Source organism: Arthrobacter sp. UC242_113 (genome assembly GCF_044054585.1).
GTDB lineage: Bacteria > Actinomycetota > Actinomycetes > Actinomycetales > Micrococcaceae > Arthrobacter.
The window spans coordinates 632638-860625 of record NZ_CP171968.1; the positions used below are offsets into that span (position 1 = coordinate 632638).

Sequence of the window (227988 nt, forward strand, 5' to 3'; positions counted from 1 at the left end):
CGGATCGCCTCGACGGTGGCGGACGAGGTCACCTACCTGGGCGCCCACCTGGTGCCGGCCGGGGTTGATGCGGACGAGTACACCAAACTTGCCTGCGGCCCGATGCTGGACGCGGTCCGCCCCTACGTGACCTGGGCCGACGTGTTCTGCGAACGGGGCGCCTTTTCGGCGGAGCAGTCCCGCGCGGTGCTGCAGGCCTGCCGCGACGCCGGCCTGGGGCTGCGGGTGCACGGCAACCAGCTGGGGCACGGCCCGGGGGTCCGCCTCGCGGTGGAGTTCGGCGCGGCGAGCGTGGACCACGTCAACTATCTTTCGGAGCAGGACATCGCAGACCTCGCCGCCGGCTGGTCCGGCTGGGATGCCTCCACCGGAACGGGCGCGCGGGGAACGGTGGCCACCTGCCTGCCGGCCTGCGACCTTTCCACCCGCCAGCCGCTGGCGCCGGGCCGGCAGCTCCTGGACGCCGGCGTGCCCGTGGCCCTCGCGTCCAACTGCAACCCCGGCACGTCCTACACGAGCTCCATGGCGTTCTGCGTCACCACCGCCGTCCTCCAGATGGGACTGAGTGTCCATGAGGCCATCCGGGCGGCGACGTACGGCGGCGCCCTGGCGCTGCAGCGTGAGTCCGGTAACGACGTCGACGGCGAACGCGCCGTGGGTTCCCTTGCCGTCGGACATCGGGCGGACCTCCACGTCCTCAACGCACCGTCCGCCACCCACCTCGCCTACCGCCCCGGAATGCCGCTGACCCACGCGGTTTGGCGTGCAGGGGTGCGGGCGCGGTAGTGTCAGGCGGTGCCATTACCCACCCCCCGTGACGGAAGATGCTCATTCAGGGTCTGCTAGAATCACAAAGCGTCATTTCTTCGTGACGTTTTTGGATCGTGAAAGGCCCTGCATGACACGCACCGACCGACTGACGGCCATCCTTGATCTCCTTGCCGAGGCCGGCCAGGTGGAAGTCGAGGAAATCGTCACCCGGCTCGGCGTGTCACCGGCCACCGCCCGGCGGGATCTGGACAGCCTGGCCAAGCGGCGGCTGCTGACCCGGACCCGCGGCGGCGCCACCACTGGAGCCCTGGCCTACGACCTTCCCGGCAGGTACAACCGGGACGACCACGCCGTGGCCAAGCAGGAGATCGCCCTGGCCGCCTCGGCGCTCATCGCCCCGGGCATGGTCATCGGCCTGTGCGGCGGCACCACGAGCACCGCCCTGGCGCAGATCCTGGCCACCCGCGAGGACCTCAACTCGCCGTCGAACCAGCCCACCCTGACGGTGGTCACCAACGCCATCAACATCGCCTCGCAGCTGGCCGTCCGGCCCAACATCAAGGTGATGGTGACCGGCGGCATCCTCAACACGCGGTCCTATGAACTCGTGGGACCGTATACGGACATCATCATGCAGAAGGTGGTGCTGGACATCGCCTTCATCGGGGTCAACGGCGTCGACCCAGAGGTGGGGCCCACCAACACCGGCGAGGCCGAGGCAACGGTCAACGCCCTGCTGGCCAGCCGCGCCAGCGAGTCCTACGTCATCGCAGACTCCTCGAAGGTGGGCCGCCGGGCATTCGCCACCATGGACGGATACAACTTCACCCGGCTCATCACCGACTCGGGCATTTCCGCGGCGGACAAGGCCGCGTTCGAGGCCCGCGGCACCGAAGTGCTCGTGGCCGGCGCCTAGAAAAGAAGCGGCTCAGAAGATCACCGGCGGGGCGTCCAGCACGGTCTCGTCCACCCTCCGGTCCACCCACTGCGTGAACGGTGTGTCGAGTTCGTACTTGCCCGCTCCGTTTTGCACCAGCATGCGGACCTCGGCGTTTTCCGGGTTGTTCAGCGACTCGAAATACTCCACGGACCAGTGGAACCAGCGCATGCAGAACAGGCGCATGGTCAGCCCGTGCGTGACCAGCAGGGCGTTGGGGGAGTAGTCCGGCTTGGACCAGTGCCGGTACAAGGTTTCCATGAATGAGGAGATCCGGTCGTAGACATCGGAGCCTGACTCGCCCTCGCGGAAGCGGTAGAAGAAGTGGCCGTAGGCGTTGCGGAGTTCCTTCTGGTCCTCGATGTCGCCGGAAATCTGGAAGTTGGCCCAGTCCTGCTCGCGCAGCCGCGGCTCCTCGATCACCCGCTCCGTCAATGGGCCCAAATTAAGGGCCTCGAGGGTCTGGTAGGCGCGTAGATACGGCGAGACGTAGACGCTCACCTGCCGGCCGTCCAGCTCGCGCCGGATGCGCTCCCCGGCGGCCTTCGCCTGCTCCAGTCCGAGCTCCGTCAGCGGAATCCGGTAGTCGGGCACCCTGTTGTAGATGGAGGTGTCCGCATTGGCCGCCGACTGGCCGTGCCGGATCATGATGATTTTCCCGGGAGCGCTCATAGTTCCCCAGCATAGGGTTAGCCCGCGGCCGGACAGGAACCGACTGGCTGACAGGAAAGTTCCAGCAGGGGCAGGCAAGATAGGAACATGTTGGTTCCCTCCCGCCGTCGGCTGCGGTTCGAAGTATGGATTGTCCTCGGGTTGTCGCTCGGCCAGTCCGCTGTCTACTCCGTGGTGCAGCTGCTGGACAAGATGACCCGGGCACCGCTGGCGCAGGGGACATCCACGCTGAACAGGTCGCAAAGCACGCGCGAGTACTTCGACCTCACCTACCAGTTGCTGGACATCATCTTCGCCCTGGTGCCGGTCCTGCTGGTGATCTACTTTCTGACAGACCAGCGCCAGGCGAAGTCCGGGTCCGGGCACGATGCCGGCTCGGCGTTCCGGAAGCTGGGATTCAACTTTGCCCGGCCGGGCAAGGACCTGCTGCAGGGGCTCGGGCTGGCCGCCCTGATCGGCATCCCGTCGCTGGGTCTCTATGCCGCCGGGCGTGCCCTGGGCATTACGACGGCGATCATCCCGAGCGGTTTGGACGCCTACTGGTGGACGGTGCCGGTGCTGATCCTGTCTGCCCTGCGCCACGCGGTGGTGGAGGAAGTCATTGTGGTGGGCTATCTCCTGGACCGGTTCGGCAAGTTCGGCTGGTCCATGCCACTGGCGATCTTTGTGTCCTCAATGCTTCGCGGCAGCTACCACCTGTACCAGGGGTTCGGACCCTTCATTGGAAACGCCATCATGGGCGTGGTCTTCGCGTGGGTCTACACCAGGACCCGCCGGGTGATGCCGCTCGTCATCGCGCACGCCCTGCTGGACATCGTCGCGTTCGTAGGGTTCAGCCTGTTCGGCAAAGCGGTCGGCCTGGGCTAGCCAGCGCCGGCCCTTAAAGCTGATTCGGCCGCCATCGGCGGGTGACGTCATTGGCACCCGCTGATGGCGGCCGAAGTGAAGGGCAGAAAGGGCGTCAGATGGTGACGGCGCCCGCTGCGGTTTCGAACGTGACCGAGAGGATGCCCGGCGTTCCGTGCGGGGCGACCCAGTTCACGGCGACGTCCTCCAGCGGCCTTTCGACGGGCTCGCCGAGCCACTCGGTCACGCGCTCGGCAGAGCCCGCGATCGTGAGGCTGGACATCTTCACATTGCTGTCATAGGCGTTGGACGGGTGCAGTTCCGCATCGCCCTCCCACTTCAGCATGTACGGGACCTGCGGGTCCGCGATCAGTCCCAGGATGCCGATCTGCTTCCAGACAAGCTCCCGTCCGTCGGGGAACTTGCGGTTGCCGTTGACCGCGGAGCGGCCCAGGCGTTCCTCGAAGGGGGCCAGGTCGTCAACTTCGACGCACCAGCCCATCCAGCCGCCGCCCGCGGCGGACCGGGCCCGGACGGCCTGGCCGAACGGTGCCTTGTCCGACGCCGGGTGGTCCAGGACCTCAACAACCTCGAGGTACTTGTGTCCGGCCAAGGGAATGATCATGTTCCGGGTCCCAAACCGGGGGTGCACCCCGCCCTTTACGGCTTCGACGCCGAGGGCAGAGGAGATACGTTCGGTGGTGGCCGCCAGGCCATCGTGTTCACAGGCGTAAGAGACGTGATCCATGCGCATGCCCTCATCTTGGCACTTTGTGAGGTGGCTCTCAGCTTAGGCCCACCTAACATTGCGAAAAGTCCATACTTTGACGAAGTTCTTCACAAAGCTGTGCGCTTAACAGTCCCATTCCGGCGCTGATCGCAGGTCATGAGTGCCAGCGAAGAAAGCCCCGGCTCGCTGGCCGGCAACCCTCCGGCCGCGGCTGAAAAGCGCTTTGTGGAGATGCTATGGAACCGGCCCGTGAGGGGCCGGGAGTCACACAGCCGTCACATTCTTAGCGCAGACGTCCGCCTGTTTCGTAAACTGGGCAACAGGTCATGAGTGCCAGCGACAGCCCCGGCTTGCTGGCCGGCAACCCTCCTTCCGCGGTGGGGTGCCCCGGGTGAAGACCTGGCCTGCCGGACAGCTGCCGGCGGGCAAGCGCGTAGAAGAGGTTTACCTGTGACGATTTCTGTCAGCACCGACGTACCCGCCGCCGCCCCAAAGGGCACCATTCCGGATGGCACTGTTCCAGACGGCCGGGTCCCCGATGGCATTGTTCCCGACGGGGCAAGCCAGCACAGCACTGTCCAGTACCTCAACATCGGCAGCCTGGAACTCGAGGCCGGGGGATTCCTGCCCGACGTGACCCTGGCCTACGAATGCTGGGGAACGCTGAATGAGGGCGGCTCCAACGCCATCCTCGTTCAGCATGCCCTCACCGGGGACACGCACGTGACCCGGGGCGGCACAGGGACTGAAGAGGGCTGGTGGGAACAGCTCGCCGGGCCCGGTGCGCCGGCGGACACCGACAGGTTCTTCGTCATTTCCATCAACATCCTGGGCGGCTGTTACGGATCCACGGGGCCGTCGTCGACCGCTCCGGACGGCAAGCCCTGGGGTTCACGCTTTCCGCTGGTGACGCTGAGGGACTCCACTGTGGCCGAGGCGCGGCTGGCTGACCGGCTCGGCATCCCCAGTTGGTACGCCGTGATGGGCGGCTCCATGGGCGGGGCACGCGCCCTCGAGTGGGCAGTCACTTTCCCGGAGCGGGTGCGCCGCTGCGGCGTGATCGCCGTCGGCGCCAGGAGCACTGCCGAACAAATCGCGTTCGCGCAGGCCCAGACGCTTGCCATCCGGCAGGACCGCCATTTCAACGGCGGCGACTACTACGGCGGACCGGAACCCGCGGATGGCCTGGCACTGGCACGGCGGATTGCACACATCACCTACCGGTCTGCCTACGAACTGGATTTCCGGTTCGGCAGAAACGCCCAGGCCGCTGAAGAGCCGCTGCAGGCCGATGCCCTGGCGGGCCGCGGCCGTTACCAGGTGGAGAGCTACCTCGACCACCAGGGCAACAAGCTGGTCCGGCGCTTCGACGCCAACAGCTACATCGCCCTGACGGAAACCCTCATGAGCCATGACGTCACCCGCGGGCGGGGGACGCTCAAAGAGGCCCTCGCCCGGACCACCGCTGATTTCTTCGTGGCCGCCGTGGAGTCGGACCGGCTGTACTTTCCCGCCCAGTCGCAGGAACTGGCAGAGTCGCTGCCCGGAAACGTGGATGTCCACATGATCGATTCGCCGATCGGCCACGACGGCTTCCTCACGGAGATCGGCCAGTTGAACGCCCAGCTCAGGGCACACCTCCTCAGCTGACCGGCAGCCCGGTCCAGGCGGCCGGGAGCCGGCTCACCGTGGCAACTCCAAAGCCATGCGTGTGCATTAATGCAGATGCGCCTTGCACTATTTGGCGTTGAGCTTGCTTCATTGGCAGACCATACTCGTTGAATCCGGCGTTCGTGGTGCGCATCACACCCCTTTCGCCATCGACCGGTCCCCGTGGCGTCGAGGAAGACGTCGAAGGAGTTTGCAATGAGTACGGAAAGCTCCGCCGCAAGGCGTGTAGAGGAAACCGACGTCAAGGCCTCAGGCCTCAAGAAAGTTGTCACGGCATCCATGGCCGGCACCGTCGTGGAGTGGTATGAGTTCTTCCTCTACGCTTCGGCTGCCACCCTGGTCTTCGGCAAGACCTTCTTCCCCAACGCCGGCACGGAGCTGGACGGCATCATCGCCGCCTTCCTCACGTACGCCGTCGGATTCGTTGCCCGCCCGATCGGCGGCATCGTCTTCGGCCACTTCGGCGACAAGTTCGGCCGCAAGCAGCTGCTGCAGCTAAGCATCATCCTGGTTGGTGTCTCCACCTTCCTGATGGGCTGCCTGCCGACGTTCCAGCAGATCGGTTACTGGGCGCCCGCGCTCCTGGTATTCCTGCGGTTCGCGCAGGGCTTCGCCGTCGGCGGCGAATGGGGCGGCGCGGTTCTCCTCGTCGCAGAGCACAGCCCCAGCAAGTCCCGCGGATTCTGGGCCAGCTGGCCGCAGTCGGCCGTGCCGATGGGCAACCTGCTCGCCACGGCCGTCCTGTTCATCCTGTCCTCGACGCTGACCCAGGAAGCCTTCCTCGGCTGGGGCTGGCGCGTGGCGTTCTGGCTCTCCGCGGTGATCGTTGTGATCGGCTACTACATCCGCACCAAGGTCAACGACGCCCCGATCTTCCTCGAAGCCCGCAAAGAGGTCGAGGCCGGGCACAAGGGCTACGGCGTTGCCGAGGTCTTCAAGCGCTACCCGCGCGGCGTCTTTACCGCCATGGGCCTTCGCTTCGCGGAAAACATCCTCTACTACCTCGTGGTGACGTTCTCCATCACCTACCTCAAGACCGTGGTCCAGGCCGACACGACGCGGATCCTGCTGCTGCTGCTGGTCGCCCATGCCGTGCACTTCGTGGCCGTTCCGCTGGTGGGCAAGCTTTCAGACCGTTTCGGCCGCAAGCCTGTCTACATGGCCGGCGCAATCCTGGGCGCCACCTGGGGCTTCTTCGCCTTCCCGATGATGGACACCAAGAACGACCTGATCATCCTGGCTTCCATCATGATCGGCCTGATGTTCCACGCGCTTATGTACGCCGGCCAGCCCGCGATCATGGCGGAAATGTTCCCCACCCGGATGCGTTACTCAGGCGTCTCCCTGGGCTACCAGGTGACCTCCATCGTGGCCGGTTCGCTGGCCCCGATCATCGCCGCGTCGCTCCTTTCCACCTACAAGTCCTCCGTTCCGGTGGCCATTTACCTGCTCATCGCCTGCGCCATCACCGCCGTCGCCGTGTTCTTCCTGAAGGAGACCCGCGGCGTCTCGCTCCACGACGTGGACGCGGCCGACGCCCAGGGCACTGCCGACCTGCTCGCGGCCGGCAAGAAGTAACGGGCCCCTAGTCCCGACGCCTACGAGCATCCAGCAGCTGCCCGGACCGCCATACACGCGGTCCGGGCAGTTGCCCGTTCACCGACACCAAGGATTTCCATGAAAGCAGCAGTCCTCTACTCGACCGTCGCCACGACAGGCAATAAGACCGATACTGCACGGCAGAAGCCCAGCTACAAGGACGCACGGCCCCTGGTGGTGCAGGAGCTGGAGCGGCCGGAACCGCGGGCCGGTGAGCTGGGCGTTGCCATCACCTACTCCAGCCTGTGCCATTCGGATCTTTCCGTGGTGGACGGTTCGCGGGTCCGGCCCCTTCCCATGGCGCTGGGCCACGAGGCGGTGGGGCGCGTCGTGTCCGTCGGCGCCGGCGTCTCCGACGTGTCCGTCGGGGACCACGTGGTGCTGGTCTTCGTCCCGAGCTGCGGGGACTGCCGCGCGTGCCGCGCCGGCCGTCCTGCGCTCTGCCACCGGGCGGCGGAGGTCAACGGCTCCGGCGACCTGCTGCACGGCGAGGCCTTGCTGCGGACGCCGTCGGGGGTGCGGATCAACCACCACCTGGGCGTCTCGGCCTTCGCCGACTACGCGGTGGTGGCCCGGGAATCGGTGGTGGTGATTGACGACGACGTCCCGGACACCGTGGCGGCGATGTTTGGTTGCGCTGTGCTCACCGGAATGGGATCGGTGCTGAATACGGCCGCTGTCACTGCCGGCCAGTCGGTGGCCGTCTTCGGGCTCGGGGCGGTGGGCCTTTCCGCTGTCATGGCCGCGTCCCTCGCGGGGGCCGGCAATGTGATCGCCATCGATCCCAATCCCGGCAAGCACCAGCTCGCCCTTGACTGCGGCGCCACGGCTGTAGGGACGCCCGACGACGCGGCCGGGCTTATCAGCGACGCAGCCGGCGACGGCGTCGACGTCGCCATTGAAGCCGTTGGCTCGGCCGGCGTGATCGCTGCCTGCCTGGGACACGTGACCCGGGGCGGCGCTGTCGTCTCGGTCGGCCTGCCCCATCCGTCGGCCGAGCTGACGGTGCCGGCGCTGCAGTTCGCCGGCGCCGGCAAGCGCCTGCTGGGTTCGTACATGGGCGACGCCGTTCCCGGGCGGGACATCCCGCTTTATCTGGGCTACTGGCGCGAGGGCAGGCTGCCGGTGGAGCTGCTGCACACCGACACCAGGCCGCTCAGCGAGATCAACGAGGGGCTGGATGCACTGGCATCGGGGCAGGTGGTACGGCGCCTGTTCCAGGCCTGACGTCTGATCGGAGACAGGGCAACGCCTGAACTGGACGCAGGCCTGACGGCTGGGTCCCGGCCTGCGCCCGACTCAGCCCGCCAGCACCCCTGCCCGGGCCTTCACTTCCTCTTTGAGTGACGCGACGACGGCCTGCACCGCGGCCGAGCGGAGGGATTCCGGCCGCGCCACCGCCCAGATGGGGAGCTGGCGCTCGAAGTCGTCGGCGAGCACGGGAACGAAGTCCGGCTGCCCGGCCACCATGAAGTTCGGCAGCAGCCCGATGCCTGCGCCCTGCCGCACCGCCTCCACCTGCGCGAAGACACTCGTGGCCTGGAAGCTGGAGGAGGGCATCGGCAGCTGCGAGGACCAGCGGTGTCCCAGCTCCGCCACCTGGAGCGCAGACTCAACGTAAGAGACAAAGCCGTGCTGCCCGACGTCGTCGAGCGTTTCCGGCAGGCCGTGCTCCGCGGCGTAGCCTGGGCTGGCGTAGAGGCGCAGGTAGTAGTTGCTCAGGAAGATGGTCTGGGCGTTGCTCACGTCGGTCCGGCCCACCACGATTTCGAGGTCCACGCCGGATCTGTTCTGGCTGACTTTCCGCGTGGCGCTCAGCATCTCGATGTTCAGCTGCGGGTTCTGCTGCTGCAGCCGGACCAGCGCAGGGGTGACGAACACGGCTCCGACACCGTCCGTCGTCGCCACGCGCACCAGTCCGGACAGGGCACTGTGGTCCTGGCTGATCAGGCCGGAGAGCGATCCGAGGGTGCTCTCAATGGCCTCCGCGGCCTCCACGGCAGACGCGCCGAGCTGTGTCAGTTCCCAGCCGTGCGGGCTGCGTTCAAGAGTGCGCCCGCCCAGCTGCTTGTCCAGGGCGAGGATCCTGCGGGAGATGGTGGTGTGGGTGGTGCCCAGCGTTTCCGCCACTGCGTTGAACCTGCCCAGGCGCGCCACTGTCAGCAGGATCAGCAGGTCGTCCGGGCTCGGAAGCCGCCTCTGGTCCACGGCAAGCCTTTCATCTGTGTGCATCGATGCACATACCGTCTGTAATTTTTCCCCTTGATTGCACTCTAGCAGGGTGTGATGGTGGACACAGACCTTCCGGCCCATGCGGCCGGATCCGAAGCAAAGGAGCTTATGACATGGCAGCAATCGGCTGGATCGGCCTCGGCAACATGGGCGGATTTATGTCCGCTAACCTGGCGGAGGCCGGGCACGATGTCCGCGGCTTCGACCTCAACCCCGCGGCGCTCGCCGCCGCCGAGGAGGCGGGCGTCAAGCCGGCCGGCAGCATTGCCGAGGCCGTCGCCGGCGCTGACGTGGTGTTCACCATGCTGCCCAAGGGTGAGCACGCCCGCGCGGTCTACCTGGGCGAGGACGGCGTCCTCGCGCATGCTGACACCCGCACGCTGCTGGTGGACTCCTCCACCATCGATATCGCATCTGCCCAGGAACTGCACGACGCCGCCGCTGCCGCCGGCTTCCGCTTTGTGGACGCCCCGGTGTCCGGCGGCATGAGCGGGGCCAAGGCCGGGACGCTGACCTTCATGGTGGGCGGCGAGGAGGGCGCCGTCGCAGACGCCACCGGCTACATCGGCCCGATGGCAGCCAACATCATCCCCACTGGCGGCGCCACCACCGGGCAGGCCGCCAAAATCTGCAACAACCTGATGCTCTTCATCAACCTGGCGTCCACCGCCGAGGGCGCCGTCCTGGCCGACCGGCTGGGCCTGGACAAGCAGGTCTTCTGGGACATCGCGTCCGTGTCCTCGGGCGACTCCTGGGCACTGCGGACCTGGTACCCGGTGCCCGGCGTGGTCCCCACCGCCGCCTCCAACAATGACTTTGCACCCACCTTCACCACCGAACTGGCCAACAAGGACATCGGCCTTGCCATCAGCGCGGCCGAGGACACCGGCACGCCGCTCGAGATCGGCAAGCACGTCCAGCAGCTGTTCCAGCAGCTCATCGACGCCGGTGAGGCGGGCAAGGACTGCTCCATGATCATCAAGCTCGCCGACGGCTCGCTGGACTCCGCCAAGTAGCGCCCCCCACATCTTCCCCAACTCTGAAACACGAAAAGAGACGTCCCTTGGAAACCATTCCGCATTTCATCAACGGCAGCCGCGTCAGCGACGCCGAACGCTTCGGACCCGTCTTCAACCCCGCCACCGGCGAGCAGGAGAAGCAGGTGGCCCTCGCCTCGGCGGCGCGGACCGAGGAGGCCATCGCGGCCGCCCGTGCCGCGTTGCCAGCGTGGCGGGCCACCAGCCTGGCCAAGCGCACCAACATCTTCTTCCGGGTCCGCGAGATCCTGAACCAGCGCAAGCCCGAGCTCGCGGCGATTCTCACCAGCGAGCACGGCAAGGTCCTCTCCGACGCTGCGGGTGAAATTTCCCGCGGCCTGGAAAACATCGAGTTCGCCACCGGCCTGTCCCACATGCTCAAGGGGGAGCGCTCCGAGCAGGTCTCCAGCGGCATCGACGTCCACTCCGTGCGCCAGCCGGTGGGCGTCGTGGCCTGCATCACCCCGTTCAACTTCCCGGCCATGGTGCCGCTGTGGATGATCGGCAGCGCTCTGGCCTGCGGCAACACAGTGCTGCTGAAGCCCAGCGAGAAGGACCCGTCGGCCGCCATCTTCATCGCCGAGGCCTTTGCCGAAGCGGGGCTGCCCGCCGGCGTGCTGAACGTTGTCCAGGGGGACAAGGAAGCCGTTGACGTCCTGCTCGAACACCCCGACGTCAAAGCCGTGAGCTTCGTCGGCTCCACGCCCATCGCGCAGTCGATCTACAAGCGGGCGGCCGACCACGGCAAGCGGGTCCAGGCCCTGGGCGGGGCGAAGAACCACATGGTAGTGCTGCCCGACGCCGACCTGGACATGGCGGCCGACGCCGCGGTTTCCGCGGCCTACGGTTCGGCGGGGGAGCGCTGCATGGCCGTTAGCGTCCTGGTGGCGGTGGGCAATATCGCGGACGACCTGGTGCAGGCGATCTCCAGCCGGATGGCCGGCCTGCAGATCGGTCCCGGAACCGACCCGGCCTCGCAGATGGGCCCGCTGATCACCGCGGAGCACCGGGACCGTGTGGCCTCCTACGTTGCGGGTGCGGAAAACGAAGGTGCCACCGTCGTCGTGGATGGGCGCTCGCAGCAGTTCGATTCGAACGGCTTCTTCATCGGCGTCAGCCTCGTGGACCATGTGAAGCCCGGGATGAAGGTGTACGACGACGAGATCTTCGGCCCGGTCCTGTCAGTCGTCCGCGTCGACACGTACAGCGACGCCGTCCGGCTGGTCAACGAGAACGAGTTCGGCAACGGCACGGCCATCTTCACCCGCGACGGCGGCGCAGCACGGCAGTTCGAGTTCGACGTCGACGCCGGCATGGTGGGCGTCAATGTGCCCATCCCCGTCCCGGTGGGCACCTTCTCGTTCGGCGGCTGGAAGAACTCCCTGTTCGGCGACACCCACATGTACGGCCCGGACAGCATCCGGTTCTACACCCGGGGCAAGGTGGTCACCACGCGCTGGCCTGACCCGTCCACCTCGGTCATTGACCTCGGCTTCCCGCAGATCGACTAAACTCGATACTCGGTTTACATCAAAACTTCGAGTTTGGGCCGGTCAAGACCGTCCCGGGCCTCAGCCCGCGTCCCGCAGCCACAAGCAGCGGGACGCGGGCTGTTCCTTTTCTCGCGCGAAGTGCCACTTGCGCCCCAAACCGAGAATCGCCGTCGTACTCCCGCTGCGTGGGGGCTGTTCCGCGGCCTAGCCGTTCATGATGTCGTTGCGCCGGGCCATGTACTCCTCCATGGAGAGCTGGCCTTCGCTGTACTGCTGATCCAGTTCAGCCAGTTTCCGCGCACGGAACCCCTGCGGAGCCGACGGCGGCGGGGGAGCCGAGGGTGCCGGTCCAGTGGAAGGAGCCGGATTCTGCTGCGGCTGGGGCGGGTTGGCGTGGTATTCCGGGCTGTCCTCATAGGGCACCTGCCCCTGCTGCCAGGACGGCGCACCGGTGCCGCCGGGACCGGGCTGGTTCGGATACGGCTGGTTCGGGTATGACGGGTACTGCTGATCCGGGTATGGCTGACCCGGGTAGGACTGATTCAGGGGCGGAAGCTCTTCCCGGCCACCGCGCTGGGGGAATCCCAAGCCGCCGCCGAAGTAGTCCTGCTGCGTGTAGCCGTCCCGCGGCCGGTTGCCCGGACGGCCCTGGAACGGGCCTCCGAACTGGCTGCCCGGCTGGTTGCCGAACTGGTCGGGGTCTTGATTCGGAAACTGATTCGGAAACTGGCCCGGGTACTGTCCGGGCAGGCCGGGCCCTTGATTGCGCTGTTGGACTGACCTCCGGTACATCCGCATGCCCATGGGAATCAGGACGGCCAGAATGATGATCCAGAAAAACAAGTCGAACACGGTGAAGCCTCCCGGTGAGTGTCCATTCCAGCTTAGTCCTGCCAGGAAACGCGCCCGGAGTCCTTATGCCCACAGCGCACGGCTGCCTCAAAACGCTGCGCTGGAACTGCTGCAATGGAAGTCAGGAACCAGCCGGAATCCGAACTGTCGGCATTTCGAGGAAGTCCCCGTAATCAGCCACTGCCACTGCCACCGCCTGCTCAGCGGCGGGGCCGAGCGGCCGGGAGAGTCGGATGTCGAGTTCGCAGCGCTGCGCGGCGGACCCGCGCCGGACCAGCGAGTGCCGCCAGGAGCCCGCCACCAGTCCATCGGACAGAACCACGTGCATGGGGTTGTCGCCAAAGGGATAGGCGGGCGCAGTTCCGCCGAAGTAATGCCGCGAGACGGAGTAGCCCATGATGTATTCGTCGTAGCACTGGAGCAGATCGATCTGCGGCCGTCCATCCCCGGCCCGCTCCGGTTCCAAGCTCCGCTCCGATCCGCCACCCTGCCCTAATTCGCCACCCTGCGCTAATTCGCCACCCCGCCCCGATCCGCCGCCGTGCCCGAGTGTCTCCCCTCCGGATTGCGGCGGCCGAAGATAGAAGTCGGCGCCGTCGAAGCTGGCCGCAACGATCGCGCCCGGAGCGATTTCCTCCGCCAGTGCCAACCCCTTGCGCACATCAGTCATCGTGAGTCCGGACCAGTCCGCGCAGTCCCGGACGGTGGCAGGCCCGCGGCTTCCGAAGTACCTTAGCGCCAGGGCCGCCAACGACTCCTCCCGGGAGGGCACGGCAGCCGAGGCACTCCCGGCGACGCGCTCATCGAACGCCGCATACGTCTGCCGCAGCGCGCCGCCGGGACTTCTCACGGGCGCGCCGCTCACCAGCACCCCGCTGATCTCGGCATGCATGATCAGGTACGCGAGGAGGAGCCCCTTCGCGGCGAAGCCGGCATCCTGAAGCCTGGCGGCCAGTTGCTCACGCGTGAGGTGCACTCCACCGGCCACCGCTTCCGCCAGCGCATCGGCGCTCCTGGACGCCGCCTCACTGTCGATCCCGGTGCTGCGGTAGGTGCCGCCGTTCACCTGGTGCAGCCGGGGTGCGGACAGGGCCCGCAGCCACGGCAGGTCATCGCGGTGCACAAAATGCCAGGTGGGCCGCAGGATGTGGGTCCGCAGAATGCGGCCGTCGGCAAGTGCCTGCTCCACATCGGCGGCCGTCGCGCCACCGGTCCGCTGAGCCAGGGACCACCGCGCATAGGGGAACTCCTGCGCCTGGACGGCCAGGAGATTTTTCACGGCCTCCTCCGCCGTGGCAGCCCGCGGCTCCCTCAGCTGCTGCCCGGCCAGCCGCGCCCGCAGCACCTCCTGGGGTTCCATGCCCGACGCCGCTCCTCACCTTTGTCAGTTCAGTCAGCCCATCCTGTACCGCCACCGCCTGGCTGCGCCACCGTAGGTTGCTATCAGCGGGTAACTGTAAGAATGGAGCCATGACTTTAGCCGACTCCTTTCCTGCTCCCGTTGTTCTGTGGTCCAAGCCTGAGGAAGCCAGGGCCGGCAAGCCACTGCTCGTCCTGCTGCACGGCTACGGCGCGAACGAGCAGGACCTCCTCAGCCTGGCTGACATGCTTCCGGACGAGTTCACGGTTGCATCGGTCCGGGCCCCCATCGCCATGGGGCCGGGCTATTCCTGGTTCCCGCTGACGGGGTCGATCGAATATTCCGTGGACGCCGTCAAGGACGCGTCTGCGTACGTGCTGGACTGGCTGGACACGGTCAAGGCCAACCACCCGTCCGTCACGCTGCTCGGGTTCTCGATGGGCATGGCCATGGCCACCACGCTGCTGCGTCAGCGGCCCGCTGACTTTGCCGCCGTCGTCGGACTTTCAGGTTTTGTGGTTAACGCGGAGTCCGACGGCGAGTTCCGCGACGCCGAGCTGGACGGAACAGTGCCGCTGTTCTGGGGCCGGGACCAGCAGGATCCGGTCATCACGCCGGACAAGATCGAATACACGATGGGCTGGGTGCGCAAGCACGTGAAGCTGACCAAGGTCCTCTACACCGGCATGTGGCACGGCATCAACGCCCAGGAGATCGGGCACGTGTCTGAGTTCCTCACCCACGAGGTGTTGAAAAAGTAAGCCCCCTCTAGCGAAGCAAGCTTTTACGCCTGGGGAGCGCTGACCCGGACGGTCTGGCCGTTCACCGTCACGGTGTCCCCGTTGTGAAGCTGCCGGCCGCGACGGTCATCGATCTCGCCGTTGACCTTGACCAGGCCGTTCTTGATCAGCTCCGTTGCCTCCACGCCGTCCTCCACGAGGTTGGCGAGCTTCAGGAGCTGGCCCAGGCGGATCATGGTGTCGCGGATGGTGATCTCTTCGATTTCCGGGTTGCTCATACCAGTAATGATGCCTGACGTAAGGTGAAACCAATGACCCATGCACCCCGGCTGCCCCTTGCCGTTGGCCTCCCGATGGCCGTGGCCTCCGGCCTTGCCATTCCCGTCCAGGGGCGGATCAACGGGGCCCTGGGTGCACGCCTCGGTGACGGCATCGCCGCCGCCGTCGTCAGTTTCAGCACCGGGCTGATCGTGATGGTCGTGGTGTCCCTGCTTGCTCCCCGCGGGCGTGCCGGCCTCGCCCGGATCCTGCCCGCGCTGCGTGAACGCCGCTTCCCGCCGTACTACGCGCTCGCGGGCGGCATTGGTGCGTTCTTCGTCTTCGCGCAGTCCTTCACCGTGGGGCTGCTGGGCATCGCCCTCTTTACCGTGGCAACCGTCACCGGACAGACACTCAGCGGCCTCCTGGTGGACCGCCTGGGCATCGGTCCGGCAGGTAAGAAGTCGGTGACCGGCATCCGGGTCATCGGCTGCATCCTCACCATCGCGGCCGTTTCGTGGGCGGTGTCACCCCGCTTCGCCGGCGGCGCTGCGGGCGCGGCCGGTGCGTCGAACAGCGCGGCAGCAAGCGCGGCGGCCGGCGGGGTAGCCGACCCCGCAGCACTGCTGCTGCCGATCATCCTGCCGGTTCTGGCCGGTTTCCTTATGAGCTTCCAGCAGGCCATGAACGGCACCGCCACCGTGCACTACGGCACCCCGATCGCGGCCACCCTGGTGAACTTCATAGCCGGCACCTGCGTGCTGTGGCTGGCCTGGTCCATCAAGGTGGCCGTCGCCGGGCCGGCCAACCCGCTGCCGGCGGAATGGTGGTACTACCTAGGCGGGCCCATGGGCTGCGTGTTCATCGGTCTCGGCGCGCTGCTGGTGCGCAGCCTCGGGGTGCTGGTGACGGGCCTCGGCATGATCGCCGGCCAGCTGCTGGGTTCGCTCGGCCTGGACCTGCTGGCGCCGACGCCGGGCACCGTGGTGGAGGCCGCTACGGTCCTGGGAACCCTGCTGACCCTCGCTTCCATCGTCGTGGCCACCCTGCCCTGGCCGCGCGGCGCGTTCCGAAGGTGACGGAGTCCGTTCCGAAGTGACGGGGTGCCTTTCGGAGGTGGTGCGGTGCCTACCGCAGATGAGGGCGCCTTCCGGAGGCAGCTCCCGGTAGGCTAGGTCTCGCAGCTTCCCGCACTGTTTTCCCTTTCCCACGCCCCCGCCCGGCATCCAGCCGCGGTCCAAGGCCACAGACACCGCGGACCGCACCCAGCGGCCCTGTAGAAATTGGAGTTCCCATGGCAGCAAAATCCGTCCTCGACCAGGTCATTTCCCTTTCCAAGCGGAGAGGCTTCGTTTTTCAGGCCGGCGAGATCTACGGAGGCTCGCGTTCCGCTTGGGACTACGGACCCCTCGGTGCCGAGCTGAAGGAAAACATCAAGCGCCAGTGGTGGCAGTCCGTGGTCCGCGGCCGCGAGGACGTGGTGGGCCTGGACTCCTCCGTCATCCTGCCCCGGCAGGTATGGGAAGCCTCGGGCCACGTGGACGTCTTCTCCGACCCGCTCGTCGAGTGCCTCTCCTGCCACAAGCGCTACCGCGCCGACCACCTCGAAGAGGAATACGAGGAAAAGAAGGGCCGCCCCCCCGAGAACGGCCTGAAGGACATCGCCTGCGCCAACTGCGGAACCCGCGGTGAATGGACCGAGCCGCAGGAATTCTCCGGCCTGCTGAAGACCTTCCTGGGCCCGGTGGCCAGCGAGGAAGGCCTGCACTACCTGCGCCCCGAAACCGCGCAGGGCATCTTCGTGAACTTCAACAACGTGCTCACCACCTCACGGAAGAAGCCGCCGTTCGGCATCGGCCAGATCGGCAAGTCCTTCCGCAACGAGATCACGCCCGGAAACTTCATCTTCCGCACCCGTGAGTTCGAACAGATGGAAATGGAGTTCTTCGTGGAGCCGGGCACGGACGAAGAGTGGCACCAGTACTGGATGAAGGAGCGCATGTCCTGGTACACCGGCTTGGGCATCCGCGAGGAGAACCTGCGCTTCTTCGAGCACCCGCTGGAAAAGCTCAGCCACTACTCCAAGGGCACCACGGACATCGAGTACCGCTTCGGCTTCCAGGGCTCCGAGTGGGGCGAGCTGGAAGGCATCGCCAACCGCACCGACTTCGACCTCTCCACGCACGCGAAGGCCTCCGGCACGGACCTCAGCTACTTCAACCAGGCCACCAACGAGCGCTTCACCCCGTACGTGATCGAACCGGCCGCCGGCCTGACCCGGTCCTTCATGGCGTTCCTCATCGACGCCTACACCGAGGACGAGGCACCCAACGCGAAGGGCGGAGTGGACGTCCGCACCGTGCTCAAGCTCGACCCGCGGCTCGCCCCGGTCAAGGCTGCTGTGCTGCCGCTCAGCCGCAACGAGGACCTCTCCCCGAAGGCCAAGGACCTGGGCACCCAGCTGCGCAAGAACTGGAACATCGACTTCGACGACGCCGGGGCCATCGGACGCCGCTACCGCCGCCAGGACGAGATCGGCACCCCGTTCTGCATCACCGTGGACTTCGACACGCTCGAGGACCAGGCGGTCACCATCCGTGAACGCGACACCATGAGCCAGGAACGCGTGTCCCTGGACAAGGTGGAGGGCTACCTGGCCGCACGGCTGATCGGCGCATAGCCGTGGCGATCCAATACCGTGGATGGCGCGAGGGCGACGACCTCGCGCTGCTGGAGGTCTGGGGCGACCCGGAAACCGATCAGGCGGGCCAGTTCCGCGGCACCCTCGCACCCTCGGGCAACGCGCCGTGGCGGCGCTGCATCGTGGCCGAGGACGTCGTCGACGGCGTGGCCATCCCGGTCGCCGCCGGCGTGGTCCACGAGGCCAGCCTGCACCCGGAGCGGCTGTGGGTGTACGTCGAAGTGGCCCGGGACCACCGCCGGTCGGGCATCGGTTCCACGCTGCTCATGATGCTGCGCCGCGAGGCGGAAGGGTCGCCGTCGGGCGTTACCCGGCTGCGCTGCAAGGTGGAGCCGGGCACCACCGGTGCCGCCTTCGCGGAAGCTGCGGGGCTCACCCCGATCCAGCACACGCGGCTGGTCGTGGTGGAGCCGGCCGCCCTGAAGCTTCCGGTCTTCGGCGACGGTTCCGAGGAAGCGGCGTCGGAGCGCATCCAGGACCTGGCCACCGGTTCCGTGGAGCTGTCCGACGTCGTGGGACGGTACTACTCGTCCGTCCATGGCTGGGACAGCCCGGGTGAACTGGGCATCGGTACGGTGCAGCGGCTGTTCCTGGACGAGCTCAGCGGTGCGCATGGCGCGATCGTGCTGCGCGCCCCGAAGGCCAGCGCCTTTGGGTCAGGCGTGCCGGCAAGCCGCAAGGGCAAGATCCAGGCCTTCGCGATCAGCTATGCGCAGGGGAATTCCGAACACCCCTCCGATGTGTTCGTCGGCCATGAGCCGGAGCTGGATGCCGAGGAGGCCCAGGCCGCGGTCCGCGACCTGCTGGCACTCATCGCGTACCAATACCCGGTGCTTATGGAAGTGGACGATTCGATGACAGCGGTTCGCGCCGTCGTCGAGCCCCTGATGGAAGCGGGCAAGGCCCGCCGCCAGGGCTCGGAGACGTTCGTCGTCTCCGACTGACCAAACTGTGTAGCACCCAAAGTAAGCAGCAGATCAGGGCGTTCCCAACCGTGGGAACGCCCTGATCTGCTACTCAGTCGGGGGATTCACCTCCGGGGCCGCTGTGGTCCGGGAAGTACGACGGCGGTCCCTCGCCAGGTCTGCGGCATCGAGCCGTTGGCGTTCCGTCTCGGAGATGGCGCCGCCGCCGAGGTCCGCCGGCATCCACCAGTCGCCCGGCTGCGCAGCCACCGGGAAGCTGGCGATGGCGGCGTCGATTCCCGCCTGAAGCGTCCTTCGGAGCCGCGCCGTTTCAGCCTCCGCGTCGATGCCCGCAGCCAGATCCACCGGCTCGCCGACATGCACCCGTACCGGAGCGCGCCGGACGCGGTGCAGCGGAAGGCTGTTGCCACGGGTCAGGATCCGGTGGGCACCCCAGACGGAGACCGGAATGAGAGGCACGCCTGCCTCAGCCGCCATCCGCACGGCGCCCGTCTTGCATTCGCGGACCTTGAAGCTGCGGCTGACGCCGGCCTCCGGCATGACGGCCAGGTAGTCCCCGGCACGGAGCCTGGCCACGGCGTCGTCGTACGCCGCAGTTCCCGAACCGTGGGGCACCACCACCTGGCCCGCTGCGCTGATGAACGGACCCGCGAGCCAGTGGTCCGCGGCTCCCTGGTGGATCATGAAGCGCAGTTGCCCGCGGTTGTGCCGCCACAACACCAGCTCGGCGGCGGCGAAGTCCAGGTAGCCGAAGTGGGTGATGGCGACGACGGCACCGGCTTTCCCGTCCGGCAGGTTTTCCTGTCCTGTCACCATAAGGCGGATCCGGAAAAGCCACCGCAGGAACAGCCCTGCCCGCACGAGGAGGCGGTAGAAGCGGTTGCTGGCGGCCGGGGTCCAGGGCATCCGGTGCTGCCGGATCTCAGTGCCGCCGCGGCGGCCACGGGATGAAGCCGCTGGTGGACTGTACGTAGTCACGGTAGCCGGGGCGGCCGGACATGGCCTTCTCCGTAAGCGGCTTCCCGGTCTTGGCGGTCAGCGTCCAGATCATCAGTGCAGGGGAGAGGATGGTCAGGACGCCGGGCCAGGACTCCGCCGCGATAAGGAACAGCCCGGTCCAGACGGCGGCGTCGCCGAAGTAGTTGGGGTGCCTTGTGTAGCGCCACAGCCCGCTGTTCAGGACGGTTCCCCTGCGGGCGGGATCGTTCTTGAACTGCTCCAGTTGCCGGTCGCCCACCGACTCGAAGACGAACCCGGTCAGCCATACTGCCGAACCAGCCACGGCAAGAGGCCCGAGCGGACCGGTGGCGAACATGCCCACCTGGATGGTCAGCGAGACGAAGAACATCACGATGCCCTGTGGCAGGTAGACGCGGCGGAGGGCGTAGGCGTTCCGGGACCCGCGTGCTCCTTTGAGCAACGCCACGTAGCGGGGGTCCTCATGGCCGCCGCGCGCCCTGCGGCCGATGTGGGTGCCGAGCCGGATTCCCCAGATGCCCGTCAGAACCAGCAGGAGCACCCGCCGGCCGCCGTCGCCCTCCGCGGCCGAGAGGACAAAGGAGATCAACGCGATGACGACAAAGCCGGGGCCCCACGCCACGTCCATCACCGAGTGCCGTGCCTGGCCGGCGGCACCGGCGGCACCGGCCCCGATGGCAACGGCGTACGTCACGGCAAGCACCAGCACCACGCCCAGCGCTGCCCACGGCAGGCTGGCCACGAACGCCTCCAGCGCAAACGGGCTCATGAAAGATGCTTCACAGAACTAGCGGCAGTGCCTCGCCGGACGGGGGCAGCACCCTGTCCAGGGCTGCTGCGGACGCAGAGGACCGTGTCTCGGGAACTCCGGTCCGTTCCAGGAAGGCCTTCATCAGGAACCCGGTGGCCAGCCTGTGCCACAGCCGGACCCTCCGGAACATGAAGTGCCCGGCCCCGCGGAGCGAGACGTACCTCATCTCCGCCGCTCCCGCCGCCGCCCGCCGCGCAAACCGCAGTGATGCCGCCGGGCTCGTCCACCGGTCCTCGTCCCCGTGCACGATCAGCACTTTACGTCCGGTGACCGCGCCGGCGGGAGTGGCGCCGTCGAGCCACGGAGCCAGGGCCACCACGGCGTCCACGCCGGGTTCGTCCGCCGCGCACATGGCGGTGAGGCCGCCCATCGAGTGCCCCAGCAGGTAGATGGGCACGCCGGCGTGCGCCGCGCGGATTTTGGCCAGCGCCCAGCGCGCATCCTTCAGCGGGGTCATGTCCTCGCCGTTCCAGCCGCGCACGCTGTTCCGCAGGATCCAGACTTCCAGGCCGTGTTTTTTGCCGGCACCATGCAGGTGGCGGGCGAACGGCACCATCCGCGCCGGGCTCAGGTGCCTGGCCTGGACGGGCTCGAAGCTGCGCGACTTGCCGCCGTGCAGCACCAGGGCCACGCCGCGGGTGGGTCCGGAAGGGGCCAGAACCGTCAGCACCGCTTCGTGGTCAGATCGGTGTTGGCTCACTGCTGCATCCTCCGACGCTTCGTCGTTCATTTATCAACCCTATGGCGGCCGCCGTAGAGTTCAAGCATGAGGTTTAGCTGCTGATGGGTGCAGGTCACTCCCACGGTCATACAGGGCATTCGGAGCCAACCGCTGAAGCGATGGCCGCCCGCAGGAAAGCAAACAGGATTCTGGCTGCGGTGCTGATCCCGCTGACCCTGCTGACCCTTGCGGCGATGGCCGCTCTCTGGCCCTCGGGCAGCAAGGAAGGCCTGACCCTGGCCAACCCGTATGCCGCAGCCCCGGGTGTCACTTTCGACACCGGGCGGATTCAGCGCGTCGTCACCGAGAACTGTACGCAGGCCTCAGCCGGAGAGAGTGCAACCGGAGGCACCGCAGCCCAGGACGGCACAGCCCCGGACGGCACGGCCCAGGGCAACACAGGCGGCGGCTCGCAGTGCACCTTCGCATTCACCGAGCCGGACAAGGGCGGCAACCCGGTTAAGGTGGTGATCAACCCGGACATCGCCAAGTCGCACGGCGTCAAGGTAGGTGACAACATCCGCTACCTGAACCTGTCCCACGCCCAGGCGGCTGCCACCGGCGCCGATGCCCCGGCGGCCCAGGGGTCGCCGTCGTACATCTTTGTGGACTTTGTCCGCACCATGCCGATCATCCTGCTGGCCATCCTCTACGCCGTCGTGGTGGTGGCCGTGGCGCGCTGGCGGGGGCTGCGCGCCCTGATTGGCCTCGTCGGCGCCTATTTCGTGCTGGGCAGCTTCATGCTGCCGGGCCTCGTGGAGGGCAAGCCTCCGCTCCTGCTGGCCCTGGTGGGCTCGACGGTGATCATGATCGGGGTGCTGTACTTCGCGCACGGCTTCTCGGCGCGGACGTCGACGGCGCTGCTGGGCACCATATTCGGGCTCGGAATCACCGCCCTGCTCGCGGCCTGGGCCACCGACGCGGCCAACCTCGCCGGCGTGGGAAGCCACGACGCCGCCACGCTCGTGAACATCTCGGACAGCATCTCCATCTCCGGCATCATCCTGTCCGGCCTCATCATCTCCGGGCTCGGCGTGCTGAACGACGTCACCATCACCCAGTCCTCCGCGGTGTGGGAGCTGTACGAACTCGCGCCCAACACGAGTGCGCGGAAGCTGTTCTCCTCGGCCATGCGGATCGGCCGCGACCACATCGCCTCCACCGTGTACACCATTGCGTTCGCCTATGCGGGCGCCGCCCTGCCCATCCTCATCATCGTGATGCTCTACAACCGTCCGCTGGGGGAGGCGCTGACCAGCGCCGAGCTGTCCGAGGAGGTCATCCGCACTTTGGTCGGCTCCATCGGGCTGGTCCTGGCGATTCCGGTCACCACGCTGATCGCCGTGCTGGTGGTCAAGGCCACGGGCGTCCGGTCTGCTGTGTTGCCCAGCGCGTCGGATGCTGATCCCCACCCGGGCGGCCATGCCGCCATAACGGCCGACGACGTCGACGACACCGGCGCGCTCGCGGCCGCCGCGGCGGTGGCGGGCCGGGAACGTGCCGAAGCTGACGCGCCGCCGGCGACCCGGCGGGGACGGCGTGCCGCCCGGCATGATGCAGCGCCGCGGGACTGAGTGCCGCCGCCGGCATCCCGCCCGGTCTTCTGTCCGATTTGCCCGGCTTTGAGACAATGGACGGGTGACTGTTGTAGCAACGCCTCCCGCCCCCCGGCTGGAACTTCCGCCGCTGAAACTCGGCCCCATCACCGTGGACACCCCGGTGGTGCTCGCCCCCATGGCCGGAATCACCAACACCGCCTTCCGCAGGCTCTGCCGTGAATACGGCGGCGGGCTGTACGTGGCGGAGATGGTCACTTCCCGTGCCCTGGTGGAGCGGACGCCGGAATCTCTGCGCATCATCTCGCACGACGACGACGAGAAGGTCCGGTCCGTCCAGCTCTACGGTGTGGACCCCGTCACCGTGGGTGCGGCCGTCCGCATGCTGGTGGAGGAGGACCGGGCGGACCACATCGACCTCAACTTCGGCTGCCCCGTGCCCAAGGTCACCCGGCGCGGCGGCGGATCTGCCCTGCCCTGGAAGATCGACCTCTTCACCTCCATCGTGCAGACCGCCGTCCGGGAGGCGTCCAAGGGCGGCATCCCGCTGACCATCAAGATGCGCAAGGGCATCGACGATGACCACCTGACGTACCTCGACGCCGGCCGGATCGCGCGCGATTCCGGTGTTGCCGCCGTCGCCCTGCACGGCCGCACGGCGGCGCAGTTCTACTCCGGCCAGGCTGACTGGTCCGCCATCGCCCGGCTGCGCGAGGCCCTTCCGGACATTCCGGTGCTGGGCAACGGCGACATCTGGTCCGCCGAGGACGCCGTCCGGATGGTCCGCGAGACCGGAGTCGACGGCGTCGTCATCGGCCGCGGCTGCCAGGGCCGGCCCTGGCTGTTCGGCGACCTGCAGGCGGCCTTCGAAGGCAGCGACCAGCGGCACCGTCCCGGGCTGCGCGAGGTGGCCGAGGGCGTCTACCGGCACGCCGAGCTCATGGTCGAAACCTTCGGCAACGACGAATACAAGGCGCTGCGGGAGATCCGCAAGCACATGGCCTGGTACTTCAAGGGCTACGTGGTGGGCAGCGACCTGAGGACGAAACTGGCCACCGTGCCCACCCTCGAAGTGCTCCGCGGACTGCTGGACCAGCTGGACACGGACCTGCCGTATCCCGGCGTCGACTCGGAGGGGCCACGCGGGCGCGCCGGTTCACCCAAGAAACCGGCCCTGCCCAAGGACTGGCTGCTCAGCCGCCAGCTGAACGAGGACCAGTCGCGGGACATCGCCGCGGCGGAACTGGATGTGTCCGGTGGCTGAAAGCCGACTGGCGGAAGCCCGCACCACACCGCAGGCGCTGCCGGGCTATGAAGCCCGCGACACCGCCCGGTGGGTGGAGGAGCCACCCAAGAGCACGTACCGCTCCGACTTCGAGCGGGACCGCGCCCGCGTGCTGCACTCCTCGGCGCTGCGCCGGCTGGGCGCCAAGACGCAGGTGGTGGCCCCGGACACCGACGACTTTGTCCGCACCCGGCTGACGCACAGCCTTGAGGTGGCACAGGTGGGCCGGGAACTGGGCCGCGCCCTGGGCTGCGATCCCGATGTGGTGGACACCGCCTGCCTCAGCCATGACCTCGGCCACCCGCCGTTCGGGCACAACGGTGAGTCGGCGCTCAACGAGATGGCCCACGCGATCGGCGGGTTTGAGGGCAACGCCCAGACCCTGCGGCTGCTCACCCGGCTGGAGCCGAAGGTCCTCGACCCGGAGGGCAGGCCGGCCGGCCTGAACCTCACCCGGGCCAGCCTTGACGCGGCCGCTAAGTACCCGTGGTCCGCCCTGGACGCCCCCGTGATCCACGGCCAGCGGACCAGCAAGTTCGGCGCGTATGAGGACGACCTGCCCATCTTCAACTGGATCCGGGAAGGTGCCCCCGAACGGCGGTCCTGCCTCGAGGCCCAGGTCATGGACCTCGCGGACGACATCTCGTACTCCGTGCACGACGTTGAGGACGCGATCGTGGCCGGGCACTTCCAGCTGCGGTGGATGGACAACCCGGACCACCGGGCGCGCGTGGTGGGCTACGCCAAGCAGTGGTACCTGCCGCACAACGACCCCGCCGCCATCGACGCCGCCCTCGCACGGCTGGAAGCCACCGACGTCTGGGTGCGCGAGGCGGACGGCAGCCGCAAGTCCATGGCGGCGCTGAAGGACATGACCAGCCAGCTCATCGGCAGGTTCTGCCAGAGCGCGCTGGAAACCACCCGCGCCGTCTACGGCCCGGCGAACCTGACCCGCTACAACGCCGAACTCATGGTCCCGGACGAGACCGTCCTGGAGATCGCGGTGATGAAGGGCCTGGCCACCACATTCGTGATGACCACGGACCACCGGCAGCCCATCTACGAACGCCAGCGCGAGGTGCTCCACGCCCTGGTCACGGCACTGAACGCCTCCGGTGACCGGAACCTCGAGCCCATGTTCGCCGCTGACTGGCGCGAAGCGGCCGACGACGCCGCCCGGCTCCGGGTGGTCATCGACCAGGTGGCATCGCTGACGGACGGCTCCGCGCTGGCCATGTACGAACGGCTCGTGGGCAGCCTGCCGTCCCTGTGGTGAGATTGGACGCACCGGTCCACATACGCCCCGCAAGCGCTGCCGGTGGCAGTGCGCCAGAGACTAGGATTGCTTCGTGGCTGGGCTGATTAAACGGGAAGACATCGATGAAGTCCGCCAGCGCACGGACATCAAGGAAGTCGTCGACGGCTACGTCACGCTCAAGGGCGCCGGCCTCGGCTCCTACAAGGGCCTGTGCCCCTTCCACGACGAGCGCTCGCCGTCATTCACCGTCCGCCCGCAGGTGGGCCGCTACCACTGCTTCGGCTGCGGCGAGGACGGCGACGTCATCTCCTTCGTGCAGAAGCTGGACCACACCTCCTTCCACGAGGCCGTGGAGAAGCTGGCCGCGCGGATCGGGTACGAGCTCCGCTACGAGGACGGCGGCACCGGACCCAGCCGCGAGGAAGTCGGCAAGCGCCAGCGGCTCCTCGACGCCCACAAGATCGCCGACGAGTTCTTCCGCGCCCAGCTGCTGACAGCCGGCGCCGCCGAGGGGCGGAAGTTCCTGCAGCAGCGGGGCTTCGACCGGGCAGCAGCGGACCACTTCGGCGTCGGCTACGCACCCCAGGGCTGGGACGCGCTGCTCAAGCACCTGCGCGGCCGGGGCTTCACCGATCCGGAACTGAAGCTCACCGGGATGTTCTCCGAAGGCAACAGGGGCATCTACGACCGCTTCCGGGGCCGCCTGATCTGGCCCATTCGGGACATCGCCGGCGACACCATCGGCTTCGGTGCCCGCAAGCTCTACGAGGACGACCAGGGCCCCAAGTACCTCAACACCCCGGAAACCACGCTCTACAAGAAGTCCCAGGTGCTGTACGGGATCGACCTTGCCAAGCGGAACATCGCCAAGGACCGGCAGCTGGTGGTGGTGGAGGGCTATACGGACGTCATGGCCTGCCACCTCGCGGGAATCCCGACGGCGGTGGCCACCTGCGGTACGGCGTTCGCCGCCGACCACATCAAGATCGCCCGCCGGCTGCTGTCCGACGACGGCACCGGGGGAGAGGTCATCTTCACCTTCGACGGCGACGCCGCCGGCCAGAAGGCGGCCCTGCGGGCCTTCGAGGAGGACCAGCGCTTCGTCGCCCAGACCTACGTGGCCGTCGAACCCACCGGGGCTGACCCCCTGCGACCTGCGCCAGACGCGGGGCGACGCCGCCGTCCGCGACCTGATCGCGTCCCGGCGCCCGCTTTTCGAATTTGCCATCCGCGCCACCCTGCGGAAGCACAACCTGGACACCGTGGAAGGGCGGGTCGCCGCGCTGCGTGAGTCCGCCCCCGTGGTGGCCCAGATCCGCGACGCCGGGCTCCGGCCAGGCTATGCCCGGGAACTGGCCGGGTGGCTGGGAATGCCCATCGAGGACGTCTCCAGGGCTGTGGGGGCCGCCGCGAAGCGGGGCAGCGATCCGGAGGCTCCCGGTGTAGTCGCGCTTCCGCCGTCGGGCGTCCTTCCATCCTTCCACCGTCCCGACCCCCGGGACCCGGTGGCGTCCATGGAGCGGCAGGCCCTCGAGGTGGCGCTGCAGGAGCCGGCAATGCTGGGTGGTGCGGCCTGGGAGCGGTTCGCGACCGCCCGGTTCGCCACGCCCGCCTACCAGGCCATCCACGACGCCATCCGGGCCACGGCGCCAGGCTTCTCCGGCGATGCCGTGCAGTGGGTGGAAGCGTTGCGGCAGGAGGTTCCCGAGCCGCTGCGGCCGCTGGTTTCGGAGCTCGCCGTGGTGCCGCTGCCTGCGAACACCGCCGAAGCGGTGCAGAAGTACTGCCGGGACATCCTCGCCAGGCTGTTCGAGCTGCAGATCACCCGCATCAAGGCGGACAAGCTGGGGCAGCTGCAGCGGCTCGATGCCACTGCCCACCCGGAGGAGTTCCAGCAGCTGAACCGCGAGCTCATGATGCTCGAAATGGAGCGCCGGTCGCTGCGCTCCGATGCCTAGGGTGGACCGCCAAAGACGCCGATTTCGTTTCCGGGCCGGGTGTTTGCTAGGCTAGTACCCGCTTCATTCCTCCTTAGCTCAATTGGCAGAGCATTCGACTGTTAATCGAAGGGTTGCTGGTTCAAGTCCAGCAGGAGGAGCGCGCAGTCCCCGTTCCGGGTTCCGGAACGGGGACTTTTTATACCCTGGAGGGGTATTTGGGCCCAGTGTTCGCGCCGATTTCACATTGCGCCAGAACCTTTGCTAATGTCATACCTGCTTCATTCCTCCTTAGCTCAATTGGCAGAGCATTCGACTGTTAATCGAAGGGTTGCTGGTTCAAGTCCAGCAGGAGGAGCGCACAGTCCCGCGGCTGGCCCCAGAGCCGGCCGCGGGACTTTTTTGTGCCGTCAGCGCGGTGCCCGTCGCACCTGCGTCAGACGAAATCCATCTCCACCTGGAGGAAGCGCTCTGCCTCGGCTATGGCCGCTTCAAATGCTTCCCGCTCCGTGGGGGACTTCCGCGGCTCGCGGGGGTGCCACTCGTGGGGTGAGGAGTGCACGCGCGTGAAGCCGCCGTCGGGCGGGGCATAGAAGATGCCAAACCGCTGGACCGGCCATTCGGGAGACGTTTCGGGGGCCACCAGCAGGGCGGCATTGAAAGCCGGGTTGAACCACTGGGCTATGGGCCGGCGCCGGTCCTCGGTGAAAAAGTCCCGCCGCATAGAGCGCTGCCGACTGCGCACTGGTCTGGGTGCACAGCCGGTCCCACCACAACGGCAGAATGCCGGAGTCGCACCGCTGCCACGTGGCCGGAAGCGGGGGATGATCCTGCCAGTGGGGCACGTAACAACTTTATCGCGCAGGTACCCCAGCGAACAGATGGCTCGCCCCGCTCGGGAGGTACGGCGCGGCTTAGTGGGAGCGGCGGGTCAGGGCCGGTTCCACGGTCCTGGATTGACGCGGTACAGCAGGGCAGAACCGACGACGGCGCCCACCAGGATGCCCAGCGCCGCGTTGCCCATCATCCTACCCGCGAAGAAGCCGGCCACGGCGCCGAGGATGGCTCCGAGGAACAGTCCTCGGCCGTTGCGGTGGGGTTTGCGGGTCATGATGCCAGCCTACCCGGCGTGCATCAGGGAACTCAGTGGATGGAAGGCACCGTCCGGGGCCGGACCACAAGCCACAGGGCGGCCGCTGCCAGGAAGATGCAGCAGGCCTGGACCGCGCCCATGGGCGTGGCGGAATTACCTCCCAGCCACCCGACGACGGGGGAGATGATGCCGGCCATCATGAACGTGGACGCCCCGAGCAGGGACGCAGCCGTTCCGGCCTGCGCCCCGTGGCTGGCCAGAGCCAGGACCTGCACGCAGGGGAAGGTGAACCCGGTGCCCAGGATGTAGAACCACAGCGGGACCATGACGCCCCAGAGCCCGAACCCTAGCTGGTCGAACACGACGATCAGCACGGCCATCAGGAACATCCAGGCCGTGGAGCAGGCCAGGATCCACTGCGGCGGGACCCGCTTTATCAGCCGGGAGCTTGTCTGGACCCCCGCGACGATGCCCAGCGAGTTGATGCCGAAGAGGAGGCCGTACTGCTGGGGGGAGAACCCGAAGACGTCCTGGAACAGGAAAGGGGAGGCCGAGAGGTAGGTGAACAGTCCACCGAAGTTCATTCCGCCCAGCATCAGCAGCCCCACGAAGATCCGGTCGGAGAAGAGCACACCGTACCGCTGCCGGGCCGTCAGCCCGGATTGGCCCCGTTTCTCCCGCGGCAGCGTCTCCCGGACCAGCACGACTGCGGCGAGGATCACCGCGGCGCCGTAGCAGGCCAGGAACACGAAGATGCCCGGCCACGGCATGACCAGGAGCAGCTGGGATCCAATGACAGGCGCCAGGATGGGCGCGAGCCCGTTGACCAGCGCCATCCGGGAGAACATCCGGACCATGGCGTAGCCGCTGAACAGGTCGCGGACCATGGCCATCGCCACCACGCCGCCGCCGGCCGCGCCGATGCCCATGAGGACGCGGAACACGCCAAGGGTCGCGATGTCGGTGGAGAGCGCCGCGCCGAGTGAGGCAGCGATGTGCACGGCGGTGGCCAGGATCAGCGGGAGCCTGCGCCCGAACTTGTCGCTGAAAGGTCCCACCACCAGCTGCCCCAAGGCAAAGCCGACAGTGGTGCCAGTCAGGGTCAGCTGGACGGCAGCTTCCGAGACGTTGAGGCTCGCTTCCAGGGCAGGGAAGGCGGGCAGGTAGAGGTCCACGGTGAACGGCCCGAGGGCGGTGAGCGCGCCGAGTAGAAGGATGTACAGGAATTTCTGCCGGCGGCTGAGCGCGTCGCCCGGGTTGGTGGTGGTCACAGAGAACCATCCTAGGGCTGACAGATCAGACTTTTACAGCGTTGGAGGGCTCGCCGGGGCTAATTCCAGAAGTTCAGGCTGACCCTGAATGATAGTTTTGTCAGCGGGGGCGCGCGGACGCACCGGAAACCCCCCGAAGCAGCGAAAAAATCGACGACGGACCAGTAAGGCGGAACCTATGAGCGGGCGTCACAGCGGGCGGACCAACCAAGGATTGCGTATCACTGCGCTGCCAAAGACAGTGAAACTGGCCCTCAAACTTGCGCCGCGCCAGCTCAATGATGAGATCGCCCTGGCCAAGATCGAAGCAAAGCGCAAAGGCAAGCAGCTTGGCGTCGCCGGTGCGTTCTTCGGCGTGGCCGCCGTTTTCCTGGCCCTGCTGGTCACCGGCCTGATCGTGGCAGCCATCATGGGCCTGGCCACCATCATGCCGGCCTGGCTGGCTGCGCTGCTGGTCAGCGCCGTCTTCCTGCTGATTGCGCTGATTGGCGGGCTCATCGGCCTCCGGAAGTTCAAGCAGGCCATGCCGCTGATTCCGGAGGACACAGTCCGCGGACTCAAGCACGACCTGGGCATCGCCAAAGAGGGCTCGGACTTCGACGCCGCCGTGCTTGATCCCAATTCGCCCCAGGCCAAGGCCGCGGCGGAAGCAAAGGCCGCGGAGAAGGCCAGGGCCAAGGCTGACAAGGAAGCCAAGAAGTCCGCCGAGGCCGTGGATGTTCCCGTGGCCACCGAGCCTGAACTCCGTCGCCGGCTGAAGCAGCGCCGTGAACACCTGACCGGTGTGCGGGACGAGCTTGGCGAGGAACTGGACGTGAAAACCCAGGCGCAGGCACTGCTCGGCGTCGCGAAGCACCGCGCCGCGGAGGGCAACGAGAAGTTCCAGGAGGCCCGTGGACGTGCCGCCGAACGTTTCGCCGCCCTGTCGGCGTCGGCCCGCTCCGGGGCTTCGGAGGCCTCGCTGCCCGGCCAGTTGGAGGCACGCTGGAAGCCGCTGCTTGCCCTGGCAGCCTCCACCGCCGTCCTGCTCGCCCTGCTGCGGAAACTCTTCAAGAGCTGAGCCTTGCCCTGAACGAAGACTGTGATAGGCCCGCCGGCCGTGGAGAGGGAGGCCTGATGAGATTCATCGGTGCTGGTTCCCGTCCCGGCCGGCCGCATGTCGATCGCGATCTGATTTATACCGTCCCCAACCTCCTTACGGTACTGCGCTTCATGGGCGTGCCGATCTTCGTCTGGCTTGTGCTGGCCCAGAGGGAATACGGACTTGCCGTGCTGGTGCTGGCCATCATGGGCAGCACCGACTGGGTGGATGGCTACATCGCCCGGCGGTTCAACCAGACCTCCAAACTGGGCCGCGTCCTGGACCCCATCGCCGACCGGCTGGCCCTGATAGCCGTTGCGGTCACCCTGGTGATCGCCGGCGTCGTGCAGTGGTGGTACCTGGCAGCGCTGGTGGTACCGGATGCTGTCCTGCTGGGCTTGTCGCTGTTCTACTTCCGGGGGCACCCGGACCTGCCGGTCAGCCTGGTGGGCAAGGCCCGCACCGGCCTGCTGCTGCTGGGAACTCCGCTCCTGGTGCTGTCCAAGCTGTCCATTCCGTTCGCCGGAGCATGGTTCGTCGCGGCATGGGTGGTTCTGGGGCTGGGGCTCGTTGGTCATTGGATTGCCGCCTACAACTATTTTTGGGCGATCCGGCGCAAAGGGAAAATGCAGACGGCCGACGACGGCGGGAACGGCTGATGGTCTGGGTTGCGGTTTTGCTCGCGGTCTTGGGCGCCTTTTGCCTCGCCTTTGGTGCCCAGCGCCAGGGCAGTGCTGTGAAGGCGGACACCGGCGGTCTTGCGCTGAGCTCCAACGGCTTCCTGCGCCTCCTGCGGAACCCCCGCTGGGTCTTCGGCCTCCTCCTGCTTTGCATGGGTATGGCAATGAACGCCGTAGCCCTGGTCACGGCACCCCTCACCGTGGTGCAGCCCATCGGTGCCATAGCCCTGGTGGTCACCACCGTGGTCAATGCCAAGGACCAGGGGCTGAGTATCAACCGCGCCACGGTGGTAGCAATCACCGCGTGCGTGACGGGATCGGCCCTGTTCGTCCTGCTGGCCGTCAACGTCACGCAGGAAAGCCATCACGTCACGCCCGAGGACGAACTCACGATTGTGCTGCTGCTTTCCCTGGCGGTGGGCATCTTCGGCAGCCTCGCCGCCATGTTCAAGCACCGCATGAGCGCGTTCATTTACATCCTGGGTGCCGGCATCCTGTTCGGCTTCGTGGCCGTGCTGACGCGGATCATCGGCAAACACCTGCTGGACCCGAACGGCCTGCTCCTGCTGAACGTGCCGTGGTATTCAGTGGTGGCCATCGCAGCGGCCGGAGGGCTGGGGTCCTGGTTCGTCCAGAGCGCGTACTCCACCGGTCCGCCGGATCTGGTGATAGCCGGCCTCACCGTGATCGACCCCATTGTAGGCATCGCGATCGGCATCACGATCCTTGGCGAGCTGCGCCCCGATGTCCACGCCGTCCTGGCGATTGCCATGGGTACGGCGGCAACCCTTGCTATCGTGGGGGTAATCGCCCTTTCAAGGCACCATCCCGAGGTCACCAAACGGAAGAAGGACGTTCGGAAGGCCACGGGCAGGGCGTCCCACTAGCCGATTGTTACTGCGGACCAGGCAAGAATGTGCCGGTGCATCACGTGCCGGCACCGGCCGGTGTGGTCAGCCGCAGCCGACCACCATGACCACCAGGAGCTTTCTACGTGACCATGCCCGACGCCCAGCGTCCACTGACCATCCTTATCGCGGCCGACACGTACCCGCCACACGTTAACGGAGCCGCCCAGTTCGGCTACCGGCTGGCCAAAGGCATGACGGCTCGCGGACACGACGTCCATGTGTTGGCCTGCCGGCAGGACAAGGGCAAGAGCTTTACGGAGTTCCGCGCCGAAGCCACTGTCCACCGCCTCCGCTCGCACAGCGTTTTCACGCACGAATACTTCAGGGTCTGTTTCCCGTGGGAGATCAAGAAGGAAATCAGCCTCCTGTTCGACAAGGTCCAGCCGGATGTGGTGCACATCCAAAGCCACTACATGATCGGCGAGCACGTCCTGTATGAGGCAGTGAAGCGCGGCATCCGCATCGTCGCCACCAACCACTTCATGCCGGAGAACCTCAACCCGTTCCTGCCGTTCCCGCAGTGGTTCAAGGACATCATCGGGAAGATCTCCTGGAAGGACATGGGGAAGGTCATGGGCAAGGCGGACGTCGTTACGACGCCCACGCCGCTGGCCGCGAAGGCGATGCACCAGCATGCCTTCCTTCGCAAGGTGCTGCCGCTGTCCAACGGCATCGACTCCGCGGCGTATGAGCCCAAGCCGGACGAAGTCATTGAGCCGCACGAACACCCGACGGTGCTGTTCGCGGGCCGCCTGGCTGAGGAGAAGCACGTCGACGTGCTGATCAAGGCGGTCGCCGCCACCCCCGCGGACCTGAACGTCCATCTTGAAATCGTAGGCGGCGGCGAGGTGCGCCCCTCGCTCGAGGCCCTGGTGGAACGGCTCGGACTGCAGGACCGGGTGAAGTTCCTGGGCCTGGCCAGCGATGACGAACTCCGTGAGGCCTACATCCGGGCCGACCTGTTCTGCATGCCCGGTACCGCGGAACTGCAGTCCCTGGTCACGTTGGAGGCCATGTCGGCATCCACGCCCGTCCTGCTCGCGGACGCCATGGCCCTTCCGCACCTGGTGCGCGACGGCGAAAACGGTTACCTGTTCACGCCGAATGACAGCGCGGACCTCTCAGCGAAAATCACCCGAATTCTCCGTCTGCCAGCCGGGGAGCGGAAAGCCATGGGTGACGCCAGCCGCTGCATGGTGGAACCGCACAGCATCCAGGGGACGTTGCAGACTTTTGAGGATCTGTACTACGGGGCGAACTACGAGGACAAGGTTGTTTAGGGTTCAGGCCGCCTGAGGCCCAACTGTGTCCGAAGTGGTCTGAGGCGCTTCTCCGGTTTGCTAGAGTGAATCTGCCCCGCCGACGACGGGCCCTTTCCGGGCTGGCGCCGGCCGGGCGCACCACCCGGTAAAACGGGACGGGTGCACGGGGCTATAGCTCAGCTGGTTAGAGCGCGGGACTCATAATCCTAAGGTCCTCGGTTCAAGTCCGAGTAGCCCTACCCCAAAGAGCCCTGATTCGCGTCATCGCGGATCAGGGCTCTTCTTCTTTTCCGCGCTGGTCCCCGGGCATAGAGTTCGGCCATGACCATAGACGTCTCCACGGCCGGGCTGCTGGCGGAGGTCATTCCCGCGCTTCTCGTTTTCCTGGCACTAGAGGACCGGCTGTCACCGTCCAACATCCCGCGCCGGAAATGGCGGCGGCGGCTGACGCGCTGGCGCGAAGCTGCAGTGGTGGCCAACCTGTTTGCACTCGCTTTCTGCCTGGCCATTGTTGTGACGAAGGCGGAGTACTTTCTGCTGAGTTGGTTCATCGCGGCCAGTGTCGCCTACCTCGTGGGCGTGCTCGCGCTGCTGTTCGCCGGCATGTTCCGAAATGAAGAAGGCCGGGTTCCCAGGGAGGAGGACTGATCCCTGCTTCTGCTGCTGGCTGCTTTCCTTGCAGGCGCGCTTTCCCTTCCGGGCTCGGGTGCGATATGTTACTCATCAGTAACAAGCCCTGCTGGCGGCCCCGCTCGTTCCTCGGTTGCGGCCGCCGGTCACGCCGAAGGAGCGCCATGTCCGCCGCTGAAACCGACATCAACAGCCTGCCCTACGCCGACGGCGACTTCTTCTCCTTCGAGCAGCTGCTCACTTCCAAGGAGCGGGACAGGCTTGCCGAGGTCCGCTCTTTCCTGGCCCGGGAAGTAAAGCCGATTGCCGTCGACTGCTGGAACCGCGGCGAATTCCCGATGGACCTGATTCCCAGGCTGGCCGAGCTCGACCTCGTCAGCCCGGTGCGGCGCCAGGGCCATTCCAATCTGTTCGCCGGCATTGTGCACGCGGAAGTCACCCGCGCGGACACGTCCATCGCCACCTTCATGGGTGTGCACGACGGGCTTTTCACCGGCTCAATCGAAGCCCTGGCTTCCCGGGAACAGCAGGATGCCTGGCTGCCGGACATCTACTCGCTGCGCAAAATCGGGGCCTTCGGGCTGACGGAGCCCCTGGGCGGTTCCGACGTCGCAGGCGGCACGCGCACCACCGCAAGGCGGGACGGCGACCGCTGGATCCTCAACGGCGCCAAGCGCTGGATCGGCAACGCAACATTTTCCGACTGGGTAGTGGTCTACGCGCGCGACGTGGCCGACAACCGGGTCAAGGCCTTCCTCGTGGACACTGCGCTGCCGGGGTTCACTGCAACGAAGATCGAGAACAAGATCTCGCTGCGGACCGTGCAGAATGCCGACATCACCCTCGACAATGTGGTGGTGCCGGACTTCTTCAAGCTGGCCAACGCCAACAGCTTCCGCGATACCAACAAGGTGCTGAAGGTCACCCGCCTCGCCGTCGCCTGGCAGGCGGTGGGTCAGCAGCTCGCCGCGTTCGATGTGGCCCGGCGCTACGCAGTGCAGCGGCACCAGTTCGGGCGTCCGCTGGCCTCCTTCCAGCTGGTACAGAGCCAGCTGGTCCAGATCCTGGGGAACGCGGTCAGCTCCATGGGCATGATGGTGCGGCTGGCCCAGCTTGAGGATGCAGGCGAGGCCAAGGATGAGCAGTCAGCCCTCGCCAAGGCCTTCACCACCGCGCGGATGCGAGAGAGCGTGGCAATCGGCCGCAGCCTGCTCGGCGGAAACGGCATTGTGACGGACTTCGAGATGGCAAAGATCTTCGCCGACGCCGAGGCGATCTACTCCTATGAGGGCACCCACGAAGTGAACACGCTGGTGGCCGGCCGGGCCATCACCGGCGTCTCCGCGATCGTCTAGTCCGCGACCGTCTAACAGGTCAGTTCAGCGGCAGCAGCACCGAGGGCCGCAGGTCCAGAATGAAGGACAGCGGATTGAGGTACTCCTCTCCACGGCGGACACCCCAGTGCACGCAAGGTGAGGAGCCGCAGTGGCCGGCCAGCAGGGTGCCCACCACGGCGCCCTTGGCCACGGAAGCGCCCTTCTTAAGCGTGCTCCGCACCGGTTCGAAGCTGCTGCGCAGGCCATTGCCGTGATCAATGGTGATGACGGGCCGGTCCACCACCACGCCCACAAAGCTGACGGTGCCGGACTCCGGGGCGGTGAGCGGACCGCCGTCGGACGCGGATGCAAGGTCCACGCCGCGGTGCCCGCTCAGCCACGGCTTGTCCGGTGGGTCGAACGGGCGCAGGACCGCCGGCCGCGGCGCTAGTGGCCAGCTCCAGCCCGCCGGCGCCGGCGTGGTGGCCCGAGCGGGTGAAGCTGTTGGTAGTGCGACCGATCCGGGTGCAGCGGAAGGCACGGCGGCCGCCGTCGTGAGCAGGAGCAGCGCTGCCATTACGTAGGCTCTCATGTCCCCAGCATGGGCGCCCGATCCGCCGGCCGGAACGGGGCCTCCGGCCTATGTGGAAAACGCGGCAAGTTGCAGCAGGGATGCGGCAGGACCGGTGCATTTGCCGCAGTCCGCTGTAGTACACTTGGTGGAGCAGTTTGCTGTGCCCTCAACGCATTCCATTTCGTGGCTAGCGTCAGCACGCCCCATTCAGGAGTGCGGGGAGCAGCGGCTGACTACGCGTATCCAGCCCTCCACCACCGGTAAGCAGTTGCTTGCTGCTGCGGAGGATTGTGCCTCTTGCGGTCAGGCCGGCAACGGTCCTGATGAGAGGTGCAATGGATGCCAGGAGCCTGTGCCCGCCCGGGTAAGGCTAAATAACCGTCAACTATTGGCAGGGTAAGAGCGGCCGCGGCCTCTCTCATGAATGACCTGCCGGAAGGAGCGTCGGCATGCCCGTCGTAACCATGCGCCAGCTGCTTGACAGCGGCGTCCACTTTGGACACCAGACCCGCCGTTGGAACCCGAAGATGAAGCGCTTCATCTTCACCGAGCGCAACGGCATCTACATCATTGACCTTCAGCAGTCGCTGTCCTACATCGACCGCGCCTACGAGTTCGTCAAGGCCACCGTCGCCCACGGCGGCACCGTGCTGTTCGTCGGCACCAAGAAGCAGGCTCAGGAAGCCATCGCCGAGCAGGCCACCCGCGTTGGCCAGCCGTACGTCAACCAGCGTTGGCTCGGCGGTATGCTCACCAACTTCCAGACTGTTGCCAAGCGTATCCAGCGCATGAAGGAACTCGAAGAGATCGACTTCGACGACGTCGCCGGCTCCGCTTACACCAAGAAGGAACTGCTGCTTCTGCGCCGCGAGCTCACCAAGCTCGAGTCCAACCTCGGCGGTATCCGCAACCTGACCAAGGCACCGTCCGTGCTGTGGGTTGTCGACACCAAGAAGGAGCACCTGGCTGTTGACGAGGCCAAGAAGCTCAACATCCCGGTTGTTGCCATCCTGGACACCAACTGCGATCCGGACGAAGTCGACTTCCCGATCCCGGGCAACGACGATGCCATCCGCTCCGTGAACCTCCTGACCCGCGTTGTTGCTGACGCCGTTGCTGAGGGCCTCATCGCCCGCAACCAGCGTGCAACCGGCACCACCGAGACCCCGGAAGAGCCGCTGGCTGAGTGGGAGCGCGAGCTCCTCGAAGGCAGCAAGACCGAGGAAGCTCCGGCTGCCGAGGCTGCTCCAGCCGCAGAAGAAGCTCCCGCCGCAGAGGAAGCCCCGGCTGCTGCCGAGGGCACCGACACCGCGAAGTAACAACTTCATCGGGATTTCCGGGCGCTGTTAGCAGCGTCCGGGCAACTGACAGGATGGCCGCTCACAGTGTGAGCTGCCGTCCTGTCGGTCCGTACACACAAAAATTTTCTAGACAGAGGGGTTCACATGGCGAACTACACTGCCGCTGATATCAAGGCTCTGCGCGAGCGCACCGGCGCCGGCATGATGGATGTCAAGAAGGCTCTCGATGAGGCCAACGGCGACGCCGAGAAGGCGATCGAGATCATCCGCATCAAGGGCCTGAAGGGCGCCACCAAGCGCGAAGGCCGCTCCACCGCTGAAGGCTTGGTTGCAGCCAAGGTCGCTGGCGGCGTCGGCGTAATGATCGAGGTCAACTGCGAGACCGACTTCGTCGCCAAGGCTGACAAGTTCATCCAGCTGGCTGACAAGGTCCTGGCCGTCGCCGTTGAGTCCGGTGCTGCCGACCTCGAGACCCTGCTCGCCACCGATGTTGACGGCAAGCCGCTGTCCGAGGTTGTCGTCGAAGAGGGCGCTATCCTCGGCGAAAAGGTCGTTGTCCGCCGCATCTCCCGCATCGAGGGCGCTACGGTCGACGCTTACCTGCACAAGACGTCCAAGGACCTCCCGGCCCAGGTCGGCGTCCTGTTCGCTGTTGACGGCGAAGGCGAAGCAGCTGCCACCGCAGCACACGATGTTGCCGTCCACGTTGCAGCCATGGCTCCGAACTACCTCTCCCGCGAGGACGTTCCGGCCGAGCTCGTCGAGTCCGAGCGCCGCATCGCCGAGGAAACCGCAAAGGCCGAGGGCAAGCCCGAAGCTGCGATGACCAAGATCGTCGAAGGCCGCGTTACCGGCTTCTACAAGGGTGAGGTCCTGGTTGACCAGGCCTTCGCCAAGGATGCCAAGAAGTCTGTGGCGCAGGTCCTCGAAGAGGCCGGCGTCAAGGGAACCGCGTTCACGCGTTTCCGCGTCGGCTCCTAGTCTGACAAGCAAGGGGGTGGCCACTTCGGTGGCCGCCCCTTTTGCATGCACCGGCCCCATAAGAAATATGAGCGCTGGCCGGATGCGCGATAACCTAGCTCAGAGTTCACCAACCGGAAGGCACCATGGAAGCCGTCAATACTCCCGTCCAGTCAGAGAAGAGCAGGCGCCGGGTTCTCCTGAAGCTGTCCGGTGAAGTCTTCGGCGGCGGCAAGCTGGGCGTCGACCCGGACACCGTCCGCGCAGTGGCCAAGCAGATCGCTGCCGCCGTCCCCGACGTCGAGGTGGCCATCGTGGTTGGCGGCGGCAACTTCTTCCGAGGTGCCGAGCTGTCCCAGAGCGGCATGGACCGTTCGCGTGCCGACTACATGGGCATGCTGGGAACCGTCATGAACTGCCTCGCCCTGCAGGACTTCCTGGAGCAGGCCGGTGTTGAGACCCGGGTCCAGAGCGCCATCACCATGGGACAGGTAGCCGAGGCCTACATTCCGCGCCGCGCCATCCGCCACATGGAGAAGAACCGCGTGGTCATCTTCGGTGCGGGCGCAGGCCTGCCGTACTTCTCCACGGACACCGTGGCCGCCCAGCGTGCACTCGAGGTGCACGCCGATGTGGTGCTCATGGCCAAGAGCGGCGTAGACGGCGTGTACACCGCCGACCCGAAGAAGGACCCGAGCGCCGAGAAGCTGGAAAACCTCAGCTACGACGACGCCCTCCGCCGCGACATCCGCGTCATGGACCAGACCGCCATGACCATGTGCAAGGACAACAAGCTCTCCATGGTGGTGTTCGGCATGGAAGGCGAAGGCAACGTCACGCGTGCCATCCGCGGCGAAAAGCTGGGAACGCTGGTCACGCCCTAGTTACAGCTAGGATATTTCTAGGACGGTTCCGCCACTGGGCGGGACCAGGTTTGTGAAATGCCCCGGTTGGCCGGGAACCAAATTTCTGAGGAGAGATCGTGATCGAAGAAACCTTGCTCGAAGCCGGAGACAAGATGGACAAGGCGGTTGAGGTAGCCAAGGAAGACTTCGCCTCGATCCGCACCGGGCGGGCAAACCCCGGACTGTACAACAAGGTCATGGTGGAGTACTACGGGACCCCCACGCCGCTGCAGCAGCTGGCGTCCTTCGCCATCCCGGATGCCCGCACCATCCTCATCACGCCGTTCGACAAGACCGCCCTGCGCGACATCGAACGTGCTCTGAGCGACTCCGAGGTCGGCGCCAACCCGTCCAACGACGGCAATGTCATCCGCATCACCATCCCGGAGCTGACGAAGGAACGCCGCAAGGAATACGTCAAGATCGTCAAGGCCAAGGGTGAGGACGCCAAGGTGTCCATCCGCAACATCCGCCGCAAGGCCAAGGAAACCCTGGACCGCCTTGTCAAGGACGGCGAAGCCGGCGAGGACGAGGGCACCCGCGGCGAAAAGGAACTCGACGTGATCACCAAGCAGCACGTCGAGGGGATCGACGAGCTCCTCAAGCGCAAGGAAGCTGAGCTGCTCGAGGTCTGATGGGCCAGGCACAGCAGGCCCCCGGTGCGCGGGCCCGAACCCGGACCCGCCAGCCAAGGGCCAACCCCACCCCCGGGGCCGGGCGCAACCTTCCGGCGGCAATCGCGGTGGGCCTGGCCATGCTGCTTGCGGTGCTCGGCGGGCTGCTGTTCCTGCCGCTCGGCTTTGTCGCCGTGGTTACCGCCTTCGCCGCCTTCGGCGTGTGGGAGGTCTTCCGGGCGCTCGAAGCCAATGGCACACGGCTGCCCATCGTGCCCGTCATGGTTGGCACGGTGGCCATGCCGTTCTCGGCCTACTTCGGCGGGCTGGAAAGCCTGTTGTTCGCGATGCTCGCCAGCAGCGTGGCGGCGCTCCTCTGGCGGTCCGTGGAAAGCGCAACCGGCTCGGCCCGCAGCATTTTCGCCGGAGTGTTCACGCTCGCCTGGGTGCCCTTCCTGATCAGTTTCGCCGCGCTGCCGCTGCACGTCGAAGGCGGCGCCTCCCCGGTGGGCCCATGGCCCGGCGGGACTGTGCCGGAGGGCGCCTGGCAGATCGTCATCCTGCTGCTCCTGGTGGTTTCCAACGACACGTTCGGGTACCTCGTGGGCGCGCGGCTGGGCAAGCACCCGATGGCGCCAAAGATCAGCCCGAAAAAGTCCTGGGAGGGTTTTGCCGGATCCATCGCGGGCGCCATGCTCGTCGGGATCCTGGCCAGCATCTTCCTGCTGGACAAGCCCTGGTGGGTGGGGGTTGTGCTTGCCATCGGCATGGTTGCGGCCGCTACCGCCGGAGACCTGGCCGAATCGATGGTCAAACGCGAACTCGGCGTCAAGGACATGAGCAGCATCCTGCCAGGACACGGCGGGGTGATGGACCGGCTCGACTCGATTGTGTTTGCCTCGCCGGTGGCCTTCATGCTTTTCGTCCTGTTTTCCGGGACCTGAGTTTTCCCCCGGACTGGCATTTTCCCAGCAGGGCTTCCCGGCAGGTGCTCTGGCACCACGCCCTCCGCAACGCCCTAGAATAATGCGGTTACGACCCGCCGAAGAAGTATCGAAGGAAACATGGTGAGAGTGGACAGCAAGCGGCAGGTTCCGGCGTCGTTCGAGCGCGTGGCGCGGACGGAATACGGCTACAACGCAAAGCAGGTGGACCAGTTCCTGCAGCAGGCCCGCGTATCGCTGGAGACGCCCGAAGCGGCCGCCCGCCCCCTCAAGAGCGCCGACGTCCGGTCCGTGTCCTTCGACCCCATCAAGGGCGGATACTCCGCCACCGCCGTGGACGCCGCCCTGGACCGTCTGGAAGACGCCTTCGCCCGCCGGGAGCGGGACGACCTCATCGCCGAACGGGGCGAGGACGCCTGGCTCCGTCAGATCGGACAGCTTTCCGGGACGCTCCGCGGCCGCCTGCACCGGCCCGACGGCGAGAGGTTCCGCCGCCCGGTCAAGAAAAACGCACGCAGCTACAACACCAAAGACGTGGACGCCCTGTGCCTGGACCTGATCGGCTACCTGGAACAGGACAAGCCCCTCAGTGTCGACAACGTGCGCCGGGCCGTCTTCCGTCCTGCCGCCGGCAAGGACGGCTACGAGGAGACCCAGGTGGACGCCTTCCTCGACCGTGTGGTCGAGCTGATGGCCGCCATCGACTGACGGCCCGGCCGCTCAGCGAGGGCCCGACGGTCACCTTCCGTTGACAGCCTGACCCCGGCCCGGCCGTTCAGCGTTCCGTAACCAGCGGCCGCTCAGGCGTGTGCAGCCTGGTCATCACCCTGGTGACGGTCCGCGGCACCCGGGAACTGGTGGCACGCGACGTCAGGACCATCATGGTGAAGGCTGCCGGCACCGTCCATGCAGCGGGCTGCGCCAGCCACGGCGGCGTTCCCGCCACACCGAGCACCGTCCCGGCCACCATGGCGCCGCCGCACAGCAGGCCGCCGGTCACCATCCCGGTGATGGCACCGGCGTCGGTCAGGCCGCGCCACCAGATGCCGAGCAGCAGGACCGGGCATATGGTGGACGCCGTAAAGGCGAAGACCAGGCCCACGCTCCCGGCGAGGGCCAGCGAGTCCGTCATGAGCGCCAGGCCCAGCGGAACGGTGATCGAGACCAGGGCCGCCACCCGGAAACCGCGCACGCTGCCGCCCAGCACGTCCTGGCTGATCACACCGGCCAGTGAGACGACGAGCCCCGACGTTGTGGACAGGAACGCGGCGAAGGCCCCCGCCACGACGAGCGCGGACAGCAGCTCGCCGGCCGTGCCCCCGACGAGGCGGCCCGGAAGCAGCAGCACCAGGGCATCCGCCTGCCCCTCCCGTGCCAGGTCCGGGGCGAACAGGCGCCCGGCCAGTCCGTACGCCGTCGGGAACAGATAGAAAACAGACAGCAGGCCCAGCACGATCAGCGTGGTCCGGCGCGCCGATTGCCCGTCCGGATTGGTGTAGAAGCGGACCAGGACGTGCGGCAGTCCCAGTGTTCCGAACAGCAGTGCCACGAGCAGTGAGATGCTCTGGTAGGGGCTGGCCGGATTCGCCCCGCCAGGGTTCGTGGCCACTGGCGGCAGGGCGGGAGCGCCATCCTCCGCCAGCACCAGCAAAATGAAGATGAGGGGCACAGCCAGTGCCGTCAGCTTCAGCCAGAACTGAAAGGCCTGGACGAAGGTGATGGAGCGCATGCCGCCGGCCACCACGGTGAGGCACACCACCACCACGACGGCGGTTGAACCGGCCCAGGACGGCAGGCCGGTGGTGGTCCGGATGGTCAGGGCAGCACCGTGCAGCTGCGGGACGATGTAGAGCCACCCCACCACCACCACAGCAAGGCTGGTGACACGGCGCACCGCCCGCGAATCGAGCCTGGCTTCGGTGAAGTCGGGAATGGTGTAGGCGCCGGAACGCCGGAGCGGCGCGGCCACGAACAGCAGAAGCATCAGGTACCCGGCGGTGTAGCCCACGGGGTACCAGAGGGCATCCGTGCCGGACAGCAGGATCAGGCCGGCCACGCCCAGGAAACTCGCGGCGGAAAGATACTCCCCGCCAATGGCCGACGCGTTCCACCAGGGCGGCACTGTTCGGGAGGCGACATAGAAGTCCCCGGTGGTGCGGGAGATCCGCAGTCCGTAGAAGCCGATCACCGCCGTCGCCACGGAAACGGCGGCCACCGCCGCGATGCCCACTGCAGGATTCACCGGAGGATCACCTTCCGGAGCATTACTTTCCCCCTGCGAGGTCGCGGTAACGGGCTTCGTTCCGTGCCGCGCTGCGGATGTACAGCCAGGCACTGATCCCGGTCACGGGGTAGATCCCGGCGCCCAGCAGCAGCCAGTCGAACGGGATCCCGGCAATCCGGGTCTGCGCCAGGGCCGGTATCGCGGCAAGCAGCAGCGGAAACGCGCCGAGGATCAGCAGGAAGCCGCCGGCCACCACCAGGGCAAGCCGGAGCTGGGAGCGGATCAGCGAGCGGACGAACACCTGGCCCACGGCCGACTCCTCGGCGGACTCCCGAGGTTCGGATAAGGAGTCGGCCGGAATGCGGGACGCCGAACGGGGCGCCGTGACCCTGACACGCGTCATGCCTGCGGCCGGATCCTTGTTGCCTCAAGCTTCTCGCGGACGGCCGGCAGGTGCCGCCGGCTGATCGGCAGTTCGGCGTCCTCGACGGAGACGCTGGGGCGGACCGCGGCGAGCTTGAGGTGGGAGACGTGGGCGAGGGCCACCAGGTAGGACCGGTGGGTGCGGATGAAGCCCGCGTCCGCCCACTGCTGTTCCAGGTCGGCGAGGGGAACCCGGATCAGGTAGCTGGCATCGGCGGTGTGGAGGCGGGCGTAGTCGCCCTGTGCCTGGACGTACGTGACGTCGTCGCGCCGGATCATCCTGGTGGTACCGCCCTGGTCCACGGTAATCATCTCCGGGGTGGCACCGCCGTCACGGATCAGTTCACTGATCCGGCCCACGGAGCGGGCCAGCCGCTCGGCCCGAACGGGCTTGAGGAGGTAGTCGACGGCCGCCAGCTCGAATGCCTCCAGCGCGCAGTCCTCGTCGGCTGTCACGAAAACGACGGCGGGCGGGCGGCTGCTGCGGGAAATGGCCCGGGCGATGTCCAGGCCGGATACCGCCGGCATGTGGATGTCCAGGAAGACGGCGTCCACCGTCTCAGCGTCGAGGACCCGCAGCGCCTCGGCGCCCGAGGAGGCGCGCAGGATGGTGCCGATCCTGTCATCACGGCCCAGGAGGAAGGCAAGCTCCTCAACCGCGGGGAGTTCGTCGTCGGCGACGAGAACGTTAATCATGGTCCTACATTATCTTTCGGGCCCGCTGCTTCGGGCTAAGAACCTACGGCGCAACAAGTTTCAGGCATCATGGTCCGGCTGCGATTTCGGGACCCGCATGGTGATGAGAGTGCCCTCGCCGGGAGCCGTCTCGATCACCAGTCCGTGATCGTCACCGTACACCTGCCGGAGCCGGGCATCGACGTTCCGCAGGCCCACGTGCTCACCGTCCACGTGGCCGGCCAGCATGGACTGCAGCTGTACCGGGTCCATGCCCACGCCGTCGTCCTCGATGGTGACCTCCGCGAAGGCACCCAAGTCGTTGGCTGCGATGGTGATGTGCCCCGGACCCTCCTTAGCCTCCAGGCCGTGCCGGACAGCATTCTCCACGAGCGGCTGCAGGCTTAGAAACGGGATCACCGTGCTCAGCACCTCCGGGGCGATCCGCAGGCTGACCTGCACACGCTCGCCGAACCGTGCCCGCTCCAGCAGCAGGTACCTGTCTATGCACCGCAGCTCCTCGGCGAGCGTGGTGAAGTCCCCGTGCCGCCGGAACGAGTACCGGGTGAAGTCCGCGAACTCCATCACCAGTTCGCGTGCCCGGGCCGGATCGGTGTTGATGAAGGATGCGATGGCGTTCAGCGAGTTGTAGATGAAGTGCGGGCTGATCTGGGCGCGGAGGGCCCGCACCTCTGCCTCCATCAGGAGCGTCCGGGACGCGTCCAGCTCGGCCAGCTCCACCTGTGCGGCCACCCAGTCGGCCACTTCGGTGGTGGCGCGCACCAGCCCTGCGCCCGCCTGCGGTGCGAAGGCCGCCACGGCTCCCACCACGCGCGCGCCGGACCGGACGGGGGCCACGACGGCGGCGGCGACGGATCCGGACTTGGGGGAGCGGAGCTGCAGGTCGGCGGCGTTGAACACCTGGGTCCTGCCGCTCGAGAGCACGTCCGCGGCCAGCGCCATCAGACCGGGACGCAGCTCCTCGGCGGCCCCGTCCCAGGCCAGCACGCCGGATACGTCCAGAATGGCCAGCGCGTCACAGCCAAGCAGGGCCCGCAGCTGCCGGCTTGCCTTGGCGGCACCCGCGGGGTTCAAACCCGTCCGCAGGTGCCGTCCGGCTTTCGACGCGGCGTGGAGGGTGTTGTAGGTGGCCCGCTCAGCGTCGGTCCCCAGCTCGCGGAAGGAGCGCAGCACCTTGAGTCCAACGGCGACGACGACGGCCACCGCGAGCGCGATGACGGCCATGGCGGCCGCGGAATAGAGAGGGGAGTCCGGCATGCTGCCAGCGTAGCGCGTGCCGTTTGGCGCAACAGCGCCGCCGTTGACCGACGGGAGCGCGCAACCACTGGCATATCGGCGCCTCCTCGGCGCACAGTGATGACAGTCACATTGGCTGGTGCAGTGCGGCCGTGTGCGAGCTCATTTCAACGAGGAGGAATGATGGGTAACGATGCCCGAACCCCGGCCGCGGCGACGTCCGCCGACTTCGAGGAAGTCCAGGCCACGCAGCAGTTCCAGGAACTGCGCAAGCGCCACCGCAGCTTTGTGTTCCCCATGGCCATCGCGTTTCTGCTCTGGTACTTCGCGTACGTCATCCTTGCCGCCTACGCCGTGGACTTCATGTCCACCAAGGTGTGGGGCAACATCAATGTCGGCATCATCATGGGGCTGCTGCAGTTCGTGACCACCTTCGCCATCACCGGCTGGTACGTCAGCTACTCAAACCGGCGCCTGGACCCGATCGCCGCGGATATCCGGCACGGCATTGAAGGCCACGAGTATGACAAGTCCGGCGGCACGCAGGGCCGTTCAGTAAGCGGTGAAGCAAAATGATCACCATTCCCGCAGCGGTTGACGTCGCCGCACTCAAGGACACCACGCTGCTGAACATGGGCATCTTCGCCCTGTTCGTCGCCGTCACCATGGTCATCGTTCTCCGGGCCAGCCGGAACAACAAGACGGCCGCCGACTACTACGCGGCCGGGCGTTCGTTCACCGGCTCACAGAACGGCACCGCCATCGCCGGCGACTACCTGTCGGCGGCCTCCTTCCTGGGCATCACCGGCGCCATCGCCATCAACGGCTACGACGGCTTCATGTACTCCATCGGCTTCCTGGTCGCCTGGCTGGTGGCGCTCCTGCTGGTGGCGGAGCTGCTCCGGAACACGGGCAAGTACACCATGGCCGACGTCCTGTCGTTCCGCCTTCGGCAGCGCCCGGTACGCATCGCGGCCGCCATCTCCACCCTGGCCGTCTGCTTCTTTTACCTCCTGGCTCAGATGGCGGGCGCCGGAAGCCTGATCTCTCTCCTGCTCGGCATCAGCGACTGGGGCGGACAGGCCCTGGTGATCATCGTCGTCGGCGCCCTGATGATCATGTATGTCCTGATCGGCGGCATGAAGGGCACCACCTGGGTGCAGATCATCAAGGCCTGCCTGCTCATCGCCGGTGCCGCCGTCATGACACTCTGGGTCCTGGCCATCTACGGGTTCAACCTCTCCAGCCTGCTGGGCGGCGCGGCCGAGGCGGCGAACAACCCTGCCGTGCTCAACCCCGGCCTGCAGTACGGCAAGACAGAAACGTCCAAGCTGGACTTCATGTCCCTGGCCCTGGCCCTGGTGCTGGGTACGGCCGCCCTGCCGCACGTGCTGATGCGCTTCTATACCGTGCCCACGGCCAAGGAAGCCCGCAAGTCGGTCGTATGGTCCATTTGGCTGATCGGGCTGTTCTACATCTTCACGCTGGTCCTCGGCTATGGCGCCGCTGCCCTGGTGGGGGCGGACACCATCAAGGGCGCCCCCGGCGGCGTCAACTCCGCGGCGCCGCTGCTGGCCTTCCATCTAGGGGGCCCGCTGCTGCTGGGCTTCATCTCGGCCGTGGCTTTCGCCACGATCCTCGCCGTCGTCGCCGGACTCACCATCACCGCGGCCGCCTCGTTCGCCCATGACATCTATGCCAACGTCATCGCGAAAGGAAAGGCCGACGCCGAGACTGAAGTTAAGGTGGCCCGCCGCACTGTGATTGTGATTGGCGTCCTCGCGATCCTGGGCGGGATCTTCGCCAATGGCCAGAACGTGGCCTTCCTGGTGGCGCTGGCGTTCGCCGTGGCCGCCTCCGCCAACCTGCCCACCATCATCTACTCCCTGTTCTGGCGCCGGTTCACCACACAGGGTGCGGTGTGGAGCATGTACGGCGGGCTCGCGTCGGCCATCATCCTGATCGCGCTGTCGCCGGTCGTGTCCGGTGGCGCCACCTCCATGATCAAGGGCGCGAACTTCGCCGTCTTCCCGCTGAGCAACCCGGGCATCGTGTCCATCCCGCTGGCCTTCCTGCTCGGCTGGCTCGGCACGGTCCTGGACAGGAGGCAGGAGGACCGCAGCAAGCAGGCCGAAATGGAAGTCCGGTCTCTGACCGGGGTGGGCGCGGAGAAGGCCGTGGAACACTAGCTGGTCAAGCACAGGCAGGAGCCCCCGCGCACCGCGCGGGGGCTCCTGCCTGTGTCTGCCGCCGTCGGGCTCGGCGCCGCCGGAGAGTACAGGCCCGTGACTCAGGGCGAGTGGTGGCTCCCGGCGTGTTCACCGTGCGGCACCGCGAACTGGCCCGCCGTCGATGCGGCGAGTCCCGGCGTCGTGATGGCGGCGACCAGCAGTGCGCCGGCGAAGGCGGCGGCGAGGAGGGTTCCCGCGCCCAGGCGGCCCGAGGCGTTCCGGCCCGGTCCGCCTGCAACACCCGGGGACCTGCGGCCGAGCCATGACGTGGCCGCGAGGATCATGAGGGTCAGCAGCAGGGCGGCGAGGTGGCTGATGCCCAGGCCGGCCATGCCGCTCCCTGCGCCAAGGACAACGGCCGCCACGTGCGTGGCGGCTGCCCCGGCCAGCAGGAGAGCGGAGGCCCGCGGCATCGGGAAACGGTTCCTGGTCAGCCCGGCGACCGTCCACCCCAGCAGCGCTGCACCCCAGAGCAGGGCGGCCGCCGCGCCGGCCGTCCTGCCCGGGAAGTCCGCGCCGGCGGCAGCAAACAGGCTGGAGGCGACAGCGAGGTTGACCGCTGCGGCGCCGAGGCCGGCAAAGCCGGCGAAGAGCCGGACGGCATCGGAACGGTACGTTCCCTGCGTTGCCGGAACAGCCGCGATGGCCTGGCTGGTCATCATTTTTTAGGCGCAGATCTTCTAGTCGCGGGTCTTCTAGGCGCGGGCGGTGGCGGGGACCTTGTCCAGGGACAGGCCGACGCCGAGCAGCAGGACGGCGCTCGCCAGGTGGAGAACATTGTCCGCGCCGTTGAGGGCAATGATGTTCAGGGGCGAGCTGAGCAGGAACAGGCCGAGGATGCCCACAAGCAGGTACACCGCACCCACCGCAGTGTTGATGGTGCGTGCCAGCTGGACATCCTTGACTCCGGCGTAGAGGAGGGCGGCGCCGATCGCGAGGTGGATCACGTTGTGCAGCGGGTTGACCTCGAAGATGATCAGGTTGGAGCCTTCAGTGGAGAAGAAACCGACTCCAGACGTCACGGCGAAGCCGACGAGTCCCACCAGCAGGTAAACGGCTCCGAAGACAGTGGCGATAAGACGGTTCGGTGAGTTGCGCATGGCCCAAATTCCTTCCGGTTGCCGGCCAGGGGCAGTTGCCCTGGCCAGATTTGCGGAGCCCCGGCTGGGACTCTCGGAAGCAATTCGGGTCCGGTGGCCGTTTGGATGGGTGCGCGGTCAGATGAGGGTCAGGCCTTTGGCCGGAGCTTGATGGTGACCAGCTTCAGTTCGTCCTTGCCGGCGAAGCGGTACACCATTTCGATGTCCTTGCCCTGGCATTTGATGAGCCCGGCGACATCTGCAATGTTGTTGCCGTCCTGCGTGCTGACTTTGAGGTCGTCGTAGGCCGTGGTGCAGGACGGGTCCAGCTGGAGGCTCTTGACGCCTGACGCGAATTCCTCGCGGCTCAGCTGCTCCTTGAGGCTCGGGTCCATGTAGTCGTTGTAGGCCTTGTCCGTGTCGCCGGCGATAACCAGCTTGGTGAAGTCGTCCGCGAGGTCCCCGGCCTGACGGGTGGACCCGCCCACCAGGTTGATCAGGAGCAGGACACCGACAATTACCACCAGGAGCACGCCTGCCACAATGCCCACCACGATCCAAAGGCCCTTGCGGCTTTTGGGCGGTGGCAGGCCCGGTAGGCCGAACGGGGAAGGCGGAAGCGCCCGCCGGCCCTGCGGTCGCTGTCGGCCGGGCTGCTGCGGTCCCGGCTGGTAGGGTCCGGGCTGCTGCGGAGGGAGCGGAGGATTGCTCAAGGGTTGGGCCTTTCCGGCACCGCACCAGCGGCGCTCCAACTAACGGGGCACAGCCGGCGCCCAGTCACTTTTGTGGAACAGCCTATAGCGCCCGCGGCTTTGCATCGAAAACGCCAGGAACAGTAATGGTTTCCCCTCGTTGCAGACCCCCAGGTGCGCCTAGTCTTCGGATGAGTTGCGCTCAAGTAATGGCTGGATCCGGAAAGGTATCAGTTCACCCATCGCCAGGGCGGTGTCGGTCCGCTCGACGCCGTCGCAGGCCAGGATCTTCCCGTTAATCCGGAAGAGGTCTTCGGCGTCCAGAGCCACCACGCGCAGCAGCAGGTCAGCAGAGCCTGTCAGGCCGTAGCCCTCGAGGATCTCCGGCACAGCCGCCAACTCCTCGGCGAGCGAGCCGAGCTTTTGCTGCTGGACATGGACCGAGATGAAAGCCATCAGCGGATACCCCAGGGACGCCGGATTGATGCGCCGCTCGAACGACAGGAAAGCGTGCTTCTTCTCGAGCTGGGCCATCCGCGCCTGGACGGTGTTGCGGGAGAGGCCGAGCTTCTGGGCCAGGGCCACCACAGTGCGGCGCGGGTCCTGCGCGAGGGCGGAGAGCAGTCGGGTGTCTGTGCCATCCAAAGCTTGCATAATGCGCAAGGCTAGCACGGTCTGAGGCTGCCAAACAGTGCATTGTGCTCAGTTTTCGCCGCGGTGGTTGTACCACCTGAACATTGTGAGTATGGTCACAATTAATCGGGGCAAAGGCGCCCGGGAGGCCGGAATGCGGCGGTATCACGAGTCCTGCCGCGGGATGGTTACACGACGTCAGAAGGTTGCGGCAACAGTGGTGACAGACGATGCGGGCCAGGGCGGAACAGCCGCCGGCCGGGACAACAATGCAGGGCACCAGGGTGGCGCAGGCCACAACATGGTCCAGCTGATCACCCCCGCGGGGGAGCGCGTCAGCCATCCGGAATATGACCCCTGGGTCAGGGATGTATCAGACGAGCAGCTGTGCTCGCTCTACGAGGACTTGGTGGTGATCCGGCGGATCGACAAAGAGGCAACAGCGCTGCAGCGTCAGGGCGAACTGGGCCTCTGGCCGCCGCTGCTGGGCCAGGAGGCCTCGCAGGTGGGATCCGTGCGGTCCCTGCGGGATGACGACTTTATTTTCCCCAGCTACCGCGAGAACGGCGTGGCCTACTGCCGCGGGGTGGACCTGCCGGACATCCTGCGCGTCTGGCGCGGCGCTGCCTCCGGGGGCTGGGACCCGTATACGGTCAACATGGCCATCCCGCAGATCGTCATCGGCGCACAGACGCTGCATGCCACCGGATACGCCATGGGGATCCAGAACGACGGCGCCGACTCCGCAGCGATTGTGTACTTCGGCGACGGCGCCACCAGCGAAGGCGACGTCAACGAGGCCATGGTCTTTGCCGCCAGCTTCCAGGTGCCCCTGGTGTTCTTCTGCCAAAACAACCACTGGGCCATCTCTGAACCGGTGCGCCTCCAGTCCCACACCCAGCTTGTGGACCGCGGGGCCGGATTCGGCATCCCCAGCATGCGGGTTGACGGCAACGATGTGCTGGCGGTCATGGCAGCCACGCGCGTGGCCCTCGACCGGGCCCGCCGGGGCGGCGGTCCCACCTTCATCGAGGCCGTCACCTACAGGATGGGCCCGCATACGACGGCGGATGACCCCACCCGGTACCGTGACCCCAACGAACTCGAAGACTGGGCGGCCAAGGATCCGATTGGACGGGTCCATGCGCTGCTAGAGCGGAAGGGCCTGTTCACCGAAGAGTTCGAAGCCAGCGTGCGGACCAAGGCTGACGCCGTCGCCCGCGAGCTTCGTGCCGGCTGCGTAGGCATGCCGGATCCCGAACCCCTGGACGTCTTCAAGCACGTGTACAGCACGCCCAACTCCTGGCTGGACCGCCAGCAGGACCACTACTCCCGTTACCTTGCCTCCTTCGGCGATCCCGAAGCGGCAACACAAGAAGAAGGTGCACGCTGATGACGCAGATGACCTTTGCGCGGGCAATCAACTCAGGCCTCCGCAGATCCCTCGACAATGATCCCAAGGTACTCCTCATGGGCGAGGACATCGGCACCCTCGGCGGTGTCTTCCGGGTAACGGACGGGCTGCAAAAGGACTTCGGAAAGCACCGCGTCGTGGACACGCCCCTGGCGGAGTCGGGCATTGTGGGTACCGCTGTCGGCCTGGCCTACCGCGGGTACCGGCCGGTAGTGGAGATCCAGTTCGACGGTTTTGTCTACCCCGCCTTCGACCAGATCGTGTCCCAGGTGGCCAAAATGCACTACCGCAGCCGCGGGGCTGTGAAAATGCCCATCACCATCCGCATCCCGTTCGGCGGCGGCATCGGGTCGCCGGAGCACCACTCCGAGTCGCCGGAGGCCTACTTCGCCCATACGGCAGGCCTGCGGGTGGTCACCCCGGCCAGCCCGCAGGACGCCCACACCATGATCCAGCAGGCCATTTCCTGCGATGACCCCGTGGTGTACTTCGAGCCCAAGCGCCGCTACCACGACAAAGGCGAAGTGGACGAGTCGCTTGATCCCTCTTCAGCTCCGCCCATGGGGCAGGCCCGGGTGGTCACCGATGGCAGCGACGTCACCCTGGTGGCCTACGGACCGCTGGTGAAGACGGCCCGCGACGCGGCCACCGCGGCCGCGGACGAAGGCGTCTCAGTGGAGGTCATTGACCTGCGGTCACTCGCTCCTGTGGATTTCGCCACCGTGGAGGCCTCGGTCCGCAAGACGGGCAGGCTGGTGATCACCCACGAGGCCGGGCAGTCGGGCGGTCTTGGCGCCGAGGTTGCGGCCAGCATCACCGAGCGCTGCTTCTATCACCTGGAGGCGGCACCCGTCCGCGTCACCGGCTTTGACGTGCCGTACCCCTATTCGAAGGTGGAGATGCACCACCTTCCGAATCTGGACCGGATCCTCGACGGCGTGGACCGCGCGCTGGGCCGGCCGAATTCGCTGAGCGGGCTGGAAGGATGACGGCCACCATGATCAAAGAATTCCGGCTGCCCGACCTCGGCGAAGGACTGACAGAGTCCGAAATCGTCAGCTGGAAAGTGGGGGTCGGCGACACCGTCAGCCTGAACCAGATCATCGCCGAGGTGGAGACCGCCAAAGCAGTGGTGGAGCTGCCCTCACCGTTCGCAGGCGTGATCACGGCCCTGCACGAACAGCCGGGAACCGTCGTGGAGGTGGGCAAACCGATTGTCTCGTTCGAGGTAAAGGACGACGCCGGCAACCAGGCGGCCGCTGCCGCTCCGGCTGAGGCAGCGCTCCCCAAAAGGGAACCCAACCTCGTCGGGTACGGCGCCGTCGTCGAAAGCACCGGCCGTCCCGTGCGACGGCAGCGAACGCTGGCGGAGCCCGCCCCGCCGGCTGAGCCCGAAACCCAGGCCCAAGTGGTTGAGTCTGCCCCGGTGGTTGAGCCTGTCGAAACCCGCCCTGCCGACACCGGGACCCCGGACACCAACGCAGCCGAGCGGCCCCGTTCCACGCCGCCAGTCCGCAAGCTGGCCAAGGACCTCGGAGTCGATCTTGAGCGCGTCGCAGGGACCGGCCCCAGCGGTCTCATTACCCGTGACGACGTGCGCAATTTCGTGGGCGGCGGGGATCTTCCCGCGGCCGCCCAGGAGCTGGCAGCACAGGAAGTTCAGCCCGCGCCGGCACGGGCCGAGCGTGAAGTGCGCACGCCGATCAAGGGTGTCCGCAAGTTCACGGCGGCTGCCATGGTCAGCAGCGCCTTCACGGCGCCCCATGTGACGGAGTTCCTGACTGTCGACGTCACTCCGGCCATGGAGCTGTTGGCCCGGCTTAAGGAAAGCAAGGCCTTCGCCGGCCACAAGCTCACGCCGCTGACCCTCGTGGCCAAGGCTGTCCTGATTGCCCTGCGACGCAATCCCGGCCTGAACGCCAGATGGGATGAGGCCAACCAGGAGATCGTGCAGTTCAACTACGTGAACCTGGGCATCGCGGCCGCAACCCCGCGTGGTCTCACCGTTCCCAACATCAAGGATGCGGACCGGCTGGCACTGGTTGACTTGTCCGCCGCGCTCGCAGAACTGACGGACACCGCAAGGGCCGGCAAGACCAGCCCGGAAGACCTCTCGGGCGGCACCATCTCCATCACCAACATCGGTGTCTTCGGCATTGACGCCGGCACGCCCATCCTCAACCCCGGGGAGGCCGCGATCCTCGCCATGGGCGCCGTCCGGAAAACCCCGTGGGAGTACCAGGACCAGGTCGCGCTGAGGCAGGTCATGACGCTGAGCCTCTCCTTCGATCACCGGTTGGTGGACGGGGAACAGGGATCCAGGTTCCTGGCCGACGTCGGTGCGCTTCTTGCTGATCCCGGCATGGCCTTCGCGATGGCCTAGCCGCAGCCCTTAACCAAGGAACCCGGCAACCAAGACGGGGCACTTTGGAGCCGCATTCGGGGATTAACCGGTGAAACCCCGGCGTGTCGGCGCCAAAGTGCCCCGTTTCGGCGCGGGGCCAGACAGGGTGGAGGCCAGGCAGGGCGCGGGGCCAGGCAGGGTAGGGGCTGCCAGAGGGCGACTGGGGCCGGGGGAGCTACTCGGCGAGCGGGCTCGTTGTCACCAGCAGGGCCGCCAGCGCCATGCTCTCCAGAAGCGGACGCGCCGACTTGATGGCCATCCGGCTGCCGTGGTCGCGGACGGAGTGCGGCGTGGAGTTGATCAGGCCGAATGTCGCGTGGGCACGCATGCGGAGGTCGGCCGTGTCTGTTGTGCCGTGGATGCCGGCGAGCACGTCGACCCACACCTCCACGTAGCTGCGCTGCAGGGCACGCACCTGTGCCTGGTCCTCGCCGGTCAGGTTGCTGAAATCCCTGTCCTGCACCCGGATCACGTCGGGGTTGCTGAGGGCAAAGTCCACGTGGAACTGCACCAGCCGGTTGAGAGCGGCGGAGGGCTCGGCGGCGTCGGCAACCACGTGGCGGCCGCCGTCGAGCAGGTCCTGGCTGACGGTGAGCAGCAGCGCGCCGAGTACTGCCTGCTTACCGGGGAAGTGGCGGTACACGGCGGGTCCGCTCACGCCGGCAGCGGCGCCGAGGTCCTCGAGGGAGACCCGGTTGAACCCGTTGACGGCGAAGAGCGTGGCCGCGGCGGACAGGAGCGCCTGCCGGCGGGACTCCTTCGCCCGGCTGCGCTGCGTCGGGCTGGTAGTCTCGCGGCCGGCTGCGGCCTGGCCGGGAACAGTGAGCTCTCGATCTGTGGTGGGCACATTTCCTCCTCGGAACCCAAAGAACTCTACCAACATCCTGTGTTGGACATCACAGTTACTAGAGACTAACCTAATCTCAGTTACGAGGCACTAACCGAAATGCGGCAGGACTGCCGCCGGACGTGCCCGGGAATGGAAGCGGTCAATGGAGACACTCGCCAGCCGGCTGGACGCCGCAGGCAGCGCATTCGAGGCCAACAGCCTTGCGCAGCGCGCGCTCGCCGATGAGCTGCGGAAACGTCTTGCCACGGCGGCGCTGGGCGGGCCGGAGAAGTCCCGTGAACGGCACATGGCGCGGGGCAAGCTGCTTCCCCGGGAGCGCATCGACCGGCTTCTCGACGACGGCAGCCCCTTCCTCGAGATCGCCCCGCTGGCTGCGAACGGCATGTACAACGACGATTCGCCCGGCGCCGGCATCATCGCAGGCATCGGCCTGGTGCACGGCCGCCACGTGCTGGTGATTTCCAACGACGCCACCGTCAAGGGCGGCACCTACTACCCCATGACGGTGAAGAAGCACCTCAGGGCCCAGGAGATCGCGCTCGAGAACCGGCTCCCGTGCATCTACCTCGTGGATTCGGGCGGAGCCTTCCTCCCCAAGCAGGACGAGGTCTTTCCGGACCGGGACCATTTCGGCCGGATCTTCTACAACCAGGCCCGGATGTCTGCTGCCGGAATTCCCCAGATCGCCTCGGTCATGGGCTCCTGCACCGCAGGCGGCGCCTACGTTCCCGCCATGAGCGATGAAACGGTCATCGTCCGTAACCAGGGCACCATCTTCCTCGGCGGCCCGCCCCTCGTGAAGGCAGCCATCGGCGAAATCGTCAGCGCGGAGGAGCTTGGCGGCGGCGACGTGCACTCCCGGATCTCCGGCGTCACGGACCACCTCGCCGAAAACGACGAGCACGCCCTGCAGATCGTCCGCGACATCGTGGCCACGCTGCCCCGGCCCGCCGCGCCGGCCTGGGACGTGGAAACCGCCGTCGAACCCGCCGCCGGCCCCGGCCAGCTCTACGGCGCCGTCCCCACGGACGTCAACGCGCAGTACGACGTCCGCGAGGTGATCGCCCGGCTGGTGGACGGCAGCCGCTTCCATGAGTTCAAGAAGAACTACGGCCCCACCCTGGTGACGGGATTCGCCAGGCTCCACGGACACCCTGTGGGCATCGTGGCCAACAACGGCGTTCTGTTCAGCGAGTCGGCACTCAAGGGCGCCCACTTCATCGAACTGTGCGACCAGCGCGGCATTCCGCTGCTCTTCCTGCAGAACATCTCCGGCTTCATGGTGGGCAAGGACTATGAGCAGGGCGGGATCGCCAAGAACGGCGCCAAAATGGTCACCGCCGTGGCCACCACGCGCGTTCCCAAGCTGACCGTGGTGATCGGCGGGTCCTTCGGCGCCGGCAACTACTCGATGTGCGGCCGGGCCTATTCGCCGCGCTTCCTGTGGATGTGGCCTGCCAGCCGGATCTCAGTGATGGGCGGCAACCAGGCCTCCAGCGTCCTGGCCACCGTCAAACGGGACCAGTTCGAGGCGGCCGGGCAGGAATGGCCCGCCGAGGATGAAGAGGAGTTCAAGGCCCCCATCCGGCAGCAGTACGAGGACCAGGGCAGCCCCTACTACTCCACAGCGCGGCTCTGGGACGACGGCATTATTGACCCCGCCGACACCCGCACCGTCCTGGGCCTGGCGCTCGACGTTGTCTCCCGCGTCCCGCTGCCGGAGACCTCCTTCGGCCTCTTCCGAATGTGAGCCAGCAATGACTACCGAAACCCTGTTCCGCACGGTCCTCGTGGCCAACCGCGGCGAAATTGCCTGCCGGGTGATCAGGACACTGCGTGCCATGGGCATCCGTTCGGTTGCTGTCTACAGCGATGCCGACGCCGGTGCCCGTCACGTGCGCGAGGCGGACGCCGCCGTCCGGATCGGGCCCGCCGCGGCGGTCCAGAGCTACCTCAGCATCGACGCGATCATCAGAGCCTGCCAGGACACCGGTGCCCAGGCGGTGCACCCCGGTTACGGCTTCCTGAGTGAGAACGCGGACTTCGCCAGGGCGCTGAATGCGGCCGGCATCGCCTTCATTGGACCCGGGGTCGAAGCACTGGAGGTCATGGGCGACAAGATCCGGTCGAAGAACCACGTGTCGGGATATGGCGTTCCGGTGGTCCCGGGCATCGCCGAGCCCGGCATGACGGATGCGGAACTCATCACCGCCGCCCCGGCCGTAGGCTTCCCACTGCTGATCAAGCCCTCGGCGGGTGGCGGCGGCAAGGGAATGCATGCCGTGGAGCGCCCGGAGGACCTGCCGGCCGCCCTGGCCACCGCACGGCGGGTGGCTGCCAGCGCGTTTGGAGACGACACCCTGTTCCTGGAACGCCTGGTGACCTCACCGCGGCACATCGAGGTGCAGGTTCTGGCTGATACGCACGGCAACGTCATCCACCTGGGGGAGCGCGAATGCTCCCTGCAGCGGCGGCACCAGAAGGTCATCGAGGAGGCGCCGTCACCGCTGCTGGAATCTCTGTCCGACGGCGAGGCAGTCCGCGCGAAGATTGGCGAGGCTGCGTGCCAGGCCGCCCGCAGTGTCCACTATGCCGGCGCCGGCACTGTGGAGTTCCTCGTTTCGGACGACTCCCCGGACGAGTTCTTCTTCATGGAGATGAACACCCGCCTCCAGGTGGAACATCCGGTGACGGAAATGGTGACGGGCACCGACCTTGTCGACTGGCAGGTGCGCATCGCCGCCGGTGAGGAACTGACGGTGCAGCAGGACGACGTCGTGCTGACCGGCCACTCCGTGGAGGCGCGTGTCTACGCCGAGGTTCCGGAGAAGAACTTCCTGCCCTCCACCGGAACAGTGCTCCTGCTGGACGAGATCCCCGGCCCCGCCCAGCGCCCCAGCGCTCCTGTCCGCGTGGAAGTCGAAACAGTCCGGGGGCGCGTCCGGGTGGACTCGGCGTTGCTGGACGGCCTGGAGATCTCGTCCAGCTATGACCCGATGATCTCGAAGGTCATCGCGTGGGGTGAGGACCGCGCCGCGGCCCTTGACGCCCTGGACGAGGCGCTCGCCGGGTACACCGTGCTGGGCATCGCCACCAACGTCGAATACCTGCGGTTACTGATCAACGACGCCGACGTCCGTGCCGGCCGCCTCGACACCGGCCTGATCGAGCGCAAGATGCCGCAGTTCACGTTCCGCCAGCCGGGCGATGCCGAACTTGTCACCGCCGCCCTGTATGCCCTGGCCAGCATGGAGGAACAGCACCAGCAAGAACCGGCGGCCGGCCCGTGGCACCGCCGCGACGGCTGGCGACTCGGTGCCGCGGCGCCGCGCCGGATCAGCCTGGCAACCTCCGACGGCGCAGTCGCCACCGTGGACGTGTGGGGCCCCGTCACAGGGGACGGTGTCGCCGTGAGCGTGAACGGAGGGCCGCAGCTCCCGGCCCTCCTGGAGTACACGGGTCGCCAACGTCCGGTGCTCACCCTTAACGGCGAAGACACCAGCTACGGACTTGCCGCCGTTCACACCGGTCCTCCCGCCCAGAGCTGGTTCGAGCCCGACCCCCGCGTCCTGTCGGAGCTATTCCTCGGCAACGAGGGCTGGTCCTGCCGCCTCGAGGTGCTCACCCGCGAGTCCCGCCTGGAGCGGGTGCTGGCCGCCGTCGAGCGGGAAGAGGGCGCCGCGGATCCGGAGGTCCGGGCACCCATGCCCGGGACCGTCGTCGCGGTGCCGGTGAGTGACGGCGAGCGAGTGACGGCAGGACAGGTGCTGCTGTCCGTTGAGGCCATGAAGATGGAGCACCAGCTCGTGGCCGAAGTCTCCGGCACAGTCCATATCACCGTCGCCACCGGCGACCTGGTCAAGGCCGGCCAGGTCGTCGCCACCATTCACGCGGCAACCATTCACACGGACCAGCCGGCGGGGCACGACCCCGACGCGGCCGGCACCGCAGCGCAGGATCCAACAGATGAACGTAAGGAGGCCTAGCCATGGCCGATTTTGACCTCAGCGAGGAATACCAGGACCTCAGCAAGACCGTCCGCGAATTCGCTGACGAGGTGGTGGCCCCCGTCTCCGCCAAGCACGACGAGGAACACAGCTTCCCCTACGAAGTGGTCTCGCAGATGGCGGACATGGGGCTGTTCGGCCTGCCGTTCCCGGAGGAATACGGCGGCATGGGCGGGGACTACTTCGCGCTGGCCCTCGCGCTGGAACAGCTGGGGCGCGTGGACCAGTCCGTGGCCATCACGCTCGAGGCGGGCGTTTCGCTCGGCGCCATGCCCGTCTACCGCTTCGGCACCGAGGCCCAGAAGCAGGAATGGCTGCCGCTGCTCGCGTCCGGAAAGGCGCTCGCCGGCTTCGGCCTGACCGAGCCGGAGGCCGGCTCGGACGCCGGCGGCACGAAGACCACGGCCCGGCTGGAAGGCGGCGGAGACGCCAAGAACTGGGTCATCAACGGCAACAAGGAATTCATCACCAACTCGGGAACTGACATCAGCAAGCTGGTGACCGTCACCGCCGTCACGGGGCAGCAGGAGCGCAAGGACGGCAGCATCAGGAAGGAGATCTCCACCATCCTGGTTCCCACCGACACGCCCGGCTTCAAGGCCGAGAAGGCGTACAACAAGGTGGGCTGGAACGCCTCGGACACGCACCCCCTGACGCTGCGGGACGTCACTGTTCCCGAGGCGAACCTGCTGGGAGAGCGGGGGCGGGGCTACGCCAACTTCCTGTCCATCCTGGATGAGGGCAGGATCGCCATCGCCGCGCTGGCCACCGGCGCTGCGCAGGGATGCGTGGATCTTTCGGTCCGCTACGCCAAGGACCGCAGCGCCTTCGGAACCAATATCGGCAAGCACCAGGCCATTGCCTTCAAGATCGCCCGCATGCAGGCGCGCGCCCATACGGCCCGTCTTTCGTACTACGATGCGGCCGCCCGGATGCTCGCCGGCAAGCCGTTCAAGACCCAGGCGGCCATAGCTAAGATGGTCGCAGGCGAGGCGGCCATGGACAACGCGCGGGATGCCACCCAGGTATTCGGCGGCTATGGCTTCATCAACGAGTTCACCGTGGCGCGCCACTACCGGGACTCCAAGATCCTGGAGGTCGGGGAGGGCACCACGGAGGTCCAGCTGATGCTGATCGCCCGGGAACTGGGGCTGTAACAGGCCCGGTGGCCGTGTCTGTCGAAAGTCTGTGGAGACGCCGAAAGGATCAACGATGATTGACAAGGTTGTTGCCAGCGCTGACGAAGCGGTCGCCGACATAGCCGACGGCGCGTCGCTCGCCGTCGGGGGTTTTGGCCTGTGCGGGATCCCGGTGGCGCTGATCGACGCCCTTCACCGCCGCGGCACCACGGACCTGGAGACTGTCAGCAACAACTGCGGCGTGGACGACTGGGGCCTGGGGATCCTCCTCCGGGACGGCAGAATCCGCCGGACCGTCAGCTCGTACGTGGGGGAGAACAAGGAGTTCGCCCGGCAGTACCTCGCCGGCGAACTGGAGGTGGTCCTGACCCCGCAGGGCACCCTGGCCGAGAAGCTGCGCGCCGGCGGTGCCGGCATCCCCGCTTTTTACACGAAGGCGGGCGTGGGGACCCAGGTGTCCGACGGCGGCCTGCCGCAGAAATACGACGCCGACGGCGGCATCGCCGTCGCGTCCCCGGCGAAGGAAGTGCGGAGCTTTGCCGGCGTCGACTACGTCCTGGAGGAGTCCCTCACCCCCGACTACGGCCTGGTCCATGCATGGAAGGGCGACCGCCACGGGAACCTGGTCTTCCACGCCACGGCCATGAACTTCAACCCCCTTTGTGCCATGGCGGGACGGATCACCATCGCGGAGGTGGAGGAGCTCGTGGAGCCGGGCGAACTGGATCCCGAACACGTCCACCTGCCGGGCATCTTCGTCCAGCGGGTGGTGGTGGTGCCGGAGTCTGAGAAGCGCATTGAGAAGCGGACGGTCGCACTGTCCGCGGCGTCTGCAACCGGTGCCGCAACCCAGTCCGGGAGCACCGGCACGGCAGCAAGCACCGCCGCTGCAGGAACCACCGGCACCCCCGAACAGGCAGGAGCGTAGCCATGGACCCGAACACCGCGATGGGAATGCCGCCCCGTCCCGAGGCCGTCCGTCACGAGTACCGCCGGGCCGCCTCCTCGCACCCGGAGGGCAAGGGCTGGACCCGCAATGAGCTCGCGGCCCGGGTGGCCCAGGAGCTGAGCAACGGCCAGTACGTGAACCTCGGCATCGGCATGCCCACCCTGATCCCCAACTACATCCCGGCCGGCGTTGAAGTGGTCCTGCACTCCGAGAACGGCATCCTCGGCGTCGGCCCCTACCCCGGCGAGGACGAGGTGGATCCGGACCTCATCAATGCCGGCAAGGAAACGGTCACCGTCAACAAGGGCGCCGCGTTCTTCGACTCCGCGCAGTCCTTCGGCATGATCCGCGGCGGGCATGTGGACGTGGCCGTTCTCGGTGCCATGGAGGTGGCCGCCAACGGGGACCTCGCCAACTGGATGATCCCCGGAAAGATGGTCAAGGGGATGGGCGGAGCCATGGACCTGGTCTTCGGCGCCAAGAAAGTGATCGTGATGATGGAGCACGTGGACCGCAGCGGGCAACCGAAGATCGTGGACCGCTGCTCGCTGCCGTTGACGGGCAAGGCGTGCGTTGACCGCATCATCACAGATCTTTGCGTCCTCGACGTGACTCCGGACGGCCTGGTCCTGCGCGAACTCGCCCCCAACGTGTCCGCGGAAGATGTTGCCGCGGCCACCGGTGCGGAGCTGTTCGAGGAAGACCAGGAACTCACCGTATGAGCGCGGTTTCGGCAGGCTCAACCACCGGCGGTGCCCGGGTGGTCGAGCAGCGCGGACTCTACTTCGAGGAAATCGAGGAAGGCGTCGTTTACGCCCACCGCCCCGGCCGGACCGTCACGGAGGCGGACAACGTGCTGTTCACCACCATGACCATGAACACGCAGGGGCTGCACCTGGACGCGGCCTGGAGCGCGGGCCAGCCCTTCGGCCAGCGGCTGGTGAACTCCATGTTCACGCTGGCGACGGTGGTGGGGCAGTCCGTCGGCCAGCTGACCCAGGGCACCATCATTGCGCAGCTCGGGCTGACGGACGTCTCCTTCCCGCACCCGCTCTACCACGGTGACACGCTGTACACCGAGACCGTCATCACCGGCAAACGGCTGTCCGGGTCACGGCCGGGGCAGGGCGTCGTCACCATGCAGCACACCGGCCGCAACCAGGACGGAACGGTGGTTGCATCTGCCACGCGCAGCTGCCTGATGTGGACGCGCGAGGCGCATATAGAGGCGCAGCGGGGCAAATAATCGGACAATGACAGTATGACTTTTGTGATGGGTCCTGCCCTGCTCTTCTGCCCTGCCGACCGCCCCGAACGCTTCCAAAAGGCCGCCGAGCGCTCCGACGCCGTCATCCTGGACCTTGAGGATGCCGTGGCGGGGCCGGACAAGCAGCGGGCCCGGGGCGCCATCCTTGCCCAGCTCGGCGGCTCCGGCGACGGGCCGGAGCTCGACCCGAGCCGGACCATCATCAGGATCAACCCGGCCGGCACCGAGGACTTCGAGAAGGACCTGCACTGCCTGGCGCACACGCCCTACCGCACCGTCATGCTCGCCAAGGCAGAGAGCGCGAGCCAGCTCCGGGCCCTGCCGGACTTCCACGTGGTTGCCTTGTGCGAAACGGCCGCGGGCGTGGTCCACGCACCCGCCATCGCGGCCGAACCCAACGTGGTGGCGATGATGTGGGGTGCGGAGGACCTGCTCGCCTCCCTTGGCGGCACCTCCAGCAGGAACGACGACGGCGGCTACCGCGCCGTTGCCCTGCACGCCCGTTCCGCTGTGCTCCTGGCAGCCGGCGCAGCCGGCAAGCAGGCCGTGGACGCCGTCTACGTGAACATCCCCGACCTTGACGGGCTGGCCGCGGAAGCCCGGGACGCCGCTGCCTCAGGGTTCGGTTCCAAGGCCTGCATCCACCCCAGCCAGGTGGCCGCCGTCCGGTCCGCCTACGCACCCTCGGGCGAGGACGTGGCCGCTGCCACGCACCTGCTGGAGGCGGCAAAGGAAGCCGGTACCGGCGTGTTCCAGTACGAGGGCCGGATGATTGACGGCCCCATCCTCCGGCACGCGGAGTCGGTGCTCCGCCGAGCCCGGTAAGTTCCACACAGCCCGGTAGCCCGCCGTCGTCCTCGCTAGATTCCGGACGCCGTCATTTCCGTGCCCGCAGGGAGATGGGCGGGATCGCCTCGTACAGCGGTGTCCGGATCCAGCGCTGTCCGGTCTCCCGGAACTCCGCCCGGGTGGCGAAACGGTACAGGTAGGTGCGGGCGCGCACCCAGCGGGGGCGTTCGCCGTCGAACGGGTCATGGCGCAGCAGCCCCAGCATGGCCGCGTCCGCCTCGAGCAGCTTGCCCAGGAAGGCGTAGAACCATTCCTCGTGGACCGTGCGCAGGGGCAGGAACCACATAAGCCAGTCCAGCCGCAGATGGTAGGGCGCCCACTGGCGGGGCAGCCGGTGCACCTCGCCCGGTTTTCCCTTGAAGCCGTATTCGCGCCAGTCGGCCGCCTCGTCCGGCTCCGCATCGAGGGTGCCCTCCACCGCCACCTCGATGCGCTGCTTGGTGACCGTGCCGAACGCGCCGTAGGTGTTGACCAGCTGCCAGCGGTTGAAGCTCGCGTTCATGAGTTGGTACTGCGAGAACAGATTGCGGACGGGCCAGTAGCTGAGAACCACCAGGAGCAGGGACGCGGCCAGCGTAATGAGAAGCCACCAGAGCGGCGTCTCCCCGGTGGTGTGCCATTCCAGCGGGAGGACCGGCAGCACCGCATGCGCCATGGGATCGCTGACGCCGGCGAAGGCCAGCACAATCGCAATCCAGTTCAGCCAGGCAAAATTGCCGCTGGCCACCAGCCACAGCTGGGTGACGATGATGATGCCCGCCGCAATGCTGCCCAGCGGCTGCGGCGCGAAGAGGAAGAACGGCACCACGAGCTGGGCGAAGTGGTTCCCCACCACCTCCAGCCGGTGGAAGGGCTTCGGCAGCAGATGCGCCTGCCGGCTGAGGGGGCCGGGCATCGGCTGGGTCTCATGGTGGTAGTACAGGGCGGTGAGGTCGCGCCACTCCCGGCCGCCGCGGATCTTGATCATGCCGGCACCGAATTCCAGCCGGAACACCAGCCAGGCCACGAGGATCAGGATAGTCCTGGGCGGATCGGTCTGGTCCGATCCCAGGAACGCCACGGTGAAGCCGGCCTCCAGGAGCAGCATCTCCCAGCCGAACCCGTAGAACGTCTGGCCCACGTTGACTACCGACATGTACAGCAGCCACAAGGCCAGGAACGCGATCAGCGGCAGCCAGGGCGGGCCCAGCTGGGGGAGGCCGAGGACCAGGACTCCGGAGATGGCCAGCCCCACTGTGCAGACGGTGCGCAACAGCCGGTCCGAGTAGCGCCAGCGGAACAGCGTGGGCCTGCGCATCCGGCTGAAAGCCTTCAGGTAGTCCGGAACGGGCAGGAGGCCGCGCTCGCCGAGGAGCGCGGGAAACTGGTTGAGGGTGGAGAGGAACGCAACGAAATAGAGTGCGGCGACCCCGCGCTGCAGCACCTGCCGGGCGAATTCATAGTCCGGCGCATCGAACCATGCGGCCCAGTCCACGGGCACCACGTTACCCCGGCCCGGAAGCGCGTCAAGGTGCGGCCAGCTGCCCCTCCTTCTTCGTCCGTCGTAGGTCGCCCGCTCGGAAGCCGTTCGCGCAATTGCCAAAACTGGCCGCTCAACGGTCCTATAAGCAGCCGTTTGTGGCAAAAGACGGCGGGATATGAGACGTACGGCCGGCGATGTGCCGCGTCCGTCCGCCTCCAATGGTGCGGGATACTTAAGCCATGCAGACTTCCGGCTCCAGCCGTCCAGACAGCCAGCCGCGCACCATCGTCATCCTCGGATCCACCGGTTCCATCGGCACCCAGGCGATTGACGTCGTCGACGGCGCCCCCCACCTTTTTCAGGTTGTGGCGCTGAGCGCCGGGGGCGGCAACCTTGAACTCCTCGCCCGGCAGGCCGTCCACACGCGGGCCGCCGCCGTCGGCATCGCCGAAGGTGATCCCGGGCGGCTCCGGGACCTGATCAACGACGTCGCCCGGACAGCGGGGCTGGGGCAGTACCGGCCCGAGATCATCGCCGGCCCCGACGCCTCAACCAGGATCGCTGCCGTGAAGGCGGACGTGGTGCTCAACGGCATCACGGGCTCGATCGGATTGGCGCCCACGCTCGCCGCGCTGGAATCCGGCGCCACCCTGGCGCTCGCCAACAAGGAGTCCCTGATCGTTGGCGGCTCGCTGGTCAAGGCCGCCGCCGCGGAGGGGCAGATCGTGCCGGTTGACTCCGAGCACTCCGCCATCGCCCAGTGCCTGCGCTCGGGGACCGCCGCGGAGGTGGACAGGCTCATCCTGACCGCCTCCGGAGGACCGTTCCGCGGCCGCACCCGCGAGCAGCTCTTCGACGTCACGCCGGAGGAGGCGCTGGCCCACCCCACCTGGGACATGGGCCTGATGGTCACCACCAACTCAGCCAGCCTGGTGAACAAGGGCCTCGAAGTCATCGAGGCGCACCTGCTGTTCGACATTCCCCTGGACCGGATCGACGTGGTGGTCCATCCGCAGTCCGTGATCCACTCCATGGTGCAGTTCGTGGACGGCTCCACCATCGCCCAGGCCTCGCCGCCGGACATGCGCCTGCCTATTGCCCTTGGCCTGGGCTGGCCGGACCGGGTGCCCAACGCGGCCACGCCCTGCGACTGGACCCGGGCCGCCAGCTGGACGTTCGAGCCGCTGGACTCCTCCGCATTCCCCGCCGTCCGGCTGGCCAAGGATGCGGCAAAGCAGGGCAGCACCTACCCCGCGGTGTTCAACGCCGCCAATGAGGAAGCCGTCACGGCTTTCCATACGGGCAGAATCCGGTTCACGGACATCGTGGACACCATCGAGGCCGTCCTCGGCGAACATTCGGGTTCCTCCGGGCTAACGGTCGGCTCCGTACTCGATGCTGAGAAATGGGCACGAGCGCGCACCCACGAACGTTTAGCAGTGAGCAGTCTCTAGGAAGCAGCAGATCTTAAGCATGAGTCCCGTTATCCTCTTTATCCTTGGTGTCGTCTTTGTGGCGGTCGGCATCGCGGTATCCATTGCGCTGCATGAGGTGGGCCACCTGGTACCCGCCAAGCTGTTCAAGGTGCGCGTCACCAAGTACATGATCGGCTTCGGCCCCACCCTCTGGTCGACGAAAAAGGGCGAAACCGAGTACGGCTTCAAGGCGCTGCCGCTGGGCGGCTACGTCTCAATGATCGGCATGTACCCGCCCAACAAGGAGGACGGCTCGGTGCGCCCGTCCAGCACCGGCATGTTCCAGACGCTGGCCAGCGAGGCCCGCTCCATGGCCCATGAGGATGTGGGGCCCGGGGACGAGAACCGCGTGTTCTACCGGCTCCCGGTCTGGAAGAAGATCATCATCATGCTGGGCGGCCCGGCAATGAACCTGCTGATCGGCCTCGTGCTCACGGCCGTACTGCTCATGGGGTTCGGCATCTCGGAGCCCACCACCACCATCGCCGATGTTTCCAAGTGCCAGGTGAAGGCGGGGGAGACGGTCGATCCGAACTCGGCCGACTGCAAGCCGACTCCGGCCGCCGCCGCCCAGCTCAGGCCCAACGACGTCATCACCGCCTTCGACGGAAAAACCGTGACCAGCTGGGACCAGCTCACGGGCTGGATCCGCGCTTCCGCGGGCAAGGAAGTGTCCATCACTGTGGAGCGCGACGGCGCGCCGGTGACCAGCACCGTCACCCCTGTTCTGTCGGCACGCCCGGTCGTCGGGCCGGACGGGCGCCAGGCAAAGGACGACGCCGGGACCCTTCTGTACCAGGACGTCGGCTTCCTGGGCATCGGTGCGCAGACCGCCCTGGTTCCCCAGCCGGCGTCGTCCGTCCTGCCCATGGCGGGGGAGAACATCAAACAGGTTGCCGGGGTGGTCCTCAACCTGCCGGCCCGGGTGGCCGGTGTGGCCAAGGCGGCCTTCAGCGAAGAACCCCGCGACCCCAACGGCCCCATCAGTGTGGTGGGCGTGGGCCGCGTGGCGGGCGAGGTGGCCGCCATGGAGGAAGTGCCTGCCCAGGCCCGGCTTGCCGCCTTGGTGGGACTGCTCGCCGGGCTGAACTTTGCCCTGGCCGTCTTCAACCTGATCCCGCTCCTCCCGCTCGACGGCGGCCACGTGGCCGGCGCGCTCTACGAGGCCGTGAGGCGGCGGGTGGCGAAGCTGTTCGGCAAACCCGACCCCGGCGCCTTTGACATCGCGAAGCTGCTGCCGGTGACCTATGTGGTGGCGGCACTGCTCATTGGGATGGGTGCGCTGCTGATCTATGCGGACATCGTGAAGCCGGTGAATCTCTTCGGCTAGTTCCCTGGTCCTCAGCCTTGATTGGCTGATTACTGAAAATCAGCCCTAAATGATTGATTTGAGAATATAAGCCGGATACGGTTCATTCATGTACGTTCTGACCATCGACCAGCGTGGCAGCACCAGCGACGTGGACCGCGTGCCCGAGCTCCTCGCAGACCTCGGCAGCTATCCTGGTGTCCGCTTTGAACGTTCCGTGGGTGACGAAGTGCAGGGCGTCCTGCAGGACCCTGCCCTGGTGGTTGACGTGGCCCTGCAAGCCCTGCGAAGCGGGCACTGGTACGTCGGGATCGGCGTCGGCCCGGGCTCCCTGCCGCCGGGTGCGAGCCCGCGCGAAGGGTCCGGCCCGGCCTTTGTCGCTGCCCGCCGGGCGGTGGAGCGTGCCAAGTCGGCGGCGAGCCATGTCCCCGCCGCCGTGGTCGCGGGGAGCCGTGACCGCGAGGCCGCCGTGGCGTGCGCCAACGCGGAAGCGGTGCTGCGGTTGGTCGGCGGCCTGGTGCAGTCACGGACCGAGGCCCAGTGGCGCGTGGTGGATGCCCTCCGTGGGAAGAGCGGTGCAGCAACCGAACAGGGCCCCGGACGCCACGGACGCCAGAAGCAGGTGGCGCGGGAACTGGGAATCACGGAACAATCGGTGAGCCGGGCCGTCCTCCGGTCGGGCTGGCAGGAAGAATGGGCCGCAAGGCCGGCGGTGGAAATGCTGCTGGCAACCGCCCACCGCCTCATCCTGGAACACGCACCTCCCGGGACTCAGGACGGCGACGACAACCGAGGAGAAGCGTGAACGCAGTCTGGATCGCAGCCGCCCTGCTGACGGCCGGATTCGCGGGCTGGCCTGTCACGGCCCTGGTTTTCCGGCTGGCCCGCACCATCGACGACAAAGCCGACGCCGCCGCCAGCGCCGGCAGGGACGGCGCCGACGACCCCTCGGCAGACGTGACGGTGGACAGCCCGGCCGCAGCGGACAGCCCGGCTGCAGGGGACAGCCCGCCCGTTGGGGACCGGGTGAATACAGTGAACGGCGATATCACGGTGGACGCTGGTGGTGCGGCCGCACCGGCGCCTGGAGGCGAGGCGTCGGCCAAACGCATCCTCCGGGGCGGGGCCATCATTGGCGTCCTCGAGCGGCTGGCAGTCTGCCTCGCCATTCTGGCCGGGCAGCCCGTGGCCATCGCCTACGTGGTGGCCATCAAAGGCCTGGGTCGGTTCGCGGAACTCAAGGAAACGCCGGTGGCCGCGGAGCGGTTCATCATCGGCACCCTGGCCTCCATGCTGTGGGCGGCTGGAGTTGCCGCCTTCACGAAGGTCGTGCTCCTCGGCTAGCCCGGCCGCGGGATAGGGTATCTCTATGACTGTTTTTGCTGTTGAGTACGTATACGACGCCGAGTCCTCCGAAACGCGCGCGGCCGCCCGCCCCGCCCACCGCGAATGGACTGCAGGACTCGCGCAGGACGGCAGGCTTCTGGCCAGCGGACCCTACGGCGACGGCGCAGGCGCCCTGCTCATTTTCAAGGCGGCCGACGAAGCCGCACTCAACGAGATCCTCCGGCAGGATCCCTTCGCGGCCGCGGGCGTCATTTCCGGCACGCGAACCACCGAATGGGCACCCGTGACCGGTCTCCTGGCTGAGCACGCAGCCTAGCCGCCCCGCACCACCGATTTTCGAATTCAAGGAGTCCACGTGACCTCGGTCAGCCTGGGAATGCCATCCGCACCGCCGCCCGTTCTTGCCCCGCGACGCAAGACGCGCCAGATCAAGGTAGGCTCCGTCGGCGTCGGTTCCGATTTCCCCATCAGCGTGCAGTCGATGACCACCACGCCCACCACGGACATCAACGCCACGCTGCAGCAGATCGCCGAACTGACGGCCTCCGGCTGCGACATCGTCCGCGTGGCGTGCCCGTCCGCCGATGACGCGGAAGCGCTTCCGATCATCGCCCGGAAATCGCAGATCCCGGTCATCGCCGACATCCACTTCCAGCCGAAGTACGTCTTCGCGGCCATCGAGGCCGGCTGTGCTGCAGTCCGCGTCAACCCGGGCAACATCCGCAAGTTCGACGACCAGGTCAAGGAAATCGCCAAGGCGGCAAAGGACCACGGCACGTCCATCCGCATCGGCGTGAACGCAGGATCGCTGGAACCGGGCATCCTGAAGAAGTACGGCAAGGCCACTCCGGAGGCCTTGGTCGAATCCGCGGTCTGGGAAGCCTCGCTGTTCGAGGAGCACGGCTTCCACGACTTCAAGATCTCCGTGAAGCACAATGACCCGGTGGTCATGGTGGCGGCCTACGAGATGCTCGCCGAAAAGGGTGACTGGCCGCTGCACCTGGGCGTCACTGAGGCCGGTCCCGCGTTCCAGGGAACCATCAAGTCGGCCACAGCCTTTGGCGCCCTCCTCTCCCGCGGCATCGGCGACACCATCCGCGTGTCCCTGTCTGCCCCTCCCGTTGAGGAGATCAAGGTAGGCAACCAGATCCTGCAGTCGCTGAACCTGCGCCCCCGCAAGCTGGAAATCGTCTCGTGCCCGTCCTGCGGGCGCGCCCAGGTTGACGTCTACACCCTCGCCGAACAGGTCACCGCCGGCCTCGAGGGGATGGAGATCCCGCTGCGCGTCGCCGTCATGGGCTGCGTCGTCAACGGTCCGGGCGAAGCGCGGGAAGCTGACCTCGGCGTCGCCTCCGGCAACGGCAAGGGCCAGATATTTGTGAAGGGCGAGGTCATCAAGACTGTTCCCGAGAGCCAGATTGTTGAGACACTGATCGAAGAGGCCATGCGTATCGCGGAAGAGATGGGGGAGGCCGATGGCGAAGATGCTGTCAAGGGTAGCCCCGTGGTTAGCGTCTCATAAGGACGGCGCCGCGCCCGACGGTGCCACCGTCCGGGTGCTGGGTGTTGCGGACACCCGTCAGCTGCGCGAACTGGCAGAAACCGATCCCGTCGCCAACGTGTTCATCCTGGCGCACCTGGAGTCAACCGACTCTGCCGCGCCTACCCCGGGCGGAGCGAACGTCCTGGGCGTTTTCGACGACGACGTGCTGGTTGGCGCCTGCTGGGCAGGCGCCAACCTGGTTCCCGTCCAGCTCGACCCGGGGCTGGCCGGACCGGTAGCCGAAGCGGCCCACCGCTCCGGGCGCCGGTACGCGTCGATCTTCGGACCGGCCGGCACTGTGCTGGCGCTGCACAGCCGGCTGGAGGAGCTGGGCCACGTGGCCCACGAGGTACGGTCCGACCAGCCGCTCATGACCATTTCCGGCCCCCCGGCCGTTGAACCAAACTGGGAGTTGGGGTACGGGCAGTACGCGGATTTCGACGCCATCCTCCCTGCCTGTGCAGCGATGTTCGAGGAAGAGGTTGGCTACTCGCCCTACCTCGGCGGCCGCGACTTTTACAGCCGCCGGGTGGCAGGCCTGATCCGGCAGGGACACTCTCTGGTCCACCTGAAGGACGGCGAAGTCGTGTTCAAGGCTGAGCTGGGTGCTGTCACCGCCGAGGTCACCCAGGTGCAGGGCGTATGGATGAACCCCACCCACCGGGGACTCGGGCTGAGCGCCGGCTACATGGCCGCCGTGGTGCTGCTGGCCCAGAAAATGGCGCCCGTCACCAGCCTGTATGTCAACGACTACAACTCCCGGGCCCGCGCAACGTATGAACGTGTCGGCTTCCGGCAGGTGGGGACCTTCGCTACCGTTCTCTTTTAGCGGGCGGTCGAGGCCGCACCGGCCAAGCTGAATTTGAAATCGGTGACGGCTATCACATAGGTTCGTTCTAACCGGGTTTACGGACCCGGGTGGTCTCTCGAGAATTAGCGGCATGACCGGCCGCGGAGCCACGCCGCCACAGGGATGACCAGCCGTAAACGGCCAGGGGCTTCACCTGCGGGGCGTGGCTTTCCTGTTCAGCTCCCACAGGGCCCGCAACCTGTGCTGCTGCCCAGCCGGTACATTAGTACCCAGACAATCAGCACTTCCCCCAGAAACGGACACCTACCCGTGGTTCTTCGACTCTCCAAGCTTTTCCTGCGCACCCTGCGTGAAGACCCCGCTGACGCCGAGGTGGCCAGCCACCGGCTGCTCGTGCGCGCGGGATACATCCGCCGCGCGGCTCCGGGCATCTACACCTGGCTGCCGCTGGGGCTGAACGTGCTGCGCAAGGTGGAACAGATCATCCGGGAAGAGATGGCGGACATCGGCGCCCAGGAAGTGCACTTCCCCGCGCTGCTCCCCAAGGAGCCCTACGAGGCGACCAACCGCTGGACCGAATACGGTGAAGGGCTGTTCCGGCTGAAGGACCGCAAGGGCGGGGACTACCTGCTGGCCCCCACGCACGAGGAGATGTTCACCCTGCTGGTCAAGGACCTGTACTCCTCGTACAAGGACCTGCCGCTGAGCATCTACCAGATCCAGAACAAGTACCGCGACGAGGCACGTCCGCGCGCCGGCCTCCTCCGCGGCCGTGAGTTCATCATGAAGGACTCCTACTCGTTCGACGTCGACGACGCCGGGCTGGACGCCAGCTATGCAGCCCACCGGGCGGCGTACCTGAAGATCTTCGAGCGCCTGGGCCTGGAAGTTATCCCCGTGACGGCCACGGCTGGTGCCATGGGCGGCTCACGCAGCGAGGAATTCCTGCACCCCACCGACGTCGGCGAGGACACCTTCGTGCGCTCGGCCGGCGGCTATGCAGCCAACGTCGAAGCCGTAACCACGGTGGCCCCCGCCGAGATCGACTTCACCAATTCCCCGGCAGCGGTGATCCGCGACACCCCGAACACCCCTACGATCGACACGCTCGTGCAGGCATCCAACGAGCTGGCGCCGCGCAGCGAGGCCGACGGCGGTCCGTGGACTGCCGCTGACACGCTCAAGAACGTTGTCCTCGCCGTTACCCTCCCCACCGGGGAACGCCAGATCGTGGTGCTCGGTGTCCCGGGCGACCGGGGCGTTGACCTCAAGCGCGTCGAGGCCAATATCGGGGCCTACCTCCCGGTGGCTGGCGAAATCGCCGTGGAAGCTGCAGGCGAGGAGGACCTGGCCCGCAACCCGCTCATCGTACGGGGTTACCTCGGCCCGGGGATGTCGCTGGACGCGCCCCTCCTTGGCCTGGAGGGCGCCGCCAAGCTCCTCTACCTGGTGGATCCTCGCGTCGTCAGCGGCACAACCTGGATCACCGGCGCCAACATGGCCGGCAAGCACGTCTATGACCTTGTGGCAGGACGCGACTTCACCTGGGACGGCGTCATCGAGTGCACCGAAGTGCGCGCCGGTGATGAAGCCCCGGACGGCTCTGGACCACTCGAAATCGCCCGCGGCATCGAGATGGGCCACATCTTCGCGCTGGGCCGCAAATACGCCGAGGCGCTGGAACTGAAGGTTCTGGACCAGAACGGCAAGCAGGTGGTGGTCACCATGGGTTCCTACGGCGTGGGCGTCACCCGGGCCGTCGCCGCACTGGCAGAATCCAACCACGACGCCAAGGGCCTCGTCTGGCCCCGCTCGGTGGCTCCGGCCGACGTCCATGTCGTGGCCGTCGGCCGCGGCGAGGAGATCTTCGCCGCCGCCGAGCAGCTCGCCCTTGAGCTGGAAGGCGCCGGCCTGGAGGTTATCTACGATGACCGGCCCAAGGTCTCCCCGGGCGTGAAGTTCGGCGATGCCGAACTTGTGGGCGTGCCCACCATCCTTGCCGTCGGCCGTGGACTGGTGGACGGCGTCGTCGAAATCAAGGACCGCCGAAGCGGCGAGGCTGAGAACGTGGCCGTGGACAAGGCCGTTGACTACGTGGTCAACGCCGTCCGCAGCAACTGACCGCCTGCCCTTCCGGTGGTTTCGGGGTTTGAGTCGATCCAGCTCGCCACTATCGTCCTGATAGTGGTGGCTGGCTTCTCCGCAGGATGGGTGGACGCGGTCGTGGGCGGCGGCGGCCTGCTGCAGCTGCCGGCGCTATTGCTCGTGCCGGGGATCACCCCGGTACAGGCACTGGCCACCAACAAGATGGGCTCCATTTTCGGCACCACCACCAGCGCCGTGACCTACTACGGCCGCGTCCGGCCCGATTTGCGGACGGCCGTGCCGATGGCCGCGATTGCGCTGGCGGGCAGCTTCGGCGGTGCGCTGCTGGCCACCCGGCTGCCGGCGGAGGTGTTCAAGCCGATCATCGTGGCGGCCCTCGTGGCCGTCGCGCTGTTCACGGCACTTAGGCCCGACGCCGGACACCTCACCGAACTCCGGCACGGCGGCCACACACACTACGTGGTGGCCTGCGCCATCGGCGCCGTGATCGGGTTCTACGACGGCCTGATCGGCCCCGGAACCGGATCCTTCCTGGTGATCGCGCTGGTTTCGGCAATGGGGTACGCCTTCCTGGAGGCCAGTGCCAAGGCGAAAATCGTCAACATGGCAACGAACGCCGGGGCACTGATATTTTTCCTCCCACACGGCTCTCTGCTTTGGGGAGTCGGCCTGCTGCTGGGCGCGGCGAACATGGCCGGGGGCTACCTCGGCGCCCGCACCGCCGTAAGGCAGGGGAGCAAGTTTGTCCGTGTGGTGTTCCTCGTGGTGGTTTTCGCGCTGATCGTCAAGCTCGCCTTCGACGTGTGGCAGGAGAACTTCGCCTGAGCTGAGTTCCCGGTTGGGCCGGGTTCCCGCCTGAGTTGGGTTCCCGGCTGGGCTGGCCTTCCGCTGAGCCGGGTTTCCCGCGCAGTCACGTTCTCGCGGGCGGTCCCGGGACGGCGTAGCATTCCTCTATGTCAGCCGGTGCGGAACCGTACAGGGATGCCCTGGCTGCAGCCGTCCGGCATGCGACGCGCTGGCTGGAAAGCCAGCCCAGCCGCCGGGTTGGTCCGCAGCAGGCAGCCCGGGAACTCGCCGCGGCGTTCGACGGAGCGCTGCCCCACTCCGGCATGCCCCCGGCCGACGTCGTGGATTACCTGGCCACCCACGCCGAACCGGGCCTCATGGCCATGCCATCCGGACGCTTTTTCGGCTGGGTCATCGGCGGTACCCTCCCGGCTGCCATGGCGGCCGACTGGCTGGTCAGTTCCTGGGACCAGAACTCGGGGCTCCGCTACGCCACGCCAGCCATCGCCGCCATTGAGGACGCCGCGGGCCATTGGCTGCTGCAGTTGCTCGGCCTGCCGGAGGAATCCGACGTTGGCTTCGTCACTGGAACCACCATGGCCAATTTCACCGCGCTGGCGGCCGCACGGTGGCGGCTTCTCAAGGACGGCGGCTGGGACATCGAACGTGACGGGCTCTTCGGCGCTCCGCGGATCCACTGCCTTGTGGGGGAGGAACGGCACGAGACGGTGGACCTCGCGCTGCGCTACCTGGGAATGGGCAGTCCCACCGTGGTTCCGGCCGACAGCCAGGGACGCATCGACGCCGCGGAGCTGGACTGTGCGCTGGACCGGATCGCGCTCGAGCATGCGTCCTCGGAAAATTCATTTGCTGACCAATCTGGCGGATCCCAGGGTCCGAGGCCGGCCCCGGTGCTGGTCTGCCTGCAGGCCGGAAACCTCCACTCCGGAGCCTTCGACCCCTTCACCGCAGCCATCGCGGTGTCCAAGGCACACGGCGCCTGGGTGCACGTGGACGGGGCCTTCGGGCTCTGGGCTGCAGCCGTCCCGGAACTCGCAGGGCTGACCGCTGGGGTGGAACGGGCCGACTCCTGGGCCACAGACGCCCACAAGACTTTGAACGTCCCGTACGACTGCGGCGTCGTAGCTGTCCGGGACGCGGAAGCCTTGCGCAGTGCCATGGGGCTGCACGCCAGCTACCTCCTCCAGGACACCGACGGCTCGGGTGATCCCAGCCAGCGGGTTCCGGAGCTTTCCCGCAGGGCCAGGGGAGTTCCCGTGTGGGCGGCGCTGAAGTCCCTGGGCAGGGACGGTGTGGCCGGACAGATCCGCCGCCTTGCCATGTCCGCTGCCCAGCTCGCGGAACGGCTCACGGCCATTGACGGGGTGGAAGTCCTGAACGACGTTGGTTACACCCAAATCTCGGTAGCCTTCGGCGACGACGCCGCAACCCGGCGTGTGGCGGAGCGGCTCATCGCCGGCGGAAAGGTATGGATGTCCGGGTCCCGGTGGCACGGCAGGGACGTGGTGCGGATATCCGTCAGCAACTGGACCACCGACGCGGATGACGTCACCACCGCGGTGGAGGCGGTGCGGACAGCCGTCGAAGCCGTCCGGTCGGGCCGGTCCTGACAGCCTGTGCCCTGACGGCCTGTGCCCTGACAGTCCTGTGCTTCGAGGTCCATGCTCTCCGGAGCCTACGACGGCGAAGTGTTCACGGCATCATCGCCCGGCTCGGGCAAGTCGTGGGCAGCCGGAAGCCCGTCCAGCGTCCGGCCGGCAAGTGTGCTGGCCACCCACAGGGACCGGGCCATGTCACCGCCGTGGCCCGGCCTCGAAGCGTAGTGCAGGGCGTTATCCACCTCCCGGGCCAGGCTCCACTGCCGGGCCACTTCCGGGTCTAGCCCGGCCGCGAGACTGAAGTCATGGCACCGTGCCAGCAGGCCGGCGGCGGGATCAGACGCCGGCAGGTCCGGGATCCGGTTCCAGAGCGCCGGAGCCACGGCGAATTCCGCCTCGCCCACCATCGGCTGGGGGTCGATTGCGGCGAATCCGTCGGCGACAATATTCCGGGCCGAATGGTTCCCTGCCGCATTGTTCGCTCGGGAGTCAGGCCTGGCCAGGATGTTGAGGTAGTGGAAGTCCGTGTTGACCAGGACGTCCTCCGAGGAGCGGCGGCCCACGGCGCCCCTGGTCTGGCAAACCTCGAGTGCTGCCTCCAGCAGCCACCGGGGAAACGGGCGGCCCAGCTGTTCCCATTCGGCAGGCAGGTCGTCGCTCCACTGTTCCGCACGGGCGGCCACGTGAACGAATTCCTGCCACTGCGGCCGGGCGTCGGGCACGAGGCTCAGCTCCCGCATCAGCCCGCCCCACACCTCAAGGGCGGTGTCCATCGGCACTGCCCGGAGTGACCTGCCCGCGTCCAGCCGCTCGAGGAGCATTGAACACGTTCCGGCGTCGGAAGCCAGCAACTTCACCGCGCCATGGCCGTTCCACAGTGCCAGCGCATGGCGTTCCACCAGGGCTTCGTCATGCGGAAAGGCCACCTTCAATGCTGCTGGCGATCCCGCCGCGCGGACCGGGACCACAACGGCGCCGTGTCCGCTCCACGGAAAAGCTCCCGGTTCCAGGTCAAGCTCAAGCTGCCATTGGTCGATCCGGCTGCGGATCATGTCCGGCAGGGACGCCAGCCAGGCCCTGCCGGCGCTGCTGCGGGAGTAGCGGCGCGTCAGGTCCAGGGGGATGGGAACGTCTGCTGGCCGGCTCACAGCTCCAGCGTAGTGGAGCTGTCCTTGCGGATCGGGGACGCCGGGCGGCTCCGTTTGGCTTGGCGTTTTTGTCCAGATAATGGCCGCTGAAGGCCGCCGTTGAAGTCGCGACAAATGGACAAAAACTCCTAGCCGATGGCTTGGGTGGCAACTCCAGGACGCCGCTTACGACTACAGGATGCCGCTACTGCTACACGATGCCGCTGGCGCCTAGCAGGTTGCCGATGGTGAACGTCGCGGCCAGGGCAACGCCGCCGCCGACCACCACGCGTGCGCCCGCCCGGGTCTTCGAACCGCCGCCTATCCACGCGCCCACGGCGCCCGTCACGGCCAGCGCCAACAGGACAGCTCCGAAAGTCACCGCAACCCGAATGCTTTCGGGGGGGAGCAGGATGGCCAGCATCGGCAGGATGGCACCCAGCGTGAAGGCGATGGCGGACGCAAAGGCGGCATGCCAGGGGCTCACGATGTCCTGTTCGTCGATATTGAGCTCCGCGGACAGGTGTGCGGCGAGGGCGTCGTGCTCTGTCAGTTCGCGCGCCACATTCCGGGCTGTTTCCTCGCTAAGGCCCTTGCTCCGGTAGATCGCGGTGAGCTCCAGCAGCTCCTCTTCCGGTTCCTCGGCGAGTTCGCGCCGTTCCTTCTCGATCAGCGCTTTTTGGCTGTCGCTCTGGCTGCTGACGGAGACGTACTCACCCAAGGCCATGGATACGGCACCACCCACGAGTCCGGCAGCACCGGCCGCGAGGATGGGCCCATTGTCACTGGTAGCACCGGCCACGCCCACCACAATCGCAGCGACCGACACAATCCCGTCGTTGGCTCCGAGGACACCTGCACGCAGCCAGTTCAGCCGGTGCACGAGGTCATTGCTGTGGGGCTCATTGGCGTGCTGCCCCTCAGGGGGCAACGCAGTTCTGTCCGCTGAATCCATGGCTCCAGCAAACCACTTCGAAGCAGCAGGCTGCCAGTAGGATGTCGCCGACCAGCCCGCGCTTAGGGTGCGGCGGGTGTTGCCGCCGCGCCGCCGTCGGTCTGGCGCACTGAGGGCGCAACCGGTTCCGGAAGCTCCGGCAGGAGCGCGGTGTCCAGCACAATGCCGGGTACGGGACCGGGATCGGACCCCCAGCGCATGGTCCGCTGGGCAGCCGCGACCAGCGAGGTGACAGCCCACCGCCGGGTCTCCCCCTCACTCAGTGCCACAAGGTCGCCGTAGACCGGAAGCGTTCCTGCTTCAAGGCTGGCCAGTCCCGCAGCCGGCTTCTGCAGGAACGAGGTGCCCAGGGTGTAGCCCGGTTCACGGGGAGGAACTGACACGCAATGAGCGCGGGTGTAGGCCTCGGCCTGGCCAACGAGGGTTTCATGCGTGGAGAGCAGGGCCCTCGCCTGTTCCGCGGCCGGCGCGGTCAGGCGGGTCAGCGCTACCTGGTAGCCGTACACCGTCTCAACTTCTGTCCGAACCACCCGGTTCAGGGCCGCGGCGACCGTGGCGCTGTCAGGCGGGTCCGGTGCTTTGGTGGACTGGTTACTGTCGTTTGGCTGGGCGTTACCGCCTGCCTCGGCGCTGTTGCCCGATGCGCTGTTGCTCGACGAGCTGGGGACGGAGCACGCCGTGGCCGCGTTTCGCTGGGTTGTCACCGGTGCCGAAACGGCTGGCGGCGGCGTCCCCGCAACCTGTGCCAGCGTCGTCGCCTGAAGCAGTTGGGCGGTTCCTACCGCGGCGAGCAGGCGGGCCATCCCGCCGTCGGCCTTCTCTGCATGGGTGAGGCGCTCCTTGCCACTCGTGGACAATGCAGCCACCAGCGCGGGCAGCGTGGCCGGGCGCGGCGTCGCTGTCTCCGATGATGCGGCGGCGGACGGACCGGCAGTTCCCGGCGCCCCTGCCGTTGACTTTGCCCCGGCCTTTGATCCTGCCCCGGCCTCTGAACCTGAACCCGGCGCTGAAGTCGCGGTGGCGCCGCCCGGAAGAAGGAGCGCCCGTGCCTGCGTAGTCAGCAAAGTCACAGTGTGCGAAAACTGCTGCCGCCGCGCGCCGGACGACCCGTCCGCGAGCTGCTGGCTGGCAGCCCTCAGATCCAGGGTTTGAGCGAGGGCGGCGGCGCGCGCCTGCTCGGAGAATGGAGGAGGTGCAGGGGCAGGGGATTCCCGCGGAATCAGCGCAAAGCCAAGGCTCAGCACCAGGAATGCGGCGAGTGCCAGCAGGCCATACCGGAGATAGCTGGCCGGCGTTCTTTTTCGCCCGCTGTCGTCATTCACAACAGACCATGTTGTCACGGCCACGGGGAAGTCCGTGCACCAAGCCGCCCGGAAAATCGCTACGCTAGTACACACAACATCATCTAGCGGGAGGCGGCCGGCATCGTGAGTAATGCAGAAGCCACGACTTCATCAGACCGGACCGGCGCGGGAAAGGCTGAACCCGCGGCTGTCCACAATCCCGAGGCTGAGCGTCTCCGGGCGCTGCTGGAGCCCGCAGTCCAGTCGCACCGGCTTTACCTCGAGGATGTTGCCATCCACATCGCAGGTTCCAACCGCGTGGTCCACGTCGTGGTGGATCTGCCGCAGGAAGAAACAGGCGGGGTGAGCCTTGACGTCATCGCCGACATCTCCAAGGAGCTCTCCGACATCCTGGACAGCGACCCCAGCACGGACAGCCGTCCGTATGATCTTGAGGTTTCATCGCCCGGCGTGGGGCGGCCGCTGACCGAGCCCCGCCACTGGCACCGCGCCCGCGGCCGGATGGTTGCAGTCAACGTGATCCAGGGCGAGAACGTCACAGGCAGGATCAGCTCCGTTGACGACGCCGGCGTGACCCTGGTTCCCGAAATCGCCGTGAAAAAGGGCATGAAGCCCAGGCAGGGCGACCCCGTAAAGCTTCCTTTCGACAAGATCCGCAGCGGAAAAGTCGAAATTGAGTTCAGCCGCCTCGACGAGGCCGGTCTGGAAACTGAGCACAATGGACCTTCTGAGGAGGCCTGATGGATATTGACATGAGCGCGCTGAGACTCCTGGAGCGTGAGCGCGAAATCCCGCTGGATCTCCTCATTCCCACGATCGAGCAGGCCCTGCTGGTCGCCTACCACAAGTCGCCGGGCGCCTTCGAGAAGGCCCGCGCGGAGCTGGACCGCAAGAGTGGCCACGTGACCATCTGGGCCACCGAGATCGACGACGACGGCGCACCCATTGGCGAGTTCGAGCACACGCCGGCCGGATTCGGCCGCATCGCCGCCAGCACCGCCCGGCAGATCATCCTGCAGCGGCTGCGCGACGTTGAGGACGACAACGTCCTGGGCGAATTCAAGGGCCGCGAGGGTGAACTCGTTGCCGGGCTGATCCAGCAGGGCAACAACCCCCACATGATCCAGGTCAACCTCGGCGCTGTGGAAGCTTTGCTTCCGCCGCCCGAGCAGGTGCCGGGGGAGAAGTACATCCACGGCAACCGGCTGCGCGCATACGTCATCGACGTGCACCGCGGCACCAAGGGCCCGTCCATCACCCTGTCGCGTTCGCACCCGGGTCTGGTTCGGAAGCTTTTCGAACTGGAGGTCCCTGAGATCGCCGACCGCTCCGTGGAGATCGTCGCCCTGGCCCGCGAAGCCGGCCACCGCACCAAGATCGCGGTCAAGGCAAACACCCAGGGCATCAACGCCAAGGGTGCCTGCATCGGCGAAATGGGCTCGCGTGTGCGGGCGGTCATGACCGAACTGAACGACGAAAAGATCGACATCGTTGACTTCAGCGAGGATCCGGCCACCTTCATCGCCAGCGCACTGTCGCCGTCGCGTGTGAATTCAGTCACCATCACCGACGAGGCCACCCGCTCGGCCCGAGTCGTGGTGCCGGACTACCAGCTCTCCCTTGCCATCGGCAAGGAGGGCCAGAACGCCCGCCTCGCCGCCAAGCTGACGGGGTGGCGCATCGATATCGTCTCCGACGCCGCCGCTCCCCGCGGTTAGCGCTGCGCCGGGCAGGGGTCAGCCCGTCCGGCACAAGCCCTGACCTCGGCCGATCTGCCCGCCCCCCGCGGCGGGCAGTTTCGGTTTTCGGTTTCGGGTATGGGGCCCCTGAGGGGCTAGAATAGAACTTGGCCGCGCCTAGCGGCCGGCATCAGCGTGTTCGTGCGCCCGGGTTCCTGCCGCAAGCAGGACCTGCCGAAAGGCAGTTGCGGGTCGCCGGTCAGGCAGATAGGTACAGGCAGGAAGATACTCGGCAGTGGCACACGTGCAACAACTCGGGAATCAGCCGCAGCGTACCTGCATTGGATGCCGGAAAAAGGGGCCGCGGTCAGAGTTGCTCCGGCTCGTCTCCGACACCGGCGGTTCGTCCGCCGTCGTGGTGGATGAACGACGCCGGATGGCTGGCCGGGGTGCATGGCTGCACCCCAGCGAAGCGTGCCTGGCCCTGGCGGTCAAGCGGCGAGCCTTCGGGAGAGCCCTCAACGGGTCAACCGGAACGGCCGCCGTCGAACGCCGGATAACGGCAGGAGCGCACGCTGCGGATGTCCCGGCGTCTGCAGTACCAACCGTCCAACCTGAAAGCGGGTCAGAAATCTGATGGAAACCCGATGAGTTCCCAGCGATGAGCGCGTAACGATGACAACTTTGTTGCGCTCTGCAATGGGCCTTTCAGCTGTAACCGCAGCGGGGGCCCGCAGTAAGAAGTAGACGGTTCGTGCCTGGCTCGGTGCGGACCGAGACAGGAGAAATGTGGCCAAGGTCCGCGTACATGAGCTTGCAAAAGAGCTCGGTATTACTTCCAAAGATGCAGTAACCAAACTGCAGGAACTGGGCGAATTTGTTCGCTCCGCCTCTTCCACCATTGAGGCCCCCGTGGTGCGGAAACTCCGCAACGCGTTCCCGGCTGCCGCCGCTTCGAAGTCCGAAGCCCCCGCAGCCGCCCCCAAGTCCCCGGCCAAGCCGGCGGAATCCCGTCCCGCGCCGGCTCCCGGCCCCGCTGCCCCCAAGGCTGCGGCGCCTGCTCCGGCTCCGGCACCGGCACCAGCCCCCAAGGCTGAGGCGCCTGCAGCTCCGGCTGCTCCCGCCGCCCCGGCAGCTCCGGCTGCCTCGACGCCCGCTGCGCCCTCCACCGGTGCCAAGCCGGGAGCACGCCCCGCGCCCAAGGCTGAGACCCCCTCACGTCCGGGCGGCGCTCCGCGTCCCGGTGGTCCCCGCCCCGGCAACAACCCCTTCGCCACGTCCCAGGGCATGCCCCGCGGCCGCGGTGGAGACGGCGAACGTCCGCCGCGCCCGGGCAACAACCCGTTTGCAACTTCCCAGGGCATGCCTCGTCCAGGTGGCGGCCGCACTGACGGCGAGCGTCCCGGCGGTCCGCGTCCGGCAGCCGGTGCAGGCGGACCCCGTCCCGGTGCTCCGCGTCCCGGCGCAACGCCCGGTCCGCGTCCTGCGGCCGGCGCAGGCGGCCCCCGTCCCGGCGGTCCCCGTCCGGGTGCCGGTGGAGGCAACCGGCCCACGCCTGGCATGATGCCTAACCGCACCGAGCGTCCCGCACCTGCAGGTGCCGGCCGTCCCGGTGGCGGCGGACGCGGTCCCGGCCGTCCCGGCGCTCCCGGAACCGGTGGTCCCGGTGGCGGCGGCGGTGCTCCGGCCGGCGGTGGCTTCGGCAAGGGCGGCCGCGGTCGCGGTGGTACCCAGGGTGCGTTCGGTAAGGGCGGCGCTGGCCGCGGCAAGCAGCGCAAGTCGAAGCGCGCAAAGCGCCAGGAACTTGAGCAGATGAGCGCACCGTCGCTGGGTGGCGTGAGCGTACCCCGCGGCGACGGCAACACCGTTATCCGGCTTCGCCGTGGTTCGTCCATCACGGACTTCGCTGACAAGATCGAGGCGAACCCCGCCGCATTGGTTACGGTGCTCTTCCACCTTGGTGAAATGGCAACGGCAACCCAGTCGCTGGACGAGGACACCTTTGCCCTCCTTGGCGAGGAACTCGGCTACAAGCTGCAGGTCGTTTCGCCGGAGGACGAGGAGCGCGAGCTGCTCTCCACCTTCGACATCGACTTCGAAGCCGAGCTCGAAGCCGAAGGCGATGAAGACCTCGAGGCTCGTCCTCCGGTGGTCACCGTCATGGGCCACGTTGACCACGGTAAGACCCGCCTGCTGGACGCCATCCGTAATTCTGACGTCGTTGCCGGCGAGCACGGTGGCATCACCCAGCACATCGGTGCCTACCAGATCAGCCACGAGCACGAGGGTGCGCTGCGCGACATCACCTTCATCGACACCCCGGGCCACGAAGCGTTCACCGCCATGCGTGCCCGTGGTGCGAAGGTCACGGACATCGCCATCCTGGTTGTGGCAGCGGACGACGGCGTAATGCCTCAGACCGTTGAAGCCCTCAACCATGCCCAGGCGGCCAACGTGCCGATCGTCGTGGCCGTGAACAAGATCGATAAGGAAGGCGCGAACCCGGACAAGGTCAAGGGCCAGCTCACCGAGTACGGTCTGGTTCCGGAAGAATACGGTGGCGACACTATGTTCGTTGAGGTCTCTGCCCGCCAGAACCTGAACATCAACGAACTGATCGACGCTGTGCTCCTGACCGCCGACGCCGCGCTGGACCTGCGGGCCAACCCGGACAAGGCCGCCCGAGGCATCGCCATCGAAGCGAACCTGGACAAGGGCCGCGGTTCCGTGGCCACCGTCCTGGTGCAGTCCGGTACCCTGGCCGTCGGCGACACGATCGTGGCCGGCACGGCCCACGGCCGCGTCCGCGCCATGTTCGACGAGGACGGCGAGGCACTCGACGTCGCACTGCCGTCCCGTCCGGTCCAGGTCCTCGGCCTGTCCAACGTGCCGCGCGCCGGTGACACCTTCCTGGTGACCTCCGACGAGCGCACGGCCCGCCAGATCGCCGAGAAGCGTGAAGCTGCCGACCGCAACGCCGCCCTGGCCAAGCGCCGCAAGCGCATCAGCCTGGAAGACTTCGACCAGGCCGTCGCCGAAGGCAAGATCGACACCCTCAACCTCATCCTCAAGGGTGACGTGTCCGGTGCCGTGGAAGCCCTCGAGGACGCGCTGCTCAAGATCGATGTCGGCGAAGGCGTACAGCTCCGCGTCATCCACCGCGGTGTCGGTGCGATCACGCAGAACGACGTCAACCTGGCAACGGTCGACAGCGCCGTCATCATCGGCTTCAACGTCAAGCCCGCCGAGCGTGTTGCCGAGCTGGCAGACCGCGAAGGCGTGGACATGCGCTTCTACTCCGTCATCTATGCAGCAATCGATGACATCGAGGCAGCCCTCAAGGGCATGCTCAAGCCGGAGTACGAAGAGGTCCAGCTGGGCACCGCCGAGGTCCGCGAAGTATTCCGTTCCTCCAAGTTCGGCAACATCGCAGGCTCCATCGTTCGCTCGGGCACCATCCGACGCAACTCGAAGGCCCGCATCACCCGCGGCGGCAAGCTCATCGGCGACAACCTCACGGTGGAGACGCTCAAGCGCTTCAAGGACGACGCCACCGAGGTCCGCACGGACTTCGAGTGCGGTATCGGACTGGGCTCGTACAACGACATCACCGAAGGCGACATCATCGAGACCTTCGAGATGCGCGAGAAGCCGCGCGTCTAAGCGGTTTATCGTTTCCAAAGTGCGGGGCCGTTGGATTTTTCCGACGGCCCCCACTTTCCGCCGATGTGGGGCCCCGCCCCTCCGCTGGGTGGCGAACGTCTGTCGACGTTCGTCACCCAGCTCCGGCAGGCCCGATGCCACTCCCGGGCCTTCACATCGGCTCCAAGAGCCGCCGGAAAAATCCAACGGGAGCCGTCGTTAGCTCGCCGTAGTGCGTGGCAGATAACTGAACAGTGCGACGCAGCCTTTCCGGCCGCCGTCGTGCCCTAAAATTTCTAGGAGTAAAAATGGCTGATCCGGCACGCGCTGCCAAGATGGCGCAGCGGATTAAGGTTGTTGTTGCTGAGGCTTTGGGCCGGAAGGTGAAGGATCCTCGGCTTGAGGGCATTACTGTCACCGATGCCCGTGTTACCAATGACCTGCAGCATGCCACCGTCTACTACACCGTGTTTGGCGACCAAGCCCTGCAGGCTGATGCGGCCAAGGGACTGGAGAAGGCCAAGGGCGTGCTCCGGCAGGAAGTGGGCCGGAACATCACCGCCCGGCTGACTCCGACGCTTGAGTTCGTCGCCGACCAGATCCCCGTGAACGCGTCCAACCTCGAAGAACTGCTCCGCACCGCGAAGCAGCGCGATGCCGAGGTGGCTGAACTAGCCAGAAACGCCAAGCCCGCGGGCGACGCTGACCCATACAAGAGTGACGTCCAACCGGACGTGGATATCGACGAAGACGACTTCGACGAAGAGGACCTCGACCTGGCGGATGACGACGCCATCGATGAGGACCGGAACCGCTAACGTTGCGGTTTTTGCACCGCAGAGCTCATGCCATTAGGCGCTGAAAGGGTGCGGACGGATTAACTAATCCGTCCGCACCCTTCTTTGTTGCTGCCCCTAACCTTTGTGGCTGCACACAATTTGCTAGTCGTCGAGTGGGGCCTTCACGACACGGCCGTCCGGCGCCGCGTTCGGTGCCGGCAGCGAGTTGACCGTCGCATAGATGGACCCGCCCCTGATGTCGACGTCGGCCGTGAGCGCGCCCGGAAGCACTACCGTCTGCTTGCTTGAATGTGCGGACAGCCTCAGCACACCCTTGCCGAAGAGGGACGCGACGTACACGTTCCCGTCGTCGTCCATGTCCAGGCCGGTGGGTGACATCACGTCATCGGCGAACAGCTTGGTGCGGCCGTTGTGGGGGTTGACCTTGTACACAGCTCCGCGGGCACCCAGTGCCGGGTCCTCCGGTCCGCCGGGCAGCACCGATACATACAGCCAGCCGTCCGATCCGCGCTCCACGTCAGTAGGCACGGGCTCGAACCGGTAGGTATGGCCTGCGACGCACCCCGGGAGTTTCAGTGCCGCGGTTTCTGTTGTGGTGAATTTGTGCGGGCGGGGCGGCAGCACGGCTACAGTTTCAGCCTTGCCTGACTTCACGTCGACCGACACGATGCTATTGGCCCCGGCGTCGGCGACGTAGATGGTGTTCCCGTAAACCTCGATTCCATACGGATGCGAATCGATGTGGCCCTTGTAGGAGGCCTCAACATCCTTCGGCAGCTTGGCCGCGCAGGCAGCCGGAAGGTCCTTGAAGCCGTAGCTAGTACCGCCGTCTGCGTTGTGTTTCACCTCAAGGGCAGCGAGGTCGCCGAAGGTGCGGTGCTTGCCGTCGGCACTGATGCTTCTGATGTGTCCGGCCAGTGGCCTCGGATCCATAGGGCCGGCGCCCTGGCTCTCGGCCAGATAGATGGTGCGGCCACCCCGGTCGCTGCCGGCCACGTCCCAGGCCGCGTTCCCGTAAACCATCGACTTGCTGCCGTCCCGAGCAACTTTCGTCAGCTTCCCCGCGAATTCCTCACTGACCAGAACCGAACCGTCCGGTCCGTCGCTGAGGTGGAGCGGGCTCAGCAGGCCTTTGGTGAGAACGGTCGGTGCGGACCGGCTTTCTGCTGCTTTGTCTGCCGGGGCTGCGTGGCCCGCCGGGGACGCCGACAAGAGGAGTGAGGCAGCCGCGACAGCCGCCAAGAGTGCTCGTTGCTTTTCCATACCGTCTCCAATGTCAATGCTGCGCATCCAGAACATTGAGACCGATATATATGGTCCGAAAATCGGGTCCCCCGACGCGCGTATTCTAAGCCCGGCCTTCGCGGCATGTCGATGGGCCGGTGTTGATTTGGACCCGCGGAAAAGTTTTCGAGAAGCCTGCGGACGGGCTAATAAATGTCAGACCCCCTCATCAGACTGGTTCTATGGAAGCCATTGGGGGATTCGCCGCAGACCGGGCCTTACGGCCCGGTGCCGGTGGGTTGGCTTCCGTCTCAGGGAACGACGGCGGTGGCCCGCTCAGCGGTGTCGTTATCGACGGCGGCACTTCAGTAGGCCGGTTGCCCGACGGCGGCGGGGCCGGACTCCGGGGAGTGTCTCCCGAGACCGTGGCTAATAATGTCGTACCCCCTCACCAGAATGTTTTCATGGAAGCCGTTCGGGGGATTCACCGCAGACCGGGCCTTACGGCCCGGTGCCGGTGGGTTGGCTTTTGAGCTGGTTTCTGTTGGTGCTAACGCCCTTCAAAGCGTTCCTGTTGACGGTGGCGCCAGTGTCCTCGAGGGGGACGTGGTTGATCAGGCCTTGGCCGTGCTGGAACCGGACTCTATCACCGCCGAAGACACCGCGTTGTGGGGTTTCAGGCAGGCCGCGGATTTCGCCGGCCGGGTCGAGCAGCTCTCCCGGCAAGTAGAGCGCCTGCAGGTGCTCGCCGCGGGCGCGGTGGACCGGTCCCGCACCGCCGCCCTCACCGGGGCAGCATCACCCCTCGTCCCCGTCCCCGATCCTGATGACGCGGGTCCGGGTCCGGGGGATGACGGGTCCCGGAACAGTGTCGAGTTCCTCCAGGGAAGGCTGCGGATCAGCTCCGCCGAAGCCCGCCGCCGGATCGGGCTGGCCGACGCAGTCCTGCCCCGGACCGGGTTCGGCGGGCAACAGCTCGCGCCGAGGTATGAAGAGCTCGCCGCCGCGGTCGATACCGCCCAGATCAGCTCCCGCGCCGCGACCACCATCACCCTGGCCCTGGACCGGGCACGGCATTTCACCACCCTGGCCCACACCGCCGCGATGGAACACGACCTGACCCGAGCCGCGATCGAGAACGACACCGACTTCCTCACCCGCGTCGCCCGGCACTGGGCCGAGGCCATCGACCAGGACGGGACCGAACCCTCCGAAGCGGCCCTCCGGCAAATCCAGGGCGCCTTCATCCGCCGCCCCAAACATGGCCTGCAGCACCTGGAAATTTTCGCTACCGCCGAACAGTTCGAAACCATCACCACCGTCATGAACACCGCCACCAACCCCCGCACTCCGGTACCCGGGAACGGGAACGGCGCCGACGGAACCCGGGCCGACGGGAATGGCGCCGACGGAACGGGTGCCAACGGTATGGGTGGTGACGGGGCGGGCAGCGCTGAACCGGCCAGCCTTGCCGGGTGGGACACCGAGGGCGTCCCCGAGGTCTCCCTGGATCACCGCTCACAGGGCCAGAAACGGCTCGACGGGCTCGTCGGCGCGCTGCAGACAGTCCTCACCACCGACACCCTGCCCGCCAACGGCGGACACCGGCCCCAGATCCTGGCCACCATCAACTACCGCGACCTCCTCGCCGACCTCCAACACCGCCAAGACGCGCAATGGGCCCAAGGCGCGCAATGTGCCCAAGAAGCGCATCGGGCCCAGGAAGCGCAGTTGGGCGAGGAGGTCCAAGAACCGCATCCCGCCCGCACCGGCCGGACCACCACCGGCCGGACCACCACCGGCCGGACCGCCAGCGGGACGAACACCGGCACCGCACTGTTCGCCTTCACCGGGCCGGTGAACCCGGCCACGATCCGGAAAATCGCCTGCGACGCCGACATCATCCCCGTCGTCCTCGGCACCGACGGCCGGATCCTGGACATCGGCCGCGCCTCACGCGTCTTCCCGCCCCACATCCGCAAGGCCATCACGGCCCGGGACCAGGGCTGCGCGTTCCCGGGCTGCACCATCCCCGCTGCCTGGTGCGAAGCCCACCACATCACCTACTGGTCACGCGGCGGAACCACTGGAACCGGCAACGGCGTCCTGCTCTGCGGCCACCACCACCACCTCATCCACAAAGAAAACTGGCACATCGAAGTCACCAACGAGGTGCCCTGGTTCAAACCCCCACCAGAACTCGACCCCCACCGAAAACCCCGCCGCAACAACTACTTCCACTCACGACCCCAACACGAATGAACCGCGCCACGACTGTCCCGCAGCACCGTTCTGCTGGCTATGATCAGACCATGCGCGCCCACCCATCTCCTGCAGACGTGACCGGATACCTGACCGGGGCGGTGGCACTGGCCGAACGGAATGTCGCGGCCGGCGGCGGGCCCTTCGGCGCGCTGGTGGTGACAGCTGACGGCACCGTCCACGAAGGGGTCAACCGGGTCACCCGTGACAACGATCCCACCGCCCATGCCGAGGTGGTGGCCATCCGGACCGCCGCCAAGGAGACCCGGAACTTCGACCTAAGCGGCAGTGTCCTGTACGCCAGCTGTGAGCCCTGCCCGCTGTGCCTCGCGGCGGCGCTCTGGGCACGGATCGACCGCGTGTACTTCGCCGCGGACCGGCACGGCGCAGCCGCAGCGGGATTCGACGACGCCGTCTTCTACGAGTACTTCGGCGGCACCCGGCCCGAACTGTTGCCGGTCAGCCACAGCCAGGTTCCGACGTCGGGCGCCCCGTTCGATGCCTGGCGCAACAACGCCGCACGCACCGACTACTGATTCCAGCTACACGGTGAGCCTGCGTGGGAGCCTGCCCACGCCCTCGACCAGTTCGCTTTGGTCACCACAGAGCGCGATCCGGATCCACCCTTCGCCGATGGAGCCAAAGGCAGTCCCGGGTGCAAAGGAGACTCCGGCCTCGGCGAGGAACTGCTTGACCCAGGCCCGGACATTTCCGCCGCTGACGTGTGAGACGTCCGCCCACAGGTAGAACGCCCCTTGAGCGCTCAGATAGGGAATGCCCTTCTCTGCCAGCACAGCTGACGCCGCATCGCGGTTGGCCCGGTAATGCGCGTGGGCCTGCGATACATAGTCCTGCGGACCGGTCAACGCGGCGAGCGCCGCGTACTGGGACGGCGACGCCACACAGGAGACGATCGCCTCCATGACGTTGTTCATCCGCTGCTCCAGCCCGGGCGGGCAGATCAGTGCTCCGATGCGCAGGCCGGTAAGCCCATACGTCTTGGACAGCGTCAGCGACGTGAACACACGCGCCTCACCGGGGGCCGCGCTGTCGAACCGAACAGGACTCACGTGCGGGACGTCGTACGTGAAGGCCTCGTAGCACTCGTCTGAGATGATCCAAAGGTCGTGGCGGCGGGCCAGTTCCACCAGTTCCCGGGTCAGGTCTTCCCGGAGGACGGCGCCCAAAGGGTTCGACGGCGAGTTGAGCATCAGCACTCGCGTCCGTTCCGTGATGAGCGCCTCGATGTCCGCGATCCGGGGCTGGAAATCATGGGCGGGGTACAGGGGATATTCCACGGGGACCGCATGCAACAGCCGGCTGGTCATGGCAAACGTGGGATAGCCCGGATTGGGAATCAGGATTTCGTCGCCGGGAGCGAGCAGCAGGCTCATAGCGAAGTGCAGGCCCTGCTGGGCGCCGTCCACCACATAGACGCGGTCCGCCCCAATATCTACGCCGGACTGCTCGCGGAACCTGGCTGCGAAGGCCTCCCGGAGCGGCGGGATGCCGGCGTTCGGGGTGTAGTTGGTTTCGTCGCGGTCCAGGCAAGCTATTCCGGCATCCAGGACATGGCGGGGGAGCGCGAACCCGGGCTCCCCGATGCTCAGGATCAGCGCTCCGGGGGTGCGCCACGCCGCCTCGGTGATCTCGCGGATTTGGTTGACGGGGACGTCGCGTATGTGCGCGGAAAGCTCGGGCATGACTGCCATCCTAGTGCCGGGCCCTGCAGCGTCACCGGTGAGCGGGCCGCATGCCCCATATACTGATAGGCGTGCTTTCTGGACTGGTAATAGTGGACAAGCCGCAGGGATGGACCAGCCACGATGTGGTTGGACGGATGCGGCGGATCGCCGGTACCCGGAAAGTGGGCCACGCGGGAACGCTGGATCCCATGGCCACCGGCGTCCTGGTGCTCGGCATCAACAAGGCGACACGGCTCCTCACGTACATCGTGGGCACGTCAAAGACATACACGGCCACCATCCGGCTGGGGGAATCCACCATCACCGACGACGCCGAAGGCGAAGTTGTCAGCCGGGCGAGCGCCGCTTCCGTGACCGAGGATGCCATCCGCTCCGGCGTTGAGTCCCTGACAGGCGAGATCCAGCAGGTGCCCAGCAGCGTCAGCGCCATCAAGGTCAACGGTGAACGCTCGTATGCGCGCGTCCGTTCCGGGGAAGATGTCCAGCTCGCTGCCCGGCCAGTCACCATCCACCGTTTCGACATCCACGGAATCCGCCGGGACCAGGCCGCCGGACACGACACTGATGTTGTGGACGTCGACGTGACGGTGGAATGTTCGTCAGGCACCTACATTCGTGCCCTCGCCCGGGACCTCGGTAACTCCCTCGGCGTCGGCGGGCACCTGACCGCATTGCGTCGGACCAGTGTGGGACCGTACTCGCTGGACCAGGCGCGCACCCTTGAGCAGCTCGCGGAAGACCTCGAAGTCCTCGAAATGTCGCAGGCGGCCAGGGCGCTCATGCCGAATCGGAACCTGAGCGCAGAGGAAACCACCGAGATTTCCTTCGGCCGGCGCATCGCCGCCGGAGCTGCTGCGGGCACACCGGCCGCCGCGACAGCCGAAAAGCCAGCAGCCGCGTTCGCGCCTGACGGATCACTTGTGGCGCTGCTCGCGGACAGCGGAAGTTTCGCCAAACCCGTGCTGGTCTTCGCCCCGGGAACGGGGCCCGGCGGTTCCAACAGTTCTGCGCCGGGCGGTTCCAACACTTCTGGCACGGGCGGGTCCGGCACAGGCTCCGGCGTGCCTGGCCGTTCTGGTGCCGACGGCGGCGGGCAGGCCTAGCGTTGGACGCGTATTTCTACATCATCCTGGGCGTCGGCCTGCTGTCCACGCTCATCTGCGTGGCGGCGGGCGTCATGAAGAAGGCTCCGAACGACATCACGATCCTTTCGGTGGCCGCCGTCGAACTGGCCTTGCTGGTCTACCTCGTTGGCTCGATAGTGCGGGTCATCGCGGGGGAGCATATCGCGGGAGAAGCCTGGGAATTCTGGGGCTACCTCGCCACCGCGCTCCTGCTGCCGGTAGCCGCGGTGTACTGGTCCGTCCTGGAACGGACCCGCTGGAGCAACTTTGTCCTGGCGGCCGTCGGCGTTACCGCCCTCGTCATGGCCGCCCGCATGAATCAGATCTGGTACTGAAGTGGAAGAAGCACGCAACGTGACCGATACGTCCGATACGTCCGAACACACGGGCAAGCGCCCGGCCGACACGAGGAACACCGGTCCCGGCCGGCTCCTCATCGCTGTCTACGCCATCTTTGCCATTTCGGCTACTGCCCGGGCCGGCTACCAGATCCTCACCAAGTTCTCCGAAGCTCCGCTTGCGTACCTGCTCTCCGCCTTCGCCGCCGTCGTCTATGTGGTAGCTACGGTGTCGCTGGCCAAGGCCGGCCGCACCTGGTTCAAGGTTTCCCTGGTAGCGGTCCTGGTGGAACTGGTCGGCGTGATTGTCGTGGGAGCGCTGAGCCTGTTCGACCCCGTGCAGTTCCCGCACGAAACCGTGTGGTCCGCGTTTGGCCGCGGCTACGCCTTCGTTCCCTTCATCCTGCCGATTCTGGGCCTCATCTGGCTTTACCGACGGCGGCCCGCGGCCCCTGCGGCCTAGCCTGGTCTCACGGATCTAACGGTTCTCGTCCGGCAGATCCATCTCGATCAGCTCGCCGGGCGTCAACGACCCGTGCGAGGGTGCCACCGACTCGTTCGTCTGCCCTGAATCGTTCGATTGCGCTGAATCGTTCGTCTGCCCTGGATCGTTTGATTGCGCCGAACCGGATTGCGTGGATGGTTCCCGGTCCTGCCCGGTCAGCGGAGCCTGCTGCGGCTGCGAGCCGCCACCAAGAATGCCGCCCAGGATATCGCCCAGGCCGCCCGAACCGAACCCTCCTGAACCGGGCCCGCCCGCACCCTGTCCACCGGTGCCATGCCCGCCGGAACCAAGTCCGCCGGAACCCAGCCCGCCGAGGCTGCCGCCCAGGATTCCCCCGAGGATGCTGCCCAGGTCGATTCCGCCACCACCGGAAGGGGACGGCTGTGCGCCAGAACCCTGCCCGCCGCCGAGGACTTTCTTGGCCAGATAGGACATGACGATAGGGGCGAGGATCGGCAGCAGCTTGCGGACGAGGTCCCCGCCGACTCCGCCGAGGTTTGCTGTCCCCGCCAACTGATTGGCTACCTGGTCCTGCTGGCCGCCGAAGACGTGGCCAACGATCTTTTCGCCGTCCTGGGTGTCAACCTGCGACGGGTCCAGGCCGCCGTCGGCCAGTCCATTCCGGTGCCTGGCTAGCTCGGATTCCAGCGCAGCAGCGCCTTCCGGCGCCTGGACGTTGTTCTGCATCCCGGCAAGCAGCGTCGGCACGGCGGCTTCCACTGCGGCCTGCGCGGACGCCGGATCAGTCCCCAGCAAGGAAGCGATCTGCTGGACAGGGATCTGTCCCAACAGCTCCTGGATATCACTCATGGCGTGGCTCCTTCCCGCCCGCTCATCTCGCAGGCGATCCGTGCGGTTGATACGCAATGAAACTCGAAGGCCCAGGGCAGTGCTGCCTGGGCCGCTGCCTCTGCATCCTAGCGGCGCGTACCTGCAGACGGTAGGCCACCACCGGGCTGCCCCGAGCGCGGTTCACCACGCCGCCTGCCCGCCGCACCCCGGGGGGCGTCCGTGACCGGCAGGGATTGCGGGTAACCTTAGAGAGTTCCGGCCCTGGCGCGCCGGAAGCACGTTCTGTCAGGCAGTAAAAGGCGAGGTTGATGGTCCACATCTGGAATGATCCGACCGAGGTCCCCGAAGACTTTGGTCCTTCCGTTGTCACTATCGGCAATTTCGACGGCGTACACCGCGGACACCAGCAGGTGCTGTCACAGCTCATCAGGACCGCGCGGCTGAACAACGCCAAGTCGGTTGCGGTGACGTTCGACCCGCACCCGGCCCTGGTCCATCGGCCGGAAAGCGCGCCTGAACTGATCATGGGCCTGCAGGACAAACTCCAGGCTCTCGGCGAGCTCGGACTGGACGCCGTTCTGGTCATGAAGTACTCCCTGGAGCTCGCCAGCCTTACCCCGGAAGAGTTCGTCGGCTCGGTCCTGGTGGACAGCCTCCACGCCAGCCATGTTGTCATCGGCCATGACACCCGCTTCGGCAAGGGCAACTCCGGGGACCTGAACACCATGCAGGACCTGGGGGAGAAGTTCGGCTTCGAGGTGCTGGTGATTAGCGAGTTCGGCTCGGAGGGCTTCCCGCTGCATGACGACGGCGGAACGGACCGCCGCTGTTCCTCCACCTGGGTGCGCGAAGCGCTGCGGGGAAGGAGACGTCGGCACCGCCGCCGCGGTCCTGGGCCGCGCGCACCGGATGCGGGGCGAGGTGGTCCACGGGGCCGCCCGTGGCCGCGACCTCGGTTTCCCCACCGCCAACCTCTCCAGCGACGCGAGCGGCCTTATTCCGGCGGACGGCATCTACGCGGGCTGGCTTGTGGACGAGGCGGGGACGCGCTGGCCTGCCGCCATCTCCGTTGGCTCCAACCCCACTTTCGACGGCGTCAGCCGCCAGGTGGAGGCACACGTCATCGACAGGCCCGAAGAGCGCATCGAGGACTTCGATCTGTACGGCCAGACAGTAGTTGTGGAGTTCGTGGCCAGGCTCCGCGGCATGGTGGCATACCGTGGGCCTGAAGCCCTCGTGGAGCAGATGCGCCAGGACGTCCTGCAGACGCACGACATCCTGCTCAAGCGCTGACCCCGCCTGCACCCGCGGGTCTGCACACGCAGTCCCGCATCACACAGTATTGGCAAGGAAGGCGACGCTGTGACCGTAGAGAGAAACACCAGGAAACTGGACAAGGGCATTGTGCGCGATTTCAGTTCCCGCATGAGTTACGCGTCCTACCTCCAGCTGCCCACGCTGCTCAGCGCCCAGCAGCCCGTCAGCGTCCCGGAACACCATGACGAATTGCTCTTCATCATCCAGCACCAGACCACGGAGCTGTGGCTGAAGCTGGTGCTCCACGAACTCCGCAGTGCCGCCCAGTGGCTGCGTTCCGATGACCTCGGTTCGGCCCTGAAGGGCATCGCGCGGGTCAAGCACATCCAGAAGACCCTCACTGAACAGTGGTCCGTCCTGGCCACGCTGACGCCAACCGAGTATGCGGAATTCCGCGGGTTCCTGGGCAATTCATCCGGCTTCCAGTCGAGCCAGTACCGTGCCGTGGAGTTCGTGCTGGGCAACAAGAACAGGAAGATGCTTCCAGTCTTCGAATCCGACCCCGAAGCCCACGCCCTGCTGACCGAAGTCCTGCACGCGCCAAGCATCTACGACGAATTCCTTGCCTATCTCCACCGCCAGGGCTTCGATGTCCCCGCTGAGGTGCTCAACAGGGATGTGACCCGTGCGCACGAGTTTGAGCCTGCCCTGGTGCCGCTGTTCAAGCACATCTACGAGAACGCCGCGCAGAACTGGGGAGCGTACGAGGCGTGCGAGGAACTCGTTGACCTGGAGGACAACTTCCAGCTGTGGAGGTTCCGGCACCTGCGCACCGTGCAGCGCACCATCGGCATGAAGACGGGCACCGGTGGCTCCACCGGAGCGGCGTTCCTGCAAAAGGCCCTTGAATTGACGTTCTTCCCGGAGCTGTTCGCCGTGCGTACGGAGATCGGACAGTGACCGCCCTGGATGGCTCGGGTGACCTGACCGCCCCAGCGGGCGAGGCCCTGCCGGCAAGCGAAGCCCTGCTGCAAAAGGCCACGCGCCTCGACGCCGAAGACCGCCTCGCCCGGTACCGGGACCTGTTCGTCGGCGCGGACACCGAGCTTTCCTACCTCGACGGCAACTCTCTGGGCCGCCCGCTCAAGCGGACCGCGGGGGACATTTCCAGCTTCATCGAGAAGGGCTGGGGCGGGCGCCTGATCAGGGGCTGGGACGAGGAATGGCTGGACATGCCCCAGGCCATCGGCGACCAGCTGGGGCGGGCGGTGCTGGGCGCCGCCGCGGGCCAGACCATCATCGCCGACTCCACCACCGTGGTGCTGTACAAGCTGATCCGGGCAGCCCTGGCCGCCGTCGGGGATCCGGCGCGGACAGAGATCGTGGTGGATACGGACAACTTTCCCACCGACCGGTACCTCGTCGAAGGCATCGCCAAGGAGGAGGGGTTGACCCTGCGCTGGATCGAAGCGGATCCGGCCTCCGGTGTCCACCTCGATCAGGTGAGGGAGGCCGTGGGGCCGGCCACCGCCGTCGTCCTCCTTAGCCACGTGGCCTACCGCTCCGGTTATCTGGCGGAGCTGCCCGCCATCACGGCGGCAGTGCACGACGCCGGCGGCCTGGTGGTCTGGGACCTGTGCCATTCCGCCGGGTCGGTGGAGCTGCAGCTGGACGCCTGGAACGTGGACTTCGCTGCGGGCTGCACCTACAAGTACCTGAACGGCGGGCCCGGCTCGCCCGCCTTCGCCTACGTCAACGACCGGCACCTGCCCGGACTGGCCCAGCCCATCTGGGGATGGATGGGCCGGAAGGATGCGTTCGAGATGGGGCCCGGCTACGAACCGGCCGCCGGTATCCGCGGTTTCCTCAGCGGCACGCCGGCCATCTTTGGAATGATCGCCATGCGCGGCACCCTTGACCTGATTGACGAGGCCGGCATGGCCGCCATCCGCGAAAAGTCGCGCCAGCTCACTGCCTACGCCCTGGAACTGCACGACGCGTGGCTCGCGCCGGCGGGCGTGAGGCTTGCCACGCCTCGGGACCCCGACCGCCGCGGAGGTCACATCACCGTTGACCATCCCGCCTTCCGCGAGGTGACAGCGGCGCTGTGGGAGAAGGATGTCATCCCGGACTTCCGTGCGCCCCAAGGCATCAGGATTGGACTTTCGCCGCTGAGCACCGGCTTTGCCGAGCTTCACCGCGGCATGGCAGCCATCCGGGACCTTCTTCCGGAGGCTGAACAGGAACCGGAACAGCACTGAGGCCGTTTCGACAAGATTGCAACACGGCCGGTAAACTAAGCGGTGGATCCGGCTGCAGTCCGTGGTTGCTGGATCCTGCTGTGTGCGGAAGCTTCTTCGGAAGCCGGCGCCGGCACCCCCGGCAGTGAATTACTGACTCGGGCCTCACGGCACATCTCTAGGAGTTATTGTGGCACTTGACGCCGCCGTAAAGCAGTCCATCATCAAGGATTTCGCAACGTCCGAGGGCGACACCGGTTCGCCGGAGGTCCAGATTGCGGTTCTGACTCAGCGGATCAAGGATCTGACTGAGCACATGAAGGAGCACAAGCACGACTTCCACACCCAGCGCGGTCTGCTGGCCATGGTTGGTCGCCGCAAGCGCATGCTGACCTACCTGAAGAACACCGACATCGCCCGCTACCGTTCGCTCATCGAGCGCCTCGGCCTGCGCCGCTAGTCTGGTTTGGAGGCGGCCCTTTCCTGCCGGAACGGGCCGCCTCGTCAGTACATAAAAACTAAACAGGAGGATCAACCGCATCACGCATTCGCGGTCCTCGGTAGTGATCCCCGGGAAGCTTCGCTGACTGAAGCCGGCCCGTGGGTCTCGATCGATGACCGGGTGCAGGGCCAGTAGACAGATGCTGGCTGGGTTGATGCGGCTGGACTTCCGTCACACAAGAAACGGAGGTGACTCTCTTGGAGGGTCCCGAAATCCAGTTCTCAGAAGCAGTCATTGACAATGGCCGCTTTGGCAAGCGTGTAATCCGCTTCGAAACCGGCCGTCTTGCCAAGCAGGCGGCCGGCGCAGCCATGGTGTACATCGACGAGGACACCGCGCTGCTCTCCGCCACCACCGCCGGCAAGCACCCGCGTGAAGGCTTTGACTTCTTCCCCCTGACGGTGGACGTCGAAGAGCGCATGTACGCCGCCGGCCGCATCCCGGGCTCGTTCTTCCGCCGTGAAGGCCGCCCGTCCACGGAAGCCATCCTGGCCTGCCGCCTGATGGACCGCCCGCTGCGCCCCGCGTTCGTCAAGGGCCTGCGCAACGAGGTCCAGATCGTCGTCACCGTCCTGGCGATCAACCCGGACGAGCTCTACGACGTCGTGGCCATCAACGCCTCCTCGATGTCCACCCAGCTCTCCGGCCTGCCGTTCTCCGGCCCGATCGGCGGCGTCCGCGTTGCCCTCGTCGCCGACGAGCAGGGTTCGCAGTGGGTTGCCTTCCCGAAGCACTCCCAGCTCGAGAACTCCGTGTTCAACATGGTTGTGGCCGGCCGCGTTGCCGGTGACGACGTCGCCATCATGATGGTCGAAGCCGAAGCCACGGACAACTCCTGGAGCCTCATCAAGGAACAGGGCGCCACCGCCCCCACCGAAGAGGTTGTTTCCGAGGGCCTCGAGGCTGCCAAGCCGTTCATCAAGGCACTCTGCGAAGCGCAGCAGGACCTGGCCGCCCGCGCTGCCAAGCCCACCGTTGAGTTCCCCGTCTTCCTGGACTACCAGGACGACGTCTACGCCGCCGTCGAGGCTGCTGCCGCGGAGAAGCTCACCGCTGTCTTCCAGATCGCTGACAAGCAGGACCGCGACAACGCAGCGGACGAGCTGAAGGACGAGGTTGTTGCCTCCCTGGCCGGCCAGTTCGAAGGCCGCGAGAAGGAAGTTTCCGCAGCCTTCCGCTCGGTGACCAAGCACGTTGTGCGCCAGCGCATCCTCAAGGACCAGATCCGCATTGACGGCCGCGGCCTGACGGACATCCGCCAGCTCACCGCCGAGGTCGAGGTCCTGCCCCGCGTTCACGGTTCCGCCATCTTCGAACGTGGCGAAACCCAGATCATGGGCGTCACCACGCTGAACATGCTCAAGATGGAACAGCAGATCGACTCGCTGTCGCCGGTGACGCGCAAGCGCTACATGCACAACTACAACTTCCCGCCGTACTCCACCGGTGAGACCGGCCGCGTCGGTTCCCCGAAGCGCCGCGAAATCGGCCACGGTGCTCTGGCCGAGCGCGCGCTCGTGCCGGTGCTGCCGTCCCGCGAGGAGTTCCCGTACGCCATCCGCCAGGTGTCCGAAGCCCTCGGCTCCAACGGCTCCACCTCCATGGGCTCGGTCTGCGCCTCGACGCTGTCGATGCTCAACGCCGGTGTCCCGCTGAAGGCCGCCGTTGCCGGCATCGCCATGGGCCTGGTCTCCGACCAGGTGGATGGCCAGACCCGCTACGCCGCGCTGACCGACATCCTTGGCGCCGAAGATGCCTTCGGCGACATGGACTTCAAGGTTGCCGGTACCTCCGAGTTCGTCACGGCCATCCAGCTGGACACCAAGCTCGACGGCATCCCGGCATCCGTGCTGGCAGCAGCACTGAAGCAGGCCCGCGAGGCCCGCCTCCACATCCTCGAGGTCATCAACGCCGCTATCGACACCCCGGACGAGCTCTCCGAGTTCGCTCCGCGCGTCATCGCCGTCAAGATCCCCGTGGACAAGATCGGCGAGGTCATCGGCCCCAAGGGCAAGATGATCAACCAGATCCAGGAGGACACCGGCGCAGACATCTCCATCGAGGACGACGGCACCGTCTACATCGGCGCCACCAACGGCCCGTCGGCAGATGCCGCCCGCTCCGCGATCAACGCCATCGCCAACCCGCAGGTTCCGGAAATCGGCGAGCGCTACCTGGGCACGGTCGTCAAGACCACCACCTTCGGCGCCTTCGTGTCCCTGACCCCGGGCAAGGACGGTCTGCTGCACATCTCCGAGCTGCGCAAGATCGCCGGCGGCAAGCGCGTGGACAACGTCGACGACGTCGTCTCCGTGGGCCAGAAGATCCAGGTCGAGATCACCAAGATCGATGACCGCGGAAAGCTGTCCCTCTCTCCGGTGGTTGCTGAAGAGGAAGGCGCCGGCGACGCCGACGCCGACCGCGTTCACGCTTCCGCTCCGGCAGAAGGCTCGGACGCTTCCGAGTAGTCCAGGCTCCGGCTAGCTACGCTGCCGGAACCCATAAAGGCGGGGCCGTTGGTTGTACCACCGGCCCCGCCCCTTTTAACCCACCCCTCTCAACACCGCTTTGCGGCGGCAGATAAGCCCACGTCAGAGCCACGCCGACGGCGTGGCCCGCTGGTACGATTGCAGGCAGATTTGGCTCCGCTTCCCGAAAGGCCTTGATGACTGTCGTACCCCTGCCGCTGGAGCAGAACCACCCCGGCGACACCCTGATCCACGGAGCCGACGGCGGTTCGGAAGTCCGCCGTTCGGTCCTTCCCGGCGGGGTGCGTGTCCTGACCGAGGCGATGCCCGGGCAGCGTTCGGCCACCATCGGGTTCTGGGTGGGCGTGGGGTCCCGCGATGAGGCCCCCGGGCAGCACGGCTCGACGCACTTCCTGGAGCACCTGCTGTTCAAGGGCACCAAGAGGCGCACCGCTCTGGAGATCGCGTCCGCCTTTGACGAGGTGGGCGGCGAATCCAACGCCGCCACGGCGAAGGAGAGCACCTGCTACTTCGCCCGCGTGCTGGATACCGACCTGCCGATGGCCATCGACGTCATCGCCGACATGATCACCGGCGCCGTGCTCGACCCTGCAGAGATGGAGCAGGAGCGGGACGTCATCCTCGAAGAAATCGCCATGGACAGCGACGACCCCACGGACGTCGCCCATGAACACTTTGTCGCCGCCGTGCTCGGCACCCATCCGCTCGGACGCCCCATCGGCGGCACCCCGGACGCCATCCGCGCCGTGGCGCGCGACTCCGTCTGGGACCACTACCGCCGCTACTACCGCCCGGACGAGCTCGTGATCACCGCCGCCGGCGGCTTGGAGCACGACGTCGTTTGCCGGCTTGTGGTGGATGCCCTCCACTCCGCAGGGTGGTCACTTGAGTCCGGGGCAGCTCCCGTGGAGCGCCGCTCCACCGAGCGCGCAGAGATCACCGGCACCGCCGGGCTGCACGTGGTCACCCGCCCGGTGGAACAGGCCAACATCATCATGGGCTGTCCCACCATCGTGGCCACCGATGAACGCCGCTACGTCATGAGCGTGCTGAACGCGGTGCTGGGCGGCGGTATGTCGTCACGGCTGTTCCAGGAGATCCGCGAGAAGCGCGGGCTCGTGTACTCGACGTACTCTTTCGCCTCGTCCTACGCCGACGCCGGCTACTTTGGCATGTATGCCGGCTGCACGCCCACCAAGGTCCGCCAGGTCCTGGAACTCCTCGGCGCCGAGCTCGACAGCCTCGCGGCCGGCGGCATCTCCGAAGAGGAGCTCCGCAAAGCGGTCGGCCAGCTCTGCGGCGGGATCGTCCTGGCCCTCGAAGACACCGGCTCCCGCATGTCGCGGCTCGGCCGCGCCGAGCTGGTCTCCGGTGAATACCAGGACATCGACGAGACCCTGCGGCTCATCAAGGCCGTGACGGCGGAACAGGTCCAGGAGCTGGCCAGTGAGCTGGCTGCGGCGCCCCGGACCGTGACGGTGGTCGGCCCCTTCGACGAGTCGGAAACCTTCGGGCTCTGATCCACGGAAGTTCCGGCGTAGGAGGAACGATGGACCAGCCGCAACCGGGCACAGCGCACGAAGCGCTCGAGATCTTCGTCGGGCGCTGGCTGGGAACCACCGAGCTGGCGGCCTCGCTGTGGGGTCCTGCACGCACGGCCACCGCGGAGGTGACGTTCACCCGCGCCGCCGGAGGGTTCGCCGTCGTCCAGTCCTACCGCCACACCGAAGCCGACGGCACGCACTTTGAGGGGCATGGGGTCTTCACGGTGGACCCCGACCACGACGAAACGCTCTGGTATTACGTCGACAGCATGGGCCGGCCCCCGGCAGCCCCGGCCCGTGGCGTCTGGCACGACTCGACCCTCACGGTGGAGCGGCACAGCGACCGCGGCACCGCCCGGCACACCTTCCGGGTGGACCAGGGCGTGCTGACCCACACGGCCGAACTGCGGCTGGGGGAGACCCAGGACTTCCAGCCGTTCATGACCTCGATCTGCCACCGCGCCTGAAGTAGGCCGCGCACCCAAGTAGGTAGCAGCACAGGGCGTTCCCACGGCTGGGAACGCCCTGTGCTGCTACCTACTTGGGTTAGCCGCCGGCGAAAGGCGGGAGGACGTCCACCACGTCGCCGGCTGCCAGGACGGTGGTCCGGTCCCGGACGGCGACCTCGTTCAGCAGGAAGCTGCTGCGGGCGAGGATCCTGTCCAGCGGCGGTGTCCCGGCCGGAGGTTCAGGGCGTTCGACGTCGAGCACGGCGGCCAGCAGGGACTCCACCGTGGATCCGGCGGGAAGTTCGAAGCGCTCTTCGTCCATGCCTGCCGCGGCGCGCGCGGCAGCGAAGTATCGTACGTTCAAGGATTAGCCTCCGATGGCGCTCATGCTGCGGTCCGGCTGGACGAAGTCCGGAGCGTCGAGTCCCACGTGGTCCATACCGTGGGCCTTGGGCTTCAGCCACATGGCATCCTGCCAGCGTTCGGCGAGCTGCGCGTCGCTGGCCCCCTGCCTCAGCAGGCCGAGCAGGTCGAATTCCTCGCGGGAGAAGAGGCAGCTCATGATCTTGCCCTCGGCGGTGATCCGGGTCCGCCGGCAGTCGGAACAGAACGGCTCGGTGACCGAGGCGATGATCCCCACGGTTCCCAGTACCGGGCCGGGCGCATCAGCGGAACCAGCCGTCCGGCGTCGTACTTCAAAGCGTTCCGCCGGTGCGCCGTCCCGGGCGCGCGGATCCGGGCTCAGCGCGAACTCCTCGGAGAGGAGTTCGCGGATCTCGGCCGCGGTGATCATGTTCCGGCGGGTCCAGCCGTGGTCGGCGTCCAGCGGCATTTGCTCAATGAACCGCAGTTCGTAACCGCGCCCCAGCGCCCAGGCGAGGAGGGACGGCGATTCGGTGTCGTTAATGCCCCGCATCAGCACAGCGTTGAGCTTCACTGGGCCCAGGCCCGCAGCCCAGGCGGCATCCACCCCGGCGAGCACCCGGTCCAGGAACGGCCGCCGTGTGAGTTTGGTGAAGGTTTCCTCGTGGAGGGAGTCCAGGGAGACGTTGATGCGCGTCAGCCCGGCGGCCTTGAGGGCTGCAGCCTTCCTGTCCAGGCCCACGCCGTTCGTCGTCATGGAAATGGGAAGCTCGGGGTGTGCCCGGCGCAGGGCACCAATGATGTCGACGAGGTCGGCCCTGACCAGGGGCTCGCCGCCGGTCAGGCGCAGCTCGCGCACGCCAAGCATGTTCACGCCGATGCCGACGATCCGCACGATTTCCTCGCCGGTCATGACCGCCTGCTTCGAGAGCCATTCCAGCCCCTCGGCCGGCATGCAGTAGGTACAGCGCAGGTTGCACTTGTCCGTCAGCGAAAGCCGCATATCCGTCGCCCGGCGGCCGTAGCGGTCCGCGAGGCCGGCGGGAGCGTCAGCCGGGCGGCTGGCGGGGATCCCGGCCGGGCGAGCAGCGGGAAGGGGCTGCGAACCGGAACCGGGTGCGCCTCCTTCGCGGGGCTGCGGGATGCCAAGCTGAACACTCATGACTTCAGGCTACGCCACGATGGGGCGCCGATCACATCCGGACCGTCCCGTGACCGGCCGCTGCGGCTGCGGACCCGGAGACAATGCGGCCGCCGGGATACGGCAGTGCCGGAATGCGCTGCTGAACCTATGCTGGAAGGGTGAACGGGTCCCATGAGCCAGGCCGGCACCGGCGCCGGTGGGCTGCGGCCGCAGGCGTGGTGGCAGCCGGCACCGGTCTTGTTGCCAGCGAACTCATCGCCGGCTTCGTCAGTCCTTCACTTTCCACGATGACCGCCCTGGGCGGCGCCGTCATCGACGCTGTCCCACCGGGCGTTAAGGACTGGGCCGTTTCACTCTTCGGGACCGCGGACAAGCTGGCGCTGCTTGCCGGCATGGCGCTGGGTATCGCCGTCTTCGCCGCAGCGGCAGGTGTCCTCGAGCTGCGCCGGCGCTTTGCGGGTGTGGCTATCTTTGCAGTCTTCGGCGTCGTGGGACTGGCCGCGGTCCTGACCCGCGCCCAGGTGACCGCCGCCGCCGTCGTCCTTCCGCTGCTTGCGGCCGGCATTGGGATCGCCGTGCTGCTGAAGCTGGTCAGGCGCCTGGCTGCCGCACACAGCGGGGAGACTGCTCGCGGCCCGGCCCGCCGGGGTTTCTTCCAGCTGCTGGGAGGCACCGCCGCCGGTGTGCTGGTGGGCGGCGCCGTCGTCACCGTCTGGCGCGGCGGGGCCGCCGGCGTCAACGAGGTCCGCCGGACCCTGCGGCTCCCCGTGCCGCAGTCCCCGGCGCCGCCCATCCCGGCCGGCGCTGACATCGGACTGGCGGGAGTCGGCCCGCTGGTTACACCCAATCCCGACTTCTACCGGATTGACACTGCGCTGTCCGTTCCCGTTCTTGATTCCCGCGAGTGGAGGCTCAAGGTCACCGGGCTGGTGGAACGGGAGATTGAGCTCACCTTCGAGGACCTGATTGCGAAGCCCCTGATCGAGCGGCACGTGACCATCGCCTGCGTGTCCAACGAGGTGGGCGGCGACCTGATCGGCAACGCACGCTGGCTGGGCTGGCCGGTGCGCGAGCTGCTGGCGATGGCCGGCCCCAGGCCGGACGCGGACATGGTGCTGTCCCGAAGCGCCGACGGCTTTACGGCCAGCACCCCGCTGGAGGTGCTCACCGACCGCCGCGATGCACTGCTAGCCGTGGGCATGAACGGTGAACCGCTCCCGCTCGAACACGGCTTCCCCGTACGGATGATCGTCCCCGGCCTGTACGGCTACGTGTCCGCGACCAAGTGGCTCACCCAACTGAAAGTCACCAGGTTTGCCGACGACGTGGCCTACTGGACGCCGCGCGGCTGGTCCGAGCGCGGCCCCATCAAGATCTCGTCCCGGGTCGACGTGCCCCGGAATGGAGCTTCCGTACCGGCCGGCAACGTGGTGTTCGGGGGCGTGGCCTGGGCGCAGCACACCGGAATCGGCAAGGTCGAGCTGCGCGTGGACCGGGGAAGCTGGCAACCGGCCAAGCTCGCTCCGGGCATCTCGGTGGATACCTGGTACCAGTGGCAGCTCGGCCTTGACCTGCAACCCGGGCAGCACGAGGTCCAGGTCCGGGCCACGGACCTCAAAGGCATGGAACAGGCTGAGGAACACCGTTCGGTGGCACCCGACGGCGCCACGGGCTTCCACACCATTAGAGTGGACGTGAAAACGTAGCCCACCAAAGGCCGGACCATGCACAGCCCCTCGCAGCCGCACGGCGTTGCCGCCGTACGATCCGCCGCACCTGACCCCGGCACCGCCGACGCCGGCGCTGCCGCCACGGACGCCAGCGTCCGCGCGCACAGCGCGCATGAACAGCACGCGCATGAACAGCACGCGCCTGATCACGTCGCCCACAGTCACGGCAAGCCCGTTCACGGCGGGCACCGAAGCGTGGCGGACCACCGGCAGGCGGTCCGGGACCTTCTCGAACCGCTGCTGTCCCCGGAACGGACCGAAAGGCTTCCGCTGGTCCAGGCCCTGGGCCGCGGGCTCGCCGAGGACATCACTGCGCCGCTGAGCCTGCCCCCCTTTCCGAACTCCCAGATGGACGGCTTTGCCATCCGTTCCGCGGACGTGCCCGACGGCGGGGCGGACCTGCGCGTCGCGGCACCGGTTCCGGCCGGCGCACGTCCCGCAGCCCTGCGGCCGGGCACCGCTGCCCCGATCATGACCGGCGCCATGGTGCCTGCCGGGGCAGACGCCGTCGTACCCATTGAACAGGCCGTCCCGTCCGTCTTTCCCGCCGCGGGCGAAGAGGCTGAGGTGCGACTGCCGGCCACGGCTGCCGGGACGTACATCCGCACCGCCGGAAGCGACATCGAGGCCGGCCAGCAGGCCCTGGCCGCGGGCACCTGCCTGGGCCCGGCGCAGCTGGGTCTGCTCGCCGCCCTGGGGTTGCCCGAGGTCCTGGTGCGCAAACAGCTTTTGGTTCTGCTGGTCACCACCGGCGATGAAGTGGTGGAACCCGGGGAACCGCTGGGCGACGGCAAGATCTACGACGCCAACGGCACCCTCCTGGAATCCGCGCTGCGGCAGGCGGGACTTGCCGTGACCAGGGCCGGCATCTCCGCCGACAGCCCCGATGCCCTGCGGACGCTGCTGCGCACCCACACGTCCGCGGTGGACCTGATAGTCACCACCGGAGGAGTCAGCAAGGGCGCGTACGAGGTGGTGCGGCAGGCCATGGACGGCCAGGACGTCGCGTTCCAGCATGTTGCCATGCAGCCTGGCGGCCCCCAGGGGTTGGGAACGTTCGACGGCGTCCCTCTCCTTGCGTTTCCGGGGAACCCCGTCAGCTGCCTCGTCTCCTTTGAGATGTTTCTCCGTCCGGTGCTGGGCGAACTGTTTGGCGCCCCAGCGCCCAGGCCTGCCGTCCGGGCGCGGCTGGCCCAACCGCTGTCTTCCCCGGCCGGCAAGCACCAGGTCCGGCGCGCGTCCCTGCTGGCTGACGGCACAGTTCGGCTGCAGGGCGGCGAAAGCTCGCATCTGGTGCAGGCACTGGCCCACTCCAACGCCCTGGTCCACGTGCCCGTCGGCACTGCCGCTCTCGACGAGGGCGCCGAGGTGGAAGTATGGATGTTGTGACTGCAGAAAATGACCACGGCGCCCTGACCCACCTGCGCCGTGACGGCACGGCCCAGATGGTGGACGTCTCAGAAAAACCGGAAACCACGCGCGAGGCCACGGCCACGGCGACGGTCCGCAGCACCGCCGAGGTCCTGGCGCTGCTGGGCACCGGCGGCCTGCCCAAGGGCGATGCGCTGGCCGTGGCCCGGGTTGCCGGGATCATGGCAGCCAAGAAAACCCCTGAGCTGATCCCGCTGTGCCACCCGCTCCCGATTTCAAAGGTGACGGTCGACTTTGACCTCGGACCGGAGTCCGTGGACATCCGGGCCACCGTCAAGACCCGGGGCGTGACCGGCGTCGAAATGGAGGCCCTGACGGCGGCCTCCGTGGCGGCGCTGAGCGTCTACGACATGATCAAGGCCGTGGACAAGCATGCTGTCCTCACGGACATCAAGGTCCTTGCCAAGAGCGGCGGCAAGAGCGGGGACTGGGCCCTGTGACCACCCCCGACTCCAAAACCGCGGCCACAAGCCCTGGCTCCGAAACCGCGGCAGCGCACGTCCACGGCGAGGTGCAGGGCCGCAAGGCCGGCGTCGTCATTGCGTCAACGCGTGCCGCCTCCGGCGTGTACCAGGACGAGACCGGGCCGGTCATCACCGACTGGCTCACCGAACACGGCTTTGTGCCGTATCCGGTCATGGTGGTGCCGGACGGTGAACCGGTGGGTGCGGCGATCCGCGCGCTCCTGACCCAGGAACCCGCCGTCGTCATCACCAGCGGCGGCACCGGCCTGAGCCCGGACGACCGCACGCCGGAAATGACGCTGCCCCTGCTGGACCGCGAAATTCCCGGCATCATGGAGGGCATCCGCCAGGCCGGAACCGCCAAGACGCCGCACGCCATGCTCAGCCGTGGACATGCCGGTGCGGCCGGGCGGACTTTCATCATCAACCTGCCCGGATCACCCAAGGGGGTCATGGACGGCCTGACCGTCCTGGATCCGGTGATCGGGCACCTGTGCGACCAGTTGGAGGGCGGACATGGCCACTGAGGCTTCGTTCCAAGTAGTAACCGCGGTGCTCAGCACCGAACCCATCTCCGTGGACCAGGCCATCGCCGCCGTGGAGTCCGAGACCGCCGGAGCTGTTGTCAGCTTCAGCGGCGTGGTCCGGAACCACGACGGCGGGAAGCCAGTCGACCGGCTTAGCTACAGCGCCCATCCGACAGCCCGGAAGGTGCTGGACGACGTCGTGGCGCAGCTGGTGGCCGAACAGGCCGCAGCGGCAGGAGCCGACGGAGCCGATGGCGCCATGGCACCGCCCGTACGGATCTGGGTCGCGCACCGGGTGGGGCCGCTGGAAATCGGCGACCCGGCTCTTGTCTGCGCCGTGGCGGCCGCCCACCGCGGGCAGGCCTTCACCGTGTGCTCCGAGCTGGTGGACCGGGTCAAGACGCAGGTGCCGATCTGGAAGGAACAGTTCTTTAGCGACGGCACCGTCGAATGGGTCGGGGCCGGGGAATAAGGGCCGGCAGCGCCGGGGAGCAGGGGCCGCAGCGCCGGAGAATAAGGACCGCAGCGCCGCGGAACACGCCGTCCGCGCGTGAGGTAACGCATGTGCTCCGGTTCCGTCCGGCGGCCGCCCGAACGGTAGTGTTGAATCCATGACCCAACAACTTCCTGTCGCCGTTCTGGGCGCAAACGGGCGCATGGGCGCCGAGGCCGTGAAGGCCGTGGAGGCCGCCCCGGACATGGTGCTCGTCGCCGCACTGGGACGCGGTGACTCCCTCGATTCCCTGCGCAACGCCGGCGCCCGGTACGTCGTGGACCTCACCGTTCCGGAAAGCACCGAGGAAAACGTCCGCTTCGCCGTCGAAAACGGCATGCACGCCGTCGTGGGCACCACAGGCTGGGACCTGGGCAGGCTGGAGTCGCTGGAGACCCTGCTGGCCGGCCACCCGGAAGTCGGCGTGCTCATTGCACCCAACTTCGCCCTCGGTTCCGTGCTCACGTCGGCGTTTGCCGCCAAGGCGTCCAAGTACTTCGAATCCGTGGAGATCATCGAACTCCACCACCCGGACAAGGTGGACGCGCCCTCGGGTACTGCAGTGCGCACCGCCCAGCTGGTGGCGGCGGAACGCGAGGCGGCCGGCCTCGGCCCCAGCCCGGACGCAACTACAACTGAACTGGCCGGAGCCCGAGGTTGCGAGGTGGACGGCGTGCGCGTGCACAGCGTCCGGCTCCGGGGACTCGTGGCCCACCAGGAGGTCCTCCTGGGCGGGCCGGGGGAGCAGCTGACGCTCCGTCATGATTCCTTCGACCGTGCCTCGTTCATGCCCGGCGTCCTCCTGGGCGTCCGCAACGTTGCCGCCCACCCTGGACTCACCGTCGGCCTCGACGGCTACCTGGATCTGGGGCTGTAACGCAGTGAAACCGTTTCTTGGCTGGCTGAAGACCAACCGCACCAAGATCTGGGTGGGCGCGGTGACGCTCCTGCTGGTCTTCTATCTGGTGGTGTCCCTCCAGCGCTCGGTCCTGCTGCTGAGCGATCCCGAGCCCGTGGCCAAGGCCATCGGCGCGGCGTACCTCGTGCTGCCGGTGATCGGCGCCTGGGCCCTGATCCGTGAACTCCTGTTCGGCGCCCGGACCGAGCAGATGGCACGGGTGCTTGAGGCCGAAGGCGGCCTGCCCGAGGACAACCTGGCCCGCACGCCGGCCGGCCGGATCATTCGGGCTGCGGCGGACCAGGAGTTCGAGAAATACCGCGCGGAAACCGAAGCCGCGCCGAATGACTGGCGCTCGTGGTTTAGGCTCAGCTGCGCCTATGACGCGTCGGGTGACCGGAAGCGCGCACGTTCTTCCATGCGCGACGCCGTGCGGCTGTTCCGCGCCTCCGGCGACGCTGTGGCGCGCTAGCCGGGGAGCCGGTTTAGCCCGACAGCAGGCTTAGCGGATCCTTGCCGGCTGGTGGCGGCCCACCTGGTTGGCGGCGTGTCCGAGCCATTCCAGCGGACCGCGCCATTTCAGGATGGCGAAGACCATGCCGATCACCACGGCCAGCGCCGCGTGGGCGAAGTACATTCCGTCCTCGGTCCATCCCACAGGCAAGGGCTTGAGGTGGAACGACGCCACCACGCACACGTGGGCCGTGTACAGCGTCAGGGTCATGGCGCCCGGTCCGCGGAGCGGAAGCAGCAGGTCCAATGCCAGCCACTGGCCCAGCCTGCCCACCAGAAGGCAAAGGCCAACGACGGCGGCCGCCACGCCGCTGGTGTGCAGCAGGTCCAGCGTGGTTCCGGAATGGGGCGCGCTGCTGGCCAGCCACCACCAGGATCCCTCCTGGCGGACGCCGGCCATATTGACCTGCAGGAGGCTGTCCAGCGGATAGTTGGGGTCGGTGAGGATATCCTGCAGGGCGGCGCGGCCGCCCCATGGCCCCATTGCCGCGGTCCCCAGGACCTTGGAGAATGCCGCTACCGCAGTGCCGCCGAGCAGCATCAGCACGGGAACTATCGCCGTGGTCAGCGCGAGCCTGCCGATGATGAGACCCACCAGCAGATATGAAATCCACTGGAACACCGGGTAGTACCCAGTGAGGAACAGGTCGCCAAGCAGCTGGCCCGGGGTGGTGAGATCCTCCCACCCAGGGTTGTGGCTGAGCTGCAGCGGCGGATCTGCGGCCATGAGCCACGGCCGCAGCAGGAAGGCAATCACCGGGGACAGCAGGATCCAGCCCGCTGCCCAGGCGCACAGGGCCTTCAGCCGCAGCCCGATAAACGGCAGGACGCACAGGAACAGCGCGGCGTAATGCACCAGGATTACAGCAACGTTGACGTCGAGGCCGCCGAGCGCGAGCCCGACGACGGCAATCACCAGGGCGCGCATCGCGATGCCGCGCCGTGCCGCGGTCAGGGCCGGTCCGTCAAGAGGCTGTTGCTTGCCCGTGGACAAGGCGAGGCCGATTCCCGCGAGCACGGCAAACAATGCGGCGGCACGGCCGGAGAATGTCAGGCCCACCCAGGTCGGGGTCAGGGCGGCGTTCGGCTCGAAGGTCGGAAGCAGGTGGGTGGCCATCATGCCCAGAAGGGCCAGGCCGCGGGCGGCGTCGATACCGGCAAGCCGGACGCCTGTTGCGGGCCCCTTCGCTGTTTTGGAAGATGCAGCCGTGCTCCGCGTGGTCATGATGTGATCGTCTCACATCCGCATGGCAGCACTGATTTTCATGAACCGAGGCCGCTCGAGTAATGAAGCAAGACCACGCCGTTGCATGTCACCACTGGGCTGGGCCTTCAGTTCCGCGATTTGTTCAGGCACGACGTCGTGAATCACCGTAGTGTTCCACCCGGCCTGGGTGAGGGTCCGGGAAACACGAACTTGGGCATCCCGCGTTAGATCCCGGCGAACTCGGCCATGGGCGCGGAGAGACCAGGGTCCTGGCCTGCGGTGGGCCAGTAGCCGGCCATCAGCTCGTGGGTGATGCGCCCGGACATGAAGGCGCTCATCGTCCGGAACCGCTCGTTGAGGCTGCGGAGGAGTTCATCGTCCACCAGATGCCAGCTGATGTCCCGGTCAAGGCCCTCAAAGAATCCGTCCACGGAGACCGGCATCATCAGGATGATCTTGCGCATTCGGGCACCTCCAAATGGCCGCGAAAGGCGGCAGGCCGCCGTCGTTCTTCCGGCGAAGCAGTACCTTCCAGTGAAGCACTCAGGGTTCGGCGGGACAGGACATGACCCGGCCGGCTGCGAAAGTGGGAGGCTTCCTGTGCCGGGCAGGACCGCTGGCGGTAGGGTGCCTGTATCCGCAAGCTGGTCGGTCTACGGGGGACGAAGATAATTGCATCAACTGCAGCCGGGATGGCAGAACCGTTAGTGCCGTCCTTTGGAATCCTGGGGTTCTTGCTGGCAGTGAACGCTGTGCTGTTCATGGCTGCGCTGATCAGCATCGCTCGGAACAGGAGTCACGCCTCCGGCGGCAGGGTCGTTTGGGCCTTGGTCGTTCTTGTGCTTCCAGTGCTTGGACCGGTGGCGTGGTTCCTGGTTGGCCGTAGGGCGCCCTCCCCGAGCGAAACCCCTTTGCGGCTAAAGCAATAGGGCCGGCGGCCTGGCCGCGTCGCCCTCGGGTGCTTCGAACCATGCCCGGCCGTGGCGGTACCGGAATGCGACTCCGTTATATCCGGCAGGCCGCAGGTCAATCGTGTCGAGCACGCCCGCTGCCGGGCGCTCGGCCTTGTCCCAGCCGGGAACAGCGACTCCCGGCTCAGCTACCCGCGCAAGTCCAATGTCAGGGAAATTCGCGTCGACGTATCCTGCGCGTGCCGTGAGGGGTATTCCCGTGTAGGTTCGTCCGGCAAATCCATACAGGAGCAGCCGATTCTCGTTCGGCGCCGACCGTTCCGGCAGCTCGGACCGCTCATCCCAGAGCCAGGCTTCCGCTGCTACCGCCGCAAACTCCGCCGCAGGCAGGTCATTAATCCTGTCTATTCCGTGGCGCGGGCAGTAGTCCGAAGCGTGCACGCCCTCCTCCGCCAGGAGGCGCTCGTCGGCATCCGGGCAGGACCGGCGGAATTCCAGCAGGCAGATGCATCCACCGGACGTGGCATCCTTCGCGGATACGAGCCCAGACGCGTCGTCCAGGAAAGGCCATGACGGCGCCAGCCCCGCCCCCGCCGGAACTTCCCAGACGAGGCGCTTCCCCACCCGTCTCATCGCGAACAGCCGCCAACCCTGACTCACCACTGTGGCGATGGCCATGATGGTTAGCGCGGCCGCCGCCGCAGCAAAAGCGCTTGAGGATGGTTCCCCGGCCATTTCCTCATAGGTTCGACCCAGTTCAGTGGGAAGCGCCGCGAAAGCAACTGCCCAGCCGGCAGTGGCCGTGGCAAGAAAGGCGAGGGCTTTGATGAGGCCGCGGCGAAGCGCCCGCTTGCTGGCTTTCAGTGCGTTGGCGCCCACTGCGGCAGTGCGTCCCGTGGTTGACGACTGCGCCAGCGCCCGGACTGCGCGCAGTTCACGCCATGACCGGTAGGCCGCGGCCAGGGCCAGCACGGCCCCCGTCGCACAGCCAAGCCACCACACCGGTCCGGAGGCATAACCATCCAAGGTGTGGGGCACAGCTGCGAAGCCGAGGACCAATGGTGCTGCCACTACCGCATGCCGTCCCAGCATCCAGCCAAGGACACAGAAGCCTGAGGCGAGAAGAATGCTCGCGATGCCCATCATGTCGATGGAGCGGAAGGCTCCGTACCAGGAAGGGTCATCTAACGATTCCCAACCACGATCGGCGATGAAGGCTGCGGCTGTCCCGAATAAGCCAGTGAGCCAACCGAGGATCCTCAGCCTCCGGCCGGAAGCCCGCTGCGGAAGTGCGGCCCATGCCCGGGTTTCCGGGCGCACGATGGCACTGGTAAGAGTCACCAATCCCTCCTTCCCGCGGCCTGATTCAGGTTGATCATTCCACGGCCGGCGACCGCGGGCAGCATGATCGCGAGTTTCGAGGACCCTTGTATTCGAATATATATTCGAATAGGATTTCGGCATGAAGAAGTCATCGGGGCGTTCGGCGGGTCACCAAGCAGCCGGCCATCAAACGGGAGGGCATGCGCTTGAGGGGCGCCAGGTCAGGCGTGATGCCTCCCAGGGTCATGCGCCCGGGGGTGATGCACCCAAGGGTGATCCTCTGAAGGCCATGAGTCCGGGAGTTGTGGACTATCTCTTCCGGCAACTCGTGGCCGGCGCGCCGCCCGAGGACGTCCAGTGGGGGCGCGAAGGCGTTGCGCTTTCGGCGCAGGCGCCGGGGCCGGAGCTGGCACGGCGGCTGTCCGAAACGGACCTCGATGCGCTGACGCCGACGGAGCTGTTCCACTATGTCCGCGCCGCGCAACGCCTTTCCCAGTGGGCAGAGTCATTGCGGGAGGTGGCCCTGGAGCGCTACTGCGCAGGCGCCGATCCCGCCTAGGATGGGCTCGTGACCGCACCGCTTACCGTCTCGGCAGTCCAGTACGCAGCCCTGGCCGGCGGCATTGAAGCCAATGTGCCGGAGCATGTGCGCCTCATCGAGGACGCCGACTCGCACGGCGCCCGGCTTGTGGTGTTCCCCGAGCTCTCGCTAACGGGGTACGACCTGCCGCTGCTTCGCGGCGGAAATCAGTTTGGCGGTGGAGATCAGCTCCGCGGCGCAGATCAGTTTCAAGGCGCAGATCAGTTTCATGGCGGGGGCGGCCAGTGGGTGGGGCCCGCTGACCGCCGTTTGGACCCCGTCCGGGAGATCTGCCGCAGAACCGGGATCACCGCCGTCGTTGGCGCACCCTTCAGGGGGCCGGACGGCACTCCGCGGCTCGCATCCCTGGCCGTCCACCCGAACGGCGCAGAAGAGGCTGGCTTCAAGACGCACCTTCACGGCGACGAGCAGTCCTTGTTCGAGGCAGGGCAGGAACCGCTCCTGCTGGACGTGGACGGCTGGAAGATTGCACTGGCCATCTGCTTCGATGCTGCCCAACCGGCGCACTCCGGCGCTGCTGCCGCCGCGGGAGCTGACGTGTACGCCGTCTCGGCGCTCTACACGCGGGAGGAAGGCCACCGGCTGGGGCTGCATCTCGGAGCGCGGGCCATGGACAACCGCATGTACGGCGTCCTTGCCAACCTGGGTGGCCGTACCCCGCTGGGTCTGTCCTGCGGCCTGAGCGGTTTCTGGGGACCGGACGGGTTGCCTATGCAGCAGGCGGGCGGTACCGGAACGGAAGTGGTCACAGCTGTGCTGCGGCGGGGTGCCCTGGAGAGGTACCGGTAGCCGGCGAGGTATCGCGGCCCGCGTGCGCACCGGAATTTGACGATCATCACGCGGCGGCCATTGTCCTAACCTGCACGTGACAGGGTAACGTTTTTCCCATGGCTGACACTTCCGCGAACCTTCCTGCCCTGGGCACCCTCCTGACCGCCATGGTCACCCCGTTCACGACGGACGGCAAGGTCGATTACCAGCAGGCAGCGGAACTGGCCAGCAAGCTCGTTGACGACGGCTGCGACGGCCTGGTTGTCACCGGAACCACCGGCGAGACGTCCACCCTCACCGACGAGGAAAACCTCGGAATGTTCCGCGCCGTGATGGAAGCCGTTGGCGGGCGTGCCGCCGTTATCGCCGGCACCGGAACCAACGACACCGCCCACTCGGTGCACCTGTCCCAGGAAGCCGCCAAGCTGGGCGTCGACGGCCTGCTGATCGTCACGCCGTATTACAACAAGCCCAGCCAGGCCGGCGTCCGGGCGCACTTCGAGACGGTCGCATCCGCCACCGACCTGCCCGTCATGCTGTACGACATCCCCGGACGGTCCTCCATCGAGATCGCGCCGGACACCATGATCCGCCTCGCCCAGCACCCGAACATCGTTGCCGTCAAGGACGCCAAAGCCGACTTCGCCGCGGCCACCCGCGTTCTGGCCGAGACCGACCTTGCCTTCTACTCCGGCGACGACGGCCTGACCCTGCAGTGGATGGCCCTGGGGGCCGTGGGCCTGGTGGGTGTCACCACGCACGTTGCCACCCGCCGCTTCCGGGAGCTCATCGACGCGATCAACGCGAGCGACCTCGGCACGGCCCGCAAGATCAACTTCGAGCTTGAGCCGATAGTGCGCGCTACGATGACCCGCGTCCAGGGCGCCGTTGCAGCCAAGCAGATTCTTAAATGGCAGGGAGTCCTGCCCAACTCGATTGTCCGTTTGCCCCTCGTGGAGCCGGATGAAGCCGAGATCGAAACCATCCGCGAGGACTTGGCGAGAGGAGGGCTGGTCTTTTCCTGACGGACTGAGACCGGCACTCTTCCGTCTGGAAAGAAGTGCATTATGACCCAAGTAGCCCTCCCCGGCCTCGTTACGCCTCCCCGCCTTCCCCAGGGCACCCTGCGGATTGTTCCGCTGGGCGGGCTCGGCGAAATCGGCCGGAACATGGCTGTGTTCGAAATCGACGGCAAGCTGCTGGTCGTTGACTGCGGCGTCCTCTTCCCCGAGGAAACCCAGCCCGGCGTTGACCTGATCCTGCCCGATTTCTCCTACATCGAGGACCGGATCGACGACATCGTGGCTGTAGTCCTCACGCACGGCCACGAGGACCACATCGGAGCCGTTCCGTACCTGCTGCGGCTCCGCAACGACATTCCGCTGGTGGGATCGCAGCTGACGCTGGCACTGATTGAAGCCAAGCTCCAGGAACACCGGATCAGGCCCTACACGCTGTCCGTCACCGAGGGGCAGGTGGAGCAGTTCGGTCCCTTCCAGTGCGAGTTCGTTGCGGTCAACCACTCCATCCCGGACGCCCTGGCGGTCTTCATCCGCACAGCCGGCGGCACGGTGCTGCACACGGGCGACTTCAAGATGGACCAGTTGCCGCTCGACGGCCGCATCACCGATCTCCGGCACTTCGCCAAGCTCGGCGAAGAAGGCGTAGACCTGTTCATGTCCGACTCCACCAACGCCGACGTTCCGGGCTTCACCACCGCGGAGAAGGAGATCGGCCCCACCCTGGACCGGCTCTTCGGCCAGGCCACCAAGCGCATCATCGTGGCGTCGTTCTCATCCCATGTGCACAGGGTGCAGCAGGTCCTGGACGCCGCTGCCAAGCACGGCCGCAACGTCGCCTTCGTGGGACGTTCGATGGTGCGGAACATGGCCATCGCCGCCAAACTTGGTTACCTCCACGTGCCGGACGGCATTCTGGTGGATCTGAAGAACATCGACTCACTGCCGGACAACAAGGTGGTGCTGATGTCCACCGGGTCCCAGGGCGAACCCATGGCCGCTCTTTCGCGCATGGCCAACGGCGACCACCGCGTGGTGGTGGGCCAGGGCGACACCGTCATTCTGGCGTCCAGCCTCATTCCCGGCAACGAGAACGCCGTCTTCCGCATCATCAACGGCCTGCTGAAGCTCGGCGCCGACGTGATCCACAAGGGCAACGCCAAGGTCCATGTGTCCGGCCATGCCGCGGCCGGGGAGCTCCTTTACTGCTACAACATCCTCGAGCCGCTCAACGCCATGCCTGTGCATGGCGAGACGCGCCACCTGATCGCCAACGGCAAGATCGCCGAGGAGTCGGGCGTTCCGACGGCCAGCATCCTGCTCGCCGACAACGGCACGGTGATCGACCTGCGGGACCACCAGGCCGACATCGTCGGCCAGGTCGAGGTTGGCTTCGTGTACGTTGACGGCTCCAGCGTCGGCGAAATCACCGACGCAGACCTCAAGGACCGCCGCGTCCTGGGCGATGAAGGCTTCATCTCCATCATTACGGTCATCAACAGGGCCACTGGCAAGGTTGTCTCCGGGGCCGGAGATCCACGCCCGCGGCGTCGCTGAGGACGACTCGGTCTTCGACGACATCATTCCCAAGATCAACGCCGCGCTGGAGGAGGCCGTGCTCAGCAACGCTGACCACACTAACCACCAGATGCAACAGATCGTCCGCCGGGTGGTCGGCACGTGGGTCAACCGCAAGCTGCGCCGGCGCCCCATGATCATCCCGGTGGTCCTGGAGGCCTAACCGCCGCTGCCCGGGGGCTGAACACAGCCCCCGGAAAGCCCGGAAATCCGCGGTTTCGAGGCCGCAGTGGAGTACCGTGACAGATATGGCCACTCGTACTTCCCCCGCGCCAAAACGTACCCCGAGCAGTAAAACGGGCGCATCCACAGGCCGGAGCGGCTCCTCCGCGGCCAAATCCGGCCGGACCGGATCGTCCGCCGGCAGCGCCCGCACGCGCCAGCTTCCCGCCGTCGAACACCGGCAGCCCTGGCTGCTGCGGGTGGCCGGCGGGGCCTGGCTGGGCATCGGCCACCTGGTGGGCGGGGGAGTGCGCCGGATCGGCCAGGACGTCAGCGACCTCGCACCCGAAGACCGCCGCGACGGGGCCGCCCTGTTCAACCTGGCCCTGGCGGTCTTCATCGCCACCTTCGCCTGGTGGGGTTTCCGCGGCTGGTTCCCGGACGCCGTCTACGCGGTGGTCAACGGCACCTTCGGCTGGATGTCGCTGGTCCTGCCGCTCATGCTCTTCGTGTGCTCCTGCCGGCTGTTCCGGCAGCCTGTGGACGGCCGCGGAAACAACCGCGTGGGCATCGGCTTCCTCATCATGACGTTCGCGGGATGCGGCATTGCGCACATCGTGGGCGGCCAGCCGACCGTCAGCGAGGGCTTCGACGGGTTGCGGCAGGCCGGCGGCATGCTGGGCTTCCTGGCGGCCTCGCCGCTGGCTGCCATTCACGCCGCGGTCCCGGTGGTCCTGTACGGGCTCCTGGCCTTCGTATCTGTCCTCATCGTCACGGCCACGCCGTTCGGCGCCATACCGCGGCGGCTGCGCGGCGCGTACGAGCACCTGATGGGCATCGACCTGCAGGAGAACGACGGCGACGCCCACGACCGCAGCTACCTGTACGAGAACAGCCCTCCCGCCCCCAAGAAGAAGCGCAAGCGGCTCTTCGGCAAGGACGAGGAAGCCGACCCCCGGCTGGAGGGCTACGTCGGAGACGAAGCCTTTGAGCATGCCGTGGTCGACGACGACGAGCCGTCACCGGAGGCCGGAAAGGGGCGCCCTGCAGTGGCCCCCGGAGTCCGGCGGCCCACGCAGGCGGAGATCGCCGTCGAGAAGATCAAGGCAGCCCAGGGACTCGGCGCCAAGGGTGCCGAAACAGAGAACGCCACCGAGGCCATTCCGCTCGTGGTCCCGGGCACGGCCGGTTCGGCGAATGCACCCGGCGCGGCTCCCGCTGCCGCCGCGCAGGTGCCGTCCAAGCCAGTAGCGCCCGCGCCGCCGCCCACACCGATTCCGCAGCGCACGGAGCAGCTGTCCCTCGCAGGCGATGTCACCTACACTCTGCCGTCGTCCGACGTGCTCACGCCCGGCTCCATTCCCAAGGAACGCACGGAAGCTAACGACGCCGTCGTCGCCGCCCTGACGGACACGCTTCAGCAGTTCAACGTGGATGCCACTGTGACCGGTTTCAGCCGCGGTCCCACCGTGACCCGGTACGAGATCGAACTGGCGCCGGGCACCAAGGTGGAGCGGGTCACCGCGCTGTCCAAAAACATCTCCTACGCCGTCGCCTCGAGCGACGTCCGCATCCTCAGCCCCATTCCGGGCAAGTCGGCCATCGGCATCGAGATCCCCAACACGGACCGCGAGACCGTGTCGCTGGGCGACGTCCTGCGCAGCCAGAACGCCCGCCGCACCGACCACCCCATGGTCATGGGCGTCGGAAAGGACGTCGAAGGCGGCTACGTCGTGGCCAACCTGGCCAAGATGCCCCACCTGCTGGTGGCCGGTGCCACCGGTGCCGGTAAGTCCTCGTTCGTGAACTCGATGATCACGTCCCTGCTGATGCGCGCCACCCCCGACGAAGTCCGCATGGTCATGGTGGACCCCAAGCGCGTGGAGCTAACCGCCTACGAAGGCGTGCCGCACCTCATCACGCCCATCATCACCAACCCCAAAAAGGCTGCGGAGGCACTGCAGTGGGTGGTCCGGGAGATGGACGCGCGCTATGACGACCTCGCCAACTACGGCTTCAAACACGTCGACGACTTCAACAAGGCGGTGCGAGCCGGCAAGGTCCAGCCGCCGGTGGACTCCAAGCGGGTCATCCGGCCCTACCCCTACCTGCTGGTGATCGTCGATGAGCTCGCCGACCTGATGATGGTCGCGCCGCGGGACGTGGAGGATTCCATCGTCCGCATCACGCAGCTGGCGCGCGCCGCCGGCATCCACCTGGTGCTCGCCACGCAGCGCCCGTCCGTGGACGTGGTCACCGGCCTGATCAAGGCCAACGTGCCCTCCCGCATGGCCTTCGCCACCTCATCCGTGACCGACTCCCGCGTGGTCCTCGACCAGCCCGGGGCCGAGAAGCTGATCGGACAGGGTGACGCGCTGTTCCTTCCCATGGGTGCCTCGAAGGCGATGCGCGTGCAGGGCGCCTGGGTCACCGAATCCGAGATTCACAAGGTCGTGGAACACGTCAAGGGCCAGCTCCAGGCCGTCTACCGTGACGACGTCGCCCCCGAAGCGCAGAAAAAGCAGATCGACGACGACATCGGGGACGACCTCGAAGTGCTGCTGCAGGCCACGGAGCTGGTGGTCACCACCCAGTTCGGCTCGACGTCCATGCTGCAGCGCAAGCTCCGCGTCGGGTTCGCCAAGGCAGGCCGACTCATGGACCTGCTCGAATCACGTGGCGTGGTTGGTCCATCTGAAGGCTCCAAGGCGCGCGATGTGCTGGTCAAGCCGGACGACCTCGCCGCGGTTCTGGCCGCGATGAAGGGCCAGGAAGCCCCGGCCATGGCCGATTCGCAGACCGCCGCGCTCAGTGACAACGCCAACGCCAACATCGCGCAGGGCGGCTACGCGGAGGACCTCGTTGCCGCCGACCTGGACAACCGCACCCAGAGCGTCGACTATTACGATGGCGCCGACAGCTCCGGTGACGACGAGGATGGTTCCGAGGACGCCTGGTCCCTCACCGGCAGGTAGTCCTCATGAGTTTCAGCAAGAAAGCGGTGGCGCGGAAGACGGTAGCCTAGAAGGGTGACTAGCACCGAAGCGACCGCGGCCGGATCCAACAGCTCCGGGATCTGGAATCTTCCCAACATCCTCACGATGCTCCGCATCGCGCTGGTGCCGTTCTTCGTGTGGTTCCTGATCGCCGACGCCCCGGGCCTGCGGAGCGAGTCCGGCGGGTGGCGCTGGGCGGCTGTGGCGGCGTTCGCCGTCGCGATTTACACGGACAAGCTCGACGGCGACATCGCCCGAAGCCGGGGACTGGTCACTGACTTCGGCAAGATTGCCGATCCGATCGCTGACAAGCTGCTTACCGGATCCGCCCTGGTCATGCTGTGTGTCCTGAATGAGCTGCCCTGGTGGATGACAATCGTGATCCTGGTCCGTGAGTGGGGCATCACGGCGCTGCGGTTCTTCGTCATCCGGTACGGCGTCATCCCGGCATCACGCGGCGGCAAGCTCAAGACGGTTGTCCAGACCGTGGCGATCTTCCTCTACCTCCTTCCACTGGCCTCCATCGCACCGTGGCTGACCTGGGTGGCCTTCGCGGTGATGCTGGCAGCCGTGCTGATCACCGTCTGGACCGGCGTCGAATATGTCATTCAAGCGATGAAAGTCAGGTCGGAGGGGCTGCGCCGGCGGGCCGCTGACCTCGGCCAGCAGGAGAACGGGGAGGGCCAGCCGTGACGAATCTGCACCGGATCGCCGGGGAAGCCGTGGCTGCTGCCGTCGGGCGCGGCGTCACCGTCGCCACCGCGGAATCGCTCACCGCGGGAATGGTCGCCGCCGTACTGGCGGACACCCCGGGGGCGTCCGCCATGCTGCAGGGCGGCGTGGTCTCCTACAGCAATACCGTGAAGCGGGACGTCCTTGGCGTTTCCCAGGACCTGTTGGACGCCGTCGGATCCGTGGATGAAGCAGTGGCTGCCGCCATGGCCGACGGCGCCCGGCGGGTCTGCGGCGCGGACCTCGCCGTCTCCACCACGGGCGTGGCCGGCCCTGACGCGCACGACGGCAAGGCCGTGGGAACGGTGTTCGTCGGTGTCGCCACCTCCCAGGGTGTGCGGGCCTTTCCGTACAGCTTCCAGGGCACCCGGGCAGAAATCCGCGGGCTGGCCTGTGCCGCCGCGTTAGAGCGGCTTCAGGAGGCGCTGGCTGCGTTAAGCTGAGTTTCCGGCTTCGCTGACCTGGCCCACTGGCTGCGCTAAGCTACCCCGAGTAAGGTTGCCGGGAACAAAAAGCGAATCCGAATAGTTGTCACATTGTGTCGCCTCTCCTTGAGGGAGGCGCCTAGGATGAAGAGAACATATGCGGTTTACGTCACAGTGAACCGGAACCATGAGGGAGCAAGGCGATACAGATGGTAAAGCAGCCCGTGTCCGTAAACGGCGTTGTCCGCTGGAAGGACGTGGGCCTCGCCGATCAGGCCAAGAGCGAGCAGAAGGAGCGCAAGATGGTTGTACTTCGTCACGAAATCGGTGATGTACTGCGCGATGTCCGCCAGCGTCAAGGACGTACCCTCCGCGAAGTTTCGCACAGCGCCCGGGTCTCCCTGGGTTACCTGAGTGAAGTGGAACGCGGCCAGAAGGAAGCTTCCTCGGAACTACTGTCCTCGATCTGTTCGGCGCTGGATGTTCCGCTTTCCAGCATGCTCCGTGAGGTCAGCGACCGCGTGGCTGTCGCCGAAGGCGTAGCCGTGCCGGACACCGTCCCGCAGGAATTCTCCCAGCGTTACGGCCGTGACCTTGAGCGCGACCTGAGCAGCGAGCTCAACAACGAGCTCGCCACGGAAATGCTGTCGGGCGCCCGGTAACGGAACCCGGAACTCCGGACTAAATAGCAACAGCAAAGGCCTCCGGCAGTCCGCCGGAGGCCTTTGTCGTGCCTGGAAATCAAGTGCTAATCTAGGCGTCGTCCCGGGGGAACCCGTCACGTTCGTATGTGGCGTTGAGCTTGGCCATGTAGGTGGCCAGTGCGTCGAGGTCCTCCACGGGCCATTCGCCCAGGCGCTCACGGAACACCTGCCGCCGGGCATCCTGCACCTGGTGCATCTTCTCTTCGCCTTCGGCTGTGAGCCGGATCGTTTGCGCCCTGCCGTCCAGCGGGTCGGCTTCCTTGAGCACCAGGCCGATGCTTTCAAGGAATGCGATTTGCCTGCTGACGGACGGCTTGCCGACGCCGATGCTGGATGCAAGTTCGGTGAGGCGGATGGGGCCGCTTTTGCGGATCACGCTGAGCAGTCCGTAGGCGGCCGGCTCCATGTCCGGGTGGACCTCGCGCGACAGTTGCTGGGAGATGGACCGGGCCCGTCGCCAGAAGAGACTGATCTGGTGCTCCACGTTGGTCAGTGCCGCATCAAGCGTTTCCTCGAAGGGGGCTGTGGTTCCAGGGGCTTCAGCGGGGTTGCACATGGCAACCATTCTAGAGTCAGGGTCCGTGAGAGACTGTATTGGGTGAGGATTAGTGATTTCTGGCGGCTGATGGACGACGAATTCGGGGCCGGCTACTCGCGTGTGCTGGGCGGCTCCCTCGTCCTTGCCGGAGTCGGCGGCCGGACGGCCGACCAGGCCCTCGCCGCGGGCATCAGTCCGCGCGACATCTGGCTGGCGGTGTGCGACGTGCAGGACGTCCCCGAGGAGCGCCGCCTTGGCCGCGATATCAAGCCGCGACAGCACGGGCCAGACCTGGTCTGAGAAGATCCCGTTCCGGCCCGGGAACCTGCTGACACGCCGACGGATTGTTCGAATACCTGTTCGGGTGCGACTATGATTTTTGCCAGCGGGTTATCCACATACGTGCGCCTGCCCGGTAAGAATGTCAGCGGGTGGCGCTAGCGTCGGTGATGACAGACAAAGGGCCGCAGAGGCCCCTCCAAAGCGAGAAAGCATTAGAGGTGTGAACCATGGCGGCAGCCCCGGATCGTGCAAAAGCGCTAGAAGCAGCGCTCGCGCAGATTGACAAGCAGTTCGGTAAGGGATCGATCATGCGGCTGGGCGACGAAACACGCGCCCCCATCGAGGTCATCCCCACCGGCTCCATCGCGCTGGACGTCGCTCTGGGAATTGGTGGTCTCCCGCGGGGCCGCGTCGTCGAGATCTATGGTCCGGAATCGTCAGGTAAGACCACCGTGGCCCTGCACGCTGTGGCCAACGCCCAGCGCGCCGGTGGCATCGCCGCCTTCATCGACGCCGAGCACGCCCTTGATCCCGAGTACGCCGCCAAGCTCGGCGTGGACACGGACGCCCTGCTGGTCTCCCAGCCGGACACCGGGGAACAGGCCCTGGAGATCATGGACATGCTGGTGGGCTCCGGCTCGCTGGACATCGTGGTCATCGACTCCGTGGCTGCGCTGGTGCCGCGTGCGGAAATCGAAGGCGACATGGGCGACAGCCACGTCGGCCTGCAGGCCCGCCTCATGAGCCAGGCCCTGCGAAAGATCACCGGCCGGCTGAGCCAGACCAAGACCACCGCCATTTTCATCAACCAGTTGCGCGAAAAGATCGGCGTGTTCTTCGGTTCTCCGGAAACCACCACCGGTGGTAAGGCGCTGAAGTTCTACGCCTCCGTGCGTATCGACGTCCGCCGCATCCAGACCCTGAAGGAAGGTGCCGACTCCGTCGGCAACCGGACCAAGGCCAAGATCGTCAAAAACAAGATGGCTCCGCCCTTCAAGATCGCCGAATTCGACATCATCTACGGACAGGGCATTTCCCGCGAGGGCGGCATCATCGACATGGGCGTGGAGCACGGCATCATCAAGAAGTCCGGGTCCTGGTTCACCTACGACGGCGACCAGCTCGGCCAGGGCATGGAGAACTCGCGCCGCTTCCTGCGCGACAACCCGGAACTCGCCGCGGAACTGGAACGCCTCATCAAGGAAAAGCTCGGCGTGGGAACCAAGCCCGCTGCCGATGCCGAAGCTTCACCGAAGCTGAAGGCCGTTGACGGCTTCTAGCAGACGCCGGTCCTCTTCGGCCTTCGCCAAGGCCGGAGGGGACCGCCAAGCAGGGCCCGGCCCGGAACCGGATGAGGACCGGGACGCAGATCCGGCATCGGTGGCACGCGCCATCGTGCTGCGCCAGCTGACCGCATCGCCTAAGAGCCGGCTGCAGCTTGAACGCAAGCTGGCCGAGCGCAACGTGCCAGAGGACGTCGCCGCGGCCGTGCTGGACCGCTTCGAAGAGGTCCGGCTCGTTGACGACGCCGAATTTGCGGACATGTGGGTGCGGAGCAGGTCGCAGTCGCGCAGGCTGGCCAGGGGAGCCCTGCGCCGGGAGCTCGCGGACAAGGGCATTGACCCTGACACGGCGGCCTCCGCTTTGGAGCAGGTCAGCGACGAGGACGAGGAAGCCGCCGCGCGCCACCTCGTGGAGCGCAAGCTACGGCCGGGGACGGACCTGACTGACCGGGCGGAACGCGACAAGGCCACACGCCGGCTCGCGTCCATGCTCGCCCGCAAGGGGTACCAGCCCTCGCAGGCTTTCCGGATCGTGGGGGAGGTCCTGGACGCTGCAGCCGGGGGTGCCGCCTCCGCCGAGGACGCCTACGGGGCCGCCGTGTCCTGGGAATGATCGAACGCGGGGAGTGAACGCGGCGGGTACTCGTGGCAGCCGGTACCCTTATTGGGTGAGTCTGACCTATCCTTCCCCCGCCCCCGCCCCCGGCACTGAAAACGCAACCGGCGGCGGTGTTGTGCCCCGCACCTACCAGGTGCGCACCTTCGGCTGCCAGATGAACGTTCACGACTCCGAGCGCATGGCGGGCATGCTGGAGGCCGCCGGTTATGTACCGGCGGACGGTGCCCAGGCCGACGTCGTCGTGTTTAACACCTGCGCGGTGCGGGAGAACGCGGACAACAAGCTCTACGGCAACCTCGGCCAGCTGGCGCCGATCAAGGCGGCCAACCCGGGAATGCAGATCGCCGTCGGAGGCTGCCTTGCCCAGAAGGACCGCGAAACCATCCTGAAGAAGGCGCCCTGGGTCGATGCCGTCTTCGGCACGCACAATGTCGGCGCCCTGCCTGCCCTCCTGGACCGGGCGCGCCACAACAACGAGGCCCAGCTGGAAATCCTCGAGTCGCTGGACGTCTTCCCGTCCACGCTGCCCACCAAGCGCGACTCTGTCTATTCGGGCTGGGTGTCCATTTCGGTCGGCTGCAACAACACCTGCACCTTCTGCATCGTCCCTGCCCTGCGGGGCAAGGAAAAGGACCGCCGGCCGGGAGAGATCCTTGCCGAGGTGCAGGCTTTGGTGGACGACGGCGCCATCGAAGTGACGCTCCTCGGCCAGAACGTGAACTCCTACGGGGTGGAGTTCGGCGACCGCCAGGCCTTCTCCAAGCTGCTGCGCGCATGCGGCGAGATCGCGGGCCTGGAACGCGTGCGTTTCACTAGCCCCCACCCGGCGGCGTTCACCGATGACGTCATCGACGCCATGGCCGAGACTCCCAACGTCATGCCGCAGCTGCACATGCCGCTCCAGTCGGGATCGGACAAGGTCCTGCGTGACATGAAGCGTTCCTACCGGTCGGCGAAGTTCCTCGGAATCCTGGACAAGGTCCGCGCCAGGATGCCGCATGCCGCGATCTCCACGGACATCATTGTCGGCTTCCCGGGGGAGACGGAGGAGGATTTCCAGGCGACCCTGGACGTCGTCGAAAAGTCACGCTTCGCCACGGCCTTCACCTTCCAGTATTCGAAGCGGCCCGGCACGCCGGCCGCGGACCTGCCGGACCAGCTGCCCAAGGCGGTAGTGCAGGAACGCTTTGAGCGCCTCACCGCGCTTCAGGACCGCATCGCCGCGGAGGAGAACGCCAAGCAGCTGGGACGCCGCGTCGAGGTCATGGTCACCGCCCAGTCCGGCCGCAAGTCTGAGGAAACGCACCGCCTCTCAGGCCGTTCGCAGGACCAGCGCCTGGTCCACTTCACGGTTCCCGAGGGCGCTCCTGCCCCGCGTCCCGGAGACCTGGTGACAGTCACCATCACGGAAGCGGCCGCCTTCCACCTGGTTGCCGATCCGGCCACCGCGCACGACTACTCCCTGCGCCGGTCCCGCGCCGGCGATGCCTGGGACAGGGCGCAGGCCGACTCCTGCGGCATCCCGGCACCCGGTGCCGCGGGGGCTGCGGGCAGGACCGGCGTGTCGCTGGGCATGCCGTCACTCCCGGTGCGGAGCCGCTGACCTAGTGTCGGGCCAACCCCCCGTCATAGCGGTTGTCGGCCCCACCGGTTCGGGCAAGTCCGACCTCGCCGTCGATCTTGCCCTGGCCCTAAACGGTGAGGTGATCAACGCCGACGCCATGCAGTTCTACCGCGGCATGGACATCGGCACCGCCAAGGTCACCGAGGCTGAACAACGGGGCGTCCGGCACCACCTGCTGGACATCCTGGACGTGACGCAGGAAGCGTCGGTGTCCGACTTCCAGCAGCAGGCAAGGGACGCCGTCGCCGACATCCACCGCCGCGGCAAACGCGCCATCCTGGCAGGCGGGTCGGGCCTGTACGTTCGCGCCGCCCTCGATGTGCTGGACTTCCCGGGAACCGATCCGGAAATCCGCACCCGGCTCGAACAGGAGAACGCCGCGGAGGGGGCTGCGGTGCTGCTGGAGCGCCTCCGGGCGATAGATCCCGTCTCCGCCGGGCGCCTCGGCGACGCCCGCCGCATCATCCGCGCTCTGGAGGTGTTCGAACTGACGGGACGCCCGTTCAGCTCCTTCATGCCAACCCGCGAGTACCACCAGCCCGCCCTCCAGATCGGACTGGAGGTTGACCGTGAGCAGCTGCGCGACCGGCTCGCCGTCCGCGTGCACCGGATGGTGGAGCGGGGGCTGCTGGCCGAGGTTGAACGGCTGGACGCCCAGGGACTTCGCCGCGGCAAGACCGCACCCCGCGCACTGGGCTACGCACAGTTCCTCAAGGTGCTCGACGGCGAAGCGGATGTAGCGCAGGCAGCCGAAGAAACCATCGTGGCCACCAGGCAGTTCGCCCGCCGGCAGCTGACATGGTTCCGGGCCGACCCCCGCATCAGCTGGCTGGACTGGCAGGACGCTGAGCTCGCCGCCAAGGCAGCCGGGCTCTGCCGCTGAGCCACGCACCACGCACCTAAGGAAAGACCCTGATGACCCTCGCCCTTGCCACCACGCCAAAGCGCACTTCGCGGCGGACCCTCACGGTTGCGGTCACCTCGCTGCTGGGGGCGACGCTGTTCTGGGCCGGCAACTACATCGTCGGGGCCGGCGCGGTCGAGAGCATCGATCCTCTCAGCCTGGTCCTGTTGCGCTGGTCGCTCGCCCTGGTTCCGCTGCTGGCCATCGCACAGATCGCGGAGCGCCCGCAATGGCGGCAGGTCCTGGCCGCGTGGCCATGGCTGATCGCCCTGAGCGTGTTCGGACTGCTGGGCTACAACCTGCTTTTGTACACGGCTCTCGAGCACACCGATGCGTTCAGTGCTTCCCTCATCAATGCGTTCAACCCGGCACTCATAACATTGGCCGCCGTATTCCTGCGCGAACGCCTGACTCGCCGGGCAGTTGGAGGTGTCCTGATTGCACTTGCCGGCGTGCTGCTTGTCCTCAGCAACGGCGACCTGGGCAAGCTGCTGCATGCCGGATTCGGGACCGGTGAGCTGTTCATGCTCGGAGCCATTGCAGCGTGGTCCGCCTATACGATTACCGGACGCCTGGCTCCGCCGCTGCCACCGATAACCGCAACGGCCATCCAGGCCGCGATCACGGTCGTTGTGCTCGCACCACTCAGCCTCGCTGCCGGCGGTCCGGCGCTGCCGTCCACGCCGGGTGCCGTCTCTTCCCTGGTCTTCATCGCGCTGTTCCCGTCGGTGCTGTCCTACCTGCTCTGGAACCGCGCCCTGGCAGTCATCCCGGCCGGCAACGCCGGAGTGTTCCTCAACCTCATCACCGTCTTTACAGCCCTGTTCACAATCCTCTCCGGCCATCCCTACACGTTCGCCCAACTAGCAGGCGGTGTGATTGTGGTCGCCGGCATCCTCCTGACCAGCACCCGCGGCCGCAGAGGCGGATCCACACCGTTTTTCTGGCGCCACCGGCGGACGGGTAACCTTGAACCATGAATGAAACCCTTGCAGAAACAGCCCGGCCCGCCGCCACCACACTGAGCGGACTGCGGTTCTCCAAGGGCCACGGAACAGGCAACGATTTCGTCCTGGTCGCTGATCCCGAGGGCGTGCACGCGATCTCCGCGGAGCAGGTCGCCCAGCTGTGCGACCGGCACCGCGGCATCGGCGGCGACGGACTCATCCGCGCCGTCCCGTCCCGTCTCCTTGACGAGGGCCGTCAGATTCTTGCCGAAAATCCCGGCGCCGAGTGGTTCATGGATTACCGCAACGGTGACGGTTCGCTGTCGGAGATGTGCGGCAATGGCGTGCGTGTCTTCGTCCACTTTTTGCTGGCTGAAGGCCTGGCTGAGCTGCCGGCCGGCGGCTCGCTGACCATTGGCACCCGCGGGGGCGTCAAGACCATTGTCCGCACAGGTGACGGCTACGCCGTCGACATGGGCCCCTGGGAGTTCATCTTCCCGGACGAGGCGGCGGCCCGCGCCATGGATTCGCTGGTCAGCGCGGAGGGACTCGAGGTGCCGCGGCCGGCGTTGTCCGTCAGCATGGGCAACCCCCACACGGTCGTCGCCCTCGCCGAGCTGTCCGAACTCCGCGACACCCGGCTCTTCACCGCCCCGCACGTCGACCCGGCTCCCGCCAATGGCACGAACGTCAGTTCGTTGTCCCGGCCGAACCGCTGGTGCACGACGGCGTGGGCACCGTGACCATGCGGGTCCATGAACGTGGCGTCGGTGAAACGCAGTCCTGCGGCACCGGCGCATGCGCCGCGGCGGTGGCCATCCGTCACTGGGCCGGGCAGGGCGCCCCGGACGCCTGGCAGGTGAAGGTGCCGGGCGGCGTCGTGGGCGTGAAGTTCTTCACCGTCGCCGGCGGCCGCGAGCACGTTGAGCTCAGCGGCCCGGCAACGATCGTTGCTACTGGGACGCTTTCCTGACCCGCAGGATCCTGAAAGATTTGGATGTGCTTTCCCGCGTCACCGTGAACGAGTCGTCCAGAACCTCCGCCAGCCAGCGCTGAAGCGTGTCCGAGCCCAGGTTCTTCTGCACCACCAGCCAGGCCGAACCGCCCGGTGCCAGCCTCGGCAGCCAGAGCAGCAGGAGTGAGTGCAGCTCATCCTTGCCGATCCGGATCGGCGGATTGGACCAGATGGTGTCGAAGCGGATATCGGGATCCACGTTCTCCGGCGTGCTGGCCGTGACATTGCTCAGCCCGAGCAGTTCGGCGTTCCCGTTGGTGAGCGCGATGCACCGTTCATTGACGTCCACGGCGTAGACCTGCGCGTGCGGTGCCCGCAGCGCCATCGTCAGGGCGATGGGTCCCCCACCCGCAGCCGATGTCGAGCAGGTTTCCCTGCGGCGCAGGCGCGGGAACCTCGGCCAGCAGGATGGCCGTCCCCTTGTCGATGCCATCCGGGCTGAAGATGCCGGACGAGGTCTGCAGCTTGCGCGTTTCACCGGCCAGTTCCACTGTGAGGGGCTTGCGGGTAAACGGCCCCGCGGGTGAGGCGCTGAAATAGTGGGCAGACTCCATAACTGGCCAGATTAGTGGTCTGGCCCGCCCGATGGGAAACCGGCTGACGGGAAGCCGGCTGGCGGGAAGCCGGCTGGCGGGTCTGGTATCCTTAAACGCATGTTCCTGATTTTTGAGTAGCCGGTACTTCTTTTTGCCCGCGGCCTTCAGCCGCCGGCACCGGCCCATGGCTCCCCTCCACCGCGACGCAGGCATTGCCCTTTACAGGCACACACCTTCCGCCGGAGCGCAGCCCGAACAGCACTCAATCAGACCGCTTCCCGCCGGCCATGCCCGACGTCTGCCGGCATATCAGGAGACCCTCCATGACCCCTCGCAGTCAGCCCAGCGCGAATACCGCTGCCAAGGGCGGCAATCAGCACTATTCTGAAGATGCAGAACCTTCAAAGGAGACCATGACCAATCAGCAAAATCCCGGATCCGAGCCGGCAGCCCAGGACATGAGTCCTGAGGAGATCCAGGCTGTAATCGACCGGATCCTCGCCAAGGACGTCCCGGCCAAGAACGCCACACCTGCCAACGGCAGCCGCGCGGACAGCCAGGGCGTCCTGGGCAAGGCGCAGGCCATCTCGCAGCTCGCCGAAGAGCACAGCACGTACGACGGCGACCAGCAGGACCTCGAGGAACGCCGGGCACTGCGACGCACGGCCGGGCTGTCCACCGAACTCGAGGACGTCACCGAAGTCGAATACCGGCAGTTGCGCCTGGAACGAGTCGTTCTCGCGGGTCTCTGGACCGAAGGCACGCTTGCCGACGCCGAGAATTCCCTGCGTGAACTCGCCGCCCTGGCGGAAACAGCTGGCTCGGAAGTCCTCGACGGACTGGTCCAGCGACGCGCCAAGCCGGACCCCGGGACTTTCCTCGGTTCCGGCAAGGCCCTGGAACTCAAGGACGTGGTGATGTCCACCGGCGCCGATACCGTCGTGGTGGACGCCGAACTCGCTCCGTCGCAGCGGCGCGGCCTTGAAGACATCGTCAAGGTGAAGGTCATCGACCGCACGGCCCTCATCCTCGACATCTTCGCCCAGCACGCCAAGAGCCGCGAAGGTAAGGCCCAGGTGGAGCTGGCGCAGCTCGAGTACCTCCTCCCGCGCCTCCGCGGATGGGGTGAATCCATGTCCCGCCAGGCCGGTGGCCAGGTGGGTGGCGCCGGCGCCGGCATGGGCTCTCGTGGTCCCGGTGAAACCAAGATCGAACTGGATCGGCGAAGGATCCGCACCCGGATGGCCAAGCTGCGGCGGGAGATCGCCGCGATGAAGCCCGCACGGGAGACCAAACGGGCCAACCGACGTCGCAATGAAGTCCCGTCCGTGGCCATCGCCGGATACACCAACGCCGGCAAGTCCTCACTGCTGAACCGCCTTACCGACGCCGGCGTCCTGGTGGAGAACGCCCTGTTCGCCACCCTGGATCCGACCGTCCGCAAGGCCGAGACCGCCGACGGGATGGGGTACACGCTGGCCGACACCGTGGGCTTCGTCCGGTCCCTTCCCACCCAGCTGGTGGAGGCGTTCCGTTCCACCCTTGAGGAAGTGGCGGATGCGGACTTGATCCTGCACGTCGTCGACGTGTCGCACCCGGACCCTGAGGGCCAGATCGCCGCCGTACGCGCGGTGTTCGCCGAGGTGGACGCCCGCAAGGTGCCTGAGATCATCGTCCTGAACAAGGCCGACGCCGCCGACCCGTTTGTGGTGGAGCGGCTGAAGCAGCGCGAACCGCGGCACGTGGTGGTTTCGGCGCGTACGGGGGAGGGTATTGCCGAGCTGCTCGAGGCCATCAGCGAAGCCATCCCGCGGCCTAACGTCAAGATGCAGCTCCTCGTGCCGTACCACCGCGGTGATCTCATCAGTAAGCTGCACGACTCCGACGCGGAGATCCTGAGCCTGGATCACGAAGAGGGCGGCACCCGCGCCGTGGTCATGGTCCGGGAAGGCCTCGCGGCTGAACTGGAATCCTTCAGCACCGATGACTGACGGGGCGGCAGCCGCCGGCGCCGCGGCCACGGCCGGCGAGCAGCTTGTACTCGACCTGCTCGACCGTGCCGTGGCTGGCATGGGCGGCCAAAGCCGCAGCGGCCAGCACGAGATGGCCCGGCAGGTGGCGCGCGCAATAGAAACCGGCGACCACCTGCTGGTGCAGGCCGGCACGGGAACCGGCAAGTCGCTGGCCTACCTGGTCCCGCTCATCGCGCACTCGCTAGAGAGCAATAAGCCGACCCTCGTCTCCACCGCCACCCTCGCGCTGCAGACCCAGATCGTGGGCCGTGACCTCCCGCGGCTGCTGGAGAGCCTCAAACCGGCACTCGACCGGCCCGTGAAGGTGGCCTTGGTCAAGGGCCGCGCGAACTACGTCTGCAGGCACAAGCTGGAGGGCGGCTTTCCCTCCGAGGAACCCTCGGAGGGTCAGCTGTTCTCCCTGGGCGAGGACACCAGCGTCCCGCACTTCGCCGCGGCCATGGGCGGCCCCTCCTCGCAGCTCGGCAAGGAGGTGGTCAGGCTCCGGGAATGGGCGGAGCAGACCACCACGGGCGACCGGGACGAGCTCCTTCCCGGTGTCACGGACCGGGCCTGGCGGCAGGTGTCCGTCACATCTATGGAATGCCTCGGCGCGCAGAAATGCCCCCTGGCTGAAGAGTGCTTCAGCGAACTTGCCCGCCATAACGCCACCGAAGCCGACGTCGTGGTGACCAACCACGCCATGCTGGCCGTCAGCGCCTTTGAGGGCCTGGCCGTGCTGCCGGAGTACGACGTCGTGGTGGTGGACGAGGCCCACGAACTCCAAGACCGGGTGACCGGCGCGGTTTCGGGGCAGCTGTCGGTGGCCATGGTCCATGCCGCGGCGTCCGGCGCCCGCAAGCACACCGGGATCACTGTTGACGCGCTCAACACGGCGGCTGCCAACCTTGAGGTGGCTCTTGCAGGCGTTCCCAGCGGCTTGCTGCCCAACGGCCTGAGCGACGAGCAGCTGGATTGTGTGGACCAGCTTCGAGAGGCCTGCCGGGCGGCGCTGTCGGACTCCAAAGGGGACAGCAACACAACGGCCGACGGCGGGCGGCAGCTCGCGCGCTCCCGCCTGCTGGTGATCCTGGAGCTTTGCGAACGTTTGATTGCGGCGCGCGAAAACCGCGAAGTGGTCTGGTTCTCCCGGAACAGCACGTTTGATCCCCAGCAGGGATACTCGGCGCCGGACGAGACTGCCCCGGCTCTGGTCAACATCGCCCCGCTGAGCGTCGCAGGCAGGCTCCGGGAAGGCCTGTTCGCCGGCCATACCGTGGTGCTGACGTCGGCCACACTGGCCATCGGCTCTGCCTTCGAACCCGCCGCAGGCGGACTGGGCCTGGTCGGGGACGGTGCACCGAGCTGGACCGGCGTCGACGTGGGTTCGCCCTTCGACTACCCCCGGCAGGGCATCCTTTACGTGGCAGGGCACTTGCCGAAACCGGGCCGCGGCACTTCGCCTGAGGCGCTGGACGAACTCGAGTCCCTCATCCGCGCCTCGGGCGGGGGAGCGCTCTGCCTGTTCTCCTCCCGGCGGGCCGCCGAGGAAGCGGCGGACGCCCTGCGCACGCGGCTGGATGTCAGCATTCTCTGCCAGGGCGAATCCACCATGACGGCACTGGTGAAGCAGTTCGCCGACGAGCCCGATACGTGCCTGTTCGGCACGATGTCACTCTGGCAGGGCGTCGACGTGCCGGGCGGATCATGCCGCCTGGTGGTCATCGACAGGATCCCCTTCCCGCGCCCGGACGACCCCCTGATGACCGCGCGGTCCCGGGCCGTTGCCCAGGCCGGCGGCAACGGTTTCATGTCCGTGTCCGCCACGCATGCGGCCATCAGGCTGGCCCAGGGGGCGGGACGGCTCATCCGGTCCACGAATGACAAGGGCGTGGTGGCGGTGCTGGATTCCCGGCTGTCCACGGAACGCTATGGCGGGTTCCTGCGGGCCGCCCTGCCGCCGTTCTGGCCGACGACCGACAAGAAGACCGCCGTCGCAGCACTCGAACGGCTCGCCGGCGCACAGGCGTAAGGAAGCCCCGGGCTATAACAGCCCGGGGCCGAAGTTCCAGCGGCTACAGCGAGCGGAGTACGGAGACCACCTTGCCCATGACAACGGCGTGGTCGCCGAGGATGGGTTCGTACTGCGTGTTCTGCGGAAGCAGCCATGTGTGCCCGTCGCGCTGCCGGAATGTCTTGACGGTCGCTTCGTCGTCGAGCAGCGCCGCGACGATGTCGCCGTTGACCGCGTCACTTTGCCGCCGGACCACCACCCAGTCTCCGTCGCAGATGGCGGCGTCCACCATGGAGTCGCCGGCAACCTTGAGCATAAACAGTTCGCCGTGGCCCACCAGCTGGCGTGGCAGCGGCATCAGGTCCTCCACCATCTGGTCCGCGAGGATCGGGCCGCCGGCGGCGATCCGGCCCACCAGTGGCACCATTGCGGTGTCCATTGCGCTGGGCAGTTCGGACACGGACGCGACTGCGGTGCCCAGGGCGGGGGCCTTGTCCGCGCCGCCGCTCTTTGCCGTCCCTGCATCCAGAGTGAGCGGCATCAGGACCTCCATAGCGCGCGGCCGCTTGGGGTCGCGGCGGAGGTAGCCAAGCTTTTCCAGCTGCGAGAGCTGATGGGTCACGCTGGACAGGCTGGCCAGGCCGACGGTGTCCCCGATTTCCCGCATTGACGGCGGGTAGCCGTTGTCGTTGACCGAGCGCTGGATGGTTTCCAGGATCTTTTTCTGCCGGACGGTGAGTCCCTTGGGGGTCCGCTGAGACCGCGGGCTGCGCTGGGGAGCCTTGCCGTCAGAGGCCTGTGCTGCCATGTTCGCCAACGCCTTTCCATTCCTCCCGGCCGCGGTAGCTGCAGTGGCCGGGAACTTCCGGCCTGAAAATGTCAGACCCTGCTGATCAACTGCAGATGTGGTTGTTCTGTGATTTCCAACGTAGGCCAGCCATAGTGCTTTTTCAAACATTTGTTCTAGCGAGTCTCGACTTAATTCGTCGATAGGTGCTAAAACTAGAAAAAGCAAAGTTCGAACATGTGTTCTAGTGAGGGCCACTTGGCAGTCCGGTGTTCGAACTGTCTGTTCGAATACGAGTACGAGGCAGCACAACTTGGTCCAGGAGGGCTCACGCCATGTCAGCTTCAACAGCAGCACCAACTTCAACGGTAAGGTCCTATTCAGCGGCAGGGCCCCGTTCATCTGCCCCGACCCGGCCCGGCAAGCCGCCACGGCTCCGCCTCACCCGGCGTGGCCGCATTGTCCTGATCGGCCTGCCGCTTGTTCTGCTGGCCGCCGTTATTCTGTCCCTGACCGGGCTCCTGAACTCGCCTGCCAAGGCTGCAGACAATCCCGGTGGCCTGACGGTCACGCCCACGGTTTCGGTTACGGTGCAGCCCGGCGAATCGCTGTGGGCCATCGCAGGACAGGTCGACCCGGACCGCGATCCCCGGGACGTCATTGCGGACATTGTCCAGCTCAATGACCTCCAGGCCGGGAAAGTCATGCCCGGCCAGCAGCTGTTTGTGCCCAATAAGTAGGGGTGACGCTGCGCGGTTCCCGGTTGCCGGAACCGTCACAGTTTCCGGCCAGCCCTCCGGGTTACTTAAACTGTCCTAGTGAATGACCAGCTTGAGCGACTGAACCGACTGCCCCTTCGGACCAACCTGAGGGGGTTGTCCCCCTACGGCGCACCCCAGCTTGATGTCCCGATACTGCTCAACGTCAACGAGAACACGCATGGCGTGCCCGCCGACGTGCGGGCGGCCATCACCGCGGCCGTAACCGAGGCCGCCGCCGTGCTCAACCGGTACCCCGACCGCGAATTCACCGAACTCCGCGTAGCCCTGGCCGAATACCTAGGCCACGGGCTCAGCGCGGATAATCTCTGGGCAGCCAACGGCTCCAACGAGGTCCTGCAGCAGATCCTCCAGGCCTTCGGCGGCCCGGGCCGTTCGCTGCTGAGCTTCCCGCCGACCTACTCCATGTACCCGCTGCTCGCCAGCGGCACGGACACCGCCTACATCGCCGGCAAGCGTGCCGACGACTACGGCCTCAGCGCCGAGTCCGCGGCAAACCAGGTGCGCGAACTCCAGCCCAGCATCGTCTTCCTGTGCTCACCCAACAACCCCACCGGCACTGGCCTGGGCCTGGACGTGGTGGAAGCCGTCTATGAGGCGGGCGAGGCCAGTCAGGGGGTTGTCGTCGTGGACGAGGCCTACCACGAGTTTGCGCACGACGGCACGCCCAGCGCCCTCACCCTGCTGCCCGGCCGGGAGCGGCTCATCGTCTCCCGGACCATGAGCAAGGCGTTCGCTCTTGCCGGTGCCCGCGTCGGTTACATGGCTGCTGCCCCGGAGGTGACCGACGCCCTCCGGCTGGTGCGCCTGCCCTACCACCTGTCGGCCGTCACGCAGGCAACCGCCCTCGCGGCGCTGCAGCACCGCGAGGCGCTCATGGCCGATGTCCAGGACATCAAGCGGCAGCGTGACCGGATCGTCGCTGAACTGACGCGGATGGGGCTGCGGCCCGCTGCGTCCGATTCCAACTACGTCTTCTTCGGCGGGCTGGAGAACCCCCATGAGGTCTGGCAGGGACTACTCGATGCAGGGGTGCTCGTCCGCGACGTCGGCATCGCCGGCCACCTGCGGGTCACGGCCGGTACTGAGACGGAAACCACAGCCTTCCTGGAAGCGCTGGAAAGCATCCTGGCCCGGCAGGCCGCACTTCCGGCCTAAACTTGGATATGGACCAGGTCAGGTCCGCCCATCCTTCGTCAAAGGACATCTATCACCATGAGCGACACCGGAATCAAGGCTGCCGAGGCCCGGACTGCACGCATGGAGCGTGCCACCAGCGAATCTTCCGTACTGGTGGAGATCAACCTCGACGGCACCGGAGTGTCGGATATCAGCACGTCGGTCCCGTTCTATGACCACATGCTGACGGCGCTGTGCAAGCACTCACTCATCGACATGACCGTCAAGGCCACCGGCGACACCCACATCGACGTCCACCACACCGTCGAGGATGTTGCCATCACGTTCGGCGAGGTCCTGCGCACCGCGCTGGGCAACAAGGCGGGCATCCGCCGCTTCGGTGAGGCCACCGTGCCCCTGGACGAGGCCCTCGCGCACGCCGTCGTCGACGTGTCCGGCCGGCCCTACCTTGTCCACGGCGGCGAGCCCGCCGGGCAGGAGTACCACCTGATCGGCGGCCACTTCACGGGATCGCTGACCCGGCACGTGTTCGAGGCCATCACGCTGCACGCCGGCATCTGCCTGCACATGAACGTCATCGCCGGCCGCGACCCGCACCACATCGTGGAAGCCCAGTTCAAGGCCTTCGCCAGGGCCCTCCGCGCAGCCGTCGAGCCGGATCCCCGCGTCGAAGGCATTCCGTCCACCAAGGGAGCACTGTGACCGGCAAAGTACTGCACGAGGGCGCGATCCTCGACCCGTCGGCCACGCTGAAGCCGGCATCCCCGGAGGGCAAACCCACCGTCACCGTCCTGGACTACGGCTCCGGCAACGTCCGTTCGGCCGTTCGCGCCCTGGAGCGTGCCGGTGCGGAGGTCATCCTGAGCTCCAAGCCCGAGGATGTGCTGAACGCCGACGGGCTGGTCGTTCCCGGCGTCGGTGCGTTCGAAACGGTCATGCGCGAACTCAAGGCCGTTGACGGCATCCGGATGATCGGCCGCCGAGTTGCCGGCGGACGTCCGGTCCTCGGCATCTGCGTCGGCCTGCAGGTGCTCTTCGAAGCTGGCGTCGAACACGGAACCGAAGCCGAAGGCATGGGGGAGTGGCCCGGAAAGGTGGAACTCCTCCCGGCCGAAGTGGTGCCGCACATGGGGTGGAACACCGTCAAGGTTCCGGAAGGCTCCAGGCTTTTCGACGGCGTCGAGGGCGAGCGGTTCTACTTTGTGCACTCCTACGGCGTACAGAACTGGGACTTCGACGTGATCCAGCCCCGGATGGCGCCGCCCCTGGTCACGTGGTCCGAGCACGGTGGCCCCTTCATCGCCGCCGTGGAAAACGGCCCCCCTCTGCGCCACCCAGTTCCACCCGGAGAAGTCCGGGGATGCCGGCGCACGTCTGCTGAAAAACTGGGTCGACGGGCTCCGCGCGCCGCACTCCCGGCCGACGGCGGACGCCTAGATGTGGTCAGTCGTCCTGATGGGACTGGCCGGTCTCCTGGTGGGCGGCGGCCTGTCCTTCAGGCAGCAGCGCAAGCCGCTCTGGATCCAGATCGGTTTCTACGTGCTGGCTGCCATGTCGCTGCTGGCCGCCTACGTGCTGACCCTTCCCGGCAAATAACCCACTACCCGCCGTGTGCGCCGCAGAAGTCGCCGCGCACCGGAACCAGCGCCTACAGAACTGAGGACCCCTGATGACCAGCCAAAACGAGCTGCCGGTACTTGAACTGCTTCCCGCCGTCGACGTCGTGAACGGCCAGGCCGTCCGCCTGGTCCAGGGCGAGGCCGGCAGCGAAACAAGCTACGGAACGCCCCTGGAGGCGGCGCTCAACTGGCAGCAGCAGGGCGCCGAATGGGTCCACCTGGTGGATCTGGACGCTGCCTTCGGACGCGGCTCGAACGCGGACCTGCTGCGCGAAGTGGTGGGCCGGCTGGACATCAAGGTCGAGCTCTCCGGCGGCCTTCGGGACGACGAATCCCTGGAGAAGGCGCTGGACCTGGGCGTGGCCCGGGTGAACCTCGGCACCGCCGCCCTGGAGAACCCGGAGTGGACCGCGCGGGCCATCGACCGCTTCGGTGACCGGATCGCTGTCGGCCTCGACGTCCGGGGAACCACCCTCGCCGGACGCGGCTGGACCAAGGAAGGCGGGGACCTGTGGGACGTTTTGGGCCGCCTAGAGGAGGCCGGCTGCGCCCGCTACGTCGTCACCGACGTGACCAAGGACGGGACGCTGCAGGGGCCGAACGTCGAACTGCTGCGACAGATGGTGGAGAAGACCGGCAAGCCCGTGGTGGCCTCCGGCGGCATCTCCAGCCTTGACGACCTGAAGGTCCTGCGCTCCCTGGTGCCGCTCGGCGTCGAAGGTGCCATCGTGGGCAAGGCCCTGTACGCCAACGCCTTCACCCTGCCCGAGGCCCTCGACGTGGCCGGCCGCCGCTAGGACACCGCCGTGACCGAGCAGCAGAGCAACTCCGCGGACGGCGGACAGGCAGCGGATCTGCCCCCGGCGCGCCGGCTGCCGGGTCACATCGAGGCCGCCCTTGCCGGGGCGGGAGGCGCCGCGGATTCGGCCGGTCAGCCCTGGGCCGGGCGCAGCCTCGCCGGTGAAGACGCCAAAATACACAACTTCGAGGACGACGACGGTGCGGCCGATGCCGGCTACCTCACCGCCGTCTCTTCTCTTGTTGCCGGCGACGGCGATGAGGCCGCGGTGGTTGCCTCGCTGGCCAGTGCCCGCGTCTTTGTCCCCGTGGTGGCGCAACTGGCGGAAGAAGCCGAGGGCGCGCACGGCGTGCACGCCGACAAGCAGTCGGACATGGCGCTGGTGACCCTCAAGGCTCCCGATGGCCGCCTCGCCATGCCGGTCTTCACTTCGGCGGAAGCGCTGGCTACGTGGCATCCCGAGGCGCGGCCGGTGGCCGTATACGCCGCGAGGGCGGCCCTGTCCGCCGTCGCCGAGGGGGCCGAGCTGCTGGTGGTGGACCCCGGCTCGGAAGTGACCTTCGTGGTCCGGCGCCCCGGCGTCTGGGCCCTCGCGCAGCAGCAACAGTGGGTGCCGGCCTACCTGGACACCGAGCTGGCCGCTGTACTGCGCGCAGGAGCCGAAGGCCAGCCGGCCATCCGCGGACTCGAGGTCCTTCCCGGCGGGGGAGTCGCCACCACCACGGCCTCGGGCAGCCGTGTCGATGGCGGCGGATCCGGACCGGAACTGCGGGTGGTGCTCTACCTGGCGGACGGACTCGATGCGGCCGCGGTTCAGTCCCTCGTTGCCGGCCTCCAGAGCGAGTGGAGCCGGAATGTATTGTTTGGTGAGCGCGTTGATTCGATGGAAGTCAAGCTAAGGCGCGCCGCGCAGTAGCCGCCGGCCCGGTGGGGTCCGTTCCGGCGCTGTCCGGCGGCGGAACTGAGGACCCACCTGTGAATTTCAGCCTGTACCGGGAGCTGCTGGCCGTCCGGCCCATCCGCCGGCTCCTGGCGGTCGGCATGATCGCCCGCATTCCCCATTCGGCGGCGGGCGTCCTGCTGACCCTGCACATCGTCCTTACCCTCGGTGAGGGCTACGCGGCCGCGGGAACGGCAGCGGCCGTGATGACCATCGGCATCGCGCTCGGCGCTCCTTGGCGCGGCCGCCGGGTGGATACGGTGGGCCTGCGCACGGCGCTGATACCCTCCGTGATTTCGGAAACTGTCATTTGGTCCATCGTGCCGCACGTCTCTTACCAGTGGCTGCTGCCGCTCGTGTTCGTGGGCGGCCTGCTGACGCTTCCCATCTTCAGTGTGGTGCGGCAGTCGCTGGGAGTCCTGGCGGACGGCGACCAGCGCAGGACAGCCTTCGCCCTGGACGCTGTCAGCACGGAGATGGTGTTCATGATCGGCCCGGCCGCAGGTGCGGTGGTGGCCACGAGCGGCAATTCCGTGCTGGGGCTGACCGCCGTCGGCGTCTCGACGTCGCTGGCAGGGCTTTTCCTCATGTGGTTCAACCCGCCCACCCGCAGTGCTGTCCGCAGCGAATCCTGTGAGGCGGACGAGCAGGTTGCCGCGGAGGTGGCCGTTGTGGCCGCGGCCCCCGCACATCTGCAGGAGGCTGCCGCTGAACTCGGTCCGGCGGCCGCGGGCAGCAGGCGGCGGGCAGTCCTGAGGCGCAGGGTGGCCCACAGCTTCGGATGGTTCACAGCCGCGGTGGCCGCGGTGTTCGCCGTTGCCGGCGGCGCCGGTATGGTGCTCAGCGGCACCGATGTGGGAATAGTGGCTGCCCTGGAGACCGGCGGACGCCAGGGCGAGATCGGTGTGGTGTTCCTCTTCTGGTGCGCCGCGTCGGTGGTCGGCGGCCTTGTCTACGGGGCCATGCACCGGCCCGTCTCACCGATCCTCCTGCTGCTGGGCATGGCTGCCCTGACCATTCCGATGGGGTTTGCCACCGACACGCTGACCCTCAGCCTGCTTTCGCTGCTGCCAGGGCTCCTCTGTGCACCGGTGCTGTCGGCAGCATCCGAGAAGGTCGCGGAACTGGTCGACGAGGCCAGGCGGGGGGAGGCCATGGGCTGGTACGGGTCCGCTCTGACCGCCGGCGTGGCACTGGGGGCTCCGCTGGCCGGACTTTTCATCGACAGCATTGGTGCGGCGGGAGGCTTTGTGTCCGTCGGGGTGGCAGGGGTGCTCCTCTGCGCCGTAGGGCTTATCCTGCAGCAGCGCCGCCGCCGCGCCGCCGCCTCCTAAGGGGCTCCGGTTCCACGGCAAGAGGGTGGTGGAGGGCACTGCCGGAGCCAGTGCCCCCGGCAGACAAAAACGGCGGCGGGCCGGCCCCGAAGAGCCGGCCCGCCGCCGTCGTACTTCAATCTTTAGTTCACTGCACCGGTGAACTTCTCACCGGGACCCTTGCCCGGGGGATCCGGAATGACGGACTCTTCGCGGAAGGCGAGCTGCAGGGACCGCAGGCCATCACGCAGCGGCCCGGCATGCTGCGAACCGATTTCCGGGGCGGCCGCCGTGACCAGGCCGGCGAGGGCGGTGATGAGCTTGCGGGCCTCATCCAAGTCCTTCAGCTCAGCGGCGTTCTCCTCAGCGGCCAGGCCGAGCTTCACGGCTGAGGCGCTCATGAGGTGCACGGCGGCCGTGGTGATGACCTCAATCGCAGGAACTTCGGAGATGTCGCGGATTTGCTGCGTGACGTCCTCGCCGGCGCCGGGCGCCTGGTAGACGTGTGAATTGCTGTCTGGAGTGCTCATACTGGTAAGCTTGTCACAGACCGACTGGATGTCGTTATTTTGCCGTGGATGTAACCCACTGCCGCGAATGTGCGGTAGGCGGGCATCTTTATGTAGAATTGATATTCAGTTTGCAAGCGGAGTTCTCTCCCACCCGCGTCAGCCGTTTTCCCGGAAGTTTCAGGGAAGCAAGGTTGCCGGGTAACGGTCGGGCGGTTCACCGGGCAGAAGCCCGGGGAAGTGCGTGCAGTCCCTCGCGGGATGTGCACATCCGATCCTTTGAGGCCTTCGATTGCTCCGGCAATTGGGGGCCTTCTCTATTTTGCCGGTGGAACACCCATCACGAACACAGGAGCTTTAACATTAGCGAGCCAAGAATCAATGAGCGTATCCGCGTCCCTGAGGTGCGGCTGGTCGGCCCTGCCGGCGAACAGGTAGGAATCGTCCGTATTGAGGATGCCCTGCGTCTGGCTGCCGAGTCCGACCTGGATCTCGTTGAAGTTGCACCGCAGGCCAAGCCTCCGGTGTGCAAGCTGATGGACTTCGGCAAGTACAAGTACGAAGCCGCGGTCAAGGCCCGTGAGGCCCGGAAGAACCAGACCAACACGGTTCTGAAGGAAATCCGGTTCCGCCTGAAGATCGACACCCATGACTACGAGACCAAGCGCGGCCATGCCCTCCGCTTCCTCGGAGCCGGGGACAAGGTCAAGGCGATGATCCAGTTCCGTGGCCGTGAGCAGCAGCGTCCCGAAATGGGCCTGCGCCTGCTTCAGCGTTTCGCGGAAGATGTCAATGAAGTCGGCGTGGTGGAGTCCAGCCCCCGCATCGACGGCCGCAACATGGTCATGGTCATCGGTCCGCTGAAGAACAAGGCGGAAGCCAAGGCAGAAGCGCGCCGCGCAACGCAGCGTGCAGAAGCCAAGGCCCAGAATGAAGCCAAAGCAGCAGGCCGCGTGGACACCTCCGGTGACGATCAGGCTCCCCTGACGCAGTCGCTTGCCGACCTTCTGCCGGAGGGCTTCCAGGTTTCCACGGAGGCCCCTGCGCAGGACGCCCCGGCAGCAGCTGAGGCCGCCGTCGAAGCAGCCTCGGTTCCGGTCGAAGCAGTTCCGGCTGCCGAGGCTCCCGCCGCGGAAGCACCCAAGGTTGCGGAAGCACCCAAGGTTGCGGAAGCACCCAAGGTTGCCAAGGAGGCCGAGCCGAAGCGCGAGGCACCCAAGGCCGCAGCACCCAAGGCAGCCCCCGCTGCTCCGAGGGCAGCAGCCCCCGCAGCACCGAAGGCGGCAGCGCCTGCTGATCCGAAGGCTCCCGTAGCTGAGTCGCCTGCTCCGGCAGCGCCGAAGCCCGCGGCTGCCTCGGCAACGCCCAAGCCGGTGGCCCGGCCTGCAGCGCCGAAGCCTGTTGCACGGCCCGCAGCGCCCCGGCCCACGCCGAAGCCGGCGGGCAAGAAGACCACCTAGTTCGAAACTGCGGAAGGCATCGCCTTCAGGCAGCCAGCAACCAGCATGCCGCCCGCAGGGGTGGCTGCGCGATAGAACTGCGGACATTGTCCGCGGATACGTAAGGAGATCGGTTCCCATGCCGAAGATGAAGACCCACAGCGGTGCTAAGAAGCGCTTCAAGCTGACCGGCAGCGGCAAGCTGCGCCGCCAGCAGGCCAACCGCCGCCACTACCTCGAGCACAAGTCCTCCAGGCTGACCCGCCGCCTCGCCGGCGACAAGATCGTCTTCAAGGGCGACGCCAAGGTCATCCGGAAGATGCTCGGCATCTAATTTCCAAGCATTCTGACTGACTGCCCCCTGGCAGCAGTCAACTATTAAATAAGCCTTCTCAGGCCAGCCGGTTACCGGCAGTAGTCGCTTGGGATCAGATTTTTGAAGGAGTACGCACGTGGCACGTGTGAAGCGGGCGGTAAACGCCCACAAGAAGCGCCGGGTTATCCTCGAACGCGCCAAAGGTTACCGTGGACAGCGCTCACGCCTGTACCGCAAGGCCAAAGAGCAGCTGCTGCACTCGTTTGTGTACAGCTACGGGGACCGCAAGAAGAAGAAGGGCGACTTCCGCCGCCTGTGGATCCAGCGCATCAACGCTGCGTCCCGCGCCAACGGCCTGACCTACAACCGCCTGATCCAGGGCCTGAAGGCCGCTGAGGTCGAGGTTGACCGCCGCATGCTGGCCGAGCTCGCCGTTTCCGACGCCAACGCCTTCGCTGCGCTGGTCCAGGTTGCCAAGGACTCCCTGCCTGCAGACACCTCCGCTCCGGCCGCCAAGGCTGAGGCTGCTCCGAAGGCGAAGGCTACCCGCGCACGCGCTGCGAAGAAGCCGGTTGCTGCAGCTGCTGAGTAAGCAGGCAACTCCCAGTTCAAGGACCGGTGGCAACAGCCACTAAGGTTTCTTATATGAACGAAACCGGGCGCCCGCAAGACTTTCCACTCTCCAATCCCCGAGCCGATCGGGTCAGGGACGTGGCGAAGCTTGCAGGGCGCCCGGTCCGTTTAAAGCGCCGGCAGTTCCTGGCCGAAGGCCCGCAGGCAGTACGTGAGGCATTGGTGCTTCACGGCAAGCGGATCGCTGCGGGCCAGCCGGGCATAGTCCGCGAGGTGTATGCCAGCGAAGCCTGCCTGGACCGGTACCCCGAGTTTGAAGAACTGGCCGTGGAAACCAGCGCCCGGCTCGCCACGGAGGACGTCCTGGCTGCCATGGCGGACACCGTCACCCCGCAGGGGATCGTTGCGGTGTGCGATTTCGTGGATGTCGCCCTGGCGGACGTGCTCGACGCCGGACCGCGGCTGATTGCCGTGCTCTGCCAGGTCCGCGATCCCGGGAACGCCGGGACGGTGCTTCGGGCCGCGGACGCCGCGGGCGCCGACGCCGTGGTCCTCACGGGTTCCAGCGTGGACATCTACAATCCCAAGGCGGTCCGCTCGACAGCCGGCTCCCTCTTCCACCTTCCGGTGGTCCTCGGCGCCGACGTCAATGAGCTGGCTGCGCTGTGCAAGGAGCGCGGGATCGGCGTGCTGGCGGCGGACGGCTACGGGCAGCTGAACCTCGACCGCCTGCAGGACGAGAATGCCGCACGCCGCCTTGGCGCTTCGGCCGCCGGCTCTGACTACGCCCTGGAAAACCCCACGGCCTGGCTCTTCGGCAACGAAGCCCAGGGGCTCTCCGAGGACGAGCTTGCGCTTGCCGACCATCGGGTGGCGGTGCCCGTCTATGGCGCCGCTGAGAGCCTCAACCTCGGAACGGCCGCCACCGTCTGCCTCTACGCCAGTGCGAGGTCCCAGCAGTCCGCCTAGCCCGCTGGAGTTTTCGGGCAGATGTTGCAGCAAAAGGCACTTTTAGTCGCGATATCTGCACAAAAACTCCACTGCTAAACGGCGTTGGCAGCCATAAGAGGAGCGGGGGCCCACCCTTCGGTGGACCCCCGCTCCTGTCTGTTTTGTCTGTTATGGGCTCGGGCCTGTTATGGTGCCCGGGTGCTGTGGCTGCGGCCGGTGATGGCGCCGTAGATACCTGCGACTACGAGGCCGCCGATGATGGCGAGGATCCAGGTGCCAAGGTCGAAGAACGCCAGGTCACCCTTGCCGAAGAGAAGGCTGCCGATCCAGCCGCCAACGATGGCGCCAACGACGCCCAGAACCAAGCTGGTGACCCAGCCGCCGCCGACCCTGCCGGGCATGACGGCTTTAACGATTGCGCCTACGATCAGGCCGAGAATAATCCAAGCAAGAAATCCCATTGTCTGCTCCTTCATATTCGTCGGGATCGATTCTTATCAGTCCCGATATGGCTTCAAGCTAACACAGTGCGTGATTATTTGTCAGCAGGCTTACTTTTAGCTCTGTTCGTGGCGTGTGAAGCCGTGTCCGGTGCCTGTCCGGGACCGGACGGGTACGGTATTTACTAGACGGCGGTTCCATGCCGCCCTGTCCCATCCGTTGAAAATAACCACGTGAAGAGGTGAGCCTCCCTTGGCTGCAAGTGGCGGTACCAAGGCGATTGTGGCGGCGCTGGCCGCCAACCTGACCATCGCTGTCCTGAAGTTCGTCGCGTTCCTGTTGACGCGATCCTCGTCGATGCTGGCTGAGGCCATCCACTCAGTCGCGGACTCCGGCAACCAGATCCTGCTCCTGGTCGGCGGGAAACGCGCCCAACGCGCAGCCAGCCCGGAACACCCCTTTGGCTACGGCCGCGAGCGTTACATCTATGCGTTCATCGTTTCCATCGTGCTCTTCAGCGTCGGCGGCCTGTTCGCCCTGTATGAGGGATGGGAAAAAATTCAGCACCCGCACGCGATTGAAGGTGACTTCTGGTGGGTGCCCCTGGCCGTGCTGGTGGGAGCCATCATCGCCGAGTCGTTCTCGTTCCGGACGGCCATCATCGAAGCCAACCACATCCGTGGCAGCCAGGGCTGGATCAGCTTTGTGCGGACCGCCAAGCAGCCCGAGCTTCCGGTGATCCTGCTCGAGGACTTCGGTGCGCTGCTGGGCCTCGTCTTCGCCCTGTTCGGCGTGGGGCTGACCCTGCTGACCGGCGACGGCATCTGGGACGGAATCGGGACCGGGATGATCGGTCTGCTGCTGGTGGCGATCGCCGTGATCCTGGCGATGGAAACCAAATCCCTGCTGCTGGGGGAGTCGGCAACCAAGGACGACGTCGGCCGGATCCGGCACGCCATCGAAGCTGACGGAACGGCAATCATCCACCTCAAGACTCTGCACCTGGGCCCGGAGGAGCTGCTCGTGGCCGCCAAGATCAGCGTGGCAGCGGGTGATTCCGGGCTGGATATTGCCAAGGCCATTGACGACGCCGAAGCCCGGATCCGCTCGGCAGTTCCCATCGCGCGGGTCATCTACTTGGAGCCCGACATCCGCCGCGCCCAAGTGGCCAGCGGGCCCGCCCTTGCGGGCGACTCGGGCGCCTAGCTGCATACGCCTGGGCCGTCGGGCCCCTGAAAGTCTGGGACGCCGGCCCCGTTGCAAATTCTGGGCCGCGCAATTCTAAGCCGCTGGCAATACAATTCTGGCCGCTGGTTCCGTAACTGCTGTTACGGGGCCAGCGGCTTTTTGCGTTCCAGCAGGCCGCTGAACAGGGCCACGATTAGGCCGAGAATGGCCAGAACGGCACCCACCAGGGCGGGGGCAACATAGCCCCAGCCCAAGGCGATCACGAGGCCGCCCAGGAAAGCGCCCAGGGCGTTGGCGACATTCAGGGCGGCATGGTTGAGCGAGGACGCCAGCGACGGCGCATCAGGAGATGCGTCCAGCAGGCGGGTCTGCAGGGCGGGGACGAGCATGGACCCGGCGCCACCCACTACGAACACCATGACGAACGCCGACCACGGCCAGTGCACGGCCACGGCGTACACCACCAGGGCAACGGCGATTCCTGGCAGGACACGGTAGATGGTCCCCATCACGGACTTGTCCGCGATCCGGCCACCGACGATGTTGCCGGCCACCATTCCCAGGCCGTACAGGGCCACCACGAACGGCAGCAGGGCGGCGGGGATCCCGGCCACGGAGGTCATGGTGTGGGAGATGTAGGTGTACGTGGCGAAGAACCCGCCAAATCCAACGATGCCGATGAGGATGGCCAGCCAGACCTGCGCCCTTTTGAGCGCGCCCAGCTCCCTGCGGATGCTGGCGTCCGCGTGCGCCTTTTGGAACGGAACGAATTTCCAGATGAGCGCCAGGGTCACCAGTCCCAGCAGTCCCACCAGGACAAAGAGCAGGCGCCAGCCAAAGCTCTGGCCGAGCCAGGTGGCGAAGGGGACGCCGACCACGTTGGCAACCGTGAGTCCCGCCATGACCATGGAGATGGCCCAGCCGCGCTTGGTCGGAGCCACTAGGGAAGCGGCGATGACCGCGGCCACGCCAAAAAACGCGCCGTGCGGCAGGCCGGCCGCGAACCGGGAGACCAGCATGCTCGCGTAGTCGGGGGCGATGAATGAGGAGAGGTTGGCAACGCTGAAGAACAGCATGAGCCCCAGTGCAAGGAACTTGCGGGGCAGTTTCGCTCCGACGGCGGCAAGCAGGGGGGCTCCGACGACGACGCCCAGGGCGTAGGCCGAGATGAGGTGGCCGGCCTCGGGGGTGCTGATCCGGAGTCCGGTTTCGACCTCCTTGAGCAGCCCCATCATGGCGAACTCGGTGACACCGATGCCGAAGCCGCCCATAGCGAGGGCAAGGATGGCGGGTCCGATGTTCGTGGTGGCCTTGGGCGTGCGGGGAGCTTGGACAGTGGAAGTCATGTGCCTGCTTTTCGAAGGGAGTTTACGGAGTAGGCCTCGTTGCCACTGTTTAGGTCTGGTTTTAACAAGCTTCGCGGCGGAAGTGATATTCCCGACCGGGCGGGGCCCGCCTCATGAAAAGCCTGTGCCCTCATAGACTGGACCGGTGACTGAACTGATTAAAGTCGTCGGCGGGGCCGTGCTGGACTCGTTGTCCGCGCCTGCCCGGCTTCTTGTTGCGCGCCGCACAGCACCGCCGCAGTTCGCCGGCATGTGGGAATTCCCGGGCGGCAAGGTGGAACCGGGCGAGACCCCCGAGAGTGCACTGCACCGGGAGCTCCGTGAGGAACTTGGCATCGGCGTCGTCCTCGGAGCGGAACTGGCGGCGCCCGAGCCGGACGGCTGGCCTCTGAACGACAAGGCCGCGATGCGGGTCTGGTTCGCCGAAGTGGGGGACGGCGACCCGCGGCCGCTCGAAGATCACGATGAACTCCGCTGGGTCAGCATCCGCGAAGGTGACGAAGCTCTCAGTCTGCCTTGGATTCCGGCCGACCTCCCGATTGTCCAGGCCCTGCTCGCCAGCGTCACCGCAGCGAGCCGCGCGGACTCCCTCCCCGGAAATTAACGCCACCCTACGTCGGCTTCATTGAGCTGATTGTTCGGATTTGTTGCCGTCCGGGACTGCTGGGCAGAATTACATGCTGGACACCCCCGCGGTGTCTCACTCCTTGGACAGTTCCGGGAGGTCTCCACGCCCAGCACTGAAGGAACCGCATGATATCCGTGAGCCGTGTCGTCAAGAGCTACGGCTCCGGGGCCGCACAGGTCCGCGCCCTCGACGACGTGACAATGTCTGTGGAAAAGGGCGAAATCTTTGGCGTCGTGGGGCAGAGCGGCGCGGGTAAGAGCACCCTGATCCGCACCATCAACTCCCTCGAACAGCCGGATTCCGGAACCGTTCACGTCGGCGGCCGGGACATGACGAAACTGGCCGGCCGGGAGCTGCGGCAGGCCCGCCACGACATCGGCATGATCTTCCAGCACTTCAACCTCCTTAGTGGCCGCACCGTGCGCGCCAACGTCGAGCTTTCGCTCGAAATTACCGGTGCGGGCCGGGCCCAGCGGCGGACGCGCGCGCTGGAAATCCTTGACCTCGTGGATCTGCACGGCAAGGCGGACGCGTATCCCGCCCAGCTGTCGGGTGGGCAGAAGCAGCGCGTCGGCATCGCCCGCGCGCTGGCATCCAACCCGTCCGTGCTCCTCAGTGATGAAGCCACCTCGGCGCTGGACCCGGACACCACACGCCAGATCCTCGACCTGATCCGGCAGCTGAGCAAGGATCTGGGCCTGACCGTACTTCTCATCACGCACGAGATGGACGTGGTCAAGCGCATCTGCGACTCGGCCGCTGTCATGAGCCAGGGGCGGATCCTGGAGCAGGGCTCCGTCGAGAAACTGCTGACCACGGAGAAGTCCCTGCTTGGCCAGGCACTCTTCCCCCTGGGCGACATCCCGCCTACCTCCAACGCGGTAGTAGAGATCACCCTCACCGGAGTCGCCACTGACCGGCCGGTCATAGCCCAGCTGGCACGCCAGCACGGCATCGACGTGGGAATCCTGGGTGCTTCCGTGGAGACCATCCACGGCCGCCAGACAGGGCGGACCCGCCTGGAACTGCCCGGCGATGAAAGGACCGTGTCCGGCGCCGTCGCCGACCTGCGGTCCCAAGGTCTTTTTGTGGAGGTAATCAAGTGATTGACCGCAACGATCCCTACTTTTGGGCGGACCTGCTGGACACCATCCTCAAGGGCGCCGGGGAGACCTTCTACACGGTGGGCGTGAGCCTGCTCCTCACGGTTCTCTTCGGGCTGGCGGCTGGCGTGCTGCTAGTCACCACTGAGGCTCACGGGCTGCTGGCCAGGCCGTTCGGCAGCCGCGCACTGGGGGTCGCCGTGAACCGGGTGCTTGACGTCGTGGTGAACATCGGCCGGTCCATCCCGTTCATCATCCTGATGATCCTTCTGATTCCCTTCACCCGCCTGCTGGTCGGCTCCTTTATCGGCCCGACGGCGGCGATCGTACCGCTGGCGATCGCCGGCATTCCGTTCTTCGCAAGGCTCGTGGAAATCGGCATCCGCGAAGTGCCCAGGGGCCTGGTCGAAGCGGCCCAGTCGCTCGGCGCCACGCGTTGGACGATTCTCACCAAGGTCCTGGTTGCCGAGGCGGTCCCCGCACTGGCCCTGGGGCTGTCCACCACCGTTGTGGGCCTCATCGGATACTCCGCCATGGTGGGTGCGGTTGGCGGCGGCGGGCTCGGCGATGTGGCTTTCCGCTACGGCTACCAGCGCTACAGCCCCGAGTACATGTTCGCCGTCGTCATCCTGCTGATCCTTCTGGTCCAGCTGTTCCAGTCGCTTGGCAACTTTGCCGCTCGCAGGCTGTCCCACCGCTGACAGCGGTATTTCATCCCCGTGCAGTTACATCCCATCCGCTCCATCCTGAAAGAGTCCAGCATGATCCGATCCACCATTCTCAAGGCCGCTGCTGCCGGAGCCGCCGCGGTCCTGGCCCTCTCCGCCTGTGGCGGCCCAAGCTCCTCCAGCGCCTCGGACACCATCAAGGTGGGTGCCCTCGCGGTACCCGCCGGCGACATGCTCAAGCACGTCCAGCGGGAGCTCGCACCCAAGGAAGGCCTCACCGTCGACTACAAGGAGTTCAGCGACTACAACACGCCGAACCCTGCCGTGAGCGACGGCGACATTGACGCCAACCTCTTCCAGAACACGACGTTCATGGAGACGTACAACAAGGCCTCGGGCAAGAGCCTGGTGAGCGTCGGTAAGGTGTACCTGCCGCCGATGGCGCTGTACTCCAATGAAGTGAAGAGCCTGGACGCCCTGGCCGAGGGCGCGTCGGTGGCCATCCCCAATGACCCCACCAACGAGGCCCGCGCCCTGAAGCTGCTCGCGTCCAAGGGGCTCATTGAGGTGACGGAAAACCCCATCACGCTCAAGGACGTGACGGCCAACCCGAAGAACCTGAAGTTCACGGAGATCGAGAACGCCAGCCTCCCGCAGGCGCTGAACGACAAGGATGCCGCCATTGTCACGCTGGCGTTCGCCTTGCCGGCCGGCCTGAGCACTGACAAGCAGATCCTGGTCGAGGGCAAGGACAGCGCCTACTACAACGTCCTCGCCGTGAATGCGGACAAGAAGGACGACGCCCGGGTGCAGAAGCTTTACAAGATCCTGACGTCGCAGGAGATGAAGGACTTCATCCAGTCGGAGTTCAAGGGCCTGGTGATTCCGGCCAGCTAGGCTGACCGGCGAAGGCCGAGGGGACGTACTGCGGATCGTGTCGCAGAGACCCGCGAAGGGCAGGGCGGTAACCGTCCTGCCCTTCGCTTATTTGTTGGATGCGCATATTTGTTGGATGTGCTTTGGGTTGGGGGCGCGGCGGCAGGCCTCAGAACAGCGTGGGCTGGGACGTCCGGGCTGCGCTTTGGGGACTATGCTGCCCGGACTCATGCTGCCCGGACCTCTGCTTCCCCGACCTAGCCTGCCCTGAGCGATCCTGCGGAATGCTGCCCTCGGGGTAGGCAGCTTCCTCTCCGCGGGGATCGTCGACGGGGGAATCCTCGACGTCCCGGTGGCTGAACCCGTGAGAGCCGGTGAAGCCGTGCCGGGCTTTGAAGAAGCGGATCCTGCCGGCAAGCCAGGTGCGGTATTCCTTGGAGGCGTACGAGCCAGTGCCGTACAGCCTGCGGTAGCGGCCTGCCAGCTCCGGATGCCGGGCGGCGATCCACTGCATGAACCATTCCCGGGTGCCGGGCTTCAGATAGAGTGCACCGGCCGTGACGCCGGTGGCGCCCGCGGCTGCGAGTGAGGCGAACAGGGAGTCCAGTGCCTCGTCGCTGTCCGAGAGCCACGGGAGAATGGGCATGGCCATCACCCCGCAGGGCAGCCCGGCTTCCCGGAGCCGGGATACGAGTTTGAGCCGGGCCCTGGGCCCGGGTGTGCCGGGTTCGATGGCCTCGGAGAGTTGCTCGTCCGTCATGGCGAGCGAGATCCCGATGCCCACAGGCACCTGCGCCGCGGCATGCTTCAGGAGCGGGATGTCACGCGCCAGCAAAGTCCCCTTGGTCAGGATGGACAACGGAGTCCCGGAATCGGCCAGCGCGCCGATGATGCCGGGCATCAGCCGGTACCGGCCCTCCGCCCGCTGATAGGGGTCGGTGTTGGTGCCCAGTGCCACGTGCTGCCGGTTCCAGGAGGGCTTGGCCAGCTCCTTCTGCAGCACTTCGGCTGCGTTGATCTTGACCACCACCTGGCTGTCGAAATCAAGCCCGGCGTCGAAGTCCAGGTAGGTGTGGCTCTTGCGGGCGAAGCAGTAGACGCACGCGTGGCTGCAGCCCCGGTAAGGGTTCACGGTCCACTCGAACGGCATCCGTGAGCCGGCGGGCACCTTGTTGAGCACCGATTTGGCGGTGACCTCGTGAAAGGTGACGCCGGCGAACTCGGGCGTGGACACAGACCGCACCAGGCCGGCCAAGGGCAGCAGCGGTGCAGCCCCGGGCATCTCTTCCTGTGCCGGTTTGAGTGCCTGTGCGTCCCATCTCATGCCCTCTATTCGAAGGTATGTTCGAACTTAAGTCAAGGCCCGCCGTCGGCGTTTCCCGCGGGCCGGCGACTACGCTGGGTCCATGATTCTGCTCACCGGCTTTGAACCTTTCGGCGGACAGCCGATGAATCCGTCGTGGGCGGCCGCCCTGTCCGCGCGGGATCTGCTCCGGGCCGAAGGCTTCGCCGTGGAGGCCGTGGAACTGCCCTGCGTGTTCGGCGCGGCGGGGAGTGTGCTGCGGAATGCCCTCGGCGACCTGGAGCCGGAACTGGTGGTGTGCATCGGGCAGGCCGGAGGCCGCGGGCGCGTCTCACTGGAACGGGTTGCCATCAACTGTGATGACGCGCCCATTCCGGACAATGCGGGGAACCAGCCCGTGGACCGGGAGGTGGTGCCCGGCGGGCCGGCGGCCTACTTCACTACTCTGCCGATCAAGGCAGCCCTTCTTGCCGTGGAAAGTGCAGGTGTTCCCGCTGAGGTCTCACAGACGGCGGGAACGTACGTCTGCAACCACACTTTCTATACGCTCATGCACGAGCTTGCGCCCCGGCCGGGCGTCCGCGGCGGGTTCGTCCACGTGCCGTTCGCGCCTGATCAGGTAGAGCAGGGGAGCACTGTCGCGTCACTGCCCGCCCCGACACTGCCTGTCCCGACACTGCCTGCCCCGTCACTGCCTGTCGCCGCAATGGCGGCGGCGATTGCCGCCGTCGTCCGGGCCTCGCTCAACCAGCCGTCCCAGTCATCGGGCACAACCCGGCCTACCGGCGAAACCCGGCCACCCGGCGCAACCCGGCCAGCTGACGTTGCGCTCGCGGCCGGCAGTCTTCACTAGCGCGGCCGGCAGTCTTCACGAGGGCACCGGCGGGGTCCCTGTCCGGGAGCGCAGCTCCCACTCAACCGTGACGCTGGTGCTGACGCCGGATTCACCGGCTTCCACCGTCAAGGCGTCGGATGCGAAGGCCCGCTGCATCCCTCCCACCGGGATGGGCGCTGACGGTACCGGTGGCTGCCGCACGGAGGCCACTTCACCCAGCTCGGCGCCCGCAAGCGCGGCTAGCTGCGATGTTGCTGCCCGCGCGTCGGCCCAGGCCGCCTCGCGGGCCAGCGCCATCACGGCTGCGGCATCGGCAAAACCGAGCTGCACGCCGTCCAGGCGGACGTCGTTCCCGCCGGCCTCCACGGCAGCAGCCATGACCCCCGAGCCGGCGGCGAGGTCCCGCAGCCGGACGCTGAGCATGCTGGATGCCACGTACCCGGTGACCTGCTGGCCCCGGCCCTCCTGCCAGACTACGTCCGCCCGGACGTTGAGCCCCGACGTCCTGATGTCCCGGTTCTCCACGCCCCCGCTGCGCAGCGAAGCCGTCACGGCTGCGGAGGCCTCGCCGGCGGCGGCATAGGCATCACCTGCGCTGTCGCGCCGGCATTCCACTCCCATGGAGAGCGTCAGCAGGTCCGGCGCAGCCTCCGCGGTGCCGGTTCCGGTGACTGTGACAGTCCGGGCTCCCGCCCGGCCCGCGGGTTCACTCATGCCTGAGACTCCGGTCATGCCTGTGCCTCCGGTCATGCCCGAGCCTCCGGTCCACGTAGCCCCCGGCCTCCAGGCCGGCGTGCCGCTCGAAGGGATTTCCCGACGCCGGATCGCCGTACCGTGCGGCGGACCAGGCCGCGGCCGCGAAATAAAACAGCAGGAAGGGCAGCCCGAGGCACCAGGCGTACTGGGTGCTGTGCCTCTCCTCGTGGCCCAGGAGTGTGCGGCTCGTCAAAGCGGCGTCCGGATTCGTACGGAAGATGACCACGTTGCCTACCGTGAAGGCGCCAGCCACCGGCAGTCGCCAGCGGTAACCGGTGGCGACAATCAGGCCGCGGGGACCCCGGAACGTCCGGGTGCGGGCCAGCGCGGCAAGCACCAGCCCCAGCGGCGTGGAGGCGTTCAGCACGTTCGCGAGCTGCCTCAGGCGCTGTCCTCGTGTCAGCGGGCCCGGTGTCATGAGGCCTTGAATCATGAGGCCATGCTAGCCGCTGGCGGCGGTGCGTGACAGGCGAAGATCATCGGCCAGGCGCCTGGCGATGATAGGCGGACGGCCCTGGCCGGGCCCCCGCCGACGACAGCCCCGGGGCACGCCGCAGCCCCGCCGGTTTCAAGCGGGCGGTCCGCTGTCAATTAGCCCGGCGCCGTCAATTAGACTGGGAACAGTGCCCGCCGGCCATCCGCCGGAGAGCCTGCCCTAGTCTTTGGATGGCGTCTTTGGATGACGTCCTTGGATGACTATCTGCAATGACGTGCCAGCGACGGATGCGCTGCCGGGGAAACCGGCGCGGCTGCACCGGCCGCTGGCATCACCCGACTCGTAGCTAAGAACAGTAGATGACTGAAACTTTGCCGGGCGCCGCCGTCCCGAACCCTCTGGATGAAACCGCCATCAACGCCGCCGTGGACCAGGCCGTCGCCGCCATTGCCGCTGCGTCCACGCTCGATGAACTCAAGGCAGTCCGCCTGGCCCACACCGGCGAAAAGTCGCCGCTCAGCCTGGCCAACCGTGGGATCGGAAGCCTGCCCAAGGACCAGAAAGCCGCCGCCGGCAAGCTGATGGGTTCATCGCGTGGACGTGTTAACAAGGCGCTCGCGGACCGCACCGCCGAGCTCGAAGCGGAGAATGACGCCCGCATCCTCGTCGAGGAGACGGTGGATGTCACGGCAGCCCCGCGCCGCCGCCGGGCCGGAGCCCGCCATCCGCTGTCCACGCTGCAGGACCGGGTCGCCGACATCTTCGTGGGCATGGGGTGGGAAATCGCCGAAGGTCCCGAGGTGGAATCCGAGTGGTTCAACTTCGACGCGCTGAACTTCAAGCCGGACCACCCGGCCCGTGAAATGCAGGACACGTTCTTCGTGGAGCCGCCGGAAGCGCACCTGCTGATGCGCACGCACACCTCGCCGGTGCAGGTCCGGTCCATGCTGGAGCGGGAACTGCCCATCTACGTGCTGTGCCCCGGCAAGGTGTTCCGCACCGACGAGCTCGATGCAACGCACACGCCGGTGTTCCACCAGTTCGAGGGCCTGGCCATCGACAAGAAGCTCAGCATGGCTGACCTCCGGGGTACCCTGGAGCACTTCGCCCGCCAGATGTTTGGCGACGAAGCACAGATCCGGCTACGCCCCAACTACTTCCCGTTCACCGAGCCCTCCGCCGAGCTGGACATCTTCCACCCCGGCGCCAAAGGCGGGCCGCGCTGGATCGAATGGGGCGGCTGCGGCATGGTCAACCCCAACGTCCTGCGGGCCGCCGGCATCGATCCGGACGTCTATTCAGGGTTTGCCTTCGGCATGGGCATCGAGCGGACGCTTATGTTCCGCAACGAGGTCGGCGACATGCGCGACATGATCGAGGGCGATGTACGTTTCAGCGAGCACTTCGGGATGGAGATCTAACAGTGCGTATCCCACTTTCCTGGCTGCGTGAATTCGCGCAGGTACCGGCCGGAGCCACGGCCGAAGACGTCATGGCAGAGCTGGTCAAGGTCGGCTTTGAAGAGGAAGCGGTCCACCGCCCCACGGACGGCCTGCGCGGGCCCGTCGTGGTGGGCCAGGTCCTGAGCCTGGTCAAGGAACCGCAGTCCAACGGCAAGACCATCAACTGGTGCCAGGTCCGCGTCGTCCCCGAGGGGCAGGAGCAGACCCTCACCGGCAAGGGCATTGATCCGTCCGGTGTGCAGGGCATCGTCTGCGGCGCCCACAACTTCGTCGAGGGCGACAAGGTGGTGGTAACCCTGCCGGGTGCCGTCCTGCCGGGCGACTTCCATATCTCGGCACGGAAGACCTACGGCCACATGTCCGCGGGCATGATCGCCTCCGTCCGCGAACTGGGCATCGGCGAGGACCACGACGGCATCCTGGTGCTCTCCCGGATCGGCCTGGACCCCGAGATCGGGACCGACGCCATGGAGCTGCTGGGCCTCTACGACCAGGCCGCGGAAATCAACGTGACGCCGGACCGCGGCTACGCCTTCTCGATCCGCGGCGTGGCACGCGAATACGCCCACGCCACCGGCACGGCATTCACCGATCCCGCGTCAAAGGTCAACGCGCCGGCTGTACTCGCCGGCGGCTACGGCGTCAAGATCAACGATGACGCGCCCATCTACGGCAAGCCGGGCTGCGACCGCTTCGTGGCGCGCACTGTCCGCGGTGTGGACGCCACCCGGCCCACGCCGCCATGGATGTCCTCCAGGCTCAGGCTGGCCGGCATCCGGTCCATCTCGCTGCCGGTGGACATCTCGAACTACGTGATGCTTGAGCTTGGCCAGCCGCTGCACTTCTACGACCAGGACAAGCTGTCCGGCGACATCGTGGTGCGGCGTGCGGTGGCGGGGGAGAAGCTAACCACCCTCGACGGCAAGGAACGTGCGCTCGACGCCGAGGACCTGCTGATCACCGACGCCTCCGGCCCCGTCGGCGTCGCCGGCGTCATGGGCGGCGCGTCCACCGAGGTCTCCGACGCCACCACGGCTGTCCTGATCGAGGCGGCGCACTTCGAGGAAGTTTCCATCGCCCGCTCGCGCCGGCGCCACAAGCTCCCGTCCGAGGCCTCCAAGCGCTTCGAACGCGGCGTGGACTGGCAGGTCGCCAACATCGCGGCCCAGCGCGCCGTCGACCTTCTGGTGGAACTGGCCGGCGGGACCGCCGATGAGGCGGGCACCGACGTCGGAACCGCGCCGGATCCGGTGACCATCGCGCTGCCGGGGGAATACCCCGCCGCCCGGATTGGCATCGACTTCACCGAAGAGCAGATCGTCACGTCCCTGGAGGACCTGGGTGCCGTTCTCGAAAAGTCGGACGCCGGCTGGACCGTCACAGCGCCGAGCTGGCGGAACGACCTGGAAACCAAGGAGGATCTCTCCGAGGAGGTGGCCCGCCTGGTGGGCTACGACCAGATCCCCGCGACCCTGCCGGTGGCGCCTCCCGGCCGTGGCCTGACCCGCGTGCAGCAGCAGCGCCGCCGCCTGCTCCAGGCCCTGGCGGACGCCGGCCTCACCGAGGTCCTGGCCTACCCCTTCGTCTCGAAGGCCGCCAATGAGACGTTCGGTGTGGCCGAGGAAGGTGCACCCCGGACCGCGGTCAAGCTTGCCAACCCGATCAGCGAGGAGCAGGGCTACCTGCGCACTTCGGTGCTGCCGGGCCTGCTGGAGATCGCCAAGCGCAACCACTCCCGCGGCTTCCGCGACCTTGCCGTCTTCGAAGCCGGCATGGTGTTCCTGCCCGGTGACACGCTGGGCACGCCGTCCATCCCTCCGTTGGGCGTCAAGCCCACCGATGAGGTGCTGGACGCACTGTACGACGGCGTTCCGGACCAGCCGCTGCACGTCGCCGCCGTCCTGACCGGCCATGATTCGCCCGCCGCCGCCGGCCACGCCCCGCGGCTGTGGGACTGGGCAGATGCCCTGGACATCGCCCGCCTGGCTGGTGACGTCCTTGGTGTGGAGCTTGTGGTCACGCAGGGCCGGCACCAGGCCTTCCACCCGGGCCGCGCCGCGCAGCTGTCGCTGCGCTCCGGCGAGGCGGTGGGATACGCCGGTGAGCTTCACCCCAAGCTCCTGGCCGCGCATGACCTGCCGGCGCGGACCGTCGCGCTGGAACTGAACGCGGATGCCCTGTTCGAGGCAGCGGCCGACGTCGTTGTGGCCCGCCACATCTCCACCTTCCCGGTGGCCACGCAGGACGTGGCACTCGTGGTGCCGCAGGACGTCCCCGCCGACGACGTGCTGGCAGCACTGCGCGAAGGCGCCGGTGAGCTGCTTGAGGACGTCGCCCTGTTCGACGTCTACGCGGGCAAGGGGATCGAGGACGGCAAGAAGTCCCTCGCCTTCGGGCTGCGGTTCCGCGCCACCGACAGGACACTGACGGCCGACGAGGCGTCGGAGGCGCGGGAGCACGCCGTCGCCACCGCAGCCGAGCGGTTTGGTGCCGTCCAGCGCTAGCTGAAAATAAAGAAAGACCACGCCTTTTGAACTGCTCCTCGAAAGTTGGACTGCAAATCAGTTCTGACTTACGGGGAGCAGTTTCGTGTTTGCGGGGCAGTTCGTGGTCTGCGGAGCAGCGCGAGGCCGCGGTGGCGCTGTTTGCGGCGGCAGATCAGGTCAGGCCTGCAGCCAGCGCCACCAGCGTGGCTGCTCCGGTGCCGGCGTCGGTTCCGGCTCCGGCTCCGGCTGCTCGCCCAAGGCCAACGCGGCCTCGGTGATGTCGTCCGCGGTGAGCGTCATGACGGCCTCACGATCGAGCGCGTCGAGGCTTTGTTCCCCGTCGAGCGACAGCCGCAGCGCCTGGCGGTTGAGCGCCTGCTCGAACAGCGTGCGCGCGAACCGTGCGTTGCCGGAGTCCTCGCCCGCGTGGAGCCCGGTGAGGATGCGGCGCAGCATCTGGTCCGCACCCGGCTCCAGCGTGTACTCGTGCTGGGCCAGCATCTGGTGGAAGATCGTCTGGAGGGCGTCGACGGAGTAGTCGGGGAACGTGATCTCGCGGGCGAACCGGGAGCGCAGTCCGGGGTTCGAGAGCAAGAAGGACTCCATCAGCCGCGGGTACCCGGCCACGATCACCACCAGACGGTGGCGGTGGTCCTCCATCCGCTTGAGCAGGACCTCGATCGCCTCGGGGCCGAAGTCCGTCCGGCCGTCCTCCGGGGCCAGCGCGTAGGCCTCGTCGATGAACAGGACGCCGTCCAGCGCACGCCGGATCACCCGGTCCGTCTTGATGGCGGTCGCGCCCACGTACTGCCCCACCAAGCCCGAACGGTCGACCTCGACCAGGTGGCCTTTCTGCAGCAGGCCGACCGCGCGGTACATCTCGGCCAGGAGCCGCGCCACGGTGGTCTTGCCGGTGCCCGGGTTTCCGAGGAACACCAGATGCTGTGATGTGGCCACCTCCGGCAGGCCGTGCGCCTTACGGCGGGCCTGGACCTGGAGCAGTGCCACGAGGGCGCGCACCTGTTCCTTTACGGTCTCCAGTCCGACCAGCGCGTCGAGCTCGGCCTGCACCTCGGACAGCGGCCGGGCCGGCCCGGGCCTCGCACCGATGAGATCGCCGACCAGGTCGTCGACGCGCTCCGAACCGGGCAGCTTGAGCTGATCGGCCAGGTGGCCGATGGTTTCGCGCAGGTCGTCGAGCGGATGGCGGCTGGCAGCCATACATACACTGTAGTACTCGATTCCCCGCCGGGGTGGGGAACGGGAAGATCCGAATGCCGGAAGCAACTTACGGCAACGGCGGCAGGGCCTCTTCGTACAGCCAGGGATGCAGCAGCGATTCCGAGTCCAGCCCCGTGACACGGTCGGCCGTGAGGATGAACTCGGGCGTCGACACGGAACTATGCGCATGCGTTCCGGTCCACTCCTGCAGCAGCGCGAAGAAGGCGAGGTCGCCGCAGCGGCGGCGCAGGGCGTGCAGAGCCAGTGCTCCGCGCTTGTAGACCCTGTCATCGAACATCAGCTCGGGTCCGGGATCACCCACCAGAAGGTCCTGGGCACCGGCGTTGAGGCGCCGCCAGGCCGCCAGCGCCCGCTCATGGGCAGGCATTACGCCGGCTTCCTCGGACCAGATCCACTCCGCGTAGCAGGCGAAGCCCTCGTGCAGCCAGATGTCGCTCCACGTGCCGAGCGTCAGCGAGTTGCCGAACCACTGGTGGGCCAGTTCATGGGCGATCAGGCGCTGGGAATCCCAGCCGGTGTCCAGATGGTTGGCGCCAAGGATGGACAGCGACTGGGCCTCGAGCGGAATTTCCAGCTCATCGGCGGTGACCACCACGGTGTATTCGGCGAAGGGATACGGCCCGAAGCGGCTCACGAAGGTGCTCATCATGGCTTCCTGCCTGGCCAGCGCTGCCTCCGCCCGGGTTGCCAGCTGGAGCGGTGCCGCAAGGAACTGGGGCACGCCGGCTGAGTCCGGCAGGCTCACCAGCCCGTACCGGCCGATCTGGATGGTCGCCAGGTACGTCGCCATCGGTTCACGCTGCTCGTACACCCACGTCTGGCGGCTCGACCTCACGGACTGCCCCACCAGGAGTCCATTGCAGACGGCGCGGTAACCGGCATCGGTGGTGACGGCGATGCGGTAGCTGGCCTTGTTCCGCGGGTGGTCGTTGCAGGGGAACCACGACGGCGCCCCGTTGGGCTGGCCGGCGACCAGGACGCCGTCGGTGAGCTCCTCCCAGCCCACCTCGCCCCAGAGCCCCCTCCGTGGCCGCGGGTTTCCGTCGTACCGAACGTCGAGGCTGAATTCGGAGCCCGCTTCGAGGGGGTGTTCGCAGTGCACTACGAGCTGTTCCGCCCGCTGCGTGAACTTACGGACGCGGACCCCGTTCAGCTGGATCTTCAGGGCGCGGAGGCCGGTCATGTCGAGCACGACGGCGGATATGCCCCGCGCCGCCACAGCTGCCAGAACTGCCCGGCCTGCCAGCCGGTTGCTGGCGAGCTTGTAGTCCAGCTCCAGTTCATAGTGCAGCACGCGGTAGGCGTCCGTTCCGTGGCCCGGGACGTAGGGGTCGCCGGTGGCCGTGGCGCCGGCAGAGAGGACGGCGGCCGGGCCGGGCGATTCTCCGGAGCTCATTCTGGGTGTGACTTCCTTAGCTGTTATTTGAGGCGCGGAGCGGGAACGGCTGGCCCAATCCAGGGGCTGACTGGATTGCCCATCCAGTAGGTCCCGGCCGGAACGGTCTCGCCCCGCATCACCAGGGACGCCGGACCAACGGTCCCGCCCTTGCCAATCCTCGCCTGCGGCAGAATCACGCCGTGCGGGCCCATCGTCGCCCCGTCTTCGAGACTAACAGTGTCGATGCTCATGATGCGGTCGTGGAAGAGGTGGGTCTGGACGACGCAGCCGCGGTTGACCGTGGAGCTGGCCCCGAGCGTCACAAGGTCCGCTTCAGGAAGCCAATAGCTTTCACACCACGTGCCGCGGCCAATCCTGGCCCCGAGGGCACGCAGCCACCAGACGAGCGCCGGGGTGCCGCTGGCCGACCGGGCAAACCACGGGGCACTCACCATCTCGATGAAGGTGTCCACCACCTCGTTGCGCCAGATGAAGGAGCTCCACAACGGGTGCTCACCGGTCTTGATCCTGCCCACGAGCAGCCACTTGGCCGCCACGGAGCAGCCTGCCGCCACCCCGCCCGCGAACAGCAGGACCACGCCGCCGAGTGCCGCTGCCGCACCGTAGCCGAGGGCGGCAGCGAGCCAGTCGAAGACGAGCAGCACGCCAAGGGCCAGACCCGCCGTCAGGGCCACCGGCACGAACCGGCACAGTTCCCAGAGGGTCCTGGCCACCTTGAGCCGGGCCGGCGGCTGGAAGGTGCGCGTGCTGTCGGACGCCACCGCGGTGCGCCGCAGCCTGACCGGTGGGCTGCCCAGCCAGGACGTGCCTGACTTGGCCTTGCCCGGGGTTGCCGAGAGGACTGCCACCAGGGAGTTCTTTGGCACGCTCCGCCCGGCTGCCGTCATGCCGGAGTTTCCAAGGAAGGAGCGCTTTCCGATTTTCGCCGGCGCAATCCGCATCCATCCTCCGCCCAGCTCATAGGAGGCCACCATGGTGTCGTCGGCGAGGAAGGCACCCTCTCCCACGGTGGTCATGCGCGGTAGCAGCAGGACGGTGGAGGCCTCAACGTTCTTTCCGACCTTTGCCCCCAGCAGCCTCAGCCAGACCGGCGTGAAGAGGCTGGCGTAAATCGGGAACAGGAGGTCCCGGGCCATGTCCAGCACCCGCTCGGTGGCCCAAACCTGCCAGCCGACGCGGCTGCGGACACGGTAGTAGCCCTCCTGCAGGCCGATTCCCAGCAGCCGGGTGGTGACCAGGATGAGCAGCATATTGGTGAGGAACCAGGTTAACGCGGCGAGCGGCAGCGACGCGAGCACCTGCGGCCAGGCAGCAAGCAGGGACTCGCTGCCCCGTATGAACAGGTAGACCACCAGGGCCGCGGCTCCGGCTGAAGCGTAGGGAATCAGGGCGAGGACGGCGGACGCGGCGGCGAAGGCCGTGAACCAGAGGCGCCCCAGGAGGGAACTGACCGGCTGCGCCGCGGGCCAGTCCTGCTTCGCCTTGCCTCGCCGGGCTGCCGGGGAGCCTGCCACCACCTGGCCGGCCTTGACCTTGCCCAGTACCGCGGAACCCGGTTCCACCTGGCCGCCGGCGCCGATGCTGGCCCCGGGCATCAGGGTGCTGCGGGCTCCCACGGTGGCGTCCGGGCCGACGTGGACATGGCCGATGCGGACGATGTCGCCGTCGATCCACCACCCGGACAGGTCCACCTCAGGCTCGATGTTGCAGCCGCGGCCCAAGGTGAGCAAGCCGGTCACCGGGGGGAGGGAATGCAGATGGACGTCGCTCCCGATCTTGGCGCCGAGGGCGCGTGCGTAGTACGGCACCCAGGGCGCACTGGCTAGGCTCACGGCGCCTGCCAGGTCCTGGATCTGTTCGGCAAGCCAGAGGCGCAGGTGGACTTTGCCGGCCCGCGGGTAGGTCCCGGGACGTACGTTGCGAAGCAGGAGGCGGGCGGCGGCAACAGAGAGGGCCATCCGTCCCGCCGGGCTGACAAAGAGCAGCCAGGAGGCGGCCACCCACCACCATGACACGGTGGGCGCGGCCGTGAACCCGGCAACCGCGAACAGGATGTTGTTGGCAGCCATCAGATAGGTCAGCCAGCGCATGCCCGCCAGAATGTGCAGCGGAATGCCCATCAGGGTCTGGAAGACCTGTGACTTCAGGGCGGTGGGGCGGACCGGCCGTTCCGGGGCAGGGCCGGCGGAGACGCCGTCGGGCATGGACTGGCGGGCCGTCTCGATCAGCGCGCCGATGCGCGGGGTGGCGTAGATGTCTGCCACGGTGATGGTGGGGTAGCGGACCCGGAGAGCGGAGACGAGCTGCGCCGCGGCCAGCGAACCTCCGCCGTGGGCGAAAAAGTCCGCGTCGAGGCCGGCCACGCTGCTGCCCAGTACGGCCTGCCACTGGTCAACGACCCACTGGGCATCCTCCGGCAGGTTCAGCGGCGCGGCATCGGCAGCCGCGGCACCGCCACCCGGCAGCGGCCATGGCAGCGCATGCCGGTCGACTTTCCCGCTGGTCTTGGTGGGCAGCGTGTCGACGACGGTCAGCATGGGGATGAGCGGAGCCGGCAGCGTGGCAGAGAGCAGCTCACGGAACGCGGCCAGGTCCAATTCAGCATGGTCCGGCGCAGTGTCCGGGGCGGCGGGAGCCACGTAACCCACGAGGACCTGGTTGCCGGCCGCCGTCGTGCGTACCGCCGCGGCGGCGCCCGCAACACCCGGCAGGGACTGCAGGGCAGCGTCGATCTCACCGAGTTCGATCCGGCGGCCGCCAAGCTTGACCTGTTCGTCGGCGCGTCCCATGAAAATGAGGCCGGCGCGCTCGAAGCGGACCAGGTCGCCGGAGCGGTAGGCGCGTCCCCATCCCAGCGAGGGCATGGGGGCATATTTCTCCGCATCCTTCTGCGGATCGAGGTAGCGGGCCAGCCCCACGCCGCCGATGATGAGCTCGCCCACCTCGCCTTCCGCCACCGGGACGCCGTCGGAGTCCACCACCGCAAGGTCCCAGCCGTCCAGGGGGAGCCCGATCCGGACAGGCCCGGTGCCGCCAAGGGGAGCGGCGCACGCCACGACTGTTGCCTCGGTGGGTCCGTAGGTGTTCCACACCTCACGGCCGTCCACTGCCAGGCGCTCGGCCAGCTCCGGCGGGCAGGCCTCGCCGCCGAAAATCAGCAGCCGGACGTTCTCCAGGGCCTCTGCAGGCCACAGCGCCGCAAGAGTAGGAACGGTGGAGACCACCGTGATGCCATGATTGATCAGCCACGGTCCCAGGTCCATGCCGGTGCGGACCAGCGCGCGCGGGGCAGGAACAAGGCAGGCGCCATGCCGCCAGGCCAGCCACATCTCTTCACACGACGCGTCGAAGGCCACCGACAGTCCTGCGAGCACGCGGTCCTGCGGGCCGACCGGTTCGTCCTGCTGGAAGATGCGGGCTTCGGCGTCCACGAACGCGGCTGAAGAGCGGTGCTGCACCGCAACGGCCTTGGGCGTCCCGGTGGAGCCGGACGTGAAGATGACCCAGGCGTCGTCGTCGGGGGCGGCCGGGCGCGGAGCCGGGAAGGGGCGCGGCCGCTTCTGGTCCGTGACGATCTTGCCGTTGGCCCGCAGGATGCCTGCCACCCGGGCCTCACCGAACACCAGTTTGGCCCTTTCGTCCGGATCATCCGCGTCCACGGGGACGTAGGCGGCGCCGATCAGCAGCACGGCGAGGATCGCGATATAGAGCTCGTTGGTGCCGGAAGGAATCCGCACCCCGATTTTGTCTCCCGCCCCCAGGCCGGCCTGGTGTAGGCGCAGGCCCTCGGTCTTGACCTCGGCCAGGAGCTGGGCATAGCTCAGGGACCGGCGGCCGTCGTCGAGCGCGGAAGCATCCGGGAAACGTTCGGCGGTGGCGGTGAGGATGTCCACGAGGGTCCGCACCGGCGGAGCGGCGGCAGCGCCCGGCAGCTGCGCCGGGCGCACCTCTGCTGCCGCAGGTCCGGCGGCGGCGGAGGGGGCGGTCGAGTCCAAGTTTCGGGGGAGGGGCTCAATCACGGCTGGATTCTCCCTCAGCAAGGTGAACGGAAGGTGACATCGTTTCCCCTCCGTTCATTCGGGGCTGCTTTTGTTACCGGCCCGCCCTGGTACGGGCCGGTACTCCGGGCCGTAGCTAGGGGACCAGCAGAACCTTGCCGGTAGTGCGCCGGCCTTCCAGGTCCTCGTGCGCCCGGCCGGCCTCAGCCAGCGGATAGGTGGCACCGATGCGGACGTTGAGGCTGCCGTCGGCCGCTGCGTTGAAGATTTCCGTGGAGCGCCACAGGCGTTCCTGGGGGTTGCCGAGGAAGTGCGCGAGCGACGGGCGGGTCAGGGTCAGCGAGCCGCCGGCATTAAGCCGCTGCGGATCCACCGGCGGAACCGGGCCGGAGGCCGCGCCGAAGAGTACCAGCGAACCGCGGGTGCGCAGGCTGGCCAAGGAGCCGTCGAACGTGTCCTTCCCGACGCCGTCGTACACCACGTTCACGCCTGCACCATGGGTCAGGTCCCGGACGGTGTGGGGGAAGCCGTTGTAGCGCAGCACCTCGTCTGCGCCGGCACCGCGGGCCAAAGACTCCTTCTCGTCGGTGGAGACCGTGGTGATGACGCGGGCGCCGCGGGCTTTCAGCAGCTGGATGAGCAGCAGGCCCACCCCGCCGGCGCCTGCATGGACCAGCACGTTGTGTCCGGGCTCAACGCGGAACGAGGAGTTGATCAGGTAATGCGCCGTCATGCCCTGGAGGGGGAGCGCGGCGGCGGTGCGGTCGTCCACGCCGTCCGGCACGGGCAGGGCCTTCACGGCGTCCAGTACGGTGTACCCGGCGTAGCACGCGGTTCCCTCGGCCGTGGCTACCCGGCTTCCCACGGTGTAGTCCTCCACGCCCTCGCCGATCTCCTCGACGACGCCGGCCGCTTCGGATCCCGGGGTAAAGGGGTAATTCACCTTGTACGTGCCGCTGCGCTGGTAGGTCTCGATGAAGTTGACGCCCGTTGCCGCTACCTTCACCAGCAGTTGGCCGGGACCGGGGACAGGGCGTTCGATCTCCGTAAAGTCCAGAACCTCCGGTCCACCCGGCTGCCGGGCGACGATGGCGTGCGTCATGGAATTTCTCCTTTTCCGGGCCGGGACCTCCGGCACCCTTCCTCACCTCATCCTAGGGACCGGGGCGGTGCAGGCGAAGTCGGGCAGCGGGTTAGTACCGCCGGGAGACCGCAGCCATGGGGCATTCGAAGCGGCGTCCCGCCGCGAGCCCCACCTCATTGAGGTACCGGACAACGATCCCGAATGACGCGGCCAGCGTGGTCTCGGTGAGGGGAATTCCCTGTGTTTCGCAGTGCTGGCGCACGATCGCTGTTGCCTTATGCAGCTGGGGCCGGGCCATGTCGGGGAAGAGGTGGTGCTCCACCTGGCGGTTCAGGCCGCCGAGCAGGATATCCATGTACCGGCCGCCGGAAATGTTGCGTGAAGTAAGCACCTGGCGGCTGAGGAAGTCAACGCGGCTGTCCGCCGGAAGGACCGGCATGCCCTTGTGGTTGGGTGCAAAAGACGCACCCATGTAGAAGCCGAAAACAGCGAGCTGCACGCCGATGAAGGCGGCAGCCATGCCCAGCGGCAGAAATGTAAACGCCAGCACAGGAAGGATGCTGAGACGGGCCAGCAGTATCGGCAGTTCCACCCAGCGGTGGGTGACCTTGGCGCGCCGGAAGATGAAGCGCACCGAATCTATCTGCAGGCCGAGGCCCACAAGGAACAGCAGGGGGAAGAACAGCCAGCCTTGCTTGCGGGTGAGGAAGGCCAGCCGGCCCTGCCGTTCGGCTGCGGCTTCAGGGTGGAAGACGATGGCTCCGGGCGCGATGTCAGGGTCCTTGGAGATGACGTTCGGGTGATTGTGGTGGGCCCCGTGTTTCTGTTCCCACCACGAGTAGCTGATGCCGGCAACGGATGTGGCCAGGAGCCGCGCGGACCAGTCATTGGCACGCCGCGAGGCGAATATCTGGCGGTGACCCGCCTCGTGGGCCAGGAAGCTCAGCTGCGTGCAGATGATACCCAGTGCTGCGGCGATAAGGAGCTGGAACCAGCTCTGGCCGATCAGCGCGAAACCGAACCAAGCCGCTGCCATGAGGACTGCCAGCACGGAGAAGACGGTGATGTAGAAGCCCTGCCGCCGCTCCAGGAGACCGGCTGCGCGCACGGACTTGAGCAGGTCGGAGTAACTCTGCGTCACGGGGTTCGCCTTGGGTAGCGTGGGCGCTTGGCGAATACGGGGCTGGGGGCGCTCGGGAGTGATAGTGGGGGCCATGTACTGCGTGCCTCGTAACGATAGCGGGCAACGCTGCGGCCGACATTCGGCGCGCACGGTCTGGATCACCCTCTTGCAAGCATACTCTGGCCGGGGGCGCCGGCCTTACGAAAAGGCGCGAACAACCCATGCATAAATATCGGGATCTATGCATAGTCTTACTGTATAGTCGTTTCCATGACTATTTCTGTTGCCGTTTCCGGGGCCAGCGGCTACGCCGGCGGCGAAGTCCTCCGCCTCCTGGCCGGCCATCCGGACGTCACCATCGGAGCCATCACGGCACACAGCAACGCCGGTTCCAGACTAGGCGAACTGCAGCCGCATCTCCATGGCCTGGCCAGCAGGATTCTCGAGGACACCAGCGTGGAGAACCTCTCCGGCCACGACGTCGTGTTCCTGGCCCTCCCGCACGGCGCGTCCGCCGAGATCGCGGCCAAGCTTCCCGAGGGGACGGTGGTGATCGACGCCGGTGCGGACCACCGCCTGGAGTCCGCCGCTGCCTGGGAAAAGTTTTACGGCTCGGACCACGCCGGAACGTGGCCGTACGGCCTGCCCGAACTGCCGGGCCAGCGCGAGAAGCTCAAGGGTGCCAACCGGATCGCCGTTCCGGGCTGCTACCCGACGTCAGCCCTGCTCGCTCTCACGCCCGGCTTCGCCGGCGGCCTGCTTGAGGGGAACGACGTCGTCATTGTCGCCGCCTCCGGCACCTCCGGCGCCGGCAAGGCAGCCAAGGTGAACCTCATCGGCGCCGAGGTCATGGGCTCCATGAGCCCCTATGGCGTGGGCGGCGGCCACCGGCACACGCCCGAAATCGAGCAGGGCCTGTCCAACGCCTCCGGCGAGCCGGTGACGGTTTCCTTCACGCCCACGCTGGCCCCCATGAGCCGGGGCATCCTCACCACCGCCACCGCACGGGTCAAGCCCGGCGTCGGCGCCGAGGAACTGCGCCGTGCGTGGGCGGAGGCGTACGACGACGAACCGTTCGTCCACCTGTTGCCCGAGGGCCAGTGGCCCACCACCAAGTCCGTGCAGGGCTCCAACCACGCTGCCATGCAGCTGGCCTTCGACCCGCACGTCGGGCGCGTCATTGTCACCTGCGCCATCGACAACCTGACCAAAGGCACCGCCGGTGGAGCGGTGCAGTCCATGAACATTGCCCTTGGCCTGCCGGAGACCGCCGGCCTCAACCTGCAGGGAGTTGCCCCGTGACCGTTACTGCCCCCAAGGGATTCCGTGCCGCCGGCGTCACTGCCGGACTCAAGGCTTCGGGAAACCCTGACCTCGCCCTCGTGGTCAACGACGGACCGTCCAAGGCAGCAGCCGCCGTCTTCACCTCCAACCGGGTGGCCGCGGCTCCCGTCCACTGGTCCCGCCAGGTGGTCTCGGACGGCCGCGTCGACGCTGTGATCCTCAACTCCGGCGGCGCCAACGCCTGCACCGGCCCGCAGGGCTTCCAAAACACGCACACGACGGCGGAGAAAACTGCCGAAGCCCTGGGCCTGTCCGCCACCGACGTCTTTGTCTGTTCCACTGGCCTGATCGGCGAGCAGTTGCCCATGGACAAGATCGTCCCGGGCATCGACGCCGCCGCGGCCGCCCTCAGCACCGACGGCGGACCGGACGCCGCCACGGCCATCATGACAACCGATTCGGTGTCCAAGCAGGCGGTCTTTACCGGGGCGGATGCCGACGGGAATGAGTTCACCATCGGCGGGATCGCCAAGGGCGCCGGCATGCTGGCACCCGGGCTGGCCACCATGCTGGTGGTGCTCACCACGGATGCCGACGTCCAGCCGGAAATGCTCGACCTCGTCCTCCGCGACGCCACGCGCGTCACCTTCGACCGTGCCGACTCCGACGGCTGCATGTCCACCAACGACACCGTGGTGCTGCTGGCCTCCGGCGCGTCCAAGGCCGTTCCGTCCGCGGAAACGTTCGGCGAGGGCCTCACCCAGGTCTGCGCCGAACTGGCCCGCAAGCTGATCGGCGACGCCGAGGGCGCCAGCCACGACATCGCGATCCGGACGTTCAACGCCGCCACCGAGCGTGACGCCGAAACCGTCAGCCGCGCCGTGGCCCGCTCCAACCTCTTCAAGGCCGCGATCTTCGGCAAGGACCCCAACTGGGGCCGCGTGCTCTCGGCCGTGGGCACCACCGACGCCGCGTTCGAGCCGGACCAGCTCAACGTGTCCATGAACGGCATCCAGATCTGCCAGAACGGCGGCATCGGCCAGGACCGCAAGCTCGTGGACCTGGAGCCGCGCGAGGTGGTCGTGGAGATCGACCTGCAGGCCGGCGATGCGGAGGCCACCATCTGGACCAACGACCTTACGCACGACTACGTCCACGAGAACAGCGCCTACTCAAGCTAGATCCGCCTACTCAAGCCAGATCCGCCGGCAACCCTGGAGAACCAGCCGCATGAACACCCAGACCCGCGAGTCAACGTCCATGAGTGATGCCCAAGACAAGGCTGGCACGCTCATCGAAGCCCTGCCGTGGATCCAGCGCTTCGCCGGAACCACCATGGTGATCAAGTACGGCGGCAACGCCATGGTCAACGACGAGTTGCGCCGCGCCTTCGCCGAGGACGTCGTGTTCCTCCACCACGTGGGCATCCACCCCGTCGTGGTGCACGGGGGGCGGCCCGCAGATCAACTCGATGCTGGGCAGGCTTGGCATCGAGTCGGAGTTCAAGGGCGGCCTGCGCGTGACCACGCCTGAGGCCATGGACGTGGTGCGCATGGTCCTCACCGGCCAGGTGGGACGCGAACTGGTGGGCCTGATCAACTCGCACGGGCCCTACGCCGTGGGCATGTCCGGTGAAGACGGCGGCCTGCTGCGCGCAGTCCGCACGGGAACCGTCGTTGACGGCGAGGAGGTGGACCTCGGGCTCGTGGGCGAGGTGGTGGGAGTGGACCCCGCCGGCATCGTGGACATTCTCGACGCCGGCCGGATCCCCGTGATCTCCACCGTCGCCCCCGAGATCACCGACGCTGGCGAAAGCGTGCCGGGCACCGCGCGCTTCCAGCCCACCGGCCAGGTCCTGAACGTTAACGCGGACACCGCGGCGGCCGCCGTGGCCTCCGCGCTGGGCGCCTCCAAGCTGGTCATCCTGACCGACGTCGAAGGCCTCTACGCCAACTGGCCGGACAAGTCCTCCCTCATTTCGTCTCTGACGGCCTCCGAGCTGCGGGACATGCTGCCCAGCCTCGAATCAGGCATGATCCCCAAGATGGCCGCCTGCCTCAAGGCAATCGACGAGGGCGTGGAACGGGCGCACATTGTGGACGGCCGGCTGCCCCACTCAATGCTTCTCGAAACTTTCACCACCGCCGGAATAGGCACCCAAGTGGTTCCCGATGAGGAAGTGAATTCATGAGTCACACCGAACTAAGCCATTCCGCCGAAGGCCGCAGCAGCGATGGGGGCCCGGGTGTGGTCGGGCACCGCGAAGCGGGCGGGGCCCCCGTCGCTGCGGAGGCCGCCGCAACCACGCTCGTCGCCAACAGCAGTGGTTCCGAGTGGCTGGCGCGCTACTCCTCGTCGCTCATGGGTGTCTTCGGCACGCCCCAGCGCGTGCTGGTCCGCGGGGCGGGCTGCCTCGTCTGGGACGCCGACGGCAAGGAGTACCTGGACCTCCTGGGCGGCATCGCCGTCAACGCGCTGGGCCACGCCCACCCGTTCGTGACCTCCGTGATCTCCAGTCAGCTGGCCACCCTGGGCCACGTCTCGAACTTCTTTACCAGCCCCACCCAGATCGCCCTGGCCGAAAAGCTGCTGGAACTCAGTGCGGCGCCGGCCGGCTCCAAGGTGTTCTTCACCAACTCCGGCACCGAGGCCAACGAGGCCGCCTTCAAGCTCGCCCGCCGGAACTCGGGTTCCTCCTCCGGGGAAGCCGGCGGCAAGCCCCGCGCCCGCATCATCGCGCTCGAAGGTGCCTTCCACGGCCGGACCATGGGCGCACTGGCGCTCACCGCCAAGGAGGCGTACCGCGCACCCTTCGAGCCGATGCCCGGCGGCGTTGAGCACATCCCGTTCGGGGACATCGAGGCGCTGCGCAATGCTGTCGATGACACCGTGGCTGCCGTCTTCCTGGAGCCGATCCAGGGCGAGGCAGGCGTCCGGCCCCTTCCGGCCGGCTACCTGAAGGCCGCCCGCGAGGTCACCGCGGAGGCCGGTGCCCTGCTGATCCTGGATGAGGTGCAGACCGGCATCGCCCGCACGGGCAAGTGGCTGGCCAGTGAGGACGCCGGGATCGTGCCGGACGCCATCACCCTGGCCAAAGGCCTCGGCGGCGGCTTCCCGATCGGCGCGCTGGTCACATTCGGCGAGCAGACGTCGTCGCTGCTGTCCGCTGGGCAGCACGGCACCACGTTCGGCGGCAACCCGGTGGCCACCGCGGCGGCCCTGGCCACCCTGCACGCCATCGAAAGCCAGCACGTGCTGGACAACGTCCGCGCAGTTGGTGAGCATGTCCGGCAGGCGCTGGCCGCCGTCGACGGTGTCACCGAGGTGCGCGGCGAGGGCCTGCTGATCGGCTTCGACCTGGACGCCGACGTCGCCCCTGCCGCGGTGACCGCGGCCCTGGACGCCGGCTTCATCATCAACAGCCCCGGCCCCCGCACCATCCGCCTGGCCCCGCCGCTCATCCTGACCACCGAGCAGGCAGACCGTTTCCTGGCCGCCCTTCCGGCCATCCTGCAAACCGCAAAGGACGCACAGTGACTTCCACCGGCACCATCCGCCACTTCCTCAAGGACACGGACCTGAGCCCTGCCGAGCAGGCGGAAGTCCTGGAACTCGCGGGACGAATGAAAGCAGCGCCGTACAGCGTCCAGCCCTTCGCCGCCGAAGGCAGCGGCCGCAAGACCGTTGCTGTGATCTTCGACAAGACCTCCACCCGGACCCGGGTCTCCTTCGCCACGGGCGTGGCGGACATGGGCGGCAACGCCCTGATCATCAACCCGGGCGAGGCGCAGATCGGCCACAAGGAATCCGTGGAGGACACCGCCAAGGTCCTCGAGCGCATGGTGTCCACCATCGTGTGGCGGACCGGCGCCCACTCCGGCCTCGTTGCCATGGCCGAAAACTCCAGGGTTCCGGTCATCAACGCGCTGTGCGACGACTACCACCCCTGCCAGCTGCTGGCCGACCTCCTGACCGTCAAGGAGCACAAGGGCGAACTCAAGGGCCTCACCATGGCCTACCTCGGTGACGCCGCCAACAACATGGCCAACTCCTACCTGCTGGCTGGCGTCACGGCAGGCATGCACGTCCGCATCGCCGGGCCGGAGGGCTACCTGCCCGCGGCCGGCATCGTGGCCGCCGCCGAGGAACGTGCCGCCGAGACCGGCGGATCCGTCCTCATCACGACGGACGCGGCCGAGGCACTCAAGGGAGCCGACGTCGTTGCCACCGACACCTGGGTTTCCATGGGCCAGGAAGCGGAGAAGGAAGCACGGATGCAGCTGTTCCGTGAATACTCCGTGGACGAGGCCGCGCTGGCGCAGGCCGCCGCTGACGCCGTCGTGCTGCACTGCCTTCCCGCCTACCGCGGCTACGAAATCTCGGCCGGCGTGATTGACGGCCCGCAGTCGATCGTGTGGGACGAGGCCGAGAACCGCCTGCACGCGCAGAAGGGACTCATGGCCTGGCTCATGCACCGGTCCGGGCTGGCGTTCGTCGACGGTCTTTCCCCCGTTGAGGGCACCGGGGAGAGCACGTTCTAGTGTCCACCAACCCGGCGGCCCCGGGCGCCAGCCCGGCCACCAAAATCGCCCGCCAGGCGCGGATCACCGCGATCCTGACCGGCGAATCGGTGCGTTCCCAGGCGGAGCTTGCGGCGCTGCTCGCGGACGACGGCGTGCAGGTCACGCAGGCCACGCTGTCGCGTGACCTCGTGGAGCTGGGTGCCGTCCGCGTCCGCGGCAAGGAAGGCGTGCTGGTGTACGCCGTCCCCGGTGAAGGCGGGGAGCGGGCGGCCAAGAGCGGGGTCAGCCAGGAAATCCTCGATGCCAGGCTGGCACGGCTGTGCGGCGAACTGCTGGTCACCGCGGAGGCCTCGGCCAATCTCGCGGTGCTGCGGACGCCGCCGGGGGCAGCGAACTTCCTCGCCCTCGCCATCGACCATTCCGTGATGCCCTCCATCCTGGGCACCATCGCCGGGGACGACACCGTGCTGCTCGTCGCCCGGGACCCGCTGGGCGGCCCGGAACTGGCCGCGCGGTTCCTGCAGCTCGCCGAGGAAGCCGGTCAGTAAGCCGCCAAGTGCCGGTAGCGTCCGCCCGTTCTTCCACGACAAACAAACACAGACAAACAAGAAACAGAAACAACAACTAAGGAGCATATTCCGTGACTGAGCGTATTGTTCTGGCCTACTCAGGTGGCCTGGATACTTCCGTAGCCATCGGCTGGATCGGTGAAGCCACCGGCGCCGAGGTCATCGCTGTGGCGGTCGACGTCGGACAGGGCGGCGAATCGCTGGAGACCATCCGCCAGCGCGCCCTCGGCTGCGGTGCCGTCGAGGCCTACGTGGCCGACGCGTCTGACGAGTTCGCCAACGAATACTGCGTGCCCACGCTGAAGGCCAACGCCCTCTACCAGGGCCACTACCCGCTGGTCTCCGCCATCTCCCGCCCGGTGATCGTCAAGCACCTGGTCAAGGCCGCCCGCGAATTCGGCGCCACCACCGTGGCCCACGGCTGCACCGGCAAGGGCAACGACCAGGTCCGCTTCGAGGTGGGCATCCAGACCCTCGGACCCGACCTGAAGTGCATCGCGCCCGTCCGCGACCTCGCCCTGACCCGCGACAAGGCCATCGCCTTCGCCGAGGAAAAGGGCCTGCCGATCGAGACCACCAAGAAGAACCCGTACTCCATCGACCAGAACGTCTGGGGACGCGCCGTCGAAACCGGCTACCTCGAGGACATCTGGAACGCCCCCACCAAGGACATCTACGACTACACCGCCACGCCGGAATTCCCGCCGGCCCCGGACGAGGTCACCATCTCCTTCGAAGCCGGCGTTCCGGTTGCGATCGACGGCGTCAAGGTCACCCCGCTGCAGGCCATCAAGGAACTGAACCGCCGCGCCGGCGCCCAGGGTGTGGGCCGGATCGACGTCGTCGAGGACCGCCTCGTGGGCATCAAGTCCCGCGAAATCTACGAAGCACCGGGTGCCATGGCGCTGATCACCGCGCACAAGCACCTCGAGGACATCACCATCGAGCGCGAGCAGGCCCGCTTCAAGGCCACCGTCGGCCAGCGCTGGGCCGAACTGGTCTACGACGGCCAGTGGTTCTCCCCGCTGAAGCGCTCCCTTGACGCCTTCATCGACGACACCCAGAAGTACGTCTCCGGCGACATCCGGATGGTGCTGCACGGCGGCCAGGCGATCGTCAACGGGCGCCGTTCCGAGACCTCGCTCTACGACTTCGACCTCGCCACCTACGACACCGGCGACACGTTCGACCAGTCCATGGCGCGCGGCTTCATCGAGCTGTGGGGCATGTCCGCCAAGGTTGCGTCCGGCCGCGACATCCGCGTCGCAGGAAAGTAGCCCTTGTGGCTGAGCAGAAAACCACCAAATCCGAGATGGGCCCACGAGCGCAGGGGTCCCCGGCCGAGCGCAGCGAGGCTGGGGTACGCTCGGGGACCAACACCGGCGCGCTGTGGGGCGGCCGGTTCGCCGGCGGCCCCGCCGACGCCCTGGCGGCGCTGAGCAAATCGACGCACTTCGACTGGCGCCTGGCCCGTTACGACATCGCCGGCTCCAAGGCGCACGCCCGAGTGCTCCACAAGGCCGGGCTGCTGGATGCTGCTGAGCTCGAAGGCATGCTCACAGCCCTGGACCAGCTGGATGCGGACGTCGCCTCGGGCGCCTATGTGCCGGCGGAATCCGATGAGGACGTGCACGGTTCGCTGGAACGCGGCCTGATCGAGCGCGCCGGAACCCAGCTGGGCGGCAAGCTGCGGGCCGGGCGTTCGCGCAACGACCAGGTGGCCACGCTGGGCCGCATGTTCCTGCGCGACCACGCCCGGATCATCGCCCGCGGCGTGCTGGCCACCATCGATGCGCTGGTGGAGCAGGCCAAGGCCCACCCCGGCGTGGCGATGCCCGGCCGCACGCACCTGCAGCACGCGCAGCCGGTCCTGCTCAGCCACCACCTGCTGGCCCACGCCTGGGCACTGCTGCGCGATGTGCAGCGACTGCAGGACTGGGACAAGCGCGCCGGCGTTTCGCCGTACGGCTCCGGTGCCCTCGCGGGCTCCTCGCTTGGCCTTGACCCCGAGGCCGTGGCCGCGGACCTGGGCTTCTTCTCTGCCGTCCACAACTCGATCGACGGCACCGCGTCCCGCGATGTCTTTGCCGAGTTCGGCTGGGTGGCCGCGATGATCGGCGTCGACCTGTCCCGGATCTCGGAGGAAGTCATCTTCTGGGCCACCAAGGAGTTCTCCTTCGTCACGCTGCACGATTCCTACTCCACGGGATCGTCCATCATGCCGCAGAAGAAGAACCCGGATGTGGCAGAGCTGGCCCGCGGCAAAGCCGGCCGGCTGATCGGCAACCTCACCGGCCTGCTGGCCACGCTGAAGGGCCTGCCGCTCGCGTACAACCGCGACCTGCAGGAGGACAAGGAACCGGTATTCGACGCCGCCGACACGCTGGAGCTGCTGCTGCCGGCCGTTTCGGGCATGATCGCCACGCTGAAGTTCAACGCCGACCGGATGGAGTCGCTGGCCCCGCAGGGCTTCGCGCTGGCCACCGACATCGCCGAGTGGCTCGTCCGCCAGGGCGTGCCGTTCCGCGAGGCGCACGAACTGTCCGGCGCGGCCGTGAAGCAGGCCGAAAGCCGCAACGTGGAACTGTGGGACCTGACGGACGAGGAGTATGCCGCCATCTCGGAGCACCTCACCCCGGAGGTCCGCAGCGTCCTGAGCACGGAAGGCTCGCTCAACAGCCGGAACTCGCAGGGCGGCACGGCACCGGCCGCCGTCGAACGCCAGCTGGCCGCGCTGGAAGGCGAGCTCAGCGGCGTCCGCGAGTACGCGGGATAGCTGATCGCGGGTACGGGCCTTGGGTCTCGACAAGCTCGGCCGGTGGTCGGGCTTGTCGAGACCCTTATCCGTTTAGGATTGCGGCATGACCGCGATCACACCTGACACTTTACTGGCCGAACTCCACAAGGCGGCCGACGCCGTCTCCTCCCTTGCAGCGAAACTCACCGACGCTGACGTCCTGGCTCCCTCGGCCCTCCCGGGCTGGACCCGCGGGCACGTCCTCGCGCACATCGCCGGCATCTCCAACGCGATGGCGCGGCAGCTCGAATACGCCGCGCGCGGCGAAACGGTGGAACTGTACGACGGGGGCTATGACGGCCGCACGAAGGCCATCGAAATGAGCGCCGGGCACGCCCTGGCCCAGCACCGCACGGATCTGGACGCAGCGCTGCAGCGGGCGCTGGGCGCCTTCGACTCGCTCGATGCGGATGCGGATGCCGGGGACGCTGATGGGACCGGTGCCGGCGGCTGGCGCGCACCCATTTCCTACCGCGGGGGAGTGGTGCTGGACGGGGGCCTCGCCCTGTGGCGAGAGCTCGTGATCCACGCCTCCGACCTCAACACCGGCCGCGGCCCGGAAACCTGGAGCAGGCCGTTCTGCGAGCACCTGTTCACCTTCCTGGCCGCACGCGTGCCGGAGGAGCAGAAACTGGTGCTGCAGCCGCTTGGCCTGCCACCCGTGACGATCGGGGCAGGCAGGCGCTCCACTGTCATTAGCGGCATGGTCACCGACATCGCAGCCTGGCTCGCCGGCCGGGAACCGTCGCTTGGCAGCCTGCGCGCTTCAGCCGCGGCCGACGGCGTGGACCTGCCGGAGCTGCTGCCGTGGCCATCCGGTGTTCCGGCGAAATAGCGACCTGGCCGCAAGGCGCAGCGGCCCAACAGGCCTGCTGGTTAACCTAGTGGTTCAACTACGGGTTCAGCCGGCGGCGAGGCCCTGCTTTTCGCGGGCCAGCAGGCTTTCCTTGATCCGCAGCCCCCAGCGGAAGCCGCCCATCGTGCCGTCCGTGCGGACTACGCGGTGGCACGGAACGAACAGCGCCGCGGCGTTGAAAGCGCAGGCGCTGGCGGCGGCCCGGACTGCCTTGGCGTTGCCGGACAGCTCCGCATATTCGGTGTAGGTGACCGGCGCCCCCGGGCCGACGGTGCGCAGCACATCCCACGCGTGGGCGCGGAACGGGCCCGATTTCTGCAGGACGGGCACGTTCATGGCAGGAGCCGGATCGCCCGCGTAGAACGCCTCTACGGCGGCCGAAATCGGGCCGAGATGCTCCACCGGTTCGTAGGCGTCCGGCAGCAGCTGCGGATGGATCTGGCCCGTCAGGTCCTGGGGGTCGGCCGTCCAGCCCGAGGCGAGCACCACGCCGTCGCGGGCGATGATGGTGAACGGCCCGTCCGGCGTTGGTATGGTGAGTAGTTGGGCTTTCATCGCACTGTCACTTTCATTGCACTGGGCTGTCATCGCACTGTCGCTTGTCATTGCACTTGTCACTTTCATTTCACAATGTCGCTTTCGGCCGAGCCGTGCGCGCGGCGGGAGTTCGGGATATGGCAGTCCTGGGCGCAGCTGCCGCCGCGCGCCAGATGTGCATGGTGGCGTACGAACGCCAGGGGCTGACTTCGCGGAAGTCCGCCGGGCTGGCGCCGCCGGACAGCGCCCGGATGCCGTTCCGTACAGCTGCGTCGTTGGCGAGGAAGATGTCCGGCGCGCCGATGACCCGCATGGCCACGTATCCCACGGTCCACGGGCCCACGCCCGGCTTCGGCAGCAGCTTGGCGGAGAGGCTGGGCAGGTCGTCGCCGTAGCCAAGGTCCAGCGTGTTATCGGCCAAGGCGGTGGCAACGGCCAGCAGCGACTCTATCCTGCGCCGCGGGCCGCGCAGCAGTTCCGCGCCGGCCCCGGCGATCTGCGCCGGCGACGGGAACAGCCGGGAGAGCCCGTCGCCCGGCGCCGCGCTGGGACTGCCGGCCGCGGCCAGCTGCGTGAGGGCCGTGCGCGCGGCTGCCACCGTGATCTGCTGCCCCACCATCGCCCGGATGAGAAGTTCCTGCGGATCGAGGGCCCCCGGCAGGCGGATCCCCGGCGCTGCCGCCACGGACGCCGAAAGCCGGGGATCGGAACCCAGCGCGCCGTCGATGGCGACGGGATCGGCGTCGAGGTCAAAAAGCCGGCGTACCCTGCTCAGCAGGGCCGGCAGGTCCCGGAGGTCCACCGCGCCGATCGTGAGCACCAGCTGCCGCCCGTGCGGACCGCCGTCGTACCTTCCCGATCCGCCCTCTCCGGTGCCGTTCCCTGCACCGGAGTATTCCGCGCCCGTGTATTCCACGCTGAACCGCGCGTCGCCGTGCGGAAGCCGCAGTGTCCGCGCATAGGACGTGGCGGTTCCGGCCTCGATCCCCGGTATGGCACGGACGGCGAGGAAGCTGAACACGCCGGGGTCGAACGGTTCGCGGTAGGGCAGTGCAAGCGTGAGCGAGGTGCTCGCGGGGGCTGACGGATGGTGCCGGGCGGTGCTGCGCAGCGCGGTCGGCGTCATGTCGAACACCTCGGCCACGGTCTCGTTGAACTGGCGGACGCTGCTGAAGCCCGCCGCGAAGGCGACATCTGCCAGCTTCATCGTGGTGGAGACCAGCAGCGTGCGTGCGGTCTGGGCCCTGCTGGCCCGGGCCAGGGACAGGGGACCGGCGCCGAGTTCATGGCTGAGGATCCGGTTCAGCTGGCGGGACGAATAGCCCAGCCGCGAGGCGAGCCCCTCAACGCCGTCGCGGTTGATCACGCCGTCATTGATCAGCCGCATGGCCCGGCCGGCAATATCCGAGCGGAGGTTCCAGGCCGGCGTGCCTGGCACGGCCTCAGGCAGGCAGCGCTTGCAGGCTCGGTAGCCGGCGTCGTGGGCGGCGGCGGACGTCTCATAGAAGGTGACATTCTCCGCCTTGGGAGTCCTCGCCGGGCACGAGGGCCGGCAGTAAATGCCCGTGGTGCGCACCGCTGTGAAGAACTGCCCGTCGAAACGGGTGTCCCGCGCGTCGATGGCGCGGTAGCGCTGCCAGAAGTCCATGACTCCATCCTGCCAGTCCTCAAAGGGACCTGCTAGCGGAAATCGGACATGGCCGTGGAAGGCTTCGCAAGGCATCGGACCCGGACAACAGGGGCTTCGGTAAAGTCGGGCATGACCACCAGCGGCCCTGTGCGGCAGTTCCTGTCCGGCGATGCCCGCGAAATCGCCCCGCTGCTCCTGGGCGCCGTCCTCACGCACCAAAGCGACGAAGGTCCCGTCGCCGTACGGATCACCGAACTCGAGGCCTACATGGGGCCCGTCGATTCCCTGCATCCTGATCCCGGCTCCCACACCTACCGCGGCCCAACCCGCAGGAATGCCCCCATGTTCGGTCCGGCCGGCCACCTCTACGTCTACTTCACGTACGGCATGCACTACTGCGCCAACATCGTATGCGGCCCGGCAGGCCACGCCTCCGCTGTCCTCCTGCGCGCGGGCGAGATCGTCGAGGGCCGGGAACTGGCGCTCGCCCGGCGCCCGACGTCGAAGGCCGCCAAGGACCTGGCCAGCGGCCCCGCCCGGCTGGCCACGGCACTCGGGCTGACCACCGAGGACAGCGGCCGGGACGCCCTGGGTCCACCGTTCGGCCTGGTGCTGCCGCCCGCACCCGCCGCCCACGTCAGCACGGGGCCGCGGGTCGGCGTCGCCGGCCATGGCGGCACGCACGATTTTCCTTGGCGGTTCTGGCTCACCGGCGACCCCACCGTGTCCCGTTACAAGGCTGCAAAGGCGCGTCCGCCGCGGGCGTAGGCTGGACGGGTGAACCACAGCGAACAAGCCCCTGCCCCTCGGCCCCTCCCCGTGGACGAACTCATCACCAGCCTCTGCGCAACCGTTCCGGACTACCCCAAACCCGGAATCACCTTCAAGGACCTGACCCCCGTCTTCGCCGACGGTCCCGCGTTCCGGGCGGTCGTCGACGCGCTCGTGGAACCATTCAAGGGGCAGTTCGACGCCGTGGCCGGCGTCGAGGCACGGGGCTTCCTGCTCGCCGCCGCCGCGGCCTACGCCACGGGCACCGGCGTGGTGACGGTGCGCAAGGCCGGGAAGCTGCCGCGCGAGGTTTACTCCGAGGACTACGCCCTGGAATACGGCAACGCAACGCTCGAACTTCACACCACTGACCTGGCCCGCGGCAGCCGGGTGCTGATCCTCGACGACGTCCTCGCCACGGGCGGCACCCTCGGGGCAGCCGCCCGCCTGTTTGAACGCTGCGGGGTCCACGTCTCCGGCGTGGGCGTGGTGATGGAACTCGGGGAACTGCGCGGCCGCTCCGCCCTGGCCGGGCACCGCGTGCGGTCGCTGCTGCGCCTCTGATCAGCGGTCTTGCCGGCAAGCGGCGGAGCCGCGCCGTCAGATAACCTGCTGTATGCAGCTCAACAGCCGCCATGCAAGCCGAAAAGGTTATAGAATGGACGGTCTGTCTTTTGCGATAGGGGAACGATGCACGACGCCGATTTGGCCCACGAACGGGACTATGTAGCCGGCCTGTACACACGGCTTGATGAACTGCGTGCGGAAAAGCGCGCCCAGCTGGCCCAGGTGCGCCGCGCGGGAGCAATCGGCACCATGCAGAACGTCTCCGAACGCGATGCCTTCGCGGCCCTGTACGAGGACCGCCTCGCCCAGCTCGACGCCGTCGACGACCGCTTGGTGTTCGGCCGGCTGGACCTGGACTCCGGCGAGGCACAGTACATTGGCCGCATCGGCCTCACCACCGAGGACCTCGTCCGGCTCATGGTCGACTGGCGCGCGCCGGAGGCCGGCCACTTCTACCAGGCCACAGCATTTGACCGGCAGGGAGTGCGCCGGCGCCGGCACCTCATCCTGCAGGGCCGCGAGGTCAAGGCCATCGAGGACGACGTCCTGGACGCCGACATGCTCTCGGACGCCGACTCGCTCCAGGGCGAGGGCGCCCTGCTGGCCGCCCTGAACTCCAAGCGGACGGGCCGGATGTCGGACATCGTGGGCACCATCCAGTCCGAGCAGGACCGCATCATCCGGTCCTCCATCTCCGGCGCCCTTGTGGTGCAGGGCGGCCCCGGCACCGGAAAAACCGCCGTGGCCCTGCACCGCGCCGCCTATCTGCTGTACACCCACCGCGACCGGCTCAAGTCCGCCGGCGTGCTGCTGGTGGGCCCGTCGTCGTCGTTCATGAAATACATCGAACGCGTCCTGCCGTCCCTGGGTGAAACCGGCGTGGTCATGGCCAGCCTCGGCAGGCTCATGCCGGGCATCAACGCCGTGCCGGAGCAGGAGGCGGACGTTGCCGCCATCAAGGGCCGGCTGGAGATGGCCGAGGTCATCGCCAATGCCGTGGCCAACCGGCAGCGCATTCCGGCCGAAAACCGGATCCTGGAAGTGGACGGCCGCAAGCTGACCCTCACGCCCCGTCAGGTCCGCCGCGCCCGCGAACGCGCACGCTCCACCGGCAAGCCGCACAATGAGGCCCGCGTTACCTTCGTCAAGATCCTGCTGCGCGAGCTGACCGAGCAGATGACCGAGCTCGTCGAAGCCGGCAACATCGGCAACAACGCCGACCGTTCCTACCTTGCCGAGGACGTCCGGACAGCACGCGATGTGCGGGTCGCGCTGAACCTGTGCTGGATGCCGATGACGCCCGAGAAGCTTGTGGGCGAACTTCTCAGCAAGCCCGCGCTCTTGGAAGCCTGCACCCCCGGACTGACCGCCAGGGAACGTGAGCTCCTGCTGCGGGCTCCGGACGCCCCCTGGACCGAGGCCGACGTCCCCCTGCTCGACGAAGCAGCTGAACTGCTCGGTGAACTGGATCCTGCTGCAGGCCGCGGCCTCGCCCAGCAGGAGCAGGACCGGGCCCGCGCCCTGGCCAACGCCCGGCAGACCCTGGTCAATATGGAGTCCGCCGGCGTCGATGTCCTGATGTCCGCCGAGGAACTGGTTGAACAGAACGAGGAACGCGAGGCCCGCCTGACGGCCGCCGAGCGCGCCACCAGCGACCGCACCTGGGCCTTCGGCCACATCGTTGTCGACGAGGCGCAGGAACTGTCGCCCATGCAGTGGCGGCTCCTGGTCCGCCGCTGCCCGCTCAAGTCCTTCACGATCGTGGGGGATATCGCGCAGACCAGTTCCGTGGCCGGCGCGAAATCCTGGCACGGAGCCCTCGCACCGATGTTCGGCGACCGCTGGCAGCTGGAGGAGCTTACGGTGAACTACCGGACGCCGTCGCAAATCGCCGAAGCGGCGGCACGCATGGCCAACGCCGCCGGCCTGGTGGTCTCCGCACCGAAGGCCGTCCGGGAAGGCCGCTGGTCGCCAATCATCGACCGCGTGGAGAAGTCGGGCCTCGTGAGCCGGCTGGTGGAGGTCCTTCCCGAGGAGCTCCAGGCGCTCGACGGCGGACTGCTCGCCGTGATCGCCGACGGCGACCTGCTGCGGGAGGCCACCGCTGCGCTGCGCGCGAAGTATGGTCCCCGGCTGGGCACGGGTGCCGGCAGTTATGAACAGGACGTGGTGGTCATCAGCCCCCGGGAAGCCAAGGGCCTTGAGTTCGACGGCGTCGTGGTCCTTGAGCCGAGCGCCATGCTGAACCACGAGCACGGCAGGGTCGGCGATTTGTACGTCGCCATGACCCGCCCCACCCAGCGGCTTCGGCTGATCGCGGCCGCGGACGTTCCGGCGGGCATCGAGCGTTAGTGTTCGCGGGCAGGCCGGCCGTTCGCGGTACGGCCTGTCTCCAGCCCTTCACGAGGGTCCAGGGGCCGCTGATCCTGCTAACTTAGAAGGCGTGTCACAACTAAACGACCTCGAATCCCAGCAGAACGACCCCAGCTTCGCCAACATCTGGCAGGAGCTCAAATGGCGCGGCCTTGTCCACGTATCCACCGATGAGGTGGAACTGGAAAAGCTCCTCGCCGGGGAACCGGTCACTTATTACTGCGGATTCGATCCCACGGCGCCGAGCCTCCACCTGGGCAACCTGGTCCAGCTCCTCCTCATGCGGCGGCTCCAGCTGGCCGGCCACAAGCCGCTGGGCCTCGTGGGCGGCTCCACCGGGCTGATCGGCGATCCGCGTCCGACGGCGGAACGCACCCTGAACACCAAGGACACCGTTTCCGAGTGGGTCGGCTACCTGCAGGCCCAGGTCCGCCGTTTCCTCAGCTTCGACGGCGCCAACGCTGCCCGGATGGTCAATAACCTCGACTGGACCGCGCCGCTGAGCGCGATCGACTTCCTCCGCGAGGTCGGCAAGCACTTCCGCGTGGGCACCATGCTGCGCAAGGACGCCGTGGCTTCACGCCTGAGCTCTGAGGAAGGCATCAGCTACACGGAGTTCAGCTACCAGATCCTCCAGGGCATGGATTACCTCGAGCTCTACCGCGACTACGGCTGCATGCTGCAGACCGGCGGATCCGACCAGTGGGGCAACCTCACCAGCGGCACCGAACTGATCCGCAAGGTTGAGGGCAAGACGGTTCATGCTCTGGGCACTCCGCTCATCACCAACTCGGACGGCACCAAGTTCGGCAAGAGCGAGGGCAACGCCATCTGGCTGGACTCTGCCATGGTCAGCCCCTACACCTTCTACCAGTTCTGGCTGAACACCGCCGATGCGGACGTGGTGAACCGGCTGAAGGTCTTCACCTTCCTGACCCGGGCCGAGATCGAGGACGTTGCGGTCTCAGTCGCCGAGCGCCCCTTCGCCCGCGAAGGCCAGCGGAAGCTCGCCTACGAAGTGACGGCGCTGGTTCACGGAGCCGAAGCCACGGAAAAGGTCATTGCCGCTTCCGCTGCTGTGTTCGGAAACGGCGACCTGACGGTGCTCGATGAGCAGACGCTGGCCGCGGCGACGGCCGAACTGCCGTCAGCTTCCGTGGACGGAGCGGACCTGGGGATCATCGATCTGCTGGTGGCCTCGGGGCTGTCGGACAGCAAGTCCGCGGCGCGCCGGGTGGTCGGCGAGGGCGGCGCCTATGTCAACAACGCCAAGGTCACCGACCCGGACGCGGTGATCGCCCCGTCCCAGCTCCTGCACGGCAAGTACCTGCTGCTCCGCCGCGGCAAGAAGAACCTGGCCACCGTTCAGGTCACCGGCGCCTAGCACCGGAATCGACCAATTGCACGCTCCTCCGCAGCCGATTTGCCCGGCCGCGGGGGAGCGTGTAATGTCTTCTGAGTCGCCGCCGCTGAGCGGTGACAAACCCCCGCACTGAGAAGCCATTCTTCAACTTCAAAGCATGAATGAAGAAAGGCTTCCATTAGTGCTGGGCGGATTCGTTCCACGAGGTAAATATCGGGTGAATAACCCGGATTTGCAAAGTGAAAATGAATGAAATAAGCTGGAAACATCGCAGCGAAGAAATGCGAAACGCGAATTACTGGTGTTTATCAGGAACTGTTTCGAGAAGTATTTGAATGTGTCTGTTGTTTGAGAACTCAATAGTGTGCCAAGTTTGTTGATACCGATTTTTTATTAAATTGGTTGAATTTGCCGGGCCTATCCGCCTCCGTGGTGTGGTCTGGTGTTTTTGGCTGGTTTCAAATTTTGTGCAGCTGGTTTCCGCGTTATTTCCGTGGTTTCCGGTTGTGTCTGTTTGTTTTCAACGGAGAGTTTGATCCTGGCTCAGGATGAACGCTGGCGGCGTGCTTAACACATGCAAGTCGAACGATGATCCGGTGCTTGCACCGGGGATTAGTGGCGAACGGGTGAGTAACACGTGAGTAACCTGCCCTTGACTCTGGGATAAGCCTGGGAAACTGGGTCTAATACCGGATATGACTCCTCATCGCATGGTGGGGGGTGGAAAGCTTTTGCGGTTTTGGATGGACTCGCGGCCTATCAGCTTGTTGGTGAGGTAATGGCTCACCAAGGCGACGACGGGTAGCCGGCCTGAGAGGGTGACCGGCCACACTGGGACTGAGACACGGCCCAGACTCCTACGGGAGGCAGCAGTGGGGAATATTGCACAATGGGCGAAAGCCTGATGCAGCGACGCCGCGTGAGGGATGACGGCCTTCGGGTTGTAAACCTCTTTCAGTAGGGAAGAAGCGAAAGTGACGGTACCTGCAGAAGAAGCGCCGGCTAACTACGTGCCAGCAGCCGCGGTAATACGTAGGGCGCAAGCGTTATCCGGAATTATTGGGCGTAAAGAGCTCGTAGGCGGTTTGTCGCGTCTGCCGTGAAAGTCCGGGGCTCAACTCCGGATCTGCGGTGGGTACGGGCAGACTAGAGTGATGTAGGGGAGACTGGAATTCCTGGTGTAGCGGTGAAATGCGCAGATATCAGGAGGAACACCGATGGCGAAGGCAGGTCTCTGGGCATTAACTGACGCTGAGGAGCGAAAGCATGGGGAGCGAACAGGATTAGATACCCTGGTAGTCCATGCCGTAAACGTTGGGCACTAGGTGTGGGGGACATTCCACGTTTTCCGCGCCGTAGCTAACGCATTAAGTGCCCCGCCTGGGGAGTACGGCCGCAAGGCTAAAACTCAAAGGAATTGACGGGGGCCCGCACAAGCGGCGGAGCATGCGGATTAATTCGATGCAACGCGAAGAACCTTACCAAGGCTTGACATGGACCGGATCGCCGCAGAAATGTGGTTTCTCCTTTGGGGCCGGTTCACAGGTGGTGCATGGTTGTCGTCAGCTCGTGTCGTGAGATGTTGGGTTAAGTCCCGCAACGAGCGCAACCCTCGTTCCATGTTGCCAGCACGTAGTGGTGGGGACTCATGGGAGACTGCCGGGGTCAACTCGGAGGAAGGTGGGGACGACGTCAAATCATCATGCCCCTTATGTCTTGGGCTTCACGCATGCTACAATGGCCGGTACAAAGGGTTGCGATACTGTGAGGTGGAGCTGATCCCAAAAAGCCGGTCTCAGTTCGGATTGGGGTCTGCAACTCGACCCCATGAAGTCGGAGTCGCTAGTAATCGCAGATCAGCAACGCTGCGGTGAATACGTTCCCGGGCCTTGTACACACCGCCCGTCAAGTCACGAAAGTTGGTAACACCCGAAGCCGGTGGCCTAACCCCTTGTGGGAGGGAGCCGTCGAAGGTGGGACTGGCGATTGGGACTAAGTCGTAACAAGGTAGCCGTACCGGAAGGTGCGGCTGGATCACCTCCTTTCTAAGGAGCACCTACAGGCCCACGCTTTCCGTGTATGCGGGGTGTGTGGTTTGTCAGGAGTAAAGGCCCGTTGCGCAGGCGATCGTTCTGCGGCGGGTGCTCATGGGTGGAATATCAGCAAATAGGTGCCTGGTGGCACGGGCCGTTGGTTAGTACGGAGTGGTTCCTCTTTGGGGGCTGGTCCTGGAACGCGGGTGGTTCGTGGTTGTTGGGTAGTGTTTGGCACACTGTTGGGTCCTGAGGCAACAGGACCGGGAGGGTTTGGTTCTTTCCCGGGATGTTTGTTTCTGGTTTCCTGGCTGCACCGATCGCACGGTTGCCTCTTTTGGGGGGTGTGTGTGGGGTGTGTGGTACGGGGTTGTTGTTTGAGAACTACATAGTGGACGCGAGCATCTTTTATAAGAAGCAATTTCCAAGAATATGAACCTGGATCTGGCTGCGCGTGATGATGGCACTCTTCGGGGTGTGGTTGTTGGGTGTGGTTGGTTTCTGTGGTTCTCTCGAAAATTACTCCTTGATCTTTTGTGGTCAAGTTTTTAAGAGCACACGGTGGATGCCTTGGCATTAGGAGCCGAAGAAGGACGTAGGAATCTGCGATAAGCCTGGGGGAGTCGATAACCGGACTGTGATCCCAGGGTGTCCGAATGGGGAAACCCCGCCAGACGCGCGAGTGATCTGGTGACCCGCATCTGAACACATAGGGTGCGTGGAGGGAACGCGGGGAAGTGAAACATCTCAGTACCCGCAGGAAGAGAAAACAACAGTGATTCCGTTAGTAGTGGCGAGCGAACGCGGATCAGGCTAAACCGACCCATGTGTGATAGCCGGCGGGCGTTGCATGGGCGGGGTTGTGGGACTTGTTGTCCTGGTTCTGCCGGACCGGGGAGGTGTGAGTGCTGGTATAGGTGAACGGTCTTGAAAGGCCGGCCGTAGAGGGTGTGAGCCCCGTAACCGTAATGCTGTGCACCGCCTTTGATGAGTATCCCAAGTAGCACGGGGCCCGAGAAATCCCGTGTGAATCTGTCAGGACCACCTGATAAGCCTAAATACTCCCTAATGACCGATAGCGGACCAGTACCGTGAGGGAAAGGTGAAAAGTACCCCGGGAGGGGAGTGAAACAGTACCTGAAACCGTGTGCTTACAATCCGTCGGAGCAGCCTTGTAGTTGTGACGGCGTGCCTTTTGAAGAATGAGCCTGCGAGTTAGTGTTACGTCGCGAGGTTAACCCGTGTGGGGAAGCCGTAGCGAAAGCGAGTCTGAACAGGGCGTTGCAGTGGCGTGATCTAGACCCGAAGCGAAGTGATCTACCCATGGCCAGGTTGAAGCGACGGTAAGACGTCGTGGAGGACCGAACCCACTTCAGTTGAAAATGGAGGGGATGAGCTGTGGGTAGGGGTGAAAGGCCAATCAAACTTCGTGATAGCTGGTTCTCCCCGAAATGCATTTAGGTGCAGCGTTGCGTGTTTCTTACCGGAGGTAGAGCTACTGGATGGCTAATGGGCCCTACAAGGTTACTGACGTCAGCCAAACTCCGAATGCCGGTAAGTGAGAGCGCAGCAGTGAGACTGTGGGGGATAAGCTTCATAGTCGAGAGGGAAACAGCCCAGACCACCAACTAAGGCCCCTAAGCGTGTGCTAAGTGGGAAAGGATGTGGAGTTGCGAAGACAACCAGGAGGTTGGCTTAGAAGCAGCCATCCTTAAAGAGTGCGTAATAGCTCACTGGTCAAGTGATTCCGCGCCGACAATGTAGCGGGGCTCAAGTACACCGCCGAAGTTGTGGCATTCACATGTTTTCCAAGCCTTCGTGGTTCAGGAGTGTGGATGGGTAGGGGAGCGTCGTGTGGGCGGTGAAGTCGCGGTGTAAACCAGCGGTGGAGCCTACACGAGTGAGAATGCAGGCATGAGTAGCGAAAGACGGGTGAGAAACCCGTCCGCCGGATGATCAAGGGTTCCAGGGTCAAGCTAATCTGCCCTGGGTAAGTCGGGACCTAAGGCGAGGCCGACAGGCGTAGTCGATGGACAACGGGTTGATATTCCCGTACCGGCGAAAAACCGCCCATGTTGAACAGGGGATACTAACCGCCCGAGACCTGCCCGACACCCCTTGTGGGTGAAGGGTTTTGGTGGAGCGCGGGACCTGATCCTGGGAGGCAAGCGTATTAACAGGTGTGACGCAGGAAGGTAGCCGAGCCGGGCGATGGTTGTCCCGGTCCAAGGATGTAGGGCGAACGGTAGGCAAATCCGCTGTTCATGTGCCTGAGATCTGACGGGACTCCCGTAAAGGGGGGATTCGGTGATCCTATGCTGCCTAGAAAAGCATCGGCGCGAGGTTTTAGCCGCCCGTACCCCAAACCGACACAGGTGATCAGGTAGAGAATACTAAGGCGATCGAGAGAATTATGGTTAGGAACTCGGCAAAATGCCCCCGTAACTTCGGGAGAAGGGGGGCCCCAACCTTGAACACCACTTGCTGGTGGGAGGGGATCGGGGCCGCAGAGACCAGGGGGAAGCGACTGTTTACTAAAAACACAGGTCCGTGCGAAGTCGCAAGACGATGTATACGGACTGACTCCTGCCCGGTGCTGGAAGGTTAAGAGGACCGGTTAGCCGCAAGGCGAAGCTGAGAATTTAAGCCCCAGTAAACGGCGGTGGTAACTATAACCATCCTAAGGTAGCGAAATTCCTTGTCGGGTAAGTTCCGACCTGCACGAATGGAGTAACGACTTCCCCGCTGTCTCAACCATAAACTCGGCGAAATTGCAGTACGAGTAAAGATGCTCGTTACGCGCAGCAGGACGGAAAGACCCCGAGACCTTTACTATAGTTTGGTATTGGTGTTCGGAGTGGCTTGTGTAGGATAGGTGGGAGACGTTGAAGCCCGGACGCCAGTTCGGGTGGAGTCATCGTTGAAATACCACTCTGGTCACTTTGGACATCTAACTTCGGCCCGTAATCCGGGTCAGGGACAGTGCCTGATGGGTAGTTTAACTGGGGCGGTTGCCTCCTAAAAAGTAACGGAGGCGCCCAAAGGTTCCCTCAGCCTGGTTGGCAATCAGGTGTCGAGTGTAAGTGCACAAGGGAGCTTGACTGTGAGAGAGACATCTCGAGCAGGGACGAAAGTCGGGACTAGTGATCCGGCGGTACATTGTGGAATGGCCGTCGCTCAACGGATAAAAGGTACCTCGGGGATAACAGGCTGATCTTGCCCAAGAGTCCATATCGACGGCATGGTTTGGCACCTCGATGTCGGCTCGTCGCATCCTGGGGCTGGAGTAGGTCCCAAGGGTTGGGCTGTTCGCCCATTAAAGCGGTACGCGAGCTGGGTTTAGAACGTCGTGAGACAGTTCGGTCCCTATCCGCTGCGCGCGCAGGAAATTTGAGAAGGGCTGTCCTTAGTACGAGAGGACCGGGACGGACGAACCTCTGGTGTGTCAGTTGTACTGCCAAGTGCACCGCTGATTAGCTACGTTCGGATGGGATAACCGCTGAAAGCATCTAAGCGGGAAGCTCGCTTCGAGATGAGATTTCCATACACCTTGTGTGTGAGAGGCCCCCAGCCAGACCACTGGGTTGATAGGCCGGATGTGGAAGCGAGGACTAACGACTCGTGAAGCTGACCGGTACTAATAGGCCGATAACTTACACCACACACCACCCCCGCAAACGGATTCAAAAGCGTTTGCACCCAAGGGGGCGGTAAAAAGAAAACAAGACTGCTTGCGTCCACTATGTGGTTCCCAACCAACAAACCCGCCGGGTTTGACGGTTCAGGAACCAACACAACTAAATACAACACCACAGTTGTAACACCACAGTTTTCCCCTCCCCGGGCACACCCCGGCGGACGGGACACAGGGTTACGGCGGTCATAGCGTGGGGGAAACGCCCGGTCCCATTCCGAACCCGGAAGCTAAGACCCACAGCGCCGATGGTACTGCACCCGGGAGGGTGTGGGAGAGTAGGTCACCGCCGGACAACCATTAAAACGGTCGAGAGCCCCAACCAGTTCACTGGTTGGGGCTCTCCCGCATTTAACCCGCTTCTCGGATTCAGCTGGTCCTTACGCTCGTAGTCGCAGCCCCGCCGAGGCTCGATTGGGCCTTGACCGCTTTGACCTGCTGGGTTGGCCCGGGCTTGGCCGTGAACGTCCAGGCTCCCAGAGAGTTGGCCTTTACCGTACCCAACCGGGTGGAGGCGCGGCCCGGCGTCACGTCGTACAGCACGACGGTAGCCGAGGTTGCCGCCGTCGATCCGGCGTACTTGGAAGTTCCGCTGAAGGTCATGTCCTTCCTCAGGCGGTGCCGTGAAGAGGTGAAGGTCACGACGTCCTTCTGTCCCGCAGGAACCGCAGCCGGTACCGGGACAGGGGCAGGTGCCGGCCGGGGTGCTACCGGCGCCGTAGCCGGGGTGGTCGTGACGGGAGCAGCCACCTCCGTCGGTTGGGTGCTGGTTTGCGGTGGCTGCACCTCTGCCGTGCCTTGTGCCGGTGCCGTCTGGCCGATCGGATGCGGCCGGACCGCTTCGACTGGATGGTTGGGGTCTACGTCGTTCGTGTCGAGGCCTACGCTGAACTGGGCCATCATGTCATGGTCCTCGTGAGGCAGGTTGTGGCAGTGGATCATGTAGCGCCCACGATGATGCTCGAATTTCATCAGCAGCCGGACCGTCTCGCCTTCGCCCACGTAGACCACGTCCTTGGGCCCGCGTTCGTGGGCCATCGGTGGCTGTCCGTTGCGGCTCAGGACCTGGAAATCCACCAGGTGAATATGAACAGGATGGAACCAACCACCCGAACTGTTTTCTATCTCCCAGATCTCCACATCGTTCAGGTCAGGATCGGCGAGGACCTTCCTGTAGCCGCTCTGGACCACTTCGTCCCAGGTCATGCCGCCGATCGTCCAGACGTCGTTGTCCCGCTTCACCCGCATGCGCCGGGTCTTGACGGACTCTGAGGCTTTGAGGCTCATGGTCGTGCTCGGGGCGAGGAGCGTCGGCAGCACCCTGGCGCCGGGCCCGGATGTATCGATAGGTTCGTTCGTTACATCGAAGGCCATGATCCTGTTGGTGAAGTCGTAGTCCACATTATTTTTGTTGGACAGGTTGCGCAGCTCCACCCGCTTGCCGACGGGATACTTCGAAAAGTCGATGAGAACCTCGTAACGCTCGGCGCCGCCGTGCCGCCAGGACGTCACCTGCTGGGCGGCGGGCATCAGGCCTCCGTCTGTTGCGACGATGGTCATGGCGTCTCCCGTGCTCAGGGAGAAGCGGTAGGAACGCGCAATGGATGCGTTGAGAATACGGAAGCGGTAGATCCTTCGCTGGACCTTCATCACGGGCCACGGCGCACCGTTGACGAGAATGACGTCGCCCCACAGGCCCGAGTGCGTGTTGTCGTTGTAGCCGAGGGAGCCGTTGGCGGCGAACATGGCGTCAGAAACCGTCAGCGGTACATCGAAGTCACCCTGCGGAAGAATGTTGCCTTCCACCTCGTCATGCAGGTGATACTGGGCGGCCAACCCGGAGTAGACGCTTTGGCCCGTGTTGTGAACCGCGTGGTCGTGGTACCACAGGGTCCGTGCCGGCTGGAAGTTGGGGTATTCATAATCCTTGCAGTAGTCCCGGCCCGTGAGGTCGTTTGCGTAGCCGTCGAACTGCGGCAGTGACGCTGACCCGTGCAGGTGGGTGGAGGTGTCAAGCCGATACCCCCACTGCGGATGGAACAGGGGCAGCACGTTGTCCATTTCCAGGGTGATGCGTTCGCCCTGGTTCACCTTGATGGTCGGCCCTGGAAATGTTCCGTTGTAGCCGAGGATGGGAGTGCTGAGGCCAGGCACGATGTTGGCCATAGCTGCCTTCTGCTGGATCTGGTACAGGTGCCTCGTCTGGCCGTCGGCGTCCACCACAGTGCTCTTGGGCTTGAGTACCTCCGGAATGGGAAGTGCCCTCTGATAGGGCTTCGGCATGTTGCGCGATGCCAGCTGGCTTGCCGACTTGGCGCTGACCGACGTCAACGGGACGGCTAGGCCAAAAGCGCCGATGATTCCCACTCCACCTATTTGCAGTGCCTGACGGCGTGTAACTGACACGACTACCTCCGAGGTCGTTAGAAAGTCCAATTGATTTACTTGAAGGGTCTAATACCTACCCTGCGGAAACCTTGAGGCCGGCAGGGGTGGCAGTGGCCTTCTTTGGGTGGAAGCCACTCAAGAAACACCGGTTGGGGACGGGCCGATCAGGATTCTGAGGACATCACAAGATCGTGGGTGCGCTCAGAAGCGGAACGGTTCCGGGCGAGCACATCGCGGTGTCGGAGAGCCTGGACCAGCACAGTCACGGCTGCTACAAGAAGCGTGCCGGCGGCGATGATCCACATGGCCATGCCCGCCGGTTCCACGAGCGCCAGAACTGGCTGGTCCCAGGGCTGGCCCGCGGTGACCACCCATTCCTGCCGCCGCGAGTCGGGAAGCTGGTCTGCCTGTTGGGCGAGGGCCCAGCCGTGCACCGCGTAGAGCGCGGCCACGGCACCTATCGTCACCAGCCTCGAAGCCAGCGACGGCCCTGGGCCGTCGGCGGCCCGGGTCAGGGAAGCAGTGAAGAGGGAGCCGGAGAGCAATGCCAGCAGGGCCATGCCCTGATACCCGAACTGCGTGCGTGACGAATAGTCCAGCAAGGGCGTGTAATACAGGGCTGCCATTACGGCCGCCAGGCCGGCGGCTGCGAAGTAGGGCGCAGACGTGGCATTAAGAACCGGACGCAATGTCGCGGTAAGAGCTTCTGCACCGCCTATTGTTCCGTCCTGCCTGGGCGCAATGGCGAGCTTGGCCAACGTCAGCGGGGCGCCGGGAACCAGCAGGAGTGGAACGACGGCGATGAGAAGCATCTGGGTCACGACGTGCGCGCTGATCAAATACTCCTGGTAAACGCGGAGTCCTCCGTCGGTGACCAGGAACAGCAGCGCGACTCCAGTGAACCAAAGGCCGGCCCTGTAGGCAGGCCAGTGCCCGCCACGGTTCCTGATGCGCCGCACTCCGGCCGCATATAGGAACACCGCGACTGCGCAGAGGAAGATCCAAAGGGCGTCGGGCTTCCAGCTGCTGAACACATCCACAAAACCCGGAACGCGCAGGGATACCTGGGCCGGTGTGGCCTGCGAGACCGTTGGCGGTGGAGTGCGTGCCAGGGCGGCTGCGAGTCCCGATCCGGCCGCCATGACGGCAAGCTCGGCCACAGCCAGAGTTGCGAAAGCGGCCCGTGCCTTGCCCGGGATGGATTCCAGCTTCGTGAGGATCCACTTCCGGTGCAGCGCCCCGAAGAGGCCCAAAAGTCCCAAAACGGCCGTCTTGGCCAAGAGAATCAGGCCGTACTGTGAAACCAGCCCCTGAACTGTTCCGATGCCTGTTAGCCCGGCCGCAACACCCGAGAGCGCCAGGGCAAGGAAGGACAGCAGCGCCAACGTGGAGTAACGCCGGACCGCGTCCAGCAACTCCGTTCCGAGCGTCCGGCGCAGCAGGACCAGGGTTGCCAGACCGCCGATCCAGATGGCTGCGGCGGCCATGTGCATGACCACCGAAACGGTGCTGTCGGCGTGGTTCGCGCCGCCCGCGGCATGGGAGTTCAGAGCCAGTGGTATCAGCCCCGTGAAAGCCAGCACAGCCGTGACGGCAACAGCCCGCTGTCCTTGGATGCCAAAACACAAGAGCGCCACCGTTGCCGTGATCAGCACTGTCAGCGCACCTCTCCGGCCAGCATCAACGTCCGTCAGGAAACTGACAAATATTGCCCCGGAACCTTCCGAAAACAGCGGCAGGTTTGCCAGCGAGTGGAAGGTGAGGACGCTGATCGCGGCTGCGGCTGCGGTCCAGAGCACCGCAGACACACCGGCAAGGGACAGAGCTTTCGAGAACGCTCTTCCCTTCGGCGGCAGGGCAAACAACGCCAAAGCGAGTGGCCCGACAGTACCGGCGGCGGCGACATTAAAAAAAGTTTGGCAACAGGAAGCCCCCAGATGACTGCTGCCCCGGTCCGGTCCAGGAGCGCTGCTTCCTTGCCGGCCTCGGTCGAGTAGGCAATGAACAGAGCCAGTAGCCCGCATCCCAGGATCATGGCAGCAGCGGCCACCGGCTTCGTCCGTGATTTCTTCATGGTTCCCCCTTGGCGGATGCTGTGAGGGCCAGTCTTGCCACGCCTCCTTGGATTTTCCCTGTGGGTTGGCGCGTTCTGCCGGACTGCGAAACGCGAATGGCCGCCGCGGCCAGCCAGCCATCGGCCGGCAGGCCATTCGGCGGCACATACTCCTGTGAGGATGCACACGACTGCCCGTGGAAGGCCCTCGCCGTTAGTGGCTGGCACCGGCTCTCACCTAGAATTGCTAGAGATATGCGGACACCGGATGCTTCACCACGGGTCGCGCAGGACAACCAAACACGGACAAGAGCGGCTGCACATCGCGCCAGTGGTCGGCTCACTACAGGAGGAATCCACCATGGCTGAGCACAAGGGCGGCGGTTACCGCGGCGGAAACGACCGGGGAGACTCGGGAAGCAACCGGGGCCGGCAGGGGGGCCCGTTTAGGGGGACCAACAATTCCGGCGGGGATCCGCGGGGCTTCCGCGCCCGTGAAGGCCGCGGTTCCAGCGGCGACCCTGACCGTAAGCCGTTCTCGGATCGTCCGCGCCGTGAGGGCGAGGGTGACCGCCGCGGTTTTGGTGGCGGGGAGCGTAAGCCGTTCTCGGATCGTCCGCGCCGTGAGGGCGAGGGTGACCGTCGTAGCTTTGGTGGCGGGGAGCGTAAGCCGTTTGGTGATCGTGACCGTAAGCCGTTTGGTGACCGTCCGCGTCGTGAGGGCGAGGGTGACCGTCGCAGCTTTGGCGGTGGCGAGCGTCGTGAAGGCGGGGGCGAGGGTGACCGCCGCGGTTTTGGTGGCGGGGAGCGTAAGCCGTTTGGTGATCGTGACCGCAAGCCCTTTGGAGACCGTCCGCGGCGGGAGGGCGGCGGCGATCGCCGCAGCTTTGGTGACCGTCCGCGCCGTGAGGGCGAGGGTGACCGTCGTAGCTTTGGTGGCGGGGAGCGTAAGCCGTTTGGTGACCGTCCGCGCCGTGAGGGCGAGGGTGACCGTCGTAGCTTTGGTGGCGGGGACCGTAAGCCGTTTGGTGACCGTCCGCGCCGTGAGGGCGAGGGTGACCGTCGTAGCTTTGGTGGCGGGGAGCGTAAGCCGTTTGGTGATCGTGACCGCAAGCCGTTTGGTGACCGTCCGCGCCGTGAGGGCGAGGGTGACCGCCGTACCTTTGGCGGCGGAGAAAACCGCCGCCCGTTCGGCGACCGCCAGGACCGTGCACCCCGCGAGGACCGTGCCCCCCGTAGCTTCGACCGCGGCGACTCCGGCCCCCGCCAGTTTGGCCGCGACAGGGCTGAGGACCGCCCCGTACGCGTCCCCAACGCCCGCGACCTTCGCAGCGCGAACCGTCCGGACCGTGAGCGTTCGCCCGAAATCGACGAGGACGTCACGGGCAAGGAACTTGACCGCGCCACACAGCACCAGATCAAGACTCTGGAAGCCAACAGCGCGGAGTGGGTGGCCCGCCACCTCGTGATGGCCGGACGGCTCATCGACGACGAACCCGAACTGGCATTCCAGCACGCCCTCGCCGCCAGCCGCCGCGGGGGACGCCTTGCCGCCGTCCGCGAGGCAGTCGGCCTGACAGCCTATGCCGCCGGACACTACGGCGAGGCCCTGCGCGAGTTCCGCACCTACCGGCGGATCAGCGGTTCCAACGTCCACCTGCCCGTCATGGCGGACTGCGAACGTGGCCTGGGCCGGCCTGACCGCGCCCTGGACGTCGTCCGTTCCGAAGAGGCCCAGGACCTCGACGCCCCCGGGAAGGTGGAGCTGGCAATTGTCGCCTCCGGTGCCCGCGGCGACCTCGGCCAGCTGGATGCCGCCGTGGCGGAGCTGGAGATTCCGCAGCTGGACCTCAACCGCGCCTTCTCCTACAGCCCGCGCCTATTCCGCGCCTATGCCGATGCCCTGACAGCCGTTGGCCGCGAAACCGAGGCCGGAAAGTGGCAGCGGCAGGCCGTGGTTGCCGAGGAAGCACTGGGCCAGGGCATGGCAGAGGAACCCGACATCATCGACCTCGGCTGGGACGAGGAAGAGGAAGCCCGGGAAGAAGCCGAACGCCGGAAGCGGATTGCGCATGCCGCAGGCACGTCGGCGCAGGACGGAAGCGAGTCTTCCGACAGGCAGGCGGCCCCCGGGATCAGCGCCGAGGAGGAAGCTGCAGCACAGCGTCCCTCAGCCGATGCAGCGGAAGGGAACCTGGACGACGCGGAGGCGGACTACTTCGAATCCGACGACGCCGAGTCCGACGAGGATTCCGTCGAGCCCGACGAGGAGGCTGAAACCGGGGATGCTGAAGCCGGGGACGCGGAAAACGCTGACCTTGAAGCTGAGCACACCGAACAGCAGGATGCTGACCGGCGCCACAACGGCTCGGAGGACTAGCCCGGCATGAGTGATGCCCATCTGATTTCGCGGTTCGACGCGCTGCTGTCCGACCTGGACGGCGTGGTCTACGCTGGCGCCCACGCCATCCCGGGAGCGGTGGAGTCGCTGCAGCGGCTGGCCGGGATCGGTGTCGGACTGGGATACGTCACCAACAACGCCTCCCGCACGCCGGCGCAGGTGGCCGCCCACCTGCGCGAGCTTGGCGCCCCCGCCGAGGACCAGCAGGTGGTGAGCTCGTCCCAGGCCGGGGCCGACCTGCTGGCGTCGCTGCTGCCCCCGGGCGCTGCCGTGCTCATAACCGGAAGCCCGGCACTGGCCCACGAGGTTGAGCTCGTTGGCCTAAAGCCGGTCCACGGCGCGCAGGACAATCCCGTGGCCGTGGTGCAGGGCTTCAACCCTGCGATCGGCTGGAAGGACCTCGCCGAGGCAGCGTTCGTCCTGGCAGACGCAGACGTGCTCTGGGTTGCCACGAACACCGACATGTCCATCCCGCAGGCCCGCGGGATGGCTCCCGGCAACGGAACCCTGGTGGGCGCCGTGGCCGCCGCAACCGGCCGGCGGCCGCTCGTCGCCGGCAAGCCGGAGGCTCCGCTCTTCCACGCCGCGGCCAAGCGGCTATCGTCGGACCGGCCGCTGGTGGTCGGCGACCGGCTGGACACCGACATCCTGGGCGGCAACCGGGCGGGCTTCGCCACGGTGGCCGTGCTGACCGGCGTCGACACCCTGGAAACCATGCTGGCGGCCCGGACCGATGAGCGGCCCCGCTACATCATCCGGGACCTGAGCGGCCTCTACGAGGCATACCCGGAATTCGACAACGACGGCGGGACGTTCCGTTGCGGGACCGCCACCGCAACCGTGGCCGGAGACGCCATCCGCATCACCGGCCACAAGGACAACCTGGATTCGTGGCGCGCGGCGTGTGCCGCATGGTGGGCGGCCCGGCCCGACGCCGACGGCCCCACGGCTCCCGAACTCGAGTGGCTGGATCAATAGACTGGTGCCATGCCCGAGTTGAACAACGACGCGTCGAACGGCGCAGTGCACGAGACCGCAGCTCACGACGCAGCAGTTCAGGGGACCGCTGTGCCGGATACCGCCTGGCCGGAGCTGGCACTGCCCTCCGGCCGCGGTGATGACGGCATCGCCGACACAGCGGTGCTGGCCATCCTGGACCGGGTCCGCGACGTTCCCGGACTCCCGGTTTCGGAGCACCCGGCCGCGTACGCAGACATGCACGACGCCCTGCTGGAAGCCCTGAACAAAGAGCCACAGCACGAAGAGCCGCAGTATGACGTGCCGCGTGAACAGCCGCAGCCTGGTGCGGGTGCCGCCTGACCATGCCCAGACTCGACCAACTGCTCGTCAGCCGGGGACTGGCCCGGTCCCGCACCCACGCCGCCCGGCTCATCGCCGAAGGCAAGGTGTCCTCCGACGGCGACGTCCTCTCCAAAGCGTCGCTGCAGGTGGGCGACGACCGTGACCTGAGCGTCGCGGAAGACGCGGCGGACGCCTACGTCAGCAGGGCCGGCCACAAACTGGCCGGCGCGCTGGACGCCTTCCCCGAAGTCGCCGTCGGCGGCAAACGGTGCCTTGACGCCGGAGCCTCCACCGGTGGCTTCACCGACGTCCTGCTGCGGCGGGGAGCCGCGCACGTGGTGGCGGTCGACGTCGGGCACGGCCAGCTGGTGCCGCAGCTCCGCAGCGATCCGCGCGTGAGCGTGCACGAAGGTCTGAACGTCCGTTACATGGACGCCGGCCAGATTGGCGGCCCGGCAGAGATCACGGTTGCCGACCTGTCCTTCATCTCCCTGACCCTGGTGCTGGCGCCGCTGGCCGCATGCACCGCGCCGGGCGGCGACCTGATCCTCATGGTCAAGCCGCAGTTCGAGATCGGCAAGGAACGGCTCGCCCGCACGGGAGTGGTCAACTCGGAGCGCGAACGGCGGCTGGCTGTCGGTAAAGTGGCGGGGGCGGCGCTCGACGCCGGCTTGGAACTGCGGGGGCTGGCCATCAGCCCGCTGCCTGGCCAGGACGGAAATGTCGAATACTTCCTGTGGATAACGCAAAGAATGTCCGAAGACTTGCCTAAGATCGAAGAGCGGGACGCAGCTGTCGCTGCGTTGCTGGGAAAGATCTGGCCGAATCACTAGAGAGCGGAAGCCGATGAGCAGGCGTGTACTGGTACTTGCCCACACCGGCCGCGAGGAATCCCTAAAGGCGGCCTGGGAAGCGTGCGCCCAGCTCCACGCCTTCGGCATCATCCCCGTTATGCAGAAGTCCGAGCTGGGCGACATGGAGGGCTTCTTCGGCGCGATGGACCAACCGGTCGAGATCCTCGACGACCATATCCAGCTTCCGGACGTCGAACTGGTCATGGTCCTGGGCGGGGACGGGACCATACTGCGGGCGGCCGAGCTGGTCCGCGAATTCGATGTACCGCTCCTGGGCGTGAACCTCGGCCATGTCGGTTTCCTCGCCGAGAGCGAGCGTGCGGACCTCGCCCAGACAGTCGAATGGATCGCCAGCCGTGACTACACGGTGGAGGAGCGCATGACCATCGACGTCCAGGTCTGGGTCCGCGGCCAGAAGATTTGGCACACCTGGGCCCTGAACGAGGCCGCCATCGAAAAAGGCGACCGGGAGCGCATGCTGGAACTGGTCACTGAGGTGGACGAGCGCCCGCTGACCTCCTTCGGCTGCGACGGCGTGGTGCTCGCGACGCCCACCGGATCCACCGCGTACGCGTTCTCGGCCGGCGGCCCTGTTGTGTGGCCCGAAGTGGAAGCCCTCCTGATTGTGCCCATCAGCGCGCACGCCCTCTTCGCCAAGCCGCTGGTAGTTTCGCCCCGGTCCCGGCTGGCCGTGGAAGTACTGAACCGGACGGATGCCCTGGGCGTGCTCTGGTGTGACGGCCGGCGTTCCGTGGACCTGCCGCCCGGCGCCCGCGTCGAGGTCACCAGGTCGGCCACGCCTGTCCGCCTGGCCCGCACGCACCAGACGCCTTTTTCGGGCCGGCTGGTCCGCAAGTTCCAGCTTCCCATCCATGGTTGGCGCGGCCCCGTACCGCAGTCCGAGGAAATCCATACCGGTCCGGTACCGATTGTGCGCACGCCCCGGACCATGGCACCGCCCTCGGCCCTCCGGCCGTACGAACGCGGTCCAGAATCCGATCCTCCGACTGAAGAGTGAAGCATGCTTGAAGAACTGAGAATCCGCGATCTCGGCGTCATCACCGACGCCACGCTGCCGCTGGGCCCCGGGCTCAGCGTTGTCACCGGCGAGACCGGTGCCGGCAAGACCATGGTGGTCACCGCCGTCGGGCTGCTGCTGGGGGCCCGGTCGGATGCCGGCGCCGTGCGCAGCGGCGCCAAGAGCGCCTCTGCGGAAGCGGTGGTGCACCTGGAATCGGGGCACCTCGCCCTGGAACGCGCCAGGGACGCCGGTGCTGAGATTGAGGAGTTCGACGGCGGCGCGGAACTTCTGCTGTCACGCCGCCTGGGTGCCGACGGACGCAGCAGGGCCTTCCTCGGCGGGCGGGCCGCCCCGGTGGGCGTGCTGGCCGAAATAGGCGAGTCCCTCGTGGTGGTGCACGGACAGACGGACCAGATCCGGCTCAAGGGCGCAGCGGCACAGCGCGAAGCCCTCGACAAGTTCGCGGGGGACGGGCTGGCGTCGGCGCTCGGCGGATTCCAGAACCTCTACACCTCCTGGAAATCCAGCCAGGCAGAGCTGGATTCACTCCGCAGCGCCGAGCGCGAGCGGCTCCGCGAGGCCGAGTCCCTGGAAGCCGCGCTTGCGGAGATCGACGCCGTGGACCCGCAGCCGGGGGAGGACGAGGCCCTCAAAGCCGAAGCCGTCAAGCTGGCCAACGTCGAGGAACTCCGGATCGCCGCCACCACCGCGCACCAGGCCCTCATTGCCGAGGACTTCGGCGAGGCCGGCGACGCCACGTCGCTCGTCGATGCGGCCAAGCGGACCCTGGAACACGTGGCCGAACACGACGAGGAGCTCGGATCTGCGGCCGCCCGCCTGGCCGAGGTGGGATTCCTGCTCAACGACATCGCCACCGAGCTGGCCAGCTACCAGGCCGGACTGGACTCGGAGGGCCCGGAGCGCTTGGCCGAAATCGAAGAGCGCCGGGCGTCCCTGGCCAAGCTGGTGCGGAAGTACGCGCCGAGCATCGACGAGGTCCTTGAATGGGCGGAGACCGCCCGGGCCCGCTTTGACGAACTGCAGGGCGACTCGACGCGGATCGAAAACCTGGAAGCCGAGGTGGCCAGGGCCGCAGCCGAGCTGAAGAAACAGGCCGCGGCCATCAGCAAGGTCCGCGCCAAAGCCGCCAAGGACCTTTCCGCGCGGGTCAGCGCCGAGCTGAAGGCCCTCGCCATGGCTGACGCCACCCTGGTGATCACTATCGAGGCCGCCGCCCAGCTGGGACCTTACGGCGCGGACGAGATCTCCTTCCTGCTGCAGCCGCATTCCGGCGCTCCGGCCCGGCCGCTGGGCAAGGGCGCGTCCGGCGGCGAGCTTTCCAGGGTCATGCTGGCCATCGAAGTGGTGCTGGCGGCCGTGGACCCCGTGCCGACTTTTGTCTTCGACGAGGTCGACGCCGGGGTGGGCGGGCGTGCCGCCGTCGAGATCGGCCGGCGGCTGGCCATGCTGGCCCGCCATGTCCAGGTCCTGGTGGTGACGCACCTGCCGCAGGTGGCGGCGTTCGCCGATCAGCACATCCGTGTGACCAAAACCTCGGTTCGCGGTTCCGACGGGTCCACCGCCAAGGGCTTCACCTCCAGCGACGTCCAGCTCCTCGACGAGGCCGAACGCGTGAAGGAACTGGCCCGGATGCTGGCAGGCCAGGAGGACTCCGAAACCGCCCAAGCGCACGCCCAGGAGCTTCTGGACGACGCCAAGCTCCTGCCGCAGAAGGCCTGAGCCGGGCGAAGGCCCTGCGGCCCCAGGCGGACCCCTTGCCGCGGGCTCTGCTATTGCTTGCAGCGCGCGGACAGGGAAAACTGAAGCCTTTGGGGACGCATACCCGATCCGTGGAAGGCTCAATTGATGATAGGCTCGAATTCCGTGGTGCAGCGATCAAATTCCCGTGTAAATTCCCGGTTCCCGGGCTCGTCCAAGACGACCAAACACATCTTCGTCACCGGCGGTGTGGCGTCCTCGCTAGGCAAGGGACTGACGGCCTCAAGCCTCGGCCACCTTCTGCGGGCACGCGGCTTGTCTGTAACTATGCAGAAGCTCGATCCCTATCTGAATGTGGATCCGGGCACGATGAACCCCTTCCAGCACGGCGAGGTTTTCGTCACAGACGACGGTGCTGAAACCGATCTCGACATCGGACACTACGAGCGCTTCCTCGACGAAAACCTCGAGGGCTCGGCCAACGTGACCACCGGCCAGGTCTACTCCACCGTCATCGCCAAGGAACGCCGCGGCGAGTACCTCGGGGACACCGTCCAGGTCATCCCGCACATCACCGATGAGATCAAGCGCCGGATGCGGCTTCCCGCCGAGGGCAAGAACGCGCCGGACGTCATCATCACGGAGATCGGCGGCACGGTCGGCGACATCGAGTCGCAGCCCTTCCTCGAGTCCGCCCGCCAGGTCCGCCAGGACGTCGGCCGGACCAACGTCTTCTTCCTCCACGTTTCCCTGGTCCCGTACATCGGTCCTTCGCAGGAGCTGAAGACCAAGCCCACGCAGCACTCCGTGGCCGCCCTCCGCTCCATCGGCATCCAGCCGGAAGCCATCGTGATCCGCTCGGACCGCGAGGTTCCCGAGGCCATGCGCGAGAAGATCGGCCGCATGTGCGACGTCGACATCGACGCCGTGGTCAACGCCGCCGACGCCCCCAGCATCTACGACATCCCCAAGACCCTGCACACCCAGGGCCTGGATTCGTACATCGTCCGGGCGCTGGACCTGCCGTTCAAGGACGTCGACTGGACCAGCTGGGACAAGCTCCTCGAAGCTGTCCACAACCCCAAGCACGAGGTCGAGGTTGCCCTGGTGGGCAAGTACATCGACCTCCCGGACGCCTACCTCTCCGTCACGGAGGCCCTGCGCGCCGGCGGCTTCGCCAACGACGCCAAGGTCAAGATCCGCTGGGTGCCGTCCGACGAATGCGAAACCCATGAAGGTGCGGTGCGATCCCTGGAGGGTGTTGACGCCATCTGCGTTCCCGGCGGCTTCGGCATCCGCGGACTGGAAGGCAAGCTGGGCGCCCTGAAGTTCGCACGCGAGTCCCGGCTGCCCGTACTGGGACTCTGCCTTGGCCTGCAGTGCATGGTCATCGAGTACGCCCGCAACGTCGTCGGAATGGAGGGTGCCTCCTCCAGCGAGTTCGAGCCGGACTCCAAGTACCCGGTCATCGCCACGATGGAAGAGCAGCTGGAATTCGTCGAGGGCCGCGGCGACCTTGGCGGCACCATGCGCCTGGGCCTCTACGAGGCCAAGCTGGCCGAGGGCTCGGTCATCGCCGAGACCTACGGCACCACCACCGTCAGCGAACGCCACCGCCACCGGTACGAGGTGAACAACAAGTACCGCGAGCAGATTGCTGCCGAGGGCCTGGTGTTCTCCGGCACGTCGCCGGACGGCAAGCTGGTGGAATACGTGGAACTGCCCCGCGAGGTTCACCCCTACTACGTGGCCACCCAGGCGCACCCGGAACTGAGCTCGCGGCCCACCCGCCCGCACCCGCTCTTTGCCGGCTTGGTGAAGGCGGCTCTGGACCACCAGAGCGGCAGCGCCGGGAGCGGTTTCGAACCCGCGGCGGCCGGCTCCGGCGAAGCCGCCGCAGAGTAATTTCACAGCACCCATAGAGTAAGGACGGCGCGATGCCCGGTAATTCTGAAGACACCCCTGCTGACCGGCAGGTTTCGGATGCGCCGAGCCCGCGCCGTCTGCTCTCCCGGGAGCGTGTCTACAACGGCCGGATCTGGGACGTTGTCAGCGACAGCTTCAAGCTCACCGCCGAGGGTGACCCCTTGGTCCGCGACTACATCGAGCACCCCGGGGCCGTCGCTGTGCTCCCCATGAACGACGACGGCGAGGTGCTCCTGATCAAGCAGTACCGCCACCCCGTGGGCATGGACCTATGGGAGATTCCCGCCGGCCTGCTCGACGTCGAGGGGGAGGACTTCGTGGTGGGCGCCGCACGGGAGCTCGCCGAGGAAGCCGACCTGATCGCCAGTGACTGGAATGTCCTGGTGGACTTTTACAATTCGCCCGGATCCTCCAGCGAGGCGATCCGCATCTACCTGGCCCGCGGCCTCACCGAGGTCCCGCATCACGAACTCCACGTCCGCACGGACGAGGAAGCGGAAATCGAGCTGCACTGGATCCCGCTGGAGGATGCCGTGGCCGCCGTGCTGGAGGGGCGTCTGCACAACCCGTCCGCCGTCGTCGGAATCCTCGCGGCCGCTGCAGCGAAGGCGGACGGCTTCAGCGGACTACGGCCGGGCGACGCCCCCTGGCCGGCCCACCCCAGCCAGCGCTGATGGCCGCGGACACGGCGGCACCGGAGGATTCATCCGCCGCGGCGGCCACAAACCTGGCAGACGGCGCGGAAACCGCCCCGCCACAACGGCCCCGCACCGCGATTGACCGCGGCGTGACCGACTACCTGCAGCACATGGGCGTCGAACGGGGCCTGGCGGCAAACACTCTGTCCGCCTACCGCCGTGACCTCGCCCGGTACTCGACCTACCTCGCTGCCCAGGGCCTGAGCAGCCCGGCTGACATCACCCGCCACCACGTGACAGGCTTTGCCCAGGCCCTCTCTGACGGCGCCGACGGCGGTACCCCGCTGGGAGTGCGGTCCGCGGCGCGGACCGTGGTGGCCGTTCGGGGACTGCACCGCTTTTGGGCACTTGAAGGGACGACGACGGCGGACCCTGCCAGCGACGTGCACCCGCCGATGCCCGGCAAGCGGCTGCCCAAGGCCATCACCGTGGACGAAGTCACGAAGATCCTGGAAGCCGCCGGCACAGACACCGCAACCGGTCTCCGGGACCGGGCGCTGCTCGAATTCCTTTATTCCACCGGAGCCCGGATCAGCGAAGCCGTGGGCCTGGACGTCGACGACCTCTCGGTGGCCGCCGCCGAATCCGGCCCGGCCATCGTACGGCTGTTCGGAAAGGGCTCCAAGGAACGCCTCGTCCCGCTCGGCTCATTCGCGGCCCGCGCCCTCGACGCCTACCTGGTCCGGGGCCGCCCACTGCTCGCGGGGAAGGGCAAGGGCACCCCTGCGCTGTTCCTCAACGCGAGGGGCGGGCGCATCAGCCGGCAAAGCGCCTGGACCATCCTTAAAGCCGCGGCGGACAAGGCCCAGATCGCCAAGGATGTGTCCCCGCACACGCTGCGGCACTCCTTCGCCACCCACCTGCTCGAAGGCGGAGCGGACGTCCGCGTGGTCCAGGAGCTGCTCGGCCATGCCTCGGTGACCACCACACAGGTGTATACCCTGGTCACCGCCGACACGCTGCGGGAGGTCTACGCGGCAGCGCACCCCCGGGCCCTGGGATAATTCCGGCTCCTGCATCAACGTGCGGATAGCGCCGCACCGCTAGGCTGGTTTGCATGACTTCCGTGCCCGTCACCCTCTGCTTCCTGCTACGGGAACGCGCGGAGGTTGGGCCTGAAGTGCTCCTTGGCCTGAAGAGGACCGGCTTCGGAACTGGCAAAATTGTTGGACTCGGCGGCCACGTGGAGGCCGGCGAGACCGATGCGCAGGCGGCGTGCCGGGAGGTGCTGGAGGAAGCCGGCGTCGTTGTCCTCGAAGAGGACCTGTTGGACGCGGGAACAGTGCAGTTCATTTTTCCCGCCCGCCCTGACTGGAACATGTCCACCAGCCTGTTCACCACCCGCCGGTGGGCCGGTGAGCCCGTCGAGAGCTCCGAAATCATTCCGGAGTGGTTCCTGATTTCCGCCCTTCCGCTGGAGCGCATGTGGCAGGATGCTGAGCACTGGCTGCCCCTGGCTCTGGCCGGGAGCGTCGTCGATGCTGTCATCACCCTGAACGGGGACAACGAGACCGTGGCGTCCGCCGAATATTCTTTCCGGGCCGTGTAACCGCCCATGTCCTGGCGGAAACTATACGGTTAGCCTGCCAGATCAGGACACTACTTCTTTAGGTTTGGGGGAGATGTGGATTCGGAACGCGAACTGGCGTTCATCGCCGTTCACAGGGATAGCTATCCGCGGGTTTACAGGTACGTGCGGCGGCGGGTGGAATCGCCGGAACTCGCTGAAGAGCTCGCCGCCGACGTGTTCCGCGTCGTATGGCAGAAATGGCACGACCAGCCGCGCTCGGACATCGCCTGGCTTTTGACCGTGGCGCGGAACCTGATTGGAAATGCCTACCGGAGCCGCGACCGCCGCGTGGCGCTGCAGGCAAAGCTCCGGGCGTCGGCAGAGCTCCGCTCCGGCGCGGAGTCCGAGGACCTGGTGGTCCATGACGCCATGGCCGCGCTGCGCGACAGTGAGCGCGACATCCTGCAGTTGGCCTACTGGGACGAATTGAGCGTGGCGGAGATCGCCGGCGTCCTGCAGTGCAGCACGGCTGCCGCCAAGGTCCGCCTGCACCGTGCCAGGGCCGCCTTCCGCAAGCAAATGCCCGTCGGCGCCCCGTCTGAAAGACAGAGCTCGGGAAGACAGAGCTCGGGCAAACAGAATTCGGCTACACAGAAGATGGGTGCATGAGATGGATCCGATCAAAAACCTGATTGCCGGGGCTGACCCGCTCCGCAGCGATCCTGCCGTGCCCGATGCCGACGAGGCCCTTCGGCAAGTGACCAGCGGACTCCCGATGTTTACGGACAGCCTGCCGCCCAACGTCTTGCGGTTCGAGCACCGGAAACGACGGCGGGCCCGCGTGGCCGCTGCGGTGACCCTGGCGGCCGCAGCGGTGACTGCCGGTGTGCTGGTGGCGACGAACGTCGGACCGCTGGCATCGGGGCCCGCTCCGGCGGGCACCGCGCTGCCGTCCGCTTCCGAAACGACGGGGCCGGCCAAGCCAACGCCGTCGGCGACGCCCTCCGCAACATCGTCGGCGACAGCAACTCCGGCGCCAACAGGCACTGCCGCCGCAGTTTCGTGGACCACTTTCACGGACGCCACCGGCCAGGCCACCTTTGAGCACCCGCTGGGGTGGACGGTGTCCCAAACGCCGCAAACCATCGACGGCGGTTCCTACAACATCGTCGAGTTGAAGAACGCCGCCGGCAAGACCATGGCCACTCTCAGGTTGGTTTATGACGCCACGGGCGGCCCGGTCTGCCCGGATCCGAAGCCGTACCAGACCCTCGACTCGGTAATAGTCGACATTCCGCAGAAGGCCGCCAAACTCAGGGAACACCCCCAGGGCCCGTCCGCCTTTGTCTTCCGCGTGATCCAGGGAGACAAGGTCTATGGGTCCCTCGCCCTGACTGACGGAGAGCTGGCTCCGCAGACCACGACGTGTGGCTTGTACAACGGAATCCTCGGCCCGGACAATGTCCCCTTCGCGCAATTTGGCGACACTGTTTGGCTCACGGCGGACGGAAAGGACGCCCCGCTCACGTTCGACTCGGTCGCCGAGGCTAAGGCATACATGGGAACGCAGGAGTACAAGGACCTCAAGCGAATGCTGGTTTCCCTTGCGCTGCAACCTGCCGCCTCCTGAGAACCGGCGATAAAGGACGCCGGGCCGGCCACCCGAAAAGGTGACCGGCCCGGCGTCGTACGCTTTACAGCCGTACGCGTTGCAGGTGAGCGGCTACGGCACGTGCCGTTCGTCCGGACCGTTGTAGGCACTCAGCGGGCGGATGAGCGAGTTGGCGTTCAGCTGCTCCATGAAGTGGGCGGTCCAGCCCGTGATCCGGCTGGCCACGAACAGCGGCGTGAACATGTTCGTGTCGAAGCCCATGAGGTGGTACGTGGGGCCGGCCGGGTAGTCGAGGTTCGGTTTGATGCCCTTGGCCTCGTCCATGGCCGATTCGAGCCCGTTGTACAGGCCCAGCAGTTCGGGCCGGCCGTAGTGGGCGATCATCTTGTCGAGTGCCGCCTTCATGGTGGGCACGCGGGAGTCGCCGTGCTTGTAGACCCGGTGGCCGAAGCCCATGACCTTCTTTTTCTGGGCCAGGGCGTTTTCCATCCATGCCTTGGCGCGGTCGGCGGCTTCCTCAAGGGACTCCTCGGGCCGGATGCCGATCTCGTCGAAGGTGTGCATCACGGCCTCGTTCGCCCCGCCGTGCAGCGGCCCCTTGAGAGCACCGATGGCGCCGGTCACCGCCGAATGGAGGTCGGACAGCGTGGACATGATGACGCGCCCGGCGAACGTGGAGGCGTTGAAGGAGTGCTCCGCGTAAAGAATCATGGAGACGTTGAAGGCCTCCACCACCTCGGCGACGGCCTCCTCGCCGAAGGTCATCCACAGGAAGTTGGCCGAGTAGCCGAGGTCGTCCCGCGGCTCCACCGGTTCAACGGGGCGTCCCGCCGCGTGGCGGCGCCGCTGGTCGTACGCCACCACGGCCGGCATCGCGGCAAACAGGTCCAGGGCCTTGGCCATGTTGGCCTCCCGGGAGGAATCCTCCGCGAGACTGTGGCGGGCGCCCATGACCGATGCGGCGGTGCGGCAGACATCCATGGGGTGCGACGTCGTCGGCAGGGCATCAACCACCTGCTTGACCACGGGATCCAGCGGCCGTCCGGCGCGCTCCCGGGCCGTGAAGTCAGCCAGCTCGCCGGAAGACGGCAACTCGCCGTTCCACAAGAGGTAAGCGACCTCTTCGAAGCTGCACCTGGCGGCGAGCTCCTGGACGGGATAGCCGCGGTACAGCAATGAGTTCGTGTCGGGATTGACCTTGGAGACGGCGGTGTAGTCCACCACGACGCCGGCGAGGCCCTTCTTGATCTCTTCTTCAGCCATGCTGAACTCCTTCGTTCCTTGCGTGTTACCGGCCGGAGGGGCCGGTGGTCCTGCGGGGATTTGGGTGTCAGTCGGTCCCGGGGATCCGGAAGTTGAAGACACCGGTGTCAAAGCGGTTGTAGGCCTCGTAATCCACCAGGTCGTACAGCCGCGCGCGCGTCAGCATGCTCCCTACCTGCGCTTCCTGCGTTCCGTCAGCCTTAATTGAGTCCAGCGTACGCTCAGCCGCCCCCATGGCACTACGGAGCAGGGTCACCGGATAAATCACCATGTTCACGCCCACATCCTGCAGCTGGTCCACGGTGAAGAGGTCGCTCTTGCCGAACTCGGTCATGTTGGCCAGGATCGGCACGTCAACGGCGTCACGGATGGCCTGGAATTCCTCCAGCGTGGCCATGGCTTCGGGGAAGATAGCGTCCGCACCCGCCTCCACCAGGGCCTTGGCGCGGTCCTTGGCAGCGTCCAACCCTTCCACCGCACGGATGTCCGTGCGTGCCATGATGAGGAAGTTCGGGTCCCGCCGCGCATCGGCCGCGGCCCGGATCCGCTTGGTGGCGGTGTCCAGGTCCACGACGTTCTTGCCGTCGAGGTGGCCGCAGCGCTTGGGGTTGAACTGGTCCTCGATGTGGCAGCCGGCGAGCCCGGCGTTTTCCAGTTCCTGCACGCTGCGGGCCACGTTCATGGGCTCGCCGAAGCCGGTGTCCGCATCGACGATGCAGGGCAGGTCGGTCATCCGGGCGATCTGGCCGGCCCGGGTGGCGACCTCGGTCAGGGTGGTCAGGCCGATGTCCGGCAGGCCGAGGTCATTGGCCAGGACGGCGCCGGAGATGTAGACCCCGGCGAAGCCCTTTTCCTCGATCAGCCGGGCGGAGAGCGGGTTGAACGCTCCGGGGAACTGCTGGATGGTTCCGGAAGCCAGCAGTTCACGGAAGCGCAGCCGCTTCTGCTCGGGCGTGGTCTTGGAGTACAGCATCTAGAACAGCCCCTTCGGCGCGGCGCTAAAGTCGATGACGCCGGGCGCCGCTGCGATGTTGAGCTGGTCCAGTTCGCCGGATTTGAGTTCGGGGAGGCGTTCGACGGCGGCGAGGAACCTTTCGATCTCAGTCTCGTCCACGAGGCCGGCAGCCAGCGTGCGGAACTTGTTCACGTACTGTTCGCGGGTGAACGGGCGGGCACCGAGGGGGTGGGCGTCGGCTACGGCGATCTCGTCCCGGATGACGGTGCCGTCCGTGAGCGTGATTTCCACCGAACCTCCGAAGGCCTTCTCCGAGATGTCCAGGGAGTGGTAGCGGCGGGTCCACTCCGGGTCCTCCACGGTGGAGACCTTCTGCCACAGGTCCACGGTGTCCGGGCGGGCGGCGCGTTCGGGGGAGTAGGAGTCCACGTGGTGCCAGGCCCCGTCCTGTAGTGCGACGGTGAAGATGTACGGGATGGAGTGGTCCAGGGTTTCCCGGCTGGCGGTGGGGCTGTACTTCTGGGGGTCGTTGGCGCCGGAGCCGATCACGTAGTGGGTGTGGTGGCTGGTCTTGATCAGGACGGACTTCACGTTCGCCGGATCTGTGGCTTCGGGGTGTTCCCTGTTCAGCTTGCGGGCGAGGTCGATCCAGGCCTGGGCCTGGTACTCGGCCGAGTGTTCCTTGGTGTAGGTGTCCAGGATGGCGCGCTTGGCCTCACCGGGCGTCGGCAGCGGAACCTCGTAGGAGGCGTCCGGGCCGTCCAGCATCCAGGCGATCACGCCGTCCTCGCCTTCATAGATCGGCACCGGCGACGTCTGTCCGCGCATCGACCTGTCCACCGCCTCGACCGCCATCTTCCCGGCGAAGGCCGGTGCGTGCGCCTTCCACGTGGAAATCTCGCCCTTGCGCGACTGCCTCGTGGCAGTGGTGGTGTGCAGGGCCTGACCCACGGACTGGAAGATGGTTTCGACGTCCAGCCCCAGGAGGGTGCCGATGCCGGCGGCTGCAGAGGGGCCGAGGTGGGCCACGTGGTCGATCTTGTGCTTGTGCAGGCAGATCGCCTTTACCAGGTTCACCTGGATCTCATAGCCGGTGGCGATGCCGCGGATCAGGTCCTGGCCGCTGGAGCCAACGTGCTGGGCGACGGCCAGGACCGGCGGAATGTTGTCGCCGGGGTGCGAGTAGTCCGCCGCCAGGAAGGTGTCGTGGTAATCCAGTTCCCGGACCGCCACGCCGTTCGCCCACGCCGCCCACTCCGGTGACACCCGTTCACCGATGCCGAAGACCTTGGCACCCTTGCCGCCGCTGGACGGGCCGTGCGTCAGGGCCTGTGCCCGGGCCGCAACGATGGGCGCGCGGTTCAGCGAGGCGATGGCCACCGAGGCGTTGTCGATGATCCGGTTGATGACCATGTCCGTGACGTCCTCTGTGACCGCTACCGGGTCGGCTGCCACGACGGCAATCTTGTGGGCGAGCTGCTGTTCGCGTGGGAGGTTTTCCTCGCTCTTGTATACGCGGACGTGGTGTTCCTTAACCATGGGATTCCTTCTGAGCGGGTGTGTGGACGGCTTTGACGTGGGAAAGACTGCGGTGCAGGTGGACGGTGGTGGCTGCTTCGGCAAGTCGCGGGTTGCCTTCGGCGATGGCTTCGGCGATGGCGGCATGTTCGGCTGCCGCGGCTGCGAGCCGGGCGTGGTCGTCGGCGGCCAGCCTGCGGACCCGGACAAGGTGGACGCGCAGGCTCCGCATGGCCTGCGCCAGGTAGGAGTTGGCGATGGCAGCATCGATGGCTGCATCCAGGCGGCCGACAAGCTCGTAATAGTCGTGCCGGGCGGGATCCGGGGAGTTGAGCAGGGCAGGCGCGTCCAGCAGCTCGCTCTGGAGCTGGAGGAAGACGTCGGCATCTCCGCGTTGGGCTGCCAGCGCGGCAGCCTTTCCCTCGAGGGTTTCGCGGAGCTCGAACAGCTCGTCGATGTCGTCCAGTGAGATATCCGTGACGACGACGCCGCGGCCGCCCGGCGTCGTCAGCCCCTCCGCCGTCAGGCGGCTCAGCGCCTCCCGGAGCGGCGTGCGTGAGACGCCGAGGCGTTCAGATTGTTCGACTTCGGCGAGTACCGTGCCGGGGAGAAGGCGCCATTCGATAATGTCGTCGCGCAGCGCCGCATAGGCTCTGTCACTGGCACGCATTTCGTCTCCCTTCTTCGGCTGGACTTAAATTGAGTGTATACACAGGCTGCAGTATTGCCTAGCTATTCCGGCGGCCTTACTTCTCATCTTCGGAGCAGTGTATACAAACCCTACCGCTGGAGGCGCCCAGAGCTGCTACAGAGTTTTCGTTTTTGAGCGGCTCAGAAAAACTTTCCAATCCGGCCCGCTTGTGGGGCCAGATCCACCCTTTAATGTCAGTGCCCCCTGCCATGCTGTGGGTATGGATGCGAAGGCGGTGCAGACAGTGGAGGGCGTGGAGTCCTCTGTCGCCGCGTTGGCGGTTTTTGTTCGTGAGGCCGCCGGCGTCGAGGCCGGTTTCGGGGCAGCCCGGCCGGGTGGTGATCCGCTGCGGAATCAGGCGGATGCCTGGTTGGATGCGTTGGCCGAGGCTGCGAGGTTGGAGGCCCGGGTGGCGGCGTTGAAGGTGCAGGCCGCGGCCGGTTTCGCCGCTGCGGAGGCGGTTTTGGCGGCTCCTGATGCTTCCCGGTCGGAGCGGGACGTGCTGCAGATGTCAGTGACGGCGGAGGTGGCGGGCGCGCTAACGCTGAGTGAGGGGTCGGCGGCCCGGTTTCTGGAGGAATCGGCCAGGCTGAGCAGGGACCTGCCGTTGACGCTGGCCGCGCTCGGGTCAGGAACAGTCTCCTGGCAGCACGCGCGGATCATGTGCGATGAGACCGAGGGGGTTGGATCCGGAAGCGGCCGCGGCGTTTGAGGCGCACTTCCTGGACCCGGACGCGCCCAACGCAGCGCGGGGTTGCCCGGCGGGGGAGCTGACGCCGGGCAGGTTCCGGGCGAAGGCACGGTATTGGCGGGAGCGGCACCATCCGGTCAGCATCGAGACCCGGCACACCAAGAGTGTGAAGGATCGGCGGCTGGAGTATGCCCCGGACCGGGACGGCATGGCCTGGTTCTCGGCGTACCTGCCGGCGGACCAGGCCGCCGGGATCTGGAACCGCACCACCGCCGCCGCCCGCGCCATGCAGGGCCCCACCGAGTCCCGGACCCTGACCCAGCTCCGCGTCGACGCCTTCGCCACGTGGCTGCTCACCGCAGGCCACCCGCTTGACGGCGCGGTTGACGGCCCGCCCCCAGATGTCCTGCCCGCAGACTCCACGCCGGCCAGTGAGATGCCAGCCGGTGATGCGCCAGCCGGTGATGCACTGGCCGGTGATGCGCTGGCCGGTGGTGTGCCGTCCCCCAAGGCGCAGGTGCTGGTCACCGTTCCGGTGTTCTCGTTGCTCGGCCTGTCCGATGAGCCGGCCACACTCGACGGGTACGGGCCGATCCCGCCGTCCATGGCCCGCAGGCTCGTCGCCGACGGCGCAACATCATTCCACCGCGTCCTCACCGACCCCCGCGACGGTGCGCCCCTGGAGATCGGACGCACCAGCTACCGGCTAACAAAACCAATGCGCCAAGTGCACGTTCCCCAACTGCAACAACCACTCCCTGGACAACGACGCCGACCACATCCTCGCCTGGGCCGACGGCGGCGGCACCGGCGTCGCCAACCTCGGCCAGCCCTGCCCGAAACACCATCGCCTGAAACACGCCACGGCGTGGAGACCGGTCGGCGCCACCCGTGACGCCCCACCAGGCTGGATCTCGCCCAAGGGACGGTCCTACCCGGCCGAGTACCAGGACTGGGAACCACCCACCTGGCCAGGACTGGCACGAACCAGCACCCGGCCAGGATTGGGCGGAGGACTGGCTGGAGCCGCAGGATAGACCCAAAGACCTGGATCCACCAATGCCTTTGGATCCCTGGCCCTACTGGCCCTTACCCGCGGCTGCCTGAAGGATTGTCCTCAGCGGGCCCCTGGGTGATGAGCTGTGCGAGTACCCGCGGTGCCCGTTGATGATCAGGCGCGGGACCAGCGGTATTCGTTCTCAGGGCGGCCCGGAGCGCCGTACCGTGCCGTACGGGAGACCGTTCCGGCGTCGGCAAGGTACTCAAGGTAGCGCCGCGCGGTGACCCTCGACATCCCCAAGGCGGTCATGACTTCGGTGGCAGAGACGGCCCCGGGCTGTTCCTTCATGAAGTCGCGGACGGCGTCGAGGGTTGAAGGGGCCAGGCCCTTCGGCAGCGGCAGCTCGGACGGCGCCCGCAGGCTGGCGAAGGCCTGGTCCACATCGCTCTGCGATGCGGCTGCCTTCGCCGACCCCGCCGCCGGTCCCGCCAGCTGCTCACGGAACTGCCGGTAGCTCTCCAGCTTGTCCGCGAACGTCGCGTAGGTGAACGGCTTGATGAGGTACTGCACGACGCCGATGGAGACGGCGCTGCGGACAATCGCCAGTTCCCGGACGGCTGTGATTGCGATGATGTCGGCAAAGTGCCCGGCGGAGCGCATCCGCCGGGCGATGTCCAGGCCATGCAGGTCCGGCAGGTTCATGTCCAGCAGAACCAGCTCCACGGGGCTGCCGGCGGCAGAGAACTCGGTGAGCATCCGGAGCGCCGACTGGCCGTCCGGGGCCGTTCCCGCCAGCGTGAATCCGTCCACCCTGCCCACGTAGGCGGCGTGTGCCGCAGCCGCTACGGGCTCGTCCTCGACGACGAGGACTCGAATGTCTGTCACGCGTGCTCCTCCGGGGGGCTCGATGCGGCCGTGCTGGACGGGATTGTGCTCGACGGCGGTGTGCTTGGTGGAAAGGTGTCCGGGAACGAAGTGTCTGGGAGCAACGTGTCCGAAGCGATCGTGGCCGGAAGCGCGATGTGGAAGCGTGCCCCGCCGGTGCTCGAGTTGCTGATGCTCATGGTACCGGCCAGGCGCTGGACGGCCTGTTTCACCAGTGCCAGGCCGAGGCCCCGCCCGAAGGGCCCGGCCGTCTTGGTGCTGAAACCGTAGCGGAACACGTCCTCCACAGCTGCCGGGTCAATGCCTTTGCCTGAATCCTGCACGGTGATGTCCAGGCTCCCGCCTGCCGTGTCCACCAGCAGCTCCACCCGCCTCGGTGCGGGGGCCTCGGCGGCAGCGTCGATGGCGTTGTCCAGCAGATTGCCAAGGACCGTGACCAGGTCCTGTACGAGCAACTCTCCGCTGAGGGCAGGCCCGGACGCCTCAACCACCAACTCGACGCCGCGCTCGTGGGCCTCGGCTGCCTTGCCCATGACTAGTGCGCTCAGTACCGGCTCCTGGACTGAACCCACCACGTCGTCCGTCAGTTGCTGGCTCAGCTCCAGGTCCTTGGTGGCAAAGTCGAGCGCCTCATCAGTCCGGCCCAGCTCCAGCAGGGAAACCATGGTGTGCAGGCGGTTTGCGTGCTCGTGGGTCTGCGCACGGAGGGCGTCGGAAAGTGTCCGCATGCTCTCAAGCTCGGTGCCCAGGGACTCGATCTCCGTGCGGTCCCGGATGGTGGCAACGGTGCCGAACAGCGGGCCCCGCTGCCGTCCGCCGGAGGATCCTGGCCCCACTGCAGGCCGCTGGTTAACCACCAGCACTCCGTCTCGGGTGAGGTGGATTTCGTCGTGGGCGGTGCGCCCCGATTCGAAGAGTTCCTTCAGGCTGGGGGCCAGGGGCAGCTCGGCGAGCAACGGCGTGGCCGCGTGGTCGTCCTCTGCTTCCCGCGGCTCCAGCCCCAGCAGTTCGGCCGCCTGGTCGTTGTAGATGACCACCCTTCCGGCCCGGTCAATCAGGACAACGCCTTCCCGGACCGAGTGCAGCACCGATTCGTAGTAGGCGAAGAGCTGGGCCAGCTGCTCGGGACCCCACCCCCTGGTCACGCGCCGCAGGTAGCGGCCGAGGAACCACGACGCGAGCGATCCGCCCGCGAGCAGGGAGCCGGAGACGGCCAGCAGCGCCGGCAGCCTGCCGGACACAGCCACGTCCACCGTATTGACGGTGACCCCGGCCGCCACCAGTGCGCGGACCGCGCCGCGGGCGTCCTTCACCGGGGCGATCGTCCGCACCGACGGACCCAGCGTTCCTGCGGTGATCTCGGTGAACACGCGGCCCTGCAGGGCCTCCTGGATCGAACCGATGTAGGGGCGGCCCAGCTCCTCGTCCAGCGGGTGCGTCCACCGCGTCCGGTCCGGCGCCATGATGGTGATGAAATCGGCTCCGGAATCGGCCATCACTTTCAGCGCGTACGGCTGCAGCTGCGCCGAGGGGTTTCCGGAGCCGGCGGCCTGCAAAACCAGCGGGTTATCGGCGATGGACGTAGCGAGGGCGCCCATCCGGCGGCCGGCCTCCTCGTAGGCATGGTCCCTGGCGTCTACAAAGACCGCCGTCCCGACGATGGCCGTGAGGGCCAGCATGAACAGCAGGTTCGCCACGAACAGCCGCCTCGCGATGCTCCAGCGGTGGATCATCAACACCTCCCATGACCAATATGAACGCAACGGTGAGCCAAGTCACTCTGTGGCGAATGATGGAAATCACAAAGGACCGACGCACGGAGCCCAGAGATTGTGCCGAAGCGTCTTCCAGATTATCCATAAGGAGAGACAAGATGGCTTCTCAACGAGGAGAGTCGGCAGCGCCGGCTAAAGCCGAGCGTAAGGGACTCGACAAGTCCCATTACCTGTACATCGCGGTTATCGCAGCCGTCATCCTCGGCGCTCTGGTGGGACTGCTGTTCCCCGAGGTCGGAAAATCACTCAAGCCCCTCGGTGACGGCTTCATCAAGCTGATCAAGATGATGATCGCCCCGGTCATTTTCTGCACCATCGTGCTGGGCATCGGCTCCATCGCCAAGGCGGCCACCGTTGGTAAGGTCGGCGGCCTGGCACTCGGCTACTTTGTCGTAATGTCCACCTTCGCGCTGGCGATCGGCCTCGTCGTCGGCAACATCATCCACCCGGGCGAAGGCCTGAAGCTCACGCCGTACGACCCCAACAAAAAGGCGGCCACGGACAGCACGGTGGACTTCCTGCTGGGCATCATCCCCGGCGACGTTCCGGTGCTTCCCACCCTGCTCGCTGCCATCCTCGTCGGCTTCGCGCTGCAGAAGATGGGCCCGTCGGGCGCGCCGATCCTGAAGGCCATCGGCCACGGCCAGGCCCTGGTCTTCCGCATCCTGATCATGATCATGTGGCTTGCCCCGGTGGGCGCCTTCGGTGCCATCGCCGCCGTGGTCGGCGCCACCGGCTTCCAGGCCATCGTGAGCATGTTCACCCTGATGATCGCGTTCTACATAACCTGTGCGCTGTTCATCGTCGTCATCCTCGGCGGCCTGCTGCAGGTTGTCACCGGCGTGAACATCTTCAAGCTGATGAAGTACCTGGCCCGCGAATACCTGCTGATCTTCTCGACGTCGTCCTCCGAGGCCGCACTGCCCCGCCTCATCGCCAAGATGGAGCACCTGGGCGTCTCCAAGCCTGTTGTCGGCGTGACGGTTCCCACCGGTTACTCCTTCAACCTGGACGGCACGGCCATCTACCTGACCATGGCGTCGCTCTTCGTGGCCAACGCGATGGGCACCCCGCTGGACCTCGGCGCGCAGATCTCCCTGCTGATCTTCATGATCATTGCCTCCAAGGGTGCGGCCGGCGTCACCGGCGCCGGACTGGCCACGCTTGCTGCCGGACTGCAGGCTCACCGGCCCGAGCTCCTGGGCGGCGTCGGCATGATCGTCGGCATCGACCGCTTCATGTCCGAGGCCCGTGCACTGACCAACTTCACCGGCAATGCCGTCGCCACCCTGCTGGTCGGCACCTGGGTCAAGGAGGTCGACGGCGAACAGGTCAACCGCGTGCTGTCCGGCGAGGAACCGTTCGACGAACAGACCATGGTGGCGCACCACCACGGCGCGGTGGAAGCCCCCGCAGCCGCCATGCCGGCCAAGGCCTAGGGTCCAACGCCAGTACAGCCAGAATGAAACCGCCCGCACAGGCCCCTGCCTGTGCGGGCGGTTTCATTGCCGCGCAAAAGGCCAACCTTCGACCTCAAGTATAAGGTAAAGGCTCAAGCGCCATCAAAAGTCAAGGTCCACGGAATGCCGTGTCGGGCGCTGTAGCCTTGGGGTGGAAGAAGCAGGGGCGCTGGAAGACAGCGGCAGAAAATCACCGTCATCGAAAGTGTGGATAGATACGTGAGCAGCGAACAGGGTTCAGCAACTCTGGAAGGCACGGAACTCGACCTGGAAGACGCCGTCATGGGTCCCACAGGCCGTCCCCACCGCGAATTTCCGGAGCCCGCGCCGCTGTCCTCCCATGGACCGGCCCGCGTCATAGCCATGGTTAACCAGAAGGGCGGGGTGGGCAAGACCACCTCCACCATCAACCTTGCCGCAGCGCTCGCCGAATACGGCCGCCGCGTGCTCTTGGTGGACTTCGACCCGCAGGGTGCGCTGTCCGCCGGACTCGGCGTCAACCCCCACGAACTCGATCTGACCGTCTACAACGTCCTGATGGACCGCAAGATCGACATCCGCGAAGCCATCCACCAGACCGGCGTGGAGAACGTGGACCTGCTACCGGCCAACATCGACCTCTCGGCGGCGGAAGTCCAGCTGGTCAACGAGGTGGCCCGAGAGCAGGTCCTCGACCGGGCGCTGAAGAAGGTCGAGGACGACTACGACGTCGTGCTCATCGACTGCCAGCCTTCCCTCGGACTGCTTACCGTCAACGCCCTGACCGCGGCCCACGGCGTGATCATTCCGCTGATCTGCGAATTCTTTGCCCTGCGCGCCGTGGCACTGCTGGTCGAAACAATCGACAAGGTCCAGGACCGCCTCAACCCGCGGCTGCAGGTGGACGGCGTACTGGCCACGATGTACGACGCCCGCACGCTGCACAGCCGCGAGGTCATCAGCCGGCTGGTGGAGGCCTTCGGGGACAAGGTCTTCGAAACCGTCATCAAGCGTTCCATCAAGTTCGCCGACGCCACCGTCGCTGCCGAGCCCATCACCAGCTATGCCGGAAACCATGTGGGTGCCGATGCCTACCGCCGCCTCGCCAAGGAACTGATTTCGCGCGGCGGCGCGCCCTAGCCCGGATGACCGCAGAGCCGGCAACGCCCGCCGCCGAGGCCAGGCGGTCCGGCTTCGAAGTACGGCTGGCCAACTTCAGCGGCCCCTTCGACCTCCTGCTGGGACTGATCTCCAAACACCAGCTGGACATCACCGAGGTGGCGCTTGCCACGGTCACCGACGAGTTCATCCGGTACATCCGGAACCTCCAGGAGCTGGGGGAGGAGTGGGCCCTTGACGAAGCCAGTGAGTTCCTCGTTATCGCGGCCACGCTGCTGGACCTGAAGGCAGCGCGCCTGCTGCCCGCCGGTGAAGTGGAGGACGACGACGACATCGCCCTTCTCGAGGCACGCGACCTGCTCTTCGCCCGGCTGCTGCAGTACAAGGCCTTCAAGAAGGTTGCCGCGCTGATGGACGCCACCCTGGAACTGGAGTCCCGGCGCTATCCGCGCCAGGTGGCGCTCGAGGAACACTTCGCAGCGATGCTGCCGGAGCTCGTCTGGAAGCACAGCCCCGCACAGTTCGCGGCACTGGCCGAGGCAGCGCTCAAGCCAAAGGAGCCCGCGCCGACGGAGGTCGGAGTGGCCCACCTGCACGGCAGCACGGTCAGCGTCAAGGAACAGGCTGAACTCATCGGCCTGCGGCTGCAGGATGGCCGGCCCTTGACGTTCCGTGCACTGATAGCCGACGCCGAATCCACGCTGGTTGTGGTGGCACGCTTCCTGGCTCTGCTGGAGCTGTTCAGGGACCAGGTGGTGGCCTTCGACCAAGTGGCGCCGCTGGGCGACCTGACTGTGCGCTGGACGGCAGACGGCACCGGTTGGACAGGGGAGCACCTGAGCGAGGAATACGAGGAGCAGCAATGACGGATCCAGTTGCAGGCCGGGAACGCGCCGCGCTTGAGGCGGTGCTGATGGTGCTCGACGAGCCCGCCTCTGCCGCCGACCTTGCCGCCGGGCTGAACCTGACGCTGGCTGCCGTAGAGGAGCTGCTGCTGGATCTGCAGCGCGACTATGACGGCTATACTGTTAAAGCCCCGGATTTGGAAACTGGCAGTAATGGACCTAAGCATGACGTCGCTTCCAGCCCCCGGGGTTTTGAATTGCGGAATGTCGCCGGTGGCTGGCGCATCTACTCACGGGCTGAATTCGCCGACGTCGTCGGTGCTTTCGTCCTGGAGGGGCAGACGGCCAGGCTGACCCAGGCGGCGCTCGAGACACTTGCCGTCATCGCTTACCGGCAGCCGGTATCCAGGGCAAGGGTGTCTGCAATTCGGGGAGTCAACGTTGACTCTGTTGTGCGGACGCTGACCCAGCGCGGCTTGATCGAGGATGGCGGAACAGATCCGGAATCGGGCGCTGTCCTGTACCGCACGACGTCGTATTTCCTTGAACGCATGGGAATCGGCTCGGTGGCTGAGTTGCCTCAGCTTTCACCGCACCTTCCGGGGCTTGAAGGAATTGAAGAGTTCTACGACGCCGGAAGAATGTAGGCGGCATGCCTGCGAAGCAGTTTTTACCAGGGCAGATTTAATCTGCACGGCTGGCTAGTGTTGTCTCTGGACAACCTTTGCCGGTCAAAATCACAGAGGACGGGTCATGACACAGGCGGGACGCCAGGGTTCACCACGTAACAGCTCCGGACGTAAAGGTCCGGAGCGCAACGCTCCACGGGGCGCGGCACAAGGCCGCGGCGCAGGTGCAGGCGCCGGGAAGCGCGACTTCCCCAAGGGCGGCGACCGCCCCTTCGGCGACCGCACTTTCAAGGCCAAACCCCGCGAGGAGCGCTTCGTCGACCCCGACGAGGCACCCGCCGGCCGGAAGCCCGCCGGTGACTGGAAGGGGGGCGCCAAGGCCCCCGCAGCCAGGACAGGGGCACCGAAGACCGGCGCACGCAGGGCAGACGCCCGGAAGCCCGGCGCGAACAGGGCCCCCGGCACCCCGGGCGCACTGAAGCCCAAGTCGGGCGCCCCCAAGGCCGCCGGTCCGCGCGCCTTCGGCAGCGAACGCTTCGGCCAGAACCTGGGGCCGGTCCGCCGGCCCTCCCGCACGCGGGGTCCGCGCGCCGAGGTGCCGCAGTCCGAGGTCCACGACGCCGACGGCGTCCGCCTGCAGAAGGTCATGGCCTCCGCCGGCGTCGCCTCCCGCCGCGTTTGCGAAGAGATGATCGCCGAGGGCCGCGTTGAGGTCGACGGCAAGGTCGTCACCGAGCTCGGTGTACGCGTCGATCCCAAGACCGCCGTCATCCACGTGGACGGCCTGCGCATCCAGCTCGATGACACGCTGGTCTACATGGTGTTCAACAAGCCCAAGGGCGTGGTGTCCACCATGGAGGACCCCGAAGGCCGGCCGTGCATCAGCGACTACATCCGCAACAACCAGGGCGAACGGCTCTTCCACGTCGGACGCCTTGACGTCGCCACCGAGGGCCTGCTGCTGCTGACCAACGACGGCGAGCTGGCCAACCGGCTCACCCACCCGTCCTACGAGGTCCCCAAGACCTACCTGGTCCAAGTCCGCGGGCCGTTCCCGCAGGGTATCGGCGCGCAGCTCAAGGACGGCATCGAACTCGAGGACGGCTTCGCCTCGGTCGACTCCTTCCGCCTGGTCGACTCGACACCGGGCCATGTCCTGATTGAAGTGGTGCTGCACTCCGGCAAGAACCGCATTGTCCGGCGCCTGTTCGACGCCGTCGGCTTCCCGGTATTGCGCCTGGTGCGCGTCAAGGTCGGCCCCATCGGCCTCGGCGATCAGCGCCAGGGAAGCATCCGCAACCTCGGCAAGCAGGAAGTCGGCCACCTGCTGGCATCCGTGGGGCTGTAAGGGATGTCGGCTTTCCGTACGCACGGCCGCGGACACCTTAATGGCCCGGTCGTCGTTATCGGCACGGGCCTGCTCGGCACCAGCATCGGCCTTGGCCTGCGCGGCCGCGGCGTTGCCGTGTACCTGTCCGATCCGTCGCCGACCAACCAGGCAGTCGCCGTCGACATCGGCGCAGGCGTCCCGTTGGCTGCCATGGGTGACGAACGTCCTGAACTCGTTGTCGTCGCGTCGCCGCCGGACGTGACCGCGGACGTTGTGGAACGTGCGCTGGCAGACTACCCGGACGCCACCGTCGTCGACATCGCCAGCGTCAAGGCAGCGATCCTGCATGACCTGCGGGGCCGCGGCGCGGACCTCAGCCGCTATGTGGGTACCCATCCCATGGCAGGTCGCGAGAAGTCCGGGCCCGTTGCCGCGCGGGGCGAGCTTTTCACCTCCATGCCGTGGGTCATGTGCCCGACGGAGGAATCCTCGGCCGGGGCGCTCCAGGCTGCGCGGGCGCTGGCCACCGACCTGGGTGGCCTCGTTTCGCAGTTCACGGCCGAGGAACATGACGGGGCCGTGGCCCTGGTCTCCCACCTGCCGCAGGTGATGTCCTCGCTGCTGGCCAGCCGGCTGCAGGACACCCCGATGCATGCCCTTTCCCTCGCCGGAAACGGGCTCCGCGACACCACCCGCATCGCCGCCAGCGACCCCACGCTATGGGTCCAGATCCTGGGAGCGAATGCCCGAAAGGTGGTGGAGATCCTTTACGGTGTGCGCGAAGACCTCAACCGGCTGATCGGGACGCTGGAAGACCCCGCGGCCGCAGGGGCCCGTCTTGACCTGGCCCAGCTGATGAGCGAAGGCAATGCCGGGCAGGCCAGGATTCCGGGTAAGCACGGCGGACCTCCGCAGGCCTATTCCTGGCTCACAGTCCTTGTCGATGACCGGCCCGGCCAGATCGCCGGGCTGCTGACCGAGATCGGTGAGATTGGCGTCAACCTCGAAGACCTCCGGCTGGACCACTCCTCCGGACAGAACGTGGGCATGGTGGAGCTCTCGGTGCTGCCGAGCGCGCATGACCTACTTGTAGAAGCACTAAGCGACCGTGGATGGCGGGTACTTCAGTAATGACACAGGAACTGATCGACACTTTGCCTGCCCTCCGGCTGGGCCGTCCGCTGGTTGTGGCCATCGACGGGCCATCAGGCTCGGGGAAGTCCAGCGTCAGCAAGGAAGTGGCACGCCGCCTGAACCTCGCCTACCTGGACACCGGTGCCATGTACCGGGCCCTCACCTGGTACTGCCTTGACCGCGGAACGGACCTCGCCGACGCCACTGCCGTTGAACTGGCAGCCGAAGAACTGCCGCTGGACATCAGCACCAGCCCGCACACCGAATTTGTTCGGGTGGGCGGCGCCGACGTCACCGACGCCATCAGGGAACCGGGCATCTCCTCGGCTGTCAGCGCCGTCGCCACCACGCTCGGTGCCCGGACCGAACTCATCCGGCGCCAGCGCGCCCTGATCGAAAAGCACAACCGCCGCATGGTGGTGGAGGGCCGGGACATCACCACCGTCGTCGTGCCCGGTGCACAGGTGCGCATGCTCCTGACCGCCAGCGAGGAAGCCCGGCTCCGCCGCCGCGGTATCCAGCTCGGCGGAACGCAAAGCGCCGAGCAACTGGCCGCCCAGGTGACCCAGCGGGACGCGAAGGACTCCACCGTGGTGAACTTCACCCAAGCGGCGGACGGCGTGGTGACGCTGGATTCGTCCGACCTGGATTTCGAGGAAACCGTGGTTGCGGCGCTGCGCATCGTCACCAAGGTCATCAACCATGAGTGATTCCGCCACTGTTCCGGGTGCGTGGACCATGACGTGGAGCCGGCCCGTCGGCCGGTTCCTGAACAACGCCGTCTACCGCACATCCGTAACCGGGCGCTCCAACGTTCCGGCCTCGGGGCCGGTGATTTTCGCAGGCAACCACGTCAGCTTCCTCGACGGACCCGTCATGTTCGGCGCCTCGCCCCGTCCTATGCACATCCTCGTTAAAAAGGAGATGTTCAAGGGCTTCCTCGGCCGTGCGCTGAGGGCCTCGGGCCAGCTTCCGGTTGACCGTGCGGGGGACCGCTCGGTCCTGCAGCTCAGCAAGGACGTGCTCGACGCCGGGCGCTGCATCGGGATCCTGCCCGAGGGGACCCGGGGGAGCGGCACGGCAACCGGCATCAGCAACGGGGTGGCATGGCTCGCCCTGAATTCGGACGCCGTTGTGGTGCCCGTGGCCATCCTGGGCACACGGCAGGGCGGCGAACACCTCGACAGCATCCCGAAACCCGGCCGCAGGCTGCACGTCAGCTTTGGCCAGCCCCTCGCGCTCGGCCGGAAACCGGGTGAAACCGGGCGTGCTTCAATGGACAGGGCGGCTACGGAAATCCGGGACACTCTGGCCGCGCACGTCCGGAACACCGTCCGGCACAGCGGGATGCCTTTGCCCTCCGCGGATCATCCGCACCAACGTTCCACCGCAGTAGCCGGACCGCCGGCAGACCACCATTAAGGAAAGCAATGAGCGATACGACTCAAACTTCCGGCCACTCCGGCGCCGGCGAAGACGAATACACGCCCACCGGCACAGACCAGGTGGCTGAACATCTGGCGGCCATGGACGACGACGAGGCGGAGCTTCGCGCCGCTTCCCTTCGCGCCGGACTGGATGACTACGAACTCGACGAAGAAGACGCCGCGCTCCTCAGCGGCCTGCACGACGAGGACGATCTCGAGGGCCCGCTCAAGCTGGACCCCGTGCTCGCCATCATCGGCCGCCCTAACGTCGGCAAGTCCACCCTCGTCAACCGCATCCTGGGCCGCCGCGAAGCGGTTGTGGAGGACACCCCGGGCGTGACGCGCGACCGTGTGATGTACTCGGCGAACTGGAACGGGCGGAACTTCACGCTAGTGGACACCGGCGGCTGGGAACACGATGCCCGCGGCATCCATGCCCGGGTGGCGGAGCAGGCCGAAATGGCAGTGGAGCTGGCTGACGCAGTGCTGTTCGTCGTCGACTCGGCAGTGGGCGCAACCGCCACCGACGAGGCCGTGGTGAAAATGCTCCGGCGGAGCAAGAAGCCTGTCATCCTTGTGGCCAACAAGGTGGACGACTTTGTCCAGGAAGCCGACTCCGCAGTCCTGTGGGGCCTGGGCTTCGGCGAGCCGTACCCCGTCTCCGCGCTGCACGGCCGCGGCGTCGCCGACCTGCTGGACCACGTCATGGACACCCTGCCGGAGTTTTCCACCGTTGAGGGCGTCGAACGCTCCGGCGGCCCGCGCCGGATCGCCCTGATCGGACGCCCCAACGTCGGCAAGTCCTCCCTCCTGAACAAGCTTGCCGGCTCCGAGCGAGTGGTGGTGGACAACACTGCCGGCACCACCCGCGACCCGGTCGATGAATTCATCGAGCTCGGCGGCCAGACCTGGCGTTTCGTGGATACCGCCGGCATCCGCCGGCGCCAGCACATGGCGCAGGGTGCCGACTTCTATGCCTCGCTCCGGACCCAGAGTGCACTGGAAAAGGCGGAGGTCGCCGTCGTTCTTCTTGCTGTTGATGAGGTGCTCAGCGAGCAGGACGTCCGCATCCTGCAGCTGGCCATTGAGTCGGGGCGTGCCCTGGTGCTCGCTTTCAACAAGTGGGACCTTCTGGACGACGAACGGCGCCGTTATCTGGAACGCGAAATCGAGCAGGACCTGGCGCACGTGGAGTGGGCGCCGCGCGTCAACATCTCCGCCAAGACGGGCTGGCACAAGGACCGCCTGGTGCCGGCGCTGGAGCTGGCGCTGGAAAACTGGGACAGGCGCATTCCGACCGGACGGCTCAACGCTTTCCTGGGCGAGCTCGTGGCGGCGCACCCGCACCCGGTCCGCGGCGGCAAGCAGCCCCGCATCCTGTTCGGCACGCAGGCCTCCAGCCGGCCGCCGAAGTTCGTCCTGTTCACCACGGGGTTCCTGGACCCGGGCTACCGCCGGTTCATCACCCGTCGCCTGCGGGAAACCTTCGGCTTCGAGGGCACGCCCATCGAAGTCAGCATGCGGGTTCGCGAAAAGCGCGGCAAGAAGCGTTAATTACGACACACCGGGCGGCGAATACCGGAAAGTGTCACTGGCACCCGCCGGAATCGTGTAAGCTCTTCTAGGTGGTTCGGCCGGACTGCTTAGATGAAATTCTTCGGAAGATTCATCTGGCGGAGAACGGCGGAACTGACGGGCTGTAGCGCAGCTTGGTAGCGCACTTGACTGGGGGTCAAGGGGTCGCAGGTTCAAATCCTGTCAGCCCGACCGCATGAAAACCCCGCCAACCCAACAGGGTTGGCGGGGTTTTTTTGTTGCCCGTTCGACGGCGGCACGTGGTTGAGCTGCCGGCGCTACTCGAGGACCTACTTGAGGAAGCGCGACGTTCTGCGGTCGGCCAGGATCTTGCCGTTGGTCTGGCAGGTGGGGCAATACTGCAGGGCAGTATCCGCGAAGGACACCTCCCGGACCGTGTCCCCGCATACCGGGCAGGGCTGGCCGGCGCGGCCATGCACATTCATGCCGCTCCGTTTCGCATCCTTGAGGTCCGCGGGCGCCTTTCCCTGGGCCTGGGTTACTGCCGCTCCCAGGACGGTGTGCATGGCGTCGAACAGGATCCCGACCTTCGCCGGCTCCAGGGAATTGGCCATGGCGAACGGGGAAATCTTCGCGGCGTGCAGGATTTCGTCGCTGTACGCGTTTCCGATGCCGGCAATGACACTCTGGCTCCGCAGCACCCCCTTGATCTGGTGCGCGTGCCCGGCAAGGATCTCGGCGAACACTTCCCGGCTGAAGGCCGGGGCGAACGGATCCGGCCCGAGGTCTGCGATGCCGGGAACGTCGGCGGGCTTTGACACCACGTAGATTGCCAGGCCCTTCTTGGTGCCGGCCTCGGTCAGGTCGATGCCCACCTTCCCGCCGTCGCCGCCCGTCAGGTGCAGCCGGGCCGCGATGGGACCCTTGCCGGGCCGGAGCGGATCGGGCGAGGGTTTTTCGGTGTATCGGACCCAGCCGGCCCTGGCAAGATGAAAGACGAGATACAGGCCATCCGCGTCGATGCTGACGAACTTCCCGAAACGCTCCACTCCGGTGATAACCCGGCCCGCCAGCGCCGTGTAGGGCGGATCGGCCGTCTTGAGGACCGCCACCGACAGAACCTGCATCTTCTCCAGCACCGCGCCGCGCAGCCGTGTGTCGAGGAACGTGCTCAGTGCGGCCACCTCGGGTAGTTCCGGCATGGCACCACTTTGCCACACGGGATGCCGGATTGGGGGGTCCCCGCAGGCATAATGGCTCATCCGGCGGCCAGTGAGTTGTGCATATACTTTCAACCGGTGGCTGTTCCCTACGCCTCCGTTGACATTGGTGATTGACCCGATGAAAGGCCCCTGATGAGCAACATTCCCTCTGATCTGTCCTACACCGCCGAACACGAATGGGTGACCGCACCGAACGCCGATGGTGTTGTCCGCGTGGGGATCACCGACTTCGCACAGGACGCCCTCGGGGATGTCGTCTACGCCCAGATGCCCGAAGTCGGCACCACTGTTAAGGCAAACGACGTCGTCGGCGAGGTTGAGTCCACGAAGAGCGTCAGCGACATTTATGCGCCTGTCTCCGGCGAGATCGTGGCCCGCAACGAAGCACTCGACGGCGATTCCGCCCTCATTAACTCCGATCCGTACGGGGACGGCTGGCTGATTGAAGTCAAGCTGGCCGAACCTGATGCAGTGGATTCCCTGCTCAGTGCATCGGAGTACGAACAACAGGTAGGCTAAAGCTAACCGGTCCCGCTGTCCGGCCACCGGAGTCCAGCCATGGAGTCCTGCGGCCGGACGGCGGGCGGCAAATCGGAGCTGCCCGGCAGTTCCGGACGGTACGCGTTGATTGCAGGGGGACATCTGCAACGAAAGAGGAGGAATCCATGGTTGGCGGCGAACAGAACCACACCAGCGGCGATTACGGCACAGGTGCGGGCAGGGCCTCGGAAACCACCTCGATCAACCTCACTCCGGTTCATGAAGAGCCGACGATCGTACCCAAGCTCTCCCCGGAGGAACGCTCTGCCGTCGAGGCACTGCCCTCCGGCTCGGCCCTGCTCGTGGCCCACAGCGGGCCGAACTCGGGTGCCCGTTTCCTCCTTGACTCCGATGTCACCACGGCCGGGCGGCACCCGGATGCTGATATTTTCCTCGACGACGTGACGGTCTCCCGCCGCCACGTCGAGTTCCGGCGCACACCGCGGAGCTTCGAGGTGGTGGACACCGGAAGCCTGAACGGCACCTACGTCAACCATGACCGCGTGGACAGCGTGGAACTGAGGTCCGGAAACGAAGTCCAGATTGGCAAGTTCCGCCTCACCTTCTACTTGAGCCCTGCCCGCGCAGCAGGACGCGTCTGATACGGAGCGGCTGCCTGTGGCAATGGCACAACCGGAGCGCCGGGGACCACTGGTCCTGAACATCGGGGAAGTGCTCGCTCAGTTGAGCGACGACTTTCCGAGCATGACGGCGTCGAAAATCAGGTTCCTTGAGGAAAAAGGGCTCATCAATCCCCGGCGTACACCCGCGGGCTACCGGCAGTACTCGGACAGCGAC

Annotated in this window: 200 protein-coding genes, 4 tRNA genes, 3 rRNA genes, 9 pseudogenes and 1 riboswitch (2 of these 217 cut by a window edge); of the genes and pseudogenes, 156 read left to right on the forward strand and 60 right to left on the reverse strand. The window is 66.7% G+C overall.

Annotated elements, in window-relative coordinates:
• Positions 1–786, forward strand: the 3' portion of a protein-coding gene (hutI, locus tag ACHMXB_RS02815) for an imidazolonepropionase (protein WP_395402590.1). It extends 426 nt beyond the left edge of the window; 786 of the gene's 1212 nt are visible here — the last part of the coding sequence; the start codon falls outside the window, past its left edge; it ends in the stop codon at positions 784–786.
• Between the two features lie 112 nt (positions 787–898).
• Complete coding sequence (locus ACHMXB_RS02820; protein ID WP_395402592.1) at positions 899–1687, forward strand: DeoR/GlpR family DNA-binding transcription regulator; 789 nt, start codon at positions 899–901, stop codon at positions 1685–1687.
• A gap of 12 nt (positions 1688–1699) precedes the next feature.
• Here the strand turns inward: ACHMXB_RS02820 and ACHMXB_RS02825 are convergent, their stop codons facing one another.
• Positions 1700–2380, reverse strand: a complete 681-nt coding sequence (locus ACHMXB_RS02825; RefSeq protein ID WP_395402594.1) for a histidine phosphatase family protein — start codon at positions 2378–2380, stop codon at positions 1700–1702.
• An 87-nt stretch (positions 2381–2467) separates the two neighbouring features.
• Between ACHMXB_RS02825 and ACHMXB_RS02830 the strand changes: the two genes are divergently transcribed.
• Positions 2468–3247 carry a CPBP family intramembrane glutamic endopeptidase gene (locus tag ACHMXB_RS02830; RefSeq protein ID WP_395402596.1) on the forward strand — a complete coding sequence of 260 codons (780 nt, stop codon included), beginning with the start codon at positions 2468–2470 and terminating at the stop codon, positions 3245–3247.
• A gap of 94 nt (positions 3248–3341) precedes the next feature.
• Here the strand turns inward: ACHMXB_RS02830 and ACHMXB_RS02835 are convergent, their stop codons facing one another.
• Complete coding sequence (locus ACHMXB_RS02835) at positions 3342–3980, reverse strand: VOC family protein (protein ID WP_102970773.1); 639 nt, start codon at positions 3978–3980, stop codon at positions 3342–3344.
• A 298-nt stretch (positions 3981–4278) separates the two neighbouring features.
• Positions 4279–4394: riboswitch (SAM riboswitch) on the forward strand.
• 105 nt (positions 4395–4499) lie between these two features.
• Here ACHMXB_RS02835 and ACHMXB_RS02840 point away from each other — a divergent pair.
• The 3 genes from ACHMXB_RS02840 to ACHMXB_RS02850 all read left to right on the forward strand — a co-directional run bounded on the left by ACHMXB_RS02840 (position 4500) and on the right by ACHMXB_RS02850 (position 8453).
• Positions 4500–5606, forward strand: a complete 1107-nt coding sequence (locus ACHMXB_RS02840) for a homoserine O-acetyltransferase (protein WP_395405091.1) — start codon at positions 4500–4502, stop codon at positions 5604–5606.
• 216 nt (positions 5607–5822) lie between these two features.
• Entirely contained in the window at positions 5823–7205 is a 1383-nt protein-coding gene (locus ACHMXB_RS02845; RefSeq protein WP_395402599.1) for an MFS transporter, read from the forward strand.
• Positions 7206–7304: 99 nt separating this feature from the next.
• A complete protein-coding gene (locus ACHMXB_RS02850) occupies positions 7305–8453 on the forward strand; it encodes an alcohol dehydrogenase catalytic domain-containing protein (RefSeq protein ID WP_395402601.1) in 1149 nt (382 codons plus the stop codon).
• A gap of 72 nt (positions 8454–8525) precedes the next feature.
• Here ACHMXB_RS02850 and ACHMXB_RS02855 read toward each other — a convergent pair whose 3' ends face one another.
• Positions 8526–9458 carry a LysR family transcriptional regulator gene (locus ACHMXB_RS02855; protein ID WP_395402603.1) on the reverse strand — a complete coding sequence of 311 codons (933 nt, stop codon included), beginning with the start codon at positions 9456–9458 and terminating at the stop codon, positions 8526–8528.
• A gap of 113 nt (positions 9459–9571) precedes the next feature.
• Between ACHMXB_RS02855 and mmsB the strand changes: the two genes are divergently transcribed.
• Together mmsB and ACHMXB_RS02865 are read left to right on the forward strand one after the other, a co-directional pair.
• Positions 9572–10474, forward strand: coding sequence for a 3-hydroxyisobutyrate dehydrogenase (gene mmsB / locus ACHMXB_RS02860; RefSeq protein WP_395402605.1), 903 nt, complete (start codon positions 9572–9574; stop codon positions 10472–10474).
• Positions 10475–10521: 47 nt separating this feature from the next.
• Positions 10522–12006, forward strand: a complete 1485-nt coding sequence (locus ACHMXB_RS02865) for a CoA-acylating methylmalonate-semialdehyde dehydrogenase (protein ID WP_395402607.1) — start codon at positions 10522–10524, stop codon at positions 12004–12006.
• 186 nt (positions 12007–12192) lie between these two features.
• On the opposite strand, the gene ACHMXB_RS02870 is transcribed toward ACHMXB_RS02865, so the two are convergent.
• Both ACHMXB_RS02870 and ACHMXB_RS02875 read right to left on the reverse strand, forming a co-directional pair.
• Positions 12193–12840, reverse strand: coding sequence for a hypothetical protein (locus ACHMXB_RS02870; protein WP_395402609.1), 648 nt, complete (start codon positions 12838–12840; stop codon positions 12193–12195).
• A gap of 121 nt (positions 12841–12961) precedes the next feature.
• Positions 12962–14200 (reverse strand): winged helix DNA-binding domain-containing protein, encoded by a 1239-nt coding sequence (locus ACHMXB_RS02875; RefSeq protein WP_395402611.1) that lies wholly within the window; start codon positions 14198–14200, stop codon positions 12962–12964.
• Positions 14201–14310: 110 nt separating this feature from the next.
• Here ACHMXB_RS02875 and ACHMXB_RS02880 point away from each other — a divergent pair, with 110 nt between their 5' ends.
• The gene (locus tag ACHMXB_RS02880; RefSeq protein ID WP_395402613.1) at positions 14311–14961 is read left to right on the forward strand and encodes an alpha/beta hydrolase; all 651 of its coding nucleotides are present in this window, start codon (positions 14311–14313) and stop codon (positions 14959–14961) included.
• Positions 14962–14984: 23 nt separating this feature from the next.
• Here ACHMXB_RS02880 and ACHMXB_RS02885 read toward each other — a convergent pair whose 3' ends face one another.
• Complete coding sequence (locus tag ACHMXB_RS02885; RefSeq protein ID WP_190606869.1) at positions 14985–15218, reverse strand: RNA-binding S4 domain-containing protein; 234 nt, start codon at positions 15216–15218, stop codon at positions 14985–14987.
• 33 nt (positions 15219–15251) lie between these two features.
• Between ACHMXB_RS02885 and ACHMXB_RS02890 the strand changes: the two genes are divergently transcribed.
• From ACHMXB_RS02890 to ACHMXB_RS02900, 3 genes are all read left to right on the forward strand, one after another.
• Positions 15252–16277, forward strand: coding sequence for a DMT family transporter (locus tag ACHMXB_RS02890; protein ID WP_395402615.1), 1026 nt, complete (start codon positions 15252–15254; stop codon positions 16275–16277).
• 215 nt (positions 16278–16492) lie between these two features.
• A complete protein-coding gene (locus ACHMXB_RS02895) occupies positions 16493–17878 on the forward strand; it encodes a glycine--tRNA ligase (RefSeq protein ID WP_111904578.1) in 1386 nt (461 codons plus the stop codon).
• A gap of 2 nt (positions 17879–17880) precedes the next feature.
• Entirely contained in the window at positions 17881–18843 is a 963-nt protein-coding gene (locus ACHMXB_RS02900; protein ID WP_395402618.1) for a GNAT family N-acetyltransferase, read from the forward strand.
• A 69-nt stretch (positions 18844–18912) separates the two neighbouring features.
• On the opposite strand, the gene ACHMXB_RS02905 is transcribed toward ACHMXB_RS02900, so the two are convergent.
• From ACHMXB_RS02905 to ACHMXB_RS02915, 3 genes are read right to left on the reverse strand one after another with little or no spacing between them, the layout of a single operon-like run.
• Positions 18913–19731: a lysophospholipid acyltransferase family protein gene (locus ACHMXB_RS02905; RefSeq protein ID WP_395402620.1), complete on the reverse strand. Its 819-nt coding sequence runs from the start codon at positions 19729–19731 to the stop codon at positions 18913–18915.
• 16 nt (positions 19732–19747) lie between these two features.
• Complete coding sequence (locus ACHMXB_RS02910; protein WP_395402622.1) at positions 19748–20572, reverse strand: DUF1295 domain-containing protein; 825 nt, start codon at positions 20570–20572, stop codon at positions 19748–19750.
• 10 nt (positions 20573–20582) lie between these two features.
• Positions 20583–21344, reverse strand: coding sequence for an alpha/beta hydrolase (locus tag ACHMXB_RS02915; protein WP_395402624.1), 762 nt, complete (start codon positions 21342–21344; stop codon positions 20583–20585).
• 110 nt (positions 21345–21454) lie between these two features.
• Here ACHMXB_RS02915 and ACHMXB_RS02920 point away from each other — a divergent pair, with 110 nt between their 5' ends.
• The 6 genes and pseudogenes from ACHMXB_RS02920 to ACHMXB_RS02945 all read left to right on the forward strand — a co-directional run bounded on the left by ACHMXB_RS02920 (position 21455) and on the right by ACHMXB_RS02945 (position 27729).
• The gene (locus tag ACHMXB_RS02920) at positions 21455–22909 is read left to right on the forward strand and encodes a YibE/F family protein (protein ID WP_395402626.1); all 1455 of its coding nucleotides are present in this window, start codon (positions 21455–21457) and stop codon (positions 22907–22909) included.
• 64 nt (positions 22910–22973) lie between these two features.
• A complete protein-coding gene (gene dusB, locus ACHMXB_RS02925) occupies positions 22974–24155 on the forward strand; it encodes a tRNA dihydrouridine synthase DusB (protein ID WP_395402628.1) in 1182 nt (393 codons plus the stop codon).
• Positions 24139–25452, forward strand: a complete 1314-nt coding sequence (locus ACHMXB_RS02930) for a deoxyguanosinetriphosphate triphosphohydrolase (RefSeq protein ID WP_395402630.1) — start codon at positions 24139–24141, stop codon at positions 25450–25452. Before dusB ends, ACHMXB_RS02930 begins: the two co-directional genes overlap by 17 nt.
• A 73-nt stretch (positions 25453–25525) precedes the next feature.
• Positions 25526–27392: pseudogene (gene dnaG / locus ACHMXB_RS02935) on the forward strand (DNA primase).
• Between the two features lie 67 nt (positions 27393–27459).
• Positions 27460–27532, forward strand: a tRNA-Asn gene (locus ACHMXB_RS02940).
• Positions 27533–27656: 124 nt separating this feature from the next.
• Positions 27657–27729, forward strand: a tRNA-Asn gene (locus tag ACHMXB_RS02945).
• A gap of 78 nt (positions 27730–27807) precedes the next feature.
• Here the strand turns inward: ACHMXB_RS02945 and ACHMXB_RS02950 are convergent.
• From ACHMXB_RS02950 to ACHMXB_RS02960, 3 genes and pseudogenes are all read right to left on the reverse strand, one after another.
• Positions 27808–28216, reverse strand: a pseudogene (locus ACHMXB_RS02950) (hypothetical protein).
• 86 nt (positions 28217–28302) lie between these two features.
• Positions 28303–28482, reverse strand: coding sequence for a hypothetical protein (locus tag ACHMXB_RS02955; protein ID WP_102970802.1), 180 nt, complete (start codon positions 28480–28482; stop codon positions 28303–28305).
• 32 nt (positions 28483–28514) lie between these two features.
• Positions 28515–29735, reverse strand: a complete 1221-nt coding sequence (locus tag ACHMXB_RS02960; protein WP_395402632.1) for a multidrug effflux MFS transporter — start codon at positions 29733–29735, stop codon at positions 28515–28517.
• Positions 29736–29913: 178 nt separating this feature from the next.
• On the opposite strand from ACHMXB_RS02960, the gene ACHMXB_RS02965 reads away from it, so the two are divergent.
• The 7 genes from ACHMXB_RS02965 (at position 29914) to ACHMXB_RS02995 (ending at position 35654) form a co-directional block, all read left to right on the forward strand.
• Complete coding sequence (locus tag ACHMXB_RS02965; protein ID WP_395402634.1) at positions 29914–30795, forward strand: phage holin family protein; 882 nt, start codon at positions 29914–29916, stop codon at positions 30793–30795.
• A 56-nt stretch (positions 30796–30851) separates the two neighbouring features.
• Positions 30852–31475 (forward strand): CDP-alcohol phosphatidyltransferase family protein, encoded by a 624-nt coding sequence (locus ACHMXB_RS02970; protein ID WP_395402636.1) that lies wholly within the window; start codon positions 30852–30854, stop codon positions 31473–31475.
• Positions 31475–32383, forward strand: coding sequence for a DMT family transporter (locus tag ACHMXB_RS02975; RefSeq protein ID WP_395402638.1), 909 nt, complete (start codon positions 31475–31477; stop codon positions 32381–32383). The genes ACHMXB_RS02970 and ACHMXB_RS02975 overlap by 1 nt, the downstream gene beginning before the upstream one ends.
• A gap of 107 nt (positions 32384–32490) precedes the next feature.
• Complete coding sequence (locus ACHMXB_RS02980; RefSeq protein WP_395402640.1) at positions 32491–33687, forward strand: glycosyltransferase; 1197 nt, start codon at positions 32491–32493, stop codon at positions 33685–33687.
• 147 nt (positions 33688–33834) lie between these two features.
• Positions 33835–33908 (forward strand) — tRNA-Ile (locus tag ACHMXB_RS02985).
• 82 nt (positions 33909–33990) lie between these two features.
• On the forward strand, positions 33991–34317 hold the full coding sequence (locus ACHMXB_RS02990; protein WP_395402642.1) for a hypothetical protein: 327 nt from the start codon (positions 33991–33993) through the stop codon (positions 34315–34317).
• Positions 34318–34601: 284 nt separating this feature from the next.
• Complete coding sequence (locus tag ACHMXB_RS02995) at positions 34602–35654, forward strand: acyl-CoA dehydrogenase family protein (protein ID WP_395405093.1); 1053 nt, start codon at positions 34602–34604, stop codon at positions 35652–35654.
• 19 nt (positions 35655–35673) lie between these two features.
• Here the strand turns inward: ACHMXB_RS02995 and ACHMXB_RS03000 are convergent, their stop codons facing one another.
• Positions 35674–36207: a M23 family metallopeptidase gene (locus tag ACHMXB_RS03000; protein ID WP_395402644.1), complete on the reverse strand. Its 534-nt coding sequence runs from the start codon at positions 36205–36207 to the stop codon at positions 35674–35676.
• A gap of 431 nt (positions 36208–36638) precedes the next feature.
• Here ACHMXB_RS03000 and rpsB point away from each other — a divergent pair, with 431 nt between their 5' ends.
• The 6 genes from rpsB (at position 36639) to ACHMXB_RS03030 (ending at position 41621) form a co-directional block, all read left to right on the forward strand.
• Positions 36639–37508, forward strand: a complete 870-nt coding sequence (gene rpsB / locus ACHMXB_RS03005) for a 30S ribosomal protein S2 (protein ID WP_395402646.1) — start codon at positions 36639–36641, stop codon at positions 37506–37508.
• 126 nt (positions 37509–37634) lie between these two features.
• Entirely contained in the window at positions 37635–38471 is an 837-nt protein-coding gene (gene tsf, locus ACHMXB_RS03010; RefSeq protein ID WP_102970811.1) for a translation elongation factor Ts, read from the forward strand.
• Positions 38472–38596: 125 nt separating this feature from the next.
• On the forward strand, positions 38597–39334 hold the full coding sequence (pyrH, locus tag ACHMXB_RS03015; RefSeq protein WP_395402648.1) for a UMP kinase: 738 nt from the start codon (positions 38597–38599) through the stop codon (positions 39332–39334).
• Between the two features lie 98 nt (positions 39335–39432).
• Entirely contained in the window at positions 39433–39990 is a 558-nt protein-coding gene (frr, locus tag ACHMXB_RS03020) for a ribosome recycling factor (RefSeq protein WP_395402650.1), read from the forward strand.
• Positions 39990–40913, forward strand: coding sequence for a phosphatidate cytidylyltransferase (locus ACHMXB_RS03025; RefSeq protein WP_395402652.1), 924 nt, complete (start codon positions 39990–39992; stop codon positions 40911–40913). The genes frr and ACHMXB_RS03025 overlap by 1 nt, the downstream gene beginning before the upstream one ends.
• Before the next feature lie 120 nt (positions 40914–41033).
• On the forward strand, positions 41034–41621 hold the full coding sequence (locus ACHMXB_RS03030; RefSeq protein ID WP_395402654.1) for a DivIVA domain-containing protein: 588 nt from the start codon (positions 41034–41036) through the stop codon (positions 41619–41621).
• A gap of 67 nt (positions 41622–41688) precedes the next feature.
• Here the strand turns inward: ACHMXB_RS03030 and ACHMXB_RS03035 are convergent, their stop codons facing one another.
• The 4 genes from ACHMXB_RS03035 to ACHMXB_RS03050 are packed head-to-tail and all read right to left on the reverse strand — an operon-like array spanning position 41689 to position 45513.
• A complete protein-coding gene (locus ACHMXB_RS03035) occupies positions 41689–43155 on the reverse strand; it encodes a cation acetate symporter (RefSeq protein ID WP_395402656.1) in 1467 nt (488 codons plus the stop codon).
• A 22-nt stretch (positions 43156–43177) separates the two neighbouring features.
• The gene (locus ACHMXB_RS03040) at positions 43178–43540 is read right to left on the reverse strand and encodes a hypothetical protein (RefSeq protein WP_395402658.1); all 363 of its coding nucleotides are present in this window, start codon (positions 43538–43540) and stop codon (positions 43178–43180) included.
• Positions 43537–44256, reverse strand: coding sequence for a LytR/AlgR family response regulator transcription factor (locus ACHMXB_RS03045; protein ID WP_395402660.1), 720 nt, complete (start codon positions 44254–44256; stop codon positions 43537–43539). The genes ACHMXB_RS03040 and ACHMXB_RS03045 overlap by 4 nt, the downstream gene beginning before the upstream one ends.
• A gap of 60 nt (positions 44257–44316) precedes the next feature.
• Positions 44317–45513, reverse strand: coding sequence for a sensor histidine kinase (locus tag ACHMXB_RS03050; protein WP_395402662.1), 1197 nt, complete (start codon positions 45511–45513; stop codon positions 44317–44319).
• Between the two features lie 162 nt (positions 45514–45675).
• On the opposite strand from ACHMXB_RS03050, the gene ACHMXB_RS03055 reads away from it, so the two are divergent.
• Together ACHMXB_RS03055 and ACHMXB_RS03060 are read left to right on the forward strand one after the other, a co-directional pair.
• Complete coding sequence (locus ACHMXB_RS03055; protein ID WP_395405095.1) at positions 45676–46068, forward strand: DUF485 domain-containing protein; 393 nt, start codon at positions 45676–45678, stop codon at positions 46066–46068.
• Positions 46065–47681 (forward strand): cation acetate symporter, encoded by a 1617-nt coding sequence (locus ACHMXB_RS03060; protein WP_395402664.1) that lies wholly within the window; start codon positions 46065–46067, stop codon positions 47679–47681. Before ACHMXB_RS03055 ends, ACHMXB_RS03060 begins: the two co-directional genes overlap by 4 nt.
• A 101-nt stretch (positions 47682–47782) precedes the next feature.
• Here the strand turns inward: ACHMXB_RS03060 and ACHMXB_RS03065 are convergent, their stop codons facing one another.
• The 4 genes from ACHMXB_RS03065 to ACHMXB_RS03080 all read right to left on the reverse strand — a co-directional run bounded on the left by ACHMXB_RS03065 (position 47783) and on the right by ACHMXB_RS03080 (position 50148).
• On the reverse strand, positions 47783–48385 hold the full coding sequence (locus tag ACHMXB_RS03065) for a hypothetical protein (RefSeq protein ID WP_395402666.1): 603 nt from the start codon (positions 48383–48385) through the stop codon (positions 47783–47785).
• 33 nt (positions 48386–48418) lie between these two features.
• A complete protein-coding gene (locus ACHMXB_RS03070) occupies positions 48419–48823 on the reverse strand; it encodes a DUF4383 domain-containing protein (RefSeq protein WP_395402668.1) in 405 nt (134 codons plus the stop codon).
• Between the two features lie 128 nt (positions 48824–48951).
• On the reverse strand, positions 48952–49353 hold the full coding sequence (locus ACHMXB_RS03075) for a hypothetical protein (RefSeq protein ID WP_395402670.1): 402 nt from the start codon (positions 49351–49353) through the stop codon (positions 48952–48954).
• Between the two features lie 321 nt (positions 49354–49674).
• A complete protein-coding gene (locus tag ACHMXB_RS03080) occupies positions 49675–50148 on the reverse strand; it encodes an Lrp/AsnC family transcriptional regulator (protein WP_395402672.1) in 474 nt (157 codons plus the stop codon).
• 196 nt (positions 50149–50344) lie between these two features.
• Between ACHMXB_RS03080 and pdhA the strand changes: the two genes are divergently transcribed.
• The 3 genes from pdhA to ACHMXB_RS03095 are packed head-to-tail and all read left to right on the forward strand — an operon-like array spanning position 50345 to position 53924.
• Complete coding sequence (gene pdhA, locus ACHMXB_RS03085) at positions 50345–51520, forward strand: pyruvate dehydrogenase (acetyl-transferring) E1 component subunit alpha (RefSeq protein ID WP_395402674.1); 1176 nt, start codon at positions 50345–50347, stop codon at positions 51518–51520.
• Positions 51520–52530 carry an alpha-ketoacid dehydrogenase subunit beta gene (locus ACHMXB_RS03090; RefSeq protein WP_395402676.1) on the forward strand — a complete coding sequence of 337 codons (1011 nt, stop codon included), beginning with the start codon at positions 51520–51522 and terminating at the stop codon, positions 52528–52530. Before pdhA ends, ACHMXB_RS03090 begins: the two co-directional genes overlap by 1 nt.
• Complete coding sequence (locus ACHMXB_RS03095; RefSeq protein ID WP_395402678.1) at positions 52527–53924, forward strand: dihydrolipoamide acetyltransferase family protein; 1398 nt, start codon at positions 52527–52529, stop codon at positions 53922–53924. The genes ACHMXB_RS03090 and ACHMXB_RS03095 overlap by 4 nt, the downstream gene beginning before the upstream one ends.
• Positions 53925–54120: 196 nt before the next feature.
• Here ACHMXB_RS03095 and ACHMXB_RS03100 read toward each other — a convergent pair whose 3' ends face one another.
• Complete coding sequence (locus ACHMXB_RS03100; RefSeq protein WP_395402680.1) at positions 54121–54792, reverse strand: TetR/AcrR family transcriptional regulator; 672 nt, start codon at positions 54790–54792, stop codon at positions 54121–54123.
• 145 nt (positions 54793–54937) lie between these two features.
• On the opposite strand from ACHMXB_RS03100, the gene ACHMXB_RS03105 reads away from it, so the two are divergent.
• From ACHMXB_RS03105 to ACHMXB_RS03135, 7 genes are read left to right on the forward strand one after another with little or no spacing between them, the layout of a single operon-like run.
• The gene (locus ACHMXB_RS03105; RefSeq protein WP_395402682.1) at positions 54938–56545 is read left to right on the forward strand and encodes a carboxyl transferase domain-containing protein; all 1608 of its coding nucleotides are present in this window, start codon (positions 54938–54940) and stop codon (positions 56543–56545) included.
• Between the two features lie 7 nt (positions 56546–56552).
• Complete coding sequence (locus ACHMXB_RS03110; RefSeq protein ID WP_395402684.1) at positions 56553–58781, forward strand: acetyl/propionyl/methylcrotonyl-CoA carboxylase subunit alpha; 2229 nt, start codon at positions 56553–56555, stop codon at positions 58779–58781.
• A gap of 2 nt (positions 58782–58783) precedes the next feature.
• Positions 58784–59959, forward strand: coding sequence for an acyl-CoA dehydrogenase family protein (locus ACHMXB_RS03115; RefSeq protein WP_395402686.1), 1176 nt, complete (start codon positions 58784–58786; stop codon positions 59957–59959).
• 55 nt (positions 59960–60014) lie between these two features.
• On the forward strand, positions 60015–60869 hold the full coding sequence (locus ACHMXB_RS03120) for a CoA transferase subunit A (RefSeq protein WP_395402688.1): 855 nt from the start codon (positions 60015–60017) through the stop codon (positions 60867–60869).
• 2 nt (positions 60870–60871) lie between these two features.
• Positions 60872–61612: a CoA transferase subunit B gene (locus ACHMXB_RS03125; protein ID WP_395402690.1), complete on the forward strand. Its 741-nt coding sequence runs from the start codon at positions 60872–60874 to the stop codon at positions 61610–61612.
• A complete protein-coding gene (locus tag ACHMXB_RS03130) occupies positions 61609–62136 on the forward strand; it encodes a MaoC family dehydratase (protein WP_395402692.1) in 528 nt (175 codons plus the stop codon). Before ACHMXB_RS03125 ends, ACHMXB_RS03130 begins: the two co-directional genes overlap by 4 nt.
• A gap of 15 nt (positions 62137–62151) precedes the next feature.
• Positions 62152–62982, forward strand: a complete 831-nt coding sequence (locus ACHMXB_RS03135; RefSeq protein WP_395402694.1) for an HpcH/HpaI aldolase/citrate lyase family protein — start codon at positions 62152–62154, stop codon at positions 62980–62982.
• 52 nt (positions 62983–63034) lie between these two features.
• Here the strand turns inward: ACHMXB_RS03135 and ACHMXB_RS03140 are convergent, their stop codons facing one another.
• On the reverse strand, positions 63035–64480 hold the full coding sequence (locus ACHMXB_RS03140; RefSeq protein WP_395402696.1) for a lipase maturation factor family protein: 1446 nt from the start codon (positions 64478–64480) through the stop codon (positions 63035–63037).
• A 227-nt stretch (positions 64481–64707) separates the two neighbouring features.
• Between ACHMXB_RS03140 and dxr the strand changes: the two genes are divergently transcribed.
• The 10 genes from dxr (at position 64708) to ACHMXB_RS03190 (ending at position 75476) form a co-directional block, all read left to right on the forward strand.
• Entirely contained in the window at positions 64708–65922 is a 1215-nt protein-coding gene (dxr, locus tag ACHMXB_RS03145; protein WP_395402698.1) for a 1-deoxy-D-xylulose-5-phosphate reductoisomerase, read from the forward strand.
• Between the two features lie 19 nt (positions 65923–65941).
• Complete coding sequence (locus tag ACHMXB_RS03150) at positions 65942–67273, forward strand: M50 family metallopeptidase (protein ID WP_395402700.1); 1332 nt, start codon at positions 65942–65944, stop codon at positions 67271–67273.
• 88 nt (positions 67274–67361) lie between these two features.
• Positions 67362–68057 carry a MarR family transcriptional regulator gene (locus tag ACHMXB_RS03155; protein ID WP_395402702.1) on the forward strand — a complete coding sequence of 232 codons (696 nt, stop codon included), beginning with the start codon at positions 67362–67364 and terminating at the stop codon, positions 68055–68057.
• Complete coding sequence (locus ACHMXB_RS03160) at positions 68054–68596, forward strand: hypothetical protein (RefSeq protein ID WP_395402704.1); 543 nt, start codon at positions 68054–68056, stop codon at positions 68594–68596. The genes ACHMXB_RS03155 and ACHMXB_RS03160 overlap by 4 nt, the downstream gene beginning before the upstream one ends.
• 25 nt (positions 68597–68621) lie before the next feature.
• Complete coding sequence (locus ACHMXB_RS03165) at positions 68622–68915, forward strand: YciI family protein (protein WP_111902073.1); 294 nt, start codon at positions 68622–68624, stop codon at positions 68913–68915.
• A 39-nt stretch (positions 68916–68954) separates the two neighbouring features.
• A complete protein-coding gene (ispG, locus tag ACHMXB_RS03170; protein WP_003805892.1) occupies positions 68955–70121 on the forward strand; it encodes a flavodoxin-dependent (E)-4-hydroxy-3-methylbut-2-enyl-diphosphate synthase in 1167 nt (388 codons plus the stop codon).
• The gene (locus tag ACHMXB_RS03175) at positions 70084–70971 is read left to right on the forward strand and encodes a GNAT family N-acetyltransferase (RefSeq protein WP_395405097.1); all 888 of its coding nucleotides are present in this window, start codon (positions 70084–70086) and stop codon (positions 70969–70971) included. Before ispG ends, ACHMXB_RS03175 begins: the two co-directional genes overlap by 38 nt.
• A gap of 291 nt (positions 70972–71262) precedes the next feature.
• Complete coding sequence (locus ACHMXB_RS03180) at positions 71263–73074, forward strand: proline--tRNA ligase (RefSeq protein ID WP_395402707.1); 1812 nt, start codon at positions 71263–71265, stop codon at positions 73072–73074.
• Positions 73075–73089: 15 nt separating this feature from the next.
• Positions 73090–73884 (forward strand): sulfite exporter TauE/SafE family protein, encoded by a 795-nt coding sequence (locus ACHMXB_RS03185; protein ID WP_395402709.1) that lies wholly within the window; start codon positions 73090–73092, stop codon positions 73882–73884.
• Between the two features lie 128 nt (positions 73885–74012).
• Entirely contained in the window at positions 74013–75476 is a 1464-nt protein-coding gene (locus ACHMXB_RS03190; protein WP_395402711.1) for a pyridoxal phosphate-dependent decarboxylase family protein, read from the forward strand.
• A gap of 65 nt (positions 75477–75541) precedes the next feature.
• On the opposite strand, the gene ACHMXB_RS03195 is transcribed toward ACHMXB_RS03190, so the two are convergent.
• The 3 genes from ACHMXB_RS03195 to ACHMXB_RS03205 all read right to left on the reverse strand — a co-directional run bounded on the left by ACHMXB_RS03195 (position 75542) and on the right by ACHMXB_RS03205 (position 78868).
• Positions 75542–76612: an aminoglycoside phosphotransferase family protein gene (locus ACHMXB_RS03195; protein WP_395402713.1), complete on the reverse strand. Its 1071-nt coding sequence runs from the start codon at positions 76610–76612 to the stop codon at positions 75542–75544.
• Positions 76613–76802: 190 nt separating this feature from the next.
• Positions 76803–77546, reverse strand: coding sequence for a VIT1/CCC1 transporter family protein (locus ACHMXB_RS03200; RefSeq protein WP_395402715.1), 744 nt, complete (start codon positions 77544–77546; stop codon positions 76803–76805).
• A 62-nt stretch (positions 77547–77608) separates the two neighbouring features.
• Positions 77609–78868, reverse strand: a complete 1260-nt coding sequence (locus ACHMXB_RS03205; RefSeq protein WP_395402717.1) for a DUF4439 domain-containing protein — start codon at positions 78866–78868, stop codon at positions 77609–77611.
• Positions 78869–78973: 105 nt separating this feature from the next.
• Between ACHMXB_RS03205 and rimP the strand changes: the two genes are divergently transcribed.
• The 5 genes from rimP to rbfA all read left to right on the forward strand — a co-directional run bounded on the left by rimP (position 78974) and on the right by rbfA (position 84989).
• Complete coding sequence (gene rimP, locus ACHMXB_RS03210; protein ID WP_395402719.1) at positions 78974–79591, forward strand: ribosome maturation factor RimP; 618 nt, start codon at positions 78974–78976, stop codon at positions 79589–79591.
• Complete coding sequence (nusA, locus tag ACHMXB_RS03215; protein ID WP_111902082.1) at positions 79591–80568, forward strand: transcription termination factor NusA; 978 nt, start codon at positions 79591–79593, stop codon at positions 80566–80568. Before rimP ends, nusA begins: the two co-directional genes overlap by 1 nt.
• Before the next feature lie 265 nt (positions 80569–80833).
• Positions 80834–81166: a YlxR family protein gene (locus ACHMXB_RS03220; RefSeq protein WP_307031735.1), complete on the forward strand. Its 333-nt coding sequence runs from the start codon at positions 80834–80836 to the stop codon at positions 81164–81166.
• A gap of 152 nt (positions 81167–81318) precedes the next feature.
• Entirely contained in the window at positions 81319–84192 is a 2874-nt protein-coding gene (gene infB, locus ACHMXB_RS03225; RefSeq protein ID WP_395402721.1) for a translation initiation factor IF-2, read from the forward strand.
• Between the two features lie 287 nt (positions 84193–84479).
• Positions 84480–84989, forward strand: a complete 510-nt coding sequence (gene rbfA / locus ACHMXB_RS03230; RefSeq protein WP_395402723.1) for a 30S ribosome-binding factor RbfA — start codon at positions 84480–84482, stop codon at positions 84987–84989.
• 123 nt (positions 84990–85112) lie between these two features.
• On the opposite strand, the gene ACHMXB_RS03235 is transcribed toward rbfA, so the two are convergent.
• Positions 85113–86234, reverse strand: a complete 1122-nt coding sequence (locus tag ACHMXB_RS03235; protein WP_395402725.1) for a ScyD/ScyE family protein — start codon at positions 86232–86234, stop codon at positions 85113–85115.
• A gap of 567 nt (positions 86235–86801) precedes the next feature.
• On the opposite strand from ACHMXB_RS03235, the gene ACHMXB_RS03240 reads away from it, so the two are divergent.
• Positions 86802–88457, forward strand: a complete 1656-nt coding sequence (locus tag ACHMXB_RS03240) for a DUF222 domain-containing protein (protein WP_395402727.1) — start codon at positions 86802–86804, stop codon at positions 88455–88457.
• A 50-nt stretch (positions 88458–88507) separates the two neighbouring features.
• Positions 88508–88993, forward strand: coding sequence for a nucleoside deaminase (locus ACHMXB_RS03245; RefSeq protein ID WP_395402729.1), 486 nt, complete (start codon positions 88508–88510; stop codon positions 88991–88993).
• 6 nt (positions 88994–88999) lie between these two features.
• On the opposite strand, the gene ACHMXB_RS03250 is transcribed toward ACHMXB_RS03245, so the two are convergent.
• Positions 89000–90160 carry a pyridoxal phosphate-dependent aminotransferase gene (locus ACHMXB_RS03250; RefSeq protein ID WP_395402731.1) on the reverse strand — a complete coding sequence of 387 codons (1161 nt, stop codon included), beginning with the start codon at positions 90158–90160 and terminating at the stop codon, positions 89000–89002.
• Positions 90161–90231: 71 nt separating this feature from the next.
• Here ACHMXB_RS03250 and truB point away from each other — a divergent pair, with 71 nt between their 5' ends.
• The 3 genes from truB to ACHMXB_RS03265 are packed head-to-tail and all read left to right on the forward strand — an operon-like array spanning position 90232 to position 92088.
• Positions 90232–91266, forward strand: a complete 1035-nt coding sequence (truB, locus tag ACHMXB_RS03255) for a tRNA pseudouridine(55) synthase TruB (RefSeq protein ID WP_395402733.1) — start codon at positions 90232–90234, stop codon at positions 91264–91266.
• 2 nt (positions 91267–91268) lie between these two features.
• On the forward strand, positions 91269–91622 hold the full coding sequence (locus ACHMXB_RS03260) for a hypothetical protein (protein WP_395402735.1): 354 nt from the start codon (positions 91269–91271) through the stop codon (positions 91620–91622).
• A gap of 19 nt (positions 91623–91641) precedes the next feature.
• Positions 91642–92088 (forward strand): hypothetical protein, encoded by a 447-nt coding sequence (locus ACHMXB_RS03265; protein WP_395402737.1) that lies wholly within the window; start codon positions 91642–91644, stop codon positions 92086–92088.
• A gap of 15 nt (positions 92089–92103) precedes the next feature.
• Here ACHMXB_RS03265 and ACHMXB_RS03270 read toward each other — a convergent pair whose 3' ends face one another.
• Entirely contained in the window at positions 92104–92940 is an 837-nt protein-coding gene (locus ACHMXB_RS03270) for a DUF937 domain-containing protein (protein ID WP_395402739.1), read from the reverse strand.
• A gap of 290 nt (positions 92941–93230) precedes the next feature.
• Here ACHMXB_RS03270 and ACHMXB_RS03275 point away from each other — a divergent pair.
• The 7 genes and pseudogenes from ACHMXB_RS03275 (at position 93231) to ACHMXB_RS03305 (ending at position 101421) form a co-directional block, all read left to right on the forward strand.
• Positions 93231–94215 (forward strand): annotated as a pseudogene (locus ACHMXB_RS03275) (bifunctional riboflavin kinase/FAD synthetase).
• Positions 94216–94284: 69 nt separating this feature from the next.
• Positions 94285–95139: a tryptophan 2,3-dioxygenase gene (kynA, locus tag ACHMXB_RS03280; protein WP_395402741.1), complete on the forward strand. Its 855-nt coding sequence runs from the start codon at positions 94285–94287 to the stop codon at positions 95137–95139.
• A gap of 5 nt (positions 95140–95144) precedes the next feature.
• Entirely contained in the window at positions 95145–96440 is a 1296-nt protein-coding gene (gene kynU, locus ACHMXB_RS03285) for a kynureninase (protein WP_395405099.1), read from the forward strand.
• A 169-nt stretch (positions 96441–96609) separates the two neighbouring features.
• On the forward strand, positions 96610–96879 hold the full coding sequence (rpsO, locus tag ACHMXB_RS03290) for a 30S ribosomal protein S15 (protein ID WP_102970860.1): 270 nt from the start codon (positions 96610–96612) through the stop codon (positions 96877–96879).
• A gap of 239 nt (positions 96880–97118) precedes the next feature.
• The gene (locus tag ACHMXB_RS03295; RefSeq protein WP_395405101.1) at positions 97119–99389 is read left to right on the forward strand and encodes a polyribonucleotide nucleotidyltransferase; all 2271 of its coding nucleotides are present in this window, start codon (positions 97119–97121) and stop codon (positions 99387–99389) included.
• A gap of 197 nt (positions 99390–99586) precedes the next feature.
• The gene (locus ACHMXB_RS03300) at positions 99587–100930 is read left to right on the forward strand and encodes a M16 family metallopeptidase (RefSeq protein WP_395402743.1); all 1344 of its coding nucleotides are present in this window, start codon (positions 99587–99589) and stop codon (positions 100928–100930) included.
• 29 nt (positions 100931–100959) lie between these two features.
• Positions 100960–101421, forward strand: a complete 462-nt coding sequence (locus ACHMXB_RS03305; protein WP_395402745.1) for a DUF1579 family protein — start codon at positions 100960–100962, stop codon at positions 101419–101421.
• Between the two features lie 79 nt (positions 101422–101500).
• Here ACHMXB_RS03305 and ACHMXB_RS03310 read toward each other — a convergent pair whose 3' ends face one another.
• On the reverse strand, positions 101501–101767 hold the full coding sequence (locus ACHMXB_RS03310) for a MoaD/ThiS family protein (RefSeq protein ID WP_395402747.1): 267 nt from the start codon (positions 101765–101767) through the stop codon (positions 101501–101503).
• Between the two features lie 3 nt (positions 101768–101770).
• Complete coding sequence (gene moaA / locus ACHMXB_RS03315; RefSeq protein ID WP_395402749.1) at positions 101771–102928, reverse strand: GTP 3',8-cyclase MoaA; 1158 nt, start codon at positions 102926–102928, stop codon at positions 101771–101773.
• A gap of 269 nt (positions 102929–103197) precedes the next feature.
• On the opposite strand from moaA, the gene ACHMXB_RS03320 reads away from it, so the two are divergent.
• The 7 genes from ACHMXB_RS03320 (at position 103198) to ACHMXB_RS03350 (ending at position 108925) form a co-directional block, all read left to right on the forward strand.
• Positions 103198–104616, forward strand: coding sequence for a molybdopterin-dependent oxidoreductase (locus ACHMXB_RS03320; protein WP_395405103.1), 1419 nt, complete (start codon positions 103198–103200; stop codon positions 104614–104616).
• Positions 104617–104634: 18 nt separating this feature from the next.
• Positions 104635–106029 (forward strand): gephyrin-like molybdotransferase Glp, encoded by a 1395-nt coding sequence (gene glp, locus ACHMXB_RS03325; RefSeq protein WP_395402751.1) that lies wholly within the window; start codon positions 104635–104637, stop codon positions 106027–106029.
• The gene (gene moaC, locus ACHMXB_RS03330; RefSeq protein ID WP_395402753.1) at positions 106017–106511 is read left to right on the forward strand and encodes a cyclic pyranopterin monophosphate synthase MoaC; all 495 of its coding nucleotides are present in this window, start codon (positions 106017–106019) and stop codon (positions 106509–106511) included. The genes glp and moaC overlap by 13 nt, the downstream gene beginning before the upstream one ends.
• Positions 106508–107062, forward strand: a complete 555-nt coding sequence (locus ACHMXB_RS03335) for a molybdenum cofactor biosynthesis protein B (RefSeq protein ID WP_395402755.1) — start codon at positions 106508–106510, stop codon at positions 107060–107062. The genes moaC and ACHMXB_RS03335 overlap by 4 nt, the downstream gene beginning before the upstream one ends.
• Positions 107052–107534 carry a molybdenum cofactor biosynthesis protein MoaE gene (locus ACHMXB_RS03340; RefSeq protein ID WP_395402757.1) on the forward strand — a complete coding sequence of 161 codons (483 nt, stop codon included), beginning with the start codon at positions 107052–107054 and terminating at the stop codon, positions 107532–107534. The genes ACHMXB_RS03335 and ACHMXB_RS03340 overlap by 11 nt, the downstream gene beginning before the upstream one ends.
• A gap of 139 nt (positions 107535–107673) precedes the next feature.
• Positions 107674–108432: a 4-hydroxy-tetrahydrodipicolinate reductase gene (gene dapB, locus ACHMXB_RS03345; RefSeq protein WP_395402759.1), complete on the forward strand. Its 759-nt coding sequence runs from the start codon at positions 107674–107676 to the stop codon at positions 108430–108432.
• Between the two features lie 4 nt (positions 108433–108436).
• On the forward strand, positions 108437–108925 hold the full coding sequence (locus ACHMXB_RS03350; RefSeq protein WP_395402761.1) for a hypothetical protein: 489 nt from the start codon (positions 108437–108439) through the stop codon (positions 108923–108925).
• A 30-nt stretch (positions 108926–108955) separates the two neighbouring features.
• Here the strand turns inward: ACHMXB_RS03350 and ACHMXB_RS03355 are convergent, their stop codons facing one another.
• Positions 108956–110191: a heparan-alpha-glucosaminide N-acetyltransferase domain-containing protein gene (locus ACHMXB_RS03355; RefSeq protein WP_395402763.1), complete on the reverse strand. Its 1236-nt coding sequence runs from the start codon at positions 110189–110191 to the stop codon at positions 108956–108958.
• Between the two features lie 206 nt (positions 110192–110397).
• Complete coding sequence (locus ACHMXB_RS03360; protein WP_395402765.1) at positions 110398–110637, reverse strand: hypothetical protein; 240 nt, start codon at positions 110635–110637, stop codon at positions 110398–110400.
• Positions 110638–110934: 297 nt separating this feature from the next.
• Between ACHMXB_RS03360 and ACHMXB_RS03365 the strand changes: the two genes are divergently transcribed.
• Complete coding sequence (locus ACHMXB_RS03365) at positions 110935–111102, forward strand: PLDc N-terminal domain-containing protein (protein WP_395405105.1); 168 nt, start codon at positions 110935–110937, stop codon at positions 111100–111102.
• On the opposite strand, the gene ACHMXB_RS03370 is transcribed toward ACHMXB_RS03365, so the two are convergent.
• Positions 111091–112425, reverse strand: coding sequence for a hypothetical protein (locus ACHMXB_RS03370; protein WP_395402767.1), 1335 nt, complete (start codon positions 112423–112425; stop codon positions 111091–111093). The two genes, ACHMXB_RS03365 and ACHMXB_RS03370, sit on opposite strands and share 12 nt — an antisense overlap.
• A gap of 271 nt (positions 112426–112696) precedes the next feature.
• On the opposite strand from ACHMXB_RS03370, the gene ACHMXB_RS03375 reads away from it, so the two are divergent.
• The 8 genes and pseudogenes from ACHMXB_RS03375 to ACHMXB_RS03410 all read left to right on the forward strand — a co-directional run bounded on the left by ACHMXB_RS03375 (position 112697) and on the right by ACHMXB_RS03410 (position 121353).
• On the forward strand, positions 112697–112966 hold the full coding sequence (locus ACHMXB_RS03375; RefSeq protein ID WP_395402769.1) for a hypothetical protein: 270 nt from the start codon (positions 112697–112699) through the stop codon (positions 112964–112966).
• 9 nt (positions 112967–112975) lie between these two features.
• Positions 112976–113797 (forward strand): carbon-nitrogen hydrolase family protein, encoded by an 822-nt coding sequence (locus ACHMXB_RS03380; protein ID WP_395402771.1) that lies wholly within the window; start codon positions 112976–112978, stop codon positions 113795–113797.
• 98 nt (positions 113798–113895) lie between these two features.
• Positions 113896–114804 carry a 4-hydroxy-tetrahydrodipicolinate synthase gene (gene dapA, locus ACHMXB_RS03385; RefSeq protein WP_395402773.1) on the forward strand — a complete coding sequence of 303 codons (909 nt, stop codon included), beginning with the start codon at positions 113896–113898 and terminating at the stop codon, positions 114802–114804.
• Positions 114805–114846: 42 nt separating this feature from the next.
• Positions 114847–116539, forward strand: a pseudogene (locus tag ACHMXB_RS03390) (ribonuclease J).
• 85 nt (positions 116540–116624) lie between these two features.
• Entirely contained in the window at positions 116625–119513 is a 2889-nt protein-coding gene (locus tag ACHMXB_RS03395) for a DNA translocase FtsK (protein WP_395402775.1), read from the forward strand.
• Positions 119514–119567: 54 nt separating this feature from the next.
• Positions 119568–120227, forward strand: a complete 660-nt coding sequence (pgsA, locus tag ACHMXB_RS03400; protein WP_395402777.1) for a CDP-diacylglycerol--glycerol-3-phosphate 3-phosphatidyltransferase — start codon at positions 119568–119570, stop codon at positions 120225–120227.
• Positions 120224–120709, forward strand: a complete 486-nt coding sequence (locus tag ACHMXB_RS03405) for a CinA family protein (protein WP_395402779.1) — start codon at positions 120224–120226, stop codon at positions 120707–120709. The genes pgsA and ACHMXB_RS03405 overlap by 4 nt, the downstream gene beginning before the upstream one ends.
• Positions 120710–120900: 191 nt before the next feature.
• Positions 120901–121353 carry a helix-turn-helix domain-containing protein gene (locus ACHMXB_RS03410; RefSeq protein WP_003798764.1) on the forward strand — a complete coding sequence of 151 codons (453 nt, stop codon included), beginning with the start codon at positions 120901–120903 and terminating at the stop codon, positions 121351–121353.
• A gap of 91 nt (positions 121354–121444) precedes the next feature.
• Here the strand turns inward: ACHMXB_RS03410 and ACHMXB_RS03415 are convergent, their stop codons facing one another.
• Entirely contained in the window at positions 121445–121951 is a 507-nt protein-coding gene (locus tag ACHMXB_RS03415; RefSeq protein WP_395402782.1) for a MarR family winged helix-turn-helix transcriptional regulator, read from the reverse strand.
• A 42-nt stretch (positions 121952–121993) separates the two neighbouring features.
• Between ACHMXB_RS03415 and ACHMXB_RS03420 the strand changes: the two genes are divergently transcribed.
• The 7 genes and pseudogenes from ACHMXB_RS03420 (at position 121994) to dapF (ending at position 128565) form a co-directional block, all read left to right on the forward strand.
• A complete protein-coding gene (locus tag ACHMXB_RS03420; RefSeq protein ID WP_395402784.1) occupies positions 121994–122233 on the forward strand; it encodes a DUF3046 domain-containing protein in 240 nt (79 codons plus the stop codon).
• A 209-nt stretch (positions 122234–122442) separates the two neighbouring features.
• The gene (recA, locus tag ACHMXB_RS03425) at positions 122443–123495 is read left to right on the forward strand and encodes a recombinase RecA (protein ID WP_395402786.1); all 1053 of its coding nucleotides are present in this window, start codon (positions 122443–122445) and stop codon (positions 123493–123495) included.
• 100 nt (positions 123496–123595) lie between these two features.
• Complete coding sequence (locus tag ACHMXB_RS03430; RefSeq protein ID WP_395405107.1) at positions 123596–124111, forward strand: regulatory protein RecX; 516 nt, start codon at positions 123596–123598, stop codon at positions 124109–124111.
• A 55-nt stretch (positions 124112–124166) separates the two neighbouring features.
• Positions 124167–125720, forward strand: a complete 1554-nt coding sequence (miaB, locus tag ACHMXB_RS03435) for a tRNA (N6-isopentenyl adenosine(37)-C2)-methylthiotransferase MiaB (protein WP_395402788.1) — start codon at positions 124167–124169, stop codon at positions 125718–125720.
• Between the two features lie 4 nt (positions 125721–125724).
• Positions 125725–126624 carry a tRNA (adenosine(37)-N6)-dimethylallyltransferase MiaA gene (gene miaA / locus ACHMXB_RS03440; RefSeq protein ID WP_395402790.1) on the forward strand — a complete coding sequence of 300 codons (900 nt, stop codon included), beginning with the start codon at positions 125725–125727 and terminating at the stop codon, positions 126622–126624.
• 32 nt (positions 126625–126656) lie between these two features.
• On the forward strand, positions 126657–127625 hold the full coding sequence (locus ACHMXB_RS03445; RefSeq protein ID WP_395402792.1) for a DMT family transporter: 969 nt from the start codon (positions 126657–126659) through the stop codon (positions 127623–127625).
• Positions 127622–128565, forward strand: a pseudogene (gene dapF, locus ACHMXB_RS03450) (diaminopimelate epimerase). Before ACHMXB_RS03445 ends, dapF begins: the two are co-directional and overlap by 4 nt.
• Here dapF and ACHMXB_RS03455 read toward each other — a convergent pair.
• A pseudogene (locus ACHMXB_RS03455) lies at positions 128546–129161 on the reverse strand (class I SAM-dependent methyltransferase). The pseudogenes dapF and ACHMXB_RS03455 overlap by 20 nt on opposite strands.
• A 395-nt stretch (positions 129162–129556) precedes the next feature.
• On the opposite strand from ACHMXB_RS03455, the gene hflX reads away from it, so the two are divergent.
• Entirely contained in the window at positions 129557–131134 is a 1578-nt protein-coding gene (gene hflX, locus ACHMXB_RS03460; protein ID WP_395402794.1) for a GTPase HflX, read from the forward strand.
• On the forward strand, positions 131127–133187 hold the full coding sequence (locus ACHMXB_RS03465; protein WP_395402796.1) for an ATP-dependent DNA helicase: 2061 nt from the start codon (positions 131127–131129) through the stop codon (positions 133185–133187). The genes hflX and ACHMXB_RS03465 overlap by 8 nt, the downstream gene beginning before the upstream one ends.
• Positions 133188–133230: 43 nt before the next feature.
• On the opposite strand, the gene lexA is transcribed toward ACHMXB_RS03465, so the two are convergent.
• Positions 133231–133977: a transcriptional repressor LexA gene (gene lexA / locus ACHMXB_RS03470; protein WP_395402798.1), complete on the reverse strand. Its 747-nt coding sequence runs from the start codon at positions 133975–133977 to the stop codon at positions 133231–133233.
• A 314-nt stretch (positions 133978–134291) separates the two neighbouring features.
• Between lexA and ACHMXB_RS03475 the strand changes: the two genes are divergently transcribed.
• The 7 genes and pseudogenes from ACHMXB_RS03475 (at position 134292) to ACHMXB_RS03505 (ending at position 140567) form a co-directional block, all read left to right on the forward strand.
• Positions 134292–134696 carry a LysM peptidoglycan-binding domain-containing protein gene (locus ACHMXB_RS03475; RefSeq protein ID WP_395402800.1) on the forward strand — a complete coding sequence of 135 codons (405 nt, stop codon included), beginning with the start codon at positions 134292–134294 and terminating at the stop codon, positions 134694–134696.
• A 78-nt stretch (positions 134697–134774) separates the two neighbouring features.
• Positions 134775–135893: a histidinol-phosphate transaminase gene (locus ACHMXB_RS03480; protein WP_395402802.1), complete on the forward strand. Its 1119-nt coding sequence runs from the start codon at positions 134775–134777 to the stop codon at positions 135891–135893.
• Positions 135894–135950: 57 nt separating this feature from the next.
• On the forward strand, positions 135951–136577 hold the full coding sequence (hisB, locus tag ACHMXB_RS03485) for an imidazoleglycerol-phosphate dehydratase HisB (RefSeq protein ID WP_003798736.1): 627 nt from the start codon (positions 135951–135953) through the stop codon (positions 136575–136577).
• Positions 136574–137312 (forward strand): annotated as a pseudogene (hisH, locus tag ACHMXB_RS03490) (imidazole glycerol phosphate synthase subunit HisH). Before hisB ends, hisH begins: the two are co-directional and overlap by 4 nt.
• A 232-nt stretch (positions 137313–137544) precedes the next feature.
• On the forward strand, positions 137545–138291 hold the full coding sequence (gene priA, locus ACHMXB_RS03495) for a bifunctional 1-(5-phosphoribosyl)-5-((5-phosphoribosylamino)methylideneamino)imidazole-4-carboxamide isomerase/phosphoribosylanthranilate isomerase PriA (protein WP_395402804.1): 747 nt from the start codon (positions 137545–137547) through the stop codon (positions 138289–138291).
• Between the two features lie 9 nt (positions 138292–138300).
• Entirely contained in the window at positions 138301–139209 is a 909-nt protein-coding gene (locus ACHMXB_RS03500; protein ID WP_395402806.1) for an SseB family protein, read from the forward strand.
• A 59-nt stretch (positions 139210–139268) separates the two neighbouring features.
• On the forward strand, positions 139269–140567 hold the full coding sequence (locus tag ACHMXB_RS03505; protein ID WP_395402808.1) for an MFS transporter: 1299 nt from the start codon (positions 139269–139271) through the stop codon (positions 140565–140567).
• A 122-nt stretch (positions 140568–140689) separates the two neighbouring features.
• Here ACHMXB_RS03505 and ACHMXB_RS03510 read toward each other — a convergent pair whose 3' ends face one another.
• On the reverse strand, positions 140690–141076 hold the full coding sequence (locus tag ACHMXB_RS03510; RefSeq protein WP_395402810.1) for a DUF1844 domain-containing protein: 387 nt from the start codon (positions 141074–141076) through the stop codon (positions 140690–140692).
• Between the two features lie 383 nt (positions 141077–141459).
• On the opposite strand from ACHMXB_RS03510, the gene infC reads away from it, so the two are divergent.
• The 4 genes from infC (at position 141460) to ACHMXB_RS03530 (ending at position 144352) form a co-directional block, all read left to right on the forward strand.
• Positions 141460–142515: a translation initiation factor IF-3 gene (gene infC, locus ACHMXB_RS03515; protein WP_395402812.1), complete on the forward strand. Its 1056-nt coding sequence runs from the start codon at positions 141460–141462 to the stop codon at positions 142513–142515.
• A 118-nt stretch (positions 142516–142633) separates the two neighbouring features.
• The gene (gene rpmI, locus ACHMXB_RS03520; RefSeq protein ID WP_009358635.1) at positions 142634–142828 is read left to right on the forward strand and encodes a 50S ribosomal protein L35; all 195 of its coding nucleotides are present in this window, start codon (positions 142634–142636) and stop codon (positions 142826–142828) included.
• A gap of 118 nt (positions 142829–142946) precedes the next feature.
• Positions 142947–143402, forward strand: coding sequence for a 50S ribosomal protein L20 (rplT, locus tag ACHMXB_RS03525; protein ID WP_111904720.1), 456 nt, complete (start codon positions 142947–142949; stop codon positions 143400–143402).
• Positions 143403–143455: 53 nt separating this feature from the next.
• The gene (locus ACHMXB_RS03530; RefSeq protein WP_395402817.1) at positions 143456–144352 is read left to right on the forward strand and encodes a TrmH family RNA methyltransferase; all 897 of its coding nucleotides are present in this window, start codon (positions 143456–143458) and stop codon (positions 144350–144352) included.
• A 167-nt stretch (positions 144353–144519) separates the two neighbouring features.
• On the opposite strand, the gene ACHMXB_RS03535 is transcribed toward ACHMXB_RS03530, so the two are convergent.
• Positions 144520–144795, reverse strand: coding sequence for a GlsB/YeaQ/YmgE family stress response membrane protein (locus tag ACHMXB_RS03535; protein ID WP_003798714.1), 276 nt, complete (start codon positions 144793–144795; stop codon positions 144520–144522).
• A gap of 232 nt (positions 144796–145027) precedes the next feature.
• On the opposite strand from ACHMXB_RS03535, the gene ACHMXB_RS03540 reads away from it, so the two are divergent.
• A complete protein-coding gene (locus tag ACHMXB_RS03540; RefSeq protein ID WP_395402819.1) occupies positions 145028–145981 on the forward strand; it encodes a cation diffusion facilitator family transporter in 954 nt (317 codons plus the stop codon).
• Positions 145982–146103: 122 nt separating this feature from the next.
• Here ACHMXB_RS03540 and ACHMXB_RS03545 read toward each other — a convergent pair whose 3' ends face one another.
• On the reverse strand, positions 146104–147309 hold the full coding sequence (locus ACHMXB_RS03545) for an MFS transporter (protein WP_395402821.1): 1206 nt from the start codon (positions 147307–147309) through the stop codon (positions 146104–146106).
• A gap of 145 nt (positions 147310–147454) precedes the next feature.
• Between ACHMXB_RS03545 and ACHMXB_RS03550 the strand changes: the two genes are divergently transcribed.
• From ACHMXB_RS03550 to ACHMXB_RS03565, 4 genes are all read left to right on the forward strand, one after another.
• Positions 147455–147913, forward strand: coding sequence for a (deoxy)nucleoside triphosphate pyrophosphohydrolase (locus ACHMXB_RS03550; RefSeq protein ID WP_395402823.1), 459 nt, complete (start codon positions 147455–147457; stop codon positions 147911–147913).
• A 149-nt stretch (positions 147914–148062) separates the two neighbouring features.
• Positions 148063–149043 carry a methionine ABC transporter ATP-binding protein gene (locus tag ACHMXB_RS03555; protein ID WP_395402825.1) on the forward strand — a complete coding sequence of 327 codons (981 nt, stop codon included), beginning with the start codon at positions 148063–148065 and terminating at the stop codon, positions 149041–149043.
• A complete protein-coding gene (locus ACHMXB_RS03560) occupies positions 149040–149741 on the forward strand; it encodes a methionine ABC transporter permease (RefSeq protein ID WP_395402827.1) in 702 nt (233 codons plus the stop codon). The genes ACHMXB_RS03555 and ACHMXB_RS03560 overlap by 4 nt, the downstream gene beginning before the upstream one ends.
• 60 nt (positions 149742–149801) lie before the next feature.
• The gene (locus ACHMXB_RS03565; RefSeq protein ID WP_395402829.1) at positions 149802–150605 is read left to right on the forward strand and encodes a MetQ/NlpA family ABC transporter substrate-binding protein; all 804 of its coding nucleotides are present in this window, start codon (positions 149802–149804) and stop codon (positions 150603–150605) included.
• A gap of 148 nt (positions 150606–150753) precedes the next feature.
• Here the strand turns inward: ACHMXB_RS03565 and ACHMXB_RS03570 are convergent, their stop codons facing one another.
• The gene (locus ACHMXB_RS03570) at positions 150754–151908 is read right to left on the reverse strand and encodes an Rv2578c family radical SAM protein (protein ID WP_395402831.1); all 1155 of its coding nucleotides are present in this window, start codon (positions 151906–151908) and stop codon (positions 150754–150756) included.
• Positions 151909–151990: 82 nt separating this feature from the next.
• On the opposite strand from ACHMXB_RS03570, the gene pcp reads away from it, so the two are divergent.
• Positions 151991–152740 carry a pyroglutamyl-peptidase I gene (gene pcp / locus ACHMXB_RS03575; protein WP_395402833.1) on the forward strand — a complete coding sequence of 250 codons (750 nt, stop codon included), beginning with the start codon at positions 151991–151993 and terminating at the stop codon, positions 152738–152740.
• Between the two features lie 15 nt (positions 152741–152755).
• On the opposite strand, the gene ACHMXB_RS03580 is transcribed toward pcp, so the two are convergent.
• Positions 152756–153436 (reverse strand): SIMPL domain-containing protein, encoded by a 681-nt coding sequence (locus tag ACHMXB_RS03580; RefSeq protein ID WP_395402835.1) that lies wholly within the window; start codon positions 153434–153436, stop codon positions 152756–152758.
• Entirely contained in the window at positions 153429–153911 is a 483-nt protein-coding gene (locus ACHMXB_RS03585; protein WP_395402837.1) for a hypothetical protein, read from the reverse strand. Before ACHMXB_RS03585 ends, ACHMXB_RS03580 begins: the two co-directional genes overlap by 8 nt.
• Positions 153912–154273: 362 nt before the next feature.
• Here ACHMXB_RS03585 and pheS point away from each other — a divergent pair, with 362 nt between their 5' ends.
• Together pheS and pheT are read left to right on the forward strand one after the other, a co-directional pair.
• Positions 154274–155335: a phenylalanine--tRNA ligase subunit alpha gene (gene pheS, locus ACHMXB_RS03590; RefSeq protein WP_395402839.1), complete on the forward strand. Its 1062-nt coding sequence runs from the start codon at positions 154274–154276 to the stop codon at positions 155333–155335.
• Between the two features lie 2 nt (positions 155336–155337).
• Positions 155338–157881, forward strand: coding sequence for a phenylalanine--tRNA ligase subunit beta (gene pheT, locus ACHMXB_RS03595; protein WP_395402841.1), 2544 nt, complete (start codon positions 155338–155340; stop codon positions 157879–157881).
• A gap of 159 nt (positions 157882–158040) precedes the next feature.
• Here the strand turns inward: pheT and ACHMXB_RS03600 are convergent, their stop codons facing one another.
• From ACHMXB_RS03600 to ACHMXB_RS03620, 5 genes are all read right to left on the reverse strand, one after another.
• Entirely contained in the window at positions 158041–159084 is a 1044-nt protein-coding gene (locus ACHMXB_RS03600; protein WP_395402843.1) for an AAA family ATPase, read from the reverse strand.
• Between the two features lie 67 nt (positions 159085–159151).
• A complete protein-coding gene (locus tag ACHMXB_RS03605) occupies positions 159152–160501 on the reverse strand; it encodes a M1 family metallopeptidase (RefSeq protein ID WP_395402845.1) in 1350 nt (449 codons plus the stop codon).
• 23 nt (positions 160502–160524) lie between these two features.
• On the reverse strand, positions 160525–164499 hold the full coding sequence (locus ACHMXB_RS03610; protein WP_395405109.1) for a Pls/PosA family non-ribosomal peptide synthetase: 3975 nt from the start codon (positions 164497–164499) through the stop codon (positions 160525–160527).
• A 139-nt stretch (positions 164500–164638) separates the two neighbouring features.
• Positions 164639–165604: a quinone oxidoreductase family protein gene (locus ACHMXB_RS03615; RefSeq protein ID WP_395402847.1), complete on the reverse strand. Its 966-nt coding sequence runs from the start codon at positions 165602–165604 to the stop codon at positions 164639–164641.
• Between the two features lie 91 nt (positions 165605–165695).
• Positions 165696–166802 (reverse strand): fatty acid desaturase family protein, encoded by a 1107-nt coding sequence (locus tag ACHMXB_RS03620; protein WP_395402849.1) that lies wholly within the window; start codon positions 166800–166802, stop codon positions 165696–165698.
• Between the two features lie 177 nt (positions 166803–166979).
• Between ACHMXB_RS03620 and argC the strand changes: the two genes are divergently transcribed.
• The 9 genes and pseudogenes from argC (at position 166980) to ACHMXB_RS03665 (ending at position 176717) form a co-directional block, all read left to right on the forward strand.
• A complete protein-coding gene (argC, locus tag ACHMXB_RS03625; RefSeq protein WP_395402851.1) occupies positions 166980–168011 on the forward strand; it encodes an N-acetyl-gamma-glutamyl-phosphate reductase in 1032 nt (343 codons plus the stop codon).
• Complete coding sequence (argJ, locus tag ACHMXB_RS03630) at positions 168008–169174, forward strand: bifunctional glutamate N-acetyltransferase/amino-acid acetyltransferase ArgJ (protein ID WP_395402853.1); 1167 nt, start codon at positions 168008–168010, stop codon at positions 169172–169174. Before argC ends, argJ begins: the two co-directional genes overlap by 4 nt.
• A 49-nt stretch (positions 169175–169223) precedes the next feature.
• Positions 169224–170184: pseudogene (gene argB / locus ACHMXB_RS03635) on the forward strand (acetylglutamate kinase).
• Complete coding sequence (locus tag ACHMXB_RS03640; RefSeq protein WP_395402855.1) at positions 170181–171530, forward strand: acetylornithine transaminase; 1350 nt, start codon at positions 170181–170183, stop codon at positions 171528–171530. Before argB ends, ACHMXB_RS03640 begins: the two are co-directional and overlap by 4 nt.
• The gene (gene argF, locus ACHMXB_RS03645; RefSeq protein ID WP_395402857.1) at positions 171527–172534 is read left to right on the forward strand and encodes an ornithine carbamoyltransferase; all 1008 of its coding nucleotides are present in this window, start codon (positions 171527–171529) and stop codon (positions 172532–172534) included. The genes ACHMXB_RS03640 and argF overlap by 4 nt, the downstream gene beginning before the upstream one ends.
• The gene (locus ACHMXB_RS03650; RefSeq protein WP_395402859.1) at positions 172534–173064 is read left to right on the forward strand and encodes an arginine repressor; all 531 of its coding nucleotides are present in this window, start codon (positions 172534–172536) and stop codon (positions 173062–173064) included. Before argF ends, ACHMXB_RS03650 begins: the two co-directional genes overlap by 1 nt.
• Positions 173065–173156: 92 nt before the next feature.
• Positions 173157–174362, forward strand: a complete 1206-nt coding sequence (locus ACHMXB_RS03655; RefSeq protein ID WP_190605519.1) for an argininosuccinate synthase — start codon at positions 173157–173159, stop codon at positions 174360–174362.
• Positions 174363–174397: 35 nt separating this feature from the next.
• Positions 174398–175861, forward strand: coding sequence for an argininosuccinate lyase (gene argH, locus ACHMXB_RS03660; RefSeq protein ID WP_395405111.1), 1464 nt, complete (start codon positions 174398–174400; stop codon positions 175859–175861).
• An 85-nt stretch (positions 175862–175946) separates the two neighbouring features.
• Positions 175947–176717: a maleylpyruvate isomerase family mycothiol-dependent enzyme gene (locus ACHMXB_RS03665; RefSeq protein ID WP_395402862.1), complete on the forward strand. Its 771-nt coding sequence runs from the start codon at positions 175947–175949 to the stop codon at positions 176715–176717.
• Between the two features lie 66 nt (positions 176718–176783).
• Here the strand turns inward: ACHMXB_RS03665 and ACHMXB_RS03670 are convergent, their stop codons facing one another.
• Positions 176784–177293, reverse strand: a complete 510-nt coding sequence (locus ACHMXB_RS03670) for a methylated-DNA--[protein]-cysteine S-methyltransferase (protein ID WP_395402864.1) — start codon at positions 177291–177293, stop codon at positions 176784–176786.
• A gap of 70 nt (positions 177294–177363) precedes the next feature.
• Positions 177364–178923, reverse strand: a complete 1560-nt coding sequence (locus ACHMXB_RS03675; protein WP_395402866.1) for a DNA-3-methyladenine glycosylase 2 family protein — start codon at positions 178921–178923, stop codon at positions 177364–177366.
• A 111-nt stretch (positions 178924–179034) separates the two neighbouring features.
• Here ACHMXB_RS03675 and ACHMXB_RS03680 point away from each other — a divergent pair, with 111 nt between their 5' ends.
• From ACHMXB_RS03680 to rrf, 7 genes are all read left to right on the forward strand, one after another.
• Complete coding sequence (locus ACHMXB_RS03680; protein WP_395402868.1) at positions 179035–179673, forward strand: DNA-3-methyladenine glycosylase; 639 nt, start codon at positions 179035–179037, stop codon at positions 179671–179673.
• Positions 179674–179682: 9 nt separating this feature from the next.
• Complete coding sequence (locus ACHMXB_RS03685) at positions 179683–180240, forward strand: adenine phosphoribosyltransferase (protein WP_395402870.1); 558 nt, start codon at positions 179683–179685, stop codon at positions 180238–180240.
• Positions 180241–180366: 126 nt separating this feature from the next.
• On the forward strand, positions 180367–182595 hold the full coding sequence (locus tag ACHMXB_RS03690; RefSeq protein WP_395402872.1) for a HelD family protein: 2229 nt from the start codon (positions 180367–180369) through the stop codon (positions 182593–182595).
• Between the two features lie 91 nt (positions 182596–182686).
• Positions 182687–184000: a tyrosine--tRNA ligase gene (gene tyrS, locus ACHMXB_RS03695; protein ID WP_395402874.1), complete on the forward strand. Its 1314-nt coding sequence runs from the start codon at positions 182687–182689 to the stop codon at positions 183998–184000.
• Between the two features lie 499 nt (positions 184001–184499).
• Positions 184500–186024, forward strand: a 16S ribosomal RNA gene (locus ACHMXB_RS03700).
• 526 nt (positions 186025–186550) lie between these two features.
• Positions 186551–189674: ribosomal RNA gene (locus ACHMXB_RS03705) — 23S ribosomal RNA — on the forward strand.
• A gap of 210 nt (positions 189675–189884) precedes the next feature.
• Positions 189885–190001: ribosomal RNA gene (gene rrf / locus ACHMXB_RS03710) — 5S ribosomal RNA — on the forward strand.
• The 16S, 23S and 5S rRNA genes sit together here, the layout of an rRNA operon.
• Before the next feature lie 74 nt (positions 190002–190075).
• Here rrf and ACHMXB_RS03715 read toward each other — a convergent pair.
• The 3 genes from ACHMXB_RS03715 to ACHMXB_RS03725 all read right to left on the reverse strand — a co-directional run bounded on the left by ACHMXB_RS03715 (position 190076) and on the right by ACHMXB_RS03725 (position 195561).
• Positions 190076–192112, reverse strand: a complete 2037-nt coding sequence (locus tag ACHMXB_RS03715) for a multicopper oxidase family protein (protein ID WP_395402876.1) — start codon at positions 192110–192112, stop codon at positions 190076–190078.
• Between the two features lie 146 nt (positions 192113–192258).
• Positions 192259–193902 (reverse strand): cytochrome c oxidase assembly protein, encoded by a 1644-nt coding sequence (locus ACHMXB_RS03720; RefSeq protein ID WP_395402878.1) that lies wholly within the window; start codon positions 193900–193902, stop codon positions 192259–192261.
• 588 nt (positions 193903–194490) lie between these two features.
• Positions 194491–195561, reverse strand: coding sequence for a hypothetical protein (locus ACHMXB_RS03725; protein ID WP_395402880.1), 1071 nt, complete (start codon positions 195559–195561; stop codon positions 194491–194493).
• Between the two features lie 36 nt (positions 195562–195597).
• Between ACHMXB_RS03725 and ACHMXB_RS03730 the strand changes: the two genes are divergently transcribed.
• The 12 genes from ACHMXB_RS03730 (at position 195598) to ACHMXB_RS03785 (ending at position 207208) form a co-directional block, all read left to right on the forward strand.
• Complete coding sequence (locus ACHMXB_RS03730; RefSeq protein ID WP_395402882.1) at positions 195598–196527, forward strand: hypothetical protein; 930 nt, start codon at positions 195598–195600, stop codon at positions 196525–196527.
• A gap of 6 nt (positions 196528–196533) precedes the next feature.
• Positions 196534–197526 carry an HAD-IIA family hydrolase gene (locus ACHMXB_RS03735; protein WP_395402884.1) on the forward strand — a complete coding sequence of 331 codons (993 nt, stop codon included), beginning with the start codon at positions 196534–196536 and terminating at the stop codon, positions 197524–197526.
• Positions 197527–197535: 9 nt separating this feature from the next.
• On the forward strand, positions 197536–197868 hold the full coding sequence (locus ACHMXB_RS03740; RefSeq protein WP_395402886.1) for a hypothetical protein: 333 nt from the start codon (positions 197536–197538) through the stop codon (positions 197866–197868).
• A 2-nt stretch (positions 197869–197870) separates the two neighbouring features.
• Entirely contained in the window at positions 197871–198683 is an 813-nt protein-coding gene (locus ACHMXB_RS03745) for a TlyA family RNA methyltransferase (RefSeq protein WP_395402888.1), read from the forward strand.
• Positions 198684–198696: 13 nt separating this feature from the next.
• Complete coding sequence (locus ACHMXB_RS03750; RefSeq protein WP_395402890.1) at positions 198697–199722, forward strand: NAD kinase; 1026 nt, start codon at positions 198697–198699, stop codon at positions 199720–199722.
• Positions 199723–199725: 3 nt separating this feature from the next.
• Positions 199726–201465: a DNA repair protein RecN gene (gene recN / locus ACHMXB_RS03755; protein ID WP_395402892.1), complete on the forward strand. Its 1740-nt coding sequence runs from the start codon at positions 199726–199728 to the stop codon at positions 201463–201465.
• A 126-nt stretch (positions 201466–201591) separates the two neighbouring features.
• Positions 201592–203349: a CTP synthase gene (locus ACHMXB_RS03760; RefSeq protein ID WP_395402894.1), complete on the forward strand. Its 1758-nt coding sequence runs from the start codon at positions 201592–201594 to the stop codon at positions 203347–203349.
• Positions 203350–203381: 32 nt separating this feature from the next.
• Positions 203382–204044, forward strand: a complete 663-nt coding sequence (locus tag ACHMXB_RS03765) for an NUDIX hydrolase (protein ID WP_111902407.1) — start codon at positions 203382–203384, stop codon at positions 204042–204044.
• Complete coding sequence (gene xerD / locus ACHMXB_RS03770) at positions 204044–205072, forward strand: site-specific tyrosine recombinase XerD (RefSeq protein WP_395402896.1); 1029 nt, start codon at positions 204044–204046, stop codon at positions 205070–205072. Before ACHMXB_RS03765 ends, xerD begins: the two co-directional genes overlap by 1 nt.
• A gap of 53 nt (positions 205073–205125) precedes the next feature.
• The gene (locus tag ACHMXB_RS03775; protein ID WP_395402898.1) at positions 205126–205617 is read left to right on the forward strand and encodes an 8-oxo-dGTP diphosphatase; all 492 of its coding nucleotides are present in this window, start codon (positions 205126–205128) and stop codon (positions 205615–205617) included.
• A 75-nt stretch (positions 205618–205692) separates the two neighbouring features.
• A complete protein-coding gene (locus ACHMXB_RS03780; RefSeq protein WP_395402900.1) occupies positions 205693–206247 on the forward strand; it encodes an RNA polymerase sigma factor in 555 nt (184 codons plus the stop codon).
• 1 nt (position 206248) lies between these two features.
• Positions 206249–207208, forward strand: coding sequence for a hypothetical protein (locus ACHMXB_RS03785; RefSeq protein ID WP_395402902.1), 960 nt, complete (start codon positions 206249–206251; stop codon positions 207206–207208).
• A gap of 93 nt (positions 207209–207301) precedes the next feature.
• Here the strand turns inward: ACHMXB_RS03785 and ACHMXB_RS03790 are convergent, their stop codons facing one another.
• From ACHMXB_RS03790 to ACHMXB_RS03805, 4 genes are all read right to left on the reverse strand, one after another.
• Complete coding sequence (locus tag ACHMXB_RS03790; RefSeq protein ID WP_395402904.1) at positions 207302–208453, reverse strand: bifunctional 2-methylcitrate synthase/citrate synthase; 1152 nt, start codon at positions 208451–208453, stop codon at positions 207302–207304.
• A 67-nt stretch (positions 208454–208520) separates the two neighbouring features.
• Positions 208521–209426 carry a methylisocitrate lyase gene (prpB, locus tag ACHMXB_RS03795; protein ID WP_395402906.1) on the reverse strand — a complete coding sequence of 302 codons (906 nt, stop codon included), beginning with the start codon at positions 209424–209426 and terminating at the stop codon, positions 208521–208523.
• Entirely contained in the window at positions 209427–210947 is a 1521-nt protein-coding gene (locus ACHMXB_RS03800) for an MmgE/PrpD family protein (RefSeq protein ID WP_395402908.1), read from the reverse strand.
• On the reverse strand, positions 210940–211596 hold the full coding sequence (locus ACHMXB_RS03805) for a GntR family transcriptional regulator (protein WP_395402910.1): 657 nt from the start codon (positions 211594–211596) through the stop codon (positions 210940–210942). The genes ACHMXB_RS03800 and ACHMXB_RS03805 overlap by 8 nt, the downstream gene beginning before the upstream one ends.
• A gap of 241 nt (positions 211597–211837) precedes the next feature.
• Between ACHMXB_RS03805 and ACHMXB_RS03810 the strand changes: the two are divergent.
• A pseudogene (locus tag ACHMXB_RS03810) lies at positions 211838–213415 on the forward strand (DUF222 domain-containing protein).
• Between the two features lie 64 nt (positions 213416–213479).
• Here the strand turns inward: ACHMXB_RS03810 and ACHMXB_RS03815 are convergent.
• Both ACHMXB_RS03815 and ACHMXB_RS03820 read right to left on the reverse strand, forming a co-directional pair.
• On the reverse strand, positions 213480–214193 hold the full coding sequence (locus ACHMXB_RS03815) for a response regulator (protein WP_395402912.1): 714 nt from the start codon (positions 214191–214193) through the stop codon (positions 213480–213482).
• Complete coding sequence (locus ACHMXB_RS03820; RefSeq protein WP_395402914.1) at positions 214190–215926, reverse strand: ATP-binding protein; 1737 nt, start codon at positions 215924–215926, stop codon at positions 214190–214192. Before ACHMXB_RS03820 ends, ACHMXB_RS03815 begins: the two co-directional genes overlap by 4 nt.
• Positions 215927–216066: 140 nt before the next feature.
• On the opposite strand from ACHMXB_RS03820, the gene ACHMXB_RS03825 reads away from it, so the two are divergent.
• The 10 genes from ACHMXB_RS03825 to ACHMXB_RS03870 all read left to right on the forward strand — a co-directional run bounded on the left by ACHMXB_RS03825 (position 216067) and on the right by ACHMXB_RS03870 (position 225658).
• Entirely contained in the window at positions 216067–217407 is a 1341-nt protein-coding gene (locus tag ACHMXB_RS03825; RefSeq protein ID WP_395402916.1) for a cation:dicarboxylate symporter family transporter, read from the forward strand.
• 240 nt (positions 217408–217647) lie between these two features.
• Positions 217648–218547 (forward strand): ParA family protein, encoded by a 900-nt coding sequence (locus tag ACHMXB_RS03830; RefSeq protein WP_102974002.1) that lies wholly within the window; start codon positions 217648–217650, stop codon positions 218545–218547.
• Positions 218548–218552: 5 nt separating this feature from the next.
• Positions 218553–219392 (forward strand): segregation and condensation protein A, encoded by an 840-nt coding sequence (locus tag ACHMXB_RS03835; RefSeq protein ID WP_395402918.1) that lies wholly within the window; start codon positions 218553–218555, stop codon positions 219390–219392.
• The gene (locus ACHMXB_RS03840; protein WP_395402920.1) at positions 219389–220018 is read left to right on the forward strand and encodes an SMC-Scp complex subunit ScpB; all 630 of its coding nucleotides are present in this window, start codon (positions 219389–219391) and stop codon (positions 220016–220018) included. Before ACHMXB_RS03835 ends, ACHMXB_RS03840 begins: the two co-directional genes overlap by 4 nt.
• Before the next feature lie 106 nt (positions 220019–220124).
• On the forward strand, positions 220125–221348 hold the full coding sequence (locus tag ACHMXB_RS03845) for a pseudouridine synthase (RefSeq protein ID WP_395402922.1): 1224 nt from the start codon (positions 220125–220127) through the stop codon (positions 221346–221348).
• 3 nt (positions 221349–221351) lie between these two features.
• Positions 221352–222461 carry a prephenate dehydrogenase gene (locus ACHMXB_RS03850; protein WP_395402924.1) on the forward strand — a complete coding sequence of 370 codons (1110 nt, stop codon included), beginning with the start codon at positions 221352–221354 and terminating at the stop codon, positions 222459–222461.
• Positions 222461–223174 carry a (d)CMP kinase gene (cmk, locus tag ACHMXB_RS03855; protein WP_395402926.1) on the forward strand — a complete coding sequence of 238 codons (714 nt, stop codon included), beginning with the start codon at positions 222461–222463 and terminating at the stop codon, positions 223172–223174. Before ACHMXB_RS03850 ends, cmk begins: the two co-directional genes overlap by 1 nt.
• Positions 223175–223202: 28 nt before the next feature.
• Positions 223203–223886 (forward strand): lysophospholipid acyltransferase family protein, encoded by a 684-nt coding sequence (locus ACHMXB_RS03860; protein ID WP_395405113.1) that lies wholly within the window; start codon positions 223203–223205, stop codon positions 223884–223886.
• 8 nt (positions 223887–223894) lie between these two features.
• Complete coding sequence (gene der, locus ACHMXB_RS03865; protein ID WP_395402928.1) at positions 223895–225445, forward strand: ribosome biogenesis GTPase Der; 1551 nt, start codon at positions 223895–223897, stop codon at positions 225443–225445.
• Positions 225446–225584: 139 nt separating this feature from the next.
• A tRNA-Pro gene (locus ACHMXB_RS03870) sits at positions 225585–225658 on the forward strand.
• A 98-nt stretch (positions 225659–225756) separates the two neighbouring features.
• Here ACHMXB_RS03870 and ACHMXB_RS03875 read toward each other — a convergent pair.
• Positions 225757–226629: an Fpg/Nei family DNA glycosylase gene (locus tag ACHMXB_RS03875; protein ID WP_395402930.1), complete on the reverse strand. Its 873-nt coding sequence runs from the start codon at positions 226627–226629 to the stop codon at positions 225757–225759.
• Positions 226630–226782: 153 nt separating this feature from the next.
• Between ACHMXB_RS03875 and gcvH the strand changes: the two genes are divergently transcribed.
• From gcvH to ACHMXB_RS03890, 3 genes are all read left to right on the forward strand, one after another.
• A complete protein-coding gene (gene gcvH, locus ACHMXB_RS03880; RefSeq protein WP_111903684.1) occupies positions 226783–227169 on the forward strand; it encodes a glycine cleavage system protein GcvH in 387 nt (128 codons plus the stop codon).
• A gap of 146 nt (positions 227170–227315) precedes the next feature.
• Positions 227316–227792, forward strand: a complete 477-nt coding sequence (locus ACHMXB_RS03885; protein ID WP_395402933.1) for an FHA domain-containing protein — start codon at positions 227316–227318, stop codon at positions 227790–227792.
• Between the two features lie 22 nt (positions 227793–227814).
• Positions 227815–227988: the 5' end (the start) of a MerR family transcriptional regulator gene (locus ACHMXB_RS03890; protein ID WP_043418625.1), read on the forward strand. Its footprint extends 543 nt past the window's final position; 174 of the gene's 717 nt are visible here — the first part of the coding sequence; the start codon lies at positions 227815–227817; its stop codon lies beyond the right edge, outside the window.

What these genes read in the sequence shown, in the direction of transcription:
- ACHMXB_RS02820 (WP_395402592.1), top strand. Translation starts at nt 899, where the DNA reads ATGACACGCACCGACCGACTGACGGCCATCCTTGATCTCCTTGCCGAG.
- ACHMXB_RS02825 (WP_395402594.1), bottom strand. Translation starts at nt 2,380, where the DNA reads ATGAGCGCTCCCGGGAAAATCATCATGATCCGGCACGGCCAGTCGGCG.
- ACHMXB_RS02830 (WP_395402596.1), top strand. Translation starts at nt 2,468, where the DNA reads ATGTTGGTTCCCTCCCGCCGTCGGCTGCGGTTCGAAGTATGGATTGTC.
- ACHMXB_RS02835 (WP_102970773.1), bottom strand. Translation starts at nt 3,980, where the DNA reads ATGCGCATGGATCACGTCTCTTACGCCTGTGAACACGATGGCCTGGCG.
- ACHMXB_RS02845 (WP_395402599.1), top strand. Translation starts at nt 5,823, where the DNA reads ATGAGTACGGAAAGCTCCGCCGCAAGGCGTGTAGAGGAAACCGACGTC.
- ACHMXB_RS02850 (WP_395402601.1), top strand. Translation starts at nt 7,305, where the DNA reads ATGAAAGCAGCAGTCCTCTACTCGACCGTCGCCACGACAGGCAATAAG.
- ACHMXB_RS02855 (WP_395402603.1), bottom strand. Translation starts at nt 9,458, where the DNA reads ATGCACACAGATGAAAGGCTTGCCGTGGACCAGAGGCGGCTTCCGAGC.
- mmsB (WP_395402605.1), top strand. Translation starts at nt 9,572, where the DNA reads ATGGCAGCAATCGGCTGGATCGGCCTCGGCAACATGGGCGGATTTATG.
- ACHMXB_RS02875 (WP_395402611.1), bottom strand. Translation starts at nt 14,200, where the DNA reads ATGGAACCCCAGGAGGTGCTGCGGGCGCGGCTGGCCGGGCAGCAGCTG.
- ACHMXB_RS02880 (WP_395402613.1), top strand. Translation starts at nt 14,311, where the DNA reads ATGACTTTAGCCGACTCCTTTCCTGCTCCCGTTGTTCTGTGGTCCAAG.
- ACHMXB_RS02885 (WP_190606869.1), bottom strand. Translation starts at nt 15,218, where the DNA reads ATGAGCAACCCGGAAATCGAAGAGATCACCATCCGCGACACCATGATC.
- ACHMXB_RS02890 (WP_395402615.1), top strand. Translation starts at nt 15,252, where the DNA reads ATGACCCATGCACCCCGGCTGCCCCTTGCCGTTGGCCTCCCGATGGCC.
- ACHMXB_RS02895 (WP_111904578.1), top strand. Translation starts at nt 16,493, where the DNA reads ATGGCAGCAAAATCCGTCCTCGACCAGGTCATTTCCCTTTCCAAGCGG.
- ACHMXB_RS02905 (WP_395402620.1), bottom strand. Translation starts at nt 19,731, where the DNA reads ATGCCCTGGACCCCGGCCGCCAGCAACCGCTTCTACCGCCTCCTCGTG.
- ACHMXB_RS02910 (WP_395402622.1), bottom strand. Translation starts at nt 20,572, where the DNA reads ATGAGCCCGTTTGCGCTGGAGGCGTTCGTGGCCAGCCTGCCGTGGGCA.
- ACHMXB_RS02915 (WP_395402624.1), bottom strand. Translation starts at nt 21,344, where the DNA reads ATGAACGACGAAGCGTCGGAGGATGCAGCAGTGAGCCAACACCGATCT.
- ACHMXB_RS02920 (WP_395402626.1), top strand. Translation starts at nt 21,455, where the DNA reads ATGGCCGCCCGCAGGAAAGCAAACAGGATTCTGGCTGCGGTGCTGATC.
- ACHMXB_RS02930 (WP_395402630.1), top strand. Translation starts at nt 24,139, where the DNA reads ATGTGTCCGGTGGCTGAAAGCCGACTGGCGGAAGCCCGCACCACACCG.
- ACHMXB_RS02955 (WP_102970802.1), bottom strand. Translation starts at nt 28,482, where the DNA reads ATGACCCGCAAACCCCACCGCAACGGCCGAGGACTGTTCCTCGGAGCC.
- ACHMXB_RS02965 (WP_395402634.1), top strand. Translation starts at nt 29,914, where the DNA reads ATGAGCGGGCGTCACAGCGGGCGGACCAACCAAGGATTGCGTATCACT.
- ACHMXB_RS02970 (WP_395402636.1), top strand. Translation starts at nt 30,852, where the DNA reads ATGAGATTCATCGGTGCTGGTTCCCGTCCCGGCCGGCCGCATGTCGAT.
- ACHMXB_RS02975 (WP_395402638.1), top strand. Translation starts at nt 31,475, where the DNA reads ATGGTCTGGGTTGCGGTTTTGCTCGCGGTCTTGGGCGCCTTTTGCCTC.
- ACHMXB_RS02990 (WP_395402642.1), top strand. Translation starts at nt 33,991, where the DNA reads ATGACCATAGACGTCTCCACGGCCGGGCTGCTGGCGGAGGTCATTCCC.
- ACHMXB_RS03000 (WP_395402644.1), bottom strand. Translation starts at nt 36,207, where the DNA reads ATGAGAGCCTACGTAATGGCAGCGCTGCTCCTGCTCACGACGGCGGCC.
- rpsB (WP_395402646.1), top strand. Translation starts at nt 36,639, where the DNA reads ATGCCCGTCGTAACCATGCGCCAGCTGCTTGACAGCGGCGTCCACTTT.
- tsf (WP_102970811.1), top strand. Translation starts at nt 37,635, where the DNA reads ATGGCGAACTACACTGCCGCTGATATCAAGGCTCTGCGCGAGCGCACC.
- pyrH (WP_395402648.1), top strand. Translation starts at nt 38,597, where the DNA reads ATGGAAGCCGTCAATACTCCCGTCCAGTCAGAGAAGAGCAGGCGCCGG.
- ACHMXB_RS03025 (WP_395402652.1), top strand. Translation starts at nt 39,990, where the DNA reads ATGGGCCAGGCACAGCAGGCCCCCGGTGCGCGGGCCCGAACCCGGACC.
- ACHMXB_RS03030 (WP_395402654.1), top strand. Translation starts at nt 41,034, where the DNA reads ATGGTGAGAGTGGACAGCAAGCGGCAGGTTCCGGCGTCGTTCGAGCGC.
- ACHMXB_RS03040 (WP_395402658.1), bottom strand. Translation starts at nt 43,540, where the DNA reads ATGACGCGTGTCAGGGTCACGGCGCCCCGTTCGGCGTCCCGCATTCCG.
- ACHMXB_RS03045 (WP_395402660.1), bottom strand. Translation starts at nt 44,256, where the DNA reads ATGATTAACGTTCTCGTCGCCGACGACGAACTCCCCGCGGTTGAGGAG.
- ACHMXB_RS03050 (WP_395402662.1), bottom strand. Translation starts at nt 45,513, where the DNA reads ATGCCGGACTCCCCTCTCTATTCCGCGGCCGCCATGGCCGTCATCGCG.
- ACHMXB_RS03055 (WP_395405095.1), top strand. Translation starts at nt 45,676, where the DNA reads ATGGGTAACGATGCCCGAACCCCGGCCGCGGCGACGTCCGCCGACTTC.
- ACHMXB_RS03060 (WP_395402664.1), top strand. Translation starts at nt 46,065, where the DNA reads ATGATCACCATTCCCGCAGCGGTTGACGTCGCCGCACTCAAGGACACC.
- ACHMXB_RS03065 (WP_395402666.1), bottom strand. Translation starts at nt 48,385, where the DNA reads ATGATGACCAGCCAGGCCATCGCGGCTGTTCCGGCAACGCAGGGAACG.
- ACHMXB_RS03070 (WP_395402668.1), bottom strand. Translation starts at nt 48,823, where the DNA reads ATGCGCAACTCACCGAACCGTCTTATCGCCACTGTCTTCGGAGCCGTT.
- ACHMXB_RS03080 (WP_395402672.1), bottom strand. Translation starts at nt 50,148, where the DNA reads ATGCAAGCTTTGGATGGCACAGACACCCGACTGCTCTCCGCCCTCGCG.
- ACHMXB_RS03090 (WP_395402676.1), top strand. Translation starts at nt 51,520, where the DNA reads ATGACGCAGATGACCTTTGCGCGGGCAATCAACTCAGGCCTCCGCAGA.
- ACHMXB_RS03095 (WP_395402678.1), top strand. Translation starts at nt 52,527, where the DNA reads ATGACGGCCACCATGATCAAAGAATTCCGGCTGCCCGACCTCGGCGAA.
- ACHMXB_RS03105 (WP_395402682.1), top strand. Translation starts at nt 54,938, where the DNA reads ATGGAGACACTCGCCAGCCGGCTGGACGCCGCAGGCAGCGCATTCGAG.
- ACHMXB_RS03110 (WP_395402684.1), top strand. Translation starts at nt 56,553, where the DNA reads ATGACTACCGAAACCCTGTTCCGCACGGTCCTCGTGGCCAACCGCGGC.
- ACHMXB_RS03115 (WP_395402686.1), top strand. Translation starts at nt 58,784, where the DNA reads ATGGCCGATTTTGACCTCAGCGAGGAATACCAGGACCTCAGCAAGACC.
- ACHMXB_RS03120 (WP_395402688.1), top strand. Translation starts at nt 60,015, where the DNA reads ATGATTGACAAGGTTGTTGCCAGCGCTGACGAAGCGGTCGCCGACATA.
- ACHMXB_RS03125 (WP_395402690.1), top strand. Translation starts at nt 60,872, where the DNA reads ATGGACCCGAACACCGCGATGGGAATGCCGCCCCGTCCCGAGGCCGTC.
- ACHMXB_RS03130 (WP_395402692.1), top strand. Translation starts at nt 61,609, where the DNA reads ATGAGCGCGGTTTCGGCAGGCTCAACCACCGGCGGTGCCCGGGTGGTC.
- ACHMXB_RS03135 (WP_395402694.1), top strand. Translation starts at nt 62,152, where the DNA reads ATGACTTTTGTGATGGGTCCTGCCCTGCTCTTCTGCCCTGCCGACCGC.
- dxr (WP_395402698.1), top strand. Translation starts at nt 64,708, where the DNA reads ATGCAGACTTCCGGCTCCAGCCGTCCAGACAGCCAGCCGCGCACCATC.
- ACHMXB_RS03150 (WP_395402700.1), top strand. Translation starts at nt 65,942, where the DNA reads ATGAGTCCCGTTATCCTCTTTATCCTTGGTGTCGTCTTTGTGGCGGTC.
- ACHMXB_RS03155 (WP_395402702.1), top strand. Translation starts at nt 67,362, where the DNA reads ATGTACGTTCTGACCATCGACCAGCGTGGCAGCACCAGCGACGTGGAC.
- ACHMXB_RS03165 (WP_111902073.1), top strand. Translation starts at nt 68,622, where the DNA reads ATGACTGTTTTTGCTGTTGAGTACGTATACGACGCCGAGTCCTCCGAA.
- ACHMXB_RS03175 (WP_395405097.1), top strand. Translation starts at nt 70,084, where the DNA reads ATGCTGTCAAGGGTAGCCCCGTGGTTAGCGTCTCATAAGGACGGCGCC.
- ACHMXB_RS03190 (WP_395402711.1), top strand. Translation starts at nt 74,013, where the DNA reads ATGTCAGCCGGTGCGGAACCGTACAGGGATGCCCTGGCTGCAGCCGTC.
- ACHMXB_RS03200 (WP_395402715.1), bottom strand. Translation starts at nt 77,546, where the DNA reads ATGGATTCAGCGGACAGAACTGCGTTGCCCCCTGAGGGGCAGCACGCC.
- nusA (WP_111902082.1), top strand. Translation starts at nt 79,591, where the DNA reads ATGGATATTGACATGAGCGCGCTGAGACTCCTGGAGCGTGAGCGCGAA.
- rbfA (WP_395402723.1), top strand. Translation starts at nt 84,480, where the DNA reads ATGGCTGATCCGGCACGCGCTGCCAAGATGGCGCAGCGGATTAAGGTT.
- ACHMXB_RS03235 (WP_395402725.1), bottom strand. Translation starts at nt 86,234, where the DNA reads ATGGAAAAGCAACGAGCACTCTTGGCGGCTGTCGCGGCTGCCTCACTC.
- ACHMXB_RS03245 (WP_395402729.1), top strand. Translation starts at nt 88,508, where the DNA reads ATGCGCGCCCACCCATCTCCTGCAGACGTGACCGGATACCTGACCGGG.
- ACHMXB_RS03250 (WP_395402731.1), bottom strand. Translation starts at nt 90,160, where the DNA reads ATGCCCGAGCTTTCCGCGCACATACGCGACGTCCCCGTCAACCAAATC.
- ACHMXB_RS03270 (WP_395402739.1), bottom strand. Translation starts at nt 92,940, where the DNA reads ATGAGTGATATCCAGGAGCTGTTGGGACAGATCCCTGTCCAGCAGATC.
- ACHMXB_RS03300 (WP_395402743.1), top strand. Translation starts at nt 99,587, where the DNA reads ATGACTGTCGTACCCCTGCCGCTGGAGCAGAACCACCCCGGCGACACC.
- ACHMXB_RS03305 (WP_395402745.1), top strand. Translation starts at nt 100,960, where the DNA reads ATGGACCAGCCGCAACCGGGCACAGCGCACGAAGCGCTCGAGATCTTC.
- moaA (WP_395402749.1), bottom strand. Translation starts at nt 102,928, where the DNA reads ATGAGTGTTCAGCTTGGCATCCCGCAGCCCCGCGAAGGAGGCGCACCC.
- ACHMXB_RS03320 (WP_395405103.1), top strand. Translation starts at nt 103,198, where the DNA reads ATGACCGCCCTGGGCGGCGCCGTCATCGACGCTGTCCCACCGGGCGTT.
- glp (WP_395402751.1), top strand. Translation starts at nt 104,635, where the DNA reads ATGCACAGCCCCTCGCAGCCGCACGGCGTTGCCGCCGTACGATCCGCC.
- moaC (WP_395402753.1), top strand. Translation starts at nt 106,017, where the DNA reads ATGGATGTTGTGACTGCAGAAAATGACCACGGCGCCCTGACCCACCTG.
- ACHMXB_RS03340 (WP_395402757.1), top strand. Translation starts at nt 107,052, where the DNA reads ATGGCCACTGAGGCTTCGTTCCAAGTAGTAACCGCGGTGCTCAGCACC.
- dapB (WP_395402759.1), top strand. Translation starts at nt 107,674, where the DNA reads ATGACCCAACAACTTCCTGTCGCCGTTCTGGGCGCAAACGGGCGCATG.
- ACHMXB_RS03355 (WP_395402763.1), bottom strand. Translation starts at nt 110,191, where the DNA reads ATGACCACGCGGAGCACGGCTGCATCTTCCAAAACAGCGAAGGGGCCC.
- ACHMXB_RS03360 (WP_395402765.1), bottom strand. Translation starts at nt 110,637, where the DNA reads ATGCGCAAGATCATCCTGATGATGCCGGTCTCCGTGGACGGATTCTTT.
- ACHMXB_RS03365 (WP_395405105.1), top strand. Translation starts at nt 110,935, where the DNA reads ATGGCTGCGCTGATCAGCATCGCTCGGAACAGGAGTCACGCCTCCGGC.
- ACHMXB_RS03375 (WP_395402769.1), top strand. Translation starts at nt 112,697, where the DNA reads ATGAGTCCGGGAGTTGTGGACTATCTCTTCCGGCAACTCGTGGCCGGC.
- dapA (WP_395402773.1), top strand. Translation starts at nt 113,896, where the DNA reads ATGGCTGACACTTCCGCGAACCTTCCTGCCCTGGGCACCCTCCTGACC.
- ACHMXB_RS03395 (WP_395402775.1), top strand. Translation starts at nt 116,625, where the DNA reads ATGGCCACTCGTACTTCCCCCGCGCCAAAACGTACCCCGAGCAGTAAA.
- ACHMXB_RS03410 (WP_003798764.1), top strand. Translation starts at nt 120,901, where the DNA reads ATGGTAAAGCAGCCCGTGTCCGTAAACGGCGTTGTCCGCTGGAAGGAC.
- ACHMXB_RS03415 (WP_395402782.1), bottom strand. Translation starts at nt 121,951, where the DNA reads ATGTGCAACCCCGCTGAAGCCCCTGGAACCACAGCCCCCTTCGAGGAA.
- recA (WP_395402786.1), top strand. Translation starts at nt 122,443, where the DNA reads ATGGCGGCAGCCCCGGATCGTGCAAAAGCGCTAGAAGCAGCGCTCGCG.
- ACHMXB_RS03445 (WP_395402792.1), top strand. Translation starts at nt 126,657, where the DNA reads ATGACCCTCGCCCTTGCCACCACGCCAAAGCGCACTTCGCGGCGGACC.
- hflX (WP_395402794.1), top strand. Translation starts at nt 129,557, where the DNA reads ATGACCAATCAGCAAAATCCCGGATCCGAGCCGGCAGCCCAGGACATG.
- ACHMXB_RS03465 (WP_395402796.1), top strand. Translation starts at nt 131,127, where the DNA reads ATGACTGACGGGGCGGCAGCCGCCGGCGCCGCGGCCACGGCCGGCGAG.
- lexA (WP_395402798.1), bottom strand. Translation starts at nt 133,977, where the DNA reads ATGGCAGCACAGGCCTCTGACGGCAAGGCTCCCCAGCGCAGCCCGCGG.
- ACHMXB_RS03475 (WP_395402800.1), top strand. Translation starts at nt 134,292, where the DNA reads ATGTCAGCTTCAACAGCAGCACCAACTTCAACGGTAAGGTCCTATTCA.
- hisB (WP_003798736.1), top strand. Translation starts at nt 135,951, where the DNA reads ATGAGCGACACCGGAATCAAGGCTGCCGAGGCCCGGACTGCACGCATG.
- priA (WP_395402804.1), top strand. Translation starts at nt 137,545, where the DNA reads ATGACCAGCCAAAACGAGCTGCCGGTACTTGAACTGCTTCCCGCCGTC.
- ACHMXB_RS03510 (WP_395402810.1), bottom strand. Translation starts at nt 141,076, where the DNA reads ATGAGCACTCCAGACAGCAATTCACACGTCTACCAGGCGCCCGGCGCC.
- rpmI (WP_009358635.1), top strand. Translation starts at nt 142,634, where the DNA reads ATGCCGAAGATGAAGACCCACAGCGGTGCTAAGAAGCGCTTCAAGCTG.
- ACHMXB_RS03530 (WP_395402817.1), top strand. Translation starts at nt 143,456, where the DNA reads ATGAACGAAACCGGGCGCCCGCAAGACTTTCCACTCTCCAATCCCCGA.
- ACHMXB_RS03535 (WP_003798714.1), bottom strand. Translation starts at nt 144,795, where the DNA reads ATGGGATTTCTTGCTTGGATTATTCTCGGCCTGATCGTAGGCGCAATC.
- ACHMXB_RS03545 (WP_395402821.1), bottom strand. Translation starts at nt 147,309, where the DNA reads ATGACTTCCACTGTCCAAGCTCCCCGCACGCCCAAGGCCACCACGAAC.
- ACHMXB_RS03555 (WP_395402825.1), top strand. Translation starts at nt 148,063, where the DNA reads ATGATATCCGTGAGCCGTGTCGTCAAGAGCTACGGCTCCGGGGCCGCA.
- ACHMXB_RS03565 (WP_395402829.1), top strand. Translation starts at nt 149,802, where the DNA reads ATGATCCGATCCACCATTCTCAAGGCCGCTGCTGCCGGAGCCGCCGCG.
- ACHMXB_RS03570 (WP_395402831.1), bottom strand. Translation starts at nt 151,908, where the DNA reads ATGAGATGGGACGCACAGGCACTCAAACCGGCACAGGAAGAGATGCCC.
- pcp (WP_395402833.1), top strand. Translation starts at nt 151,991, where the DNA reads ATGATTCTGCTCACCGGCTTTGAACCTTTCGGCGGACAGCCGATGAAT.
- ACHMXB_RS03580 (WP_395402835.1), bottom strand. Translation starts at nt 153,436, where the DNA reads ATGAGTGAACCCGCGGGCCGGGCGGGAGCCCGGACTGTCACAGTCACC.
- ACHMXB_RS03585 (WP_395402837.1), bottom strand. Translation starts at nt 153,911, where the DNA reads ATGATTCAAGGCCTCATGACACCGGGCCCGCTGACACGAGGACAGCGC.
- pheS (WP_395402839.1), top strand. Translation starts at nt 154,274, where the DNA reads ATGACTGAAACTTTGCCGGGCGCCGCCGTCCCGAACCCTCTGGATGAA.
- ACHMXB_RS03600 (WP_395402843.1), bottom strand. Translation starts at nt 159,084, where the DNA reads ATGGCTGCCAGCCGCCATCCGCTCGACGACCTGCGCGAAACCATCGGC.
- ACHMXB_RS03605 (WP_395402845.1), bottom strand. Translation starts at nt 160,501, where the DNA reads ATGAGCTCCGGAGAATCGCCCGGCCCGGCCGCCGTCCTCTCTGCCGGC.
- ACHMXB_RS03615 (WP_395402847.1), bottom strand. Translation starts at nt 165,604, where the DNA reads ATGACGCACGCCATCGTCGCCCGGCAGCCGGGTGGACCGGAGGTTCTG.
- ACHMXB_RS03620 (WP_395402849.1), bottom strand. Translation starts at nt 166,802, where the DNA reads ATGGCCCCCACTATCACTCCCGAGCGCCCCCAGCCCCGTATTCGCCAA.
- argC (WP_395402851.1), top strand. Translation starts at nt 166,980, where the DNA reads ATGACTATTTCTGTTGCCGTTTCCGGGGCCAGCGGCTACGCCGGCGGC.
- ACHMXB_RS03640 (WP_395402855.1), top strand. Translation starts at nt 170,181, where the DNA reads ATGAGTCACACCGAACTAAGCCATTCCGCCGAAGGCCGCAGCAGCGAT.
- argH (WP_395405111.1), top strand. Translation starts at nt 174,398, where the DNA reads ATGGGCCCACGAGCGCAGGGGTCCCCGGCCGAGCGCAGCGAGGCTGGG.
- ACHMXB_RS03665 (WP_395402862.1), top strand. Translation starts at nt 175,947, where the DNA reads ATGACCGCGATCACACCTGACACTTTACTGGCCGAACTCCACAAGGCG.
- ACHMXB_RS03670 (WP_395402864.1), bottom strand. Translation starts at nt 177,293, where the DNA reads ATGAAAGCCCAACTACTCACCATACCAACGCCGGACGGGCCGTTCACC.
- ACHMXB_RS03675 (WP_395402866.1), bottom strand. Translation starts at nt 178,923, where the DNA reads ATGGACTTCTGGCAGCGCTACCGCGCCATCGACGCGCGGGACACCCGT.
- ACHMXB_RS03680 (WP_395402868.1), top strand. Translation starts at nt 179,035, where the DNA reads ATGACCACCAGCGGCCCTGTGCGGCAGTTCCTGTCCGGCGATGCCCGC.
- ACHMXB_RS03690 (WP_395402872.1), top strand. Translation starts at nt 180,367, where the DNA reads ATGCACGACGCCGATTTGGCCCACGAACGGGACTATGTAGCCGGCCTG.
- ACHMXB_RS03735 (WP_395402884.1), top strand. Translation starts at nt 196,534, where the DNA reads ATGAGTGATGCCCATCTGATTTCGCGGTTCGACGCGCTGCTGTCCGAC.
- ACHMXB_RS03740 (WP_395402886.1), top strand. Translation starts at nt 197,536, where the DNA reads ATGCCCGAGTTGAACAACGACGCGTCGAACGGCGCAGTGCACGAGACC.
- ACHMXB_RS03745 (WP_395402888.1), top strand. Translation starts at nt 197,871, where the DNA reads ATGCCCAGACTCGACCAACTGCTCGTCAGCCGGGGACTGGCCCGGTCC.
- ACHMXB_RS03750 (WP_395402890.1), top strand. Translation starts at nt 198,697, where the DNA reads ATGAGCAGGCGTGTACTGGTACTTGCCCACACCGGCCGCGAGGAATCC.
- recN (WP_395402892.1), top strand. Translation starts at nt 199,726, where the DNA reads ATGCTTGAAGAACTGAGAATCCGCGATCTCGGCGTCATCACCGACGCC.
- ACHMXB_RS03760 (WP_395402894.1), top strand. Translation starts at nt 201,592, where the DNA reads ATGATAGGCTCGAATTCCGTGGTGCAGCGATCAAATTCCCGTGTAAAT.
- ACHMXB_RS03765 (WP_111902407.1), top strand. Translation starts at nt 203,382, where the DNA reads ATGCCCGGTAATTCTGAAGACACCCCTGCTGACCGGCAGGTTTCGGAT.
- xerD (WP_395402896.1), top strand. Translation starts at nt 204,044, where the DNA reads ATGGCCGCGGACACGGCGGCACCGGAGGATTCATCCGCCGCGGCGGCC.
- ACHMXB_RS03775 (WP_395402898.1), top strand. Translation starts at nt 205,126, where the DNA reads ATGACTTCCGTGCCCGTCACCCTCTGCTTCCTGCTACGGGAACGCGCG.
- ACHMXB_RS03785 (WP_395402902.1), top strand. Translation starts at nt 206,249, where the DNA reads ATGGATCCGATCAAAAACCTGATTGCCGGGGCTGACCCGCTCCGCAGC.
- ACHMXB_RS03790 (WP_395402904.1), bottom strand. Translation starts at nt 208,453, where the DNA reads ATGGCTGAAGAAGAGATCAAGAAGGGCCTCGCCGGCGTCGTGGTGGAC.
- prpB (WP_395402906.1), bottom strand. Translation starts at nt 209,426, where the DNA reads ATGCTGTACTCCAAGACCACGCCCGAGCAGAAGCGGCTGCGCTTCCGT.
- ACHMXB_RS03800 (WP_395402908.1), bottom strand. Translation starts at nt 210,947, where the DNA reads ATGGTTAAGGAACACCACGTCCGCGTATACAAGAGCGAGGAAAACCTC.
- ACHMXB_RS03805 (WP_395402910.1), bottom strand. Translation starts at nt 211,596, where the DNA reads ATGCGTGCCAGTGACAGAGCCTATGCGGCGCTGCGCGACGACATTATC.
- ACHMXB_RS03820 (WP_395402914.1), bottom strand. Translation starts at nt 215,926, where the DNA reads ATGATCCACCGCTGGAGCATCGCGAGGCGGCTGTTCGTGGCGAACCTG.
- ACHMXB_RS03825 (WP_395402916.1), top strand. Translation starts at nt 216,067, where the DNA reads ATGGCTTCTCAACGAGGAGAGTCGGCAGCGCCGGCTAAAGCCGAGCGT.
- ACHMXB_RS03835 (WP_395402918.1), top strand. Translation starts at nt 218,553, where the DNA reads ATGACCGCAGAGCCGGCAACGCCCGCCGCCGAGGCCAGGCGGTCCGGC.
- ACHMXB_RS03840 (WP_395402920.1), top strand. Translation starts at nt 219,389, where the DNA reads ATGACGGATCCAGTTGCAGGCCGGGAACGCGCCGCGCTTGAGGCGGTG.
- ACHMXB_RS03845 (WP_395402922.1), top strand. Translation starts at nt 220,125, where the DNA reads ATGACACAGGCGGGACGCCAGGGTTCACCACGTAACAGCTCCGGACGT.
- ACHMXB_RS03850 (WP_395402924.1), top strand. Translation starts at nt 221,352, where the DNA reads ATGTCGGCTTTCCGTACGCACGGCCGCGGACACCTTAATGGCCCGGTC.
- cmk (WP_395402926.1), top strand. Translation starts at nt 222,461, where the DNA reads ATGACACAGGAACTGATCGACACTTTGCCTGCCCTCCGGCTGGGCCGT.
- ACHMXB_RS03860 (WP_395405113.1), top strand. Translation starts at nt 223,203, where the DNA reads ATGACGTGGAGCCGGCCCGTCGGCCGGTTCCTGAACAACGCCGTCTAC.
- der (WP_395402928.1), top strand. Translation starts at nt 223,895, where the DNA reads ATGAGCGATACGACTCAAACTTCCGGCCACTCCGGCGCCGGCGAAGAC.
- ACHMXB_RS03875 (WP_395402930.1), bottom strand. Translation starts at nt 226,629, where the DNA reads ATGCCGGAACTACCCGAGGTGGCCGCACTGAGCACGTTCCTCGACACA.
- gcvH (WP_111903684.1), top strand. Translation starts at nt 226,783, where the DNA reads ATGAGCAACATTCCCTCTGATCTGTCCTACACCGCCGAACACGAATGG.
- ACHMXB_RS03885 (WP_395402933.1), top strand. Translation starts at nt 227,316, where the DNA reads ATGGTTGGCGGCGAACAGAACCACACCAGCGGCGATTACGGCACAGGT.